Raw genomic sequence first — 230,686 nt, 5'->3', positions numbered from 1 at the left:
TCCTGCTCCAAAACTTCAAAAACCTCATCAAAGGCATCACGGCAATGGATCACTATGGGCAGTTCGTACTTCTTTGCCAACCGAATCTGATAGGCAAAGGCTTCCTGCTGTTCTTTTAAAAAGGTTTTGTCCCAATACAGGTCCACCCCTATTTCGCCCACGGCGTAGAATTTTTTCTTGGCCAACCACTCCTCAACATGAGCCAACTCCTCCTTATAATTTTCCTTGACATGGGTTGGATGCAGCCCCATCATCAAAAACACATGGTCCGGATAGCTGGTCTCCAAATCCAACATGGATTGGGTATAGGCCGAATCGATTGCAGGTATAAAAAAACGCTCCACCCCGGCATCCAGTGCACGTTGCATCATTTCACCTCTATCCTCGTCAAAAGCTTCACTATATAAATGGGTATGGGTATCGGTTATGATCATTAATGTTGATTTTTTTCTTGAACGATTGTTGAATACTTTCTGTTTTTATAATATTCCATGGCCCTTTGAAACTTTATTGCACCCTCTTTGGTCTGATCATAAATAAATCCATCTAATTCAGGATGATTTTCATCAATCCATGAGACCAATTTTTCCCGTTTGGCGACCCATAAGGAATCATTAAAATCAACATATTCCACGATTTCAATACGGTGTATCGCACCATCCTTGATTTCCATAATCTCATTGGAAATAAAAGGTGCTTCATGCAAGAAACGGATTCTATCGCATGTCTTGGAGATTTTCAAGTGAAGCTTTTCACCTTCTTTCCTCAAATCCAAAATCCGATATTCTGGTGCAAACACTGAATCCCATTGAAATAATGAACGATACCCCTGCTTACTGAAGGTACGTATATGCTCCATCTCGTTGAAGCGCACACTATCCGCGAACAGCCCCACCAAACTATTATAGTCGGATTTGTTCAAGGCACTTATATAATTTTCAGCAATCTTCTCCCTATCAGTCTCCTTATCATTCTGATTACATGACATTGTCAAAGCCATAAACAGAACAAGGACAACAAGACTCTTAAACTTGAATTCAACCATAACGCAAAAATAGGCTTATCTTAGATGTCCCAAAACTTTGTTACTGATTAAAGATTCCTCAAGAGTATATTCCCGTATGGCTTCACTCAAAAAATTCCTTAAATCCAAAGATTACATCACAATACCTTTGGTATTGACCGAAACCAACCATTTTGAACTACATGCAAGCATCAATGGTATTTCAGGCAAATTTATTTTGGACACGGGAGCATCCAATACATGCGTAGGCATGGATAAAATAGAGTTTTTTGAAATGGCTTCCGAAGCTACGGACATCAGAGCCGCCGGAGCGGGCGCCACGGAAATGGAAACTTTGATCTCCAACAAAAACAAAATCCAGATCGGGGACTGGAAAAAGAAGAAGCAAAAAGTTGTCCTTTTTGACCTCAGCCATGTGAACCAAGCGTTGACATCGCATAATGCGTTACCTGTAGATGGCATTATTGGAGCCGACGTCCTTAAAAAAGGAAAAGCGGTGATCGACTACAATAAAAAATGCCTCTACTTAAAAAAGTAAAGGCATTTATTCCAAAACCTCTGGATTGCGCTTCGACTACGCTCAGCGACCACTCTTGAGGCAAAAATATTCTATAATTCCAACGCTTTTTTCACGTTGCCGTCCATCAATAATTCTTCTGGACTTTCCAATGCTTCTTTAATAGCGACCAAGAACCCAACAGATTCCTTACCGTCAATAATTCTATGGTCGTAAGAAAGTGCAACGTACATCACCGGAGCAATGGCAATGGCTCCATCCCTAACAATGGCGCGTTCCACAATGTTGTGCATTCCCAAGATTGCACTTTGCGGTGGGTTGATGATCGGGGTGGACAACATGGAACCAAATACCCCTCCATTGGTAATGGTAAAGGTACCACCGGTCATTTCATCCACAGTAATTTCACCTTCCCTGGCACGGATGGCCAAACGTTTTACTTCGGATTCGATGCCTCTGAAGGTTAGGTTCTCTGCATTTCGGATTACGGGAACCATTAAACCTTTAGGTCCTGAAACCGCAATACTGATATCGCAGAATTCGTAGGTGATCATTTCCTTACCATCGATCATGGAATTAACGGCCGGATACATTTCCAAGGCCCTGATGACTGCTTTGGTGAAGAAGGACATAAACCCTAGACTTACTCCGTGCTTGTTCTTGAACTCTTCCTTGTATTGACTGCGCAATTCAAAGATGGCGGACATGTCCACTTCGTTGAATGTGGTCAGCATGGCGGTCTCGTTCTTGGCAGAAACCAATCGCTCGGCCACTTTTCTACGCAGCATGGACAGTTTGGAACGGCTCTCTCCTCGGCTACCTCCTGTTGGGGTTCCCATGGAAGGAACAGCTTTCACGGCATCATCCTTGGTGATACGTCCATCTTTGCCACTTCCAGAAACTGATGAAGGGTCAACTCCTTTTTCGTCCAATATTTTCTTGGCCGCCGGTGACGGAGTACCCGAAGCATAAGTTTCCTTTTTGGGTTCCTCTTTCTTCGGGGCTTCTTTTTTAGGCTCCTCCTTTTTGGGCTCTTCTTTTTTATCGGATGAGCCCGATGAACCTTCAGGTTTTTCCGCACTTGTATCGATGAGGCAAACCACCTCGCCAACAGCTACGGCGTCTCCCACTTCGGCCTTAAGGGTAATAATTCCGCTCTCCTCCGCAGGAAGCTCCAATGTTGCCTTGTCCGAATCTACTTCGGCTATGGCCTGATCCTTCTCCACATAGTCTCCATCTTCTACCAACCATTCGGCGATTTCTACCTCTGTAATGGATTCCCCCGGTGAGGGAACTTTCATTTCTAAAACCATTCTATTATAGTTTATACTTGAATTATCTTATTTGCATGTTATCCTTGCTCTTGTCAAAAACGTAGTCCAACACTTGGGCATGACGTCTTTTTGAGCGCACTGCACTACCTGCAGCAGGGGCTCCGTAGAACCTACGTGAAGCTACCCTGAACTGCTTGGCTTCGTCCAAATGCATCAACATATGGCTCCAAGCCCCCATGTTTCGCGGTTCTTCCTGGGCCCAAACAATATCGTCGGCGTTCTTATATTTTTTGACAATCTTCCTCATTTCTTCGGCCGGCAATGGGAACAATTGCTCCACACGTACCAAAGCCACATCGTCCCGCTCCAATTCTTCACGTTTATCCAAAAGATCGTAATAGAATTTACCGGTACAGAAGACCAATGTTTTTACTTTACTTGCTTTTGCATCGGCATCATCAATCACCATTTGGAAACTTCCTTCGGCCATTTCTTCCTTGGTGGACACCACTTTTGGGTGCCTCAATAAACTTTTCGGGGTAAACACCACCAAAGGTTTACGGAAGTTGGCCTTCATTTGTCTACGGAAGAGGTGGAACAAGTTGGCCGGCGTGGTCACATCCGCCACGAACATATTGTCCTTGGCACACAGCTGAAGGTATCTTTCCATACGGGCCGATGAGTGTTCCGCTCCCTGACCTTCGTAACCATGGGGCAACAACAGCACCAATCCGTTCTGCAGCTTCCATTTATCCTCTGCTGATGACAAATATTGATCGATGATAATCTGGGCTCCATTACTGAAATCCCCAAATTGCGCTTCCCAAATGGTCAATGTTTTTGGACTTGCCATGGCATAGCCATAATCAAATCCCATAACCGCATATTCTGATAGCAGTGAGTTGTAGATATGGAACTTACCATTTTGGTTATCGCCCATCTCGTTCAACAACACCACTTCCTCTTCGTGCATCTCTGTTTTGATGACGGCATGCCTGTGCGAGAAGGTTCCCCTTTCCACATCTTGACCTGTCATCCTAACATCGTAACCTTCCTCGATCAACGATCCATAGGCTAAAAGTTCGCCCATGGCCCAATCGAGTTTGTTATCCTCAAAATACATCGTATGGCGGCCTTCCACCAACTTCACCAATTTTCTCAAGAACTTTTTGTCCTCTGGAAGTTTGGTAATGCTCTTGGCAATCTGATCCAACTTTTTAAGGTCGTAAGTGGTATCCATAGGTTTCAGCATCACCTCTTCGGTCACCTGCTCAAAACCTTCCCATTCATCTTGCATGAAAGGGGTTATTCTGGTCTTCTCGATTTTGCGGGAATCCATCAGATTCTCCTCGAGATCGTTCTTATATTTTTCTTCGAGCTCTTTTACGTAGTTCTCATCGATCACTCCTTCGGCAATCAACTTCTCTGCGTAAATATCCCTTGGATTTTTATGCTTGGAAATGGATTTGTACAATAACGGCTGGGTAAACTTGGGTTCATCCCCTTCGTTGTGCCCATATTTTCTATACCCCAACAAATCCAAGAAAATATCACGCTTGTAACGCATCCTATATTCCAGCGCAAAAGTGGTGGCGTGCACCACAGCTTCCGCGTCGTCTGCATTTACGTGAAGTACGGGCGAAAGGGTCACCTTGCCCACATCGGTACAGTAAGTGGACGATCTTGCGTCCAAATAGTTCGTTGTGAACCCAATTTGGTTGTTCACCACAATATGTATGGTACCTCCTGTGGTATACCCGTCCAAACGGGCCATTTGAATTGTTTCGTAAACGATGCCCTGGGCAGCAAAAGCGGCATCCCCATGAATCAAGATCGGGAGTACCTCGGAAATATTCTCGCTATGGTCACGGTCCTGTTTGGCCCTGGAAATCCCCTCTACAATAGAGTTTACGGTTTCCAAGTGCGATGGGTTCGGGGCAATGTTCATATTGACCATTTTCCCTGAATCGGTCTCACGTTTTGAGGTCCATCCCAAGTGGTACTTTACGTCCCCGTCAAAAATGGTTTCCTCGTAATCCTTGCCATCAAACTCGCTGAAGATGTCTTTTGGCGACTTTCCAAAAATATTGGTGAGCACGTTCAATCGTCCACGGTGGGCCATCCCCACAACAAATTGCTTTACGCCCTTGTCGGCCGCTTTTTCAATGATTACGTCCAAAGCTGGAATCAGAGATTCACCTCCTTCGAGCGAAAATCGTTTTTGACCCACATATTTGGTATGCAAAAAACTTTCAAAAGATACAGCCTCGTTCAATTTTCTGAGGATGTTCTTCTTCTCCTCCGGGCTATAATCGGGATGGTTGTCGTTCTTATTGAGCCAATCCTGAATCCACTGGATACGTTCCGGGGTTCGGATGTACATGTACTCGACCCCTATGGCATCACAATAAATACTTTCCAAATGACGGATGATCTCTTTTAATGATGCCGGGCCAATACCCAGTATTTTTCCTGCATCAAAAACGGTGTCGAGATCTTCTTGGCTCAGGCCAAAGTTATCGATGTCCAAGGTAGGGACATACTTTCTCCGCTCCCTTACCGGATTGGTCTTGGTAAAAAGGTGTCCACGGGAACGATAACCATCAATCAAGCGGATGACCTGAAATTCCTTCTGCAGGGCTTCGGGCATCTCCACTTTCCTACCATTGGAAAGTACGACCATGCCGCCATCACCCTTATCAGATTCGATTCCCAAATCTTCCAGGGAACCTTCCAAACCAAAATCAAATCCTTGAAAAAAAGCCCTCCAACTGGGCTCAATACTATCGGGATTCGTTAGATATTTTTCGTATTGCTCCGCAAAAAATGATGTGTGCGCAGCGTTTAAAAATGAATATTTGTCCATTCTTTATGTTTCTCCAAAACTTTATGGAAAATTTTGTCAAAAATACGGGTTTTAGCTTTTATATACTTGAATTCCCGTGAATTTCTTACTCAAATTTACAACTATATCACAGAATAAACAGTAAAGCAATAAAAATGAAATTTTTAACTGAAATTAACACTGGAAACTAAAAATAATTTAACTTGAGCGACCTGTTAAACCAACTGAACATGTCCAAACTTAAAAACAGGTATCTCTCCCTTGATGTTTTCAGGGGGCTGGATGTTGCCTTAATGATCATTGTAAATTCGCCCGGTAACGGTTCCACCACTTTTTCGCCTTTATTGCACGCTGAATGGCACGGTTTTACTCTGACCGACCTTGTTTTTCCCACTTTTTTGTTTGTTGTGGGAAATGCCATGAGCTTTAGCATGAAGAAATACGAAACTATGGGCAATCCCGCATTCTTCAAAAAAGTTTTGAAGCGTACGGCCATTATTTTTCTGTTGGGCTTTTTAATGTACTGGTATCCGTTTTTTGATGACGGACAGCTGAAACCTTTTTCAGAAACACGGGTATTCGGGGTTTTACAGCGGATTGCGCTTTGTTACATGTTCGCCTCCATCCTTATCCACTTTTTGAAAACCAAGACCATCATCTGGCTCAGCGCGGCTTTTTTAGCCGGCTACCACCTTATTTTAATTGGCTTTGGCGACCTTACCTTAACCGGCAATGCCGTACTAAAGCTCGATGAATGGCTCATCGGACCCAACCATATGTACCACGGAGAGGGTATTGCTTTTGACCCTGAAGGATTGTTGAGCACCCTTCCAGCCATTGTAAATGTGATCATTGGTTATTTGGCAGGTAGATTTATCCAAAATAACGGTCAGAATTTTGAAACAGTGGCCAAATTGATGATGTTCGGGTTTGCCCTTGTATTCGCAGGATTGGCTTGGGACCTTATTTTGCCCATCAACAAAAAACTTTGGACGAGCTCTTTTGTATTGCTCACCTGCGGCATCGACCTCTTTGCAATTGCCATCCTTATTTACATTTTGGACATGAAAAAAGCGAAGGGCTGGAGTTACTTTTTTGAGGTTTTTGGCAAGAACACCCTGTTCATTTATTTGTTATCCGAACTTTTTATCATCACACTTTTCGCCATCGATATGAACGGGGAATCGCTCTATAGATGGATTGCCGACAACATATTTATATCGTGGTCTGGCGGACACATGGGTTCGTTGTTATTTGCGCTCTGGGTAATGTTAACCTGTTGGGCAGTGGGCTACTTTATGGACAAAAAAGGGATTTATGTAAAAGTCTGACCAAAGGTCAGCGGCTATATTTGGCCTTGTACCATACTTTTTGCCATTCTCTTTTTAAGAGCAAAAAAGACACCTCTGCCGAAATATCAACGACATCCGACGGAGCTATCTTTTTAATTTCTTTTTCCGAGATATCCACTACATATAATAGGTTGAGATATTCCGGGAACTTTTCCACGATCAAAAAATAGATTTTTTCGTGAATAATACTTTTAAGTTCTTCGGGGGCTATATCCAAAGGAAGGTTTATGGGCACATTGGCCAATTCAAAATCCTTTTTGAGTTGGAGCAATAGTTTTTGGTAGAGTTGCTCTTGCCGGACTCCTTCCAGCAACTCCAAACTGTTATTGTAGTTGGGCAGCATACTCTATTTACGTACAAAGAGCCGATTGGGATTATTCCTGCCCTAACTTCTTACAATTTTTTCCCACGCCCAAGCGGATTTCATGGCATCATCAAGGGTTGATTCTGCCTTCCATCCAAGAACGTCATTCGCTCTTTTTGTATCTGCATAGGCTTGGATCACATCTCCCGGTCTTCTGTCCACAATTTTGTAATTGAGCTTTTCACCGGAAACACGTTCAAAACTTTGGATGACCTCCAGGACGGAACTTCCCGTTCCTGTTCCCAAATTGAAGACTTCGTAGTTGGTTTCATTTTTATCTCCCAAGAGACGTTGCAAAGCGGCAACGTGTGCCTTGGCCAAATCCACTACATGAATGTAATCCCTGATACAGGTGCCATCCTCCGTAGGGTAATCGTCCCCGAAAACGGATAGTTGCTCGCGAAGCCCAATACCTGTTTGGGTGATAAAGGGCACTAAATTTTGAGGTACGCCAATGGGCAATTCCCCTATTTTACCCGATGGATGTGCCCCAATCGGGTTGAAATATCGCAATGCAATGGCTTTAAGGTCTGGGTTTACCTTGCAGGTATCCCTAATAATTTCCTCCCCAACTTGCTTGGTATTTCCATAGGGAGATTCAGCAGGTTTAACAGGCGCTGACTCAGTTATCGGCATTTCGTCCGCTTGGCCATAAACGGTACAGGAACTGCTGAAAATGAAGCTCGCCCCTCCTTTTTTCTTCAACTCCTGAAGAATATAGACCAATACGCCAAGATTGTTCTCGTAGTACAACAATGGTTCTTCCACACTCTCACCCACTGCTTTTGATGCCGCAAAGTGGATTACACCTGCAACATCGCTGTGCTTCTGAAAAAAGTCTTGGACCTTGGGTTTGTCACGCAGGTCGAATTCTTCAAAAATGGGCTTCTTTCCTGTGATGGCCTCAATACCATTCAAAACATTGATGGATGAATTGGAAAGGTTATCCACGATGACCACCTCAAACCCTTCATTTTGCAATTCCACAACGGTGTGGGAACCAATAAAGCCCAAACCGCCTGTTACGAGTATTTTCATTTTTATTTGTTTACGAAGTCGATTACCAAACTGGTTATATATTCAATTTGTTCATCATCCAGCTCGGTATGCATCGGAAGTGAAATCACTTCGTTCACCAATTGATTGGTCACAGGAAAATCATCTTCATTGTACCGGTCATCCACATAAGCTTTCTGTTTGTGCAACGGAACTGGATAATAAACACCACAAGGAACGTCATTATCATTTAAATGTTGCACAAGTTCGTCCCGTTTTCCGTTTGTAATCCGCAAGGTATATTGATGGAACACATGGCAATCACACAGACTTTTATCAGTGTCACAACCACAAGATATTTTTGGAACCACAATATGCTCCTGACCTTTAAATGCCTTGGAGTATTTTGATGCTGCTTCCCATCGTTTTTGGTTATAAAAATCCAATTTGGGCAATTTTGCCCGCAATACAGCGGCTTGTATAGAGTCCAAACGTGAGTTGACCCCGACCACATCGTGGTAATACCTTTTGTACATCCCATGGTTTACAATACCCCGGATAATGTGCGCCAAATCATCGTCGTTGGTAAAAATGGCCCCGCCATCGCCATAACACCCTAAATTCTTGGAAGGAAAAAATGAGGTTGCCCCAACATGACCAATGGTTCCTGCTTTTTGTTTGGAACCATCCTTGGAAAAATAAGAACCACCTATGGCCTGGGCATTGTCCTCGACAACATATAGATCATGTTTTTGGGCAAAGTCCATGATCTCGTCCATATTGGCACATTGCCCAAATAGGTGAACGGGAACGATTGCCTTTGTTTTTGGCGTTATCGCATTTTCAATGGCCTTCACATCAATGTTGAAGGTGTCGGGCTCCACATCCACCAAAACAGGCGTTAATTGCAGCAGACCGATAACTTCAACCGTAGCCGCAAAGGTAAAATCGGCCGTGATCACCTCATCGCCCGGTTTTAATCCAAGGCCCATCATGCATATTTGAAGCGCATCCGTCCCATTGGCACAGGGAATCACGTGTTTTACGCCCAAATATTCCTGTAGCTCATTTTGAAAAGCCTGTACATGAGGTCCGTTTATAAACGCAGAGGAATCCAAGATTTCCGCAATAGACTCGTTGACCTCGGTTTTTATACCTTCATATTGACCTTTTAGGTCAACCATCTGAATTTTTTTCATCCGAATAAATTAATATGTCAAAATTAAGAAATTAAGATGCCATAATGGTCTCTGACCGAAAGAATGTATTTTAGCGAAAAATGATGCCCTTGCGTTTTCTTTACAACATATTGATCAACATCGCTTGGTTTGGCCTTAAGGTGATCGCCCTCTTCAATGCCAAGATCAAACTGTTCGTACAAGGCAGAAAGAACACTTTCCCCTTGTTGGAAGAAAAATTGAACAAAACGGACAAAACCATCTGGATGCACGTAGCCTCTCTTGGCGAATTTGAACAAGGACTGCCCATTTTGGAACGATTGCGCTCCAAGTATCCCGAACACAAACTGGTACTCAGCTTTTTTTCGCCCTCGGGCTATGAGGTCAAAAAAAATACCTCGGTGGCCGATGTGGTGGTTTACCTGCCCATGGACAGCAATTCCAAAGTGAAGCACTTTTTAAACATTGTAAATCCCCGATTGGCCATTTTTGTCAAGTACGAAGTTTGGCCCAACTACCTGTACCATCTCAAAAAAAGAAATGTTCCCACCATTTTGGTATCGGCCATTTTTTCCGGAAGACAGATCTATTTCAAATCTTTTGGCGGGTTCATGCGCAGAAGTTTGAAGAAATTCGACCATTATTTTGTTCAGGACGAGAAATCGAAAAAGCTGCTGGAATCCATCGGAATAAAAAATTCCAGTGTGGGCGGAGACACCCGGTTAGATCGTGTTTCCGAGATTTTGCAGCGGAACAACCAATTGGACTTCATGGACCGTTTCAAGAACAATCAACTGTGTTTGGTGGCCGGCAGCACATGGCCAGAGGATGAAAAAATCTTGATCGACCACATCAACAACACTACTGAAAAGATAAAGTTCGTGATCGCCCCACACGAAATTAAGGCATCCCATATCGATAAAATCACTTTGGCGCTCAAAAAAACCACAGTGCGCTATTCCGAATTGGGCGACCAAAACCTCAAGGAAATCGATATTCTTATTATCGACACCATTGGATTGTTGACCAAAATTTATAGCTATGCCAACATTGCATACGTCGGGGGTGGCTTTGCCACGGGACTGCACAACACCATGGAACCAGCGGTATTTGGCATCCCGATAATCATTGGACCACAATTTGGAGGTTTCAAGGAAGCGGAGGACTTGGTCAACGCAGGAGGAATTATTCCGGTTTCCAGTCAGGATAGCTTTGATAATTTGATGGGAGACCTGTTGAACAATCCTATTTCCATTAAAAAAATCGGGGATATCAACGCCGATTACATCAACTCCAATAAAGGTGCTTCCGAATTGATCATGAAGCATATCTCCAACATTTTATAAAATTTGGTTAGTTTTAGCAAAATTCATCCTCCATGGACAAGCGTATTTTTAGAATTTCATTGACAGCGGCCCTAGCGGGCTTTTTGTTTGGGTTTGACACGGTAGTTATTTCAGGTGCCAACCAGCCCATAAAAGAAATATGGGACACCAATTGGTTTTTGGGCGATTCCATTTTTACGTTCCATGGCATTTTTATTATGTCCATGGCACTTTGGGGAACCGTTTTGGGTTCGCTTTTTGGAGGAATTCCCACGGACCGGTTGGGCAGAAAAAAAACCTTGTTCTGGATAGGCGTGCTTTATTTTGCATCGGCCCTTGGTTCTGCATTCGCTCCGGAACCTTACAGCTTCTCGCTATTTAGGTTTATCGGCGGTATTGGTGTCGGGGCATCATCCGTGGCCGCTCCGGTGTACATTTCGGAAATCTCCACGGCACAGACAAGGGGAAGACTCACGGCCATGTACCAATTCAATATCGTTTTTGGAATTTTGATTGCGTTCATCTCCAATTACCTCATCGGGATAATTTTTGATGAAAGCATAGCTTGGCGTTGGATGTTGGGCATCGAGGGCCTTCCCGCGCTCATTTACACCATCATGGTATTTAAAATTCCGAACAGCCCCAGATGGCTCTTGATGAAAGATAGAGCGGATGCCGTGGTCATGGAGTCCATAACCCTTTTGGGCATAGCCAGGGACAAAGCCCACCTTCATCTGGAACAAATTAAAATTGCCATAGTCGAGACCAAGGAAAAGAATAGTGACGGCCTGTTCTCCGGAAAGTACAATAAACCTTTGGTACTGGCTTTTTTGATCGCCTTCTTCAATCAATTATCAGGGATAAATTTTGTACTATACTACGCCCCCGAAATATTGGAGCGGGCAGGCCTTGCTTCCGGCGAATCGCTCTTTAGTTCCATATCCATCGGGGTAATTAATTTGATCTTCACCTTTGTCGGCATATCCCTTATTGATAAACTTGGCAGAAAACAGCTCATGTACATTGGTTCCATCGGATACATTGTGAGTTTGGCCATGGTAGGATGGTGTTTCTATTCGGGAGCCGGCTCTGTACTGTTGCTCACCTTTATTTTGATATTTATTGCGTCCCATGCGGTGGGACAAGGAGCCGTAATCTGGGTTTTTATATCAGAGATATTTCCCAACAAAGTCCGCTCTTACGGACAGTCTTGGGGTACGGGAACCCACTGGGTGTTCGCGGCCCTGATCACTTTGCTCACCCCTACTTTTTTGGATGCTGAAATCGGTATATTCAAGGACAATCCTTGGCCTATCTTCATCTTTTTTGCGGTGATGATGGTTTTACAATTGCTATGGGTCATTTTTATGATGCCGGAAACCAAAGGAATCACCTTGGAAGAACTTGGGAAACTGCTCAGCAAAAAGAAAAGGGACACCGAATAACGTTTCCAACACCACATGCCTATAAATCATCCGTTAATCGAATAGTGGATTACCCGTTAAAGGAAATGTGCAAATATTTTCTTAAATTGTTAGAAATTACACTATTATGGCAGATGAAATTAGCATAGGAAACAAACTCATGGTCGGATTTTTACGGATCATGGTTTTTATATTGATTGTAATCTTAATAGCGATCCCTGTGTTGATCGCATTGGATTTTCTAGGTGTTTTGGAAGCAATGGGGCTTTCTAATTAAAAATTACATCTTGCTCTCCCATTGATTTTGTGACCAATCTAATATAGGAGTCGATGGTTTTGTTCACATTTTCGGGTTCCGTTACTTCCACATCGCCCCTCCAAATGAGTTCAATTTCCTTTCCAACACATATACAGTAGAGCGATGTTTCCGAATGGTATACGTTAAAACTATCGTTGTACTCAGGGTTATAATATATATTTTGATGCTCGAGGTAATCATTGCTGAAACGAACGATCATGTTATCAATATTATTGACCCGCTCTCGAAAGGTTCTTCGGTTTTCGGCGCCTACGATCTTGGTAAACAGAATGGCATCAAAACCCTTGTCCAATAATTGTTCCTCAACCTCTTTTAACTCCTGTTCCGATCTTTCGGCCGAGGTAAATTCCACATCAAAAAGGTCGATGCTGCGCACGGCATCCACGCCTTGGGCCTTTAGGGCTTCTGCGAACTTGCTTTCAAAATCCATTCGCATGGCATCGTCCTGTACCATTCCTACGACCAACACCTGATACGCATCAAAAATCACGTTGTCAGGATTTTTCCAAGTGCTGACCAACTTGGTAGAGGAGCATCCCGTAAGGAGCAATAGCGTTATACCTATTAATTTGAGTTTCATCTCGATTATTTTAAAGATTTGTGCGCAGCAAGATCCAAACTATTAATGTGTGGCAAACGTTGCCTGTCTTTTTTCCAACTGCCGTCTCAAATCCTCAATGGTCTTGGACATCGATTTTTCAAAATCATCGGTACTGGACTTGGCAAAAATTCTCGGTCCGGGAGCGCTAAGTTCTATTTCACAGATCTTCCCCTCTCCAGCTTTATCGTTCTCTGTCTTAAAGAGTACGTTGGCCTTGATCAACCAACTGTATTTGGTTTCCAAACCTTCCAGTTTTTTCATTAGTAATTGGGTCAATGATTCACTGGTCATCATCTTTTGATATTGAACATGTACTTCCATAATTGTTGTTTTGATTCTTTTCAAATCTAGGTCTAGTAAAGATACTATTTAATGACAATTGTCAGCTTAATCACAATTTCTATCCCAAGAAAAAGGGTTGGCCGGTACTCTGAAGCACAGAAAACCAGAATTCGCCCTCCAAATCAATTTTCTTACGTTTTTTGGTCACCTGGTCTATGGGGATGTACACATACCTATTGTTCACCCTACTGGCAACAAATTTGGTCTTTCCGGCCATGGCTCCGTGCACCGCATGGTAGGCCAATCGGCTACAATACACGCTATCGCTGGAATTGGCGGGAGCACAGCGCACAATGTAACTTGGGTCGATATATTTAATGGTGACCGGACTCTTTCCTTTAAAGTATTCCGATATTTTTTCCTTAAGGTAAACCCCGATATCCTCGTGCTGTACATTACCTGATGCATCGGTAACGATCTCCTTTTCCTTGAACAGCTGCTGACCCGCGCCTTCCGCCACCACGATCACGGCATGTTTTTTTTGATGGAGCCGATTTTCCAGCACCTTTAAGAAACCATCCTTACCATCGAGGGCAAAATCCATTTCGGGGATCAGCACAAAGTTGACCACCGGCATGGCCAAAGCGGCCGATGCGGCAATGAAACCACTGTCCCTTCCCATCAATTTGATGATGGAAATACCGTTGTAAGCCCCAGTGGCTTCGTTATGGGCATCCCTTAAAATGGGACTGGCCACATCAAAAGCGGTTTGAAACCCAAAGGACTCATCAATCAAGTCAATATCGTTATCAATCGTTTTTGGAATTCCTACCACGCTGATTTTCCCGTTTCTTTTGGAAATCTCTCCCCCAATGGCATTCACTCCTTTCAGGGTTCCATCCCCACCAATGGCAAAAAGCATGTCCACCTTATGGTTTTCGAGCGTATCCACCATTACCGAAACATCCTGCCCGCCACGTGAGGAGCCTAAAAATGTCCCCCCAAATTGATGGATATCCTTGACCTTATCGGGAGTCAACTCCACCAACTCATGTCCTTTATCAGGATTGAGCCCTTCATAGCCATAAGGTATTCCTATGATTTTCTTGACCCCATAAAAATAATGCAGCGCCATGACCAAACCTCTTATGACGTTGTTGATGCCGGGACACAATCCTCCACAAGTGACTATTGCTGCAGTGGCATTCTTGCTATCAAAAAAAATGTCCTGTCTTGGCCCTGCCTTCTCCATGCAAACAGGAGACTCCCCGCCATTCAAACATTGATTGTAATACTCCATGGAAAGGTCGAACACCAATCGGTCGGACTCGCTTACAAAATTGAAAATGCGATCTCCCTTTACGGTACTAAGTTGAAGGGGCGACTTATACTTGGACGCCCCTAAACTTTCTATATCAAATTTATTTATGTCGCTCACTTTTACTGTTTCTTATAAATGTTCTGCCAAGCTATGGTGCGAATCGATGAGCGGTCCACCGTTCATAATCTCATCCGATGCCTGACTTGCAAATTTATCAAAGTTGATGTGAAACGAATGTGCCAATTGAATGGCTTTGCTCACATACGCTCCTTTTTGCAACCAAGTGTTCATGGGGTCCAAGATTTCCGTAGGCACCCCTGGACAATATTTGGGCATGTGCAGTCCGAAAATGGGGTGTATTTCAAAATCCACTTCGTCCAATTTACCTTCGAGAATAGCGGAAATCATGGCTCTTGTATACTTAAGCTTGATTCTTGACCCAACTCCGTAAGGGCCTCCGCTCCATCCCGTGTTGATCAACCACACATTCACGCCGGATGCCTTCATCTTTTCGCTCAACATTTCCGCATAAACGGTTGGGTGCAACGGCATAAACGGTTCTCCAAAACATGCCGAGAACGATGGAACCGGCTCGGTGATACCGGCCTCTGTCCCAGCCACCTTGGCCGTATAGCCCGAAATAAAATGGTATGCCGCTTGACCAGGGGTCAGTTTGGAAACCGGGGGCAACACACCAAAGGCATCACAAGTTAAGAAAAAGATGTTTGTAGGATTGGATGCATACGAAGGTTCCTGAATATTATCGATGTGATAAATAGGATAGCTCACCCTTGTGTTCTGAGTGATGGTGCTATCAAAATAATCCACTTCCTTTGTACCTTCTTTGAACACCACGTTTTCCAACAAGGCACCAGGTCGGATGGCTCTATAAATATCGGGTTCCTTTTCTTCGGTAAGGTCGATCACCTTGGCATAGCACCCGCCTTCAAAATTAAAGATGGTGTCCTCTTTGGTCCAGCCATGCTCATCGTCCCCGATAAGTTTACGATCGGGGTCGGCGGACAAAGTGGTTTTCCCCGTACCGGACAATCCAAAGAAAATGGCGGTATCACCATCTTCACCCACATTGGCGGAACAGTGCATGGGCAACACCTCTTTTTCAGTAGGAAGGATAAGGTTCAATGCGGAAAAAATACCTTTTTTCATTTCGCCGGTATAAGCAGAACCAGCTACCAGAGCAATCTTTTTGGTAAAATTGAGTATGGAAAAGTTGCCGCTCAAAATACCATATTCTGATGGATTTTTTGCCTCATATCCCGGTGCGCACAGCACCAGCCATTCTTCCTCAAAGTTTTCAAGTTCGCTCTCGCCCAATCGCAGGAACATATTTTTGATAAAATAATTGGACCAAGGATACTCGGTGATGGTCCTCACGTTCATTCTATATTTTGGATCCGCGCACACATAGGCATCCCTTACAAAAACTTCTTTGCCATCCAGATAATCGGTTACCTCATCATACAATTTATCGAAGTTTTCAGGTGATACAGGTTTATTTATCCTGCCCCACCAAACTTTGTCCTTGGTGTAATCATCTTTCACCAAAAAACGGTCTTTTGGCGACCTTCCTGTAAATTTTCCCGTATTGATGCACAGGGTGCCGTTTTCGGTCTCGACTCCCATACCTTTCTCCAAGGTTAGTTTTTGTAAAGTTTCGGCATCAAGGTTCCATTGTGCTCGGACATTTTTCAATCCATACTTGCTTAGGTCTTTGGTTGTGCTCATATCTGTTGTTTTTTAATGGTTAGAAGCTCCATATCCATGGAACCAGTACTAAAGTTGCTATAAAGAAAAGTAGTAGCAAAGGCCCTCCTACTTTTACATAATCAATAAACTTATATCCGCCCGCGGACATCACCATGGCGTTGGTCGTGGTGCCCACAGGGGTCAAGAATGCGGTTGATGCGCTTACGGCAACCGCTATCATAAAAGGCTTCGGGGAAACTCCCAAGGTCATGGATGCCATTATGGCTATCGGTGCCATTAACACCGCGGTGGCGGAGTTGTTTATGGTTTGACTAAAGGCTGCCGTAAGCAAGAAAATGCCTGCCAACAAGGCCACGGGATGAATGCTTCCCAAGGTATCCACTAAGCTATTGGCCGCCAGTTGGGCCACGCCCGTTTTTTGCAAGGCCAATCCCATGGGAATCATGGCCGCGATCATGACCACGCTCGTCCAACTGATTCCCTTGTAAGCTTTGCTTATCGGTACACAGCCGGTCAACATCATGATTCCTGCACAAATAAGCGCAGCAATGGCACCGGGAAAAACATTGAGCACCAACAGAAGAATCATCAATAGTAATGTCCCCAGTGCAATGTAGCTTTTAGTGGTCAGCTCATCCACATTTTTGGACAAGGCTTCCGGACTACCTGAAATCACCAGATTTTCGTACACGGATTTGAGTGCGATAATATTTTCCCATTGTCCACGGATGACGAATGCATCCCCTGCCCTGATTTCAATTTTTCCCGTTAATGGCGCATTGTCCCGGGAAACGGCCAACAATTGTACTCCTGCCTGGCGCAGGTAGTGCCCCAAGTTAATGGTCTTCCCCACAAATACCGATTTTGGGGTAATGATCATCTCTGCCATGCCCACTTCCTGATTGATGAGCTCCCTTTTGAGCATATCGGATTCAGGTTTTAAGGGAATTACCCCTAAATGGAACTTGATCACCAACCTATCCACATCTTCAGGTTCGCCTTTTACGGTTATGATATCGTGATAGCGCATTTCGGTATCGAGTCCTGGCATTTCCACAAATTGGGGGATTCTGTGCAATGTATTGGGGTGCCTCCGTTTGAGTCGCATCACAGAAACTTTGTGATCGCTCTCAAAATTCCAATCCCCTATGTTAGTGTTGATCAATTGCGACATGGAACGGATACGCAATCGGTACAGGTTATCACCAATACTGTAGTTCTCAATCCATTTGTGCATTTCTTGATCAATGGCGATCGGCTTGTTGTTCGTCCGATGTTCGGGCAGCAGCTTATACCCTACATACCTGAAATACAGCACGGAAATAATCAGGAGCGGAAGGCCTATCAAACCAAATTCAAAGAACGAAAATCCTGTAAACCCGTTCTGTGCCAGGGCGTTGCTCACGATAATGTTGGGCGGTGTACCGGTAAGTGTCAACAGTCCTCCCGTATTGGAGCCAAAGGCAACGGGAATCAACAATTTGGACGGTAGCGTACCGGCATTCCACGCTGCGGTGACGGTTACCGGAAGCAATGCGGCGACCGTTCCTGTATTGCTCACAAAACCGGACAACAAACTGGAGCCCAAAGTTACGATGACCAACAGCCTCGAAATATTCTTTCGCGCCCATTTCACAAAAAATTGTCCTGCCATTGCGGTCCATCCTGTTCTGGACAGTCCTTCGCCGATAATAAAAAGGGCGGCGATCATGATCACGGTCGGGTTACTGAACCCCGTCAAAGTCTCCCCCAAGTCCAAAATACCGGTGAGATACAGCGACAACATCGCCATAAGGGCAACGACATCGGGAGGAAACTTTCCCCATACGAACAATACGATCGTAATACCTAAAATAATCAGCAGTGGCAGCATGCTAAGAAGTTCAAAGGTTAATCCAAGGCCAGTACCGGTATCTCGGAGTGAAGGGTCAACAGTTTTGTCAACCTACCTTCCGATGGGGCACTTCTCTCGGTATGGTTACGGGGCAATATGGCCAATAGATCAATTTCTTTCTCCTTGATATACTCCAAGATACCTTGTTCTATATCTTCATTTTTTGTGAAGGTATGATCGGCATAAAAATGCTCCAGGTAATATTCCAATAAATTTTCGTTGGATTCTTTGATCGCTTCTTCATCATAAATGGAATCCTTATATATGGTAAGGACGTGCACCCTGGCGTCAAAGGTTCTGGCGATGTCCAATAACGTTCCCAAAACCTCTTTGTCGTCAATTTTTTCACCGCCCATGACCAAGGCAATATTCTTGGGTTCCTTAATTGTAGTGCCATAAGGGATGGATATAACCGGACAATTGGCCTTTAGCACCAATTTTGATGTATTGGTTATGGCCTCATCGGTGATCTTATCGCCCATGGTGCCCATCATGATCAAATCGGCGTTGCTTTTTTCCTGCGCAGCAAGTATGGTACTGATGACTTCCCCGGTTTCGGTCTTGAACTCGGGTACAACCTTTAATCTCGCGCCAAAAGAATCCATCAATTTGGCGAAATCCTCACCCAGTTTTTCGTTATCCGAACCACTTATGGGCATCTTGCCCACATAGAGGCCCAAAATACCGATGGCTTTTTCAGTGCCCACAAAATTGACCACGTACTCCAAAGCGTTGACGGACGCTTCGGAAAAATCAAAAGGAATTAATATTTTATTTAAACTGCTCATACCTGTTATATTTATCGGTTTTAATTTTCATTTCAAAAGTAGAATCGACCTCTGACCTAAAACATGACGGATGTCAGGCTTTTCAACTTTCTTCTTGATATTACCAAAAAATCAGTCATCATAAAAACCAATCGGGTTATATTATTGCTACCATATTGGTTATATTTAGAAACCAAAAAACAACGCAACTTTTAAAATGGATTTAGTAATTGGAATTGATATTGGGGGCACCAAAACCAAGATAGGTTTGGTGGATGAACATGGCGAATGCTACGAAAAAACCTTTTTTAGGACCAAGGAATATCCAAACTTGGACAACTTTCTGGACAAAATAAAATCTACCGTTGATGAGCTTTTAGAAAATTTTGGAGACGATGCCAATATAATAGGCTGTGGTATAGGGGCACCCAATGCCTCCAGTAAAAATGGCACTATCGAGAGTGCCAGCAATCTGGCATGGAAAGGAAGCGTTCCACTGGTAAAACTGCTCAAACAACGGTTTGATATGCCCATCCGCATAATGAACGATGCCAGCGCCGCCGCGTTGGGCGAAATGCTCTTTGGCGGAGCCAAGGCCATGACGGATTTTATAGTAATTACCTTGGGTACCGGTTTTGGTGCGGGCATCGTGGCCAACGGTCAACTTATTGATGGGTACGATGGTTTTGCCGGAGAATTGGGCCATGTGGACATGACCATTGGAGATGGAAGATTGACCGGCCTTGGGGTAAAGGGCGGACTGGAAGCCTATGTTTCCGCCACTGGCTTAAAGCGAACGGTAATGTACATGCAGAGCAAATATCTTGTTGATAGCAGGTTTAGGGATATCGCTTACAACGACCTTCATGGAGAGGATATAACCCAAGCCGCCGAGGAAGGGGATGAAATTGCACTAAAAGCTTTTGATTACACCGCACGGATCATGGCCCAGGCCTTGGCCAACTTTACGGCCTTTACCCAACCCGAAGCATTTATTTTAATGGGCGGGCTCACCAACAGCGGCAAATGGATCATGACGCCTTTGGAAAAGTATTTTAACGGTTTCTTATTGGATGTCTACAAAGGAAAAGTAAAACTACTACATTCCTCCATGGAAGGAAAAACGGCCGCCATTTGCGGGGCCGCTGCCCTGATCTGGGAAAACGAGAAGAAAAAACAGCTTTAAAACATAACATCTGTACCAGAAATTGATTCTATGACAAGTATCATACTTTGTCATTGATTTAATTGGAAAACTTTGTGCTCCAACAATCAAATACCACTGATTATGAGGGGCACAAAGTATTGTTCAGGGTTACTCTTCTCCATAGTATCCGTCCTCTTTTTCGTCCAAGTGCTTTTCTCCCAAAATTCGGACGAAGGCAATTATGGTTCATGGATATTGTTGTGCGGAGACGTTAAGATCCATGAGGATTGGAGCATACCTGCGGTTGGGATCATTAGGCATCATCACATGCTTGACAAATATGGCTTTTTCTTTTTCAGAACCGGGGCATCGTACAAAATAAGCAAAGCTTCGACTTTTACAGCTGGGGTCGCCTTGCTCAATTCCAATTCATATCTGGAACCCGAAGATGTGGTCAATACCAATCAACTTTGGCTCTATGGAGAGTACACCTTAAAATCCAATTTTCTGCATAATTCCTTGGCACATCGGGTCCGTTTTGAAAACCGAAGGCTCATACATGATGCCCCCAAGACAAACAATAGAATTAGGTACCGTCTTCAGTATGTTCGACCTATTTATGGGGATGTTTATTTTAAGGCCTTTGATGAATTATTTCTTAATCTGGAAGGAAAAACATACGGTGAGAACAGGGTTTTTATCGGGGTCGGAAAACAACTCGCACCCCACCTAAAAGCGGATATCGGATACTTCAACAGAAGGTTTAAAAGCTATGATGAACACATGATAAGGCTAAGCTTCAACTTTACTTTTGACCTTACCGAAAAGGACTTGGCACCGCATACCGATCAACCTTCTAAAGCTCTATAAATAAAATCATTACGATCCATATTCAAACCTGATTATTATCATATTTTCTGTTGTTGTTGCAAGCTACCTTTAACATAGTTAAATAGTAGAAGTCATGAAACCAAAAAAGAACCCAAACGCAGAAATCGGACGCAACAGCAGTCTTTATTTTATGATCGGACTTACTTCGGTATTGTTCATGACATGGCAATCCTTTGAGGTAAAGTTTTATGAAAAGGAATCCAAAGTTTCAGAAGTTGTACAAGTAACGGACGAGCTTAAGGAAGATGTCCCCATCACCGAAATGATCCGTACCGCCACCCCTCCACCTCCGCCATCGGCGCCCAATGTAATAGAGATCGTGAATGACGTTGAAGATGTAAAGGAAACCATTATCGAAAGTACAGAGAGCAGCCAGGAAACCTATATTGAGGATGCCGTGGTCAAAATTGAGGATGTTGATGTAGAGGAAGTCGAGGAAGAGATTGTGGTGCCCTTTGCTGTCATCGAATATGTGCCCGTTTTTCCGGGCTGTGAAAACTTACAGACCCAGGCCGAGCGCAAAGAATGTTTTAACCAAAAGGTACAGGAACATATTAAGGAAAATTTTAATTATCCGCCATCCGCCCTCGAAATGGGCATAACCGGCCGGGTCTATGTACAATTTGTAATCGACACCCAAGGAAGGGTCAGCGGTATTCAAAAAAGAGGTCCGGACAAACTTTTGGAGGATGAAGCAGGACGTATAATATCCATTTTACCAAAGGTTACACCAGGCCAGCAAAGGGGAAAGCCTGTTATGGTAAAATACAGCATACCAATAAACTTTATAATGCATAACGACTAAACAAACACTATTCTCCTAAAGAAAGGATCCAGGCGATACTTGGATCCTTTCCCTTTTAAAATCCGATACTGACAATTATCATGTTTTATGCAACGCATCAAAACTACTTTTGGTCCGAAATGTTAAGGTATGTCGCTTATGTGCAATTTAGTTCAAAAATACAATGTTCCCGGTCCCAGATACACGAGTTATCCAACGGTGCCCTATTGGGATATGGATGGTTTTTCAGGTAAAAAATGGAATTCAAGTGTACTCAAGGCATTCGGGGAAAGTCCAGAAGAGGGCATCAGTGTTTACATACACTTGCCCTTTTGTGAGAGTATGTGCACCTTTTGTGGTTGCCATAAACGTATTACAAAACGCCATGATGTGGAAAATCCATATATATCGGCGGTTTTAACGGAGTGGGAATTGTACGTAGACCTTATGGGTTCCAGACCCACGGTAAAAGAACTCCATTTGGGCGGTGGGACCCCCACCTTCTTTTCCCCGGAAAATCTTAAAATGTTGATCAACGGGATTCTTCGCCTCAGTAGAAAAACGGAGGATATTGAATTTAGTTTTGAAGGACACCCCAATAATACGACAAGGGAACACTTACAAGCACTTTTTGATGTAGGGTTCAGGAGGGTCTGTTTTGGAGTACAGGATTACAACCTTACCGTGCAACGGGCGATCAATAGGATACAACCTTTCGAAAACGTGAAGAATGTAACCGATTGGGCCAGGGAAATCGGGTATACCTCGGTTGGACACGATATCATTTACGGACTTCCGTTCCAAACTTGTGCCGATGTGGAGAACACCATCATGAAGACCAATGCCATTAAACCGGATAGAATCGCGTTTTACAGCTATGCGCACGTGCCATGGCTCAAGGGAAATGGGCAACGAGGCTACAGGGAAGAGGACCTACCATCCTCCATTGAGAAAAAAGCGCAGTACGAAATGGGCAAAAGAATGCTGTCCGAATTCGGTTATAAAGATGTGGGCATGGACCATTTTGCGCTGCCCACCGATAGCTTGTGCCAAGCACTGGAGAAAGGAACTTTGCACCGTAATTTTATGGGCTATACACCTTCCAAGACCAAGCTCATGATAGGTTTGGGGGCATCGAGCATCAGTGATAGCTGGTACGGGTTCGCTCAAAATGTAAAAAACGTGGAAGAATATCAGAATTTGGTTTCGCACGGGGTTATTCCTATTTTTAGGGGACACATCCTTACCAACGAGGACGAAATACTTAGAAGGCACATACTCAATATCATGTGCCAGTTCGAAACCACTTGGACCATTGAAGAAGAGCAGGTGGTCGATTTTGAAGGCATATTGACCAACCTATCCGAATTAAACGCGGACGGATTGGTGGGAATAAAGGATAGACACATCAAAGTAACCGACAAAGGAAAGCCTTTTGTAAGGAACATAAGCATGGCGTTCGACCTTAAAATGCAAAGAAAAAAACCAGATACCCGAATATTTTCCATGACCGTTTAACCTAAAAATCAATAAAATGAAAAGCATAATCGTACCGGTCGATTTTTCCGACCAATCAGAGAAAGCCCTAAAAGTGGCAGCATCCCTTGCCAAACAACAAAATGCAGAACTGTTCGTGCTGCACATGTTGGAACTATCTCCCGCCATAATGGGGGATTCGGGCTATATTTCACAAGAACAAGTGGTGCACCTCATCAAACTTGGCGAAAAAAGGTTTTCCGACTTTTTGGACAAACCCTATTTAAAGGGGATTAATTTAACTCCCGTGATCAAGCATTACAAAGTGTTCAGCGAAGTAGCTGAAGTAGCCGAAAAACACAAGGCAGACCTTATTGTAATGGGGTCCAATGGAGCAGATGGCCTTCAGGAAATCTTTATAGGTTCCAACACCGAAAGGGTAGTGAGAACCTCCGATATCCCGGTACTTGTGATCAAAGGCAATGAGGTCGATGACTTTAACCCAAAAAACTTTGTATTTGCCTGCGATTTTGAAGATGAGAGCGTACCTGCCCTTAAAAAAGCCATAGAAATGGCCAAATTGTTGGGTTCAAAACTGCATTTGGTTTATATCAATACGCCAGGTGACGACTTCTTGAGCACCAATGATGCTTATAAGAAAATTTCAAAATTCCTCAACCAGGCCAAAGTTGGCATGGAAGTCGAAATTTATAACGATTACACCGTTGAAAAAGGGGTCATCAACTATAGTGACAAAATAGGAGCCGACCTTATCGGCATTCCAACGCACGGCAGAAGAGGACTGTCCCACTTTTTTATGGGGAGCATTGGCGAGGATATCGCCAACCATTCCGAAGCACCGGTGATCACCTTTAAAATTTGATGGATTACATTTTGATTGGTTTCATGTAATTCAAACAAAAAGGGCCGATCGTACGATCGGCCCTTTTTATGCCTTTTTGTGTTTTCTACCCGTTGAATCTTTCGTAAGCGGCTTTTTCCAAACTTTCCCTGTGGTCCGGATGCGCAATGGAAATCAATGCCTTGGCACGCTGCTGCAAGTTTTTGCCATATAGATCCACAACACCGTGTTCGGTGGCCACATAATGTACGTGGGCCCTAGTTGTCGTAACTCCCGCACCCTCTTTAAGGTATGGGGTTATTTTGGAAACGCCCTTATGGGTAATGGATGGCATGGCAAAAATAGGTTTTCCTCCCTTGGACAGTGACGCGCCACGTATAAAGTCCATTTGCCCCCCGACTCCGGAGAACTGCATACTTCCAATGGTATCGGCACAGACCTGTCCGGTAATATCTATTTCAATGGCACTGTTGATTGCGGTTACCTTTGGGTTTTTACGGATTACCGCCGTATCGTTGGTATATGCCGCTTCTTTAAAGTCGCAAAGGGGATTATCATCTATAAAATCGTACAAAGCCCGGGAACCAACGGCAAAACAGCTCACGATCTTACCTTGTTTTACCTTTTTTTCCTCACCGGTGATCACTCCTTTTTCGATCAATGGAAGAACACCGTCCGAAAACATTTCGGTATGTATCCCAAGCTTTTTGTGATTGTTCAAATTGGCCAACACCGCATTTGGAATGTTACCTATTCCCATTTGAAGTGTGGCCCCATCCTCAATCAAAGAAGCCACGTGCCCGCCTATTTGCTTTTCGACCTCGGCAATCGGTGTGGGCGCGTGTTCATGGATCGGGCAGTCCACCTCTACAGCAAAATCAATCTTGTTGATATGAATAATCCCATCACCATGCGACCTCGGCACTTTTGGATTGATTTGTGCCACCACGGTCTTTGCCTTTTCCAATGCAGGCAAAGTTACATCCACCGATACGCCCAAAGAACAATATCCATGTTTGTCGGGTGGCGAAACTTGAATAAAGGCAACATCCAAAGGAAGAATGTTCCTTCGGAACAACAGATGGATCTCACTTAAAAAAATCGGCACATAATCCCCTCGGAATTGGTTGACAAACTTGCGCACATTACCTCCAACAAACAAACTGTTCAACTTAAAGCTTTTATTGCAAGGCGTTTGGGTATATCTGGCCTCTCCTTCGGTATGTATGGATACAATTTCAACATCGTTGATCTCCGTATGCCTATCGCATAGCGCATCGATAATTACGTTAGGGGTCATGGCCGCACCTTGGAAAAAGACTCGGTCACCTGATTTTACAATTCCTACCGCTTCTTCCGCTGATGTTATTTTCATTTTGGATTAAATTTTTAGGGTTGATGGCATTCTATGGTTGCCGTAACTGAATTTGTTGGTGCTGGCTTAGGTGAAACGTAGGGTATTCCCAATCCCAGCCCCCTTATAATAAACAATATACCTATCATGACGACAAATACCGGTATCAATTTCTGTATTTTGGATTTAATCGATGTACTGAACATTCCTTTGGAGTAGACCACCAATGACATCAGTGGTACGGTTCCCAACCCAAAGATCATCATGTAAAATCCGCCCTCTAATGGATTGCCCATTGCAATGGCGCCCAAAAGTGCCATATACACGAGGCCACAGGGCAGAAATCCGTTCAAAAAGCCAATGGTCAAAAAAGTGTCGGGTGTCTTTTTCTTGAGTTCGGACCCCAATTTGGATTTCACCTTGCCAATAATCGAGTAAACCGGAGACAACAATTTATGTCCGTTCAAGTATTTTCCCGGCATCAATACCAAAATAATCATGAGAACTCCGATACCAATGGAAAGCTTCTGTTGGATGCCGAACAAGGACAATCCCTTGCCCAAAAGCCCAAATAAAACCCCAATGATCCCGTAGGCCAATAATCGCCCAAAATGATAAATGGACAATTGGGCCGTTTTTTTCACATTGTTCCGTTGGTCCAAAGGCAGCATAAAAGCGATCGGCCCGCACATGCCCAAGCAGTGCAAACTTCCCAAAAGTCCCAGAACCAAAGCAGAGGTCAACATGATCAGTACACCAGTTTTTCTTTATGCAAAAAGGAATTACCTTCGTATTCCCATGTTATGGAAATGTCCCAGCGACCGTCCACCAAGCGATTGTCAGGTATGAGCAAATGTGTATTGGACAAACTTATAGGAAAGTTAGCATCCAAGTGCTTGTTAGACGGTCTGTATAGGGACACTGTTCCACTTATTTTTTTTGGGTCAAAACGCTCGGGAAACTCAATCATCAAACCTTTATCTGTTTTTTCAACCTTTAGGTTTGCATTCATTTCCGTTGCCGTTTTTGATGCGTCTATCTCCTGCTGATAGGACAATTCTTTTTTATAATATTCTTCCGTTACCAGATCGTGATTGGCACTATCATCGGTACTCATCCTAACCACGAAGTACAAAATGAAGGTTATGAAACCTACAAATGCCAATACAACTCCTGTTCCCCAATTTATTTTCATCGCTGTCTTTTTTAATTATAACTCCTAGGTGCCAAAAACTGGGTCACCGTGGTCTCTACAAGTTTATCTCCACTATAAACCCCTATCTTTAATTTATCCTTGTCGCCGTTCAATGCCGAAGCATTTATTTCGATGAACAAGGTTCCCTCTGTCAATTCTTCTGCTGGAACCGTAAAGCTGTCTTGGGACACCATTTTGATTTCTCCTTTGTGCGACATCAGTTCAAAAGATACATTTTCGATATCCGTTGTGGTCTTGTTCACCAATTTATAGGTGTACACATTACTGATGATGTTGTTCTCTTTGCGCTCGTACAACTGCCCTGGCAAACGCAAAATGTTTGCCTCGATTTCGTTCCGCATAAACAACATTCCGACCAAAATACCGGTCAACACGATCAATATTGCGGTATATCCTTTCATACGCGGCGTAAACTTGAACTTTTCCTTTTTTGTGATTTCATCTTCACTGGCATATCTGATCAAACCTTTGGGTTTATCGATACTCTCCATAATATGATCGCACTCATCAATACAGGCTGTACAGTTCACGCACTCCAACTGGGTTCCGTTCCGGATGTCGATTCCGGTAGGGCAAACATTCACGCATTGGAGGCAATCAATGCAATCACCGTGTCCGAGGGCTTCCCTATCTTCATTTTTTCTAAACTTTTTACGTCCATTTTCACCTTCTCCCCGTTTGTGGTCGTAGGCCACCACAATGGATTTATTGTCCAAAAGCACCCCTTGCAATCTACCATAAGGGCATGCAATGATGCACACCTGCTCCCGAAACCATGCGAAAATGAAGTAGAATACCCCTGTAAAAATCAACAATGGGATCATAGTGCTCAAGTGCGCCATGGGACCATCGGTAATGTATGATAGAAGCTGGTCGCTTCCGACCAAGTATGCCAAGAACACATTGGCAATAAAAAAGGAGATGATGAAGAAAATTATCCACTTCAACACTCTTTTTCTGATTTTTTTGCCCGTCCACGGTGCTTTGGCCAAACGCATTTGGGCACCCCTGTCACCATCTATCCAATATTCGATACGGCGGAACACCATTTCCAAAAAAATGGTCTGCGGACACATCCATCCACAAAAAATACGGCCATAGGCCACCGTGAACAATGCAATGAAAATCACTCCGATGATCATGGATATCACCATAAGGTGAAAATCCTGTGGCCAAAATGGAACCCCAAATATATTGAAGCGCCTATCCAGCACATTGAAGAGCAAGAATTGATGCCCATTGATTTTGACAAAGGGAGCTGCAATCAAGAAGACCAGTAAAAAGTAGCTAACATACTTTCGGTAATCGTAGTACCTTCCACTAGGTTTCTTGGGAAAAACCCAATTCCGCTTTCCTTCTTTGGTGATCGTGCCTATGGAATCCCTAAAGTTCTCTTCCATCGCATTCTTTTTTTGGATAACTATTTTTTGCCCATGGTGCCAAAAGGCTAGTTCATGGCAACTTTTGTCGAGTCTGTGGTCTGCTCCATTTCTTCCGGAGCAGTTTCTTCCGTTTCAGGTTCGGTTCCATTGGTGTCTTCCGGAGCATCCGGGTCTACCCAGATTTCTCCTTCGGGTTCCTTTGGGTTGGCAGGTGTGGTGCCGCCCAAACTAATCACATAACTGGCCACCTGGGCCATTTCGGCCGGTTTTAAGGTTTGTTTCCATGCTACCATTCCTTTCCCGTCACGGCCACCTTCAGAAATTGTGGTAAAGACATTTTTGATGCCCCCACCCAATATCCAGTATTTATCGGTCAGGTTTGGACCAATTCCCCCACCTCCATCTTGGGAGTGGCAAACCACGCAATTGGTCTGGAAGATTTTTTCTCCCGCGGCCAAGTCGGATTCATCCGAAAGGAACTCCACGGTACTGGCATCGACCAAATCCTTGGCGGTTCTCTTATATTCTTCAATGGCTGCTTGCGCCGCTGCCATTTCTTGTTCATACTCCTGTGCTTGATCGTAATCCCCAATGACATGGAAACGCACCAAGTAGATCACCGAGAAAATTATGGTGCCATAAAAGAGGTATACCCACCAAGGCGGCAATACGTTGTCCAACTCACGGATACCATCATAATTATGGTCCAGTACAATTTCGCCCTCGCGCTCGATGGAGCGGCTCTTGGTCAATTTCTTCATGAGGTTTTTGGCCCATGTCCAGTCGTACTTTTTGCTTTTGGCCTCCAAGTAACGTTCCTTGCCTTCTTCTGAAAGCGTTTGGAACATAATGTTCTCAATAGAAGCTAAGATCAATTCTATGGCAATAAGGATCATCAGCACCAACAGCATAAAAAACTGTGTGATGGGATATTCAATGATTGCCGGTTTGTCCCCAGAGTCGATAAAGAATTCCATCAATCCGAAGATCAGAAAGAATAAAAAGGGGACTCGTATCCACCAAGGTGTTTTTGTGCTCATACTATTATAGTTTGTTTTGTTGATCATCGTTATCCAAAGGCAGTTCGGACATCTCCCTTATGTGCTCCTTGGTGGCGGTAAAAACCCACCAGAACAGCAATACGAAAAACACAAAGAAGATGAGCAGGGAAACCATGGGATAGTTGGCTATCCCCTCGATGGTTTCCATATGTTCTTTTACAAATTTCAACATGGTTATGTTAGATTTTAGATACAAGAATCAAGACTTGGAAGTCTATTTTAGTGGCGTCCTGGTTTTTGACTCTTGATTCATAATTTCATTTTCTATTTTTCAGCTGTATCAGTAATCTTAATATCGGTGCCCAATCGCTGTAGATAAGCTATCAAGGCCACGATTTCACGATCTCGCATTTGCACAAAATCCAATCCGTTTTCTTGGGCGTATTTCTTGTCCGCCTCATAGGTCCTTTCGAATTCTGGGTCTGTATAAAGGCTCTTCTCGATTTCCTCCGCCTGCTCTGCCATGGATTGCTGAGCATTGGCGATGTCCTCTTCGGTATAGGGAACCCCCAGTTGTACCATGGCTTCCATTTTGGCCTCGATATCGGTGCGATCGTGTTCATCGGTAACCAACCATTGGTAGGATGGCATGATGGAACCTGCCGAAGTACTTTGCGGATCGTACATATGGTTCAAGTGCCAGCTATCGGAGTACTTGCCTCCAACACGCAACAAGTCGGGACCTGTACGTTTACTGCCCCACAAAAATGGGTGGTCGTACACAAACTCTCCCGCCTTGGCGTATTCTCCGTAACGTTCCACTTCACTACGGAACGGACGTATCATTTGAGAGTGACAGCCTACACAGCCCTCTCTAATATAAAGATCTCGTCCTTCCAATTCCAATGGCGTATAAGGTTTGACACTTGTTATCGTCGGGATATTGGATTTCACCAAAATAGTAGGTACAATCTGGATGATACCACCGATCAAAATGGCCACAGTGGCCAAGATGGTCAACTGAACGGGTTTTCTTTCCAACCAGTTGTGGAAGGTTTCCCCGGCCACTCGTCTTTTGGCAACGCGTTCCAATGCGGGAGCTTCTGCCGCCTCATCCTCAACTTTGCTGCCGGACCTAATGGTCATTACCACATTGTAAAGCAATACGAACATCCCCAAGATGTACAGGGAACCTCCTATGGCCCTCATCCAGTACATTGGGATGATCTGGGTAACGGTTTCCAAGAAGTTACCATAAACCAAGGTACCATCTGGGTTGAATTCTTTCCACATCAAAGCTTGGGTAAACCCGGCTACGTACATCGGCAGGGCGTACAATACAATTCCCAGCGTCCCGATCCAGAAGTGGAAGTTCGCCAATCCTTTGGAGTGCAAATTTGTTTTGAACATTCGGGGCACCAACCAATAGATCATACCAAAGGTCAAGAATCCGTTCCATGCCAAGGCGCCTACGTGCACGTGGGCAATGATCCAGTCACTAAAGTGGGCAATGGCATTCACGTTTTTCAGGGAAAGCATTGGGCCTTCAAAGGTTGCCATACCATAACCGGTGATGGCCACCACCATAAATTTTAGTGTGACATCGGTACGGACCTTATCCCACACTCCACGAAGTGTCAACAATCCGTTGATCATACCACCCCAAGAAGGTGCTATCAGCATTATGGAGAATACCACCCCTAGGTTCTGTGCCCAATCAGGCAAGGATGAATACAACAAGTGGTGCGGACCTGCCCAGATGTAAATGAATATCAACGACCAGAAGTGGACGATGGACAGTCTATACGAATAAATGGGCCTGTTCGCCGCTTTGGGAACAAAGTAGTACATCAACCCCAAGAAAGGAGTCGTCAAGAAGAAGGCCACCGCATTATGGCCGTACCACCATTGTACCAAGGCATCCTGCACACCGGCATAAACCGAATAACTTTTTAATGCAGTTACCGGCAATTCCAAACTATTGAAGATGTGCAACACGGCTACGGTCACAAAGGTGGCCAGGTAGAACCAAATCGCTACATACAGGTGCCTTTGCCTTCTTTTTAAGATGGTACCGATCATGTTCCAACCAAAAATCACCCAAACCACTGCAATGGCCAAATCTATGGGCCATTCCAATTCTGCATATTCTTTGGATGTTGTGTATCCCAAGGGCAAGGTCAATGCTGCGGCGACAATGATCAATTGCCAGCCCCAGAAATTGATGTTGCTCAGCACATCGCTGAACATCCTGGCCTTGAGCAAACGCTGCAAGGAGTAATACACCCCTGCAAAAATGGCGTTCCCCACAAATGCAAAGATCACTGCATTGGTGTGCAATGGACGCAAGCGTCCAAAACTCAACCAAGAGATGCCCTCCGTAAGATTGGGGAATAAAAACATAAAGGCCAATAAAAGACCTACTGCCATACCCACCACGCCCCAAAGTATGGTAGCGTATAAGAACTTTTGTACGATTTTGTTATCGTAACGGAACTGTTGTATTTCCATATTTATTGGTTTGTACTTTTAGTTTGTTCGATTTCCTTTTTATTTAGGTTTGATTTATCCTTGTCCTTGACCACCTCATCTTCAAACAGCATTCTTACCGATGGGGTATAGGTATCATCGTATTGTCCGCTTTTTACCGAGAAAACAAAGGCTACAAAAAAGATTACGGCCACCGTTATGCTTATGGCCAACAACACATAAATAACACTCATACCTGCCTGAATTTAGGTGTAAAACTACTGTGATGGTATTCTTCAAAAAATGACATATATCAGCTTTCTTGATTTTTTAATTCTTTGCCCAAATAATTTGTCGCCACTGTGGTGAACACCACTATACTGATGGAACTCAATGGCATCAAAATGGCGGCAATGACCGGTTGCAACTGCCCCGTAACGGCGAAATACAGTCCCACTACATTGTAGCAGAGCGACAACAAAAAACTCATTTTAATGATGCGCATCGATTTTCTGGACAGCTTTATGAACCTTGGCAACATTCGCAATTTGCTCGCGTCCAAAATGCCATCACAAGCTGGTGAAAACACATTGATGTTCTCCGAAACGGCCAATCCCACATCGCCTTGTGCCAAAGCTCCGGCATCGTTCAATCCGTCGCCCACCATCAAAACCTTGTGTTTTTCTTGTAGGGTTTTGATATATTCCAACTTATCCTCTGGTTTTTGGTCGAATAGCATCTTCGTCTTTTCGGGAAGTACTTTTTGTAATTGGGCTTTTTCCCCATCGTTATCGCCCGAAAGAATACCCAACTCCAAATCTGTGGACAGTTCATCAAAAATTTGACTCATTCCGTCACGATAAGTGTTTTTGAACACAAACCGTCCCTTCACATCTTCATCGGCACTTACATAGACCGAAGTGTTCGTCAAAGTATTGGTTTTGCTTTCTCCCACATAAGATGCCGAACCCACTTTTATGGAGTGATGATTGTATTTTCCCTCGATACCTTTTCCGGTGTGTTCCTGAAACTCTTCCAAAGTCATTATCGCATTGGACTTTAAAATATCGTATAGAGATCGGCTCAACGGGTGGTTGGATGCCCTCAAAGTTGTTTTTAAAAGTGCAGTTTCCTCCTCCGTTAGTTCCATACCTTCGTAGTGGATGGTATCTTTGATATTGGTGGTGAGGGTTCCTGTTTTATCAAAAATTGCAGTGTCTATTTTTGCCAAACGTTCTATAACGTTGGTATTCTTCAAATAAAATTTATACTTCCCAAAAATGCGGAGCATATTGCCCAAGGTGAACGGTGCTGCCAAGGCAATGGCGCAGGGGCAGGCAATGATCAATACCGAGGTAAACACATTCATCGCCAAGCTGGCGTCAACAATGAGCCAAAAAAAAGTGGCCACCGTAGCGATGCTCAACACGGCGATGGTAAATCGTTTGCCAATGCTATCGGTAAGTGTCTGGAACTGACTTGCCTTGTCTTTCGAAAAAACGGAGTTGCCCCACAACTGGGTCAAATAACTTTGGGAAACTGATTTTAATACCTCCACTTCCAAAACTCCCGAGAGTTGCTTACCGCCCGCGAACAGTTTTTCTCCGGATTCTTTAAAAACCGCTTCGGATTCGCCGGTTACGAAACTGTAATCGATTTCGGCGCTTCCCTTAATTAATATACAATCCACAGGAATGATCTCGTGGCTGCGGATGAGCACCCTATCCCCTACTTCAATATTGTATATCTGGATATTCTCCTCTTCCCCATTTTTCTTCAGACGGGTCACGGCTATGGGGAAATACGATTTGTAATCCCGCTCAAACGATAGATAGGCATAGGTTTTCTGCTGAAAGAATTTCCCCAACAACAGAAAGAACACCAAGCCTGTAAGGCTATCAAAAAAACCAGAACCCAAATCAAAAATAATATCGACTGTACTTCGTAAAAAAAGGACCAAAATTCCTAATGCAATCGGCACATCAATGTTCAATAATTTGGAGCGGATGCCCTTGTAGGCCGACACAAAATAATCTTTAGAGGCATAAAACACCACGGGCAGGGAAAAGGCGAACATCAACCAACGAAAAACGTGTTTGTACTGGTCCAGCCAAAATTCCTCGACTTCAAAATACTCGGGGAAGGAGAACAGCATCACATTGCCAAAGGCAAAACCCGCGACGCCCAATTTATAGATCAAGGAACGGTCTACCCTTTTCTCTTTTTTGTTGTATTCCTCCAAAGAAATGTAGGGCTCGTATCCAATGCTGCCCAAAAGGAGAACTAGCGCTTTAAGAGAAAAATCTTCAGTTTTAAACGTTACTCTGATTGTTTTTTTAGGAAAATCTACCTGGGAAACTTTAATGGCCGAATGCAGCTTGTTCAAGTTTTCCAAAACCCAAATACAAGAACTGCAATGTATAGTTGGAATGCTCAGGCTGACCACCTGCACACCTTCTTCGTCGAACTCCACCAATCGCTCTACGATTTCTTGGTTGTCCAAAAAATCGTATTTCTGCCTAATGTCGTTGGGTGTGGTTCCTGCCTTGCCCTCTATTTCGTAGAACGTGGACAGGCCGTTCGATGTAAAAATTTCATAAACGGTCTTGCAACCATTGCAACAAAAATCCTTATCATCAAACTGAATGCTGCGGCTACCGCACTCGTCCCCACAATGATAACATGTCGAGTCTACCATTTCACATTTGCTTTACCTGATGCAAAATTGTAATACTCTTCTTCCTAAAAACATGATATTTATCAGTAAATTGTAAATGTTTAACCCTTAAGTTTGTCACTCAGGTAAACCGATCACTATGGAAAGCAGGTGTGAAAATTGTATCATCAGGCAGTTTAACTCTCTTCGTGCCATGAGCAAAGAGGAGCTAAAAAAAGTTTCTGATACCAAAACCACAAAAACCATTAAAAAAGGGGAGCCCCTTTTTGAGGAAGGTGAAAAACTCAATGGTGTCTATTGTGTTCGCAACGGGGTTTCCAAACTTTCCAAGTTAAGTGCCAACGGCAAGGATCAAATCGTGAAATTGGCCAGCAAGGGTGAGGTACTTGGCCAACGCTCAGTGATTTCGGAGGAGAGCACCAACCTTTCTGCCATCGCGGTAAGCGATATGGAGGTCTGTTTTATTCCAAAAGAAAGCATCAATACTACGCTTCAAAAAAACCCAAATTTTACTTTGGAGGTATTGCGCCACATGGCCCATGACCTTAAGGAGGCAGATGATGTTATCGTAAACATTTCCCAAAAAACGGTAAAACAGCGAATGGCGGAGGCCTTCCTGTACCTTAAAAATAATTTTGGCGAAGACTCCGATGGGTTTTTGGCGCTTACGCTTTCCAGGGAAGATATTTCCAATGTAGTGGGAACCGCAACCGAATCGGCCATTAGAATCATTTCTGAATTTAAGAGGAAAGGTTTGATCCATACTTCCGGTAAAAAAATCGGCATTAAGGACGAGCGCAAACTGCTTGAAATGGTAGAGGGTTTTTAGGCCGTTTTCCCAAACCTGATATTTGTCATAGTATCCCCTGGCCCATAGGTCTAATTTTATCGCATCGTAAATTTTAGTCCGATGCAAAAGATATTGATACCTACGGATTTTTCGGAAAATGCATGGAACGCCATTGACTATGCCATGCAGTTGTTCCGCAACAAGCGTTGTGCCTTTTACTTGTTGAACACCTATACCCCGGTAATACCGAGCAGCCGCTTTATGGCCAAAATGATCGATGGAGTCCGCATAGTTGATGCCGTCAGGGAAAATTCTGAAAGAGGGTTGAACAAAACGGTGGATAAGATCAAGGCCAAATATGGAAATCCCAATCATAGTTTCGAGACCATTTCTTCCTTTAACCTATTGGTGGAAGAGGTGAAGGATATTGTGGATACCTTTGGCATCCATTTGGTAATCACGGGAACCAAAGGAGCTTCGGGCGTAGATGAAGTGTTTATGGGCAGCAATACGGTAAGGATCATTAAATCGACCAAAAAGTGCCCCATATTGGCCATTCCATATCATTTTGATTATATGACACCAACGGAAATTGCATTTGCCACGGATTTTAATCGCTTCTATACCACTTCAGAATTGGAACCCATTTTGGAAATGGCCAAAATGTTCAATGCCACTGTTCGCATCGTTCATGTGCAATATGGCATAAAAGCGTTGACGGAACTTCAACAATTCAACCTGAACATGCTACGCCGATACCTGAACGGTGTGGAACATTACGTGCACACGGTTTCCGAGCTCAATTCGGTTTCGCACACTTTGGAAAGATTTTCCAAGGAACTGGGCATTCATTTGTTGGCCATGCTGAACTATCAGCACAGCTACATGGAAAAAATGACCCGGGAACCTATCATTAAAAGAACGGCGTTCCACACACAAATCCCGCTTTTGGTCATCCCCGAATTAGGCATGGAGGGTGTTTCTGCCAAGGTAAAAGAAGAGGAAAAGGCAAGGTCGTACAATTAAGGTTGCATTAGTATCTTTACAACGAGTTTTAATTCCACAAACCCGTTTTATAGGCAACCTATGGACAAACAACAATTAATTGATTGCCACGAGCGGATAAAACCTTTTATCCACAACACTCCTGTTCTTACTTCACGACTTATCGACGAGATGATCGGGGCCAATCTTTTTTTTAAGTGTGAAAACTTCCAGCGAATGGGCGCCTTTAAGATGCGCGGGGCCGCCAACGCCATAATGCAACTTTCGAACGAACAAAAGGAGCATGGTGTGGTAACGCATTCGTCTGGGAACTTTGCACAGGCGCTATCACTTTCCGCAAAAAGCTTGGGGGTCAAGGCCTATATTGTGATGCCCGATTCCGCTCCCCAGGTAAAAAAAGATGCCGTAAAAGGGTATGGTGGAATTTTGGTGGAATGCGAGTCCAATTTGAACGCAAGGGAACAGGCATCTAAAAAAATCGTACAAGAACACGGAGCTACTTTTATCCATCCCTCAAATGATGATCAAGTGATTTTAGGGCAGGGAACCGCTTGCAAGGAACTGTTGGAGCTTCAACCGGATTTGGATTATGTTGTGACGCCCGTTGGCGGTGGTGGGTTGATTGCCGGTTCTGCGCTATCCGCCCATTACTTTGGAAACAATTGCAAGACCATTGGCGGCGAACCTTTTGAGGTGGACGATGCCTACAGGTCGCTAAAAAGTGGAAAAATCGAAACCAATTCTTCTACCAATACCATTGCCGATGGCCTAAAAACCCAACTGGGCGACAGAAACTTCCCTATCATTCAAAAACATGTGGAAGAAATTGTCAGGGTAACAGAGGAAGAAATTGTTTCGGCAATGCGGGTTATCTGGGAACGACTAAAAATTGTATGTGAGCCATCCAGTGCAGTGGCTTTGGCTGCTTTGTTAAAAAAGAAAGAAGAACTAGAGAATAAAAAAATAGGCATCATTATCTCCGGTGGAAATGTAGATGTGGGCAAATTGCCTTTTTAGGTTTTGGTGGTGTTGGGGAAGGTAATGGTAAAGGTGCTCCCTAAACCTTTTTCACTTTCCACTTCAATTTTACCATCCATTGCCTCTACTTGGGTCTTAACCAAATACAGTCCAAAACCTTTTCCTTCGGTGGCACCGCTCAACCTGCCGTACATGTCAAAAATTTTTCGCTCTTTTTCGGGTGTAAGTTCCATACCGATCCCATTGTCGGTAAACTTTATTGAAATCGCATCAACAGTTTCTTCAGTTTTTATGCTGATGATGGCCGGAACATCTTCTTTAGCGTAGTTAATGGCATTTAAAATAAGATTGTAAAAAATATTCACTACGTAGCTCTTAGCTCCAAAAACCAAATCCACTTTAGTAAAATCTGTATTGATTGTGGCCTTGTATTTTGAGATTTCATCCGCCAATAGGCCATCGATATCCTTCATCACATCTTTTAAATACACTTCCCTGAACTTTTCCTTATCGGCAGATTTTAATGATAAGGAGAGGTGGAGATCTTTAATGGTTTGATCAAGTGCCTCGGTGGTATGTTCTATCTTTTTGACAATGTCATCGTTCATCTCGTCCTTGCCCCACTCATAAATTCTGGACAGCATAAGAACGTTTGATATGGGTCCACGGAGGTTATGCGATATAATACGGACAAAGTTCTGAAGCTCGTGGTTTTGCTCCATGATCTGTTGATTGGACAAAATATCCTTGGTCACATCCTGGGTAGTCCCCGACATTCGGAAGGGCTTTCCATGTTCATCGTAATAGGCTCTCCCTTTTTGGTGGACGTACCTTATTTTTCCATCGGCCAATACGATCCTGTGGATAATATCGTGCATCCTGTTCTCTGCAATGCTGAGCTCCACATCGTTTTTATAAAGATCACGGTCATCTGGATGTATGGCATTCAACAGGGCCTCAAAGGTGGCTTCAAACTTGTCCGGGGCCTTCTCAAAAATGCGGAAAAGCTGGTTGGACCAAATAATTTTATCCTCTTTCATATCCCAGCTCCAATGACCCACATTGGCCACTTCTTGAGCTTCACGGTATTTCCTTTCACTCTCCAGTATGCGGTGGTTGTTGTCCACTTCCTGCGATATGTCCTTTTGCCAAATACAGCACCCTACGACCTCCCCGGAGCTGTTCATAAAAGGCTGGAAAGAAAACTCGTGCACCACCACGCTTCCGTTGCTTTCAAAAGTGTGTTTTGAAGTTGTTGCGTAACGATCGAGTGCACGCTGGCATCCACGGTCACATGGATTAAAAAAACGTCCGGAAGCGTAAATTTCTTTCAGGTCAATACCGCTGACGATGTTGTCAAATCCAAGTTTTTCAACGAGAGCCTTGAACGATGAATTGAAAGCGGTCAATTTATAATCAACATCCATTGCCCATACGACATCGTTTCTGTCGTCAACAATTTCAATTTTGTTATGAATTAAACCCTGTTGTTTTTTCACTGATCAGAATCTTGGTAAAATTGAAGCTAACGGACTTTTTTCCTGGCCCAAAGAACAACCTTATTTTTCGGAGCGCTTACTTATTTGCACTTTGGAGATAATCCTCCAAATGTTCTATGCGCAAAGGTTTGGTGATAAACTCCTTTACATACTTCTCGTATTTTTTGGCCTCTTCTTTGTCCGAATCCGATTCGGAGGAGGTCACCAACAGGACCTCATTGGATTGTGGAAAATCTTCGAGCATCATAAATTCCAAAAATTCAAATCCGCTCATTTCCGGCATATTTATATCCAGTAAAATAAGTGTTTTTACCTTTGGGTCGTCCCTATACCTTAGGTCGTCTAGGGCCAGTTCTGGATTAGTAAAACTTTTAACCCTATCTTCCATACCCATTCTTCTGAAGTGAATAGCGTTCACGGTATTCACTAGGTCTTCGTCATCGACCAAGTATATTTCCTTGTACATAGCTTTTGGCCTATTTAGTTTAGTTGCAGTTTGGTTTACTGTAAAAAAAATTGACAAATATCAATATTTTACAATGATTAAACTTCAATTATAATGTTTTATTGTAAAAAAAATTGAACTCCGCCAAACGATAAACAATGAATTTTACCATACCCTAAAATTTAGTTGGAGTCTATGTAATCCCAAACATCTGATTGTCTTAAATTTACAATTATTCTTCTATTTAACAAAAACCCCAAATTGTTTTATACACCTATTTTTAATGATTTTCTCGAATTAGCTTGAGTTTATCCTTTCCTATATTTTAAAAATCTGAGTTCAAACAATCAAAACTTGACTCCTTGTTATTGAGGTAAAAGCCTCTCTTTAAAAACCTTAAAACACTATATTTTAGATATTTATCAACTATTTTAACTCAATACACAACAAAAAAAACCTTTGTGCCCAAACTTTTTCTATTTTCATGTATGTAATATTTTACTTACATATTTTGTAAATAGTGAAGTTCATTTATACCATTATATTGACTGCTTTTCTTTTGGTAGCCCTAAAGGGCAATGCCCAGGTCAAGATTGGGGATAACCTACAATTGATCGACGCATCATCCCTTTTGGAACTGGAAAGCAGCTCTCGTGTATTTGTACTCACAAGAGTCACGGAAAATCAAATGAACGCCATAACCCCATTAAATGGCGCATTGGTCTATAATACGGATGCACAATGCATATTTATGTATTCAGGTGACTCATGGAGAAATCTATGTAGAAACAATGGCTACATAAACGCACTGGGAAACAATGGGCTTTCGGTAGTCAATGGAAATACCGTACAATTGGGCGGGTCACTTGTACGGCCTACCACTATACAGACCGATGCCATCAACACCTTGACCATTACCGGTCTTGAAGAAAACAATGATCTTTCAAACGCAACAATGGTCGTCTTGGACGACACAGGAGCGCTTACCAAAACTCCTTTGGATGCTTTGGTCCAAAAGCAAGAGAGTGTAATAGCTGCATCGGAAGGCCAAAACCAGTTCACTACCCCACAAACCATTACGGACACCGACAAGATAGATGTTTACAGGAACGGTATAAAAATTGGTTTTTCGGCCATAGGACCCAATCTAATAGAGCTTCAACCAGATGTTATCTGCTTTGCCAACGATGAAATCCGGATAGTACAAATTCAATAATCAGCATAAATCGCACATTAATTAAATACTTTTTACATGAAAACTTCAATCATTTTTAAAACCATGAATTTTGCGTTCCTTGTTGCAGGAATGCTTTCCATTGGGACGATGAGTGCCCAACAAACGAGCGGAGATGTCACCAAGGCATCCGATATTGTGCCTGGAACCACAACTACGGGAGGAGCCATACGGGTTATCGATAATAGAGGTACCATTAAGTATATCCAAACCCAGAATGGGGTTACCATGCTCTCCAACACCACCGACGATGTTACGACCACAACCCTTCAATTGGGCGGCACATTGACCAACGACACCTTTATCGACGTAGATGGAAACGTATTTGGTTTGGATGGCATTGAGTTGATCTCTACCGAAACACCCTCTACCGACGCCACCACGGCATCCGACCATGGGACAGGAACCGGTTACACCATTCTTGTACGCGACGAAGCTACCGGTGCCGTAAAAAAACTTTTGGCAGCCGACCTTAGCTTGGTACAAAGCGGGCAAGAGAGTTTTACGGCAACTGCCGGACAAACCGCCTACCCTCTTACCGGAAGCCCGGAACTCCCCACATTCAGTCAAATTTGGGTGTATCGTAACGGTGTAAAGCTCATTGCCAATGTAGACTATACCATTGCAACTTCTACAGTGACCCTTGTGCCCGGAGGAACGGCTCCTAACGATTGGGCCATATACGCTGGGGACATTATTGAAGTACAATACGTAAAATAGAAATTATAATGCCCAGAGAATGTGCCTGCCTCGCTTAAAACATATTTTTTTAACGGTACTCCTCGTTGGGTCGGGCCAATTCATCGTTTCACAAGAAATAAGGGTAGTCGATAACAAAGGTACCACGGCCGTTGTGCGAAACACAACCGTTAGCACAGGAGCATTGCCGCCAACATCCCCTGTATTGAACGATATATGGTTCGACACCTCTGACAGCGAACACCAAATAGTGAACATATGGAACGGTTCCGCTTGGCAGGAAATCACCTTTACCGGCGCACCGGGTTCTATCTTTTTTGCAGCTTCCGATGGCACCCCGGAACAAGAAAACGACCAATTGTTCTGGGACGAAACCAATAATAGGCTGGGTGTTGGAACCCCGTCACCCGCACAATCCATAGATGTGAACGGGAGTGTGAGGGTGCGTACCATGGAACAAGCATCCCATTCCGATGTGATTCTGAAAGCCGATACCGATGGTGTTTTGCATATTTCCAAGGTAAACTACGGGGGCCGATGGACCAATACCAATACTTCAACAAACTTGAATGTCAACGACACTCAAGTACCCATTTTTGGATCAGTAGATTATGTGGACGATGGCACCAATTTATATCAAGTCAGTGGTAACACTTTGGTCGTAAAAGAGGCTGGACGCTACGATATCAGGGCCAATATTGCCTTGATCGGGATAGACGACAGTATTCTAAACTCCAACGAATTTGACACGAATGTCAATATCAGGATTGCCGTAAATGGCACAGCCGTTGGGGCATGGGGTGCAAACGGATTGATACGATTCGTAAATGGCCACAATCACTCCAGCGTACACAGCAGCGAAATACTGGAACTGGATGCCAACGATGTAATCTCAATATTGTCGTATAGAGAGGCCAATGCAGGGTCCGTTCGGATGGACGGCAGCGGCAACTCAAGTTTTACAATAAATAAACTGCGGTAGCCATGAAAACAATTTATGGCATCTTTTTATTATGGTTCCTGAACCTACCTGCCCAGGAAGGCACCCGAAACTTGGGAATGCTAAAGATACATGATCAGGGCGCCATCGGTTTTCATGGAAACCTAACCAATGATGGCATTTTTGATGACAATCAAGGTCTTGCCGGGTTTTACAGCTTGCAGTCCATCAGCTTAACTGGACTTTTCCCGCCCAGATTCATGGACTTGGAGTTCTTCACCGAAGAAGGATTACAATTGGAGGTTTCCCTCGAAGCAGAAAACAATATCAATTTTATTCAGGGTGACGTAAAGACACCAAGAACAGATGCCTTCGTGTCACTTCGCTTTTATGACGGTTCGTTTCACACAGGAACCACCAACATCAGTAAAGTAGATGGTTATGTTTCTGTAAAAAACAAACCGGAATTTATCTTCCCGGTGGGCGACGACCAACAATTGCGAGCACTAATTCTACAATCGGAATCCATCAACACAGCGGCCAATTGTGCCTATTTTTATTCAGACCCGGCTAATTTAACATCCATTGGCACCAATACCAGAGAAAATATGTTGATGCGAATAAGCCCTACGGAATTTTGGCGATTGGAAGGCACCGTGCCATCGACCATTCAAATTTCGTGGAACCAACGCAGCCGAATGCCGGCCATGGCCAACTCGGTTGATGAAATTACAGTGGTTGGATGGAGCAAAACCAATAATCGATGGGAAAATCTGGGAACTGGAGCGGTCGGAAACCTAACGGAAGGAGTGGCCTTCACCACTACATTTATTCCTGATGATTATGAAGCCATAACTTTTGGAACCTTAAATGCTCCTGAAGATATTCCTGATTTGGATAATTATCTGCTTACCCCGAATGGCGATGGCATCAACGATTTTTTAAACATTGATGAACTCGCACTTTCAAACGACAATTGGGTCCGAATCTATGACCGGAACGGAATGCTGGTTTTTGAAATGCACAATTACACCGATGAGTTCACCGGATATGCCAACAAGGGTGATGTTGTGATCAACCGAAACAACGGTCTGCCGCAAGGGGTATATTTTTATCTGGTTTCTTTGGATGACCTTGGCCTGGAGTATCAAGGGTATTTGTACTTGGCGAGATAAAATAAAAAAAGCTCCTCAGTGCTTGAAGAGCTTTTTGTGCGGGTGAAGGGAGTCGAACCCCCACGCCTTGCGGCACTAGATCCTAAGTCTGGTATATATTGCACTAATAAAACATAAATTTACTCATTTTCAATGGTTTATGTTTTCCATCATTTTATTTAAAGTCAATTAATATCAGTTGATTTCAACATTTGTTGTACCTATGTTGTACCCAAAAGTTCCAATAAAGTAGTATCTTTAGAGTGAGTTTTTGACAAAATGTTGTACCTGATTTGGCTTTCGTATCTAAACCAGGTTCAAAATGTCAACGAGTGCAAAAATAATTCTTCGCAAAAAGCCTAACGCAAAAGGGCTTTATCCGCTTGCAATTAGAATAACCAAAGACCGTCGTTCAACTTACAAACATATAGGCCATTATATTGAATTAGAGGATTGGGACTCTAAAAATCTAAAGGTAAAAAAATCGCATTCTGAAGCTGAAAGCCTGAACAATTTGATAGCTTTCAAACTATCCGAAGCCAGAAAAGGGCTTATTGCACTACAGACTGATAATAAAGCTGCTACTGCTCGACAAATCAAAAAAGAAATATATAAGCCAACTTCGAGCTTAACTTTTTTTGATTTTGCTGACGAGCATCTTGAAGCCTTAGAGGCTGAAAAGAAAATCAATCGCCACTCTACAGATTCAGCTTGGGTGAGTTATATAGAAAAGTATAGCTCTGGCCGGCATCTTACTTTCCAAGAAATTGATGAGCGATTTCTCAAAAAGTTCAAAATTCATTTAAAAGGTTCTTGTTCATTAACTGAAACCACAGCTATGAATGTGATGGTTTTAATAAGGTTATTGTTTAACAGAGCTATTCGCGACAAGGTTGTGAGTAAAGAAATATATCCCTTTGGCAAGGGCAAATTTAAAATCAAGTTTCCAGAAACCAACAAAACAGGGCTATCTGGTAAAGAGATAAAAGCTTTGGAAAATGTTTCTGAGCTTACTGATATGGAAAGGCATTCTTTGAACATTTGGTTGTTTAGCTTCTATTTTGCAGGAATGAGAGTTTCAGACGTCTTATTCATAAGGTGGTCCCAAATTTATGATGGGCGATTGCATTACAGGATGAGCAAGAACTCAAAGTTATTGTCCTTAAAGATTCCAGCTAAGGTTGAAAGAATATTATTGCAATATATTGATGACAAAGTAAATGATGATGATTTTGTCTTTCCAGAAATGAAAAAGGCAGACTTAACTGATGCGAAAGATATTTACCGCAAGAAAAAGGTAGCAAACAAAAAATTCAACGACCACCTAAAAAAAATTACGAAAAGAGCAAGCATTCAGAAAAAAGTAACGATGCATATTGCCAGACATTCCTTTGGCAATATTGCAGGCGATAGCATCCACCCGCTTATGCTTCAAAAATTATATCGACATAGCGATTTGAAAACCACGATCAACTACCAAGCAAATTTTATTCACAAAGATGCTGATGACGCTCTTGAAAGTGTAGTGAATTTTTAAAATAAACTGATTGATTGACCCTTAAAAATCTTCGGGTTGAATCTAATTATTAAAAATTATTTTAGGGTTAATATTAATCACAAATTTTTTAAGGTTTTCCCAATCAATTCGAAAAATGTACTGGTAAAAAGCGAAAAAAACAGATTTAATAATTTTACTATTTATCGTAGTTGTCAGTTAAAACATAATACAAAATTTCTACAGATTTAATTCCGTATTTTGAAAACATGAAACTGCTCATTATAGAAGATGAACCTGAAATGCTAAAAAGCCTCGAAGAATTCGCCGCGGAAGAGGGGTATTTTTGTGATGTCGCCTGTAATCTCTCCGAAGGTCTGGAGCGCATCGGTCTTTATGATTATGACTGTATTATTTTGGACATTAATCTTCCAGATGGTAATGGTTTCCATTTGCTAGAGGTTCTCCATAAGGATGATAAGTCCGATGGGGTAATCATCCTTTCTGCCCGTAATTCCCTGGACGATAAATTAAAAGGCTTGGGGTTAGGAGCTGATGATTACCTGACCAAACCATTTTACTTTTCCGAGTTGAATGCCCGTATAAAGGCAATTATAAGGAGAAAACAATTCAAGACAAATAGATTGGTTCACTATGCTAATCTGGTAATAGAACCAGATCAGTACATAGTTGGAATTGATAATCTCGAAAGCCCACTTTCTCTAACAAAGAAAGAATATGCTATCCTTACCCACTTGATCAACAATCACAAACGGGTGATCACCAAGGTTTCTTTGGCAGAATATATCTGGGGCGATTACGTAGATGAGGTACAGAGTTTTGATTTTTTGTTTTCACAAATCAGAAATTTGAGACGCAAGCTAAAGGAAGCAGGTGCCAACGTGGAAATAACCAATATTTACGGTGTGGGATACCAAATAAAAACAATATGAAGCTGCTTTCTTATACGACCCGAATCCAATTATTCGCATTCCTTTTACTGTTTGGGATATTCTCGACCTTGTTTTATCTGGTGCTAAGCTGGAATGTACTTCAAAACATAGATGAGGTTTTGTATAACCGTAAGATGAACTTGCTTGCCTATCTCGAAAAGCACCCGGAAATATCCATAGCGAAGGATTACCCTCTGGACGATTTTACATTTTACCCTATTGATATAAATACGTTTCAAGACGGAAAAGAAAGCTATGCCGACACATTGATCTATGAACCGATAGATGCCGAATTAGATGAGTACCGGAAGCTGATAACATTTGTGGAATTAAACGACAGCTATTACAAACTGGAAATTGTGAAGCCTCACCTGGAAGCAACTGAAATCATTGGTACGATTGCTATTACGCTAGGAGGGCTATTTTTTGGACTTGCTTTCTGTTTTTACCTCTCAAACAGAATGCTTTCTCGAAGAATATGGCAGCCCTTTTATACTATGCTTGACAAGCTCAAAAATTATAATCTTGGCAATGCAAATACACCAGTATTCCCAAATTCCAAAATTGAAGAATTTCAGCTATTAAATAATGTGATGACCGAACTGACTCGGAAAAACAAGGAGGTCTTTGATAACCAAAAACAGTTTGTCGGGGACGCTTCCCACGAAATGCAGACCCCTCTGTCCATAATCCAGTCAAAACTGGAAGCACTTATAGGCCAAACACAGCTCTCCGAAAAGCAGTCTGACATCCTGGAAGGTATCATCGGTTCCACACAAAGGCTGAAAAAACTGAACAAAACCCTGTTGCTGCTTGCGAAAATAGAGAATGACCAGTTCCTAACAACGGAAGAGGTAAATGTTGATGGAATAATAGGTAGGTCGCTGGAATTTTATGAGGAGCAGAAGGAAGCCTTAAACATTAGGACAGAGATCGATATCAGGAATGAGGCAATTGTCCAGGGAAACAGGTTGCTTATCGAGATTCTCATCCAAAACCTGCTCAAAAACGCCTTCCTGCACAACGTGAAAGATGGAAAAGTAATCATAAACCTGGACGGGAAACGATTGGTTATTACCAACACCGGTAGCGAAAAGGGGGTTGACAAGGAAAAATTGTTCCAACGGTTCTATAAATCTTCCAACAATCCAGATTCGTGGGGCCTTGGGTTGGCCATTGCACACAAGATTGCCGATAAGGGCAATTGGAGGTTAACGTACAGTCACAAAAATGCGCTTCACACATTCACCGTCGATTTTTGACAATCCCAAATTTCTACAGATTCAGTTTTTACATTTGGTATGAGTTAAATGTTAATCTTTAAATTTTAATGCTATGAATACAAATAAGAAATTTTTTCGCATTTTGCTGTTATCCCTACTATTTATTGGTGGCGGAATGTTCACGGCTACGGCACAATCCGAAATAAAAGAGCTAAGTGAAGAGGCCATTGAGTTCTCCAATCTTCCAAAGGCCGTACAGGATGCCTTTAAGAATTCCGATTATGCCAAATGGGAAATTGAAGAGGTGGAAAAGGTCGAGACCGATAAGGGAACTATGTATGAACTTGAGGTCGAGAACGAGGATGAGACGTATTATGAACTCTATTTTAGCCCCAAAGGAGAACTGGTGCTTAAAAGGGAGGAAAGCCACTCGGACGGCGATGACGATCATCGATAAAATTTGGATGAAGATAGTCTAGTTGATTTTTTAATGATCATATAAGTTGGGAGATGCCAGAAAGAATGATTTTGGACTTGTGCATCTCCCAATTTTTTAATGTTAATGGGAAAAATTGGTTTAGCCTTGAGTTCGTTCCTTTTCTTCGTGCGGAAGATGGTGCGTCAAAGGTTAATGGGCTATTATTTCATGATCCGTAATCAGGCAAAGAAAGGTACGTATTTTCTTGTTACCCGCATTCCTGTCCGTTTTGGTAATAAATTGGCAACATCAGTCTCATTTGCTTTTCAATTTGGTATCTTATTTTGAAACTAAACTATAGAATTGAAAATAACTGAATATATATTTTACAAAAACTGAACTATGAAAAAAATATGGATTTTTGTATTAGCGTTGATGCTAATTTCTTTTGGTTGTGAGCAACCTAACAAGAAAGATGATTCAAAAGAATCGGCTGAAAAACCTTTAAAAAACAATAATGAATTAAAGGCGATGGATATTGGAACCTTAAAATCCGGACTTGGGATGGAAGGAAAGGAAGAAGGTGGGCAATTTAAAGTTACCATTCCGCAAAACGACCTGAATGTAATGGTTGATGGTTTTAAGATTATTCCCCCGATGGGATTGGGCAGTTGGGCTGCTTTTGCACCAACCTCGGCACAAACTATGGTTATGGGCGATATAGTGGTTACGGAAAAAGACCTGAAACCGGTACAACAGGAAATAATCCAACAGGGATTGACGGTTACGGCGATCCACAACCATTTTGTAAGGAACGAGCCAGATGTAATGTACATGCATATCGGTGGTATGGGAAGCGAAGAAAAATTGGCCAAAAGTTTAAAAGCTATTTTTGATAAGGTAACGGAAATTAGGGGAGCAGACCCGTCCGCCGTAGAAATGTCGTCGGTGGAGAACACGCTGGACACCAAAAGGATTGACAGCATCTTAGGGCATAGCGGGACTATGACCAATGGGGTGTATAAAATCACCATTGGCCGACCCGATGTAAAGCTGACGGAACACGGAGCTCCTGTTAGCACATTCATGGGGTTCAACACTTGGGCAAGTTGGCAGGGCACACCTGAAAAAGCAGCAGTAGCCGGTGATTTTACTATGCTGTCAGATGAAGTAGCTCCGGTTATCAAAGCACTTATTGAGAATGACATTGAAGTGGTAGCGGTACATAATCACATGGTGCACGAGGATCCAAGAATTTTCTTTCTTCATTATTGGGGAATTGGATCAGCCGAAAAATTAGCAATAGGATTAAGAGAGGCTTTGGACAAAACGGGAGTAATTAATGCGGAATAAATTTACACCGGCACCGGTTTCATTTGCCTTTCTTATTCGGCATCTTACAATTGAAAGTAACGAGTTTAAATAAAAAAATCAGAAAAATGGACAGAAAAGAATTTATAAAAAATTCAGCAATTCTTGGAGGAGCAACCATTCTTCCTATAAACAATGTTTTTTCCCAAAGTGTTAATGAAGCAAGTATTGACAAACTGGTAGACAGCAACGGAAACTTTATCCAAAAGCCGTTACCATATAAGAAGACCTTTTTAGAGCCTTATATGGACGAAGAGACCTTGCACTTGCATTATGAATTTCACCACGGTGGTGCAGTCAAAGGTGCCAATAAGGATTTGGAAAATATCAAGAAAAATCTCGATTCCGGTGAAATGGATAGTGTCGATTTGTGGACCAGGAAATTGTCCTATCATTTTTCAAGCCACGTACTACACACTATTTTTTGGACAAATCTCACAAACAAGAAAAGCGAGCCCAAGGCAGAGCTTCTAAAGCAAATAGAAAAGGACTTTGGTTCATTTGATAAACTCAAGTCCTACATAGCAAAAGTTTCTAAAAGTGTAGAAGGCAGTGGTTGGGGAATTTTAGGTTACCAGCCTTATTCACAATCCCTCACACTTCTCCAGTGTGAAAATCATCAAAAGCTTACCCAGTGGGGCGTTATTCCCATATTGGTCATAGACGTTTGGGAACACGCGTATTATTTAAAACATAAAAACAAGAGAGGTGATTTTGTTGATACTATAATGGAAATCATAAATTGGGATAACGTAGCACAACGTTTTGCGAATGCTAAAAAGATTAACTAAGAACTAATTATCGTCAAAGGCAATGTCCAGTGTATCAAATCCCTCTAAAAACCAGGTGTTACCATTCAGCGAGGCGTTAAAAGTTTGGGTAAAAGTAGCCATCCATAGTTTTGGTGGCCCGGCAGGCCAAATTGCGGTCATGCACAAATTTTTGGTGGAAGAAAAGAAATGGATCAGCGAAAACCGCTTTTTGCATGCGCTGAATTATTGCATGTTGTTGCCAGGTCCCGAAGCACAACAACTGGCCACATACATAGGTTGGCTGCTTCATAAAAAAAAGGGCGGATTGGTTGCCGGACTACTTTTTATATTGCCTGGATTTATATCCATACTGATCTTGAGCATTCTTTATGCAGCTTATCGGGATGTGGCTATCGTTGACGCCATATTTTTCGGCATTAAGCCAGCAGTGCTGGCCATTGTAATTGGTGCGGTTATAAAAATTGGCAAGAAAGCCCTTAAAAATGAAGTCATGGTAATTATGGCTGCCTTGGCATTTGTTGCCATCTTCTTTTTTGAGATGGACTTTCCTTACATTGTACTTGCGGCAGGGATAACAGGCTTTCTTGGAGGCAAATTCTGGAAGGAGAAATTTCATGTCATTAAAGGCCATGCGGATAAAACAGAACAGGAAAATGATTATTTAATTGACAGCCATATTCAACAAGTCAAACCCTCATTCAAGAAGACCCTCCAAACGATTTTATTGTACCTCTCTTTGTGGGCATTGCCGTTAATTTTAATCGCATTATGGGTTGGCGTTGATTCCATCTTCTTTAGCGAAGGAATATTTTTTAGCAAAACCGCAGTGGTTACGTTTGGAGGAGCCTACTCGGTTCTTGCCTACATAGCTCAAAAAGCAGTGGAAGATTACGGCTGGCTGAAAAGCGGAGAAATGCTGGATGGTTTAGGTATGGCAGAAACCACACCGGGTCCACTCATACAGGTCGTGCAATTTGTAGGGTTTATGGGAGCTTACCGCTTTGCTGGCACTATGGATCCTCTACTGGCCGGAATCTTAGCTTCCTTACTGGTAACCTGGACTACCTTTATTCCCTGCTTCTTGTTCATATTTACTGGTGCTCCCTATATTGAATACCTCAGAGGAAATAAAAGCCTGACGACTGCCTTATCAGGAATTACGGCTGCTGTTGTAGGTGTAGTACTCAACCTTGGTGTTTGGTTTACCATCCACACACTGTTTGGGAAAGTGAACGAAAGCCATTCACTTGGAATAAGATGGTTAATCCCGGAATGGGAGACTATAAACATTCCTTCATTGGTGATCGGATTGATAGCCGCCTTTGCCTACTTCATCCTCAAATGGAACATGCTTAAAACCATACTCATTAGTGTGATATGCGGCATCCTTTATCATTTCATTTTTTTAAAATAGCAGAATACTCTCGTTCCCATATTTCTACAGAATCGGGTCATAATTTTGTAACGAATTACATTAATAATTGAATATGATCCGAAAATTCAAGCTTATCCTGTTGGCATCTATTCTTGCTGTTTCTTGGACAAATGTACGGTCTCAAACACAACCGACAATTGTACAATTACTGGACACTGCCAAGAAAAATTATCCGGCAATTCTTGCCTCAGCGTCTCTTGAGCGGGCATCTGAAGAGAAGGTAAAATCCACCAGACGATTGTTGGTTCCAGAAGTTTCCGCCTCCACCTACATTAATTATGTTACTTATAACAACATTACCGGAATGTTTTTCCCCGAATATTTTCTACCTGTAAGTGGGCCTCCATCTGCCAGGAATCTAAATGATATGGTTTGGGGGTCAGCTGCCGGTCTGCTCATGAAATGGGAACCCTACACTTTCGGAAGAAGAAATAATGAGATAAAGGCAGCGGAAAGCACCCATGAGGCCAGCACTTCCATAAAGGATCTTACACTTTTAGAGCATAGCGTTCAACTATCGAGTACCTATCTGGATTACCTCCTTGCTATACAAATTCTTGATCTACTGGAAAGTGATCAGGAAAGATCGAGATCAAATTACGAACAGGCTGTGGTCCTGGCTAATTCAGGGCTGGTTTCAGGGGTGGATACTGCACGATTTAGGACGGAGCTTTCCAAGGTGAAAATCAATATACTGCAACAACAAAATACCATTCATGAATATAAAGAGAAACTGTCTGAGTTAATTGCGGCTGATTTGCCAGAAAACCTGGCGGATTCTACCTTTCTTAAAGTACTTCCCAGGTTGCCAGAAGTTTCAGGGGTGATTCATCCAAAGGAAAACCTGGCCATAGCCCAATGGAATGCCGCACAATACCAATTTAAAGCTGAAAAATTAAGCTGGTTACCTACTTTAAGTGTATGGGGCACCGCTTATGGCAGAGGTTCGGGGATTCAGCTTGACAACAACGGTAACAGTTTTGTCAATAATCCTACTGATGGATTTAATCTGACCCGGTTCAATTATGGCCTGGGTTTACAATTGACTATGCCGCTGACCCAAATCAGCCGATACAAAACCCAATGGAAAGCCAAGGAATGGGAAACTGAAGCTTATAAACAGCAACTTGAAGAAGTGAGACTGACCCTCAATAAACAAAAAACCATAGCTGATAAGGCCTTAGAAACAGCAATGGCTATTGCAAGAGAGACTCCGTACCAGGTTGAGGATGCTCTTTATGCTTACGAAGCCGCACAATCCCGATACCAGGCCGGGTTGATGAGCTTTACGGAACTGATTGAATCCCAAAACGAACTGATTACTGCGGAAATAGAACTACGAAAATCCTATTGGGAAGCCTGGAAAGCACTATTGTATACAGCTGCTGTCAATGGTAATCTGGAAATATTCTTAAATCAATTATAGGAGATGATCAAACTAATAATATCTGCACTGCGAAAACCCATAACCGTCATGGTAACCCTTTTGGCCATCGTGTTTTTTGCGGTATTGTCAATCCGGAATATGTCAGTTGATATATTCCCAAAACTAGGCACCCCCACTATTTATGTGGCCCAAACATACGGTGGTCTTGCTCCTAATCAAATCGAAGGATTTATGACTTCTTATTACGAGTACCATTTTCTGTATATCAATGGGATAAAGGAAGTGGAAAGCAAAACTATCCAGGGCGTATCCTTGATGAAGCTCATTTTTCATGAGGGCACCGACATGTCTCAGGCTTTGGCGGAAGTGGTAGCCCAGGTCAACAGATCCAGGGCCTTTATGCCTCCGGGGACAGTACCTCCGTTCATCACGCGTTTTGACGGAGGGGGTGCACCAGTAGGCCAACTTGTTTTTAGCAGTGAAACCAGGTCATTGGGTGAAATACAAGATCTTGCACTCTTTAAGGTACGTCCAAAATTTGCTTCAATACCGGGTGTGTCAGCCCCCCCCCTTTTGGAGGAAACCAGCGTACTGTACTGATTAAGGCAGACCCTTCCAAACTGCGCAGTTATAATATCAGTCCGGATGAACTCGTCATGGCTATTGCCAAGAACAATACCATTTCGCCTGCCGGAAATATCCGAACTGCGGACAAACTTTTGATTGCTAACCAAAATACGGTGGTTAGCAATATCCAGGAACTGGCCAATATTCCCTTAAAGATGGGCTCCGGGCCCTCGGTATATGTAAAGGATGTAGCTGAAGTACAAAATGGGTCTGATGTTGCATCAGGATATGCCCTGATCAATGGCAGCCGCTCAGTGTACATTCCTGTAACCAAACGAGCCAGCGCATCAACCTGGGATGTGGTGAAACGCATCAAGGCAAGCCTGCCGGAAATGCAGGCTGCTGTGCCGGACGATATTAAAGTGAGCTATGAATTTGATCAGTCGGGCTATGTAATCAATTCCCTGAAAAACCTGTCCTTTGAGGGAGCACTTGGAGCAGTGCTTACTGGCCTTATGGTACTGCTGTTTCTTGGTGACAGACGAAGCGCGCTCATTGTAATTCTTACCATACCACTTGCCATATTATCGGCAGTAGTGTGCCTTTATCTGGCCGGACAGTCGATCAATATCATGACATTGGGCGGACTGGCGCTGGCAATAGGTATTCTCGTGGATGAATCGACCGTGACAATAGAGAATATCCACCGACATCAGGAAATGGGCAAGAAAAAGGGCCGTGCCATTCTGGATGCCTGCAAAGAAATTGCATTGCCCAAACTTCTTATCCTGACCAGCATTCTTGCCGTGTTTGTTCCTTCCTTTTTTATGACTGGCACTCCCAGGGCCATGTTCTTACCGCTTACATTGGCTGTAGGTTTTGCCATGATTGCTTCATTTCTACTTTCTCAAACAATGGTTCCTATTCTTTCCAATTGGTTTCTGAAAGACCATATTACTCAAAATAAAGAAGGAAAATTCCAACAGTTTAGAAACCGGGTTGTAGGATATACAAAGGGTATTACAAACAGGAGCAAGTGGGCCATCGGTATTTACCTGATAACCACTATTGCCATGCTTGCGGTACTCTGGCAGTCTACTGGTACGGAGATATTTCCAAAAGTCAATTCCGGGCAGTTGCAAGTTCGTTTAAGAATGCCTGACGGAACCCGCATTGAAAATACGGAAAGGAAAACAAAGCAGTTTCTGGAAGTGGTAAACGAAGTGGTTGGTAAAGAAAATGTTGAGATTACATCGGCATTTGTCGGTATCCAACCACCCAGCTACCCGGTCAATACTATCTTTCTCTGGACAGGTGGGCCACATGAAGCTGTTATAAAGATCAAGCTACAGCAGACAGGAAAGCCCCTTGATGAAATTAAAGAAAATATCAGAAAAAAGGTAACAGAAATCATACCTGAAATGCAGCTCTCTTTTGAACCGGCTGACCTGGTTGACCAAGTAATGAGCCAGGGAGCCAACACATCAGTAGAGATAGCTGTTCAGGGCAAAAACCTTTCGGAATCACGTAAATATGCCCAAGAAATAAAGGACAGGGTACAAACCGTATCGTTTATGCGTGATGTGCAATTTGGTATTCCACTTAACTATCCATCCATAGATTTACAATATGACCGTGTCCGGGCAGGCCAGTTAGGCCTAACAATTGAAGACATTAGCCGCTCTGTAACAGCCTCCACCTCTTCCAGTCGTTTCACCCAGCCCAATTATTGGTTGGATGCCGGATCGGGCAATGCATACCAGGTCCAGGTAGAATTTCCTCAATATATGGTGGATCAACCCGATGATGTCGAAAAAGTTCCATTAAAGTCGGAAAACGGGAAAACCGTCTATGTGGGCGATGTGAGTAAATGGGAACCTTCTACCATGATTGGGGAATACGACCGTCTGAACCAACAACGGTTCATTACCATCACCGGGAACCTGCATAATAAAGACCTGGGAAGTGCCATTAAAACGCTTAAAGATGAAGTAAATGCTATGGGTGAACCACCCGAAGGGATGAGTGTTAAATTCAGAGGACTTGCTGAACCGCTCTCTCAAACCTTTGATGAATTGAGTACCGGCCTTTTACTGGCAGTAGCCGTGATATTTCTGCTGCTGGCAGCCAACTTTCAGTCATTCCGGCTTTCCTTCGCAGTGCTATCCACTATTCCTGCCGTAGTTGCTGGTTCGTTCCTTCTGATTTGGATAAGCGGGAACACGCTCAACATTCAATCTTTTATGGGCAGTATCATGGCTATAGGTGTGGCAGTGGCCAATGCCATATTATTTGTTACCATAGCAGAGCATTATCGGAAAGAACAAAAACAAAACCCTCACCTGGAAGGGATAAAGGATCGCCTGAGGCCCATACTCATGACCAGCATAGCCATGATAGCAGGGATGCTACCGATGGCGCTAGGGCTGGGTGAAGGCGGCGAACAAACAGCCCCGCTTGGAATTGCAGTGATAGGCGGATTGTTGTTCTCCGTGTTTGCAACCGTATTCATCTTGCCGTCCGTCTATTGGCAGGTTTCCGGAAGAAGACTTTATAAGAGCCCGTCACTTGATCCAGATGATGAGCAGAGTACATACTTTGAACAGCAATAACTTCAAACCTGAAAAGAGTAAAATTTAAGAATAATGAGAAAATATATAATACCGATTTTATATGCAGCCATCGTTTCAGCCTGTTCAAGTAGTGTTGAAAACAATAAGATGGAAAGCAAAAACGAGTCGTCAAAAAAAGTAGAAACCATAAAGTTAAGCTTTGATAACTCCAGACATACCCTGATGCTTCCTGCGGAATTATTGGCTTTTGAAAAAGCTGGTCTGAATGCCAAAGTACAGGGGTATGTTACCGAAGTGCGGGTAGACATTGGAGATAAAGTAATGAAAGGAGCAGTCCTGATCAGGATAGAAGCACCAGAAATTCAGGCAGCCTATTCAGAAGCGCAGAGCGATGTAGAGTCAGCCAGAGCGGACTATATGAGTAGTGAGGATACGTATACCCGATTGCTAAAAGCTTCCGAAATACAAGGTACGGTCTCAGAATCCGAACTGATTAAAGCAAAAAACAAAGCCATGTCGGACAGCACTCGGCTAAAAGCATTGGATTTTACCGCCAGAGCTAAACGGCAACTCCTTAATTATCTCACAATTAGGGCGCCATTTACTGGGGTTGTAACGCAAAGAAATACAGATCCCGGAAATCTTGTGGGAGATATAGATAACCAACCTTTACTGATAATCGAAAACAACCAAAAATTGCGTTTGAAGCTACCAGTTCCTGAGGCCTTGACCGGAAGTTCCATAGCAGAGGATTCTACTTCATTTAGTGTAGAACCATTTCCCGGAAAAGTATTTAAGGCAGATTATTACAGGCGAGCCAAAAGTATAGATCCGGACACCCGTACAGAGATGTGGGAATTTCTTGTGGATAATCAAAAGGGTAATTTGAATGCTGGACTTTTTGCGGAAGCTCAATTAAGCATCAAACGTCCGGATGGAAGTCTGTGGGTACCTCATAGTGCGGTCTTGACCACCCTCCGAAGAAAAGCTGTGGGAAAAGTAGCGGATGGCAAACTAAAATGGGTAGAAGTCAGCACAGGCATGAAAGATGAAGATATGGTTGAGATTTTTGGCGCACTTGATGAAGGGGATCAAATCCTTCTGCAGCCCAATGAGGAGATGTCCGAAGGTCTGCCTGTAAACTAGTTCCCACATTTCTACAGAATCGGTTTCTATTTTAGGAAAATATGAAAGGACTATTCTTTGTCATAGGTTTACTGATGATTGTAGAATGCAGCATGGCCCAGGTAAGTTTACCAAACACGATTTATGCAAAGTATACAGATGATGCAATTCAGCTTGATGGAAGATTAGATGAACCTGTTTGGGAAAATGCTGTTCGCATAAGCAATTTTACCCAACGCGAACTGAATGTTGGGGAGCCGGCAACAGAAAAAACGGAAGTGGCCATTGTCTATACGGCCAATACCCTATACATCGGATTTTGGGGTTTCGATAGGGAGCCGGATAATCTTGTAGCCCGCGAAATGAAACGGGATTTCAACTGGGGTGTAGAAGACAACTTTGAGGTCATCATAGACACTTACGATGACGACAGAAACGGATTTCTGTTTGTAATCAATCCTAATGGTGCCCGTGCCGATGCGCAGATTTTAAACAACGGTAGGTCTTTTAACAAATTTTGGAATGGTGTATGGGATACCAGAACAGCGATAACGAACGAAGGTTGGTTCGCGGAAATAGCCATTCCTTTTTCTACCCTGAAGTTTAAAACGAATTTAGATCAGCAGGTCTGGGGTATCAATTTTGAGCGCAATATTCGCAGAAAAAGGGAACAATTACTATGGCAGGGCTGGTCTCGTGATTCCGAACTAGAGCTGGTGAACAGGGCTGGTACTTTGACCGATCTCGACAATATCAAAAGTAAAACTTTTATTGAAATCAAGCCTTATTCAATCGGGGGTGCGGAATTAACACCAGAAAAGTCTGAGGAACAACTGAATGCCGGTGGCGACATCAATTACCTTATCACACCTACCCTCCGTATGAATCTGACCATTAATACAGATTTTGCACAGGTTGAAGCCGACAGACAGCAGATCAACCTTACCCGATTTCCACTGTTTTTCCCTGAACGAAGGGAATTTTTCCTTGAGGGACAAGACTATTTTGATATGGGTATGGGAAACCGCATAATCCCTTTTTATAGCAGGCGGATCGGATTAGCCGAAGATCGCTCTACGGTTCCAATAATCGCAGGGGCAAGGGTATTGGGTAAAATGGGAAATACTACGTTGGGTGCTTTGTCCATGCAGACAGTCAGTAGGGACAGCATACCCTCTACCAATTATACAGTTGTAAGCTGGAGGCAGGATGTCTTGAAACAATCTTCCATAGGCATTTTATCTGCCAATAAATACGAAAATGGACGATGGCATAGCACAACCGGAGGATATGGGCTTTACAGTATGTCCGAATTATTTGGTGACAAAAACCTGAATATTGGTGCATCATTCACACAAAACATTAACTCTGATGATTTTGATGCCAGGGCCAATGCTCACCGTATTTACCTGAGCTATCCCAACGATAAAGTTGAGTTTGATATGGCTTGGCAAAGAAGTGCCACCCCCTTCAATCCGGAAGTGGGTTTTCTGCGCAGGGAAAATTTCCAGGAGTTTTATACTGAACTTGAATGGAAACCCCGACCTAAAAACCATTTCAAATGGATACGACAGTTCAGTTTTAAAGGGTTGGACATGAATTACTTCATTTTTGACGACACAGGTGAACTGCAATCATTTTTCTACGAAATCAGACCATTAGGCTTTGAAACACGTAGTGGGGAATCCTTTGAGTTTAACCTCCAAAGGAGAGCGGAAGGTCTGCGAGAACCATTTGAGATTACGGAAGGAATTGTCATTCCTGAAGGAGAGTATTGGTACAACCGTATGGAAATACAAGCCGCTACTTTCAGCGGTCGAAACTTTGCACTCGATACGTATTTTAACTGGGGAAACTTTTTTAAAGGAAAGAGTACCCAAAGTGCTTTTGAGCTATCATGGAGAACAAGCCGTTATCTAAAGATCGCTGCTAACTACGAAAAAAACTGGATTGACTTGCCGGAAGGAAGCTTTGATACAGACCTGATCGGTAACCGTATAGAGTATGCCGTAAACCCGAATCTATTCGGCTCCCTGTTTTCCCAGTGGAACAGTGAAGATGAAGAAGTACTTCTGAATTTCCGTTTGCAATGGATTCCAATTATCGGAGCTGATTTCTTTTTCATCGTCAACCAAGCTTACGACACTTCGGGAAATAGCTGGACACTTGAAAGAACAACTATTTTGGGCAAACTGATATGGAGATTTGTGATTTAAAAAGAAAACTACCAGATACCTGTTTAATGTGGTACAATGTAGGTAATTGATTTTATTTGAAATAGTTAATTCAAGTAAGTTCGCAACACAGATGAGACAATAAATCTTCTCCTTGTAATCCCGAATTTCTACAGAATCGGTTTGTATCATTGAAATGGGTTTTAGTAAGAAATAAAAAAAAGATTATTATGCGATTTAAAAATGTATGCTTTGTAATAGCTTGTTTGTTATTCGTGGCTGTAACAGTAAGCTGCGAAAACAAGAACCACAATTTTAAAGAAATCAGCGAAGAGGAAATTGAATATGCTGACTTACCGGCGTCTGTACAGACTGCCTTTGAGAGCTCAGAATACAAGGACTGGGAAATAGAAGAAGTAGAAAAAGTGGAAACCGACATGGGAACTTTATATGAATTAGAAGTGGAAAGTCCTGACGATAAACATCTGGAAATCTACTTCGACAAACAAGGAAAGATTATAGCCTCTGAAAACTAGCAGCATCAAGCGAGTGCAAGAAGAACCCGATAGAGAAAAGATCAAAAACCAGGAGGGATTCAAATAACACGTAGCGGCAAAGAGAAGTTGATTTTTTATCTATTCTTCTGGTTCTTACCATTCTTCTATTATACTTTTTTGTTCTGAAAGGGATTATACACAAACGTTTGATTTAATGAAAAATCTAAAAAATAGTGAACTTAACATAACGAATCATATTCTTGTAAGCGAAGATACCTCTGAAGGCTTGAATTAGGAAAACCCAAAAATTGATACAAAAAAAAGTGGATTATAAAATTTCTCGAATCCGAGAATGTTTCCTCTCATTAAATCATTGAAAAAGCTTATTCTAAGGATAGTGTGTCATTTACCTAAAAAGCCAGGATAACTTTAATGTGCCAAAAATACAATGCCAAGACCAGAAATTTTTAACGATAAGGATTTAGTCATTGATATACTTTCCAGTTCCTTCAAAGAGAACAAATCCGTGAACCTGGTAGTTGGGGGTGATAATGAAAAAATCCCCGCACTAATGAGCTACAGCTACGAAATGGCCGAACTTACCGGTAAAATTTTTATTTCTGAAAATAGAAAGGCTGTTGGGCTAATACTTTTTCCACGAAAGAAAAAATTCAGTTTCAAGTCCTTTTATGAAGACTTAAAGTTGGCCATAAATGTTATTGGTCTAAGAAGGGTGCCGACTATTCTTAAACGAGAATCCTTAATCAAAAAGCATCATCCAAATGAGCCATTTATGCACTTGTGGTATATCGGAGTAAATCCTGTTGACTCCGGAAAAGGTTATGGGGGTATGCTCCTTAAAGAAATAATTGAATTTGCCGATAAGAAAGGGCAGGATATCCATCTGGAAACTTCGACCAAAAGGAATATAAACTTTTACGAAAATCACGGCTTCGAAAACTTTGCCAATATTGATACAGGTTTACCCTATCGACTGATGCTTTTCAGAAGAAGGGCTAAATCCACAATCTGATGACGGTATTTGGCTCTGAAATGCATATCGTCACGTTCTTCATCATAGCGGTTCAATTAATACTGCTTACGAATTTTGTGATTATTTCATTAAAGAAACGAGACAGTAAGTCAACCAACCGCTTCATCTGGTTCACAATCTCGTTGATATCGTATAATTTTTTTTCGGGAATTTTCCCAGACACGAATATTCCTATACCGCTTAGCATTCAATATATCGTGGCTTACGGCGTAGGTCTCTACACAGCCTTGTACTATGTATATTATGTGTATTCTGAATTTGACATTGGTCATTTAAAATTCTTTACCCTACGCCATTTAATGATAATTCTCATTTCCGCATTTATTTTCTTTTTTGTCCTTCCACTAATCATCTGGCAAGATATTGGTATCGCTAAATATTCATTTATTTTCATTCCTGTTGCAGTCGCCATTGCATTTCTCGTTAAAATCAGCACACCGTTAATTGAGCTCTATAAGGAAAAAGGGGGTGCTACAAATAGGTTTTATAGGGATAGGATTGCCACTGGTTATCTTACTTTGTTATCCATAGTGCTTATGCCTATTATAGTTGCTCTCGGGGATTTTCAGGTAGTGGAACAATTGACTGTAAATGGTGGCTACTTTGTTCTTGCCGTGGCACTCATCCGTATTAACATATATCAAGATTTAAAAAAAGAACAATTCTTGCACAGGTTAGGATATACCGATGATGCTAGAGAAGCAAAAAATATTGCTATCTTAAAATATTTTTCAAAACTCGATTTATCCAAACGGGAAATTGAGGTAGCCAACCTCATACTCGAAGGCAAATCGTATAAACAAATAGGAAGCTATCTGTTTATTGCTGAAGGTACAGTTTCTAAACACGCTTCAAACATCTTTAAGAAGGCGGAAGTACAAAACAGACGCGAATTTGAAAGACGGTTTAAAGGAAAAAGAAAATAGGATTTTTGTTCCGGCACTTTGCGAGTAAGTTAAATCCGTAGTAGAATACGGATTAATCCGTAGTAGATTACGGCTTTTTGTCATTAGAACGCTCGTACTTTTCATTAATTTTAATGGATTTTGAATACGTTCAGTATTCAGTCGGGTCTTTTTGCATCAAGTTGCATCAAGCTACAGTTTGTTTGTTAAGGGACTTCAAAAACTATTACCAAACCACTAGAATCTTAAATTATGTTTTCAAACCTCAACTTGGTTGCTGATGAAACTCGACGTACTATCGGAAAACTTAACAACACAACTAGATGAAATAGCTTCTGAGAATAATTCAATATTGGAAAGGGCATATCTTTCCGTCGAGGTGTGCCGTAATCTTTTAAGCAATCTTAAAAAACAGGTTCTACAAGAGGGCTTTGATACGATGGCAACGGAAATCCGATTCTTCAAACATACGAAACAGGTACCGCTTATTGAGCTTATCTATTTTTCCGAGATTCATTCCTTTGAACTTCAATTCCCCAAGGCAGACAGGCATAGTCAGCTTAAGATCATCAAAAAGAAAGTGAACAAAATCAATCGATTTTTTCTGTATAATATCGATTTTGGCCGCTATATCGACGCTGGCCACACTCATTTTGATAAGGAATATTTTACAAGGGACTATCTGGATAGTTATCATATCACCACTTCAAAATTTTACTTTCAAGACCCTGAATTTTGTACTCCCCGGGATATGCTATTAGGTAAGTATAGGGCTTATCAAAAACTGTTGAAGTATTTAGATGAAAGACGTTTTCAACTAAAGAAATCACTCAATGGGAAAAGACACCCCATAAAACGATTGCACTGGCCTTTTAGCAATACAGATTATGTGGAATTAATTTATGCGCTTCACGCTAAAGGTCTCGGTTCTAAAAACAGTCTGAGTATTGTTAAAATTTCAGATTATTTAAGCCAGATTTTCGATGTTGAGCCAAAAGACATCTACAAAACCTATCAGGACATCAAAAACAGAAAAAAAAGCCGAACCCTGTTTCTTGATGAGTTGACCACTTCCCTTATTTCTGAAATGGATAAAAGCGAGAAATAATAGCTTGTAACAACCATTTATACTTCTAATTAAAAATATTAAGAAAAGACCGTAGTACGGTTGACCTACGGTGTTTTGGTTTTCAGCGAATGTCCATAAAATTCAGCTCGATTTGAGTATAAATTTCGGCATAAACTATATCAAACAGCACCAAAGCATACCAAATTTCAAGATGTTAAATTTTGACCGTAGTACGGTCGTACTGGTGAAGAAAATCCAATAATCCATATCAAATTTGTAGAACGAAAGTCAAATCGGGTTAAGGACTATCATTAAAAATTATAAACCTCTGATAGTCCTTTTCTTTTAAAATCGTTCTATTATGCCGACAAGTATCATCACCACAGACGACCTTCGGGAATTCAAAATGGAATTGCTCGATGACATCAAAAGTCTTTTAGCCAAACAGGCTTCTGGAAAAATCAAGAAGTATCTAAAATCTTCCGAAGTAATGGATTTGCTTCAAGTGAGTCCGGGAACACTTCAAAACCTTCGCATCAATGGCACCTTGCCATACACTAAGGTAGGCGGAATCATCTATTATGATGCCGAAGAAATTCAAAAGGTAATGGATGCCAACCGCGTGCACCACGGACTAAATTCCTGATGTTATGAACTATATAAAGCTACTCAACGCGGCTTTTGAAACGTTCTATTTTGATGACCGCCTAAACCCTACCCATATCAGTCTGTATATGGCGCTGTTCCAGGAATGGAACAGCTGTCGCTTTATGGACGAGTTCTATGTAAATCGAAGAGAATTGATGCGGGTGGCCAAGATTGGGTCAAAATCAACTTACCACAGGTGCATAACAGAGCTTCATTCTTGGGAATACCTATCCTACTTTCCTTCCAACAATCCATACAAGGGCAGTAAAATCAAGATGTCCATTTTAGGGACAAGTGATGAACCAGCTACGGGACAGTACAATCCCATATTGGAACAGCTTGCGGAACAGTACTATCCCAGAGGTGTACCGCTTGAGGGACACCACCATCCCAAAAATGGACAGGCGGTGTACCAACACCGTCCCATAGGTGGACAAGCATTGGTATCTAATACAAACAATATCAAACAAGAAAACTTAATAAAACAGCCAAAGGACTGTCTGGCCGTCATTGATTTTTTTGAAGAAAAGAATTTTGGTAAAGCTGAAGCTGAAAAGTTTTACCAGCACTACGCTGAACGAGATTGGCAAACTGGCGATGGCGAACCGATTAGGGATTGGCGAGCCGTAGCCATCAATTGGATGGATAGAACCGAATTATTTGAGTCAGAAAACAAGCCAAAGAAAAAACAACCGTCCCAAATCAAGGACAACTTGCGAACCACTAAATCGAAAGACTATGGACAACCCCTCTAAAATCATCGAAGGCGGCGTGGAATATTCGCTGGGCAAATTCGATGGAAAAAGCGTACTATACGACTTCCCAAAAATCTTGATTTATTTGAATGCCAAGGGCAAGCTGCTCTTCGGTAAAAAGTTCAGGATTTATGATGAGGACAAGGGCATTCTGTTGAAGCTTTGTTCATATTTTATCAAAGACAAGGACAACTGTGAGAAATTTGAAATAGACATTGAAAAGGGCATCTTGCTTTCTGGACCCGTAGGTTGCGGCAAGACGAGCTTGATGAAACTCTTGCGTCATATCGTTCCCTTACAACGCCCTTATGAAATGATTCCCTGCCGTAATGTAACCTTCAGCTTTAACCATTTGGGCTTTAAAACGGTTGAGGAATATGGTAATACCAAATTCTATTGTTTTGATGATTTAGGTGTAGAACCCGCTGGCCGCTTTTACGGAAAAGGCCTAAATGTAATGGGCGAAGTATTACTCTCTCGATACGAACTATACCTTGATACCAAACGCAAAATAAAGACCCACGCCACCACCAACCTTAATGCCGAAGAACTCGAAGAACGCTATGGCAACCGTGTCCGTAGCCGGATGCGGGAACTATTTAATTTGATTGCTTTTGATACAAAAGCTGTGGACAAAAGGAAGTAGCTCAATTTCTGAAAGACTTATATAGCAGAATCACTTCTGAGATGAATTGTAACACAATATCCTTTAAGCTCTTTGTTAACTCTAAAAATAGTTCTTTCATAATCAAGGTATTTTTAATAGTGATAAAATAGCGAGCGCAATGTGCTTAAGGTTTTCATATCCAGAAATATAATGACTCTCATCTTTATTGCTCAAAAAACCCAATTCCAATAGAACGGATGGCATAAAGTCCGTAGTTTCCCGAAGCACTTGAAAATTGGCAAACTTTACGCCTCTACTTTCAAAACCCAGTTTCTCATTCAAGTCAGCTTGTAATTGAAAGGCAAGCCAAGTCGATTCATCCAAAAACTTCGACCTTTGACTGGACACATATACTTCAACACCTCTTGCATTTGGATTATCGGAATGATTGCAATGCAAAGACAAGTATAAATCTGCATTCAAAGCTATCGCCATTCTTGCCCGATCCCTTAATGAAATTAAGGTATCACTATAACGTGTTTGATAAATTTCCACAGTCTGGTCGTGGTTTTTCTCGGCCAGTTCTGAAATCAACCTTGAAATTTGCAAGGTTATTGTCTTTTCTTCTGTCTGATTTACCCCAATTGCACCCAAATCATTTCCGCCGTGACCAGGGTCAATTACGATAATTTTTTTTGCATCAAATTCCTGACCCAGAAGGATGCAACTTTTGAGAAGCAAAATCATAAAACTGACGTTTTTGAGCCACTTTTTCATTTTCAATTTTTCTCTTATTAACAGTTCCACTTCAAAATTTCATAGAATTTGATGCTAAATAATAGCAACTAAAACCAAATACTATCAAATAATATTTTATTCACAAATATTTGATTTTCAAATATTTATATTCAAATATATGTAAATTTCACATAACGAAAATGAACCAAAATTTTAATCCAATTCGTTATGAAAAAAACACATTATTTGGCAGGCGTTTTTTCGCTCTTATCAACTTCGCTTTTTGCTCAGATTGGTGGTATTGAAGATTCGGTCAACGATGTTTCAGATACCATCAGAACCATTTTTCCCATCATTTTAGGTGTCATATTCCTCATCGGATTCCTGTTTAACGCCGGACACTTCTTTGGTGAAAATGCCGACCTTAAGAAAGGGATTACTCGGGTCTTGGTTTTTGTACTTATTGCTGGTGCAGTTGTCGGAATCTTCACTTATCTCATAGGCATCGTAGTATAGTGAAGAAGTTCGAGGTCTATAGAAATATGCGGAAACGGGCAGTCATCTTCGGCCTGCCCATTTCCCTGTTTGCCTTGATGATGGTTTCCATATTGGCATCATTACTCATCATCATCTTTTCTTTCAGCTTTGGCATCATCATCGGTTTAATGCTGTTCAATGGTGGACTCTACATCGCTCTGACTCGAATAGCCAATAACCCGCAACTCTTTCAGACAGGAAATCCCTTCCCAAGAATCATCAGTAACAAGCGTAATTCTGGATTCGACTATGAATAAGATGAATCTTTCGGCATATCAACCCATTGCAGATATTCAGGATAATATCGTCTTTGCCAACAATGGCAATGTTGTGCTATGCTTCAAAGGGAACTTACCTGAAATCTATTCGCTTTCTGAAAAGGACTTTGAGGATATACACGGTGCCTGGTTTCAGGCTTTGAAGTCTTTACCTGTTGGAACGGTCGTTCACAAGCAAGACATTTATTTAAAGAAATCCTATTCTTCAGAACATTTGCCCAACGAATCCTTTCTCGAAAAGGCAACTCACAATCACTTTAAAGGTCGCAATTACATCGAACATCAATGCTATCTGTTCTTTATCCTGACCAAAAACAAGGCATTCAACAATCCAAAATATGTCAACCCATTCCGTAAGGTTTCAAAAGGAATCGTACAGCAAATGGATTACAATATTAAAGTTTTTGTGAATGCGGTAAGCGATTCCGTGTCGTTCATCAACAATAGCCGAAAGATGCGTTTTGTTTCGCTTCAAGCGAAAGAGATACAGCAACTCACCACCAACTATTTCAACGGATTTAGTGAAGGATTCGATACCGACATACTATTGGAAAAAAAGAACGTCACCATTGGCGACAACCATTTTGATGCCCTGGCCGTCAACAGCGAACTGTGCTTTGGCGAAAGTGTGCAAAGTAGCAAGACCAATGAGAAATTCACTTCAGACGATTTTGTGTTTCATCAAGGGTTTATTGATGGCTTAGGGCTTACGCTTAACGAGAACCATATCGTCAACCAAATCGTGTATCTGGATGATAAACAGAAATGGCGAAAACTACTCGATAAGAAAATCGAAGAGCTAAACAAAAGTTCAAACTTCGGTTCACAGAACAAGGTGGTGCTTGGGAAAATCCGGCATATCCTTGACCAAATCAATGCTGATGACAATGCACGAATCATTCGTGGTCATCTCAACGTAGTGTATTGGGCAAAAGACAAAAAGAGCCTCGATTCAATCACTTCAAAAATCAAGACCGAGTTTAAGGAACTCGATATCACCCCTTACTATCCAAGAGGTGAAGAACGCAAAAATTATATTCTGAACAGTTACTGCTGTTTTTCATCCAACTTCTCAAACAATGATTTGTACGTAACGGATTTAAAGCACGCACTTTGCCTTTTCATCAACAATACCAACTACAAATCTGACGAAACCGGAATCATCTTTAATGACCGAGAGCATAACATTCCTGTTTTAAAGGATGTTTGGGACGAACGAAAGAAACGCATCAAAGCTCGGAACTTTGCCATTTTTGCGCCAACTGGCGAAGGCAAATCATTTTTGGCCAATAACATACTACGCCAATATTTTGAAAGTGGTGTCCGTCTGGTCATTATCGATTTGGGTGGTTCGTACACCAAATTCGCCAAGCTCTATCCTGAAAAGTATACCGTACTCAGATATGAGAGCGGAAAGAATTTGGGTATCAACCCTTTCTTCATAAGCGATAAAAATGACCTCACACCAGAACGGCTTGAAGATTTATCTGTTTTCTTGTTTGAACTCTTTGCTTCAGACTTAAAAGTGACCAAAGCGCAGTCCGTTTCCATTAAAAAGATATTGCGCCATTATTACGATAGCACTTCAGAAAATCATTCGCTGGAAAGCTTCTACAACTTTATAGAAAGGCATCAGGATAGTATTCTGAGCGACCTAAAAATCCATCCCGACTACTTCAACGTGACGAGCTTTCTGCACGTAATATCTGAGTATGTCGGTGATGGTCTATACAGTTTTCTATTTGAAGTCAGCGAAGACCAAACCTATAAAATCGAGGACCAACGATTGATTGTTTTTGAGCTGGACGAAGTAAAGGACAATAAGGAAATACTTTCCGTGATGCTCAAGCTCATCAAATCAGCCATCCAAAGAACCATCTGGCGCAATCGCGCCGAAAAAGGCATCATCTTGTTTGATGAGTTTGCTAAACAGCTGAAGTTTGACAATGTACTGGAAAGTGTGGAATTCTACTATCAAGCTATCCGAAAACAGAATGGTGCTATTGGTATCATTTTACAGTCCATTAATCAGTTACCTAACAATTCCACATCGGCCAGTATTCTGGAAAATACACAGGTCATTTACAGCTTAAACAATGAAAAAGGCTATGACGAACTGGTCAAAAGACTCAACCTTTCCAGCCACGACCTGAACCAACTCAAATCCATAAAGAACAACCTTTCCGGACCACGCAAGTACACCGAAATGTTTATCAAAATCGGGAAGGAAAGTAACATCTTCCGGTTGGAAGTTCCGAAAGAAGTTTACGCCGCCTATTTAACTGATGGATTAGAAAATGAGGAAATAATGAAGCTCTACAACGAGCATCAGGATATGGAAAAAGCAATAATTCAATTCACATCTAAAACATAATGCTATGAAATCGAAGATTCACGAATACCAAAACAAATATTTAGCAATGAGTAAAACAAAAATCAAATCAATTCTAATTGGGTTGGCTATGACAACAGCTCTTTTACTGCCAAGCGGTGCAACCGCTCAGGGTATGCCTGTTTATGACAACACCAACTTCATCAGCTTGGTAAAACAGCTATTGGAATCGGGTAAACAGACCGCGGAAATGATTAAGTCCGTAAAATTCTTGAAGGATGCCAAAGAGGCGATAGAGAAAGTATCGAGCGTTGTCCAACAGCTTAGGGCAGTTGAGGAAATCGCACAGAACAATCAGCGCCTTATCAATGTAATGCAGAATGACCTTCAGGACATTCTTAATTCGCCCTACATCAAACCCGAGGAAATTGACAAGGTTATGGGCTCTTTCGAAACCATTGTACAAAATTCATTAGACACGGTGGATTTTATAGACGAAGTCTTATCCAGCGATTATCTTAAAATGAGTGATGCCGAACGCGCCGAAATCCTGAAAGCCAAGGAACTGGAATCAAAACAGATGGTTTCAAACATCACTACAAAAACGAAACGCTACCGTGATATTATTTCTTTTAGAAAGATGCAGGATAAAGTTAATAACCGCGAAACAGAGTATTAAAAATGACCGCGACCATCATTTTAGGGATTGGGTTGGAATACATCGATACGGTGTTCCAGACTATACAGGCCAGCGACTTTTCGCAATATACCATTGCCGGAATGAAAACGCTTGCTGTCCTATTTTTCTTGGTCAACATCCTTAAAAAATACAACGAAGGTATTGCAGACAAAGACGGTTACACTTGGGGATTGAGTCCGGGTGAATTGGCAAAGAATTTTGCCATTGTCCTATTGGTCATATTCTCAACGCAGGTGTTAGGGTTTTTTGATGGGATTTTAGTGGCCATCGAAGGACAGTATAGAGGAACTGCACCAGCGTTACTTCCCTTGCAAATGCAGGATATACCATTAGAGGAAGATGTCAGCCTTTTTGATGCCGCAAGTTCGGCAATGACGCTTTTGTATGAGGCATTGGTAACACCATTATATGGGTTCAAGATATTGGCCTTCATCTTAAGTACCATTCTCTGGATATTGGATTTATTTATCTATCCGCTGTTTTTGGCAGAACGCTTTTTCCTCTTGGGAATAATGCAGGCGTTCTTTCCATTGGTCATTAGTTTGGCAGTTTTTGAAAAGTTCCGTTCGCTCGCCTATACCTTCTTTAAATTGTATGCTGCCGTGTATATGCTCGTGCCAGCCTTCTTTCTGGTCAATGTGTTTATCAATGCCATTTACACGGAAATAAATACCAATTTCTGGGTCAACCTGTTCGGAACCGATACAGGTCAGGGCTTTTTTGCGCCTGTAGTTCAACTGGGCTCAGTTGGGTTTATCGTTTTTCTGAAATTCAAACTGTATCGACGTGCCACCTCGTTTACCCTCAGATTGTTTACCAACTAATTCCATTCAGAATGAAAACACCTTACAAGAACATATACAAAATATTGAAACTGAATCGGTTTATCGTTTTAGCCGTAGTCATCTGTTCGTTGCTGTCCAGCAGCTTTTCGCTTTTAATGGTTTACAATATGAACAAAACAACGCTCAATAGTGTCTTTGCAATCAATACGGACGGCAGTATCATTCCGCTAAAGCTGGTTACACAAAAGGAAAATTTCAGGGTCGAAGCTTTGGCACATCTCGAACTGTTCCACACGTACTTCTATAACATTGATGCCAGCAACTACGAACGCAATTTGGAAAAAGCGCTGTGGTTGGGTAATAGTTCCGTGGACAATCTATACCGTCAGAAAAAAGCAGATGGTGTGTATAATCGCCTATTGCAATATTCTTTGGTGCAGAAGGTATTGAGCATTGATTCCAAAATTTCAGAGAACAACGGCGAGTATACTTTTACGACCACGACGATTTTTGAAATCAATAGAGGGTCAATCATTGATACTTACGAACTGGTTTCTACCGGAAACTTGATTATGGTAGACCGAAACTTTCCCAACAATCCGCACGGCTTGTTGATTACCAATTATTTCGAAAACACTTTAAGAAAAATAGATTATGAAAGTAGAAAAGAATAAAATCATTTTCGCTGGTGTCCTCGCCATCATTTTCCTCTTCCTTATCTCATATTCAGTGATGCTTATGGAAGATGAGGACAATGATGAAAACACGTTGCAACAGACGCTTGTTCCTGAACTGGAAGATGACCAAAAGGAATACGATTCCAAACTGGATGCCATAAACGACCTCAAGGAAGTGCGTGAAAGCACCGCACCGAGCATCTACGATGAAAAGCTCTTGGATTCTACGGGACTGTATAATCCCGATTTGCCCGAACAAAAAAAGCAACGCATCGTGGATAGCATTTACAAGGCTGGTAAGATAAAGTATTCCGAAAAACGCTACCAAAATTTGGGACATAAGCGAGTTGTTCAGCAAACGGTACCAAAGGTGGATTCTGCTGAAGTTAAAAGGGAACAAAAAATTGAAGCCAAAGAATTGGGCCTGGAACATCAACTGTTCTTTGCGGCCTCGCCAAAGCCCAATGAAATTTCAATTATAGGCAATACTGATGAAACGATTTATGTAGTCGTAGATGGTGACCAAATTGTTCAAGCAAATACCCGATTACGGATGCGCCTTACCAAATCGGCCACCATCAATGGTAAATTGATGCCAAAGAACACACCGGTTTTCGGCTTTATCAGTTTTCAGCCCAATCGTGCTTTAATCGAAATTGAGAATATTAAACACCACCCTACCAAACTAAAAGCCTTCGATTTGCAAGACGGTAGCGAGGGTATCTATGTCGAAAACAACTTTAGGGAAGAAGTAACCAGAGAGGTATTTGATGATGTTATTGGTGATATTAATATTCCCAGCGTACCACAAGTTGGTGGACTTACACAAGTATTTAGGCGTTCTAACCGCAGGGTAAAAGTAACCGTCCTGAACAATTACAGATTAATCCTAAAACCAAAACTATGAGACGATATAATTATATATTCATAATGGTATTTGTTTTCGCTTTCGTACCTCGACTATGCTCGGCACAGGCTACAGCGCAATCAACTATAGTACTCGATACCATTTATGCAAACGACACTAAAAATGTAGCACTATTCTTCCCAGAACCTATCCGGCAAGGTATAACTGGTTCAGATAATTTTGTCTTTACCTACAATCGTGAGAAAGAACAGTATTTTGGCCTGTTGCAAGCCAAGCCTGGAAAGGAAAGTAATTTACTGGTAGTCAACCGAAATGGCTCGATTTTTTCGTATATTGTAAGGTATAAAAAACAGCTTTCTAAGCTCAATTATTTTATTCCGATATCAAGTAGTATCGGGAATGAAAAACCGATTGTAACTGATTCAATTCTTGCTGAATCTACTGAAGAACGGATAGACAACAGAACATATCATTACCAAAAATTCTGCTCGTATCTTCTCAATAGAAAACAGCGCATAGGTCGAATTAAAAAGCGAAATGAAGGTATTATTGTAAGTGTTGAGAATATCGTTTTTGATAAAGAAGAACTGTACTTCGTTGTTCAGATAGAGAACAATTCAACCTTGGATTACGATTTGAATTTCTTGAACCTTTCGATTGAAACACGACAAAAAGGAAAAAGGAAATCGTTACAACGTTTGTATCAAGAGCCGATTTACAAACATAATCTGCCTTCAAAAATTGTAGAAGGTGAAACGGTACGTTTTGTTTATGTGTTGCCAAAATTTTCATTATCCAATGACCGTAGGGCAATTTTAGAACTGAATGAAAAGGATGGTGAACGAAATATTGAAATGAAGCTATCGCACAGATATATCAATAACCCAAATTAAAGTCATTATGAAAAATATTGTGGTTTTATTGCTCGTACTGCTATTCCTTTCGTGTGCTGATTCCGCAACTAAAGTTTCAGGACCAAGTGCCACAGCCCAAATTGTTATCGAAAGCTTTTATGAAAAGGATGAAGAAGCCTTAAAAGCCAACTCAACGCCACAGGCGTATTCAAACTATATGAATACTATAAATATGTTTAACGCTACACCAAAAGATGATTCCAAGTTTACTGTTTTGCAGGACACGATTATGGGTGATGTGGCTTGGGTAAAATATACAACAGCTTACGATAAAACACCAGGTGTTTTTAAACTGGTTAAGCAAAACGGAAAGTGGCTGGCAGATGCCAGAGGTTCAAAAGATAAATCGCCTTTTTGAAAAGCGTATTTATTTATTTTTATCGAGATTGATTTCCCAATAGCCTCTTGTTCCGCCTACACGCTCTATATATCCAGCATCCTTTAAATTATTGAGGTGTTTTTGAATTGCAGACTCATTGATATGTAATATTTCTGCAATACCGGAACGACTTATTCGATTATCCTGAGCAATTAACTTCAGAACTTCTTTTTGTCTATGTGTTAATTCAGAAATGGCATCGATATCCTTTTCGATTTGACCACCTATTTGACCACCTTTTAGACCACCCATTACACCACCTATTTGACCACCTTTTGTACCACCATCTTCAACAGTAGTTTCTTTAGCTACAAACGTCATTCTAAGAAAGTTATCAGAAAAACTAAAACTCTCTTTGCCATAATGTTCCAAAATACGAGGGATGCCCGAACCCAATTGCTCTACCAGTTCCAAATCCTTGAAAATACGCATCAGTTCTTTATTCCGAGGTACAGAAAAACCTTCAAAAAACTCTTGCTTGCTCAAACCTTCAGGAAGTCCACCAGCTGATGTAATTTCTATCCTGTCCGCAAAGATTTCAAACTTTGGGGTAATCTCGTTGGTATAGTCGTTATGTACAAAAGCATTGATGATTGCTTCCCGTAGGGCAATGGGATTCCAAAGATTGGTCTGTTGCCGTTCCTTAGCGGTTATCTTGGTTGTGGTTCTATTCTCAACAGCAATCTTATCGATAACCTGCTTGGTCGCTTTCACCAGGCATTCGTGACCATATTCGTTACTTTCTATAAGATCGGTTCGGGTCTTGCCTGAATACTTGGCCACTTTAATAGAGGTATTGTTCTTATCGGCCAAAAGATAGCCAGCGTAATTGAATGCGCCATCCTCAGTAAGCAGTTCCAGGTTTTTTGCAAAGGCTTTCCCCAGATTATAGCCAGCTTCTTCGTAGTAGATTTTCAATTGACCAAAGCTCAGGTCTTGTCGTCCGGCTTTAATTTTGCTGATGGAATTTCGAGTGCGCTTGGCAAAGAGCTCGTCTATCATCTTTTGGGACATCGGCTCTGCAGATGAACCCATACGGATGAAACAGCCCTTTTCGCTCATCCCATATTTTTTGAGATGATAGGGTTTTTCTGGACCACTTGCTATTATGATTTTAAGGATATCCTTGCCAGTACGTTCTTCACTCACAATGTCAAACAGACCCAATGCGGAAGGTCGGATGTTGTTCTTTAGCCTATCCTTAATTTTAAGTTGGTCGCCATCCGAATCTGCTAAACCGTAAACATTCTCGTTTTTGTCAATACCGATATAGAGAATACCACCCTCGCGATAGTTCAAAAAAGCAATAACTTCTTTTTCAAGCCCATCGGACAGTTCTCTTTTGTATTCTATACGGTTTGTTTCTGGCATACATTAATAGCCTAGTTAAATAATTTATTGAAAAATGCATTGTGTCTTTCTCTTGAGACTTCCAGCAACTTTCTGAACGTCATTACCTCTAAATTCAAATTTAACTTTGGTATGATTTTAAAATAAGTTCCGAATGGTGTTTTTTCCCATCCCTTATCCTCGTTAAACTGTTTTAAATTGGTTGGCAAAACATCCACAATTATGAAACCGAATTTCGGTGTGTTTTTAGTTACTATGACCTGATTGCCCTTGTAATTCTTTTTATCTTGTTGATATAAGAATTCATCAAAGTAAGGTTCAATCAAATCTGAAAATTCCCATCTATAATTGCCTTTACGTTTTTGGTGTGCCACTTCTCCAGGTCTTTTGAACTCAAAAATTACCATTGAATTTATCTCACCGCTATTTTTATCTCCAAAACCAATTGGATTCTCAAACATTTGTGGGTTGTCAATCATTACCAAATCAGCCTCTTTTCTGCTTTTCTTTTGTGAGTATGAAGTGATTGATTTGTCTGAGGCAATGAACTTATAATTTAGAAATCGTTCGTCCAGCAACCATAAATTGTGGTTTTCATAAACCACATCGTTGCTGGTCAAGCCCATAGGAAAAATGAGATTGTGAACATCTTCTTCCAATTTGTAATTTCCGTTTTCATCAGCATCTAAAAACTTTTCAAACAGCTCAATTATAGCCCTTCTTCTAGTCATATAATCAGCTAGACTATCGACGTCATAGGCTGTTTTCTCCTTTATGTCGTCCTTAATCTGATTTATCGTTTCCTCATTTACCTGCTTTTCATTGATAAACTTGTCAATATGGTTTTCGACTTTTTTTCGAGCAGTATAGGAAATCTTATAAAGGTGTTCTTCGAGCTTGTCCTCAGATAAATTCGGTGGAATTGAATTCAGTACTTCAGGCTTTTTTAAAAAGCTCCTATATCTAGGTGCCTTCTCTTTTATGTAACTTTTAATTTCCTCTTGACTTCGCTCTCGTGACTTCTTTACAAACTCATTGTACTCATCTTCTAACACTTTGGTCAGATTTTCCTCTATTTCTTGGAAAGATAATGGTGATGAATTGGCAAATAGTAAGTTTTCTTTTTCTTTTGGAATGTTGAAGCCATTCCGAGTGCTGAACGACTTTCGATTCAGATATTCGGATACCACATAAACATCAAGAAAATATAGACTGCCATTTCTTGAGATGGGATAGTTAAAAAGACTATTGAAGTTTTTAATGTTTTTTGGATTGCCTACTACCCTTGAATTTGCGCAATAATGAACGTAGTTATTCTTCCTGTTTCCCTCTTTGGGTGTCTTAGTTATATATATCTTGAACTGTTGTTTCTTGACCTCGAAATTCCGTTCTTTTTCTTTTGACACTTTGGCATAGAGGTCATTTATAGACTCTGCTCTACTGCTTTCTTCGTCATAAATCATAATCTTCGGAAGTGAATCGTTCAAGTAGTAAATTAAGCAGTGTTGCATAACACTTTCAGCAATGTCTTCGATTTTAAGTGCTGATTTCTGTCTAATCACTTCATTGAAGCAATTATCGAGTCTAACTTTGGTCTTGAACACATCTTCCTCTGATTTTTCAGAAGTTATAAGGTTGACCTCGTCCTTTGTGTTAAACTCAAATTCCCTGTATTTCCATACTTGATTCTCCAAATAGTTACTCTCTACCTTCAGACTTTCAAAAGCTGCTAAAACGGTAAATCTTCCTATTCCTTTGCAACCAAACTCCTTATTTGCCTGCGAGAAAGGGGTTTCAAATGACCTGTAATTTTTGTCGGTAAAACCTATACCATTATCCGTAATGACAAAGCTGTCGATGGTTTTAACACTGTCTAACAAATTAGTCTGTGAAGGCAAAGCCCCGCGAATTATCTTGATTTGAATTTCTTTCTCATTTGCCGGAAGAGAAGACTGTTGCAGACTTATGATGGAATTTACAACACACTCCAACATTGGAAGCAAAACATCGTCAGCTGTTAAGTCAACAGTCTCGACAATATTTTCCGCAGGTACAATCATTTAATAACATTTTTTGGTGGCGTACAATATAATCATATCAGAGTTCAGATTTTGCTGAAAAACATTTTTTCTTTTTATAAGCGAGATTTAAGAGCGTACTTTAACCGCACAAGTTCAAGCATAAAACGTTACCCAAATATCGACCTCGCATCATCATAAACCCTTTCAAAATTCGCTCTCAAATCTGAATCGGAATATCGCTTTGTGTCCTGTGGAAGCTGCCTTCGAATCTTTGGCAAACTGAATCGTACTTTCTTGTCCTTCCCATCGGCAAATGTGACGAACTCACCTTGTTTGAGCCTAAAGAAAATATCTGCTCTTCTTTTGGAAACCTCTCTTTCGCCTTTGGTAATTCGGGTATCGGTTTTAAAAATGTTGGCGGCCTTGCTCACGCTCTTAGTAGGATTTTTGATAATTTCAAAAAAACGTTCGTAATACTTTGCCGTGTCTGGGTCATTGACCTTGCCAAAGAATTGATAGGAAAGGTTGCTCAAAATAGCCTTACTTGCCTTGTCGCCATACATCATATCGTTTTGGATTTTATCCTGCATTACATAAATGGTGGCAATGTCATAGCTTCTTAGTGTGGCAGGAATGCGGTGCATATTCAGCAGCCGGATTGTCGGCGCTTCTTCCATCAACAAAAACGATGGTTTAGAATTACGCACACTCATCTGTTTGGTGATGGTGTGGATGATGGTAGCGATTACTGGCGAATAAGAGGTTTCAAATTTGGGATTGTTCACCACCGAAATCACGGCTGGATTTTCTTCATCATTTATGTTCAAAGGCACTTCATCCGCAGACAATGCCATAAAAATACGTTTAGTGCTGATGCGTTTTAACGCATTGGCCAAGGTACTTTTTACACCAGCTGTTTGACGTTCGGAATCCTTTCCGCTAATGAAAGCATCTGCCATTGCTCTCGATGTGGTATTGGTTTCAAGAAACTGGACCAGGCTATCGGTATCGAGCATTTGATAAATCGCAATTAAATGGGGCAACGTGCAGAATTGTGGATAATCAGCTTTCAATTTCCAAATCAATCCGCCAATCAAACCTTCGGCAGCATCGTTAAAGAATTTGGTTGTTCCGGTGGTTCCCGATTCTCGTTGTTCCAAAAGATTTTCAATGAGCACCCTTGATACTTCGTTGACGCTTTCCTCATTTTCCAGATACTTAGGTGCAATTGGATTTACCCGATGGATAATCCTATCAAATGAAATGACCTTCATTGGAACATTGCTATCGGCAAAAAGCGGGTATGCCATTTCGGTCAGCTCAAAATTCTTGTAATCGTGAATAATGCCACAAAAACTGTTTTCACGAAAGTGTTTTAAAAATCCATAGACCACGCTTTCGGTTTTCCCACTTCCTGCGGATCCGATAACGGATGCGCCACGTTTTATGTTGTCGATTTTAAAGCTTCCCGATTTTGTCGGGAACTTGACTTGATACTTTTTTTCGGTTTTATTCCTTGGTTCACTATCATAAAGGGCATAAGACAATATGGCCACAGACAGAATTGGCACTACAATATAAATCACTATTTCTATCAATGACCAACTCATATCCCAATAGAGCTTGATTTGACTGCAATCTCAGCACCTTTTCGTAGCCGCTTAAACACTCGAAGCGCCAATTGCGCCTTACTGGTCGGAATGTTTGGAATTAGCGGAATACCCGACTTGCCCATTATCTTAAAAGCCAAAGCCTTTTCATTGGCCGGCAATTTCATCAAAGCTGCAAAGTAAAGTTTCGGGTTCTTCATAAAATCTTTCTTCGCTTTGTAGGTTTCCGCATAGTTGCGTTGGTAACCGAAAGTTTTGTCAAAAGTCTTTTCTGCACGCTCAAAAAATTGGTCACGGTTAAAACCACGTTTTACTTTTTTACCGTGCATCTCTACTTCAGATGCTTTGTGTTTGCTTCCAGGGGAAAGGCTGAAGGAATTGGATGCATCCTTTCGGCTGACAATAATATGAATGTGACTTTGGTTTCCGTGTTTCTTCATTCCCTGGACAATACGTTTCCCATTCAACTGATGTGGTGCTTCTTTTTCCAACTTTCCTATCGTCAGTTTTAATCGGTCAATATTGCCTGTTGCTTGACCTTGTTGAATGCGCCTGACTTCTTGTTTCAATTCAAGAATCTTGGTAGCAAAAGGTTGGTTTTCTCGCACCTGAAAATCCGTACCCTTAAAAGTCCGTTGGTGTTCAATTTTAGCGAAGTACTTGATATCATCTACGGTTACTTTTCGCCCATTGATTTCCCTGTTGAAACTGGCTGCATAATCTTTCATCAGCTCACGGGTATATCGTTTTAAATCTTCACTATTGTTTTCGAGTTTTCGCAATTCATATTTGGATGGACTCACCGTGATGGAATAGAATTTAGGTTCTTTCTTTTTCAGCTTGGCAGTGTTACCATCAATTTCTTTGACCACTTCTTTAGCTGAAATCTCATCGCCATATTGGTTAAAAAAATGTTCCATCTCTTCCTTTTCCAAACCTTCATTTTCCTTTTCGAGATAGTCCACAAAATCCGCTGAGCTCTGCGAGTAATTCGTTCCTAATTTTTGTGGGGTGATGTTGATGTACATAGCCTGTATTTTTAAAGTTGGTTTGAATTATTTCGCTTTTCGCGAAAGCGCACTTCGTTCTTTTCCTCTGCAAACTTCTTTTCCAAAATCAACGGTTTTTTCTTTGTTTCTTCCATCTCAAAAAGAGATTGCAACATTGCGACTGTGGGTTTCGTCTGGGTCTTTTCGACATCGCGCATTATGGCAATGACGGCATTGATACGTTTCAATAATTTAGCTTCAATGGTACGTCCTGTTGGTCCTAAATTTTCCTTGGGTGAAATCTCGTTGTAGAAGAAAAAGTCGAGAATGGCTTCCATTGCCTCGGTATGGGTCTTGAAATGTGTTCTTGAGAATTCCTGAAAACGTTTTGCCGTTTCCTTCTTGAATCTGATGCCGATAAATGTGTCCATATTTCGCCCATTTGTCGCAAATCCTTTCCGAAAAATGGTCGTTTTGAGGGCGTTTGTCGCAAATCGCTGAAAATCAAAAAATCAAAATAATTTTAAACAACTGATTCTCAATACTTTGAAAACGAAAAGGAATCCGTAACATCGCGCAGCGTGTTACCCTCTTGCTATTCCTTTTCGTCAGCCGAAGGCTGACAAAAATCCATACAATCCAGCTCAAAAGCTGATTGCCATTTTCGAGGAAATAAAATTTCCGATACGTTAATTTTCGATGGGTACGGTTATCGGCGAAAGTCAAAAAGTGGATAACTGTACTTAAATTGTATGCTGTATTTCAGCGAAATAAAGATACGATTTTTTCGTGATTATGAATGCACTAAAAATGAAAACACCCCTGAAATTTCAGAGGCGCATTTCGTTCAAAAAACATCATTCAGATATTAAATACATAGGTATAGGAATATAAATTCCGTAACGCTTCCTCGTCAAGCATTTGGTCTAAATTGGTATGGTGCTTGGTAGCATAGTCCATCAAATCCTTGCCATATTTTTTCTTGACATCTTCCTTGGAATTGGTAAGCAAACGCTCTTGCGCTTCCTCGCTCAAATCGGTAAAATTTAGATAAATCATAGCATATCGATTTTAGTATTCGCTTGGTAACATCAGCGTATCGTTCACAAAGAACATCCGCAATTCATCCAGTGGAAAATCGGTCGCATTATAACGGTGGGTTTCCAAAATATTGTCGTTACCATCGCTGTAAATAATTTCAGCTTCGTAACCTGTATAGTCCTGTTTTTCTTCGGACATTCTTTTAAAGTCAATCGTGATAAACTTACTTCGGTTCATCAGACTTTTAGCGATTACCGAAGCATCCGTTATGAGCCAAAAACATTCGGCGACTTCGGACAGGTATTTCAGCCCATCTGTAAATCGGGTTCGTAGTAGCGGTATTTGGTAGAACATTTCAGTTCCCGTAAAATATTGCAACCGCTCTTTTATTTCGTTAACTTGTGCTTTCATTGTGATTTCTATTTAGAAATTAAGAATGAAAAGAGGGCGAAACTTTCCACAGGTGCGCCCTCTTTCTTTTAAGTCTATTCGTTACCATTCTTTGTACCCAACAATAGGATTTCGTTGGCTTCGATTTCGGTTACGTATCGTTTGATACCGTCCTTATCCTCATAGCTTCGGGATTTCAGTTTTCCGCTTACGCCTACCTCTTTTCCTTTGACTACATACTTCTCTACAATTTCAGCAGTCTTGCCCCAGGCAACTACGGTGTGCCATTCGGTGCTTTGCTCTTTCTCGCCTTTCTTGTTCTTGTAATATTCATTTGTGGCAAGTGAAAAACGGGCTACCTTGCTTCCGCTTTCAAGGTTCGTAATGGTTGGCTCTTGACCAACGTTTCCAATCAGTTGTACGTGATTTCTTAAAGTACTCATAACTAAAAATTTAAAGCCTGCCTTGTCGGCAGACAGGGTTAATAATTCCCTGTTTAATTCAATTGAGATGAAATTTTAAGGGGTGTTTGTTTGATTTCTTACGTGCGTAGCACAATGGGTGACGTGGGTTTTGTCAAGACTTTCAGGGAATAAATCAGGTGTGTCTGCGACGTAGTAAAATGCTCGCATTTTCAAGGAAGTAGATACCTTATTTTTCGCTGAAACTTGTCACGGTCTTGACAAGTTCCATAAGGGCATTAGCAATTCTTTTAAAGCCGGTCGTGAGTTGAGCGTACGGGAAGTTAAGCGAGGCGAGCGATCGGGTTTAATTTAGAATTGGTTATGCACTGCCTGTTTTTCGATGCCCCGAAAAACATTCAAGGCTTCATCCATTATAAACCCCTTAAAATGTGTGGGCCGGTGCCGTGGTTTTTAAGAATTTTCGAGCAAGGGCTCAAGAAGTTCTTGCCGTAAATTCTGTTAAGAAAATCGAGGTGCTGGCCTTCCGATTTGGTAAGGCGGACTTAATTCACAATTTTCGCTCTGGAATGAAGTGTTCCTTCCCAGCCTAAGCGGGAAGGGTTAGCGAAATGGAAAGCTGAAATTGGGGATTGTGTCCAAGATATTTGCAGTGAAGCTCTTTTCCCGGAATGTAGGGAAACGGAATGCAGGGGAATGTGCTGAGTGGTTTTAGTAGTACGGATTTGTAATAATGGAAAATCCAGTTTAAGGTACTGGATATACCTTTTAAAGCTATGCCAGGGCATACACTTCATCGAACAACTTTTTATCCAATAGTTCCTGTTGGCCGAAACTCTTTTTCAGCACATTGTGCAATACCGAATTAAAGGCATTATAACCTAACCAGAGATTTGGTTCTTCATCAAGTAAAAGAGCTTCGTAATTGAGGATTTCCAAAACCTCTCTCGACTTCTTCGATGGGTCGCTGTTTTTATCGCTACATTCATAGCGGAACAGTTTGGTTCTGTCAAGAATGGCTTTTACGAATTCTTTAGTATCGATGATTTTAAATTCCTTCATCCTATCAAACTTCTTGGTTATGGTATAGAATTCATTGTCAAGAAATTTATCAAACAGGTTGTTCAACCTTGGCATTATGAGGTCTGTATTGTTCCTGCTGTGCTTTATCGAAAATTCGATTTCAGCTTGTGAGACGTGAAGTCCGTTGGAACATACTTTTCGATAGAATCCGAAGTGGCCAGAGGTCTTTTCGCTACCATCATACGAGTTCTTGAACCTTAACATTGGCAGTATCAAGTCCTTATCATTCTTAACCGTAAACTGGCTTTTGTCGTCTATGATAAAATCGGTAATGAAAGACCTATCATTTTTGTTGATGGTGCGCTTGTGATAATTTAATCCGGCATCAGTCAACATTTCCTCTGCTTTCTTGAAGAACAGTTGGTTCGGTATGTGGCCATAACTGTTTGATACCACGTTAACGATTTTGCCATTCGAAATGATGGCATTTTCAAGTCCGCGACGGGATTCCATCTGGGTCAGGTTTTTCAAAGATTTCATTTCGTTTGAAACGAAAATCTCATCTTGTTGCAAATTTTGTAAATACATAGCTTTTGAATTTTAGGTTAAACAATTTGTGATAGCAGAGCGTAATACTCTGGATGCTTCTCTCTATAGTAAGCCAGATGACTTTCGGCACCTTCAATGATGTAATTTTCCTTACTGGATTGATAATGTACTTCGGCTTCCTCGACCGAAATCTTTGCTTTTGATGCTTGTTCCATAATGTTGAAATTTTAGTTAAACAATATTTGAGCATCACCCAAACGGAAGCTAAAATCACAGCTCAAAAGGAAACGGAATAAATAAGAAGAGGGATGCGCGCAACGGCTTTATGCCGTAGTCTTTTGATGGGTGTATTTTACGAGTTTACCTTTGCGCTGATATTGATTGATGCTTTCTCTTAGTACCCTTTTGTTAATATCATAAAAAGAAAAAGGGCCGACACGAATGCCGACCCTTCTTCAAACAACAAAAGCTAATCCTTGAGCTCTTGGATTTTCTTTTCAAGAACTGCGATACGCTCTTTCAAACGTGCTTCACGCTTGTTTCGTTTCTCAGCATAGCTCTTCTCAATGTCTGCAATCTTGGATTTGTAATATCCCTGCATCGCATAGTAAAATGAAATATTCGTGAGGTTATTGTTATGGTTGCTTTCGCTAAAATGTACTTGCTTCGTGAGCATATACCGAATCAACTTGTGAAAGATTTCCTTTTTGAAATTCTTCTTGAAATGCTCGACTATTTCAACCCTGGACATTTTCGATGTTTTGGCGAAAAATCCTGAAAAGCATTTTTGCCGGCTCATATAGTCCACATTGTTTTCAAAGAGTGAAATGGAAAACGCAACCATTTCATCTACCGAAAGCGTTTTTTTGGTATCGATATAATCCGTCTCACGAATCATCTGCACCACTTCCTCAAATTGCTTGTTGTTTTCAATCTGTCGCTTGCGGATTTCACGCTCGTTGATTTTGATGATTTGTTCTTCGGGCGTACAATCTGCCATTTTCCTATTGGCCAATGGTGCTGAATATTCAGAAGAATCATTCTTTAATTTCTCAATCACTTTTATGAAAACATTCTTGTTTTGATATGTTTCAGGATGGAAGACGATACCATTTACAAAACCATTCTTTTCTGCTGAACAATACGTTTTCAGTTCTTCCTTATATTGCTGAATAGCCTCTTTGAACTCTGCTTTCAGTTCATCCTCGGAATAATCATAATGCTGATATTCAATCTTAATGGCATCCATTGTCGGCTCGATAGGATTCTCTATAATTTCGACATCGTCCAGCAAATAGACTTTCAATCCATTATTTTCCAGTTGGGAAATAACGAGCTGATTTTTTTCTTCATCAGCCCAGTACTGTCTTATTTCAGGAATGAGCAAAAGGTTTTTTTTCTTGGATTTTTCAATAAGGTTCAAGAACGATTTGGTCTTTTTCGTCTCAAAACAGGGCGATTTCGTACAGACCATCTTGCCTTCACCAAAAAGGTTACCTTGATTCGCAGCATTGAATGGACATTCTACACAAGAACCCGCTTTAACCACCAAAGTCTTATCGGCTACATCAAAGGGTGCTTTTTCCAAATCATAGGTTCGATTGTTTATCATTCGGTTTATCTGATGTGCATTGAAGTCTTCGCCCATCGTTTCCAGCATCATCTGTTGTTCCTCTGGCTCAAAAAGTGCGACACCAACACCTAACGAAATGGTCATTTCACCATTGCGAACAAAATGTTTGAAACCGTCAATCAATCCAGCCAACTTCAAACGTTGTCTTATGAAATTGTCGGTTCTTCCCAAACGCTTTGCGATTTCAGAGGGTTGATATTTGTCGCTTAGATAAGCTATCGCTTCGGCTTCTTCGGTAGGCTCTACGTCCTTTCTTTGCAAGTTTTCGATGATTTGAACTTCCAACACTTCATCGTTTTCATAAGTTCTTACTATACTGGGAATTGTATTCTTTCTGGCAATCTTGCTTGCGCGAAATCGTCTTTCGCCCATAACGATGATAAAGTCCTTTCCAGATTTCCGAACCGTTATCGGTTGTAGCACACCAAACTCTTTGATACTATCCGAGAGCTGTTGTAGCTGTTTTTCATCAAAGGTCTTTCTCGGTTGCTTGGGGTCAGGCTTAATTTTGCCAATTGGAATGTTCTCGATTTGAAGTACCGGAACTTTTTTTCCGTTAACTTCTTTCTTCGCAGTAGTTGTTGTACTTCTACGCTTTCTTGTGGTACTTGCTTTTGTTGTCATAATACTCAAATTTTAGATTAAACAATATTTGAGCAGTGAACCAAACGGAAGATAAAATCTTGGCTCAAAAGGAAACGGAATAAATAAGTATGGACAGAAGCGGTGGCTTTATGCCGTAGTCTTTTGATGGAAGTATTTTACGAGTTTAACTTTCGGGAATATTGTATGATAATAAACTCCAAATCGAAGAACAAGAGTCGAGAAAACCTAAATTCTATGAATTTATATTGATTGACATAGTGGTTAATATCAAATGGAATTATATGACACTAAATCAAAGTTTATCTTGAAAATAGGTCAAATGTTGTACCTATGTTGTACCCGTGCTTTTTTTTGGTCAATTTTCAAAGTAAAAAAGCCGAAGATTTCTCTTCGGCTTTTAGTGCGGGTGAAGGGACTCGAACCCCCACACCTTGCGGCATCAGATCCTAAGTCTGACGTGTCTACCAATTCCACCACACCCGCATAAAGTGCAAATTAACACTTTTTATTTGGATAAATCCTAAGTCTAGCGTGTCTACCAATTCCACCACACCCGCGAATTGGAGTGCAAATATAAATCAATTTTCCGATTTGCAAATGCCCGCCCTTTAAAAACTTGTTTTTTGTATTTTTAGGGTCCTTTTTAAATCATTTATGAAAGACATCAATAATTACATTAATTCCAACAAAGACAGATTTATCAACGAGTTGATCGAGCTCCTTAAAATCCCCTCCATCAGTGCGGACAAGGCGTATGCCAAAGATGTTTTGGAAGCGGCCAAGGCCGTAAAGAAATCTCTGGACGATGCGGGCTGCGAAAACACGGAGATTTGCGAGACCAAAGGCTGTCCGGTAGTGTACGGCGACAAGATCATAGATCCGAACTTACCTACCGTTTTGGTGTACGGACACTACGATGTGCAACCCCCGGACCCCATGAACCTATGGACCTCCCCTCCATTTGAACCGGTCATCAAAAAAACAGAACTCCATCCCGACGGGGCCATTTTTGCCCGTGGCGCATGTGATGATAAAGGACAGTTCTTTATGCACGTAAAGGCCGTGGAGTATATGATCCAGAACGATGAATTGCCCTGCAATGTCAAATTTATGATCGAGGGAGAAGAAGAAGTGGGAAGCGATAGTTTGGAAGATTTCCTAAAGGAAAACAGCGAAAAGCTCAAAAACGACATCATCCTGATTTCGGATACCGGGATGATTTCCAACGACACCCCATCCATTACTACGGGATTGCGTGGACTGAGTTATGTGGAAGTAGAGGTCACAGGGGCAAACCGCGACCTGCATTCAGGGATTTACGGTGGAGCTGCACCCAACCCGATCAATGTATTGGCCAAAATGATCGCCCAACTACATGACGAAAACAACCATATTACCATTCCAGGGTTTTATGACAAAGTCGAGGTCATCTCGGATGAAGAACGTGCCGAAATGGCCAAAGCCCCATTTGACCTGGAAGCCTATAAAAAATCTTTGGACATTGCTGATGTTCACGGTGAAAAAGGATACTCAACAGGAGAACGATTTGGCATACGACCTACGTTGGATGTCAACGGAATTTGGGGTGGATATACGGGCGAAGGCGCCAAGACCGTGATTGCCAGCAAGGCCTACGCCAAAATATCCATGCGATTGGTGCCCAATCAAGATTGGCACGAGATTACAGATTTGTTCACCAAGCATTTTGAATCATTGGCACCCAAAAGCGTGAAAGTGAAAGTTTCCCCGCACCATGGCGGACAAGCGTACGTAACCCCGATTGACAGCGATGGGTACCAAGCAGCATCAAAAGCCATGGAGACCACTTTTGGCAAAACCCCGGTTCCACAGAGAACAGGCGGTAGTATTCCGATCGTAGCGCTTTTTGAAAATGTTTTTGATAGCAAAACCATTTTGTTAGGTTTTGGATTGGACAGCGATGCCATCCACTCCCCCAACGAACATTTTGGTGTATGGAACTTTTTAAAGGGCATTGAGACCATACCCTATTTTTACAAATACTATACGGAGATGAAGGCCTAGGTTTTTTTAACGTATTTGGTCACGATAACAATTTGCTGGCCATCTACCCTGCCTTCAATATACTCGGCATTTTCGTGATCCAGGGAAATCCGTCTAACAGCGGTTCCCTGTTTTGCGACCATGCTCGAACCTTTTACCTTCAAATCTTTTATCAAAACAACGTTATCGCCGTTTTCAAGGATGTTGCCATTAACATCCCGATGCACAATCTTTTCACCTTCCTCTTTACCTTCACCGGTAGCTTTGGCCCATTCCAAGGTTTCCTCATCCAAATACATCATGCCGAGCAAATCCTGCGGCCACCCTTCGGACTTTAAACGATTGAGCATGCGCCACACCACCACCTTTACCGCATCGTGTTCGCTCCACATACTATCGTTCAGGCATCGCCAATGGTTGGCATCCATGGCATCTGGATTTTCTATTTGATTTTTACAGGTAGCACTTATCAAAATACTTCCATCCAATCCTCCTGTGGAAACGGGCGGCACCTCATAAACCACCAAGTCATCAGCAGCACCACTTAATTCACAGACACCTCCGCTCCTTTCCAGCAAATCTTCGAGTAATCCCATTGGCTATCAATTGAACGGCAAACTTAACATTTTACCGCATTAAACTGATGGCTTTCAAACTTATTATGACTCTACATTTGTAGAATCAAAATATTTATTCTATGTTTGTAGAGCAACAATTAAAATCATTAAAAGATGCAATTGTCAAAATCCGAAGAAGAGCTAATGAACATTGTTTGGAAATTAAAGAAGGCCTTTATGAAAGACCTATTGGAAGCCTATCCCGAACCCAAACCGGCCACCACCACCGTGGCCACGCTTTTAAAAAGGATGGCCGATAAAGGTTTTGTCGCTTATAACAGCATTGGCAGAAGCAGGGAATACTATCCGTTGGTGAAGAAGAAAGATTATTTCTCCAAACATGTGAACGGACTCATCAAAAACTTTTTTAACGATAGTGCCACCCAGTTCGCATCGTTCTTTGCCCAAGAGACCAATTTGAGTAAAGAACAATTGGAAGAATTGAAAAAACTGATAGACATCGAAATCAAAAAGAAATAGTTATGTTGATCTTTCTATTAAAATCCACGGCTTGTCTTGCTATTTTTCTAGCCTTCTATAAACTGATGCTGGAAAAGGAAAGCATACACCATTTTAAACGGTACTTCCTATTGGTCGCCCTGATCGCCTCCTTTATTATTCCCAATTTGGTCTTAACGGAATATGTTGATGTAGCCGAGCCCACTTTGGGCACCTATACCGCAATTGAAAATATGGATTCCGCGGCTTTGACCGAACAGCCCCTTCCGCAGCCATCCAGCTTTGATTGGGAGTTGTTTTTATGGTGTGTGTACACCTTGGGCGTTATAGGATTTGGGTTTCGTTTTATGGCAAACCTGTTTCAAATACGTAAGCGGATTAAAAAGAATCCCAAGTTCAAGGAAAATTTTATGACCAAAGTGCTCTTAGTACAGGCATTGCCCCCACACACCTTTTTGAACTACATCTTTCTAAATCAAAAACAGTACAGGGAAAATAGTATTCCCCAAGAAGTGCTCTTGCACGAAGAGACCCACGCAAAACAAAGACACAGTCTGGATATTCTATTTATAGAACTTGCCCAAGTCGTTTTTTGGTTCAACCCTTTGATTTACCTTTTTAAATCGTCCATTAAACTGAACCATGAATTTTTGGCGGACAAAGCGGTCATTAGAAAAGAACAGAATCATTCACATTATCAAAATACCCTCTTGTCGTACTTATCAAACGATATTGAAAGACATCAATCAGTAGGCATCGCAAATGCCATAAATTATTCATCAATCAAAAAACGTTTTACAGTCATGAAAACAAACACATCCAAAACATCATTTGTGTTCAGGAGCTTTTTGCTTCTGCCCCTTACTGCCCTATTGTTATTTGGGTTTAGTGAGCATCGTACAATTGAGAGACAAAACCCCAGAAAAAACATCATCACGATCGACTTAGTGGATACAGAAACTGTACAAATTGACAATAACATCGTTCATTTTAATGAAGTTGCACAAATAATAAATCAAAATTACTTGTCAGCTTTTGATGCTGATAAGACTAAAGTGAAGGTAACTGCAATTCAATCTGTACATCTGAACACCATCAACAATTTGTCCGAAGAGATAAGAACTACGGGCATTGATATCATCGAAGTGTTTGCCGATGAAGTTATTATGGAGGAAAGTCAATTTAAAGACAATGTTGCGATTACCCCAAGCACAACACGTTTGAATGCCAAGCGAATGACAATAATGGGTGCGGAGGACGATTTACAACCGACTCAGAAAACCGTGTCCCAAAAAGACAGCCAAAAAACTATCAATCCCATTGAAATCCACATCAATAAAAAAGGTAAGCTATTGTTTCAAAGCAAATTAGTTGCATTGGAAGATTTAAAGGATGAGCTTTCAAAAATCAATGACCACCTCTCTTTTGGTCAACGAGAAAAAACTATTCGTTCAATCATTAATGTGGAAGCCACTACCCCAAAAGACATCATCCAAAAAGTGGACATGATTTTTGAAGAATACGGTTCCGCCACCATCAATATTGTGGGTGCAAAAATACAACAGCAGGGCAGTGCCACCCGAGAGGAAATGAAAGAGTACAATACCTTGGCCAAAAAGTATAATGCAATGGATCGCAACCATATGACGATTAAAAAAAGGGAGGTGATGCGCTTAAAAGAAATCTATGGCAAAATGTCCGAAAAACAACGTGCAGATGCTGAGCCTTTTCCTGATTTTCCGCCTCCACCGCCAGCACCGCCGGCTCCCGGAGCCACAGAGTCACCTATGCCTCCTTCACCTGTTAAAGATTTAAAAGAAACAAAGCCTGTGGCACCATCCAATCCACCGGCACCTCCTGCTCCACCGAAGCCAATTGAAAAAATTAAAAAAATGGTCGCTAAAGGAGCTAGCTTCACCTTAAATGGAAAAGAAATAACCGGTAAAAAAGCCATTGAGGTGGTTCAAGAAAACAAATTCATATATATCTTATCAATGGAATCTGAAGGTGCAAACCCAGTTGTAAAGCTAGCTACCGACCCCATTGGCATAGAAAATTAGGTTTTCCAGACTTAAAAATTGTTAAAAGCCCCACAATTGGGGCTTTTTATGTAACAAATCACCCAGAATCACGTTCTAATATCCTATCAATCAAAGAGAACACACTATGTTACAACGCTTTTTTATTTTCTGTTCCGGAGCGGACACCCAGATTTTAGAGACGTGTTCCAACGGGGAACGCAACAAATACGCCGGCATCGGTGCCACCGTATTCTTTACCGCCGTTATGGCATTTATAGCTTCGGGCTATGCACTTTACACCGTTTTTGATAATGTGTACACTTCCATTTTCTTTGGTTTGATATGGGGGCTGCTCATCTTCAATCTGGACAGGTATATTGTATCCACCATCAAAAAAAGGGACAATTTTAAAGGGGAATTGCTCCAAGCCGCCCCACGGATTGTTTTGGCCCTCATTATTGCCGTAGTAATTTCCAAGCCTTTGGAAATGAAAATTTTTGAAAAAGAGATAAATCAAGTGCTATTGGAAGAAAAAAATGCCATGACCTTGAACAACAAGGAACAATTGGCGCTGCAATACACCCCAAAAATCGAAAGCCTCAACCAAGACATTGCCAACCTGAAGAGCGAAGTGGCTACCAAGGAAGCGGAGACCAACGCTTTGTACGACACTTATATTTCTGAAGCGGAAGGAAGAGCCGGTACAGGTCTTTTGGGCAAAGGTCCCGTTTACAAAGAAAAACGCGACAAGCACGATGCCGCTCTGGCAGAACTGAACACGTTGAAAGAAACCAATGCGGTAAAAATTGCGGCAATCGAATCCGAAATTGCCGCTTTGGAGACCGATTATGGCACGGCAGTGGCCAACTCCCAACCCATTATCGATGGTTTTGACGGGTTGATGGCGCGTATCAATGCCCTTGGCAAATTGCCTTGGTTACCCTCTTTTTTTATCTTTTTGTTGTTCTTGGCCATAGAAACAGCTCCCATCATTGCAAAATTAATGTCCCCAAAAGGCGAATACGACTTTAAATTCGAAGAGCAGGAAAGCGTGGTCGCCACGTGGGTGACCCAAAAAGTGGAACAGCGTAAATTGTTGATGGCCACGGATGGCGAACTCAATCAGCAAATCTATGCGGACATTAAAAACGAAGAGGAACTCTATCGGTACAAAAAGCAAAAGGCGGAAGAGTTGCTCCGGTTGCAAGCAGATAGTTTCCACAAGCTTCAGGTCAAAAACCTATAGGTTTACTGCACATCGCCTGTTTTTATCGAGATATTCTTTATCACATATCAGCATCCCCCTTACACAATGCTGCCCTATCTTTACACCCAATTTGTAGCGATTGGTAAAATCAAAATAGTGCAATCGCTCCAATTTTAGTTGTATGAAAAACAAAAAATGGAACCGGAAAAGAATCCTGAAAATTATTGGGAAAAGTATCCTTGTTCTGTTCATATTGTTTGTTGTATTGGTTTTGGTAATCAGAACGCCTTGGGCACAAAACCGGATTGTTTCGGAAATCACCGATTACGTATCCGGTAAAACCAACACCAAGGTCGAGGTGCAAAAGGTCTTTATCACTTTTTCGGGGAACATCATGGCCCAGGGTATCTATCTGGAAGACAAACAGGGAGATACGTTGCTGTACTCCCAAGAACTGCAATTGGACCTGCCCATATACCCGTTGCTCGTTAAAAATGAACTTTCCATTGATGATGTGGAAGCAACCCGACTGGTCGCCAACATTTCCAGAAACACGGACCCCGAGAGTTTCAATTTTGCTTTTTTGATTGATGCTTTTGCCTCCCCTGATACAACCTCAACCTCCGAGCCCATGTCCATCTCGTTGGGTGATTTTCAGTTGAACGATTGGAAAGTACGTTACCATGATGCCTATCTGGGGACAAAGATCAATGTTTCAATTGGGGAACTGGATATCGAGGTGACCGAATTTGACTTGGAGGAAATGATATTTGGTGTCGATGATTTTGTTTTGAAGAACAGTCAAATTTCTTATGAACAGACACATTCCACACCAACTTCCGATGATACATCGACCTCGACCCCGCCCAAAATTTCCATTGACGGCATACAGTTGGAAGAGGTAACAATGGTTTACAATTCAGAACCGGACGGCATCCGGACAAAAGCCTTATTATCCGAGTTTGATTTGACGGAGCTCGCCGTGGATGTTTCCAAAAACAGCTATAAAACGGACGAGATTGCCCTAAAAAATTCAAACATAAAGTTACATCTGGAACAGACTACCGACACCATAAAAAGCCCTGAACAAACCACATCCTTTCAATGGCCGCAACTGGAACTTCAGTCGAACCAGCTAAGCCTAGAATCGAATACCATCAACTTTTCCAGAAATGCTGCAAAGCAAACCGATACCATTTTTAACCCCGATGCTTTTACAATCAGTCAACTCACGTTTAAATCGAGTGATTTTAGGTACAGACCCGCCAACGTTAAATTAGACTTGGAGGCGTTCAGTTTTAGGGAAAGTAGTGGCATTGCATTGCAACAATTGGACTTTGGGGCAAGCATTTCGGATACAGGGGCCAAAATTTCCGATTTAAATCTTCGATTGAACAATAGCAGCCTCAACGCCAATGTCGACATTAGGTATGCATCCTTGGATGCGGCGTTCAACAACCCCGAAAACAGCAGTTTGCAGTTGGTAGTGTCCCAATTGAACCTAGAACCCTCCGATGCTCAGCTTTTTTCGCCCGAATTACAAAAAAATAGCTATTTGGATTCCTTGGCCACCAATCCCATAACCGGTTATCTTCGGGCAAACGGAAGTTTAAAAAAGGTGGACGATCTTGAATCTGAACTACAATGGGGGCCCTCCACCACCCTTAACCTCAAAGGAACGTTTTCCAACATAACCCAAAGGGAAGCTTTCACTTATAACATGGGTAATTTGGATATAAAATCAACCAAAGAGAACCTTCAAAAGTTTATATCCACAGACAGCCTATCCTTTAAGGTTCCCGAGACCATTAGACTCGCTGGCAGTTTACAAGGGGACTTGGAATCAATGCAAACCAAGGCAATATTGACCATTCCAGAGGGTAGGGTAAATCTGGACGCCTTGGCAGATTTTGGAAATCAGAAGCGGTTTGAAGGCATGATTTCGACCGATAGCCTGCAATTGGGGTCGCTGCTCAAAAACAATCAGCTTGGTGCCGTTTCGGTACAACTTAAAGGTTCCGGCTCGGGGAACGAACTTGCCGATATAGATGCCCGACTAGAGGGCACCGTAGGTCTGCTCCAATTCAAGGAATACAACTACAAGGACATAAATATAAATGGGGAACTGGCCAGTGGAACAGGGAATATTTCGCTTTCGCTAAAAGACGAAAACCTGAATTTAACGGCCAAAACCCTGGTCGATTTTACTTCCAACAGCAACAACATAAGCTTTACATCCAACATTATCGGGGCCGACCTTCGGAAACTTGGTTTCACTAAAAACGACATCAAGATTGCAGGTGATCTTGAAGGTTCTTATCAAGGGAACTCCAACAAATACGCGGTTGAGGCTTCCATCAAAAATGGAATTGCTGTCGCCGATAACAAACAATATCAAATTACGCCCATATTGATAAATGCCCGAGTGGAGGACTCCATTACGGATGCCACGGTAAAAAGTGGCTTTCTTAATGGCGGACTGCATTCCAACGCTTCGTTGAACAGAATCAACACCGCATTAAAAAAGCAGGTGGAAAACTATTTTTCCACTGACAGCACACTTTCCAAAAGTTTAGATGACGTGGAGGCACAGTTGGACTTGGCCCTTGTTCCGACACCTATTATTTCCAAAGTGTTTTTTGACGGGTTTGAAGATGTGGATTCCGTGAACATTGATGCCAAGTTCAATGCAAGAACCAAGCAAATTGCCGGGAAAGTATCCGTTCCCAAGTTTACCTATGCCGGAAGCACCGTGGATAGCCTTGAGGTAAACCTACAGGGAGATTCCACCAATCTCAATTTTTACGCCGGTCTCAAAAATTTTAAGTTGGACCCCGTCCACTTAAAAAAAACCTATATCGAGGGAAACCTACAGAACAAGGAACTGGTGCTGGATTTTAATTCGGTTAACGATACCACCCAAATAATGCATGTATCATCCGAGTTGGTGTTCAAAAAAGATACACTGAGCCTACATATTTCTCCAGAAAACCTGTTGCTGAACAAAAAACCGTGGGAAATCCCCGATGACAATAAAATTGTAATGGCGGATTCCTATACGGAGTTCACAAACCTCAAACTTTCAAGAAACGGTCAAAAACTGGAAGTTTCCACGGCAGTGCCCGAAATGGACAGCGTACATATTGGTATTATTTTCGAAAATTTTCAGCTTCAAACCTTTTTAAGTCTCCTAAACCCCGAACAGGCATTGGCAAAAGGAACCGTACAGGGAAATTTTGTGGTCCTAAATCCCTACAGCGCCTCAGGGTTGGTATCCAAAATGGACATCACGGATTTTCAGTTTATGCAGACCCCGTTGGGCAGTCTCAGCTTAAACGCCTCCTCCAAATCACTTTCGGATTATGATTTTGACCTGGTAGTGAAGGGAGAGGGCGCCGATTTAAGTTTGACAGGGAATTATGTGGCCCAACAACAGGGTGCCGATTTAAACATGGACCTTGACATTCAAAAATTTGAAACCCGTATAGTGCAAGGGTTTCTCAAGGAACAAATATCCGATGCCTCTGGATACATTTCCGGAAGCATGCAGGTCGGTGGCACCACAAGCAATCCTACTTATTCCGGTAGGTTGAGTTTTAACGAGGTTGGAGTTACCCTCTCAGCTTTTAAAACAAAATTGGGAGTGAGCGGTCAAACACTGAGCCTCAATGAAGAAGAGATTGTTTTTGATGATTTCAGTATAAACGACACTGGCAGTGGCACATTGGTACTGGATGGGGCCATTCTTACGGAAGAATTGCTCAATCCGGGGTTCGACCTCATCATCCGAGCTGATAAATTTACGGTGCTCGATTCCAAAAAAGGCGATAACGAACTGGTTTATGGCAAGGCCATTGTGGATACGGATCTGGAGGTGACCGGAAATCTGGAGCTTCCCGTCATCAATGGCAAGATCAACATTGGTAATGCAACCGACCTTACCTATCTAGTTCCCAAGTCCCAGTACGAAATCCAGGAAAGGGAAGGAGTCGTCATTTTTGTGAACCGTAAGAACCCCGATGCCATATTGACGAGAAATACCGGGGAAACGGGCAATTCGGTTTTTGCCGGGATGGACATCAATACTACATTGGAAATCTCGGACAAAGCGGTTTTTAAAGTAGTACTGGATGAGAGGACAGGCGATATGTTGCAGGCTTCCGGAAACGCCACATTGAACTTGAGCCTAAATCGGAATGACAACATTGGGCTGTCCGGTAGGCTGGAACTCAATTCCGGTTTTTACAGAACAAGCCTTTATAACTTGGTAAACCGAAAGTTCACCATAAACGATGGCAGTACCGTGGTGTGGTCCGGGGATCCGTACAACGCTACCTTGGATGTTACGGCCACTTATGAAGTCGAAACCTCTCCAACACCCTTAATGTCATCCATAAGTTATGGACAGGACACAGGGATTTCCGGACAATACCAAAGGCCCGCTACATTTTTGGTCTATTTAATGGTAGGCGGCGAAATTATGTCCCCCGAGATTTCCTTTTCCCTGGACATGCCCGAAAGTGCCCAAGGCAGTTACGGAGGAGGTGTCTACGGTCGCATACAACAGTTGAACGAGCAGGAATCCGAGCTTAACAAACAGGTTTTTTCATTACTGGCCCTGAACCGGTTCTTCCCTACCTCCGGAAGCGACGGAAGCAGTGGTGGTGCCGTTGCATTGGCCCGTGACAATGTAAACAAGGCCCTCTCGGGAGAGCTCAATTCCCTTTCCAACAAAATAATGGGCAATACTGGCTTGGAGCTGGATTTTGATTTGGACAGTTTCCAAGAAAACCAGGGCAATGGATATCAAAATAGAACCCAATTGAACATTAATGCCAGAAAAAAACTGTTTGACGACCGCTTTATCGTTACCGCCGGTAGTGCCGTGGATGTAGAGGGAAGGGCCTCCAGTTCCGACACTTCCACACCCCTTATTGGAAATGTGACCTTGGAATATCTATTGAGCGAGGAAGGCACCTATCGGCTCAAAGGGTTTAGGAGACAGGAATATCAAAATATCATAGACGGGCAATTGATCGTAACCGGACTTGCCTTTATTTTCAATAGGGAATTCAATAAATTCAGTCAATTGTTCAGTCCAATAAAAGCCAAGGCCAAAGAAGAGGAACCATTGGCAAAGGATGCGGACAAGAAAAAACAATAAAAATTATTTTTTTGAAAAACTTTGGTAAAACATATCTAATCTACACTGGTCTGGCGTTTTTTTTATTGCACTCCTGCAGTATAAAAAAATTTATTCCCGAAGGCGAACGCCTCTATACCGGGGCAGAGTTGGCATTGGATACCATCGGGGAAGTAAAAGGCTTGAAAGATGTTAAGTCCGAGTTGACCGATATGATCGAACCCAACCCCAATACCACATTTATCGGAATGAAACCCAGGTTGTATTTTCATTACAAGGCCCAGCGGAAAAAACCCGGCTTCCTTTACAAATTTCTCAATAAATCCTTTGGTGAGGAACCCGTATATTTTTCCGATGTAGATCCGGAGCAGGTGGAAGAGCTCTTATTGAACCGATTGAACAATAATGGCTTTTTTTATAGCCGTACGGGTTCCGAGACCATTTTGGAGGAAAAATTTGCATCGGTAAACTACTCTGCCACTGTACAGGAACCTTACACATTGGAGAATTATGAGGTGGATATGGATACCCTGCCAATATATAAAGCGTTGGAGGAACTCATCAAGGAAACCCCCTTATCAAAGAACAACCGGTTTGATCTAGACCTATTGAAAGCGGAACGGGAACGGTTGGACCACGGCCTTAAACAACAGGGTTACTATAACAGCCATGCCAATCTTCTAATTTTCGAAGCGGATACCAATCAATATAAAAATCGAAAATTTGACCTGTTCCTCCGATTAAAAAAAGAAGTGCCAAAAAAATCGGCCATTCCCTACACCATCGACTCCATTACGGTATATCCGAATTACTCGATCGAGGGAGATACCCTGCCCTTGTCCAAACAAAACCGTACCACGGTCAATGGAACCGATTTTATTCAGAACGAATATTACTTTAAGCCCAAATTACTGGAAACCTATCTATTGCTCAAGGAAGGCGACCTGTACAACGCCAACATTTCTAAAACAACAAGCAGTAGGCTTTCCTCCCTGGGAAGTTATAAGTATGTGAACATACAGTACAGGGAACTGGATACAACGAATACAGATGGGGATGGTGGCTCCCTTGCCGCCGATATTTATCTTGCCCCTTTAACAAAACGGTCGGTGCGGGCCGAGATACAGGCAGTCACCAAATCCAATGGATTTACCGGCCCTGGATTATTATTGTCCTACAACAACAGAAACCTCTTTAAAGGCGGCGAAACCTTGAGTTTATCCACCCATTTCTCTTATGAATCCCAACTTTCATCCGGAAACAATTCCAGTTTGAGCAGTATTTCTTGGGGATTGAAAGGAGATTTGATTTTCCCTAGGTCCATTCCCTTTTCACCAAAAAACTTCAGGTATTCCGTTCCCAAGACAAAAATTTCCGCAGGGGTGGATTTCTTGAATCGAAGCCAACTTTTTACCTTAAGCTCCATAAACGGTTCCTTTGGATATACTTGGAAAGAGAACAGATATGTGTACCATCAGTTAGACCCCATAAACATCAATTACACACGATTGTCCAACGTTACGGATGAATTTCAAGAAATTTTGGACGATAACCCCTTTCTTCGCAGAAGTTTTGACCAACGTTTTATTGCAGGGCTCCTCTACACCTTTACTTATGATGAAATATCCGATCTGGGAAAAGAGTATCCCATATTTTTTTCCACCAATATCGATCTGGCCGGAAATCTTTTAAGTTTGATGGATGGGGGTTCCGGGACCATCCTAGGTTCGGAATATGCCCAATATGCTAAAATGGACGCCGATTTTCGGTTGTATTTGCGTTGGGACAAGGAGCAAACCCTGGTATCTCGAATATATGCCGGATGGGGCATACCTTATGGAAACAGTGAAACGCTGCCGTTTGTAAAACAATTTTTCTCGGGAGGGCCATACAGCGTAAGGGCCTTTAACATAAGGTCGCTAGGGCCGGGAAATTTTAACGTAGACCCCAACGACTCCACCACTGATTTTTTTGACCGCTCGGGAAATCTAAAGTTGGAAGCCAATATTGAATATCGTTTTCCTCTTTTCTCCTTTCTCAAGGGGGCCTTTTTTGTAGATGCGGGAAATGTTTGGCTCACCGGAAATTATGACGATCTGGAAGCCGACCAACAGAACAGTAATTTTTCCAATTCACTTTTTACGGATGGTAGATTTGAGTCCGATTGGTTACAGGAAGTAGGTGCAGGATTTGGTTTTGGACTACGGGTGGACATACAGAACTTTGTTATTCGTTTTGATCTCGCCTCCCCCTTTAGGGTGCCTTACCAACCTAAAAACGACCGATGGAATGTGCCTTTCTTTGGAAATAATGGAAACAAGGCAACCTTAAACTTTGCCATTGGCTATCCTTTCTAATCCTTTATAATGTCCATCTTTCTAAGTAAGAAAGAGGCGTTCATATTCTGGCAGACCCCTTCTTTGAACTTATAATCAAAATAGAGTTCACCGTCCAAGATCTGGGCATCAAAATAGCGGTTTTCCACCTCTGGAAGCTCATCGGCAAGGGTGCACAGGCTCAAATCGTGGGTAGCCACCATCCCCGTGGAACCGTTCCGTACCAATCGCTCCACAAATTTCTTTGAACCTTCGGCCTTGTCCACACTATTGGTTCCCTTCAGTATTTCGTCGAGAATTACAAAACAATCATCTTTTTCCAGCTCTTCCACAATGTATTTTAAGCGTTTGAGCTCCGCGTAAAAATACGAGGTCTCATCCGCCAACGAATCCGAAGAACGCATGCTGGTCAATAACCGCACAGGATTGTACAGCACTTCCTTTCCCATTATGGGCAAGCCCATGTTCGCCATCACGATCTGAAGTCCAACAGCACGTAAAAAAGTACTCTTCCCCGCCATGTTGGCACCGGTAACAATACAAAAACGTCCCTTTTCTATCTCAAAATCGTTTAAAATGTTCTTTCGGGAATCCACCAAAGGGTGTCCTATGTCTTTTCCTTGCATCACGATATTGCCGCCCACTAAATTTGGATAGGTATGTTCCGGATGGTTAAAGGCATAGGTACCAAGTGTAATGTAGGCATCAAACTGGGCAATGGCCGCAAACCAACCTTCCACATCTTGCCCGTGCTTCCCTATCCAAGATTCAATTTGAAAAGCATAATACACACTATATAGACCCAGTCCCTGTGCGAACATTGATATCACCAAGTTGAACTGCTGTTCGAGCATGGTCATACTTTGCGAGAAGCGCTTCAATATTTTAGAGGTCCTTTCTCCCTCGACCACCAATTTTTTTTGAAGTTCTTGCAGCAATTCCGAATTGAACGTATGCTCCTCCAGTTCGGAGATCAATCGTTGGTGCTGTTGGATGGTATCCTGCGCCTCCGATACTTTTGCTGTAAATGCCAAAATTTTCTTTGCGTAGCGACCCACGGCCCCGACACCTAAAAAATACCAAAACAGGATTAAGCTTTCCGGCACCCATCCCCAAAAAGCCATGGCGATCAATATAAGGGATAACGACGCAAAAATAACGGGGACCATCCCGCCCCATTTGGGTATAAAGGATTTGTGGTTTTTCATCCAATAGGAAACCACATCCGGAGAGATCTTGGGCTCGGTCTCACCTGCCAATGCCGAAAAATGTTGTCGCCACTCGGGCAATTGGGCCAACTCTTGAATAGCTGCTTGTTTTTTTGCTATATCCTTTGGATAACCGTCCAATAGAAGGTTAGCGAACACCTCACTTCCCTGCACCAAAGTAGTCCGGTTGGTATATTGATAAAAGGAGCCCCGTCCAAAAACATCCAAATCCTGCGCATACGGATGATCGGGCTTTAAAAACTCCTTTCCATCGGGCAAATGGTGAAACTTACGCGACAAAATATCCAACTCGGTGCCATTGATGACAATGAGCCGTTGCAGATATTCCTTATGCCGCTTAACATTGCTGAACCGAGTGACCAAAAACAAAAACAGCACTATACCGAGGGGCAACAGCACAAAAATGGCCGTAGTCCCCCACAGAAAATAAATCCCGAGCGCCAAAGCCACAAAAACTGATAATCGCAACGTGGCCAACAGCCCCAATTTCTTTTTTACCTGCTGAAGCTCCTGTTGGTGCTTCTCTTGTTGAGAACTAAAAAAACCTTGTAAATCCTGCATTTAAAATCAACCTAAATTTTGTAGCTCTTGTTGAAGTTTTTTGGTTAATCCAGATACGACCAATTCGTAGGAATGGTCTACTAAATCTTTGATCAATTGGGGCGGGAGCTGTTCCAAGAGCAGGGTGTTCCAATGCTTTTTGCTCATGTGGTAGCCCGGAGTGATGGTGCCATCATATTCTTCCCGAAGCGTCTCTGCCCTTTCGGGGTCACATTTTAAATTGCATTGGGGCGGGAGGCGCTCCAAGGGCACTAGGACAAACATTTTGCCCATGACCTTGAACACCAACGTACTTTCATCAAAAGGAAACTCCTCTGTCGCCCCTTTTTTGGAGATACAAATTTCCCTTAACTCCTCAACATTCATTGTTGGATGCCCTGCGAGTCGTAAACGATGACTTTTTCCCAAAGGTCCTCACACTCTTCAATAAATACCTTGTGCGGTGCTTCGTCTTGATAGGCGGCCTGATCTTCGGCGGATTCAAAAGAGAGAATCAGGGAATAGGTGAACGAATCATCCACCACATCGCGAATCGCCTTTGGTGGCTTGCCTATGAATTTGGTCTTTGCATACTCGGAATTGTTCAAAAATTTGGTCAAGGATGCTTCAAAAGTATCCCTGGCCTCTTGACTATCCGGATTTTTGAACCAGAAATATACCACATGGGCAAAAGTGTGATCGAAATTATTGTTCATATCGTTTTTGATTTCTACACAACTGGAGGCCAATACGCCTACCAACAGCAAGGTTATGATTTTTGTTTTCATACTATTCTTCTAAAAATTGTTTTTCTCTATTTGATATTTCCAAGGCGGAATAATCCAACGTCCACCCTATGGTCTCTACGATTTTCTCCACGACCAAAACGGCCTGTAATGCTTCTTTTTTTGCGGTTTCCATCAGTCCGCTTTCTGGTATTTTCTGTTTGATGTGCTCTTTGGCCTCTTGGTTGAGATTGGTTAGATCTGTAGGCGAAAAGCTGTTGAAGATACCATTTTTAATGTCATAAAATTGCAGGTCCGGCTCTATGGACAATACTTCGGGCTCGGGAAAATGGCTTAGAATGATTTTCTTTTTATCATTTTCGGCCCTCATGTCCAGTTTGTTCAAATCGTAGCCGATGTGCGCCTTTGCCTTGATTACGATCAGTGCCTTTTTTTTGCTCCGGAACAGGCTCATAAAACTGTCCTTGGTGTTCTCGTAATGATAGATTTCGGCAAAATCACCTTCAACGGAAACGAGTTTGCAAACACTACGTATCTTGTTGAGGATTACAGTGGACTGCTCTTCGGTGATTTCCTTGTTTCGTTTTTTACGAAACAGCGAATATACCCAATACATCAATATTGCGCCCAAAACCAACCCTAAAACTATATCTACAACTTCACCCATGTTATTTGCCTATTTCACCCAAATGGGTGAACTTGAATCCTTTGTCATATTTTAATCCGTAACCGAACATTCTATCCAAAGCGGAGTGCGAAAATAGGATTACTCCGATCAATTGGCATAAAGGTATGGAAAAGTAAGAGCCTGCTAAATATATTAGCATCGCAATGCCTTTATGGTGGAACAGGTTATAACAAAAAGCCCCTGCCCTGTTTCCGAAAAGGTAGCCCAACATTCCAATATCCGGAGTTAAAATCAATACGAAAAACCACCACCAAGCGTAATCCAACAAAGCAAAAAGATAGATGCCCAACACAAACATCATTAATTCTTCCAACTTGAGTGTCGTTTTCATTTATTGGTCTTCAATTTTAAATAAAACAGGCCTGCTGGGGCTGGCATCATTTTCAAAAGGCGCTACTTGCAAGTTTAAGAAATAAGTACCATCCTCAACCGGGTTGGGCACATAGATAAATTCCGTAATGGTAGCTTTTGTCCTGGGCTTTCCGCCCATGTTCCAAAAGGCCTTGTGCGCCAAAAGCTCGCCCCCGTCCCGCTCCTTATCCACGGACGGAAGGTCGATAAGCAAATGCTCCACTCCTTTTTTTACCATATACTTGGCGGCAGCCTCGGTTAAATATGTTGGATTGGTATCCGAGTATTTTTTAGAGCGCTTGTATCCCAAATTGGGCATCGTCCTAATGACCACCGCCTGTCTTTTTTTGTTGCCCAAAGCGTATTTTATTTGCTTTTCGGAGATGATAAAATCTTCCCCTGCTTGCTCGGGTGCTACGGTAATTACCTCGGCCAAGAAGAAAAATTGCTTCAGTTTTTTGTTGATGGAATTGAACTCCTCGGATATATGCCCCAGACATTCCGTATGCGTTACATGCGAATGTGGGTTGAACCAGATATCGTTGAAATTGGTGGATGCGCCCTCGGACACCTTTCCTATAAAACCATCCTCCTCGTGCGGTGCTATTTTTGGTGGGTCCAAGTACCAGGCGTTCACGTTTTTGTCACCACCTTTTAGCGATATGGAGATATCCAGGGGTTTTGTCAGATCTATTTTATAGTTTCGGGAGTTGTGCTTTATTGTGGCAATCAAATTGGGTTACTTTTTAACTTCCCCGTGTTTTTGGGAAGCAATTCTACTTCATTCATTTCTGCTTTTGCAGAAACGACAATTTACTACTTTAAATTAATCATAAAAAGGTCGGATGCAATTCCATCCGCCAAAAACTTGCCTTTTTTAGTGGTAAGCAATTTTCCATTGGCTATAACCAATAAATCCTGCGCTAGATATTTGGCCGCTTGTTGGTTAAGGTATTTAAGATAATTCTCCCCAAACTCCGATGCAGTCCTATCCAAATCCACACCCCAAATAGTGCGTAGGCCGGTCATCACATATTCGTTGTATCGGTCCGTTGTGGAAAGGATTTCAATTTCGCTAGGCAATTCGCCTTCGTTAATTTTTTTGATATACGTCGGGTTGTTCCGAATGTTCCAGCTGCGCTGTTTACCATCAAAAGAATGAGCCGATGGCCCGACTCCCAAATACCTTTTGCCCAACCAGTAGGCGGTGTTGTTTTTGGAGAAAAAATCAGGTTTTCCAAAATTGGAGATTTCATAGTTCACAAAACCTTCGGCCTCCAACCTATCGACCAGAATGTAAAACTGCTCTTGTGCCTGCTCATCATCGACATCGGGAACAATTCCTATTTCAATGAATTTTTTCAGGGCGGTTCTCGGCTCCACCGTCAATGCATAGCTCGAAATGTGCCGCAGTCCAAAGTCCAACGCCTTTTGGATGTTCGCCCTCCACCGTTCGTTATCCATTCCAGGGATTCCGTAAATCAAATCAATGGTGATGTTATCAAAATACTGCGTAGCTGCTTGGATACATTTCTCCGCTTCGGAAGCATTGTGGGCCCGGTTCATCAACTTTAAATCTTCATCAAAAAAGGATTGAATACCGATACTGAGACGGTTGATCGAACTGTTGGATAGTTGGATTATCCGATTGTTGGATAAATCATCAGGGTTGGCTTCCAAGGTGATTTCCGGACGGTCAATTACTTTGTAATTATCATACACCGCCTGTATCAAAAATTCAATTTCTTCATAGGATAAAACCGATGGGGTCCCTCCGCCAAAATAAATGGTTTCCACTTGATCATCCACCTCCGATTTCCGCAGCTCCAGTTCTTTGGCAATGGCGCTGACCATAACTTCCTTTTTTCCCAGTTGTGTGGAGAAATAAAAATCACAATAATGGCAAGCCTGCTTGCAAAATGGAATGTGGATATAAATTCCAGACATCAATTGTCAATTAGCAATAAACAATTTACAATAATCATTTGGCTCTTTTTGTGGTTTTCAGAATGGAGAACATTATTTTGGATAGCTCGTCCGCTTTCGAAATTAAAGACTTAGCGATTTCCTTTGAAATGTAATCTGAATCTTTTAAAAGAGCCAACCAATATTTTACTTCCAAACTCTCCTTGTACGCTATGGATATTTTTGCCGAAAAATCAGCTGTTGAAATCGCTCCGTTTGCTTCGGAAATATTTGCTCCAATAGAAGTGCCTGATCTTAACATTTGTTTGGACAGCACATATTCTCGTTTTGAAGATACTATGGTCTTATACAATCTAACAGTTTCCAAAGCGAAATCATAAGATTTCTTCATTAAGGGATTTTCTCTTTGCATAAGGTAGGTTTGTTTTGGGTATTGGACATTGTCAATTGTTTATTGTTTATTGCTTTTTAACCTTGTTTGGGTTTTGTTTGATAAAAGCCTCCCAGCCCGTATAGCTTTTTCCGACCTCTACCCTACCCTCGTTGTAGAAATGACACACGGCTGCGGCCAATCCATCGGTACTGTCGAGATTTTTGGGCAAGGATTTCAATTTGAGGACGCTCTGGAGCATTCGGGCTACCTGTTCCTTACTGGCATTTCCATTGCCGGTGATGGCCATTTTTATCTTTTTGGGCATATACTCCGTAATCGGTATCTCTCTGGATAATCCTGCGGCCATCGCCACCCCCTGTGCCCGGCCCAACTTGAGCATCGACTGCACATTTTTGCCGTAAAACGGAGCTTCAATGGCAATTTCATCGGGGTGATAGGTGTCGATGAGCTCCAAGGTACGTTCAAAAATAAGTTTGAGTTTTACATAGGGGTCATCATATTTTCGGAGCATCAACTCGTTCATCTGCACAAAATGCATCTGTTTGTTGATCACCTTGATGATGCCGAAACCCATAACCGTGGTTCCGGGGTCTATCCCCAATATAATTTTCTCTGTAGCCAAATCAGTTGGTATTTAGTACAAGTGGAAGCCTAAATCGCAGACCTACGGGATTTCCTCTTTTTAATGCGGGGGCCACGGTGGTCAGATCGTTTAAGCGTTCGGAGATTTTGGTGTTGAAATCCGAGATTTCGTTGAGTACGGATGTTTTTTCCTCCACGTTCAACACGGAAATAAATCCGTGTTCATCAATCAGGAAATCGATATAGACCGTATCGTTCATATCATTCCTAACCTGAAATTTGAGTCCCGCCAGAGCTTCGGAAAAATATTCGGTGATCACGTTTTGAAAACATTCCTGCTGGGCATCCTTGGGCGCCGTTTCGTCGCAATCATCAAATAGGGGGTATTGGTCCACATCGTTCCAATCGATGGCCAAAAGTTCCTCATTCACCAATTTCTGGGTTTTGTCCTCCTTGGACTCGAACAGCTCGCAAGACACGAACAATCCCATAAAAATGATCAATAAAACATACTTCTGCATGACAGCCCCTAGAATTTGGCTGAAATTACGACATTTTGTAGAAATCAGTTACCGGCAAAATGGATTTCCTCCTTTATTTCTGAAATACGGTTTTGGACCCGTTCCTTGAGCCAAGGCACTGCTTCAGTGTACATCTCGAGGAACTTTTCATAATAATTTAAGCGTGTTTTGGGAGCTTTATAGTATTCGTCGGCCAAAATACAGACTTGGTAATAGTTGTAATAATCGTCCTTGTTCTCTTCCCAAGCTTTTACATAGTAATCCATCGATTTTTTCGTCTGTCCCTTGAGTCGAGCTATGCGGCCAAGGTCTGCATATTCTCGTGGAAAGGAAGTCATTCGCTCCTCAATGGATTTTTCGATATAGTATTGTGCACTGTCCAACTCCTTTTCATCAAAATACACTTCGCCCAATCCCGAATAGGCAGCAGCCTGTTTATCTGGAAATTTGCTCAATTCACGATAGGTTTCCAAGGCTTTTTCCGGTTCCCAGTTACGGAAGTAACAAAAGGCCAGTTTCTCGTAGACAAAAGCCTCCTTCTCCTCCAATTCCAACAATCGTTCAAAATGTGGAATGGCGAGTTGGAATTGTCCATTGTTGTAAAAAGCCAACGCTTTTAAGTTGATCATGGCCACATCATCTTCATAAAATTGAAGGCCTTTATCGATATAAACCAAGGCAGAATCCTTTATTTCCTGGCCTACATAATATTTGCCCAAGGCGTATAGACTACGCAAATGGGTACTGTCCATTTCCACGGCCATCTTGAAAGCCTTATTGGCTTTATCCGCTTTTTTGAAAGATTCATAAGTTCTTCCCAAATAATAGAAATACTCAGGGTTTTCTTGTTTTGAAGAAGCCAAGGTTTTGAATGCTTCCAACGCAGGCTCATACTTTTTAGTTTTCAAAAGCAACTTGCCCAACTCGAATCGTGCCAGTTCAAATTTAGGGTTTTGGTCCACAATGGTCGTGTATTGGGTAATGGCCTTGTTATAATTGCCAATGGCATTGTAAGCTCGCGCTATTTGTAGATTTGATTTCTCGTCCCCAACCTTTGCATATGCATTGATGGCCGAGGTATAATTCCCCAGCGCATACAGACTATCTGCAACGGACAAAGCCGATGTTTGTGCACCGGCTTTAAAAAGCATAAATACAAAGAGAACAAATATCTTTTTCAAATTATAGGCCTATTTTAATTTAAAAGTAATGGGAATGGAAAAAACCACATCAGCAGGTTTTCCATCCTGTTGTGCTGGTTTCATTTTAGGCAATCTTGCGATGATTCTATGCGATTCTTGTTCCAAAATGGGACTTGGTCCTTTGGATTTGATATCCACTATATCCCCATTCGCATTAATACCGAACATGATGGCCACCCTTCCCTGTATTCCTTGTTCTTGTGCTTCTTGAGGATACCTAAAATGTTTACGCACATGGTTTTGTATGCTTTCCAAAAAGCAAGCACGCTTGTCAGCAGCATTTTCGCACCCCGGAAAAACAGGAGCCTCATCAATAGCAGTAAAGGGAACCCAACCATCTCCACGTTCACCAAACTTTTGAATCTCTTTGTTCAATTCATTGTCATCATTGTCATCTAACCTAAAGGTTATTGGTATAGCGAAAGGAACTTTTACTGTTTCACCTTCATGCTTTCCTGGTTTCATTTTAGGCAAGCGTTGTATGATTCTGACAGCTTCATTTTCCAATAACTCGTGTGGGCCACGCTTCCCTATGTCTGTAATTATTCCATCTTTCCCAATCACAAAAATCACACTCACCCTACCTTGAACACTCAATTCTTGAGCTTTTTTAGGGTAATTAAAATGTTTTTTAATATGCTTCACAATCTGTTCATTGAAGCAAGCTCTTTTATCATCAGCATCTTCACATCCCGGAAAGACTGGAACCTCATCAACGTTCGCAAACGGAACCCCAAGTCTCTCCCCTCTTTGCTCACTGATTTCCTCTTCATCATTCCCTTGGAGCTTAAAAACTATGGGGATGGAAAAAGGTACCTTGACCATTTTACCTTCGTGTTTTCCTGGTTGCATTTTTGGCAACTTTGCTAAAATTCGTTGGGTTTCTTCTTCCAACAGTTCGTGTGGGCCTCTCATTTTGATATCGACCACATTCCCTTCTTCATCCATGACAAAAATGGCACTTACCCTGCCCTGAATCCCCAAAGCTTGTGCTTCATCGGGATAATTAAAATGTTTGCGGATGTGTTCCTGGATTTTTTCTTGGAAGCAAGCCTTTTTATCCACGGCACCTTCACATCCCGGAAAAACAGGTACTTCATCAATGACTCCAAATGGAATCTCGTTTGCCGAAGCCAAGGAGACATCATCTATCGATTCAGGACTGTTATCTTCCTTATTCGTTTCACAAGAAGTGTAAACCAACATGCCCAAAACTAGGGGCAACAACAACACGTACTTTAATTGCCAAACGGCTTTAGATTTCCTTTTTTGTAACATGACTATTCGTTTTTTGATTAGTGATTTATTAAAAAAATGATTCACAAAACTGATGTTCTGCGTATGGAACGCTTCTGACAACAGCATCTCGAAATGTGCCGCCTTGTTTTGTTTGACGGCTTTTTCATCGGCAATGAATTCATGAAGCTCCGCAACCCTATTTTGGTAGATGTACACCAACGGATTGAACCAGAAGACGATTCGGGCCAGCTCAAAAAAGAGCAGGTCCAAAGAATGCAATTGTTTTACGTGCACCAATTCATGGGCAAGAATGTTGGGCTCTTTTTCCCCTTTAATCTCTGCCCCTATAAAAATATTTCGAAAAAAGGAAAAAGCGGAAGTGCTCTTGGGTACGGTGACCTTCGTGAATTCTTTAAAATGCTCCACAACACTTTTGTTTCGGAGCCTAAGCAGTTGAACCAATTTACAAGTAAACCAGATGGTGGCCAAAATACTTCCCGCTACCAAAACCAAATAGGGCCACGGAATGCGTTCCAGTAAACCAGCTTTTTCCGTCCCTGGACCGAGCACAACACCGTTCAGTTGTGAGAGGAATACAGTGGTGGTTTCCAACTCCTCAGGCATAGTGGTCTGGAGCGCCTGAATCTTTACCCAAGGCAATATCAGGGAAAGAGCAAACGTACCCAACAGGTAGGCGCGGTTCCATTGAAAAAAGGTCTCTTTCTTTAGAAAAAGGTCGTAGGCCAATAAAAACACCAATTGAAACGCCAAACTTTCCAATATATAGGTAATCATCGCTCGTTGTCTTTAATGTTCTTCATAATCTCTTCTAGTTCCTTCAAGCTGATGTCGTTCTTTTTCATAAAAAAGGACACCATACTCGTAAATGATCCTTGAAAATATCCATCCATCAACGTGTTCAATCGTTGGTTGCTGTACTCCTCTTTTTTCATCAAAGGAAAGTACACATGTCCCTTGCCCACTTTTTCGTGCGACACGAAACCTTTATCCTCCAAAATCCGGACAATGGTCGATACCGTATTATAGGCTGGCTTCGGTTCTGGCAGTTCTTCCAAAATCGCGGCTACATTCCCTTTTTTAATTTTCCAAAGGAGCTGCATTACCTCTTCCTCTGCTTTGGTGAGCTGTTTCATTTTCAACTAATTCTTTAGTTCAACATGAAACAAATATAACTAAATATTTAGTTTAAACTAATTTTTTAGTTGAAAAAATTGATTTTGTTTGTAACAATTGTCAGCTACATTTGTCTAACAGTAAAACACAACCATGGACATTGCATTGCTCGTTTTAGGGTTTCTTTTGATGCTTGTGGGGATACTGGGCAGCTTTTTGCCCGTATTGCCGGGACCGCCCATAAGTTGGGTCGGACTGCTATTGCTTTATTTGACCAAAGCCGTGCCCGATAATTGGTGGGTCTTGGGAATCACCTTTGTAATAGCCATAGCCATTACCGTTTTGGATTATGTGATACCTGCCATGGGCACCAAACGATTCGGCGGCAGCAAAGCTGGAATGTGGGGAACCATTGTAGGATTGCTCGTAGCCATATTTGTTCCCGTTTTTGGTCCATTGGGCATTATTATTTGGCCTTTTATTGGTGCATTGGTTGGCGAACTGTTGAACAAGGCCAATAAAAAAACCGCCCTCAAGGCGGCTTTTGGTTCATTTTTGGGTTTTTTGACAGGTACTTTTATGAAGTTTGTCGTTACCCTACTTTATGCCATTTTCTACGTTTATATTACCGTCAAGTACGCGGGTGACCTGTTCACATTTAGTTAATCCAACCACTCCACTTTATTTTCTATGGGAGTTCTTGCCGATGGAATCACCTCTCCATCAAAATAACCCATGTAGAAAAACCCGAGACACCTTTCTCCTTCGTTCAAATCAAAGAACTCGTCCATAAACTTGATAAGACCGGGTGAAGACCAATAACTACCGATGCCCAGTTCGGTACAGCACAGCCACATATTTTGTACCGCCATGGCCGTTGATGCAATTTCCTCCCACTCCGGCAGACTTTCCTTCGGGTCGCGTTGCATGCATATGGCAATCACAGCTCCAGAATTGGACGGATTGAACTGTAATTTTTTAATAGTCATCTGTTTTGGATTTGGGTCTACTTCCTCATATTTATTGGAAAGAAAAACACCCAATTCCTTTTTCTTGTCTCCCATCAAAACCTTAAAGCGCCACGGCTCGGTTTTTTTATGGGTAGGGGCCCAATTGGCAGCTTCCAAAATCTGTTCAATGGTTGCTTTGGCGATGGGCTTGTCGATATATTGCGGAGGAAAAATACTTCTTCGCTCCTTAATCAAGTCAAAAATCATAACTATAAAAATTAAATCTTTCTTTATTCAAATGTTGATTACCAACTAAACGTCAGTTCTCGATAAAATTTTTTTCGTTTCACTCCAAAAATCACTCGAATTGACAAATCCAAAGTTACGCCCCAAAACCTTGCCGTCATAATTCCATAAGCAAATCCATACATTTTTGTAGCGCAGGATTCCGATTGTCGGTTTTCCAGACCATACTCAATACCGCACGCTGCTCTATCTTTTTCATTTCGATAAATTTTACCTTCATCTGAAACCCATATTGAAGGGTCGTTGGCACAATGGCAATGCCCAGTTTGTTCTCCACCAATTTAAAAATGGTCTGCGCATGTACGGATTTGTGCGAAACACGGGGCACAAATCCACTATCCTCGCAAATACTGAGCACCGTATCGTAGTACATCGGGCTGTAATCTTGGGAAAACAAGATAAAATCCTCATCCTCCACTTGATTGATGTCCTCGAAATTCTCTTGATTCAAAGGATGCTCTGATGGCAATACCAAAGAAAACGTATCCTCAAAAACAGGTCTTACCTCCAATCCTCTCGGCACGCGTGACAATCGGACAAAGCCCAGGTCCAATCGGTCGGCCAAGATTGCATTGATCTGCGCCCGATTGGAAAGTTCTTCCAAAGTGGTATGTACCGTGGGAAATTTTTCCTTTAACTGCAGCAATAGATTCGGCACTACATTTTGCATGGCCGAACCCAAAAATCCGATGCGCACCTCCCCCAATTGTCCTTCTCCTATAAGTTTTACCTGTTTTTTGGTCTGCTCCAGGTGATTCAAGATAAATTCCACCTCCTTCTTTAAAAACTCACCCGCAGGGGTCAGACTCACCTTTTTCTTGTCCCTCACAAAAAGTTGGGTGCCCAAAATCTCCTCCATCTGTTTGATTTGCGTGCTCAAACCGGGTTGGGAAATAAAAAGTTTTTCAGACGCCTTTCGATAATGGAGTTCTTCGGCCACCGCCAAAAAATAAATGAAATGTCGAAGTTCTATTTGATAATTCATACTTATTGATTGTTACAAAAATAAGTATTGGCAATTATTAAACCTAAACAGTAATTTTATGGAAAAGAAAAATATGGCGACAGACCGAACATTTCACTTTGGCGAAGACCATTTGACCGCAAGCATAGCTTTGGGATTGGCCCATGGCACCATAAAAGGTGTTTTGTCCAACAAATGCATACAAAATGTAAATGCCAGTCACCAGCGCGTTCAGCGTATCGTGGAAAGAGGCGATACGGTGTATGGCATCAACACGGGGTTTGGTCCTTTGTGCAATACGAAGATTTCCAAAGCGGATACCAAAATCCTTCAATCCAATATATTAAAAAGCCATAGCGTGGGAGTGGGCAAACCTATTTCCCCCGAATTGGCAAAGATCATGTTGATCCTGAAAATCCATGCCTTGGCGAAGGGCTATTCCGGAATTGCCGAAGCAACCCTGCAACGGATGCTTTGGCATTTGGAAAACGATGCAATTCCCGTGGTTCCCTCACAAGGTTCGGTTGGAGCATCAGGGGATTTGGCTCCGTTATCCCATTTATTTCTCCCTCTGATTGGATTGGGGAAAGTGGAATACCAAGGTAAAACGATCCCAACCCAAGAACTGTTCGACAGCAACGACCTGAAACCATTGGAATTGGGCCCCAAGGAAGGACTTGCATTGATCAATGGCACCCAATTTATCGCCGCGCACGGCGTGATGGTCGTGCACAAACTACAGCATTGCCTGCGCCACGCGGACATTATTGGCGCCATGATGCTGGAAGGACTGCAAGGCTCCATGAAACCCTTTTTTGAGGAACTGCACCAACTTCGCCCTTTCAAGGGCAACCAACACGTAGCAGGCAGGATTCGAACATTGCTTCAAGGTTCCGAGATTTTGGAAGACCACATCGATTGCGAACGGGTGCAGGACCCCTACTCATTGCGCTGTATGCCGCAAGTGCACGGTGCATCCCGAAATGCTTGGCTCCACCTCAAGGAATTGTTGGAAATAGAACTCAATTCGGTAACGGACAATCCCGTCATCATCAATGATGAACTGACCATCAGTGGCGGTAATTTTCACGGGCAGCCCTTGGCCATGGCCTTGGATTATGCTGCTCTGGCCGCTTCGGAAATTGGAAACATATCCGATCGACGTATATATCTGGCCCTCGAGGGCAACAGCCCTGGTGTTCCCAAGTTGTTGATGAACGATACTGGAATCAATTCGGGCTATATGATTTTGCAATATACCTCTGCCGCCTTGGCCAGCGAGAACAAAAGCCTATGTTTCCCGGCCAGCGCCGACAGCATTCCTACTTCCTTGGGACAGGAAGACCATGTGAGCATGGGTTCCATCAGCGGTAGAAAGGCCCTTAACATTATTGAAAATGTGGAGAAAATACTTGCCATCGAATTGTTGACCTCAGCACAGGCCTTCGAGTACAGAAAACCATTGAAATCGGGCATTCTTTTGGATGAAATCCATACATTCCTGAGGACAAAGGTTGCTTTTGCCGAAAACGATCGTGTTTTTGCGGATGACATCGAAAAAGGAATCGAAATTATTCAGAACGGTGAGATCATTGATTTGATGGACCGTGTGATGGATGAGAAACAACTGAAGTGGAACACTCCTCACCTTCAAGAATTTGAAACATACTAGCATGAACAGACCACTATTAATAGGACCATTCACCCAATTGCTTCCAATGACGGGTCTCCCACTAAAAGGAGCGCTCAAAGATGAGCAATTGCCCATCATTCAAAATGGCGGTATTCTGATTTCTAAAGGAAAAATTCTAAAAGTGGGTGTTTTTGATGATTTAAAATCCGAAGATGTCGATGTGCACCATATCGAAGGTCAACATATTTGCCTGCCCGGATTTGTAGACTCACACACCCATATCTGTTTTGGGGGCACACGCGCTCGGGACTACGCTTACAGAAATGCTGGAAAAACCTATTTGGAAATCGCCAAAGCCGGCGGCGGTATCTGGGACACCGTTACCCAGACCCGAAAAGCATCACAACAAGAATTGGTTGAAGGAATTGTTTCCAGAAGTCAAAAACATCTGAAAAATGGGGTCACCACCATCGAGGTAAAAAGTGGTTACGGTCTTTCTGTGGATGAAGAATTGAAAATGCTGCGCACCATCAAACAGGCCAACGAAACTTCGAAGGCTTCTTTGATTCCAACTTGTTTGGCAGCCCATATGAAACCTAAAGATTGGTACCAAGACAGGAATTATCTCGATGTGATTATCAAGGAATTGTTTCCCATCATCAAAACTGAAAACTTGGCCCATCGTGTGGATGCTTTTGTGGAAGAAAGTGCTTTTTCCCCAGAGGAAATCAAACCCTATTTTCAAAAAGCAAAGGAAATGGGGTTCGACATCACCGTACATGCCGACCAATTTACATCAGGAGGCAGTCAAATTGCGGTGGATTTTGATGCGGTAAGCGCCGACCATTTGGAAGCCAGCACCGAAAAAGAGATTCAATTGCTCGCCAAGAGCAACACCATTGCAACAGCATTGCCCGGGGCGTCCATCGGTTTGGGATGCGCCTATACCCCAGCACGGAAAATTTTGGATGCAGGCGGTGCTTTGTCCATTGCCAGCGATCATAATCCAGGGTCCGCGCCCATGGGCGACCTATTGACCCAAGCCAGTATTTTGGGAACCTTTGAAAAATTGTCCAACACCGAGGTTTTGGCAGGCATCACTTATAGGGCCGCAGCAGCTTTGCGTTTGAAAGACCGAGGAAAACTGGAAACCGGAGCACAGGCCGATTTTGTGATTTTCCCAACGGACAATTACCAAGAAATCACCTATCATCAGGGGCAACTAAAACCAAGTGAAGTTTGGAAAAAAGGAACGCCCATCCATTAAAAAATCACATCATGACTGAATTTCAGCAACAAATAGTACAAGGCATCCCCCAACAACTTCCTCCAAAAAAGGAGTATCCTAAAAATGGCAACCCGGCCCCAAAACGGAAGGACATCCTTTCCAAAGAGGAAAAAAAACTGGCTGTACAGAATGCGCTACGCTATTTTCCCGAGGCTTGGCACAAAGAGCTCGCCCCAGAATTTGCGGAGGAACTGAAAACCTATGGCCGCATCTATATGCATCGGTTCAAGCCCGATTATGAGATGTACGCACGTCCCATTTCGGAATATCCTGCCAAAACACATCAGGCGGCGGCTATTATGCTCATGATACAGAACAATTTGGATCCTGCCGTGGCACAACATCCCGAAGAGCTCATTACCTACGGCGGCAATGGAGCGGTTTTCCAAAACTGGGCGCAATACCTGCTCACGATGAAATATTTGGCGGAAATGACCGAAGAGCAGACGCTCCATATGTATTCTGGACATCCGATGGGCCTTTTCCCATCGTCCAAGGAAGCGCCAAGGGTGGTGGTCACCAACGGGATGATGATTCCTAACTACTCCAAACCCGACGATTGGGAAAAATACAACGCACTGGGCGTGACCCAATACGGACAGATGACAGCAGGTTCCTATATGTACATTGGCCCACAGGGGATTGTGCACGGAACGGCCATTACGGTCATGAACGCATTCCGAAAAGTATTGAAGCCAAACGAATCGCCCAAAGGAAAAATCTTTTTGACCGCTGGACTGGGTGGTATGAGCGGTGCCCAACCCAAAGCCGGAAACATTGCTGGGGGCATCACCATTTGTGCCGAAGTCAACCCCGAAGCTGCCAAAAAACGCCACGACCAAGGTTGGGTGGATGAATTGTTGGTGGATTTAGATCTGTTGGTCGTCCGCACCAAAGAGGCCGTGGCCAACAAGGAAGTGGTTTCCTTGGCCTATATCGGTAACGTAGTGGACGTTTGGGAACATTTTTATGAGGAAGATATTTTTATTCATTTAGGTTCCGACCAAACCTCCTTGCACAACCCTTGGGCGGGTGGTTATTATCCCGTTGGGCTTTCTTTTGAAGAGTCAAACATCATGATGGTGGAAAACCCAGAAACGTTCAAGGAAAAAGTGCAGGAATCATTGCGAAGACAAATCAACGCCATTAACAAACACACCGCAAAAGGCACCTACTTTTTTGATTACGGAAACGCCTTTTTGTTGGAAGTTTCCCGAGCAGGCGGCGATGTGATGGCCGAGAACAATATTGACTTCAGGTATCCGTCCTATGTCCAGGATATTTTGGGCCCGATGTGTTTTGATTATGGTTTTGGCCCGTTCCGATGGGTTTGTACCTCGGGCAATCCAAAAGACCTTCAAAAGACCGATGCTATTGCGTTAAAAGTGATGGAGAAGATAAAATCCGAAGCACCGGAAGAAATCCAACAGCAGATGCAGGACAACATCAAATGGATTTCAGAAGCGGAACAGAACAAATTGGTGGTAGGTTCACAGGCCCGTATTCTTTACGCCGATGCCGAAGGGCGAAGCAAGATCGCGGATGCCTTCAACACGGCCATTGCCAAGGGAGAAATCACTGCTCCCGTGGTTTTAGGGAGGGACCATCACGATGTGAGCGGTACGGACTCTCCATTTAGGGAGACCAGCAATATTTATGATGGCAGCAAGTTCACCGCGGATATGGCCATCCAAAATGTAATTGGTGATAGTTTTAGGGGAGCCACTTGGGTTTCCATTCATAACGGTGGCGGTGTTGGCTGGGGAGAAGTGATCAATGGCGGGTTTGGTATGGTGCTCGATGGTTCGGAAGAAGCCTCCAACCGATTGAAGAAAATGTTGTTTTTTGATGTGAACAATGGGATTTCCCGAAGAAGTTGGGCACGGAACAAAGAAGCCCGATTTGCCATTGAACGAGAAATGGAACGCTCCCCCAATTTAAAAGTAACTTTGCCTTATCTTGTGGAATCCGATATTTTGGATGACCTATTTTAATGCAATGAAACATTACGAACCCCCGAAAAAAGAACTTTGGACAGGTAGAGTCTCCAACAAATGGCTGTACCTGCACGAAAAAGCGCATTGTACACCTTTGGAGGAACTTCCCGAAGCACAGAAAAAATCCATTGCCCTTTTGGGCTATGCCTGCGATGCCGGTGTTCGCCGCAATCAAGGACGCATTGGCGCTGCTGAAGGTCCCGATATCATCAAAAACAGTTTTGGAAAAATGCCCAACCATTTGGGCAGCAATGTGCTTTTGCACGATGTAGGTTCGGTGGTTTGCAGCGATGGCGATATGGAATCTGCACAAGAACAACTTGTCGAAGCAGTCAAAATCCTTTTGGAGAAAAAACAGTTCCCAATTGTTTTAGGGGGCGGACACGACATGGCCTATGGACATTATAACGGCATCAAAAAATATCTGGACACCAAAAAAGAAGGCCAAACCATCGGCATCATCAATTTTGATGCGCATTTTGATTTGCGGAAAAACACGGAACAAAGCAACTCGGGCACCCCGTTTTATCAGATAGCGAAAGACTGCGAAAAAGAGGGCATCGATTTTAACTACCTCTGTCTGGGTATCCGAAAGGATGCCAATGACCGGAACTTGTTTCAAACCGCCAGGGAACTTGATGTTATTTATGTGATGTCCGAAACGTTTCAGCCTGCTTTTTTGGAGGAAATCACTACGTGGATCGATGCCTTTGCCAAAAATGTGGACCATGTGTACGTGACCATCGATTTGGATGGATTTTCATCGGCCTTTGCTCCCGGAGTCAGTGCCGCCTCGCCCATGGGCTTTACACCCCACATGGTTTTGGAGTGTTTGAAGACCATCATAAGCTCAGGAAAACTGATTAGTCTGGACATTGCCGAGATGAATCCTAAGTATGATATCGATGGACAAACGGCAAAATTGGCCGCCTCACTGGTGCATCATGTGGCGCATGCTGTTACCCAAAGTTAATATTGCTTCCAACCTATTTTTAGCTTGACACTAATTCCACAGATTTCCACAAATATTTTCACTCTCCATCACAAACAAAAAAAGCCTTCCAAAAGGAAAGCCTTTCATTGGCGAGCATCGGTTTGATGCTTCAACCTGATTCCAATCATCGCGACTGGAATCCAACACAACGGGACAAAGATAGCAAAGGTTTTGGATTTATGTGTTTCTAAACCTCCTTTTTGAAATCACACCTCTTAAATTCACTGTTTATAGTCAGGTGAGCCTTTGACTTCAGAAAGCTATCTAAGCCCAAAACCGACTAGCATGCTGAATCTTCGATTTCTCGATACAAAATTCCCTTGGAATTTCACTCGAACCGACGGTTTTGACATAAAAAGGCTTTAAAATTCAATGGTTATAATGCCTTGATGACATAAGTGACCACTCCCCAAATCAACAAATCGCTGTCCTTGGGAACCTTGATAGGTTTGTAGCTTTTATTTTCGGGCATCAATGTTATATTGCCCTTATCTATGTGCAATCGCTTTACGGTAAATTCTCCATCCAAAAAACAAACGGCTATTTTACCATGTTCGGCTTCCAAACTGCGGTCTATGACCAAAAGGTCCCCATCATCCAGTCCTGCGCCTATCATGGATTCTCCACTCACCCTTGCATAGAACGTTGCTTCTTTGTTTTTGATCAACGTTTTGTCCAAACTGATGCGCTTCTCCTTAAAATCATCTGCTGGTGAAGGAAAACCTGCGGATACGGTATTTTTGGACAAGGGTACGCCCAAACCTTCTTCTTTGATGGGTGCGTAAAAAATGAGCGAGTCTGTTTCTGGCGATTTTTTTGAGGTCATTTCACTTTGATGATGTCATTAATATTTGTGGTGTATTTAGGTGAAAGGTGTTTTTGGCGCATCTTCCAAGTCCTTTCCAAATCTTGATTGGCAATTTTCATTTTTTGGCCGCCATACTTGTCATTGATACCATCCATGACCTGCATCAGCTTATGGTGTTTTGGGTTCTCGGACAGGAATAGATCCAATTGTCTTGCATTGGTGGGCACCAATCCAGATACGATGACCCCGGCCTTCTTATACTTAATCCCTGGCCTAAATATGGAAACCACAGCCTTAACGGCATAATTACTTATGGTCAAGCTGGAATCCGTGGCATAGGGCAAGGTAACTATTAGGCTGCTTCTATCCTGTGGCTCATCTTTTTTATGCCTGTCGCTTCTCAAGAACACCACTAGGTAGTTGCAACTGCTTCCTTGATTACGTAATTTTTCGGCACAACTGGTCGCGAAGGTGGATATACGTTCCTTAATATTCTCAATATCGGAATAGGTGTTCTCAAAGCTTCTGGTGGTGGCTATTGCTTTTTTATCGCGGGTATCATCATCCAAATCCAAGGTCGGCCTGCCCTCCAAATCTTTTTTTAACCTAAGGCCGATAATGGCCATTTGTTTACGTACCCACTCGTCCGATAATTGGGTAAAATCATAGGCGGTTTTCACGTTTCTGGTCTGAAGCCGTTTCAGATTTCCTCGTCCTACCCCCCAGACGCTCTCAATTTTGGTCCACTTCAATGCTTTTATCCGTCTTTCATCAGATTCAATAACGTATACCCCGCCTGTTCGAGTTTTCAGTTTTTTGGCAATTTTGTTGGCTACCTTGGCCAAAGCCTTAGTTGGCGCAATGCCTATACTGATAGGGATACCCGTGCATTTTTGTACAGTCTGCTGGATTTCCCTGCCGTAAGCGTCAAAGTCATAGCTCTCAAAACCATCAAACTTTAAAAAGGCTTCATCCACACTGTACACTTCCATATTGGGAGTAAATGTTCCGAGAATGTTCATTACCCTGGCACTCATATCCCCGTATAAGGCATAATTGGACGAAAACACCTTGATTTTGTTATCCTTGCAAAACTGTCTGTACTTAAATTCCGGGGCACCCATGGGCAAACCCAATTTTTTGGCTTCATCACTACGTGATATGAAACAGCCATCGTTATTGGAAAGAATCCCCACAGGAACATTATTGTACTGGGGTTGAAAGGCCCGCTCACACGAGGCATAAAAGTTATTGCAATCTACAAGGGCGAACATGCTTTAAAATACTCGATTTTTGCTAAATTACATAGGAAATCCATTGTAATTTAAATTTGAACCAAAGGTAATTCCGTCCTATATAGGATTGCCCAAAGTCATGAAAAATAATTGTCCCACCCCAAAATCTTATATTAGTACATGCAAAAAGAGTTAAAGCGCAGGGTTTCCCTGACCGGGGACATCGAATTTACAGGGCTGGAGATTAAAGAACCCATGCAAACTGCAGCTGGTTTTTTAGGGGTCAAAGAAGCATTGAGACACAGTTTTAAGGAAATGGGGATTGTGAACTCCATGCGAAGTTTGCTGGAAATGAACCAAGAGGACGGTTTTCGTTGCCCAAGTTGTGCCTGGCCCGTCCCCGAACATCCATCCAAAATTGCGGAATATTGTGAAAATGGGGCCAAAGCCTTGGCCGATGAAGCCACCCGAGAGCATATTGGAGCGGACTTTTTTAAAGAACATTCGGTTGAAGAATTATCCCGACTAAGTGATTTTCAACTCAATAAATTGGGCCGTGTTATAGAACCGATGGTCCTCAAACCAGATAGTGTGCATTACGAACCCATCACCTGGCAAGATGCCTTTGAAGTGATATCGGACGAACTACACCAATTGAAAGACCCGAACGAGGCTATTTTTTACACCTCGGGCCGATCCAGCAACGAGGCCGCATATCTCTACGGTATGTTTGCCCGTGCCTTTGGCACCAACAATATGCCCGATTGTTCCAATATGTGCCATGAATCATCTGGTGTGGCACTCTCGGAAACCTTGGGCATCGGGAAAGGCTCTGTAAAACTGGATGACCTATATGGTGCAGAGGTTATTTTGGTGGTTGGGCAAAATCCTGGTACCAACCATCCCAGAATGTTATCGGCCTTGGAAAAGTGCAAAAAGAACGGTGGAAAGATCATCAGTATAAACCCGTTGGCAGAAACAGGATTGGTCAACTTTAAAAACCCACAAAGTATCTCCAGCATGCTGGGGAATGGAGAACCGCTAGCGGATATTCACCTGCCCGTAAAAATCAATGAGGATGTGGCTCTGGCCAAACTGATCTTAAAAAAATTGGTTGCGTTGGATGCGAAAAACTCAAATGTTCTCGACCACGAATTTATCGTGGAGTATGTTGATGGGTATGATGATTTGTTGAAAGATTTGGACCAATACGATGCGGAAATTCTTCAACAGCGAAGTGGGGTCTACATGCACAAAATTGACAAGGTTGTGGAGTTATTGGCAGAAAACTCCAAGATTGTCATCTGCTGGGCCATGGGAATCACACAGCACAAAAATGCGGTGGACTGCATCAAGGAATATGTGAATATTCTGTTGCTCAAGGGTGCCGTGGGCAAACCCTTTGCCGGAACCTGTCCCGTGCGGGGGCATAGTAATGTGCAGGGGGATCGGTCCGTGGGTATTATGCACTTTGTGAACAAAGGATTGAACGAAAGAATACAAAAACACCTCAATTTTGACCCTCCTACCGAAAAAGGATATGATACGGTGGAGGCCATTGAAGCAATGCACGAGAAAAAAGCCAAGGTATTTGTCTGTTTGGGCGGCAATTTTTTGATGGCTGCTTCTGATACGAAGTATACCGCGGAGGCGATTCAAAATTGTGATTTGACGGTGCAGATCAGCACTAAATTGAATCGAAGCCACTTGGTGACCGGCAAAACTGCATTGTTGTTGCCAACCTTTGGGCGTTCCGAAAAGGATGAGAAAAATGGAGAACTCCAATTTTTAACGATGGAAAGCAGTACGGGAAAGGTTCGGCAGAGCAAAGGGCTGCTGAAACCTGCTTCGGAACACATCAAAAGTGAGCCTGAAATCATTTCACTCTTGGCCCATACGTATTTTAGGGGCAACCACTCTATGCACTGGTACGAACTTGGACAGGATTATAGCCTTATCCGTAAATTGATTGATAAAACCGTGAAAGGATTTGAAAATACCAGCGAACAATCCAAAGGATTTGGATACTACTTGCCCAACAATGTTAGAAATCGGGATTTTAGAATGCTTCCCAATGGCATGGCGCAATTGTCAATCACTCCATTGCCCGAACATCAATTGAAACCTGATGAATTGTTGTTGATGACCATTCGCTCCCATGATCAATTCAATACCACCATTTACGGGTTGAACGATCGCTACCGTGGCATACATAACGAACGCCGTGTGGTATTTATGAATTCAGCGGATATGGCTGAAAAGGGGTTGGTCAAATTGGATGTTGTCAATCTCCACAGTAATTATGATGGGATTCAGCGGACCGCCGAAAAATTCATTGTTGTACCCTATGAAATTCCAAAAGGAAATATGGCGGCCTACTTTCCGGAGACCAATATGCTGGTGCCCCACAATCATTTTGCGGACAAGAGCCAGACGCCCATTAGTAAATCCATCAAGGTCACTGTGGAAAAAGTTTCCTGAACTTGATCATTTAAATGCTTGGATTCCCGTAATATCGGCACCTGTAATCAAGAGGTGAATATCGTGCGTACCCTCGTAGGTGATCACACTTTCCAAGTTCATCATATGGCGCATGATACTGTACTCGCCAGTGATTCCCATTCCACCCAAAACTTGACGTGCTTCACGCGCTATTTTGATGGCCATTTCCACATTGTTGCGTTTGGCCATGGAAATTTGAGCGGTGGTCGCTTTGCCTTCATTCTTTAATTGTCCCAAACGAAAAGCCAACAACTGCGCCTTGGTGATTTCCGTGATCATTTCGGCCAATTTCTTTTGCTGGAGTTGGTAGGCGGCAATGGGTTTCCCAAATTGTTCGCGCTCTTTGGCATATCGCAATGCGGTATCATAACAATCCATGGCGGCACCAATAGCGCCCCATGCAATTCCGTAGCGAGCGGAGTCCAAACAACCCAGTGGTGCTCCGAGTCCGCTCTTACCCGGCAACAGGTTTTCCTTGGGCACTTTTACATTATCAAAAATAAGCTCGCCTGTAGCTGATGCACGCAACGACCATTTGTTATGGGTCTCTGGAGTGGAAAAGCCTTCCATGCCACGTTCCACGATAAGCCCATGAATTCTGCCTTCCTCGTTCTTGGCCCAAACCACGGCAACATCTGCAAATGGCGAGTTGGAAATCCATAATTTGGCACCGTTCAATACGTAGTGGTCACCTGCATCCTTGAACTTGGTTTCCATTCCTCCCGGGTTGGAACCATGGTTGGGTTCGGTGAGGCCAAAACAGCCCATCCACTCCCCTGTTGCCAACTTGGGCAGGTATTTTTTGCGCTGTTCTTCGGTACCATAAGCAAATATGGGATACATGACCAATGATGACTGAACGGAAGCGGTTGAACGAACGCCGCTATCACCACGTTCAATCTCTTGCATGATCAAGCCATAACTTATTTGGTCCAAACCGGCACCGCCGTATTCCTCGGGAATGTAGGGGCCAAAGGCTCCAATTTCAGCGAGTCCACCAATAATCTGTTTGGGAAACTCTGCTTTTTGGGCATATTCCTCTATAACGGGGGATATATCACGCTTTACCCATTGGCGGGCAGCATCGCGGACCAGTTTATGCTCCTCCGAAAGTAAATCGTCTAAGTTGTAGTAATCCGGGGCTTCAAATAAGTCGGGCTTCATTCAGAATAAATTTTAGTAAATATAACATTTCATCGGCTCATTGTTACATTTTCAAATAAAATGCTTGGGTCAATTTTATGTATGCTTCGGTGTATTGGTGCCGTTCTTTTTCGATTGTCAAGGTATCGATATTGGTTTGATCATCAAAAAAACTGAACTCCATTAAACTTCTTTTAAAATCTGAATCTGGATTTCCTTTTACCCTTGTGATCCTATTGGGAAACAATCCCACACGTTTGGCCAGTTTAACAAAACCTTGTTCTTCTTTAAAAGGAACGATAACTGCAAAAATTCCTTTGTCCGTCAAAAATTGGGGTACGCCTTGAAGCAATTCATCAAAGGGCAAGGAACTGTTTTGCCGCGCAGTGTCTCTGGATGTATCGCCACTCGTAACATCTTCGGCGTAAAATGGCGGGTTGGAAACAATCAAGTCGTACTTGTCATCCATTTCGTCCACAAACTCATCAAAGCCTGCATGGTAACAGAATAGCCTATCTCCCCACGGCGATGCCTCAAAATTGGCAACACATTGCTCGTAGGCGGCATCATCCAACTCAATGGCATCTATGGTTTCGGCGGACGAACGCTGTGCAAGTTGCAAAGCAATGAGGCCGGTGCCCGCACCAATATCCAAAATGGATTCCGGTTGATTTGCCAATGACGCCCAAGCACCCAACAATACCCCATCGGTGCCGACCTTCATGGCACATTGATCTTGATGAATGGTAAATTCTTTGAATTTGAATGGTTTCATTGGATCAAAGATAAAGCAATACCTGTACCTGATTTACAAATATCAATTGAAACAGGGCATCCGTTGGTTCAAATGGGGCATTCGTTAATTCATGGCCTTCCAAAACAAACTAAAGTGGTTTATTCGTCATCGAATTCTGGGGATGGTCCCCAATAAAATCATTACCAAATATTTAAACTTTTTATGATTATGAAAAAAATCGTTGTTTCATTCCTACTTATGCTCGCCGTAGCACAAGTTTCACAAGCGCAAGAAGAAGGTAAGTTCCGTGTTGGACTGGAAGCCGGTTACACCATGCCCAGTGGAGGTGGTGGTGTGCTATTTGCCATTGAACCAAAGTACAATATCGCCGACAACATGAACATTGGTATTCGCTTTGAATCTGCGGCTATGGCTAAAAATGTTGAGGTTGGCCCTGCCTCTGCAGAGGCAAGCTTGACCGCAAGCATGTCATACTCTGGCACCTTTGACTACTATTTTAACTCAGGAACTTCTTCATTTGCCCCATTCTTTGGCGCTGGTGTAGGCTACAGCTCTTTGGGGAGCATTGGTTTTGATATAACTGATGAAGAAGAAATTGAAGGCGATGCAGAGCTTGAGGTCGATGGTAAATTCGGCGGCCTTTTGAGAGCTGGGTTTGAAGCAGGGAAATTTAGACTGGCAGCAACCTATAACCTAATCGGCAAAACCGACTTGGGGGAAGGTGTAGAAGTAAAAAACTCTTACTTGGGCATATCATTGGGTTTCTACCTTGGTGGCGGCAAGTGGAAAAAATAAAATTTCGTCGAGTTTTGTTAAGTGAAGAGGGGGCAAATTTGCCTCCTTTTTATTTTTCAGCTTAAGTAAAGTTCTACTAAACCTTCAGGAGTTTTTACATGGATGGTCCTGTTCTCCCTGTCTACTTTGGTAATGATATCATCAGTGACAGGAATCAACAATTCCTTTTCCCCCTTTTTAATCTCGAACAAATCCTGTGATGCGCTATCATTTATTGATTCTATGACACCGATATCCCCATGGGCTTCATCCATTATGGTAAAGCCTATAACCTCGTGGTAGTAGAATTTGTTGCCTTTTAGCGGCGGTAACATGGTAAGGGGCAGATAAAGTTCGGAACCAATAAGCTTATCGGCGGTGGGCTCATCCTTTACCTCTTCAAAATCGATGCGAAGGAGATTGGATTTGTGCAATCGGCACCTATCAATAAAAAATGGAACCAGATTGTTCCCCAAAGAAACAAGCACTGATTCCATATTTTCGTAGATATCGGGCTCATCGGTGTCCAGTTTGACCAACACCTCGCCCTTAAAACTATATTTTGAAACGACTTTGCCCAGGTAGAAACAGTCTTCCTTGCGCATCGTCACGTTTCTACTCTTCTTTTTTGTCAGCTTCTTCAGCAGCAGGAGCCTTTTCGACAGGTGCTTCCTCAGCAGTTTCCTCAGTTGCGGCTTCGGCAGTTTCTTCAGCGGCCTCCTCGGCAACTTCCTCTTCAGGTAGTGCAGCGGCAGCTCTTTTCTCGTTAGCTTCTTTTTCTGCCTCCAAAGCTTTTGCTCTAGCCTCGGCCTCGGCCTTGCTCAATCCTTCTTTTTTATCTTGGATTTTTTGCTCCTTCTCTTCCAACCAAGCTTTGAATTTTTCCTCGGCCTGCTCTTCGGTCAATGCACCCTTACGAACACCGCCCAGCAAATGGTGCTTCATCAACACCCCTTTATAAGAAAGGATTGCTCTTGCAGTATCGGTAGGTTGTGCACCGTTTTGCAACCATTTTACGGAACCATCAACATCCAGATTGATTGTTGCTGGGTTGGTATTTGGATTGTATGTGCCCAATTTTTCCAAAAATTTACCGTCTCTTTTTGCTCTAACATCGGCAGCAACTACCCAATAGAATGGTTTACCTTTTTTACCGTGTCTCTGAAGTCTAATCTTTACTGGCATATCACATTAATTTGTAGGGTGCCCGACCCTGATTATTAATTCATTTTAAATCGCTTATCCGTTAAGCGGGTGCAAATATACATTTATTTGTTTATAGCATAGTGTTTTTGTCCAAAAAAGTTAAATGCCCTTAACAGTTGGCCGTCATACCGTTAAACCTATGATAAACCCCCTCTGTCCTTTGGAATTATGCCCATTAAGTTTAAATTATATATAGATGTCGTCGAGAGCCGATGACTACTAACCTAAAATGAAGATAGATTATGAAGTATACTGTAGAAATGTCGAACAAATTGAACGAACTTTTGGAAAGAACCTACGACGCTGAAAAAGGTTTTAAACAAGCAGCTGACAAGGTAGATAACAAAACCATAAAGCAATTTTTCATGGATAGTTCCGACCAACGCCACAATTTCGGAAAAGAACTCAAAGCTGAAATTATGTCGTTCGGAGAGAAACCGGAAGATAGTGGAAGTACAAAAGGTACATTGCACAGATCATGGATCAATTTTAAATCCCTGTTCACTTCCAATAACGAAGAAGCAATGTTAGAAGAAGTACATCGTGGGGAAAAAGAGGCTATAGAAACCTATAACGATATTCTTCATGATAAAGATTTTGTGTTGCCACCGACCACGGAAAGTTTACTGATGAAACATAGAAATGCCATCAGGAACACGCTGGAAACGGCAAACATATTCGAAACAGCAGTATCGTAAATCCAAAAGTCAATAGATACAATCAGAAGAAAAAGCTGGGATTTATTCCCGGCTTTTTTTAGTTGATAACTCCTAAAAACTCTATTTCACCAAATCTATCTTCTTCCGTACTTTTATCTATTCTTTTTTTGACCGAGACAGATAGCTTATGTATTTGATTTTTGATACGGAAACCACTGGTTTGCCCAAACGTTGGGATGCTCCCATAACCGATACCGACAACTGGCCGAGATGCGTTCAGATTGCTTGGCAGTTGCACGATGAACTCGGTAATTTGATAGAACACCAAAACTTTTTAGTAAAACCCGAAGGATTCAATATCCCTTACGAAGCAGAACAGATACACGGTATATCCACCGCATTGGCCGAAGAAGAAGGGGTGCCACTGAGCGAGGTTCTGGATGCTTTCAACAAAGCGTTGCTGCAAACCAAATTTGTAGTGGGTCAAAATGTAGGGTTCGACATCAACATTATGGGATGCGAATTCCATCGCGAAGGTGTGGAAAGCCCATTGACCGAACTTCCCGTACTGGACACCTGTACAGAACATACCGCCGAACTCTGTAAAATACCCGGAGGTCGTGGCGGTAAATTCAAATTGCCCACGCTGACCGAACTCCATGAATTTTTGTTTGGGGAACCCTTCGCCGAAGCGCACAATGCAACGGCGGATGTTGAGGCGACCACGCGTTGTTTTTTGGAACTGGTACGTAAAAAGCAGTATTCCTACCAAGAACTCGATGTCCAGCCTGACTATTTCGAGCGATTCTCAGAAGCCAATCCGCAAGAGATCGAACTCATCGGGTTAAAGCACATCAACCTAAAGGCCGCATCCAAAAAAATTGCCGACGCCCTTTGGGCCGAGGATACCGGTGGGGTTTCCGACGAGGAAATCAAAGAGAATGTAGAGACCTTAGAAGATGAACCCTTTGTCCATCTGCACAACCACTCCCAGTTTTCGGTGCTTCAGTCCACCATCAATATAAAAGATTTGGTCAAGGCCACCGCCAATCACGGTATGCCTGCCGTTGCCCTCACCGACCACGCCAATATGATGGGCGCCTTTCACTTTGTGAAAGAAGTGATGGGTCACAACAAGGCTGCAAAAGCCAAAAATGAAGAACTTATTGCCAATGGCGAAGAACCTACAGAGAGAGAGATTACCCCAATCGTTGGTTGCGAATTCTTTGTCTGCGAAGACCATACCAATAAAAATGTAAAGGACTACGGGCATCAAATTGTGCTCTTGGCCAAAAACAAAAAAGGGTACCACAATCTGGCCAAAATGTCTTCCATTGCCTACACCAATGGTTTCTACTACGTGCCCAGAATCGATAAAAAGGTGATTGAGCAGTACAAGGAAGATGTAATCGCACTCACAGGAAACCTGTACGGCGAGGTACCCAACAAAATCCTGAATGTTGGCGAAAACCAGGCCGAAGAAGCACTTTTATGGTGGAAAGAACAATTCGGCGATGATTTTTACATCGAAATCATGCGTCACGGCCAAGAAGACGAAGATCGTGTGAACCAAGTTTTGGTACGTATGGCCAAAGACCACAACGTGAAACTGGTCGCCACTAATAATACCTATTACTGTGATAAAAAAGATGCCGAAGCGCACGATATTTTGTTGTGCGTAAAAGACGGTGAAAAACAGTCCACCCCCATTGGTCGAGGTAGAGGTTATCGATACGGCCTGCCCAACCAAGAGTACTACTTTAAGTCTTCGGACGAAATGAAGGAACTTTTCAAGGATTTGCCCGAAGCCATTCTGAACATCAAGGAAATCGTGGACAAAATTGAACCCTACGACCTTGCCAGTGATATTTTGCTGCCCAAATTCAGTATTCCAGAAGAATTCAAAGATTCCCAAGATGATGTGGATGGCGGAAACAGGGGCGAAAATGCCTATCTGAGACATATTACCTACAAAGGCGCCGAAAAACGTTACGGAGAACTTACGGACGAAATCAGGGATCGGATAGATTTTGAGTTGGAAATTATCAAAAACTCAGGCTATCCGGGATATTTTTTGATTGTGGAAGACTTTATACGAGAAGCACGGAACATGGATGTATCCGTAGGACCTGGAAGGGGTTCAGCGGCCGGTTCGGTGGTGGCGTATTGCTTGACAATCACCAACATCGACCCTTTGAAGTACGACTTGCTTTTTGAGCGGTTTCTGAATCCGGACAGGGTATCGATGCCCGATATCGATATTGATTTTGATGACGAAGGCCGTAGCCGGGTTATGGACTACGTGATCAATAAATACGGGGCCAATCAGGTGGCGCAAATCATCACCTACGGTACCATGGCGGCTAAATCATCCATTCGGGATACGGCACGTGTGCTAGATCTGCCCTTGGGCGATGCCGATCGTATTGCCAAGTTGATTCCCAACATGTCCAAGCTCAACAAGATATTTGGGGTGGACGAAGCCGATTTAAAGAAAAAATTCCGTTCCGATGACTTGGAAAAAGTCAATGAACTGCTCAATATCGCTGAAACAGATGATTTAGAGGGGCAAACTTTGAAGATGGCCCGAGTGCTGGAAGGTTCGTTGCGAAACACGGGGATCCACGCCTGCGGGGTCATCATCACCCCGGACGATATTACCAATTTTGTACCCGTATCCGTAGCCAAGGATTCCGACCTCTACGTTACCCAGTTCGATAACTCCGTGGTTGAGAGCGCCGGACTGCTGAAGATGGATTTCTTGGGATTGAAGACCTTGACCTTGATCAAGGACACCGTTAAAATCGTAAAAGCAAGAACAGGGATAGAGTTGGTTCCCGATGATTTTCCGTTGGATGATGAAAAAACATACGAGCTTTTCCAACGAGGGGAAACAGTAGGAGTGTTCCAGTACGAATCCCCAGGGATGCAGAAACACATGAAAAACCTGAAACCAACGGTTTTTGATGACCTCATCGCAATGAATGCCCTCTACAGACCAGGGCCGATGGAATACATCCCAAGCTTTATCGCACGTAAGCACGGGGAAGAGGAGATTACCTACGACCTCCCCGAAATGGAAGAATACCTGCAAGAAACCTACGGGATTACCGTCTACCAAGAGCAGGTGATGTTGCTCTCCCAGAAACTGGCCGGATTCTCCAAAGGTGATGCCGATGTGCTGCGCAAGGCCATGGGTAAAAAGATTTTTGCCCTACTGGAAAAACTAAAACCCCAGTTCTTGGACGGCGGGGAGAAAAACGGTCACCCTCGCGACGTTCTCGAAAAAATATGGAAGGATTGGGAAGCATTTGCGTCCTACGCCTTCAACAAGAGTCACTCTACCTGTTACGCATATATTGCGTACCAAACCGCCTATTTGAAGGCCCACTACCCTGCCGAATATATGGCCGCCGTGCTGTCCAACAATATGAACGACATTAAGCAGGTGACCTTTTTCATGGAGGAATGTAAGCGAATGGGATTGGATGTATTGGGCCCTGATGTCAACGAATCCTACTACAAATTTGCCGTAAACAAAGACAATGCGGTACGTTTTGGCATGGGGGCCATTAAGGGCGTGGGTCGTTCCGCTGTGGAGACCATTGTGGAAAACCGAAAAGAGGGCGGCCCCTATAGATCCATCTTTGATTTGGCCAAACGCGTAGATCTGCGGGCAGCCAACAAAAAAGCCTTCGAAAATCTGGCACTTGCCGGAGGGTTCGATTCCTTCGGGGATACCCACCGTGCCCAATATTTCCACGATGAAGGCGATGGTATCACGTTCTTGGAAAAAGCCGTCAAGTACGGTTCCAAGTTCCAAGAGAACCAAAATTCATCACAGGTGAGCCTTTTTGGTGAAGCCAGTGAGGTTCAGATTCCAGAACCCATTGTTCCGCCCTGTGAGGAATGGGGCACCATGGAAAAGCTACGTCGGGAGAAAGAAGTGGTCGGCATTTATATTTCGGGGCACCCGTTGGATGATTTCAAAAAAGAGATCAAAGCATTTTGCAAGAATACGGTGGCCGATTTCTCTCGTTTGGAAGAGCATGTGAACAGGGAACTCACGGTTGCGGGGGTCATTACCGATGTACAGCACCGCGTTTCCAAAAACGGTAAAGGCTGGGGACTTTTCACGCTGGAAGATTACAACGAATCCTACGAACTTCGGATTTTTGGCGAGGAGTATTTAAAGTTCCGTCATTTTTTGATGATCAATTCCTTTGTGCACGTGCGTACCTACGTGCGCGAAGGCTGGGTAAACCGCGATACGGGCAAAAAAGGTGACCCGAGGCTTCAGTTCAACGATTTTAAACAGCTTCAGGATGTGATGGATGCTTTTGCCAAAAAACTCACCATCAAACTGAACATAGATCGCCTGCAAGAACAACGCATCAAAACTCTTAAGGACACTTTAACATTGCATAAAGGCGACCATCCGATAAGTTTTGTAATTTATGAGATGCAAGAGGAAATCAAACTGAAATTATCGAGCCGAAAACAAAAGGTGAAGATAAACAGTGAGTTGCTTTCCGAACTGGAAGCAAATGAAATTCATTACAAATTGAATTAGACCATAATTATTGTCAATGGCGCAATAATTAAAACGAATACGCCCGGTGTAAGTTAGATGGGCATTATTTGACTAACTTTGCATAATATTAAAATAAATAAGATGGCACTAGAAATAACAGATGCAACTTTTGACGAAGTTGTTTTAAAAAGTGATAAGCCTGTCCTGGTAGATTTTTGGGCAGCATGGTGCGGACCTTGTAGAATGGTAGGTCCGATCATTGAAGAAGTAGGACAAGAATACGATGGCAAAGCTGTTGTTGGAAAGGTCGATGTTGATGCAAACCAGCAGTTTGCCGCTAAATACGGCGTACGTAACATCCCTACCGTTTTGGTCTTTAAAGATGGTGAGGTCGTAAACCGTCAAGTAGGTGTATCTCCTAAAAAAACCTATACAGACGCTATTGATGCAGCCCTGTAAAAAGAATTTTGGAATTAGATTTTAAAAAAGGTTTGGCAAATGCCAAGCCTTTTTTATTTTATCTTGTCTGCAGAAATCAATTATGGACGTACGATCGGAACTTAACAGAGCGACCCTTTTCCAAAACTTGGAACTTTTGGCCCATCAAATTGTGGAGGGATTCATCAGTGGCATCCATAAAAGTCCGTTCCACGGGTTCTCCGCGGAGTTTGCCGAACACAAAATCTACAATCCTGGACAGAGCACCAAACACATTGATTGGAAACTCTTCGCCCGAACGGACCGCTTGTACACCAAACGCTATGAGGACGAGACCAATCTGAGATGCCATATGATCTTGGACAACTCGACCTCCATGTACTACCCGGAAGTGAAGGAATATGCCTTGGACAACCTCAACAAAATTGGTTTTGGGGTGCTTTCCATCACCGCTTTGATGCAGGTTTTGAAAAAACAACGGGATGCCGTTGGCTTGAGCATTTATTCTGATACGTATGATTTCCATGCTTCGGAAAAGAACAGCGAGCGACATTTTCAGATGCTGTATTCCAAATTGAACGAAGTGGCAGCACATAAGACGAACAGCAACGAGACCAAAACCTATACCTTTCTGCATCAAATTGCAGAGAAAATACACCGACGGAGCTTGATTTTTCTGTTTAGCGACATGTTTCAGACCGAAACGGAAGAGGGAAAACTTTTTGAAGCGCTACGACATCTTAAATACAACAAACATTCGGTGGTTCTCTTTCATCTATTGGATAATGAGCATGAGCTCCATTTTGATTTTGACAATTCACCCAAACGTTTTGTGGATGTTGAAACGGGCGAACAGATAGATTTGTATGCCGATTCCGTTAAAAAGGCATATTCAGAAAAAGTAGCGCAGTACCAGAAGGATTTAAAATTAAAATGTGCACAGTACCAAATCAAATATGTGGGGGTTGATGTTCGGTCGGGCTTCTCACAAGTGTTGAACTCGTTTATGATAGAGCGGCAAAAATTTGCTTGACTATTTTTTTAAAAAAATGTTTTGCCATATCCGAAATGAGAATGTATATTTGCACTCGCTTTAAAAAAGCATTGAACAAGATTTGAATCCGACTGTTGTCGGAGTCTAAAAAGATAAAATCATTGGTCTGGTAGTTCAGTTGGTTAGAATACCTGCCTGTCACGCAGGGGGTCGCGGGTTCGAGTCCCGTCCAGACCGCTTGGAATATTTCCAAATTTACACAAAAGCCTGTAAACTAGATGTTTACAGGCTTTTTTTCATTTCCATTGACACCAAAAAATAGCAAAAAACACCATATAAAAGGTGCCTAATTCGGTGCCTCTCAAGACTCTGGTTTCAGAGGCACCTCCATCGCTATAATTAGCTGTTTTGCAATTTATTGCAAGGATTTGTTAACATTTATTTAAGACCTCTTTTTGTACCTTCAAAGTGTTAATTTAATCCTATTCTTATGTTTTCAACAATCAATGTCATCTTTTACCCAAAAAGAAAGGTAGTTAAGGAACCCAAAAAATCAATTATATACGCTCGAATCACCCTCGATGGGAAACGTGCAGAGTTCAGTACGGGCAAGCAAATTGAACTTTCCAGATGGGATGCGGACAATTGCAGGATTCGAGGTAAAAGCCCAGAAATACTAGTGCTTAACAGATTTTTCGATACTTTAAAGGCCAAGTGTATATCTATCTATGATGAGCTTGTCCGTAGTGGTGAATATGTGGATGCCGATACCGTGAAGAACATCTTTTTGGGCAAGGGTCAGAAACAGTATATGATCTTGGAAATATTCCAAGATCACAACGATCAAATGGAAAGTTTAGTGGGCAAGGAATATTCCGCAGGAACACTTCAACGGTATAAAGCTGCCAAATCACATATCTCCGATTATATAGTACACAAGTACCAAAAAAAAGATTTTCCGCTTAAAAAGCTCGATTATAAGTTTATAACGGGCTTTGATTACTTTTTGAAGAGCAAAAAAAATTGCTCCCATAATACCGCGACCAAATATATCGTCAATTTCAAGAAGATTGTTCGCATCGCCTATGCCAATCAATGGATCGATCGTGACCCTTTCTTCCACTGGTCCGCCAGTTGGAAACAAAAAGAACGAGAGTTTTTGACGCACGAGGAACTGGAAGCTATGCTAAAACAAGAATTTGAATTTGAGAGACTGGATACAGTACGGGACATGTTTTTGTTCTGCTGTTATACCGGATTGGCCTTTGCCGATATAGAAAAGTTGACGAAGGACGATTTGGTGAAGGACATCAAAGGAAACAAATGGATCAAGACCAAAAGAAAAAAAACCAAGGTTTTGAGCAGTATTCCCCTATTGAGCATCCCAGAGGCAATCATTGACAAGTATAAAGAACATCCCAGAGTAATCAAAAAAAAGACCTTACTACCGGTATACACCAATCAGCGCACCAATTCTTATCTGAAGGAAATTGCAACGGCATGTAAAATCAAAAAAACATTGACCACGCATTTGGCCAGACATACTTTTGCCACCACCGTGACCCTTTCCAATGGGGTACCTATTGAGTCCGTGAGCAAAATGCTGGGCCATACCTCATTGAAAACAACACAGATTTACGCAAAGGTTTTGGACAGTAAAATTTCAGATGACATGGAAAAATTGAAAAATGACCCTGCCCTATTGGAATTTGCAAAGTCAATATGAATTTAGCGATGTCTTAAAAGGGGTAAGGCTACATTTTTAGGGAAGGCTACACATGCACCTCTCGGCAATCGCATACAACCTCAAAAAATACCTGAAATTCATTGAAAAACGCTCGAAAAGTGGGGCGGGGCAACTTGCTTTGTCCACTTTGCCGAAAAACGCTTTTATGTTGCTATTCGGAGCCCTTGAAAAACAATTAAAACCCAATCTTCAATACTGATGGGAAAATAAAAAAGCCCCTTAATGAGGCTTATAACGATCGGTTTTGGTGCTGATCAGGGACTTGTGCAACGGTTACCATTGTTAGCATTAGTTTTTTATTTCAGTTTAAATGTTTTTGTCGCTTTTTCAAGGTCAGATTTCCATTTATCAGAATCAATAATTCGATATTCAATGTTCAAAGTATGTTGTCTGTTTCCTTTCCAAAAGATGTAAAATTCAGAATAGGTTTGTGGTTTTCCGTTCATTTGTCGAACGTAACTGTAATTAATTGATTTGTTACCGTTTAATGTTACAATTTTCACTCCATTCCATTTTATAATTTTGGCAGGATAAGTCGGATTATTAGCGACTTCGTAAATTTGTGATTTATACATTTGATTAAGGTCGGCAATATCTTGACTTGTAATTTCGGTCGTATTTAAGTCTGGAAATTCCTCACTTGCAAAATCGGTTCTAATAATTATTCTTCCATAAGTGTCTAAATTTTTGCCATTATTAACACCTTTCTGCTGGAAAACAATTCTCTCTGCGTTTACAGAAAAATGTCTTTTTTGGTAATCGATTATTTTTTTGTAGTTACCTGATTGAACTTCTAAACTTGAAGGCATTTTTATTTCGCCCCAATTACCTAAATCTATTTTGTCCCAATTTTCTTGACTAAACCCTAATTGGAATAATAGCATTGTTAAAGTTAAAATGATTGATTTTTTCATACGTTTATCCTGTGCAAGCTTTAAAAACTATAAGAATTATTATGCCACCAATTGCATAACCAATAAACAATTCCAGCATCTTTGAACCTGCTGCTTTAGTTGCAGTTACGCTTAACTCTCCGACCTCTCGGATTGTTTGTTTTGCCAAATCTACCGCTTGACGTCTTGCATTTCTCATCCATTTCTTTAATATTTCGTCATCAAATTCATAATTCGGTTCGTTTGCCTTTTCTTTCCTTTGATTATTTTCGGATTGAGATTGTTTAAAATCTTGCGATGTTTTTTCTTGATAGTAAGAATTAGACTTTTGAGTGAATTCTTTATACCTTAAATATTCTCGGTCATAACGTTCACGAGCCTCTTTATCTTTTAGTATTAGATAAGCTTCATTTATTTCTTGCATTTTTTCTGTAGTATCTGTACCCAAATTTCTATCTGGATGCCATTTTACAGCTTGCTTTTTAAATGCAGCTTTTATTTCTTCTTGAGTTGCTGTTTGATTAATCTCAAGAATTTTATAATAATCTTTAAATTCCATTAACTGGTTTTGTCTAATTGGTGATTATCATTGTCTTTATCATCAGTTGGTTTTTTCCAAACTGCTCTGATTCCGGCAATCATTCCACCAAATAGAATTAATCCAAATATTCCTGGGGTTGCGTTTCCTCCACTTTTTCTTGTGAAAGTTAATGCTCCGAATAAAAAGAAAAATCCAATTAAAATTCCGATTGTTACTAATACTTTTGCTCCTTTACTCATAATTTCGATTGTTGGTTTAAATTAATGCTAACTAGTTTATATCCACAACTTTATTCAGCATATACAGCCAATTTGGTCAGCTATGCAAAGGTTTTTCAATGGAATGGAAAAGCATAGTTTTCTAATCTTCATTAAAATGTTGGGGGAGACAACGTTAAATGTAAGAATTTTCTAAAAAAGGAAAATGCGAATTTCTGTAAGGAATTTAAAAAGGGTAGAAGCTATTTGGTTAGATAAATTTAGAAGTTATTGATTTTTCTTATTCAATTTCGAAATCAAAATCATATAAAACTTTAACATGTAACCCCAAACCCTTGGCGATTGGAAGCAGGGTTGTTACTTTAGGTTCATTTTCGGCACTAATGATTCTATAGACTTGTTTACTTTCGATATTACCCAAGGAGGCAACTGTTTGAACATCTGTATCACGCTCATTGATCAGCCTTAAGAGATTTTCTCCTAATTTTCTTCTATATGCCATCCTCCAATCTTTCATAAAGGCAATGTCTATGGTTTTTAGGAAAAAAAATTGTCAAGTTTGACAATAAGTATAAAATTTTATTATATTCGTTTTAGTATTAAGTAATTTTGCGATTCTTCGTTTAGAACATATTTGAAGCTTTCGCTTAGAGTCTCGTACTAGAAAACTGGTAATTTTTATGGAAACGAGATAATAAGTAGATTGCTCACGACCCGGGGCGTGGGCTCTCTTATTGTTTCCAAGGCATACCAGTGCCCCTAGTGCAGTAAGTTGAGTTCCGCGCCTTTTTTGTTTAGGTTCATATCAACTTTTTTCTTAGCGTTTAGTTTCTTTTGCTTTTCGAGGCATCGCCCAACCAATGGGTTATGAGAAACAAAAGACTTGTTTTTTTAACAGAGATATCATCATCGGTCGGTTCCAATTCTAGAGCGGGCCTGACCCTATTTGATATTCTCTTTAAGAAAAAGCCCAAGAATCCTATTTGATCCATTCATGACTATAGTTATGGGAAACACGATACACTATTCCGGTTTACGATATCCTTTTGTCCCATAGCTCACCATATCCATTTTAAGGGTATCCGGCCCTAATACAATTTCATAGTCATTTTCCTTCTAGGAATCCTATTGCCAAGAGCCATTGCTACTTGGACAGGGTGGCCTATGTCCGAACCTTAATGCCCTCAAGGAAGTTACGGCTTTATCCTGACTTTTTGGGCAGTGTGGCTAAAAACCTATGGACTTAAGTATTTGCCCATAGGAAAAAGAAATATCTAACTCACGCTTTAATCAAAAGAACTCAAAACAATGAAGAACTCATCAATACACATAAGCAGGACCAAAATGTTCCTGTTCTTTCATCTCCTATTAGCTCCCCTACTCCACCAAAAACTGGTAGCAGGGACAACATTGGATCCACCACAAAATACCATTTCTGGTACCATTACCGATATGAATGGACTGCCTTTGGGCGGAGTCAATGTAGTGGTAACATCCACTAACCGGGGAACCATTTCCGATATGGACGGTACCTACAGCATTCAAGCGGGCAACAATGACCTTTTGGTCTTTTCCATAGTAGGCTTTAGGACCTTGGAAGTCCCTATCGATGGAAGAAATACCATCAACGTCCAAATGGAAGAAGATGTCACCCAGTTAGGGGAAGTAGTCCTCAATGCGGGCTATTATACGGTTTCCGAAAAGGAACGGACAGGAAGTATCGCCACCATCAAATCAGAAATCATGGAAAAACAACCCGTGGCCAATCCACTGGCAGCCATGCAGGGACATCTATCGGGCGTCAACATTGTGCAGAACACAGGAGTCCCTGGAGGTAGTTTCTCTGTAGAGGTCCGTGGCCGAAACTTCCTCAACGGAGTTACCGACCCCCTTTACATCGTGGACGGCGTACCTTACGGTTCCCAGTCATTGGCAGCCCCTCGTGTCTCCACCGAAATCATCGGGAACATCAGTCCCCTGAACGCCATCAATCCCAACGACATCGAAAGCATCGAAGTATTGAAGGATGCTGATGCCACGGCCATCTACGGCTCCCGTGGGGCGAATGGGGTGGTATTGATCACCACCAAAAAGGGAAAGTCTGGTAAAACCCGCTTCGATGCCCATTTAAGTACCACCCTAAGCGAGGTTTCCAATTTCTTGGACTTGATGAACAGCCAACAATATTTGGAAATCCGTAGGGAAGGCATAGACAACGATGGGCTTACCCCGCTATTGGAAAATCCTACCCTTGACGGTTTTTGGCCCGATATTACGGTATGGGACAACAATCGTTATACGGATTGGCAAAAGGAATTGATCGGAGGTACCGCCTATCGCCAGAATGCACAGCTTTCCATTTCCGGCGGCAACGAGCTGACCCAATTCTTGGTCAGCGGCGGTTATTTGAAAGAGACCACGGTATTTCCCGGGGATGCCAATTACAGAAAGGCAAGCTTGAACAGTAATCTGACCCACCGATCCAAAAATGGGAAGTTCAAAATCAACTTTTCCAGTAGTTACACCCGAGAGGATAACCGATTGCCAGGAGCAGACTTTACCCAGCAAGCCTATTCCTTGGAACCCAATGCCCCAGCCCTGTTCGATGAGGAGGGCAACCTGAACTGGGAGAACAATACCTGGGACAATCCCTTGGCCGCCTTGGAGGAGGAATTTGTAGCTGCCACCAACACCATTATCTCCAATGCGATTTTATCCTACGCCATAACGCCCAACTTGGAACTGAAGTCCAGCATGGGCTTCACCCGCTATCGATTGGACTCCTATGTCACCAATCCCAATACAGCCAGAAACCCAGGTCTGGGACTCACACCACAAAACTTTTCCAATCTGACCACCAATGCCTCAGAGCGGGAATCATGGATCGTGGAGCCGCAGTTGAACTGGAAGAAGCATTGGGACAGGCTTTCGCTGGATATATTGGTAGGTACTACCTTCCAACAAGAAAGTTCGAATCAAATCGTACTGCGGGGAAGGGGCTTTCCCAATAATGGCCTGATTAAGAATTTGGCCGCAGCCCAATCCTTGGAAATCTTCTCCACTTCGGATGCCGATTATCGTTATAGTGCCCTATTCGGCCGTATCAACCTAAAATTGTATGACCGATATATTTTGAACCTTACGGGCCGTCGTGACGGGTCTTCCCGCTTTGGTCCGGGAAGGCAGTTCGGAAACTTTGGCGCCGTGGGCCTTGCCTGGATCTTTTCAAGGGAAGCCCTCTTTAAGGAAAGCTCCTTTTTGAGCCATGGAAAGCTTCGGGGCAGTTATGGAATCACGGGAAGTGACAACATTGGTGACTATCGTTATTTGGACACCTACAATGTCTCCGGGGAATCCTATGCAGGCACTACCCTATTGGAACCCTCAGGCATATTTAATCCACAGTTTGGCTGGGAGGCCAATCGAAAATTGGAAGCCGCCTTGGAACTCGGGTTTTTCAATGATCGGGTTTTCCTTAACACCTCTTGGTACCGAAACCGTTCCTCCAATCAGTTGGTAGGGATTCCCTTGGCAGCCACCACTGGCTTTTCCCAATTAACGGGCAATTTTGATGCTGTGGTCGAGAACACGGGACTTGAGGTGGACCTACGAACGGTCAATGTCCGTTCCAAGCAGTTTCAATGGTCCACCACCCTGAACCTGACCATTCCCAAAAATAAGCTGGTCGAATTCGATGACCTTGAATCCTCCACTTTTGCCAATCGGTATGTCATCGGGGAACCTTTGACCATTGTAAAGCTCTACAATGCACTCGGTGTCAATCCAGAGACAGGCATCTATGAGTTTGAGGACTATGATGGAGATGGGGAGGTCAGTAATCCGGGGGACTTGGAATGGATCGAAGATTTGGCCCCAAAGTGGTATGGGGGCATGGGCAACACCTTCACTTTGGGAAACCTGAGCTTGGACGTGTTCTTTCAGTTCAAAAAACAGCGGGCCTATAATGCGGTCCGCTTCGATGCCACCCCCGGGTTTAGGGGCAATGTGCCCGTAGCCCTATTGGACAGATGGCAACAGCCTGGGGATATTGCGACCTATCAGCGCTCTTCCAGTGGTTTCACAACGGTCGAGGATTTGGGGGGGCGCCAACAGAGTAGCAATGCCGCGGTATCCGACGCCTCCTTTCTCCGTCTCAGGAACATTTCCCTGAACTACAAGCTGCCCACCATGGAGAATGGGTTGGATATCAACGTCTACCTGCAGGGACAAAACCTATGGACCTTGACCGATTACTACGGGCCAGATCCAGAACAACCCTCAAGCACGCGCTTGCCTCCGCTAAGACAGCTCACTTTAGGCCTACAAATCAGTTTTTAACCAAATCCTTTCAAGATGAAAAAAATAGATAAAACAAGATATCATAAAAGGACAGCGATAAAGTCCTTTGTAAAGAACCCCATTTTATCAAGACCCTATCAGATCCTCATCCTGCAATGCTTGTTGCTTTTGGGATGTACGGAATTCGTTGAAGTCGATCCGCCACAGAACATTCTCATAGCTGAGACCGTATTTGAAGACCCTGCCACGGTGGAATCCGCAATGGCCAATCTGTATTTTAACATGAGGGAGCAGGGGATGGTATCTGGAAACTTTGGCCTGACCCCTACCCTTGGCATTTATGCCGATGAACTGGACTATTATGGATTCAATGTGGATCTGGCCCAATTCTACAATCATAACATTATCGCTACCAACAATCGAGTGGAGCTATGGTGGAACCAGGCCTACAGCCTGATCTACGGGGCCAATGCCATCATTGAAGGCGTGGAGTCATCCAAAGCCTTGAGCAGTTCCGAAAGAAACAAGTTCAAGGGAGAGGCCCTTTTCATTCGCTCTTACATGCACAGTCAATTGGTTGGGCTATTTGGGGATGTGCCCTATATCAAGACCACGGATTATGAAGAGAACAATAGGGTTTCGCGATTGCCTGAATCTGCTGTGTACGACAATATCATTGTGGACTTGGAAGAAGCCGTTGAGCTCTTGGAAGGCCAAGAACCTGTAACGTCCAACAGGGTCATTCCTGATGCCTATGCCGCCAAGGCCCTTTTGGCCCGAATGCATTTGTACGTTAGGGATTGGGAACAGGCGGTATCCTATGCAACGGATTTGATGGAGAACTTTCAATTGGAAATGGATCTTGACCGTGTCTTCTTAAAAGCGTCCACAGAAACCATTTGGCAGCTACAGGCCGATGATCAATTTCCCATCAATACAAGTGAAGGAGGCACATTGACCATTGAATTGGTCCCGGGTCAGACCTATGCCCTTACCGAAGAGCTGTTGTCGTCATTTGAAGAAAATGACCTTAGGTATGAGGAATGGACCGAACCCATCTCGGATACGGACGACACCATCACGTTTTACTACCCCCACAAATACAAGGCCGATTACAATGAAACGGAATCCTTGGAATATTCCATTTTGTTCCGTTTGGCCGAACAGTATTTGATCCGGGCAGAAGCAAGCGCCCGTCTGGGAAATCTCATTGGGGCCGCGAACGACCTCAATCAGATCAGGGAGCGGGCAGGACTTGCTACCACACAAGCAAACACCCAGACTGAACTATTGGAAGCTATCCTGAAAGAACGGCAACTGGAACTTTTTACGGAACAGGGACATCGTTGGTTCGACCTTAAACGCACTGGAAATGCGGCAAACATCTTGGATGGCATCAAGCCCAATTGGAATGACACGAATCTACTGCTACCCATACCAGAATCCCAATTGGAACTCAATCCAAATCTATTGCCTCAAAACGCAGGCTATTAAAACAAAAAAAGACCAATAACAGGACCTTGTCCAATAACAAGGTCCTGTAATAGGGTCAATTCAATAGTAAAACATAACGTAAGATGAAACATATCAAATTACCCTTTATTCTTTTATTCCTCCTCTTTGGGCAGTTGAAAGCCTCACCGTTTAATGGGGAATTCAAAACCGTCCTAGATAGTGATCACAGCCCAGTTTTTTTGACCACGGAAATCATAAGGGACCAATTGTTCCTCAACATTCCCCAAAAATTATTGGACCAACCCATGTTGTTCAACTGCTTTAAAGGAATGACCAATAGCTATATGCAAATAGCGTGGGCCCGACATAGGGATAACATCATATTAAAGGCCCTTAGTGTTCCATCCACTTCTGGGGTTATTTTGCCCGTGGTAACGGACAGGGCTTTGATGGACAATGTACTAGCCATTTTCCCCATGGAACAACAACAAGATGAATCCAGGGGATACCGCATCGATGTCACCGATTTGATCTTGAACAAGATTGTCGAATGGCCCCAATATCTTGGCGTATCCTTTGGCCCCTCCATTCCTAATATTTCATTTGTAGAGGACAGCAAAGACCGTGACAACGAGGTCATCATCAAAATTCGACGAGGAATGGTCTCTAAAAAAGAAAAGGTATCGTTTCCCATGTATTTTAGCTTTTCAACTTTGCCTGAACCCATGAAATCAAGAACTCATGATTATCGAATGGGTTATTATAGCGAGGACCTTTATGGAATCCGACATGGCATCCATCCCGATGGGACCCATAACAGCAGGGCCAATATTAGAAGGTGGCGGCTGATAAAAAAATATAAAGACAACAGCAGCAGCGTTCCTTTCAAACCCATTACCTTTCTGTTGTCCCCTGAAATTCCTAAAAAATGGCGCCCCTATGTTAAAGCGGGCATCGAGGAATGGTTGCCTGCCTTAGAGGCTGCAGGCTTCAAAGATGCTATACGGGTTATAGAAACCGATAGTTTAAGCGAATGGGATAAATTCAGTATCAATACCAATATAGTTTATTGGGGGCAGAAACGCTATTTTAGGGATTATGAGCAAAATGAATATGGGGGAACCATTGGATGTGTCATCGATGACCGAACAGGTGAAATCTTAAAGGCAGACATTTTTTTGAACGCTTCCCGAGAGACCCTGGAGGAAAGGTATTTTATCCGGGCAGCTCCCTTGGATAAAAGAGCGCGCAGCTTTCCCTTCCCTGATGACTTGACCGGACGATTATTCCAAGGATTGACGGCCCATGAGACCGGACACGCCCTAGGTCTTAAAGATGGAAATTTTGGAGAGTACAGTTATGGTGTGGATCAAGTAACCGATCCGAACTGGTTGACCACTATGGGACATACCCCAAGTGTCATGAACTATACCAGGCACAACAATATCCCGCAACCCAAGGATAACATCCCTCCGAACTTATTGATTCCCAAGGTCGGTCCCACAGATCTCTATTCCATAAGATGGGGTTATCAGGAGTTCCCATCTGGTACCACTAAGGAAGAAGAATCCCAACTGTTGGAGACCATGATTCGTTTACAGGATTCCTTTCCGTGGTACCGGTTCAATGAAACAAGATTTGAGGACATCGGCCCAGCTAAGACCGATGAAGTGGTCGAGACCAACGACCCCGTGCGCAGTACCTCCATGGCCCTGCGGAATGTAGAGCGCGCCATCGCCATGATACCCAGTGCCACCTCGAATGAAACAGGCAACGCAAGATTGTTCCGTCTGTACAACAAATCCGTCAATCTATGGTACGATCACATGAAGCATGTTGCATCGGTCATCGGTGGCTATGACTTGCAATATCAAGCCTTGGACCAGCCTGGAAATATGTTCGACCCCATTGCATGGAGCAAGCAGGAAGAAGCCATTGACTTTTTGGTTCAAAACGCATTCCACCCACCAAAGTGGTTGACCGATCCTGATTTTATGGTAAAGGTGAAGTATACCACCTTTCCTGATAAGGTCTCGGAATACCAAATTAAGTTAATGACCGAATTATTGCTGGCTCCAAGGTTCAAACGATTGGAATATATGGAAGGACTGATGGACAATAAGCTATTGGAACAGTTTCTGGTAAGAGTACAGGAGGGTCTATTCCAAAATCTGGACAACGAAAAGGATATCTCTCCACGAATACAGGAACTCCAAAAGGCCTATATCGAAAGATTGGGGGCCATCCTGGACATTGAAATTTCGGTCTATAATTCCGATGCTCAGCTGACCGACTATACCGATTATGCAAAAGGACTATTGGCGGAGCGGTTGTTGGAACTAAAGACCAAATTGGAAAAGAATGTGAACAAGGGACGGAGAACAGAAGTGAATGGACATTGGCTTTTATGCCTTCAAAAAATCAACACTATCCTACCTTGAGCAGAAGAGTTTTCCCTTAGCAAAGTATACTAATACTTCTGCATGGGAGATGTTTGAGTTAGTCAAAAAAGGTGCCCGAATTCGGGCACCTTTGGGTTAATGGCATTTAAAACCAATCAAGGTTTGCGCAGGGGAATACTTGCGAAATCTGGTTCTGAATACAATTGATTCCCATTGAATTCACAGGGTAATTGCCCTGTTGGGCCACAGTCATCTTCAATCATGACAGTCTGCCAACCCTGTCCTGGAAGAAAATAATGAGCCTCTTGTGTCACGCGCTCATTCTCGTTGGCAAAGGCCAGGCCGACCGCCATGAGGATGGCGAAGGCCGGTAACAACAATTTGAAAAATTTACCTTTCATAATGTTAAGTATTATAAGTGAATGCCTACTCTATTCTAGGTTTTCGGCTTCCCCTTTCACTGCACAGTATTTTAATAGGTTTCGATATTATCGTGTTTCTTGGACCAAAGGATCCCTAATAAAGCAAAGACCATAAATGATACATTCAATAGGACATGGTCCCTCCATCCCAATGCTGAAATAACCCCGCCACAGGAACAGGGGACGGTATCACTGAATTTTAAGACCAAAACGATATAGAGGGTAAAGCATCCCAAGAGGACAAAGCTGGCATAGAGTGCCATGATTTGGTATCTGGGCAACCACAATAGGCCAGCAATGATCAATTCCAGAAAGGGTACTGCCCATGATATCAAGGAGGCATAGGGGGCAATATAGGGCATCCGTTCCATGCGCCATTGAAAGGTGTCCAGCTCGATCAGTTTGCTTACCGCTGTATACACAAAAAGAAGGGTCAGCAAAAGACTGAAGAGGGTAACAAGCTTGGAGTGGATTCCTTGATTCGACATATCGTTTAATTGGATATGACAAAGTTCGGAGGTCTCGTTTATCCCTAAGGGAGCAATTGTTATCCGAAACGGATTAAATCGATGTTTATGAAGCAGTTATGACCGTAATTCGCTTGGGGAACGCCCATATTTATCCTTGAATGCCCTTGAAAAATGGGTCTTGCTCTTAAAGCCTGTCATTTGAACAATCTGCTTGATGGTATGGGTGCTATGAAGGATAAGGGTCCTTGCCATTCTAAGTCGCTCCTGAATCAAAAACCGAAATATGGTCGTACCATACACTTGTTTGAACCCATATTTCAACTTGTACTCATTGGTACCCTCCTGATGTGCCAACTCCTTTAATGAAGGAAGATCCTTGTCCAGATTGTTGATGATGGCGTCATGTACACCACGGATGATCTGGATGTCCTTTGGGGTCAAGGTGACCTTGTGTTCCTTGGTTCCCTTGGTCACTTTGAGTGTCTTTTTGGGAAGTCCCGTTTCAAAAGGTTCTCCTTTGGAAAAGAAAACCGTATTCAATAGGATTTTTTGACCGCTCCCATCCAATGCTTGGTAGACCGATAACTGACAATCCTTGGCCAATATAAGACCTTCATTGGTCATAAATTCCAAAAACAACACCGTTTCAGACCGTTCTCTTTTAAGGTGTTTGGACAACTTTTTGGCCCATCTTTCCCGGGACTTTTCAGTCATAAATTCAGTGATAGGCTTTCCGATAAGGTCCTTGGGCAGATAGGACAATAGGGAGCAGGTGCCATTGGTGACCAATTCAATTTGACCGTGGTCATCCAAGATAAGGGACAGTTGAATGATACATTGTGGGGTAGTATGGGCATTGGCAAAACCTTGATGGATAAAGGCCGCTCGAATTTCTTCACTGACCATATTGAGCATCACCACCAAAGAGGCAATATTGTCATTCTTATCGGAAGGTTCAATGGTGTAAAAGAAATTGCCCTTCGCCATTTCCAAGAGCATTTTCTTGATTCGTTTTACCCTAAAGTCATCGTTATTTTCCATATCCCCTTGTTTCTAGTTTTTGGAGGTGTGTTTTGCCAAAAAAGCCAGGGCTTCTGATTTGCTAACAAAAGATGCCGTCGGAATCTTAGTAGGATGGGTGTTCATATAAAAAATACTGAGATCGTCCGTTACGGGCGGGTCGATCAAAAAGGCCAGGGCCTTGATCCATAGTGAACCCTCCAGTGCCAAATAATCCCGCGCCGCCTTATTGATGGTCCTCACATCCCGAATATCACAGAGTACCGGCATTTCCCTACCTTCCTGCAGGTGCATCCGATCCTGTACGATCAACTCTGCCGCCTTCAGGTCAATGAGGGGCACCTTTTTATAAATGACGTGCATTAGCTCATCGGTCAGGAGATAAATCGCATAGTTGTTTTCATGTGTCCTTTTCATTTCTAGAAAACTGGTTAGCAACTGGAATTTACAAAAATATTGGAATTGGATAAATTGAAACGGTCATACCTCATTCCAAGCAGGCTATAGAGTTATCTAAAAAGGAGTATCTGTTATCTCAAAAGGATTATATCATTATTCAATTATCGTTAATCTGACAATTGCCATTACTTTTTAGGACATTTTAAACCAAACGATATGGCCAAGATCAAACACCACAATTTTTTGAACACCGTTCACGAGGTGTTCACCGATGCCAAACAGGCCGGAGTATTACATCTGTATGCCGGGGGAAAATCCTTTTCTGGTAGAACCATTGAAGTTGAAGGCAGGGAACTGTATCATTTCGGGACCACGGGGTACTTGGGACTGGAGCAGGATACGAGGTTAAAAACCGCTGCCATGGATGCCATAGAAAAATATGGCACCCAATTTCCCCTGTCGAAGTCCTATATCTCCAATCCCCTTTATAAAGATTTGGAAGCGCACATCCATGAAATGTACAGGCATCCCATAGTCATTACCAAGAACAGCACTCTGGGCCACTTAGGGGTCATCCCTAGTGCCGTGGAGGATGATGATGTGATCATCTTGGACCATCAGGTACATTGGAGCGTGCAGAATGCAGCCAAGATGCTCAAGACACGTAGCGTTCCCATCGAAATGATACGTCACAATAATCTGCAAATGTTGGAGGACAAAATAAAGAAGTACCAACATTCCAAACGGCACATCTGGTATATGGCCGATGGCATCTACTCCATGTATGGGGACTACGCCCCAGTAAAGGAGTTGATGGAATTGTCCAAGAAGTATCCACAGCTCCACTTTTATTTTGACGATGTGCACGGTATGAGCTGGGTGGGAAAAAATGGAACGGGCTATGTACTCGATCAGCTCAAGGAACTACCAGAAAACGTACTTCTTTTCGGCACCTTAAGTAAAACCTTCGGGGCCAGTGGCGCGGTCTTGGCATGTTCCAACCCTGAAATGTACGATAAGATAAAGACCTTTGGTGGTCCTTTGACCTTTTCGGCCCAATTGGAACCAGCCTCTGTGGCTGCCGCCATAGCCTCTGCGCAAATCCATCTTTCCCCTGAGATCTATGAATTACAACGCGAGTTGCGGGAACGCATTGCTTATTTCAATGCATGCCTGTCTGCGACCGAACTGCCTTTGATCGACCAGAACGAGTCCCCAGTTTTTTACATTGGTACAGGGATGCCCAAAACGGGTTACAACTTTGTCAACCGATTGATGAGAGAAGGTTTTTTTGTCAATCTGGGCATATTCCCTGCGGTGCCTGTCAAGAATACTGGGGTTCGCATCACCATATCCAGACATAATGAAAAGGCCGAAATTAAAGCATTGGTAGAAGCCTTGGAATATCATTTTCCCTTGGCCCTACAGGACACGCAAACGAATCCAGAAAGGGTGTTCCATGCCTTTAAGCTGGAGCCCAAGGTCAAAAATGAACCGCAGCAGTCCAATAATCTAAACATCGAAATTTGGGATACCATCCGCCAAGTCGATAGAAACCAGTGGAACCGATTTATGGGAGGGCAAGGCGTCTATGATTGGGAGGGACTGCGATTTTTGGAAGAGGCATTCCAAGGAAACTCCAAAAAGGAACACAACTGGTTATTCCGATATGTAATCATCAAGGATTCCAAGGGCGTTCCCATACTGATGACATTTGTGACCCTCTCGCTTTGGAAAGATGACATGCTTGCCCAAGCCGAAGTTTCAGTAACTATTGAACAGGAGCGAACAACAAAGCCTTACCATTTGACCTCTATGGTGCTGTCCTTGGGTTGTTTGTTTACCGAAGGTGACCATCTCTACTGGGACACCATTCATAAACAGAGGGATGCCGCAAGGGAAACCCTATTGGAACTCCTAGAAAAAATGGAGCGTCAGCTGGAAGCAAAGATGACCGTGCTGCGGGACTTTGGGCCAAAAACAGCTTGGAACGAAACCATCTACGGGCATGGCTTCTTGCGAGTACAAATGCCCAACTCCTGTGCCGTCGATTTGAAAGGGGTTGTTTCTATCAACGAGTACGTTGAACAACTATCCTCCCGAAACCGAAGGCATTTCCGTAAGGACATCCAACCCTTCCTTGAACTGACAGAATCAAAAATACTATCCAAGGCCAATCCACATGAAGTAAAGGAATTCAAACGTTTATTTGAAGAAGTCCAAAAACGGAACCTAGGGCTCAACACCTTTTCATTTCCCGACAAGCTGTTCGACAAGATGAACGAAAATCACCTTTGGGAATTTATCGTGCTTACCCCTAAAGGAAAACCCAATCAGATACTCGGTGCAATGTTCTGCTATACCAATCAAACGGCCGTCTATATCCCTGCTTTTGTCGGCATGGACTATGACCATTTGGAAACGTATGCCACCTATCGGCAATTGCTGTATAAAACCATTGAACGGGCCATTGCACTCAAGCTCCCCAAAATCGATTTTGGGATGACAGCTTCGTTTGAAAAAAGAAAACTGGGAGCAACGGTCCATGAAAAATATGCCTATCTCCAGACCAATGACAATTTCATTTTGGAAATGATCGGGGTCATGGAAGGGCAGCACTAATGGTCGGTTATCATGAAATACCAAAAGCTGCTATCGGAATTTGAAGGTCAATTGGATACCTTGGAAAGCGGGAATGGGGATGTGCTGTTCAAGGCCGAAAAGGGCATTGCGATTGTGGAAAAGTGTATCCGAAAGCTACAAAAACAGATTACTGGAAAAACCTTTGCCACACAAGCCGATGAGATTTACTTTTTCAAACATGTCAAGCCCCAGATATTCAGCAAGCTCATCTACTACGCCAGGCTCTTTAGTATCGAGAGCAAACGTCCCCGTGGCAACAATGCCGCCCAAATCAAATACCTCCAGCACCAAATTGACAAGTTACAGGCCTTCTTCAATGACAATTTGGAATTCTATAATTATTACCGTCGCGGTGCCATGTCCTTGGATGAACAATATTTTGTCCGTGGAAACCGAGACCTACGACTCCCCTTGGAATCCTTCCATTTCTTGATTGACAACCAATTTTCCACATGTCAGGACGGGACCGTGGCCACCATTATGGCCTATGATATGCTGATTGTATACCTGAGAAAGGAAGTAGATGATTTGAACAACACTCTTGAACCCCAAAAGAACACACCCATGGAAAAACCCTCAAAATTATTCTGGACCGGCAGCAAGACCGATCTCATCGAACTGCTCTATGCCCTTCATGCCAGTGAATCCATTAATGGCGGCACGGTCGACATCAAGGAAATGGCCTCCCATTTTGAACACTTTTACAATATCGACTTGGGCAATTACTACCATACCTTTATCGAAATCAGGTCAAGAAAGACCAGTAGAACTCGATTCTTGGACAAGCTCATAGAACTGCTCCACCAGCGTATGGAATCATTGGATGAATGACCATGTATTTTTTCCCAAGTTGGTACCCAACTTGGGATTTTTGGTTTTGAGCCAATTTCAATCCCTTTTTTGTACCATATCAGACAATAGAATTGGTTGCCACCTATCAAATCCCTCTATACCTGACCAAATTTTATGTTGTAAAAATCTTTCCCAAGGTGGGACCCACCTTGGGAAGTTTTTCCAAAATCATTTTTCAGTTTTGTGATGAAAGTCAAATCAGTGGAAGGGCCATCAAATGAAATGAGAGTAATGCGGTGGTCCTTCTTTTTAAAAACTCAAAAACTATGGGAGCAACCATTATTACCACAGAAGACCTTATGGAATTCAAAGTTGAACTACTGGAGGATATCAAGGATCTATTGGAAAACCAAAACAAATCAACCAACAAAAAATGGCTCAAATCCAATGAGGTTCGGGAATTATTGGGAATTTCACCCGGCACATTACAAAACCTTCGTATTAACGGCACATTACCTTATACCAAGATCGGTGGAGTCCTCTATTACGAGTACCATGAAATCATGGGGGTATTGGAGCAGAACAAGATCCATAACCGTATCTAGCTTTGGAAGACGTCAATTACATCAAGCATCTCAATGGGGTATTTGAACAATTCTCCAAGGACAGCCGGCTGAATCCCACCCATATCAGCCTCTATGTGGCCTTGTTTCAATTTTGGAACACCAACTACTTTAAATCGGAATTCTTTATCAACAGGGATGAAGTCATGCAGATTGCCAAAATCGGATCAAAATCTACTTATCATCGATGTATCAAGGAACTTGACCATTGGAGCTATATAGTCTATACCCCGTCCCACAATCCTTTTAAGGGGAGTCGCATCAAGATGTTCGATTTTGGGACAAGTGCTGGACAAGTGGTGGACCCAAGCCATACCTATATCGGGACAAGCAATGGACAAGCAGTGGTACCTACAAACAAACCTATACAAACCTTAGAAAACCAAAAAAACAATAACAAACCACGAAATTTCAAAAAATTGGATGTTTATGCTCCAGGAAACAGAAACAAACAGAAGACCACTGTCCCATATCAGGACAACCTAAAAACCAAGAAACACAAAAATTACAACGAACCCCTGTGAAGTACCATGCTCCACATATCATCACCGAAGGAACCACCCACTATCCCATAGGTGCTCTCAAGGGTCGAGAAATCCAGTACGATTTTGAAAAAATCCTCATCTATCTCGACGCCAAGGGAAAACTTCTGTTCGGGAAAAAATTTAAAATCTACCGTGAGGATAGAGAGATTCTGTATAAGCTCTGTCTCTACTTTATTCGGGACAAGACCCGATGTGGTCAAATGGGAATTGATGTCAACAAAGGTCTTCTCCTCTCAGGGCCGGTGGGTTGCGGAAAGACAAGTCTTATGAAATTGTTGAAACACATTGTTCCACACCAGCGGCCCTATGAAGTTATTCCCTGTCGGAACATTGTATTTGGTTTTAATCACATTGGCTTTAAGATTATCGAAGATTATGGCAATTCCCAATTCTTTTGTTTTGATGATCTCGGAGTAGAACCAACTGGCAGACACTTTGGGCAAGACTGCAACGTCATGGGCGAAATCCTGCTTTCCCGACACGAACTCTTCATCAATGAAAAACGCAAGACCTATGCCACTACCAACCTCAATGCCCAAGAGCTTGAGGAACGTTACGGCACCCGAGTGAGATCTAGGATGCGGGAGCTTTTCAATTTGGTGGGGTTTGATAAAGGAAGTAGGGATAAGAGGGTGTAGAATTTTACTCCTCCCATATTAAACTTAAAGTATGTTTATCTCGTGCTAAGCAATGCTCCTTAAAAGGTAATTCCGCTTGATGGGAATATTTAATGTTGAACCAATCCATGGCAAATACGGGCTCCGTCGTAGTTATTTTTCTATTGAGTTCGAAATATTCTCCTGCAACGGTATCTTCGGGTAATTTGTCTTTGCCATACTTCAACCAGCGAAATCTAAAATCACTTGATGACCAATACCACTTTATTTTCTTGTCATAAGCATAGACAACCATAATAGGGTGATTTCCAATTGAACAAAATCTCAGGGCGGTCGCAGAAATACTGGTGCCATATTTTTTCGCCAATTCTTGGATTATTCGGTATTGGAATTTTTTTTGGAAACAGTATTTTCTAAAACTTGTTTCGGGCATAAGCAAGCAGGAGGCAAAGTAGTCAGCTTGTCTTTCGGCCCTGTTTTTGCTTTTAAAACCTGTAAAAGAACAATGGCTTGGAGACAAACCCTTTAATAAAGAGTTTCTATGGTCGTCAATAAAATAGTGCCCCAATTCGTGTCCAAATGTGAAGCGAGCTCTTTCTGAATAGGCTTGTTGAAGTCTGTCAAGGTTTATGAAAATATGAAAATCGTTGTCCTCACACTCAAGTAGCCCATCGAAGGAATCAGAGTAATTTCCGAAGCTAGAAGTGATATTGTTCTTATCAGCTATGACAATTGGGTCGATTTGGCCATGCGGGAAGTAATAATCTGCAATACTACTTGCTAGTGCATTTATGTCGATTACATCTCTTTCAGAAAGGAATTCACTTTTTTCTTGCATTCCGTTTATCCTTATCCATTTCCTCCCTATCTTTTTTGGATATTTTTTTACCATCTCTTGCAGCCATAGCTAAGTTTCTGGCAGCTTTGTTTTCCCCCGAAGACTGAATAGGTAAAATCTTTGGATTTATCGAGGTCTCATCGCCATTAATGATATCTTCTATTTTTGGCCATTTAACAGGGGATACAAATTCATTACCAAACTTTTCTTCAAATGATTTGATTTCATCGACTTCCTTTGGTATAGCATATCCGTATTTACGTAAAAGCTTTCTTATGTCTTTTTTATCGGATGACATTTTTTTCCAATTATAGTTTTTTCTTAACGAGATCTTCTATGGTTTTTTTAGTTCTGGAGATAATTTGCCTGATATTCTGCCAGGTAGTTTCAAAAGTTTCTTCCATTAGTCGGATTTTTTCAGAGGTCATCCTTCTGTCATCCTCATATAGGAAAAAATACATTCTTACGATGTCACTTTTGCGCTCTGGTAATTCAGCCAGACATGAGTCAATCAAATTATGTCTTTTAATTAATTCTTTATCCAGAGTGTCAAAATCCTCATCCAATAATGCCCACTTCCATTCACTTTCCGCATCGTCAATAATGGTTGTTTCATTTTCTCTTACAGGCTTGTTTTTTCTGAGTTCCTCCAAAAGCTTGTAGTGCGCAATTGTTGCAAGATAAGCTTTATATCCATCTTCCTGAGTACCATGTTTATTGGAATTAAATTCCCAATCGAGAGGGGAGTTCCATATTTTCAGGAAAACTTCCGTCATTACATTTAAAGCAAGTTCTTCTTTTTGCAAAATAAACCCAATATGCTTAAATGCTAGATTATAGACAAACCCTCTGAATTCCTCATACAGTTTTGTTATCGATTCATTGGCTTCCTTGGGAGATGACTCTTTATCCGCAATAATAAGCAGGTGGGTTTCTATATCCATAAATAACTTCAATGCTATATGTAAATAGTGTGACGATTATTTTTTTGTCACACTTTAATCATATGATAATGTCAAAGGAATTAATTGACTGGTTTCATTACCACGGGGGAGATTTGTAAAGTAGTAATAATCTTATTAAAATAAAAATTATGGCGAAAGATTCATCAGGCAAAAAGTTTAATAGAATACCTGAACACAAAAGGAAAGTTGGTGGAAAGACAATAACCGTAAAAGAACATTTAAGAAGCAATAGGAGGGACAGCAAAGGAAAGTCATGAGCGGAACTCCACAGCTCTGAATGGAGAAAGTTTAATTTAAAATTATAGTATGAATTCGATTGAAGTATCAAAAAGGCGATTGAGCATTTGCCATAAAGGTAATTGTGTAAATGTCAAGGGCGATCTAGCTAAAACTATTGTTTTTGGACTAGCAGTCCTTATTGTGATTAGTGGCATAGCTTCAAGGTTAGAAAATTCTAATTAGAAGTTTACTTATGGCAGCTTATTAATGGCTGCCATAAGTAAAGTGGCTAACAAGTCAATTTGTCATAACCATATCAAAAAGCGGATTGGCGCAGAAATTGAAAAGAATATGTTAAGAAAACACTCAAAGGAAGATGAAATTAGATAACAATAGCCTACGTCCTTTTATTGATAAAATTAGATTACACAAGGACAATATGCCCAAGTATCGTGACCAGATAAACAATTTAAAAAAGAAGCTGGAAGAAAAAATTGAAAATGATGAAAGCAATGGCCTGAAAGTAACAAAATATCTGTTAGCAGGTTCTTGGAAAAAGCATACAATTCTAAGACCTACTGGAGACAATCCTATTGATATAGACTTGGTCCTCTTTGTTTCAGGTGATGAAAACATTCATAACGACCTAAAGAAGCTCCATGATTTTATTGTTGAATACTTACAAGAAATATATCCTCAAAAAGACATCACCCAAGATGTTGATGCCGAAGGGAACACCAAGTCAATTAAAATTCGGTTTTCGGGTTCAGGTCTAGAAGTGGATATTGTGCCCGTAGTACCCATAGAAAATCCTGAAAATTATGTCTGGCAACCACAACGGGGAGGCGGTGGAAAGTATATTACAAGTGTAGAAAACCATTTAAGTTTTTCTGTTGATCTAAGGAAAAACAATCCATCTTACACCTCAATAGTCAGGGCTCTAAAATGGTGGAAAAACTATAAAGAGCTAAAGCCATATGATGATGAGCCTGGTATTTCATCATTCTGTATTGAATTGATAGTGGCCTATCTCGATATTACCAAGGGCATTGAAACCGATATCGAAGAGGCGATTATTAGGTTTTTTCAATTTTTGAGCGAATCAAGTTTCCCGGAAATTGAATTTGCTCATTCGATAAATACTATACCTTATTACACAACGCCCATATATATAGCTGATGATACGAACAATGAGAACAATGCGGCAAAGAAAATTGATGATTCAAAATGGAAGGAAATAGTTGAGGAAGCGGAGGATGCATTCGATTCATTGAATTTAGCTCAATCAAGAAATAACAAGGGCACCACTGTTGATGAATGGAAGCGCGTCTTTGGTCCAACTTTTAGTATAAATTAATTATGTATAGCACACAAACAAACACTAGCACCTACACGGTGACAGATATTAGAAAGACATTTGAGAACTGCATTGCAGATTTGAGAATGATAGCCAGAAGAACTGGCAAATGGGATTCCGCCTATGTAGATAGATTGAGAAATGACATATTGAAACTTGCCGAGAGCAAGTACCTAGCATGTGTGACGGTAATCCTAAAAAGAAAAAATACGGGATATCAAATTCGAGCCGCTAAGTTCACTGTAAATGAAAATGGCTCTACCTCAGAAGGGGATAGAGCAGGCAGAAACTATGAGTGGCCATCCGATGATGACACCTACCTTTCAGTAATTCTTAGCTACACATCTGCCTGGCATTCTTTATCCACACAGCAGAAGAACGAATTTAGTAGGGATTTCGAATTTACTTGGACAAGCACCACTGAGGATATTTCATTTTCACATTTAAGTTCGGACAGAGCTCAACTCTATGGCAGTAATAACTATGAACTTCAAAAAACCAATTTTAAATAATGGCTTCAATATTTGATAACACAATTGAGCTTCCAAGCAAAGAGATTCATTTGCAATCAGAGTATTTAGTTGGTTTTGAAAACAAGTTCAATCGTATTTACAATAACCTCAAACTTCTTTTGGACCAAGAAAGTCTTACTGAGTGGAGTAAAAAATATCATAAGGTTGAACTACCTATAATAAGGCAATTAAAGGAGAAGTACCCCTTGATAATATTGGCTGGGGATGCGGGAACAGGCAAAACCGTTTCTGCTACGGCAATTGCCGATAGGATGACAAGGGAACTTAAAAAAGAAGGCTTTTTCCTAAAACTAAGTACTCGGGTACGCGGGGAAGGACTTCACGGTGAAATGGGAAAACTTGTGAATGACGCCTTTGCACAATTAAAGCAGCAAGCGGGTAAAAGACGTTTTGCGTTTCTACTGATTGATGAGGCAGATGCCATCGCAACTACACGTTCTACAAATCAAATGCACCAAGAAGAAAAAGCAGCTGTCAATACTTTAATCCAAAAAATTGATGAAATTCGGGATTTAAATGGTAGGGCGATAATTTTTATGTCGACCAATAGGTTACATTTTATTGATGAAGCAATTCTTAGGAGGGCAGCAGTTGTTTTGGAGTTTGAAAGACCTTCTTTTGATGAGTGCAAAGAACTTTACTCTCAAAGCCTTGAAGGCTTGGATTTTACCAAGGAACAGCTGGAAGAACTGGCATCAATGTCGGTATCTTGGGAAGAATCTGGACTTGGTTATTCTTTTTCAGATATTCGTTTAAAGGTTTTACCTGAGGCAATAGCCAACTCTTTTCCAGACAATCCTATATCGTTTTCTATTTTGAAAAAGACCATACAATCCATAAAGCCAAGCCCAGAAATAAAATGATTAGAAAAATACTTCAGGCAATAATTGCATTAGGCCTATTGATATATGGCTATTTCTTTTTGTCAGGTTCAGATTTGCAACCCGAATTTGTTGGTGCTGGTGTTATTGGTCTGCTTACACTTTTGGCTTTGTTGGTTGAATCTATTGTAATTAACCGGAATAGGTTGGGACTTATGGTTTACTGCAAATGGCTTGCTCTCAGAAAACAAAGAATAAGATTCTCTATGGCATATCTTTATCGAATCAAGGTGGATGACAAATACCTATTGGTGAAAAATAGTAATTTTCCACACTATCAATTGGTTGGGGGAAAATATAAGATTTTGGAAGGTACCCGGTCATTTCTTCAAAAAGAGTTTAAAGCCATTGATGATCCCAAATTGCCGAATAAAGACCTGATGAAAGATGACTTCGCATTGTTCATTCCGGCAAGCAAAGCGATCAAATTCCTAGATTGGTTTAACAAGGGGGAGGATCGTGAAATTAGCCATTGGAGAGAGTTTTATGAGGAATTAATTGAGGGCAAAGCGAAACTTTTGGACAAGGAAAAATTCCCATACATAAATTACAATTTTAAGGGAAGGATACGGACTCCAATAAAAAGAACTCCTGGATGGGATTGTTACGAAATTCTACAATACGACATACTGGATATTATCCCTACACCAGAACAGAGGCAGGAGTTAAAGAAACTACAAGAGAAAGGCGATAAAAAATACCATAAATGGGCTGATGCAGAATTAATTCGATGCCTAGGTCATGATAACAGACAAATGAAACAGCTTTATGATATTGGCATTCATACAAAGTGGGCACTAAACATGAAATGGAGTAAAGAATAAACTGAACCTGTTTTTTTGTCCCTTAGTTGCTAAGAATGTTTGTTTTAGTGTTTCTAGAATAATTTTGGATTGCAAGCCAAGTATTTCAATCCTCAAATTTTTAATTGTCCTGGCCTAATACAATAGTGCGACAGCTCCATAGTTTTTTAATGTCAAAATCAAAAAACTGATGTTTTTGAGATTTAACTATAATTGTCCTTTAAAACTATTCAACACACCGCCTATAATTTCCCATAAATTTTGATGCCAATTCACATCAATAAAACATATCTAAAATCAAATAATATTTTATTCACAAATAACTGTTTATCAAATATTTGAATAAATATTCGCAGTACTTTTCAAGTATCAAAAATCGTCTAATCCCAAAGCGTTTACGATATGCGAAAATCTTTCTTCATCACCATTCTTTTCTTATTTGTTTCCAGTTCCATTTTGGCCCAGATCGGGGGCATCGAGGATTCTGTCAATGATATTTCCGATACCATACGGGCCATTTTCCCCATCATCCTAGGGGTTATCTTTTTGGTAGGTTTCCTTTTTAATGCAGGACATTTCTTTGGCGAGAACGCCGATCTTAAAAAAGGGATTACCCGGGTTTTAGTCTTTGTCCTGATTGCAGGGGCCGTTGTGGGCATCTTTACCTATCTCATCGGAATCGTAGTGTAAGATGAAAAAGTACGAAGTCTACCGAAACATCCGCAAGCAGGCCATGATTATGGGCCTGCCCATTTCGCTCTTTGCCCTTTTAATGGTGTCCGTTATTGGCTCTCTTCTAGTCATCATCTTTTCATTCAGTTTAGGTGTCATCGTTGCCCTACTGCTGTTCAATGTCCTGCTCTATGGGGCATTGGCACAGTGGGTCAAAAATCCTCAGTTACTTTCCCTTCAAAAGGTCTTCCCCAAAATTATCAGCAACAAAAAACTAAGCCCGCTTTCCTATGAATAGAATCAACCTCAATTCCCATCATCCCATTTTGGACATTCAAAACCATGTGGTCTTTGCCAACAATGGTAATGTGGTCCTATGCTATAAGGTAGCGCTTCCTGAAATCCATTCCCTTTCCGAGCAAGATTTTGAGGAACTGCATAGCATGTGGTTTCAGGCCTTCAAATCCCTGCCCACAGCTACGGTCATCCACAAACAGGATAGCTACCAAAAAGTGGGATACGATGCCCAACAATTGCCCAACAATACCTTCCTGGAAAAGGTTACACATGATTACTTTAAGGGGAGGGAATACCTAAGTCACCATAGCTATCTATTCTTTGTGCTGCCTTTGGATAAAACCTTGAACGCGGCCAAATATGTCAACCCCTTCCGGAAAGCCGAAAAGGGGTTCCATCGAAAACTGGACGTGCAAGTTGCGGAGTTCATCACGGCGGTCAATGATACCGTTTCCTTTATCAACAATGGCCAACACGTTTTCTTGAGCCCAATGGCGTCTGATGACATCATCACCTATACGAACAACTACTACAATGGCTTCAACCAAGATTTCGATACTGATGTGCTACTGGACAACAAACACATCGAAATCGGTGACCATTTCTTCGATGTTATCGCCGTGACTAATGAAAGGTGTTTTGGCGGATCGGTCCAAAGCAGCAAGACCCATGAAAAATTCACCTCTGATGATTTCACCTTCCATCAAGGCTTTATCGATGGTTTGGGATTGGAGCTGAACGAGAACCATATCGTGAACCACATCCTTTATCTGGACGACAAACACAAATGGCGCAAACTTCTGGATAAGAAAGTGGAGGAATTGAGCAAGAGTTCCAATTTCGGTTCACAGAACAAAGTTGTGCTTAAAAAAGTCCAACATATTCTGGACCAAATCAACACTGATGATGCGTCGCGCATCATACGGGGCCATCTCAATATCATCTTTTGGCATTCGGAGGCCGAGCACCTGAAACGTATCGCATCCCAGATCAAGGCTGGTTTCAAGGAGTCGGACATCGTCCCATATCACCCCAATGGGGAGGAACGCAAGCATTATTTCCTGAACTCCCATCCCTGTCATGCCACCAACTTCTCCAATGAAGATCTATATGTGACCGATCTCAAACATGCCCTGTGTCTCTACATCAACAACACCAACTATACCTCCGACGCCACAGGCATCATCTTCAATGACCGTCAATACAACATCCCGGTATTGAAGGACGTCTGGGATGAAGGAAAGCATCGCATCAAGGCCCGGAACTTTGCCATATTTGCCCCGACAGGGGAAGGCAAATCCTTTTTGGCCAACAACATTTTACGACAGTATTTTGAACAAGGGGTTCGGCTGGTCCTTATCGATCTCGGTGGGTCTTACGCCAAGTTTGCCAAGCTGTACCCTGACCAATATGTCATCCTGCGCTATGAACAAGGCAAAAATCTGGGCATCAACCCATTTTATATGGCAGCGGATTCCGATTTGACCCCAGAGCGTTTGGAAGACCTCGCTGTTTTTCTCTTGGAACTGCTCGCTCAACACCATGCTTCCAAATCCCAAGAAGTGGCCATCAAAAAAGTACTGCTGTTGTATTATAAAACCATCCGGCAAGACTACTCTCTGGCTTCCCTCTACCAGTTCGTTGATGATCGAAAAGATACGCTCATCCAAGATCTACAGATCAAGGAAGCCCACTTTAGCACCTACGATTTCCTGCACATCCTCTCGGAATATGTGGAAGACGGGCCCTACAGTTTTCTGTTCAATACGGGTGCCGACCAAACCTACACCATCGAGGACAAACGCTTGATCATCTTTGAACTGGACGAGGTCAGGGACAACAAGGAAATCCTCTCAGTGATGTTGAAATTGATCAAGTCGGCCATCCAACGGACCATCTGGCGGAACCGTTCCGAACGGGGCATCATCCTGTTCGATGAGTTTGCCAAACAACTCAAGTTCCCCAATGTCCTGGAAAGTGTGGAATTCTACTATCAGGCCATCCGAAAACAGAACGGGGCCATCGGCATCATCCTACAATCCATCAACCAATTGCCCCAGAACTCCACCTCGACCAGCATACTGGAGAACACCCAGGTCATCTATAGCCTACGGAATGAAAAGGGCTATGATGCGCTTCAAAAGCGGCTCAATCTCTCCAGCCATGATTTGAACCAACTCAAATCCATCCGGAACAATCTGAGCGGGGAACGGAAGTACACCGAGATCTTTATCAAAATCGGGAAGGAAAGCAACGTTTTCCGTTTGGAAGTCCCACCCGAAGTGTACGCTGCCTATCTCACCGACGGCACGGAAAGCAACGAGATTATGGACCGCTATGAGGAGACCCATGATATGGAAAAAGCCATCAAGGCATTCATTCACTTTAAAAAAGCAACCCTATGAAGACAACAAAGCTACAAGCCCTTAGGAAAAAAGGCCAGACCTTGTTAATAGCCCTAACCACCACCCTATTACTGCCAACAGGCGCTGCCTGCCAAGGCATGCCGGTGTATGACAATACCAACTTTATCAGTATGGCCAAGTCGTTGGTGGAGTCGGCCAAACAGACCTCAGAGCTATTGAAGACAGTACAGTTTCTAAAAGAGCAAAAGGAGAACATCGTCAAGGTCAACAACGCCATCAAACAACTAAAAGCCTTGCAAGAGCTGACCAGGAACAATGAGCGGTTATTCCGTACCGTACAGCAAGATTTACGGGATATCCTAAACTCTCCCTATATCAAGGCAGGGGAAGTGGAACAGGTATCCCGCTCTTTTGAACAAATCATGGATACCGCCATTGACGACCTGGATTTTGTCAACCAGATCCTGTCCAATGACTTTTTAAAGATGTCCGATGCCGAGCGCACCGCCATTTTGATGGAAAAGAAGGTGCAGTCCCAAGAAATGGTGGCCGAGCTAGAGGTCAAGACCAGACGCTACCGGGAAATCATTTCCTTTCGGCGGATGCAGGATATCATCAATAATAGAGAAGAAAAGTATTGATGATGATGGGATATTTCTTGGGCATAGGATTGGAATATGTGGATGCGGTCTTTCAGACCATCAAGGACAGTGATTTTTCCCAATACACCATTGTTGGGATGAAGGCCTTGGCTGTGCTGTTCTTTTTGATCAACATCCTCAAAAAATACAATGAGGGCATCGCCACGACCGATGGTCATACCTGGGGCCTCACCCCTACCGAACTGGCCAAAAACTTTTTGATTGTGCTACTGGTCATTTTTTCCACACAGGTATTAGAGGTCTTTGACGGTATTTTGGTCGCCATTGAATCCCAATACCGGGACACGGCTCCGGCACTCCTCCCCTTACAGCTACAGGATGTGGACCTGGAACGGGATGTGGGTGCCCTGGAAGCCGCCAAAAAAGCGATGGCCATGCTCTATGAAGCCTTGGTCACTCCCTTGTACGGATTGAAAATGGTAGCTTTTGTCATAGCGGTTATGCTGTGGTTGTTGGATATATTCATCTATCCGCTCTTTTTGGCCGAACGATATTTCCTATTGGGAATCATGCAGGCCTTTTTCCCCTTGGTCATTAGCTTGGCCGTATTCGAGAAGTTTCGAGGTCTGGCCTATACGTACTTCAAGCTCTATGCAGGAGTCTATATGTTGGTGCCTGCCTTCTTTTTGGTCAATGTCTTTGTCAACAACCTCTATACGGAGATCAACACCAACTTTTGGGGCAGTCTGTTCGGCACGGATTGGGGCAGTGAATTTTTTGCCCCAGTTATCCAGCTAGGATCCATCGGATTTATTGTATTGCTCAAATTCAAACTGTACCGGAAGGCCATGAGTTTTACGTTGCGCCTGTTCACTGGTTAACTAAGATTTTACTAAAAATGAAAACACCCTTTAAAAACATACAACAGGTTTTGAGATTGAACCGGATTGTGGTTTTGGCATTGGTCGTTATGGCGGGCTTGGTCTGTATCACCGCGATTGTTTTGGTAGTCAAGATACACAAAGATAGCCTGAATCAGGCCTTTGTGGTCAGTTCCGACGGAGCGGTCATCCCCCTCCAATTGACGAATGAACGTGAGAACTTGGAAGTCGAGGCTTTGGCCCATCTGGAACAGTTCCACAATTGGTTCTATGGTGTGGAGGCCAACAGCTATGAAAAGAACATGGAAAAAGCCTTATGGTTGGGCAATGCCTCAGTGGGTGCCATCTTCCGTCAAAAAAAGGCAGACGGCTTCTATAACCGTTTATTGCAATATTCCCTCGTACAACAAGTGGAACGCATCGATTCCCAAATCGATATGGACCAAGAACCTTATGCCTTTCAGACCCGGACCCTGATCCATATCAATCGAGGTACGGTTACCGATACCTATGAATTGATAACCACGGGCAAGCTCATCACAGTGGCCCGTCATTTCCCCCACAACCCCCACGGGTTGCTCATCACTGATTTTTTTGAAAACTCCCTCCGTAAAATAGAATCCTATGAAACCACAGAAAAATAAAATCGTTTTTGCCATGGTCTTGGTAGGCGTGGTCCTTTTTATAGCAGTCTACTCCATTCTCACCTTTGGCAAGGACAAAAAAACCGAATTGAAACCCGATCGCATTCCAATGCCCGACCTGGAAGAGAACCAAAAGGTATACGAATCCAAGATGGAGGCCTTGGATGCCATTGAAGCTGAACGCGAAGTTACCGCACCACAAATCTACCCGGACCATATGGTGGATGATAAAGGCTATTTCAATCCCGACTATATGGAATATGAGAAACAGCGCATCATCGACAGTGTGTATAGCTCGGGTAGGTTCAACTATCATCAGGAACCTATTCCGAATTTGGACACAACCTCAATAACAGAACCTAAAACCGTGCCCGACCAAAACGAAATACCTACATCTGAGAGCGCTATCACAGCTGCCGAAATGGCCTTGGAACAGCAACTGTTCTTTGCTTCACATCCCAAGACTGTCAACAGCGAAATCAACTCTCCAGTAATGGTTGAAGTGGATGGCAAACAGGTATTGCGAACCAACAGTCGTATCCGGTTACGATTGGTGGAGCCCATGACCTTCAATGGCCATCACTTTCCAAAGTACACCACAGTGTTTGGCACGGTACGTTTCCAACCAAATCGGACCCTATTGCACATTACCCACATAAATCATATTCCCTTCGAGGGGGAGGCCTATGACCTACAAGATGGCTTAATGGGCCTCTACTTGGAAAACTCTCTACGTGAAGAAGCTACCCGTGAGATCACAGATGATATGGTACAGGATATCAATATCGCGGGACTACCCGAAGTAAGGGGCCTAAAAAGTTTATTTCAACGGAGGCAACGCCAACAAAAGGTGACCGTATTGGATGGTCATCGCTTACTACTACAACCAAAACCGTAATCATAAACAGTAACACCATGAAATATCAAACCCTTTTACCCGTCATCATACTCCTCTTTTTTGCCGTTTATGGCACATCCCAATCCTTGGATACCATTTATGCCAATGCGCATCAAGTTGTTTCCCTTACATTTCCCGACCCTATCCAGACGGGTATGACCGGTGCCCAAAACTTTGCCTTCAGTTTTGATCGAGAGAAAGCAGATAACTTGGGATTACTGCAGGCGGATAAAGATGTGACTAGTAATCTATTGGTCCGCACCACCGTTGGTAACCTCTACAGCTTTATCCTTGCCTATCGGGAGGACCTGCTCCAGTTGCATTATTTCATTAGGCCGAATCAATGTTTGAAAAACCCTTTTCAACATGATTCCCAGACCCAAGAAGCTACTGGTTCCATTCCAAAAAAACCGTCTCCGAAAGAAAAACAGTTTACGTTACTATGCACCCAATTGCTTGACAGGGAATCATCCGCACATAAATGGAGTAAGCGACAAAAAGGCATCAGGGCTAAACTAATAGATCAGGTCTACCATGATAATCAAGTCTATATGGTCTATGAACTGAGGAACCGATCCACAATTCCTTATGATTTAGGCCTGTTCCAATTATCAAAAGTATTGGGCACCCCCAAACGTAAAGCCTCTTATCAGGAATTGCCCATCACTCCCCTGTTCGAATTCCAAATGCCCAAACAGATCGGCGCTGGCGAAACGGTTCGCTTTGTGGTTGTCTACCCCAAGTTTACCTTAAACGCAAAGCAACAGCTACAAGTAAAGGTGTTGGAAGCCCATGGAAGCCGTAATCTTATCTTTAAGATAGTTAAGTAGACGTGAAATCAATCCTTCGGCCAACAACAATCATACCTAGCTTTTTCCTAACTTGTACATAAAGCACAAGTAATATGGCTTAAATCGGAAACATGGCTGTCAGGCATTTTTTTATAAATCCAGTACTATTACAATGAACAGAAAAAGCAAGCAAAAAAACGCCCAAACTAATAGGAAAGAGTTAATGTCTAGTATGAACAATTCAATTACATGGACAGAAAAGTTGGATAAAGGTTATTGGTTAATGAACCTTGGGTATCGCGATTACATCGCTGCCCGTTTCCTGCTTAACAACCATCTCATAGTGCAAGGGTTAACACTTGCAAGCACTTCCGTAGAAAAATACCTAAAAGCCCTGATTGTTTTCAATCTCGAGGTTCGAGAAAAATATCATTACCATTTCGATAAATTTGATAAGCTCAAAAACCTCCTTGAAAATGTCAATAAGGACATCACCAAAGAATTAGACCCAGTATTCTTGGAGATATTGGAAAATGCATTCAAAATCCGCTATTACGACAGGATTAAGAGCCCAATCTTTATTGGCCTTTACATCAATCAGTTTATTGGTGAATTGGATTATACCATTGACTTTATTGAACGGTTCATTGTCAATACACAAAATGGGGGCGAATCTATATCTGCATATAGCAGAGCAATCAAAAACAATGAGCCACACCTTTATGAAAATAACTTCATTCTCAACAAGGAGGATAAAAAGGAGCACATGGAAAAAACTGATGTGGGATTTTCAATTCACCTCCGAATGGGATCCGTCTCTCAAGAAGAGAACATCGTAAAGGGAGGAAGTACTAAAAATAAATATGAAGGCCAAATAGCAAGGTTCACAGAATTTAGCGAACATTTATTTGGAATCCATAAAAGTGGTGATTTCGTCCTAAAAGAATAAGACGCTTTTTCCAATAAAGAACTGATTGCTGATTTAAGTAAATCACCTATTCACATCAATTTAATTGTGAATAACCAAAAATTCTTTTGAATGTCCTTATCTACGTTACATCCTATTCTCAACACTATTTTATTTTAAATCATATTACACAATCTTCACTAAAGACAATCTCATATTACGTTTTTCCGTAATCACATTATTGGCAATTTGTATAGTTTAGTTTCCATTGATTTAAAATGGACCAAAATGAAGAAAGGACTTATACTGATGGGGTTAACAGCGTTGTTTATGTCCTGTAATTCCCCATTGGACAGAAAATTTAATCAAGAAACCGTCAAAGAAGATTTTGAGGCTATAGAATCAAAACTTGATACAACCGAATTTCAATTATTGACAGGGTCGATGTTACGATTGAAACTGCAGGACAAAGAACTTGAAGATATGACTTATGCAGAAATCTTGGAGGATGGCAAAGAGTGGAAAAAAGAACAGGAAAAAGTGGAAGCCGAACAAAAGGCACTAGCGGAAAAAGCAGCCAAGGAAGAGTCAGAAAGGTTTAAAAGGCTCAATCAAGCGGTTATGGTTTCTTGTTATCAAAAAGGTTTTTCGGAAGGTGACTATGAAGACTATATCACCTATAAATTCGTGATTCAAAACAAATCCGATAAAAATATCCGGGCCATTAAAGGTGCTATAACATTTACCAATTTGTTCGATGATGAAATTAAAACGTTAACCTTTGTGTATGACCAACCTATACCGGCAGGCCAAGAAGTCAATTGGAATGCAACAACGGACTACAATCAGTTTATGGATGACGACCAAGCTCTAAAAAACAAAGAACTGAAAGATTTGAAAGTCATTTGGGAACCTGAAAAGATTATATTTGAAGATGGCACCTCTTTGGAATAATCCCAATAACATCCATTTAAATAAAACTTAATTGGAACATTTTTTCGTGAACAAGTGTAAACTTTGAAAAATATCCAAACCAGAACTATGAGCATCTTTACCCCAAAGAAAAGTAAAAAGCCTTCGTTCATTGACAAAATCCTAAAAAGGACTCCCAAGGAAAATGCCATCATTGAAATAAACAATCTTTTCGTTGAAAACGAAGATGACCTGATCAAGATAAACTTGGGTCACATCCAAGAAATCGCAAATCGATACAAAATAAAACTCAACAAAAAATTTAAGCCCCTTCGGTTTGAACTTTTCAGAAAGTACATTCACCATTGCCTGGAAGACCAAGTTATCGACGAGAATGAAGTAAACACTATCCAACATCTAAAAGAACTGCTGTATTTGACCGATGCAGAGGTCAAACATATGCTCGACTTTGAAACCAAAAAGATTTTTGACAGAGAAGTTAAGGTTGCCGTATCTGACGGGAAATTGACCCAAGACGAAAAGGATAAATTGGAGATACTCAAAAAAAATCTTCTGCTCACTGATGAAACAGCGAAGGATATTCTAAAAAGTAATTCAAATAAAATCTTAAAAGATTTCATTGACAATGCTATTTCGGATGAGCGACTGAGCGATGAAGAGTTTGAGAAAATGAACGAGATATCGCAAAGCCTAGGCATCGAGCCTAATTTAGATGCGAAAACGAAACAAAATCTAGAGCGTTACCGTTTATATTGGACTATAGAAAACGGAGAACTACCGGTCTATGCCAACCCTCCCATAAACATTCAAAAAAGTGAAAACCTATATTTTATGGGCCATGTTAATTGGCAAGAGCAACGGAGAGTGACCAAAAGAATCAACTATGGTGGTCCTACTGCCAGGATAAAAATAGCAAAGGGGGTATATTATAGAATGGGTAGTATTGCCGCCAAAGCAGTGTCGGAAGATGTTTGGAAGGTCATTGACAGTGGAAACTTGTACCTAACAAACAAACGACTCATTTTTATGGGCTCCAAGGGAAACAAAACCATTAGGCTGAACAAAATACTGGATATCATCCCCTATAAAAATGGGGTCGACATTCAAAAGGATGCAGGAAAAAGCCCTTTTCTCGAATTTAGCACTAATGTGGATATCTTCTCCATGATGCTTGTTCGATTGATAGATGAACTTTGAAATTGAAGTACAAAATCATTGCAAATGCCAAACAACAAACTGCTGATTTTAAAAATCGTTTTGATCATACTTTTTATTGGTTGCCTATTCGACTGGGAATATGGCTATTTTCAACTGGTCCGTTTTTTGGGTATGGTGGGATTCGGATTGTTGGCGTACCATGATTTTGAAAAAAACAAAACATGGTTCATCATCTGGCTTGCCTCCGCCATATTAATCAATCCTATTTTTAAAATAGCTTTGGGAAGAGAACTTTGGAATATCATCGATATCGTCTGGGCTCTCCTATTGTCTTTTTCGATATTCCTTAAAGGCAATCCAAACGAAACCAGTCAAAATAAAACCTAACCAGATACAGTATATGATTGCGGCCATCGACATACTCAAAAAAACCGGTACGATTTCAAACAAATACAAGGAACTTGCAAAAAGTACAGGTGAAAACTTCAATATATTTTCCATTCTCCGCATGGAATCCAATGAAGTCACTACACATTCAAGGTTCATTGCCGAACTGCTCAATCCAAATGGGAGCCATGACCAATCCGATAAATTCCTCGCAATCTTCAAAAATACATTTGCCCCTGAATCCAAGTTAAATTTGGCTACCACCAAGGTATACGTGGAACACTATGTTGGAAAGGTTGAAGCGGAAAGTGGCGGTAGAATTGACATCTTGATCAAAGATGCAGAAGGCAATGTCATCATGATCGAAAACAAGGTCTACGCCGCAGAGCAATCCAATCAATTGTTAAGGTACCACAACGCATTCCCAAGTGGGAAGCTCATTTATCTAACATTGTTTGGCGAGAAAAGCCGAGAAGAAAATTCAGCAGGCCTTTATGAAACCATGTCCTATGAAACGGACATGGTCAATTGGCTTGAACAATGCCTTGTCAAGGTTGAGAACATGCCTGTAATACAACAAACCATCATACAATACATCAATGTAATCAAGAAATTGACAAATCAAAGTTTAAATAATAAAATGAGTCAAGAGATCATAAATAAAATTCTGGAAGAAAAAGAATATTTGACCGCTTACAAAGTTTTGTACGATGTCAACAATGAATTAAAAAAAGAATTGGTCACAAGGATTCTAGGTAAAATCCAAGAGATGCTCTCCAAAAAAGGAATTGAAGACGTTAAAACAATGGATTGTGGAGTTACACAAGGTACATTGTTTCATATTCAGACCGCATCCATGAAAAAAAATCATATAAAACTCGCATTGTACTTTGAGGGAAAGGAATATTCAAGATTGAACATGGGCTTTGTGAAAACCAATTCAAATATATCGTTGGACCCAGATAAATTGCATCAGGGATTCAAGAAAGTGTTTTCAGAAAGTAAGCAATCCGATCAATGGCTAGCTTATATTGAATATACTGAATATAGGGACTTTTATTATCACACGTTAAACAAAATATACTTTGACAAAGATTTTGGTTTTTATAGAGACCTAGAAGATAAAATCGACCGTATGATGGAAATTTACCACAAAACGGTAGAATTGACATATGAGCCTATAAAAATATTCGACCAGTAAAATAGTGTGGTGCTGAGCACCTAATACATTGCACAAATCAACCCACCTCATGATAAGAAGACTGGCATTATTATTCCTGATTTTATCTCACTTCCTAATCTTTTCCCAACAAGGTGAAGTCAATTTAATTTCTTGGAATATCAAAGACTTTGGCAGAACCAAAAACACGGAAGAACTCAATCAAATTGCAGAAATTGTCAGGCATGCCGATATTTTGGCCATTCAAGAAGTAGTTGCAGGGTATGGGGGTGCCCAAGCTGTGGCAAAGCTTGCGGATATATTGAATCGGAAAGGGGCGAAATGGGACTATGTCATCAGTGACCCTACCAACAGCCCTAAATATATTGCCGAACGATATGCCTTTATTTGGAAGACCCATCGCATCAAAATAAAGAACAGGGGATGGCTAATTTCCGAATTGGCCACCCAAATTGACCGAGAGCCTTTTTTACTAAACTTTTACCTCGAGGGGAAACGGTTTACAATCATCAACTTCCATTCCAGGCCTTACAACAAAGACCCGGAAAGTGAAATCATTGTGCTTTCCAAGTTTGTCATCGATTCTTTAAAAACGCCATTACTCATTGCTGGAGATTTTAATGTCGATGAAAAAATGCCCGTTTTTAATACCTTGAAAAACTCAGGGTACAGAACAGCCATTTCCAACCAAAAGACTACCTTGAAATGGAGTTGTGAACGAACCGACTACCTCAACCACTCTATTGACAATATTTTTTATTCTAAAAATATTCAAAAATTGGAAGGAAAGGCCATAGATTTTGTGCGCTACTGCGATGAATTGGAACAGGCTCGTAAACTATCAGATCATTTACCAGTATTTTTAAAATTTTCTCTAAAAGACTGATACCCCTTCTTAGGAGGTTTTGAATTCTTCACCACATTTGGGACATCTGCACGGTTTGCTTTTTTCTCTATCCTTGCGAACATTATCGATAAAAGCAGAACTAAGGATTCCTGTCGGCAACGCCACAAACCCAATTCCAATTAAGGCGATTATCGCACTTAACAACTTACCAGTAACTGTTACTGGGTAAACATCCCCATATCCAACCGTAGTTAAGGTTGCAACTGCCCACCACAATGAATCACCAATATTGGAGAATTTATCCGGTTGAGCATCATTCTCCGCATAGAACATCAGTGTTGAAGCCAACACCAAAAGAATCCATGCCACAAATACTGTCACGGAAAGTTGGGGTTTGGTATCCTTGAGTACATTCTTAATTATCCGCAGGGATTTGGAGTATTTGCCCAACTTAAGAATACGCAGTAACCGGAGAAGCCTTAAAATCCTTACTATTCTCAAATCGAAAGCAACCAAAAGTGGGAGATAAAAGGGGACAATGGCTATCAAATCGATAATTCCATATCCAGAACATACATAGCCCAAACGTTTTGACCTAAAGAGAATAGGGGTATTATTGTCCAAGTCAGCAATCCAAATTCTAATTACATATTCTATTGAGAATACAACAATGGAAAAATACTCAAAGGCCTGAAAGAATTGATTATACGAACGCAGTATATCCTTATGGGATTCAAAAATTATGGCAATTACGTTGAGGACAATTAATCCGTATATGAATTTGGAGAAAAATACCCCGTTAACGAACTGAAACATTCTTCTTTTCAAATTCATAGTAATAAATTTTACAAATGCTGCTCCCTAAATGGCAATTTCATCAAGGATGAACAGGAAATTCATATCCAACGAGCAATAAAAATAGGAGCATAACCAAACATCCACTATTCCTGTCCTTAGGAAAATGCCTTGCGATTAGTTAAACCAGGTATTCCTGTGCGAACAGAGTATCCTTTACTACTGACACTTCTGAACTTTCTTTTATAATTCTGTGTAATTCCTGACCTACTAATATTCAAGCCCATGCCTTTACCAAGTGAAACCCGTTTGTTAAATCTGAAGGCCATTTTACTCCTTTTTTAGAATAAAATCTCGAATAATCTTATCCATATGTGTCGGTAGGTCCGCCTGCTTTAGCTCGTGTTTTGCCACCTTCATTTCGTCAAACCATTGGCTCCAATATCTTCTTATTACATCTTCTTCATAAGGATTACCCTTATTTGGGTTGATACCTAACACAAGTACTTCAAGATTAGAAAGGTTTGTATTGGCCACCATGAATCCAAAGTTTTTTTCTTCCATTCGTTGTTGCCATTTTTCATTGTTTAATCTATTTTTCTCAATCCATTGCGGAATTAAATAACTCGTTCGGTTTTCCTGTTCCATCTTGGCATCCTTATGATACATATAACCATCAGATAAAATCACAAGTATATTACGATACCCCTCATCAATACAATAGTCATCGACCTTGTTCTTAAAAAAGCCCCATATATCAGAACCTACATAATGATTGTCATCAATGGCTGCCTTATAAATAAAATCTGAAATGAGACCATATTTTTCAGATACCATAAAAATGGAGTCTTTGATAGCAGTATCCTTTGTAAAATGATACTTTAGTTCCCCAATCTTCTTATTCAAGTTTGGGTCAAATGGTTCGGGATCAATAAAAACCTGAATCTTGTCATCTATCTGATTAATCCTTTTGGATAAAATGTGTGTCTCCAAAGTCTTGGCAACCGACATCAGATAGCCAATGTCCCTTTGATAATATTGCATAGCTGGCGAAGGGTACTTTTCGGGGTTTATTCGATCTGAAAGATCTAGCAAAATACTGATGTTCAGATTATTGTTAGGAGAAGTTTTTTTTAGCTCGATATTGGTTTGTTCTTCTTTTTCAGCTGTTTCTATTTTTGCATCCTTTCTACAAGACTGTAGTGAGCAGAAAGTTATAAGCATTATTAGAATCTTTGTCTTCATGTAATCAGTTTATGAGTTTATATAACCTACCTTCGTAGCTTTCATCGGCTATTTCATGTTCTTCCAAATGTTTTCGCTCTTCCTCTTTGCATTTAGCCAATAATTCATCCCTTCTTTTTAACGAATCAAAATTATCAGCTATGGCCAAAAACCAACCTTTAACATACTCCGCGTGGTAAGTGAGGTAGTGCTTATTGGAAAAAATGAACCCATCTATAGTTCTTTGCAGGTCGTTTATTTTGCCTTCTATACCAGAAATCTCTTCTTTGATGGGATTGATTTTACCAATTAATTTGTTGATTTCGAGATGGGCATTTTCGATATCTTCTCGTCTAGCCCTAATAAAGGATTTTATCCTATCAAAATTCTCGTACTCTTTCATGATAAAATCGAACACCAGCCCCCAAATGATATAAACGACAAATCCAGCAAAGATGATTCCCCAAAATTCTGGGGAGGTCAAAGCTATTCCAACATCAAATGGAGGTGATATTGGTGTCTTATCAAAATCATATATTTTCTTCTCGATTTGATATGCTAGGATAGCGTCAAAAATAAAAGTGACAACAAATAAGGTCCCTATTTTTACAAAGGACAACCAATTCTTATGTTTTTGAAACATATGTATCAAATAGCCCAGCCCCATAAAGGCGAAGGGTATGGTTGCTACAAATACGCCTTCCAACCAGCCATCTTCTATTGCTTTTGATAATGCATTGGCATCAAATATAGCAGCGGTTACCGTTGCATTTGGATCAAAAGTTTTGAAAAATGCGGAGTAAGAAGCTGATATATAAAATACCAGAAGATAAAAAGTAATAGGAATCAAAACAATCAACCCCAAATAAAACTGTGCCTTGGGTTTCTTGTCCACGTCCTCCACATATTTTTCGGGATTGTGCCTTACATCAACTATTTCAGATTTAAACAATTGGATTTTCTTTTCCAAAGTTGCAATGGACTCATCCAAAATCGCTTTTACTGTCCTTCGCTTTTTTAATTCTATTTCATATTTGCTCCTTTCTTGAATATAGGGCTCCTTAAGAGAATTCTGCAGTCTCTCATCTTCCCTACATTTACCTTTATAGTCCATATAAACATCCTGTAAGCAAGCTTTAAATACCATATGGTTCCCCTCTGCTTGTTTGGATGAGCCATACCCGCTTTCAAAAAAGGTGAGCTTTATCTTTTTGACATCATCCTCTTTGGACGGTTCAACAGCTGACTCCGGTTTCTTTTTGATGGAGAATATTTTTTTTAATGCACTCATATCAATCGTTCATAAGATTCATCAATTGTTTTTTAGATATCCTTTGTTTGGCATTTTCTAATAGGAACTCGCAGATGTCTTCAATATTTTCCTCCAAAAAACCGAACTTTAGGCAATACTTCTTGAGTGTATTAATCTCATCTTCGGTTGCTATACCATCAGCCCAAATCATTAATGCCAAATCATAGAGATATTCAATTTTATCCTCCAATTCTTCCGGTATCCTTGAATCTTGTGAGGGATTCAACAACACTTCGTTTAATTGTTCTTGGTTTACGCCCCGTTCCTCTGCAAATCGGTATAGCATTTGCAATTCAAGGACATCAAAATTATCATCGGAAAACGCCATCTGGTAAAGCCTCAAAAAATGACTCTGCAATTCCAATGAAACATTCATTTTTTCCATGTTTGATGATTATTTAATTTTCACAAGCAATGCCATCTTTGTCCCTATCCAAATTGGCATAGCAGCTTCTATTGGTTTCAAATGTTGATTGTGCTTCTGCTCTAGAAGAAAAGTCGAAACAGTTCTTTTTAACACAGGGCGTATTACTTTCATTGGTACATGATATACTAATACTAGCAATGAGTATCGCTAGAATCAATATTAAAACTCCACAACCACTTTTACTCTTCTTTCGATCACTGTTCTTAGACCGATTGCTAACGAAATGTCCTTGTACATAGGTCCCATCCTTTTTATGATATCCTCTGCGATAGCCCATGATTCAACTCTATTATGTCAAATCTTCTATCCCAGCATCTGGAGCATCCCTTTTTACAGCTGTAATACCGTTTAAGCAGGCCTGTTTAGAACTGTACATTTCACTTGTGGCTATTACTTCTCCATTTCCTTTTGATCGTAGGTTGAAAAAATATTGGTCATTTTTGCTTCTTTTGATTTCAAATTTAGGAAAGGCCATTTCTATTGGTTTTAAAGGTTACTACCTCAAACCTACTTCCAATACTGACCAATTCCTTACGGTTTTCCGTAAGCATAGCAATAATTAGGCTGGTGGGCTCAAAAAGGATTTGGAAAAACACAATTGAAAAAGCCCTTACTAGGCAAGCAAGTTCATTTATCGCAAAAAACGATATTTATTCCAATAAAAAAGTTTGGTATAATTCTCAGAAATTATCAATCCTCCCAACCACAGAGCGTACGGCCCAAATCCTTGGCCTTGGTCAAAGTGACCTCATATATCTTGGTAGAACAGTTGGAAAGGCCCCTGCAGTCTTTACGATAGTGATATTTTTTGCTTCCCTTTCCCATGCATACATAGACCATGGTATCATTATTGGAAGGCATACCGTAGGCACAAAGCAACATAAAAAGTACCGGGAGCAAAAAAATTCTAATCCTCATAGTAATCAACTGCTTTCAACAATAGGTCCTCGAACTGGTAAATATCGTCCACCGTCTCAATCGGATGTCGGGTCTCCTCCTTGTGCTGATCAAAGGTCCCTAAGTATTTATTGCCCCCATTGAGATGTAAACGACAGAGGGGTTTTCGGTTGTTATCGTCCAACAATATACCAAAATAGGATTGGGTATCCCTATGCACGATACGATCAACCGAGAGTTTTCTCCGCAAAATGGCCACCACAATACGATATGCGTCCATTTCTTCCTCGGTGGTTTTGACCTTGCTTAGTTTTTCTGGCTCCTTGTCCTCTTCCTGTTGTTTTTCCGCTTCCTTATGAAGCGCTGAATTCAAGCGATCGTTCACCTTCTCGCTAATGGTTTGGGTAAAGGCCTTGCTTACCAAATCGGTAAATTCCCCCATTACCTTTTCAGTAAGCCGGCCAGTATAGATCCGTGATGCGAAGAGCCTGACAAAATCATAACTTGGCGCTTGCAGTTCTTCCCCAATAAGTTTTTTTATTTCCTTGGTATATTTCAGGGAGCTCGCATTGTCCACAATTTCATCGACGTTAAAGTTCGTCTTATGGAATTTTGCAATCTCGTTGACTACATTCTCCTTTAACTGAGTGATATCGAATTCCAAAAAAGGTTTTTCGTCCATTTTATTGGTTGATTCCAAATCGGTAAAAAATTGATACTCGATACCATTGGTCAGCAGGGCAAATCTGGTTTTGGTCGTATGGAAATACCGGAACAATTGGGAATTATGGGCATTCAACTTTTCTTTCCAGTTTTTACACTCAATGATAATGATGGGAACACCGTTCTGAAAAATCGCATAATCCACCTTTTCACCTTTTTTCAATCCCAAGTCCGCGGTAAACTCTGGTACGACCTCGGTTGGATTGAAGGTATCATAACCCAACACGTTTATAAATGGTAGTACGAATGCGTGCTTGGTGGATTCCTCGGTATCTATTTTCTCTTTGAGTTTGATAACCTTTTCGGCCAAGACCTTGAGTTGATTCTGTAGTTCCATCTTTGGACATATTTTTAACCAAACCTACCCCTATTAAAAAAAAATCCCTTACAGATTTCCGTAAGGGATTGTCAAGTTGTGCAATTCACGTGCAGTAGGCTGAACTATCCTACACATCTATTGCAGTGGTCAGTGTGTGATATTATATCAATTCTCCTCATAAAAGAAATCATGGAGCTCTATTAGGCTACCTCTTTTTATTTGGACAAGGTCACGGGTATCTTTCAAGAAAATACCTAGGGACCTTTCATTATAAACAAACTTCATTTCGTTGGAGTAATCCGTTACCACATACATGTCTCCTTCCATTTTATAAAATGGAATCATATTTTTTCCTTTAACCCTGACTCCTCTATTGACAATCTTTCCATTCATAATGTCACTCTCCAAGTCGGAGGTTACTCCAGAGGCCACTCTTACGTAAGCCACCATCATTTTTGTCCATTCTGATTTATTGATCATAAACCACTTAACCTTATTAAAATCAATGCCATATTCATTAATCCATCCGTGACTGGTGAACCCAAGAAGTACATATTTTTTACCGTTCAGAACAGGATTGTCTTCTGGTTCAAATTCTTGAATCTTGAAAGTGATTACGGATGCGGATGACATGTCCTTTACTTTTTTTCCATCAAAGTCAACTGTCTTTAACGAAAAACTGGACATTTCCGGATGGTTGGACAATACCCATTGCGTTGCAGTGAGCTCTGCTCTCTCCTTCATTTGTTCAACTGCAGCTACACCAGCTCCAACCAACGCCAATGCGCCAACGGCACCTGCAATAGCTGCCCCGTCACTTTGGGCTTTTAGTTGTTGTGGAGCTATTATGCAAATAAGAATCGATATTAAGGCCGTTATTTTGAATTTTCGGATTGACCTAAGGATCAACGAAGTTCTGTTAGAATTTAGTTGAGCTTTGCTAACTGTGTCAATGGTGATTGAATGTTCCATTCTGATTTTATTATTTTTCAAATTTATTCTTGAAGCAAAAAAATCCCTTACAGATATCTACAAGGGAAACTCAACAATTCACTTACAACCTATAAATCAGATTTTTTCCTCCCGAATCATTTTGGCAATCAAATGATTGGTGTTCTTGGCCCCGAATTCATCGAACATTTTACTGACCCTCTTGTCAATGGTACTTTCACTGTTGGGGGTGATATGCTCCTTTTTGAACTTTTCCGAAATCTCTTTTTTCGTTAACCCTTCAGCCAAACACTGTAAGATCATCAAGTCGAACTCTTCCAGTTCAAATACATTATTGGAAACATTCAGATCAATTTCTGGAGAAACATAGGTTCGGTTGTGGTACACTTCCTGGACCGCCTTTACCAATTCCGTAAGACCATGCCGTCCCTTACAGACATAGGCATTGATTTTCTTTTCCTTAAAAAGTGAATTGATCTTGGACGGATTGTCTTCCATGGAGTTCACGATGACCTTTATGTCCGGTTGTACCGCTCTGGCCGCTTTGATCAGTTCCAATCCAGAGGTGAGTTTGCGTTCCACATGATCTCCTTTAAAAAACAGGTCTGTAATCAGTAATCCATAGGGTTCATTTTGGCCCAAGGCAAGTTTTAAGCGATTAAAGGCCTTATCACAATAAAGTTCGTCCTGGATGAATGGAATTTGCAATTTCTCACGCAACATCTCCGATATCCCTTGATTGGTATCCTGAAAATCCTCTGCTATCAATACTTTTTTAAACATAGCGATGCTTTGAATTATAATGGAATCATGATCTGAGCCTTAAAGCCCTGACCCTTATAGGAATCAAAAGTAATGCTTCCTCCAATGGCCTGAATACGCTTTTCCGTATTCCGAAGTCCATTTTTGGCATTGAGTTCCTTTGGAGATGCCCCCACCCCATTATCCGAGTAATTGATTACTACTGATTTTCCTGTGGATTTAAAAACAATGGTGACCATGCTGGCTTCACTATGCCTGCCCATATTTATCATCAGTTCCTGTACTATCTTGAAGAGCACTTTTTGTGACAAAGGGGCCATTTCATTCCATGGGACCTCCTTGATACCTGTCATGAATAGGTTCGCTTCACTCGGGGTCCTAAAACGGAGCATTTCCAAAAACGCTTCTTTAAATAATTCTCCAGTGGCCACTTCATTTACCTCCCTTGAAAAGTTTCGGCTTTGATGGTAAAGCCCATCCAATTTATCCAAGACAGCTGTCTTATCCACATCTGTATTTAGCATTAACATGGTTTGGTTGAGCCCTGCACCAAAATCGTCATGTAACCTTCGTGACATCTCTGCTTCCGTCTCCAGTGTCGCCTCCAACCGTGTCCACTCATTCTGTTCCTTTAAACGTCTGGTACGTTGTCTAAAAAAATAGATGGCAAAACCTAATCCCAATAGCAATACCATGGAACCTAGATAGGATATGGTTTTTTGGTTTCGTTGCTTTGTAACCAACAACGCTTGTTCCGCCTTTTCCTTTTCCAAGCGTAATATGGATTCCTGTTTTAGTCTATCATCATATTTGTATTTGGCGAATTGGGTCTTGACCATAGTTTCTTTAGTATCCAGACTATCGCTCAATAATATATATCGGTCTCGGAGTTTTACATTTTCAGGGTTTAGCTGCATTAGGAACTTCAATGCATCGGTCTCCGCCCTTGGTACTTTGATTTTTTGGGACACCTGAATGACCGAATCAAAATAAGCTTTGGACATGTCGGACCTATCTTCCATGTGAAATTCACCCAGATGGGTATAGCTAGCCAATTGCCCACGCCAATCCTTTTTTTCCTTTCTGATTTGAAGGGCTTTCAAAAATGAAGCCTCAACATCCTTTTTTTCTAGGAGCCATTGGGCATAGGACAAATTATCCAATATCCTTGCATAAACCACTGCTGATGAATCCAATCCTAGATGACCCTTGATTCTATTTAGAAGAACTATTGCCTCTTCATATCTTCCATCATCAATATAAGCGGCAGCTAGATTATTCTCAAATGCTATCTTATCATACATGGAGCTACTACTGTTAATCGCCTTGGTATAGTAAGATACTGCATCCTCAAAGTTCAATAACTTCCTGTGATTGGTGGCCAAGAGCCCGTAACATTGGACAATGTCAGTACTGTCACGAGATTCTTTAAAAAATTGAAGAGCCTCGGTCACGGTTTCCTTGCTCCCAAAAAAATCATTTTGGTTCTTCTGGATTACCCCCATAAACAATAGGCACTTACCTGTCCAGCTGCTGTCCTTTGCCAACTCGAATTGGCTTTTGGCAGCACTGTAATTTTCAAATGCCTTACGATAATCAGATTGAACCTGGTCATAATAGTACCCCATCAGGTAGTAATGGGATCCCGATAATCTAGGCCTACCAAATCGGGATTGCACTGTAATGAAGCTGTCATGATGCAACACTAGACTATCGTAAGACCCTGCCTGAAATAACAAGGAACTCTTTTGATACATCAACATTCCATAAATAGAATCCTCCTTTAGATTCCTTGCCAAATAAAGAGCCCTATTTATGCTCTCCTTTTTTTGATGCAGTGGAATATCCTTTTGTAAGGCAAGGTTATAGTACCTATGAATACTGTCGTAAGCATCAGATAAATCATTGGCTCCGTTCTTATTGGGTGGGCCACAAGAAACAAAAATCGTCGCTATGATCAGCAATATATACCGTTCCAAGTATAAGAGGTTAGTTTATTAAAAAAAGCCATGCCTGATTTCCAGACATGGCTCAAATTAGTAAAATTATTCTTACTGATCGCCTCCTCCGGGTGGTGGCGGAGGTGGTGGTGGCGTCGGGTCTTGGTCGTCTCCTTCGGTAGCGACCATGTCGTATTCGCTCTCAATCTCAGCCGTATCGGTAGTGGAACATGAGAACATAAACATATTCAAAACAACGGCCATCAAGGCCAAAAACACTTTCTTCATTTTTATGAAATTTTAAGATTGGACAAAGAGGGGGCTGTCCGGATTTTCCGGTGCGTTGGTGCTTTTCAGCCACCTGTGAGTTTGGAGTACTCCTTTGCTAGTGTTGGAAAGTGGAAACTGCATGTGACCCTTTAGGTTACTTTCCAATGAACCCTATACAGGTCACATTACAGCATCCCATAAAAATGAATTTTCTAGAACGACTATGTTAGCAACACATAGCGAATCCATTTTCTGTGACAAAGTAAATTGAGGTGTTCCTTTGGATTGCAGACAATGATCGGACTTCTATTGGACAAGTTTTAGACACCACTGTTACTAAGGGTTTACACGTGAACTGCCCAAGGATTTGTACATCTGAATTTTGTATTTTTAAGCGATATGGAAGACATTAGAATCGAAAATTTGGTATGGGATGTCTTTAGAAAGGCGGAACGGGAAACTGTTTCACACACAAGATTTGCCTTGGCTACCCATGTAGCGTCAAAAACCAACCTAAGCTCCAAGACTTTGGAAAGGGCCTATGACAAATATGTGACCCGGACCAATAAGGGCTACAAATTACAGGCAGACAGCATCGATTTATTATGTACCTATCTGGGATATAACGATTTTGCCCATTATGTCAAGGAAAAATCCCAAGAAAACAATAGCCTAGGAACGACCACTCCGCAAACAACAAGGAGAAACCCGCTTTTTATAATGGCTGGGGGGGCGATAGCCATTATGTCCATTATATATCTATGGCCAGGCAAGGAAGAAAAAAGTACCACCAATGCAAACTGTATGACATGGGCCGACACCCTTTATGTCCCAATATCCTGCGATGCAGGACCCTTATCAACACATGGGACCCCAATCGTACCTATAGATCCCATTAAAATGAAAAGTTTCAAAAAAGTAGAAGTGGATATGGCGACCCAATTTTTTTCAGAACAGACGGGACAACCACTAATCTGGTATTACACCAAAAGTAACGATGAGACTGAATACTATACCGCCCCCGGATTACATCCCATTACAGGTAAGACCTTAAAGGCAATTACAGAGCATATCATCATGACCCGTATACCGATGCATACCAATCGGGAAGATTCATACCTGGAGGAATAGGAGAATTCAATACTATCACAAAGGATTAAGAACAATGGGTTTTCATTTGGATGCCTTTACCTTAACGCATGCATCCCCATTAGTGGTTACGGTTATCCTTTAAGGACCTCCGATACATATCGCTGTATATCAAAATCTACAAATGTACTTTTCACAGGCTTATAGAGTGGATGTCTAGGATGTCCCTTTTGCGTTGGCTCCTGAATGATCTTCCAATTGACATCTATGCCCTTTAGAGCAGCAAACATTTCTAAAAAGCACATCTTCAGATAGGGTCTATATTCGATCAAATTACCAAAGGCCAGCCATACTGTACCGATATTGTATTCTACTAGGGTGCGTTTCACTATGGATAGATTTTCTTTGATTGCATGAGGATTGACCTCATAATCAATTTCGCTGATGTCCGTGGCCCTTTGTGGACAAATGTTGAACATCACCCAACCATCATACCCGTTAAACTCGGCGATACGCTTAACAGAACCCAAAGTATTGTCCAGGTCGTCCGGTCTGGCTGTACTGGGATTTATCCCGATGCAGCCAACCATTCGATTTCCTTTTTCGCCCAAGGCGTACCTTAATTCATTGCTCCCATTGTTCATGTAGATCCATTCTATGGGTTTAACATGTTCCATACGTTTTTTCTTTTTCAGTTCAATCATATAATTGTTACCTTTCCATTGATCTACACGGTCGCCCGAAAACCTCGTCAAAAGCGACTTCGGCTTGTTCTCGAATCAACTTGTCACTGTCCTTCATTTTGAATACGATGACCATCCAGCCCCAAGAGTTATAAGGTTCTTGGTTGATGTTTATTCCATTTCTACCTGAGTTATCCATTTTTAGGCATACTCCATAGTGAACACCCTTACCAGAGTGCGAACTGTTATAGGTATCATTGGCCAAATGGCTGATAACTCTTTTTTTTGTAAAATATGAATGTCCTCGATAGATCACTTTGTAATTGGAATACTCCAAAGAACAACTGTCAATACCATTGACCTGATAGTCGGTCAAAATCAAATAAAATCCTGAGTTGTACCATAATTTGTCCAAATCGGTCTCATCACGGATTTGCAATACCTGAAAATCATTGGATTTCTTGTAAAGGTCCATTGATTTGAAATAATCCATCAAATCATATTTAATTTTCCGTTTTACTTGGTCGATTGATTCCCTATACTTCGTGATGTGTTGTTTCATTGGCTTTGGCATTAAATATCCTATATATCATTTTCAAGATCAATTGGACCGATTTCCAATCTCATTGCGTTGTAGTCTATAAAAATACCATTCTTATACTGCTTTTCTTTATGGAATCGCGTAAACCAAATTCACAATTTATGTTACACCACAAAAATCTACGTTCAATCTATCTTACAGGTACTTGATTAACGAAATCACCTATCGCCCCGTTTTGGAACGAGCGGATTTTATCTTAAATCATCTGAGGCAACATTAATTTTCCAATGCCTGTAATCTTTTAAAGTCTGTTTATTTGAACAAGGTACTCACCTCCCGATGCACCTTTAAGTAATGCTGCTCCAAATCCTTTTCGGAGTATTCCCTAGCCTTTGGTAACCCTTTCGGGATATCGGGCCTCGGAAACCGTACCTTTCGATCCTTGCCGTCCGCAAATACCACAAACTCCCCTTGTTTCAATCGAAAGAACACCTCTGCCCTGCGTTTGGACACCTCCTTCTCCCCTTCCGTAATCCGACGCTCCAGGTTGAGCCCTGAGCTCTTACTCACGCTCCTAGTGGGTATCTTCACCAGCTCAAAGAAACGCTCGTAATAGCGAGCGGTATCCGGGTCGTTCACCTTACCAAAAAACTGATAGGATAGATTGGACAAAATGGCCTTACTGGCCTTCTCCCCGTACATCATATCGTTCTGGACCTTGTCCTGCAGGACATAAACACTTACAATATCATAGCTCCGCAAGGTAGCCGGTATTCTGTGCATGTTTAATAGCCGTAAGGTAGAAGCCTCCTCCAACAGCATAAAGGAAGGTTTTCGGTTGCGTTGGCTCATCTGTTTGGAGATGGTATGCATAATGGTAGCGATCACGGGAGACAGGGAGGCGTCCTTCTGGGGATTGTTCACCAGGGCAATGACCGAGGGATTCTCGCTATTGTTGATGTCCAAAGGAATCTCATCGGCGGACAGCACCATGAATATTTTCCGGGTACTGATCTTCTTGATGGCATTGGCCAGTGTACTCATTACACCTGCGGTCTGCCGCTCTGACCCTACCCCACTGATAAAGGCATCGGCCATGGCACGGGAGGTAAGGTTCTCCCGCAGAAACTTGATCAAGCTTTTGGTTCCCAGTTGTTGGTACAGGGCCATCAAATGGGGCAGTGTGCAGAAGTCGGGATAATCGGTTTTGAGCCGCCAAATCAAGCCACTGATCAAACCTTCCGCCGCATCCTTAAAGAACCGAGAGGTGCTGTTCTCATCGGAATCCTTGTGTTCCATCAAATTTTCCAAAAGCACACGGGATACCTCATGCACACTTTCCTCATCGGGCAGGTATCGTGGGGCAATGGGATTCACGCGGTGATAGATGGGCCCAAAGGATACGATACGGAAGGGAACCTTTTGGTCCTTCCACAAAGGACAGGCCATTTCCGTAATCTCAAAATCCTTGTAATCATGAATGACCCCGGAAAACCGCTGCTGCCTGAAATGCTGCAACAGACCATAGATCACACTCTCGGTCTTACCGCTTCCAGCAGAGGCCATCACGGATATGCCCCTTCTAATGTTACCCAACACCAAAGGCCTTCCCCGGACCTTCAACCTGACCTCGAACACCTTTGGTAGTTTACCGGTATCCTTATGGTGATCCACCAGCCCATAGATTACGGTATGCAAGAAAAACAAAGGAATCCATAGGCTCAGTGCTTGCCCCAATAGCACCTCCCAACTTAATATCCACCCAATAAGCACTACAAGAACCAATAGGCCTACAACAACGTAGAAAAACCCATACTTAAGATAGCGATTCGCCAGAAAGGAAACCCCTCCCCCTAGCAACAAACCAATCCCTATTTCAATCCATCCCATGTGTTCCATAGCAGTAGTAGTTATATTCCAATCGATCCTGATTCCAATGCCTTGCCTATACCCTTTTTGAGCTGCATCATGGCCTTATAGGCCAATTGGGCCTTGTTGGTGGGAATAGTGGGAACGTTGATACCCGCCTTGAACAATAATTGGCGTGCCGCTTGTCGCTCGTTTGCAGGCAATCCCAACAGGGCCGAAAAAAACCGTTTGGGGTCCTTATCCAGTAGATTTCGGGCGTGGTAGGTCTCCACAAAGTTCCTTTTGTACCCAAACTGCCGGTCAAAGGTATTCTCCGCAGCCCGGAAGAATTTATCCCTGTCAAAGCCCTGTTTGACGGTCTGCCCATGGAGGGTGGTTTCCGAAGTTCGGAACTTGGATCCCGGGGAAAGGCTATGGGTATTGGTCCGGTCCATCCGACTGACGATGATATGGATATGGCTTTGGTACCCTTCCTTGGCCATGCCCGGTACGATACGCTTGCCATTCTGTTGGTGGGGGGCTTCCCGTTCCAAGATTTGTATCCGCTCTTGAAGTTGGGCGAGATCCCCTTGTTCCCGGCCTTGTTGTATGGCCCTGACCTGGTGTTGGAGTTCCAGGATCTTAGTGGCATACGCTTGGTTCTCCTTGACTTGCCGGTCCTTTTCAGAATAGGTACGCTCCCGTTCCAACTTGGCAAAATAGAGGATATCCTTGACCGTCACTTCCCGGTCCCGGTAAAAGGCCGCCGCATAGGCCTTCATAACCTCTCGGGTGTATTGCCTCAGTTTCTCGGGGTCGTCCCCGATATGTTTGAGCTCTCCTTGGGATGGGCTGACGACCAAAGAATAAAATTTGGGTTCCTTTTTTTTCAGCTTTGCGGTATTGGCATCGATTTCGGCAATGACCCGCTCCGCATCAATGCTGTTTTCTTCATGATTGAAGTACAGTTCCTGGTCACCCTGCTCTTTTCCTTCGTTCTCCTTTTCCAGATAGTTCACAAAGTCCCGGGCACTGCCCCGAAAATTGTCCCCCAGTTGTTGGCGTGTGATGGCGATATACATCCTTATTGCTTTTTAAGTTTTGTACGATATTTTTCGATGGCCTCGGGATTGAGGTCCAGTTTAAGGTGGTCCTTGCCAAAGCGGTTATGGTACACGCTCACATGGTCCAGCACATAGGCAAAATCTTCCTTGAGCTCTTCCATTTCCTCCAGCAAGCGGTCATAACGGATCTTGGGCACGGTGACCTCCCCATCAAAAGGTTCTGGTTCGCTGGGTGCTTTGGCCTCGGTCAATTGTTGTTCGATAAAATCAAAATCAGTGTCCCATCCTTCTTCCTCATCGGATGCCAGTTCCTGTTCAAAGAGGGCCTGCATCATCCCTACGGTGGGCAGGGTCTGTTCCTTCTCGATACTACGCATGATGGCCACCATCGCATTGAAGCGCCGCTTCATGAACAATTTCATACTGGCAATGGTCTCTCCCAGATGCTGGTCCGGATCAATGCCATGGCGTTCAAAAAAGTGGACCATGAGCAACAGGGTCATCGATCGGGATTGTCCGAACCTTCGGGAGAACCGCCTAAATTTCAGGGCCACCGAGCCTTTTACGCGAATGGTCCTAAACCCCTCTTTTTCGTATCCTTTATCCATTTTTGAGTCAAAAACGTCTTGATTTTATTGGGCTGAGAGCCTTTTTTAGTCAAAAACCGACTTGCCCTTATTTTCATTCATTCCCAAAACCCCTATAAACAGGGGCCTTGCGCAGCAATGATAATCGGCAGGACGCGCGAGCGTGCTACCCTCTTGCTTCTCCTTTTCGTCCCGCAGGGACAAAAATGATTCGCACAACATGGTTTAAAAACCAGTTGCACCTTATCTAAAAAGTCAAATCAAATCGTACGGACTTTGGGAAAGTCAAATCGGATTGCCGTACATAGTAATAGCTGTATTTCTGTATTTTAAAAATAGCAAAATAAAGCCCGTGAACACAGAAAAACCCAATCATAATGATTGGGTCGAATTGTTGTCGTTACCCTATGGAATAAGGCACGTATGCATACGGCTTGTACTGTTTTGCTACAAATCATACAGCTCAGGGTCAAACCCATCGGGATAGTCCCTTGGGTCGTGGTCGTTCGTTTCGCCATTTTCGGCTTCGTGCATCCTATTTTTTTCAGTCATCGTTCCAAAATTTATAGGATGCCGTTGTCCGCAAAACTGTAGTAGCGCCCATCGGGTGCCAGGATGATATGGTCTATCACATGGACATCGAAGAGTTGTGCCGCAGCTTTGATCTTTTGGGTCAACTGTTTGTCGGGTTCGCTGGCCTTTAGCTGTCCGGAGGGGTGGTTGTGGGCGAGGATGATCCCCACGGAAAGCGTCTTGAGCACAATGGCAAATAGGATGCGGACATCCACCAAGGTACCCGTGATGCCCCCATGGGAGAGCGGATAGATGCCCTTGACCTTGTTGGAGCGGTTGAGCAATAAGATCTTGAAGGTCTCGTGCAATCCTATGGTATCGGCGTCCCAGTTCTTGAAGAGCAGTTCCGCCACCTCCTTGGAGTTGGTCAGGGAAAGCGATTTCAGGGTACTGAGCTTCTCCCGATAGCTGATCTGTATTTCGTTGACTTTGGGTTCCATACTTGTGGTGTTATGGTTTTAAAAAAGGAAAGGGTACCCAAGCTTTTGACTTGGGCACCCCTTTCCCTTATCCCTCGTTGGTATTTCCGCCCAACAATAGGATCTCGCTGGCCACCACTTCGGTGACATAACGCTTGTTCCCTTCCTTGTCCTCGTAGGAACGGGAGGTCAGTTTTCCCTCGATGGCGATCTCCTTGCCCTTGGTCACGAAGCCCTCGATGATGTCGGCCAGCTTCCCCCATCCGATGACGGTATGCCATTCGGTATTGGTGATGCGCTCCCCTTGGTTGTTCTTGTAGTGCTCGTTGGTGGCCAGGGTCAGGCGTGCCACACGTTTTCCACCGTCCAGATCGGTGATCACGGGATCCTGTCCCACGTTTCCGATCAATTGCACTTTGTTTCTCAATGTACTCATGATAAAAAGGTTTTAAAGGTCTGCCGTCCACACCTTGTGATAGATCGGCAAACAGGGTTAAAGATTTCCCCTCTTTTTTTTTGGTCATTGTCTCCCAAATTTTAAGGGGCGTTTGTTTGCTTCTTACATGCGCAGCATTATAAAAGAAGGGGGTTCTGTCAAGGCTTATGGACAGGAAATCGGGAGGCTCCGCGACGTAGCAAAACCTTTGGCCGTACGAAAGGCAGGCAAGGTTTTCAAGGAAGTGGAAACCCTATTTACGGACAGAACAAAGCCTGGCCTTGACAGGTTCGATAAGGGCCCTTGGGCATCCTTCAGACCCAAGGGCAAAAGAGCGTACGGGAAGTTGAGCGAGTGAAGTCCTTGGTGTCCTGATTGGAAGGCACCGGGCACTGCCCTGTTTTTCGATGCCCCGAAAAACGACCGGGGCTTCTTTTATTACGGGACCCTTAAAATTTGACCGGCGGACGGACGGAATTTTGAGGCCTTACAGGCAAAGCCCCAAGAAGGCTTTGCGAAGGAAGGACGACACAAAAATCCGGACGGACGGCTTCGGCATGGGCAGTTTACAACTACAAATATTTTCATGGACCCCCAGAAGGAACTGAAACTGTTGTGATATTCCGTTTGACCATCCCATCGAAAATTTGGCATCGTGTCAAAAACATCATGGAATTTGTGTCTCTTTTTATCATATCATACAGCTTTAGAAATGTGTTTCTCAACCAGACAGATCCATGAACGTAAAGCATTGGAGCGATGGCTCTTGGTAAAGTCAATGTAAGACGATACCGAAACCGACCTGGAGCTCATTTACTTCCATGCCAACAACCATGGAATTGCTATATTGAATTGGGCATATAATTGGGAGACGTTCACCATGAATTTAACGTTGACCATTATGAGTAGAAAAGGCGTCCGGTAATCATCGGCGACGGGAATTTGGAATCTTGGCTGCACTATGGCAATATGGCCTCAGATGTACAGGATCTCATTGTTGATGATCCCTGGGGATGGGAACTAGAGGTCCATCCGGTAACCAAGGACCTCTATAGTAGGACCATCGAATCCAACCATCTTGGTATCACGGACAAAGTGAACGACGAAGAATTCTCTCCTTCTTATGGGTGACCATAAAAAAGGAGGCTTTTGTTTCCAGACTCCACGCTATCTACGAATCAATCTTCAATTATTTTGGTCTGCTGCTCCATGAGAAACAGCAAAGCAGCATTCCATCCCTAAAGAACTTACCGCAGCATCTTGATATAGCCAAAAAGTCCTACAACCCGTTTATTCAGGGTAAGATTTAAAATGATAAGAATTAAACATTATTGATGGTTTTTCACTTCTGTCAACACCAACCCCAACCAATTCTATTTAAAATTTACCGCTCAACAACTACATTCAAGCGACCAACGAATCTAATTCAAAGGTAGCCCGCTTAATCCATCAATTTTAATTCCAGTGCTTAAGCCGAATAGGAAGGTCGCTTGATTTTGTCACGGGAATGGTCAAACTCGTATTCTTCGCTGTGGAGCATTCGATGGTACGCGGTCTCGTCCACGTTGACGGGAGTCTGAAGATTGGGGAACTGGATCTGATAGTAATTTCCTTTTTTTCCGATGAGCCGTACATTGAGTGGTTTTTTCTCCATAACCTAAATTTTTAAAAAAGTTAAACCATAAAAAAATACCGTTTTAATTTGGCCAAATTCCGTTCCAAAGTTGAACCCCTATAATCTCTTCGACTCTATTCTTGGCAAGATGCTGTTTAAAATGCCAATATGACGTAATTAATGTAAATATTTTATTAAAATGACATTTTTAAACCCAGAACATTCCGAAAAAATGACAGGGATTTTTAGAAGCTCTTAACAAGAACATGACAAAAATCTATTTTGGCATTCCCTTTGTTCATTTAAAATCGGGGAATGGATAGCCCCATACTTTTAGGCAATATGTTAAACTTAAATTTTTTTAAATCATGAGCAATTTAGTTTCTGTACCAAAAAATGGAAGTTTGGCAAAATCAACCTTGGACTTCCCGACCTGGTCCAACTGGATCGACAGTTTTTTCAGTTCGGACCTGCCTCCAGTGTTCACTTCAAATTTCAGCACCGGGATTAACGTACCCAAAGTAAACATCAAGGAAACAGCGGATGCCTATTGGGTAGAGATGGCCGTCCCCGGAATGAAAAAATCCGACTTCCAAATCGATCTGGACAACCAACAGCTTTCCATCTCGACCAAGATAAAACAGGAAGAGGAGGGCAAGGAGGACAACTACACCCGTAGGGAGTTCACCTATACATGCTTCAGGAGGTCTTTCACACTTCCTGATTCCGTTGACGATGGCAAGATCAAGGCTTCGTACAACGAAGGTATTCTAAGCATTCATCTTCCGAAGAAGGAAGAGGCAAGGAAAAAGCCGGCAAGGACCATCAAAATCTCCTAACATTACACATTTTTTAATAGTTCAATGGACCGGGGGCCAATAGTCCCCTTTCCATTGAACCCAACAATTGTTGAAGCTAAATTTTTGCAAAATGAAAATTTTTGGCAAAGAGGTGGGTAAGGCAATCCAATTCCCACCAATCCTTGAATGGGTTAAGAAATGGGTAAAGCACATAACGGGCATTGGCAAGCTTAGACCGATGGCCATGCCATCGACGGGCAGCACTATTGGGGAGACAAAATTTGGACTTTCCACCCCCAAGCCCGGGTTCGGTAAGGACAATATAAAGATGGAACTTCAGGGCAACACTCTTATCATTAGCCGTGAGAAGGAACATTATCGGGAAGTAAGGAAAAGAAATGGGGTGCGAAGGGAATTTGCACGCGCCTCCTTCCATAAGACCTTGGACGTCCCACGGGACATCGTCCCTGAGAGCATACATGCCATCCTTGAGAACAGGTTATGGCAGGTGCGCTTTTCCAATAGGGAAACAATGTATAGACGGCTCCTCAAGGTGGCCTGGTTTTGACTGTTCAGTATTAAAACAGTTTGTTCATGGTGCGAAAGTTCAAGGCAGGTGACCGGGTCAAGGTAAAGGGAGGTTCCGATGGCCCCAAAATGGAGGTCCTCAAATATATCGCCAAGAAGGAACCCATATTTGGGTTTGTGGACAGGGATACCTATGTGGAATGTGTATGGTACCGCAATGGCGAGCGAAGATCCAGGATATTCCACCAGAATCGCCTTTCCAAGGTAATGCAACTAAAATGAATGTTCAAGGCCCATCAAACTCGGGGTTAGGAACTATGTTGAACCAAAAAAAAAAAGAAGGATGAAAATTCAAATACTATTTTTAACAGGTTTGTTACTGGCCCTGAACAGTTGTCAGGGCCAAGAAAAGAAGGAAAGCAAAATGGTCGAGGAAGGCGACCACAAAGAGGTCGCACAGCCCAAGGGCAGTTGGAAGGTAGATAGGGAATACGATGAGGACGGAAACCTCATTCGCTACGACAGTATCTATTCTTGGTCTTCCGATTCGTTGAACGACCTCTCTGGTCTGGACAGGGACAGCCTTTTGAGCAACTTTGAATCCAAGTTCTATAGCCACTTCTCACAGTTCAGGGACCAGGGGTTCGGGGACATTTTTTCACCGGATTCACTCTTTAGCAGAAGGTTCTTCAACGACGGTTTTTTTCAAAGCGATTTCGGGGAGGACTTTATGGAACTTGACAACATCAGAAAGCGAATGATGGAAAGACAAAGAAAGTTCCTGGAAAAGTACCGCTCCGACCTAGGGGTCCAAGAAAAGGACAGTGTTCAGCGAACATAGTACAGACCTATTGTTGACCAAACCCAGCTTCTTTTAGAATGTAAGTTTGAAGAAAAGGGAGTGTAATATCTCCTTCAATGAAAACTTTTGAATATGAAATCGGAAACATTGATCGATGCCACAATTGGATTGGTACTCTCGGGAGGAGGGGTGAAAGGGATGGCACATATTGGGCTCTTGAAGGCCCTGGAACAACGTGGGGTCAATCCAAGCCAGATATCCGGCGTAAGTGCCGGGGCGCTCGTTGGTGGACTTTACGCGGATGGGGCTAGCATTGAGGAGATGCTCCTTTTCTTCAAGGAAACCCCTTTGCTCAAATACAATTTTGTAACCTTGAACAAACCAGGGCTGTTCGATACGGACAAGTACCTTCCTTTCTTTGATGACTTTTTCAAGGCACGTCGGTTCGAGCAACTTGGCAAGCGGCTTGTGGTAGTGGCCACGAACCTGTTGAAGGGTGAACCTGTGTATTTTGAAAAAGGTGAATTATTTGGCCCCTTGTTGGCCTCGGCGGCCTTGCCTCCAGTGTTCAGCCCTGTTTCCATCGATGGGCAGCTCTTTGCCGATGGTGGAATCATGAACAATTTTCCCGTGGAGCCGCTCACCGGGGCTTCCGACGTGATCATAGGGTGTTATGCCACGTCCATGAGGGAAGTGGTCAAGGGACAGATCAAGAGTGCCCTTCAAATTTCACAAAGGGCCAATCTTTTGATGCTGCACGCCAATGCCATGGACAAACTGTACATACCAGATTTGTTGATCGTGCCCGAAGAACTTGGGAAAATTGGTGTTTTGGACAAAAAAGGAATCGACAAGGCATTTGTCCTTGGCTACGACCATGCCAACCGGAGACTGGATGAATGGTTACAGTAAACCGGAAGTGTTGAGCAGAATAAAACAAACAAATGAACTAAAACTATTCGGATATGGGAAAATTAGCAATCGGAATCTCTTTGATTGTGGCTATCTACGCCCTTTTCCTGCACATCACTAACCTGTATTTCCTTGGGAATGGAAGTTCCCGACACCTAAACCTTAATGGCTTTATAAAAAAATTCAAAGGGTTTTTAAGGTCGATAGGGCAAGGTTTGCCTGATAGTACGAGGCTTTAAGAAATAGCCACACAGTACCAATAATCGGGAAGGCCCATACTTAATTGTCTTATTGAACGAATCAACGATATCAATGGGGATGGCGTCCCAAAATACCCTTTTCAAGGGAATATACAATGGATGCGAATATTGGCCAGAGAATGGGATAATGGGTGTAACAGGAAATAGAGCTATGGGCCTTGATAGGGGTTACTCAAGCGTATTTTCATATGAATTCATCATTCGGGCAAGCGTACCCTAAAGAACAGTTAATTATTGTCTGACCCATGGTTATAGCAAGGTGTGGGTTTATATGGAAGGATGGGACAAGGTTTATCCTATGGGTCGCTAAAATTGCGCATAGCACAATCAGTAAAAGGCAGTTGAAAATCAAAACCCCTACATCAAAACCTACAATGGTTCATAATGTGCGCTTTTTGGGTTATTCAGTATCTAACCTTCCTTACGTCGTAGGGGTAATTTAATGGATGACCATACCAATGGCTTAATCGTAAAAAAAGAGGGGCCTGTTTCCAGACCCCTCGGTTCATGTAAACTAATTCCCTATGGCGTTGGCCTGTTGTTCCATATCCGCTACCCTTTCCATGTTTCATGCCTTATTGTTTTTGACACTTTTTTGAATAGGCTTGCTCAATGGTTGAAGTCGTGTCCTTGTAAATGGAATGCATCACCACATAGAAGGGCCTATTGGTCAAATTCTTGGTGTGGTTGCTTTCCCCAAGGTCTACCTGACGGGTCAAAAGGAACCAAAGCAATTTATGGGAGGGCTTCTTTTTGAAGTTTTCCTTGAAACTGGCCACTATTTCTTCCTTGGACAAACTGGAATCCATACCTAAGAACCGTCTGAAATGCTCCCTTAGGTCTTCCTATCCGATGTTGTTCTTGAACAGTGAGATGGCAAGGGCCACCGTTTCATCCCTGTTTAAGGGCTCCTTCCGATCGATATAGTCAGTCTTCCGGATCATCTCCACCACTTCATTGAACTGGTGGTTGTCCTTACGGGCCACTCTTTGTTTTTTTGTTTTTACCTGATTCTAGGATCTTGGTTAAACAATACTCGAGCAGTAACCGAGCGGTAGATAAAATTTTGGAGTGGCGAGGAAACGGAAAATCGGCCGACTGCATTTCGTGAGTGGCCTCGGCAACGGCTTTATACCCCTCGTCCGAGAAATTGTGCGAGCTTAACTTTCTGTAATATTGGATAGAAAATATAGCCGTCTTATATAGAATTTAAGAATCCACTTTGGCAGGTTGTAAAAAATCCCCATCCTGTTGCACACTAATGGGTATGGGTCAAAGTGTGCCCATTTAACCTTTCCAAAAGAAAGTGCACTGGTATCCAAATCCCATAAAATCGATTGCTGGAAGCACCGTTTCGGGAATTCAATTCGATACCATTTTTATTTATGCCCTTTTTGTTATAAAATTGGGCCCAATTCATTAAGTAAGCATTGTACATTGAACAAAACATTCAAGTTTCGCATCGAATTGGATGGAACCTCACCAAAAATATGGCGTGAATTTTTGGTCTCATCCGATACCAAGTTTTATAGGCTACATCATATCATTCAAATTGTAATGGGATGGGAAAACTACCATCTGTATGAATTCTCCATGGATAGCTATCGTATTGGCCAACCATTTGAGGACGATGGTTTTAATGGTCCAAATGAAGTCATCGATTCGAAAACGATCACCATTGGCGATGTACTGCAGCTTAAGGGACAGCAATTGGAATATCTATATGATTTTGGGGATTACTGGCAACATATTCTGACTGTGGAGCTAATCATACCTGATCTGTCCATCCCCTTTCCTGTCTGTTGTGCAGGAACATTGAGCTGCCCGCCAGAGGATGTCGGTGGTGTATCTGGCTTTTATGATTTTTTAAGGATCTTGGAAAAACCCAGACACCCGGAACATAAGGAAACCAAAGCGTGGGCAAATAGCAAACTTACCGCTATAGATGGTCGCTACGATTCCCAAAAATTTCCCTTGGAACGGATAAATTACACCTTGCTCAACCTAGATGCCTATATCAAGGATTGGGAGAAAAAGGCCAATTCATAGTGGAAGAGGTGAAAAACGATCAACTCACTAAACAGGATAGACCTGAAAGGAAAGAAAATATGACTTCCTGTTTTGGAGAGCACTACAGCGCATACCAATCAAACCAAATGAACACCTGTATTTCTAAAATCTTCCAAGATGTTAGCGGTAGGCTCCAGTTCCGTAATCATCGTAGTTATATCGCTCATCTCACAAGTTTTATATCGGTTCCTGGAGTTCAGCTTTTCCGATATCGTGAGGAGTACTGTACTCTTCGAAGCCTGAATGACCGCATTTTTGACCTGAACACTTTCCCAATCAAACTCCGTTAGCCCATAGTTCGCATCGACATATCCTGTTCCGATAAAGCCGTAATCGGCATTGATCTTCGACAAATTGTGGATTGCCTGTCCACCGGACGCAATTTGGGACTCTTTCGCTATGGTGCCTCCCAAGAAAATGACCTCCAGCTTCGGCTTTTTGCATAATTCTATGGCAATGGGCAAGCTCAATGTAAAACAGGTAAGGCTCATTTTTTCGGGAATGTTCCTGGCAAATTCCAGACAGGTCGTTCCCCCATGGATGATGATGATATTGCCATTGCGCAATAATTGCACCGCTTTTTTTGCAATGATCCGTTTCTTTTCGATTGCGTAGACCTTGGTCTGTTCCCCGGTATTATTGGCATAGGCCAGGGAAACGGCCCCACCGTGCACCTTTTTTAACTTTTTTTCGGTATCCAGTTGTATCACGTCCCTTCTGACCGTGTCCACCGAAACATTGAGAACCTCAGCGATATCGGCCAATAAGACCCGGTTATGTAAAGCTACTTCATTCAATATCAGTTGGTGTCTTTCTTCCTTGAGCATGGTGTTGGTATGGGTTGGTTCGGTACTATTCGCATTAAATGTAGCAGGATTTTGCCATATAACTGAAAATTAATTTATATTTTCGATATATTGCAAATTAAAACCGCAAAATATTGCAAGTTATCATTTTTTGGTTACTTTTATGGAAACGTACAACTTTCAAAAAATGACATTAATTCTCGAAATCAATTAATTAACTCAGTGTAAAATGGAAAAACGAAGTTTAAATCACAACAAGATCCTATCCAGACTGGCCGGTTTTCTGATGCTGTTCGCAAGCGCTTTCGCATTTGCACAAACATCAGATTATTCCTTTAGCGGTACGGTTAGCGATAGTAGCGATGGGGCACCGATTCCAGGTGCATCCGTATTTATCAAGAATACTACCATAGGGGGAGTAACCGACTTTGACGGAAAGTATTCCTTCACTGGAAATGTGGCCAGCGGGAGCTATCAATTGCAGGTAAGTTATCTAGGGTACACCACCAAGACGGTGCCGATTACCATAGGTTCGGAAGGGAACGTGGTAACGGACGTCATGCTTCAAGAAGACCTTTTGAGCTTGGACGAAGTCGTGGTCACCGGTTCTACGGTAGGAGTGAACAAGCGTACCTTGGGTAATTCCATTTCTTCGGTCAAGTCGGAGGATTTGGTGAATAATGGTGCCACTGCTGTAGACCAGGCCATATCCGGAAAAGTCACCGGCGCCTTGGTCCAACAAAACTCAGGTGACCCTGCCGGAGGGATAAGCATTCGCTTGCGGGGCCCCAGCACCGTTCTGGGAAGTTCAGATCCCTTGTATATCGTGGATGGGATTATTATTAGCAATTCAAGTAACCAGTTGATCGACCTAGGAGGTAATGCACAGAACAGATTGGCCGACTTGAACCCAAACGATATCGAGCGTATCGAAATCATAAAAGGTGCCGCTGCGGCAGCCGTTTATGGATCTAGGGCCAGTAATGGTGTGGTACAAATTTTTACAAAAAAGGGAAGGTCCGGGGAACCAAGGTTCAGTTTTTCCACGAATGTAAGGGTCAATGAACTTCGTAAAGAAATAGATTATAACACGGTCCCACTATCATGGGTCGACCCGTTCGATAGAAATAACCTAGAGACAGTTCCGGCAACCCGATACAACTATCAGGATGAATTTTTTGGCACGGGATTCGGTGTTGAAAACTATATTTCCATGAATGGGGGCAATGAGAAGACCTCTTATTTTCTTTCCGCATCCCATTTGGACAATGAGGGAATCATAGAGAACACGGATTTTCGGCGTATCGGCTTTAAGGCGAATTTGACCCAGAAGGCCTTTGATTGGCTGACCGTAAATGCAGGACTGAATTACGTGCGAAGTGTAAGTAACGATATTCCCAACGGCGGTATCAATGCGGCTTACGGGGCCATTACGGGCTTTGTGTTCAGCGATAACTCGATCAACCCCTTTCCCAATGAATCCGGTGTTTACCCCGTGACCTCCAATTTAGTTCCACGGACCAACCCTCTGGAAGCGGTCAACCGCTTTGATTTCGGACAAAAGGTCAACCGTTTCATCACAAGTATCGGATTGGACGCCAAAATCACCGAGAAGCTTTCCGCCAACTATACCTTGGGATTGGATTATTTCAATCAATCCGCTACGGCATTTATCCCGATCAACAATACCTCACCGAACGGGAACGGATTTGCCAGAAGATCGGACATCAACAATTTTCAATATAACAGTGATTTGAACCTGTCCTATAAAACCAATATCAATGAAGCGATCACGTCAACAACTACCTTGGGCGGCTCTTGGCAGTATGAGGAGTTTGACCGTATTGGCATCAGCGCCGACGGACTTCCGCCCATCGTGGAAACCGCGGAAAGCGGCAGCATATTGGCCCAAGGAGAGGGCAGGTCACAGATATCGTATTGGGGTGCCTTTATCCAACAATCGTTTGGCTATAAGGACAAACTCTATATCAACGGTGCATTGCGGCAGGATGGCGCCTCTACCTTTGGGGAGGACGAGCGTAACCAGCTCTATGCCAAAGCGAGTCTGTCCTATATTCTTTCCGAGGAGGACTTTTGGGAGGACACCTTTGGGGATGCCTTTAGCACATTTAAAGTAAGGGCCTCCTGGGGACAGGCGGGGAACCTTACCGCACTTACGGCATTTCAGCGTTTTACCTTGCTCAATCCGGCAGCCATCAATGGCTCTCCAAGTTTGATTCCAAGTACCCAACAGGGGGATTTGAATATAGCGCCGGAGCGGCAAGAGGAAATAGAGTTCGGTTTTGACGCCGGGTTCTTGAACAATAGACTGGGTATCGAAGCGACGTATTACAAGCAGGATGTCACGGACCTATTATTGCCCAGGGAGCTTGCCCCATCGACCGGTTTCGCTTCCCGAATAGAGAATGTGGGCAACTTGGAGAACAAAGGTCTGGAAATTCTTTTAAAGGGTTCCCCCATAAAATCAGAGGATTTTTCGTGGGACATTACCGCCACCTACTCCAAGAATGAGAATACGGTTACCAATGTCGCCGGTGGAGGGCAGTTTGCGCTCGCGGGCAGTTTCTCGACCAACTTTGTCATCGAAGGTGAACCATTGGGGGTATTCTACAGACAGTTCTATGCTCGCGATCCCGATGGAAGTATTTCCTTGGATGAAAATGGATATCCCTTTACGGGGGTCACGGAAGATGGTTCCACATCGAAAGTGATCGGTGATCCCAACCCAGAATGGTTCGGTTCCCTGATCAATGAATTTACCTATAAGGACTTTTCCTTTAGGGTCCAGTTCGATGCCGTTCAAGGATTCGATGTCTTCAACTGGAACAGAAGATTGTTGGACAACGTCATCTTTGGAGGCGGGTTCAATGTAGGCCAGGAATTATTGGGTAACCGACCTAAAGGTTTCGGAGGTGCACAGGCAGGTATTTTCGAGGAATTTGTTGAGGATGGTTCTTTTGTAAAGCTTCGGGAATTGGCCCTAAGCTATAATCTAAGGGAACCGTTCAAAGGGGTCGATAATTTGAAGATCAGTCTAGTGGGCAGGAACTTGATTTCTTGGGATGACTACAGTGGTTGGGACCCTGAAATCAACTCTGCCGGACAGAGCAATGGAGTTAGAGGATTTGATTTTGCCGGGGTACCTATCCCGCGCACATATCAAATAGGTATAAATGTCAACTTCTAAAAAAGAACAACGATGAAAAAACATAACATATACAGCACCGTATTAACACTGATGTCAATAGTACTATTGGCTTCTTGTGAGACCGATTTCGACAATCCCAATGCCGCAACGGTAGATGAAACCTTTTCATCCCGTGAAGGTATTCTCGCGGCATCCGTCGGACTACAACAGTTGTACTCGACCACGGGGGTACGATGGGCCGTGGAAACCCCTGCGATAACGACGCGGGAAGGCGGTATTACGACCACCTTCCAGAATATGATCGAACTTGAGGATGGCGGAACAAGCTTGCCCAATTTCAATTCAAATGTGCAGGGCTTATGGTCTTCCATGTTGCGCATCATAAAAATAGCCGAGGATATCGAGGCCAATGCAGGAACCATTGAATTGGAGGCAGGAACACAGAGCGGCCTGATAGCGCATGCCAAACTGTTCAAGGCTTTGGCCATAGGAAATTTGGCACAGAATTTTGAACAGGTCATCGTTGTCTCCAATACGGATAATCAGGCTGAATTTGTCCCAAGGGTATCTGGCTATGAAACGGCCATTACTTTGTTGAACGAAGCAAAAAGTGCCATCGATGAGAATCCCGTTTCACAGGAGTTCATCAATGCCGTAACCTTAGGGAATATCGATGTCCGCAATGCCATCAATGCATTGCTCGCACGATACAATCTGTTCGCGGGAAATTATGAAGCCGCAATAACCGCTGCAAACAGCGTGGACCTTACAAGCACGTCCACGTTTGAGTATGATGCCATCAATTTGAATCCCATTTGGAGCCGTGTCTTTCTGAACAATGCACCCAACTTTAAGCCAAGGGATAATTTTGGCCTCCCGTCCGAATTTGTCTTCGATCCTGCCGATGGGCGTAACGCTTTCTATTTGGTGCCCTTGGACGAAACCAATCAAAACGGATTGCCGATTGAGGACTTGGCGGGCTTTTTCAACGTAAATACCGGTTCCATACCTGTTTACATTCCGGATGAGATGAATTTGATAGTGGCGGAGGCAAATATCAGAAAGTCGGGTCCTGACCTTGGTGCTGCCGTGGCCGCCTTGAACGAAGTGCTTACCGATACCGATGATCCTTTCGGAATCAATGCCAATGTAGGCCCTTATGCCGGTGCGTCAACATCAGAGGCCATTTTGATGGAAGTATATAAAAATCGAAGGGCAGAACTCTTCTTGACAGGTATGAGCTTGGAAGACAGCAGGAGATTCGGTAGACCGGAACCCAGTGGGACATCAATGATCTACACGGAAGAAAGAAACCGCAACTTCTATCCGTATCCCGATCTGGAGAGAAACAGTAATCCGAATACCCCAGATGACCCGAGCATATAAACTACTATAGCATAGCGGTTTGAGTTAGTTTTAGTTTACTGGGCCTACAACCTCTGTTTTTGTTGTAGGCCTTTTATGTACAATCATGGTTTACGCTTAATTAATTTTAGAACGGTAGGATATGATGAACCAAAGGATTATAGACGCTTGGAACAAAAACGCCAAGGAATGGATAAAAGTCATTGCCAACGAAGAAATCGGGTCCAGGAGATTTACCAATAAGGCCATTGTTGGCGAACTAAAAAACCTTGCTGGGGATAAGGTGATCGATATAGGCTGTGGAGAGGGATGGCTCACAAGGGCCATAACGGAAATGGGAAAAAAAGCGGTAGGAATAGATGCCATCGAGCCGCTATTGGTCGCAGCCCGATCGAAAGGGCCTGAGTCCTATCACCAAATGTCCTATGAGGATCTCATGGAGGGACAGCCCATACCAGAAGCTCCTTTCGACATCGCGGTATTCAACTTTTGTCTTTATCAAAAAGAAGGCCTTACCGATCTTTTGCGTGCCACAAAAAATCAGTTGCATACGGAAGGTAAGATCTTGATTCAAACGCTGCACCCCTTTTTTATGTTCGATAATGGACTGGATTATAAAAGTCAACTGATTTCCGATTCATGGCAGGGGCTACCCGGTAATTTTAGGGACGGCCACGAGTGGTATGCGAGGACTTTGGAAGATTGGGTCAACATCATCGGGGAATCATCCCTACAGCTGAACAGCATCAAAGAAGTTTTGAATTCGGAGGGCAGACCGATTTCCCTGATATTGAAAATCGATTGAAATGAAGACGTTTAAGGTAATTGGTTTAATGTCGGGAACATCCTTGGATGGCCTGGATATCGCCTATTGTCATATCTGGAGAACAGGCGATAGGTGGGATTTTGAGATCAAGAAGACCAAAGGCATACCGTATAACAATGGATTGAAAGAACAGCTTAGGAAATCCATATATCTATCTGCCAGTGAACTCCTGGCTTTTGATGTGAAATATGGTATTTGGCTGGGTGAAAGGGTAAAGGATTTTATTCAAAGTGCCGGAATTGAAGTAGACTTTATTGCGAGTCATGGGCATACCAGCCATCACCGACCAGAACTTGGCTTTACCCATCAGTTGGGCTCTGGGCAGTACCTGGCCAATACCGCTGGGTACAAAGTTATTTGTGATTTTAGGAATAAGGATATCTCCTTGGGAGGCCAAGGTGCCCCCTTGGTTCCCATAGGGGATAGCCACTTCTTCCATGCATACGATTTTTGCCTCAATTTGGGAGGAATCAGCAATATTTCTTTTGAGCACAAAGGCCGGCGAATCGCTTACGATATCGGTCTCGCGAACATGGTATTGAATCACATCACGGCAAAGATCGGATTACCCTACGACGATGGGGGACAACTGGCGCAAAAAGGAAGGCTCCTTCCCAAACTTTTAAATGATTTGAACAAGCTAGAATATTATCAGCAACCCTTTCCCAAATCAACCGGATTTGAATGGTTCATGGAACAAGTAGTGCCTATTCTGGATCATTACGATAATGACCCAAAAGATCTGTTGCATACCTGTATCCATCATATATGCGAACAGATAGTTGTACAGGTCAATTTAAACCGCTCCCAAAAAGAGGCCAGTATGCTGGTGACCGGTGGAGGTGCAATGAACGGCTATTTGATAAGGGTCCTGCAGGAGCAGTTGGGGACGACGGGGAAATTGGTCATCCCGCCTGCGGAAATCATAGCGTTCAAAGAAGCCGTTGTATTTGCATTGATGGGCGTGCTAAAAATGGTAAATGAAACCAATGTGTTGAGCTCCGTCACAGGGGCGTCCAAGGATTCCTCCTCCGGCATCATTTACGAACCGCAATAGCCAGTAGCTTATTGTTGAACCACAAAAACCGTTTTCGTTGGACCTTACCCTGATCTTTTTCGTCATTCTCTTTTATTTTCTGGTGCTCATGGCCATTTCGTATGCTACTTCCAGAAATAGTGGCGATGAGACCTACTTTACCGGGGACCGTCAATCTCCCTGGTTTTTGGTTGCCTTTGGTATGATAGGTGCCGGACTTTCGGGAGTAACCTATGTGTCATTGCCCGGGATGGTGGGAAACAATAATTTTCATTTCTTCCAATTCATACTGGGTAACGTCGTCGGGTATCTCTTTATCACTTTTGTACTCATCCCGCTGTATTATCGGCTAAGGTTGGTATCCATCTATTCCTATTTATTGGAACGATTTGGTAATAGGGCCTATAAAACCGGATCTTTGTTTTTCCTGATTTCCCAGTCCTTTGGTGCTTCGCTACGGTTATTGTTGGCGGCCAAGATCCTCCAATTTGTGTTTTTTGAAAAGATAGGAAGCCCGTTCCCAATTACCGTTATCGCCATTTTGTTAATGGTTTGGCTGTATTCGTATAAGTCCGGCATCAAAACCATTGTTTGGACGGATACCCTTCAAACCATCTTTTTGATCTTAGGTGCCCTGATCACGTGTTACTATGTAATTACTTCATTGAACCTCACATTTACGGCATCGATAAATGAGATTGTCGACCATCCCTATTTTGATGTCTTCAACTGGGAACCCAAGTCGGACAATAACTTTTTCAAACAGTTCATTGCAGGTATTTTGGTAGCGATAGCGATGATCGGATTGGACCAGAATATGATGCAAAAGACCCTTAGTTGCAAGAATGTATGGGAGGCACAGAAAAATACACTGAGCTACAGTTCCATATTGGCCATAACCCAGTTTCTGTTTATGGGGCTGGGCATCTTATTGTATATCTATGCCGAACATATGGGATTAGGGTTGCCCATGGACGCAAATGGTACGCTATTGGATACCGATACCTTATTCCCGAATATTGCGTTGAACCATTTGGGCCCTGTGACCGGAATCTTTTTTCTGTTGGGCGTTATAGCAGCTTCTTTTTCAAGTGTCGATTCCGCCTTGACGGCATTGACTACGTCCTTTACCTATGATTTCTTGGACATTTCAAACAAAACCGTTAAAAACCCCAAACGAATAAAGAACATCGTATTGTTTGGTTTTTCCATAGTTGTTTTTGGGATCATTATGTTATTTTCAAATAGCAGGGGCGATGTAATTTCCTTGATCTTCAATGTGGCTGGATATACCTATGGTCCTTTACTGGGGCTTTATGTATTTGGAATGTTTACTACCATAAAAATCAAGGACCATGTGGTCCCGATCATATGTGTTCTGGCTCCCATAGCCACCTATCTTTTGAGCCTGTTTCTCAAGGACACCTATGATTTCGATATGGGTTTCATCAATATTGCCGTAAACGGTGGTTTAACTTTTTTAGGATTGATTTTAATTAAAACAAAGAAATGAGTAATAACAAGTATATGACCGAGCAGCCTTCGAATTATGACGGTCTCGAAAAGATGGATACCCTCGAATTGTTGACCAATATCAACCATGAGGATAAGGGCGTTCCTTTGGTGATGGAAAAGGCAATTCCTCAAATCAAGGAGTTTGTCGATCATGCGGTTGCCAAAATGAAAAAAGGGGGCAGACTGTTTTATATCGGCGCAGGCACCAGTGGAAGGCTGGGTGTCCTCGATGCCTCGGAATGCCCCCCTACCTTTGGGGTGTCCGATGATTGGATCATCGGTCTGATCGCCGGGGGTGACAAAGCCTTGCGGAAGGCAGTGGAAAATGCGGAAGATGATTTAGATCAAGCCTGGAAAGACCTTCAAGCATTCAATATCAGTGAAAAGGATATTGTACTGGGGATTGCCGCCTCAGGTACTACGCCCTATGTCATTGGGGGAATACGAAAGTCCAAGGAACATTCCATTTTGACGGGAAGTATAGCCTGTAATGCCCATGCGCCACTTTCTAAGCTATCCGATCATCCCATAGAGTTGGTCGTGGGGCCTGAATTTGTCACCGGCAGTACACGGATGAAAGCCGGGACGGCACAAAAGCTTGCCTTGAACATGATTTCCACCTCCATTATGATCCAATTGGGCAGGGTTCGTGGGAACAAGATGGTGGATATGCAATTGTCCAATAAAAAGTTGGTCGACCGTGGCAAAAGAATGTTGATGGAGGAATTGGATATTGACGAAAAACTAGCCGGTCAATTATTGGAAAAACATAAGAATATCAGAAAGGTGCTGGACTCTTATGACTCCCAAATAAAAAAAAGAATGGGTTCGTAAATTGAAAGAACAGCGACCGAGCTGCAAGACATCACCATTTCGCGCCATAAAATGGTTGATTTCGAATCTACCTACAAAAGCATGAATTATCCCTGAACTTAAATTGTACCAAAACAAACATCTCGAATGCCTTACTAACGGCGGGTACCCAATGTTCAAACGGTTCCGTTTTGAATCTTGGATTGGTGAAAAAAGGGAAATACTGTAGAGGTTGTAGTGTAATCGGTGGCAAAACTCCGGTTTGGACGGGCACCGGAGCGGCCCTTTGGACCGTTAGGCCATTTCATAAACCGTCTCGAACAATTGCCTGTCCAACTGTTGCTGTTTGGCAAAGCCCTTCTTGAGGTTACGGTGCAATACTGCGTTGAAGGCATTATAGCCCAACCAGAGGTTTGGGGTACCACCCAGTTGCAATGCCTCTGCATCAAGGATCTCAAGGACCTCTCGGGCCTTTTTGGAGGGGGCATCATTGGTATCGCTGCACTCATAGCGGAACAGTTGGGTCCGCTCCAGCACTTCCCGGACAAAATCCTTGGTATCCAGCAGTTCCACGGTCATTATCTGGTGGAACCTACCGGAAATACTGTAGAACTCATTGTCGAGGAATTTGCGGAACAGTCCTTGGAGCTCGGGCATGATGAGCTGCACGGCGTTCTTATGGTGCTTGATGGAAAAGCCGATTTCCGTCCGGGCCACGTGCAGGCCATTGGAACAGACTTTTCGGTAGAACCCAAAATGGCCTGCGGTACGTTCGCTCCCATCGTAGGCATTGGTAAACCGCAGCATAGGTAAAATGACATCCTCACCTTGCCCTACCGAGAACTGGGTACTGTCGGTAAGGACAAAGTCCACGCTGAAACTACGGTCCGAGCGGTTAATGCTCTGACGGGAGTAGGTCAGATCGGCATCAACGAGCAATTGCTCCGCCTTTTTGAAGAACAGTTGGTTGGGAATATGCCCATAGCGATGGGACACGATGTTCACGATCTTGCCGTTGCTGACCACGGCCTGTTCCAGGCCCTTTCGTACGGGCATTCCGGTCAATTCGTTTAGAGGTCTGATCTGTACCGGCACAAATACCTCATCCTGCTGTAAGTTGTCTACATACATCTTTTTATGATTTTAGGTTAAACAATAATTACAGTGGTCTACAAACGGAAGGCAGCACGTTGAGCGGCAAGGAAACGGAATAAATAGGCCTGTCCATGGGCAGGAGATGGCCACAGCGGGGGCTTTATGCCGTCCCTTGTCCGATACCGGGATGCGACGTTTAACTTGTGTAGGTATTGGATAACAGGGAAAGCGGCTGGTCCAATGTGTTTTTGGAATGAACCAGGATGACAGCAATCGAAAGACGGTACTCAGGTAAGGTCATCCTTGGATAAGGCGATCAAGAAATGCGATGTAGGCACTGACCTTTCCATGATAATCCTCAAACCCGTAGGTTCCTGAGAAAAGATGGGCCTTTTCCCGTATGGCATAGTCCACCATAGTTGCCCCGTCACTGAACAGGATATAGTGCTGCAGCAAGAGTGCATTGAAATCATCGGAAGCCTGGATCCGATGGGCAAATGTATCGGAAAGGTCCAACCCGTGCACCAGGTTCTTCATATACCGAACAGTTCTAAACTCGTAATCATAGAAAACCCAAAATGTCCTGATAGACCGTATCGGTATATTTGTCCATTTTCTTACCATGCACGAACACGCCCATGTTCAGTATGGAACCATGTTGCGTGCAAAGTTCCAGTTCGATAAAAAACCGGTCCATGGCATACAGTTGAAAACAACAGTCGATGGATCTGAAGGAGGCCACATAGACCGCATTGTTCCACAGGGTCTCCCATTGTTCCTCTTTGGACAGTGCCAAATAGTCGTATATCCGCATCAATAGGTTGTTTTAACATCATCATAAACCACTGGGACCATGGCTTCGGGCACATTGCCCACGGCATCCTTGCCCCGCAGTTTCCCAACGGTATGGGCCGCCAGTTCCGATTCAGGGTACGGTCGCAACAGTTCTTCCAATTGCTTTTGGTCCAGCTCGTCCCGATACGGTTTCAACCATTCGTCTTCCAATCCATCGGGCAAGATCACCGGCATACGAGGTCCCGCCATCTTGGGATTGTTATGGATCTCGGCCATCATGGGATTACCTTCAGTAGTCACAATGGAAAAGGTGTTTCGGATTTCCCCGGTTTCGGGGTCGGTCCACTCATTCCAAAGACCCGCCAGAGCAATGGGCTGCAGGTCCTTTCGGGAAATATAGTAGGGAACGGTCTCCTTCCCATGGTGATGGTGTTCATAGAACCCATCGATATAAATAAGACACCGTTTGTTCTTTGCGGAAGTTTTGAAGGAATTCTTCTCAAAAATGGCCTCCCCTCTTGCATTGAGCGTCTTGTTCCAGATATCTTTTTTATCCTTGGCCCAAAAAGGAACCAAGCCCCATTGGGACACCACAGGTGCATTAGGGTTTCCATTGGTATAAATAATCATTTTCGGATGTTGGAAACCAGTCACATGGAACAGGGGCAGATCGGTCTCCCTGGCCATTTTTTCACGGATTTCACGGATGGCATGTTCATCCGCATCCCGCATGGCCCTTTTGAGCTGGGTTTCAAGCTGGGCATTGACATCGTAGCACATAATTGAGGTTGTCTGAAACTAATCTTTAATGTAGTGAATCCAATGCATACTACCAAGTGTTTAGCCACATATAGCTGAAGCGGGGCTAATCACATTTCAAAATAATGCTGTGCTAACGATCGATAATGACTGCCCCATTTGGGGGTGTTACCGCACGTATTGAAAAATAGCTCCATTACATTTACGCTACTTTTCAATAATGATTCCCATATGGTGCTCATTCAAAACCTGATTTCAATTATCACCTTCACCTTGGCCAAAATATCCATATAAGCAAATGGATTGTCCATAACGACTCCAATTGGGACATCGCCTTTCAGAGGCATCCATCTTTATGAAAGAAAACCCACGCTTCGATCAATGCCCTATTTGAGTTGATCCTTTCAAATCAACCATGAAGCGTAAAAAAGGTATGCCATAGCACCACATTTGTGTCCCTGTTCCAATGCCGTTCGGATAAATAACCTTATTTTAAAACCTCGATTAAAACAACCCTATAAAGCAGTATACATAAATTAAATATTGACATAAATCGACCTTTATATAGCATGACCATAGCAGTAGCACAATTTGAGCCCAAGGACGGCGATAAGGCCTATAATCTTTCCGTCATCCGCAAACTTGCCAAAAAGGCCTGTGCCAAAGGAGCAGATGTAATCAGTTTTCATGAAATGTGCGTGACCGGATACACCTTCACCAAGGACCTGGACCGAGAGGATTTGAACAGTTTGGCAGAAGCAATCCCAAGCGGTGAAAGTACTAAGGATCTGACATCCATTTCAGCTGAACTGGGCATCCCCATCCTTGCCGGTCTGGTGGAAAAGGCAGAAGGAAAGTTGTACAATACCTACATCTGCGTTACGGCCGAAGGGGTGGTGGCCAAATACCGTAAAATCCATCCGTTCATCAATGCACATTTGTCCGCAGGCAACCAATATTGTGTATTCGACCTATTGGGTTGGAAATGTGGTATCCTGATTTGTTATGATAACAATGTCATTGAAAATGTACGCGCTACAAGTCTTTTGGGAGCAGAGATCATATTTGCCCCACATGTCACTGGCTGCACACCATCCTCCATGCCACACCGGGGCTATGTAGACCATAAATACTGGGACAATCGCATAAATGATCCCGTTTCGCTGCGTTTGGAGTTTGATGGACCCAAGGGAAGGCGCTGGTTGATGCGGTGGCTACCTGCCAGGGCCTATGACAATGGTGTTTATTATGCCTTCTCGAATCCAATTGGATATGACGGTGAGCATCTTAAAAATGGGAACTCCATGATCTTGGACCCCTATGGCGAGGTCTTGTCCGAGATACGATCTTTTGATGACGAAATAACCCTATCAAAAATTACAAAGGACAAAATACAGCTATCCGGTGGTTGGCGCTATAAAAATGCCCGAAGACCAGAGCTCTATAAGGATATATTGGGAGCAGACCATAGCGCCGACACATGTCCGATTTGGATGAAGCAGTAATGGACCGGTCCATGAAACGAAATAACAATGCCCGGTTCATGTAGTCAGGTCTTTACGCTATGCCAAGACTTCTCCAGTCGATATCAAAACGGCCCCATCAATAAGGGCATCACCCAATAAATGAAAAGCGAAATAAGAACTATGGATAGTAAGTTCATAAAAAGTCCGGCACGTACCATATCGGGAATACGCAAATAGCCCGAACCAAAAACAACGGCGTTGGGAGGTGTTGCCACCGGCAACATAAACGCACACGACGCTGCCGTGGTACAGGCCACCAACAACATCAGCGGGTCTATTTTCAAAGTAAGGGCCAAGGGTGCCAAAACAGGGAGCAACATGGCTGTGGTGGCCAAGTTTGATGTGACCTCGGTCAAAAAGTTGACAGAGGCAATGATCAAAAGTAAAAGCAAAAGCAGTGGAAGACCCTCAAAGAACGTCATCTGTGCACCCAGAAAAGAGGCCAGACCGGTATCTTGAAATCCTTTGGCGATGGCCATGCCCCCTCCGAACAGTAAAATGATGCCCCATGGTATGCGAACCGCTTCCTTCCAATTGATCAACGGACGCCCTGTTTGGTTTGCCGGTACCAGAAATAATAGCACCGCCGAGGTTATGGCTATAATCGTATCGTCCATATGGGGAATGAACCTTTGCAGCAAAAAAGACCTGAAAATCCAGCACAGCGCAGTGAGCACAAAAACCAAGAGCACTCTTTTTTCTTCCATTTGCAGAGGGCCCAGTTCGTTCAACAATCGCTCGATCTCCCTTTTTCCCCCAGGAAAAACAGCATTTCTTAAAGGAAAGGCGACGCGGGTCAAATAAAGCCATCCCAATACCAATAGGATGGATGATAAGGGTAGACCAAACTTCATCCAATCCCAAAACCCCACATCCCAGCCATAAGCCTTTTGGACAAATCCGGCGAATACCAGGTTTGGGGGCGTTCCTATCAAAGTGGCAATACCACCGATGGAAGCGGCATAAGCGATGGCCAGCATCAACAGTTTACTGAACACCGTATTCTCATCCACTGGAGTATTTGGATTGTCCTTTAATTGCTTGACAATGGAAATGGCCATCGGCAATACCATTACCGTGGTCGCGGTATTGGATATCCACATGGACAAAAAAGCGGTTGCTACCATAAAGCCCAGTACAATACGGTACATATTGGTGCCAATGACCCTTATGATATGCAACGCTATTCTTTTGTGGAGGTTCCATTTTTCGATGGCCATGGCCAATATAAAACCTCCCATGTACAGGAACACATACTTATGGCCATAGCTTGCGGTGGTATCCCCCAATGGAAGGGTATCCATGAGTGGAAACAGAACGATGGGCAACAAAGCGGTAACCGCAATCGGGATAACCTCAAACACCCACCAAACAGCGATCCAAAGGGTCGCCGCCAGCACGTCACGTCCCTCATGGGAAAGGCCTTGGGGCTCAAAACAGCAACTTACCAAAACGAAGAGCAACGGTCCCAACACCAAGCCCAGTCTTTTATAGCTCATATCCAGTCTTTCTAATTTGGCATAAAAAAGGGATGGCTCCCGAAGGTTTGGCCATCCCTTTTCCGAAGATTACACGTTTTACTTGATATTGGCCTCATCCATCCAATAGAGCAGGTATGGAATATTGTAGCCATGTGTCCAACCAAATACCCGGAGTCCTTGATTGGTCTGCCAATTCGTGAAGCGCCCCTTGCTCATGGGCAGATTGGATATTCCCAAAAGGTCCTTGCTATATTCTTCTGATGTTTTATATTCATCCGGTGATTTTGGCAACTCACCTACCTTGAGCATTTCTGCCCTTGCCAAGGCTTCGTCCAGATAGCTCTGTTCGCCACTAAACTCAAATCCTAACAACAATGGAGATATGGTTGCTAAATAAGATTCCATCTCGTGGTTCAACGGTGGCACATCGCGAACCCATCTCGCGTGCTTCAACAAGGCTTTTCGTACTTCTTCATCCCCAGTGATCTGTTGATACTTATAAAGTCCCTGTGTCACATAGGGCTGCGAATAACCATATCTATCCAACACCAGGTTTCCTCCCTGACGCTCTTGGAATTCAAGCATCAATCGTACCCTATCGTCCAGTTCATCCTTATATTTCTGCAATTTGGTCGCATCGTATAACTCCACCATATTGAGTACGGACAAATACAATCTTCTACCCCGTAGATCATGCTCTCCCCATATGCGGTTGATATAGGTATCACCGGTCATTTTAGCTACTTCCAAAGCCCTATGGTCGCCTGTTAGATAGTAGTCCGCAATCCAACCCTGGATCCAAACGTGTGCGCTCAATAAGGAATACCAATGTTCTGCGGCATGTCTCCTTCCAATTCCCAGGTAGGGTGTGGATTCCGGCTCGTCCTCGAAATTCCAAAAGTCTATGGCATCGTTGATCTGGCCATAATACGTTCGTTTTTTGGGCCAGTGCACATTGTCCACATCCATGGTATGTCTGCTCATGGCCTGGGCCATCTCAAAATATTGTGGATCTCCCGTACGCATAAAATTGGTCCAGAGCATAAAATCAACGGTGGGCTCATTGTTGGTCCACTGTACCCAATGTCCGTTATAATAATAGGTCTTTCCATCACCATAGTTGAACATGCCGTACCAGGGTTGGTTCTTTTGGTTGTAGGCCCACCATTGATATCGATATTGAAGTGCATTTTCGAACTCGGTATGCTCGGATGAGGCCGGTGCCATGTTACCGTACACTTTGGAATTGGTGTACCATTCCGGTGCAGCATGCGCAACAGGACTTTCCACAACATAATCCATAGTTTCGGCAACATCGCTCTTGCTGTCGTGGAAATAATAAATGAATTCGGTCGTTTTGGTTATCCCTTGGGCAAAATTGGACAACATGCCGCCGTCCATTGCAGTGTGGTGCCTTTCAAAACTCATCGGTCCGTTCTCCTCCGGCCAAATGCTTCCCAAAAGTATATGGTTGACCGGGTCTACCTTTATCCCTTTGGGATATTCTTTCATAAAGTTTCGGATTCCTACGCCGATCCCCCTTTTTCCATCGGTCACGTTCAACCAACCTTTGGCCCTTTGTGACGTGGCCACATCGTCTTCTCCAAGGGTAACGGTTGCTTGGAATTCCTTGTCATTGTTGATGTTCCCATCACTGTTTTCGTCCAATTGGTTGAGATAGACATCCCTCAAGGTCGGTGGATTTTTTTTAGCCGGTCCCTTTTGTAGTAATTGAACGGAGGAATCATCAAGACTAACTTCTTGCAAGGCGGTTGGTGCTTTATCCTTCTTCCATGAACCCTGTTGCAATGGCATGGAAACCAATGAATTATCGTCAAGATGGTATTTAAGTTGGAGGCCAATCCCAGCTATTTGATCGTTGGGCTGCATCCAACCCGGATCGTCCGCTGTGTTCTCCGAAATGATTTTTTTATTTTGGGTCGCAATATTGGCGTGCTCCCCTTCCTGAATTTTGTGTTTATCGGGAATCCCCGTATAGGTCATGGTATGCAATACCTTGATGTAGCTTTTTCCTGCGTAGGTATGCAACCAAATGGTAAAAGGGGAAATGTTGTTATCTTCCCTACTATAGGTATATGTCCCCTCTATTCTAAAAATGGAATGCATGGGGCCTGATCCTTTCTCCCGGAATACTTCATGGATAAATGCTTTGGATGTATCAACTCCGGCATCATCGAGCAAATCGAAGAAGGATCCCCTATGACTTCCAGGGGAAGATGCGATCAACTCTTTTTCCGAATACTTACCATCGTTGTTGGAATCCAAAAATACCTTGTCCAAAAACCCGTCACCCTTTTTATCGATAGTGAAGGATATCTCCCCGGTATTTACTTCGATCCCACCACCTGGCCGCATATTGTTGGCCGATATGATTTTTTCCTTAGGCCCCATTGGGACCACTCCTTTGCCATACTCCAATACATAATCCGTTGTTTCTTCGGAGAAAAAAAATACCCATACCCATTTAATGCTATCATCGATAGGGTCCCAGGTACTTACCTCTGTGGTCTGGCAAGGGATTTCCATACCATCGGATGTCAGTAAACGAATATGGTCCACTGAATTTAATGCTCCTTTCGGAAAAGGTATCCCTAAGGTAATGGGCGCCCCTTTTATGTTGTTTTCAACGGTAATGGCTAGCTGGTTTCCTGTCGCCTTTGGTTGGGTACAGGATTGAAGTAACAAGCTTACCAGAATTACTGATAGTAATATTCTCATGTTCAGTAAGGTTAATTTTTAAAGACAAAGTGCGGCAGCCCCCAAGATGGGAGTGTCCACCAAATCCGAGATTTCTATTTTAAAATTTTCTAATTGCTTTTGGTATGCGAATGTTTTGAGTGCCTCATCCATTGCAGATGTAAAAAATGGATGTGCCCTACTAATGGAGCCTCCTAAAATGATGGCTTCGGGGGCAAACAAATACAGTATGTTCTTTATCGCCTCCCCTAAATGCACACCATATTCCACAAAGGCAGCAAGAGCTTGCGCATCATTTTTCAATGCTCTCCCGTAAAGCGTTTTTGCTGATGTACCATAGACCTTTTCAAAAAAGAAACTGCCCGTATATTCTTCCAGAATACCATCTTTGTAGGATAGCATTCCAACTTCTCCGGCACCGCATAAAACTCCGCTATATAATTTATTCTCTATTATGATTCCCATACCAAGCCCTGTTCCCAAGGAAAGGGCAACACAGTTTGCATAATTCCTTGCTTTTCCGAAATGCTTTTCCCCTAAAGCGAAACAGTTGGCGTCGTTGTTCAAAAAAGCGGGTACGTTGAACCGATCCTCCAAGAGTTGTTTTAAGGGCACCATTTTCCAGGACGGAATGTTCTGCACATCAAAAACAACTCCGGAATCTTTGTCTACCACTGCTGGCACCCCAACACCGATGGCGGTCACGGACTCCGTCATTACTTCTTCAATGGTATCGTATAATTTGGATAGGGAGTTTTCCAGTGGATCCGTTTTCACCACCATGGAATATCCGGTCTGTTCCACTTTCGTGCCCATAACCCTTCCCGATTTAATTTTGGTACCTCCTATATCGACCCCGACAACAGTCCTGTTTTCCTTTTCCACTAATCCTTTTTTAAACGTATCGTCTTATTGTTCACCAAAGGTTTGGCCCAAAATCCTATGGTCAGGATAAAGGCCAAGGGAACCAGTAAAAAGAACATTCCTGATTTCAAAGACATCAATTCGCCCAAACCCCCTACTATAAATGGGATTACGGCACCGCCTGCAATGCCCGTACAAAGTATACCGGATAAAGAACCATGATGTTCCTTGACCGAGTTAAGTGCCAGAGAAAATATGATGGAATACATAACGGATATAAAAAATCCCACTGCAGGAAAACCGATCAACGCCAGTTGTGCCGTTCCGGTAAGGGCCAAAATCAAACACAGCATGGTAATGGCCGTTGTAAGAATGAGCAGTTTTCTGCTATCCATAAACCTGAGAAGCAAAAGGCCCAGTAAACAACCTACGGTCAACATGGCCCAGAAATAGGAAACGGTATCGGCTCCTATGGTCTGTGGGTCAAGGCCATGGTATTGGTTCAGGAATTGGGAAATCCAGTTTCCGACCCCTTGTTCCGTTCCCACATAGCAAAAGATGCCCAGAAAATACAATAGCGTCCATTTGTTCTTCAACAGGTCCCAATAAGAGCCCTTATCCCCTGCCCTTTCTTCCTCGGTCTTTTCAAATCTGGGATACTTGGTCAAAAAGACATAAACAAACAATAGGAATGAAATGGCCGCAAATACGATGTACAAGGAAACCCAAGGCAACTCTTTTGGCACCCATCCCCGTAGCATTTCGGCTATGGTATCATCGGTATTGTCCTTGCTTACCAGATACTTGTACAAATAGGGACTAAGGAAGGAAGCGGCACCGAAGACCAATTGCGCCAACACCGAGTTGAACGCAAAGTGCTCCTCGCCACCGGCGACCCGTAGCATTGGATTGATGATGACCTGTAAAACAGCCATACAACAGCCCAACACAAATAACGTAACGCTAAAGACCGCATATTGGGGAAAAATGGCAAACCCCAGGGAAGCAAGGCCCATGACCAAAAATGAAATGGAAAGCAATGATCGCTCACCATATCTTTCGGATAAAAAGCCCGCCGGTATGGACATGATGCCATAGGCTATAAAGAAAGTGAACGGTAATAGGCCTGTTAAGGTCAGGCTTAGATCAAAACTATCCTTGACATCCACTATGATGGAGTTGAGAATATTGGTGATAAATGAGATCACAAAGAAAACGATCATCACCAATGCGATAATATGGACGTATCTTTTGGTCTTGGGCTTGCTAATATCCATGGGTGGTGGGTTGGTTATTTATTTTTGGATGCTACCTGGGGTGTTCTTTACCATTATTTGGTTCCCAACATGGGAAACAACATTTTTATTTCTTCATCCGACGGCTGTTTTCCATACTCGCAGATTTCAAAGAACTCCACTTGTTTCACTTGGGAAACATCGACACCTGGGTACCATTTTTTTAAGGCCTCCAAAGTACTGGCATCAGGTGCCCTGTTCATCCAAGCCTCCTTTAACCAAGCCAATCTTGCCTTTTCCTCTGTGGGTATGGTAGAGACGTCTACTCCCCTTGTCCATGGCAGCCATTCGAACATTTGTGAATCGTGGGCAGCCAATCCTTTGACTTTGGTATCGATGACATCATCAACAATGACCGCAATATCTTTTTGGAAGGGATAGGGCTTTTTAAAGTGATCGCTCATATACAAAAACACTGGGTTCTTTTTGAGGGGAGGGGTATCGGGTGCGACATTGGGTACAATGTTCATGTACGCTGCATCCTGTACTACCGAACCGGCATTTCTATGATCTGGGTGGTAATCGTTTGGCCGTAGTCCTAAAACAATATCGGCATCCCAGTCCCTAATCCTGCGAATTACCTCCAATCTCACATTAAGGGTCGGGAACAATTCACCATCGTGATTGTCCAATACCTCATACTCGGATATCCCCAATGCTTTTGCAGCGTCCTTGGCCTCTTGCCTTCGTTTTTTGGCCAAGACACCGCCGCCCATCGCATAATGACCTGCATCACCATTGGTCAAGGACAAAAACTTCACATTATGGCCCATTTTTGCAAACAAGGCCGCCGTGCCCCCAAATTTGGAGTCGCAATCATCCGGATGTGCTCCAATGGCTAAAATGTTCAATACTTTTTTTTGTTGGGCCTGAATGGTTGAAAATGCAAAGCATAGACAAATGGCCAGTACTATTTTTTTCATGTTGTTTTGGATAAATGGTTCATTAAAATTTTTCAGTTCAAGGTCTGGTCGTCCCACAAGGGACAACTATCACGGTGACATGTTTTAAAACGATCAATTCGGTGATTCACCTAAAGCAATAAGTAGGAAATTCACGGTTTGGGATCAATCAAACTAACCTAATGAATGAAAACATGCACTTGTTTTTAATGTCTTTGCTTATTTAGTTCTGTACAAAGTTTGGATTGATGTCAATTTCCCTTTGCGGGATAAAGAAGTACTCACGGGTATCCGTTATGAAGTCCTCTGCCTCTAGGACCTTATTTACGGCACCAAAGCGTTTGAGGTCGGGCCATCGGTGATTTTCAAAAGCGAGCTCTACCCTTCTTTCCTGTAGCAACTTGTCTTGAAAAGTCCCTGGTGTCGAAGCATCGATATCCGGAAGCCCTGCTCTGTTCCTTACCTCGTTGATTAGGTCGTAACTCTCCGAGCTTTCCCCCAAGGCTTCTGCCAGCATGAGGAGCACATCAGCATATCGAAAGACCACAAAATTGATATCGGAGTCGTTTTCAATGGCCAAATCGGATTGGTATTTTCGGACATGCCTGGCTTCGACCACCTCTCCTTCCGCGTTGATATAGGTGGCACCCATGGATACCTCATATCTCAAGTCCCCGTCCTCATAGGCCTCTTGCATGGAAATGGTAGGACGGTTACGTCCAAACCCAGCTCCGGTCTGCAAATCGGTACTTGGTGAAAAATCATTGGTGAAAACGCTTCCTTGGCCAATTCCACCACTGATATATTGCACTTCAAATATCGACTCGGCATTATTTTCATTGGCAACGCCCCATAAATCGGCATAATTGGGCAACAGTTCGTAGCCATAGTTCCCAATAATGCGTCTTAAGACGGTTTCCGCTTCCGAATTGTTGCCCAAGGTCAGCAGTACTTTGGCCAGTAAGGTCGCGGCAGCGCCTTTGGTCGCTTTTCCCACCTGGTTCCCTGAGTAGGAAACGGGAAGGTTCGCCTCGGCCTCGGTCAAATCTGTTACCAATTGTTGCAATATGGTGGTCTCATCGACCTGCACCAATTCATCACCGCTAACAAAAGGGGTCAGTTGCAGCGGAATATTTCCAAAACCGATGGCCATGTGATAATAGACCAACGATCGAATGAACAAGGCTTCCCCTGTAATCCTATTTTTGAGTTCCGCATCCAATTCGATGGGAGGTATACGATCTAAAATGACATTGCAGTTGGCAATTACCCGATATGACTCGCTCCAAGCTGCGGTAATCTGTTCGTTGAGCGCATCCTCCGTAAAGGAATTGATTTCAGTATACTGCCTCGCCAAACCAGTGGCATCTGGGCCTTGGTCGGTATTGTCGCTGCGCATCTCGAACATCGTCCAATAACCCCGTCCGTAGATACCCGTACTCTGTAGACCTGCATAGCTGGCATTAATGGCCACCTCAAAGTCTTCCGGGGCATTGTAAAAGTCTGCCTCATTTCTGTTGGAAATTGGGGCAAGATCAGTAAATTCTTCACTACACCCGGTCAATAAAGCCGTACATAGCATTATATATAAAATTCGTTTCATCTTTCTGAGGTTTTTAGGTTAGAACTTAAGGTTTACGCCCATGGTAAAGGATTTGGTCAATGGGAATGCCCCATAGTCCTCCCCAGGTGTCAAACTGTTCGTTGTAATACTGCTCACCTCTGGGTTATAGCCAAGATAATCGGTTATGGTAAAGAGGTTGGTGGCGGTAACATAGAACCTAAGTCTCTGGATCTTACTTCCAAAAAAATTATCCGTTGGCAGCGTATAACCCAGGGTCACGTTACGCAAACGTACGTAAGACCCATCCTCAACTTGAAAAGAAGAGGGCCTGTTATTGTTCCCATGGTTCCCGGACAATCTATCCGCCCTGGGAATGGACCCGTTCCCCGGGTCGGAAGGGGATCTCCATCGTTCGTTGAAAACTGCGTAGGAATTGAAATTGGCCTCTCCGTTCTTCATGTGCCGGGAGGTCAGGTTCAATATTTCATTGCCCTCCGTTCCTTGAATCAAAAAGCTAAAATCAATATTTTTGAAAGTCAGTCGATTGTTGATACCCCAAATAAAATCAGGGAAATAACTACCGGTAACGGTCCTGTCGTCCGGGGTGATCTGTCCATCCCCGTTGATATCCTTGAACCTAAAGTCACCCGGTGCTGGATCGGGAGCTTGGGTATCGACCGGTGCATTGGCGATTTCCTCTTGCGACTGATAGATACCATCTACCACATATCCATAATAACTGCCGATAGGATCCCCTACCTGGGTGACGTGCCTTACGCCTGCACTTCCAGAAGAAAATATGGGCTCATTGTCTACATTCAATGACAGCACTTCATTTTTATTGGTTGCAAAATTGACATCCGTATTCCAAGTGAAGTCGCCAACAAAATTCTTGGTGCTCAGGGCGATTTCAAAACCCGAGTTTTTTACTTCTCCCAGATTTCTCAAGTTGGTCTCAAATCCAGATACGGAAGAAATGGCCACATTCAACAATAAATCCTTTGTGCGCGTATCATAATAGTCCGCCAAAACGAAGACCCTGTTATTGAACAAGCCCAATTCGATACCTGCATTGATTTGCTCGGATTTTTCCCAAGTTAAGTTAGGATTGGGTATCGTACTTTGAACCAGTCCATTGATCTGGTTGCCCCCGAGATTATAGTTTTGAGGCGCAAGAAGCCCTACGGCACCGTAGTTGGGAATCTCAAAGTTTCCGGTCTGGCCCCAGCTTAGGCGGAGCTTTAACTCAGATATGGATTCTGAATCCTTTAAAAATGTCTCCTCGTTCAATCGCCAACCTACAGAAAAGGATGGGAAGTAGCCGGTCTGATTATTTTTACCAAATCGTGAGGACTTATCTGAACGAATCGTTCCAGTGAACAAGTATTTGTCCTTGTAACTGTAATTCACCCTAAAAAGGGCAGACAATAAAGACCATTGTTCCTGGATAGAGGTTCCGCCAAATACCTGACCTCCACTTATGGTCGGGACCAAATCATCCGGGTAATTATTGGCAAGTACCTGTTTTAAGGTCAGGTTATCCTTTTGCGCGGTATAACCGAGTACCGCATCCACGTAGTGATCGCCGTACTCCTTTTTAAAATTCAATGTATTTTCCCAGAGCCAATTGGTCTCTGTGGAAGAGGACGCTTGACCGTAAGGGTTACCATCCGCTGAATTTCGGAACAATAGGGAGCTTGCCCTATAAAAATCTTGGTTGAAGAGATTGATATAAACACCTCCAAAGGTTTTAAAACTCAATTCCGGCAGGATGTCATAGGTCAATCCAAGGGTTCCCCTAGTCTGGAATTGGAATATCTGGTCATCCACAGCCTCTATGATAGCCAAAGGGTTACTAGCCGTTGTGGTACCACCGCCCAAATACGATTGATTGTTCAATTGATTGATCGTACCATCTGGATTGTAAGGGCTTACGGTTGGCGAGTGTACGATACCGGAATAAACGATTCCCGGAGGGGTTGCAAAATAAGGTGCAGAAGCCGGTACCCTTTGATTTTCGGTCACTGTTGGGGCCAAACGCACATCCAAGTTCAATTTTTCCGTCAATTGGGAATTGAGATTAAGCAAAACTGTATAACGCTCAAACTTTGCCTTATCAATAATTCCTGTTTGTGAAAAATATCCTGAGGAAAGATAAAAACTGGTCTTGTTCCGTATCGGTGAGGCATAGGAGAAATTATAACTCTGTACAATACCTGTTTTAAAAAGTAAATCTTGCCAATCTGTATCCGTGCCATCCCAGTTGATAAAGGATTCAGGCATTTCGTAATTGGTGTTACCTCTGTCTCCAGGACCAATGGGGTCATCTATGGACGCTCCGTCCACCGACTGAAGATAGGCGTTGTTTCTAGCATCCCTTGTAAAGTCGATCAACTCCGGTGCGTTCATCAGATCAAGCTTATTGGCCACAGATTGGAGGCTTAAGAATGAATCAAAGGAAAACACCCCTTCATCTCCATTAGAACCTTTTTTGGTGGTAATCAATAATACCCCATTGCCACCCCTAGAGCCATAGATAGCAGCGGCACTGGCATCCTTCAAGACCTGAATGGACTCAATATCGTTAGGGTTTAGCGTAGCCAGTGGATTAATCGTTGGTGGCTGAAAGGCCGATCGCCTGTTTGACACCCCACCCAATTGGCTGGAGGAGGTAAGGTTCCGTGAAATAGGAATCCCGTCCACAACAAACAGTGGGTCGTTTCCCGCTGAAATGGAACCTGAGCCCCTTACCCTGATATTGGGAGCGGCACCGGGCTCTCCTGATACCTCTTGTACTTGAACACCGGTCACTTGACCGATCAGTGCTGCTTCTGGTGTGAGGGCAGGGACCTCAGTAATCGTCTCGGAGCTAACAGAAACCACTGACCCGGTAACTTTCTTTTTTGCCAAAGTACCGTATCCGACAACGACAACTTCTTCCAAGGAGGCAGCGTCCTGTTCCATATTCACGGTGACCGTGGAAAGTCCCGCTACATTGACCTCTTTGGACTTATATCCAATATAGGAGACTTGAATCACCGTTACTCCTGAAGGCAAGGTAATTTCAAAATTACCGTCAAAATCGGTGGTAACGCCCACAGTGGTTCCCTTTGCGATAATACTGGCACCTGCAAGCGGAATTCCAGACTCATCCAATACAAGCCCCTTCAAAGTGGCTTGTGGGTTTTCCGTTTCTATCTTTCGTTGTGGAACAAGATTTGGCACGGATGGTTCGCTTTTTTTTATGACGATCTGCCGGGCAATAATCTTAAATGTAAGGTCTGTATCCTTAAATACTTCCTTAAAAAAGTCCTCTACACAGAGGTTTTTACCAAGAACGGTCACTTTTCGGTCCAGATCCACCTCCGAGGCCTCATAAAAAAACTTGTAGCCCGTAGTCTTGGTAACCGTCTCAAAAACTTCACTCAGTTTGGTATCGAAGAAGCTTTTGTCCACTTTGTCGTACTGTGCACAGGAAGCTGCATTTACCTGACCGAAAATAAAGATCAGGAACAAGCTGTACAGCATTTTTTTGCCCAATTTCGGCAACGATGCACCTATTGTTATGGTTTTTTTCATAATTGAATTAGTGTAGTTAGTTAGTAATTGTTTTTTGGTCATTGGTTTTTACTTCATAGGCACTATTGTTTATGAGGTTCGTTTATTATTATCATTTCATTTTTTACATCGTAACTAAAGTGGGTATGCGCCTGTATGGTTCTAAGGACACGATCAATACTTTCTTCATCGAACATACCGGTGAAGCGTCTCTCCTCAAGTTGTTCAAATCTGTTGTCTATCTGGATACCATACTGTCGTTCCAATCTTTTGATGATTTTTCCCATTGGCTCATTCTCAAAAACAAGGATTCCCTTGGTCCATGAGATATAGGGGGAAACATCAACATCTTCGATAAGAAATTCGTTCCCTTCCCCTGGGATACTGGAGGCTTTTTGGGAAGGTTTTAGCATTTGGGGGCCCTCTAAGGACTCCCTAAGGTCAGTGCCTACCCCAACTGAACCTTCAACCAATACCACTTCATTGATGTTATCTTCTGGGTAAGCCGAAACGTTGAAAATGGTACCATAGACCTGGGTATACATTTTGGAGGTCCGCACAATAAATGGCTTATTTGGGTTCTTGGCCACCTGAAAATAGGCCTCTCCTGTTACAAGCACCTCTCTCCGGTCAGCACCTTCAAAACTTGATGGGTATGTCATGGTCGAGCCCGCATTGAGCATTACAACGGAACCATCGTCCAGTGTTACCGATAGACGCTCCCCTATGGGCACACTTAAAGTGTTTTTGCGTGTAGGCCCACTGGTTTTTCCGTTGTCCCTTTGTGTCAACACCCCGTTAATCACTGAGACCTCCGTAGTTCCATTTTTGCTTTTTACGGTATTGTTTGATGATGGTTTCAAGACCAGTACCTCTCCATTGTCCAGTTCCAAGGTAATCTGGTCGGGACCTACATTCAGAGGAACCTTTTCAAATAGTTGCTGATTTAGAAGAAAGTATAATGAGGACCCCAAGAAAATAACCGCAATTGCAGCATATTTCCAGAGGTAAGGACGGCTGTAAAGTCCTTTCACCTTTCCATTTTCCTTGCTCTTAATGGTATGCAGGAACTGCTCAAAGGCCACCTCGGTATCCCATGGCCTAGCCTCGTAATTGACCAGATAGTCGGCTTGTACCAACTTTTTAAAGACTTCTTTGTTGTTTCCTTTCTTTACCCATTCATATAAAATGGCCAATTCTTCCTGGGAAGCCTCTTGGTTGATATACCTAGTGATGATTCTTCTAATATCAAGTTTGGTCATTTGATGTATTTTGTCACTTTATTAAGAGACGTAACTTTTTCAAAAAACCCTTATAGAAATCTAAAATTTTAACATTTTAAATGGAGAAAGTACATATATAACCCACTTATTGTGGAAATCCAACCACGATAAAGCAATAATGGAATGGTGAAAATTAGAGTAAACTGGTGAGCTGGGCCCTAAGCCGCTTCATGGCTTTGGCCATATGTACTTCCACGGTCTTTATGGAAATTTGAAGTTGTTCGGAGATTTCTCGGTACTTAAGACCCTCTCGCTTACTTAGGATGAACACTTTCTTGCACTGTTCGGGGAGGTTGTCGATTTCCTTTTCAACTTTCCTGAGCCTTTCTTCGAAAAGGGAGGTATCCACATCGGTGAGATCGAGATAAGCCTCCTGTTTTAATTTCTCGAGCAGCTTAAATTCCTTTTTTCTCTTTCGTTGTACATCGATGAAAAGGTTATAGGCCACTTTAAATAGGTATCGCTTAAGTTTGTTATCCTCGACCTGTAACTTCTCGCGATTGTCCCATATCTTGATAAAGGTTTGTTGGGCAATATCTTCGGCAACCTTTGGGTTTCCGGTAATTGCCGACAGATAATTACAGAGTTCTTTATGGTATAGTGTAAATAGATGCTCATAGGCAGCCGTGGAGCCTCTTTTTAAATGCTCCAATAGATAAGATTCTTTGGTAAAGCTATGTCGATCCATTTTTTCGCCTTTCTTTTAAGCGCTCCTGTTCCGGTAAGGTTTCGGTGCAATCGAATTCTTACTGTTTGCACGGAACGCTTTGTTTCATAACCTAAGACCTTTACATCGATATTCTCGACCGGCTTAAATCATAAACGAAAAATGTGCCTTATGAAGAAGAGTCAATCCTCTTATTGAAACAATCTTTCAATAAACAGGAAAGGGCATTTCACAATAGCATGTGTTAAAAACCAATAATATTATTTCCAAAAAACGTTAACAAATTATAAAAAAATCTTTAAACCTGATTATTTTTTTGACTTTAATGTAAAAAAGCTATGGTCTCTTTGCCGATTCAGTAGTGGGCACCTGCGTCGAACAAGGAACTTCCGTTGAGCGACTCACATCCAGTATCGGTCGTTTGCCCGCTTCGGCCCTATACCCGTTTAAGAAATTGACAAAACCACCTTGGAATTCAGCCTGAATAGATTGTAAAAGATATTTGGAACCGGTACCGACCATCATCAACAGCTCCCACGAACTTAGTTGCGCCCATGCACATTTCACCCCGGTAAATCGATTTACGACATTCTAAAAGGAATAGTCAACCAAGTGTTCCCTGCATATTTTTTCCATGGGAACAATGCACTTTCAGTGTTGACCGTCAGCAGGAATCATGACAACAAGGAGGTGTCAAAGACAACAACAAGATGATATACACATGCCTTTTTTCATCAAGGGATAGTCCGTCGCTTCATGGACCCCATTAAATAGAAGGCAGGAATCTTGATGGAGCAGAAAATAAATACTAATGATCAAGGAAAGTATGCTCCTATGAAATCCAATCACTTTGGAAGGTATTTGAAAAGGCTCTGCAATGAGTCTTGATAAGATTCAAAGACCACATTGAAGTAGAAAATTGCCCTAGTTATAAAATTCTTTTTCATCTACTTTGATGGTGGTGTAGCCTTACCTCTTTTTAGGACATCGCTAAATTCATAAAACTATCATTAATCTCGACCGTTTCGGGAAAGCCTACACGGTTATATGAGCCGGTTGTACTTCATTGATAAATCTAAACCTTTTCTTACACCAATTTTATTCTAATCTAGTATGAAATGTACATATAGGTTGATTGTAATCTTCTTATTTATATTATATTTGCACAATTAAGATATTAAAACATTAATGGCAAACATTATTCCGACAGATAAAATCATAGAGCGCCTGCGTTATGAAAATCCGTGGTGGGTGACGAAAGAAATACCAAAGGCATTTAGTTCAATGTCCAAAAGACTCTATTTTAATCTTTTTTATCCTTTTGTCCTTGAAAGAAGTATCAAGAGAGCTTTAGTGCTAATGGGACCACGAAGGGTGGGTAAAACTGTAATGCTCTTTCATTGTATTGATGATCTGATAAAAGATGGAGTCAACCCTCAAAAGCTGTTCTTTATTGGAATTGATAACCCAATTTACGTGAATCTGGGCCTAGAAGATATTCTAACTCTTTGTAAGGAGTCCCTAACTCTTAAAAACCTAGATGGGTGTTTTGTGTTTTTTGACGAAATTCAATACCTAAAGGATTGGGAAAGACATTTAAAAGTACTAGTTGACTCTTACCCTGAAACAAAGTTTATAGTTTCAGGATCCGCTGCTGCTGCTTTGAGATGGCATAGTACAGAGAGCGGTGCCGGTAGATTTACGGATTTCCTTTTACCTCCATTAACATTTCAAGAGTACATTCATTTGAAAAACCTGGAACACCTTATTTATGATGGAGAAATCCAATACGGTGAAAAAGGTGTACCCTATTGCTTGGCCCATGATACAAAGGAATTGAACAAGGAGTTTGTTCACTATCTAAATTTTGGCGGTTATCCAGAAGTAGTCCTATCAGAAAAAATACAAAGTGATATGGGGCGATATGTAAAGAATGACATTGTGGACAAGGTGCTATTAAGAGACCTTCCTAGCTTGTATGGAATTAAGGACGTGCAAGAATTAAATAGGTTCTTTACCTATATAGCTTATAACACTGGAAATGAATTTTCCTATGAGACCATGTCCAAGGAAAGCGGTATTCAAAAGGATACTTTGAAAAAATATCTAGAATATTTAGAGGCTGCTTTCTTGATTAAAGTTCTGAACAAAGTTGGTATCAACGCAAAAAGGTTAAAAAGAATAACGAGTTTCAAAGTTTACCTAACGAATCCATCCCTTCGTACGGCCTTATTTTCTCCAATAACTGAAACTGACAGTGAAATGGGGAATATGATCGAAACGGCTGTTCTTTCCCAATGGATGCACCGTGAAAAATTGGACCTTACTTATGCTAGGTGGAAAGATGGTCGAAAAGAAGGAGAGGTTGACCTTGTGTTAGTGGATGACAGAAATTATAAACCTGTCTGGGGAGTAGAAATCAAATGGAGCAATAGATATTTTGATAAGCCTCAAGAACTAAAAAGTCTGATGAGTTTTTGTAGGGAAAATAAATTTGATTCCGCAGTAATAACTTCAATTGATCAATTGGGTCAGAAGGTTGTGGATAATTTAAAATTCACCTTTCTTCCTGCATCAATTTATGCTTATAATATAGGTGTCATTACCTTGAGAATGCGAACAAGTAATTAAAACAAACGTATAACATCACCTAAATGCAATATCATTCGAGATAATGCATTTATCCCAGCTGGTAAAGTTCAAATAAACGATTCCAATAAAAGCTGATTAAAAACAAAATGCAAAAACAAGTTTTTACAAGTGTAGTACTTTAACATGAAATCCTCTTCACTTCCTACTAAATCCACTTCAAATGATTTTGGGTTCAGAAAAACCCAGGTTTAATTTACATAATAGGATTGAACGTATTTAGCAACATTATTTGAGGGTATTTTTTTACATTTATAAAAATTCACTTATAAGATATGGCACTAAGTAATTTTTTTAAAATCAATTTACCCTATGGAATTAAGCGCAATGAAAACGGTCAATGGACTGCGTTCAATAGGGAATATAAACCTTTGGGTGAATATGATTCATTCAAAAATGTCCCTGATTCTGACTTTATGTATACTGATTATGGAAAATTGTCCGATAAGTTTTTGATGGATTTGGCGGATGATCCAAGCTCGGCCCAAATGGATGACAATAATGAAATACATAAGGTGTTCCTATACAACGATGCAACAAATCCTTCCAATAACCCCAATGATTCCAAATTATGGGACAACTATTTCGAAAAACTGAAGAAATTGGCAATTCTAAATTCAAAATTGGAGAACTAAAATTTAATTAGCAAGTGAAAAATTATAGGCTCAAATAAGGCATAAAAAATCCAATTCAAAAACATCTTTCATAAATACGTTTTTCGAACATTTAAATCACTAATTTGGAAATATTGAAACTAGACTCTTTTAATGCATTAAAATCCATCATTTTTTATGTTAAAAAAGTTAAATTTTGTTAAAAGGTGAGCAATTCGGTGCCTCCAAAAAATGACCCTCTGGGAGGCCCTGAAAAATAGGCTATTTTGGCAAAAAGTTCGAGTCCCGTCCAGACCGCAAAAAGCTCCGATTTCTCGGAGCTTTTTTGGTTTTTGCACTTTGCTGTTTCCATTAAAAAAGCCCCTATCACCTATGGCAACAGGGGCTAACGCTATCAATGAAAATTAGCTATTCAGAAACAATAAACAGACTGGCAATGGCAACTGCATCATCTCCTGACAATGCTTCGTCATAGGCCTCCGTGGAAGCTTCCATACTAAATGCATCGCCACTTCCCAGTGAGGTTACATCCACTCCACCCTGTGTTACGTTTTCTTCGCCGTTGTACACCGCTTGTGTAGCTTCGGGCATTCCGGCTCCACGCTCATTATTTGTGATCCATCCTTTAAGACCTCTTAGCCTTCTCACCTCGGAGGCGTGCATGGCTTCAACCGCATGTATTTGCAAAGCGGGCGTTAAAAAGTCTGATCCCAATAAGTTTCCGGCCTGCCCTTTGTAAGCTCTTACACCGGTATCTTCAAATGCTTGCGCGAGTGCCAACAACTGGGCATAGGCGGTTTCCTGGCCCACGCCATTATCGTTGAATGGGTCAAAAGCACCTCCAGCGGTAAAATCGAAAGTAGGTTTTTCTACCGGAGTAACTCCGGCTCCTTCCAATCCTGCAATAAGAAAATCAACATGCGCCTGTTCGTGCTTTGAAATCTGCATGTAAACCGTTTCCGGTCTACCACTTGGCAATACTCCAGATTGAAGTGCCAGATCATAGAACTCATCTTCCAAATATTCCAAAGTCAAGGCCAACTGTAATGCACTTACCGGGTCGCTCCCGGAATCTTGGGCAAAAGTTTTATTTGGCATTGTGGCCAATCCAAAAGGAATTGCACTCAGCATTGCTTTTTTACCAAGAGAACCCAAGGTGCCGAACATATCACGGCGTGTTGGTTTACCCTCCAATAGGGATTCATTCGTAAATCCGTCCAAAAATTTTATAATATCCATATCGTTTATCTTTTTTTAAGTTTAAGGTAAATTGTTTGCTGTGAAAGGGGTTGTTATGAACCCTGTATCACCAACCGCGGAAAGAATCTCCGATGGATTTAGAGCAGCGGCCAGACCAGTGTCCGTTGTTACATAATCGTCTCCTGCAAAATCCGCTGAACCAGGATTTAGCAATGTTCTAACGGCGGATGCATGCCTTGCTTCCACGGAAACTATCTTACCTGCCAAGAGCAGATATCCCGGATCACTTATCAACCTACCTGCACCATTGTATGCGGCCACGCCGGTATCTTCCAATACGCTCGCAGTGGTTAGCACCTGTTCCCTGTTGCCAAAATCTAGGTCTCCATAATCAAATTCGAGTGTTGGGAGCACTAAATCCGTATTTCCGTCAACAGCTGCGGTGATCGCAGTCTTAAAAAAGTCCCTATGGTTAACCTCATGATAATAAAGGTCGGTCAACACTTGCATCTCCTCATCGGAAATGTTGCCGTAAAAGGAATTTACCACCTTGGTGTAGAAGTCAGCTTCCAACTGTTCTAGGGCATATGCATAATTAAGGACACCCAAATCTCCTTGACCAAGATCAAATATATCGGGGTTCGGGTTTGGTTCGGGACCGGGCATCATTCCCATTCCGTTATCATCATTGCTACAAGCTACCAAAAGGCCAGCACCAACAACTCCCATGCCTCCCAATTTTAAAAACTGCCGGCGGTTTGTTGCCTTCTTTACCGGTTTTACTTTGACTATACTTTTTCTCATAAGGCGATTCATTTTAAATGGTTAATACAACCTTACTTACGAGGTATATGAAAAGGGGTTTGGTCTAAAGTGTTAAAAAAATGCAAAACCCCTAAAATCCGGTATCCCAAGACCAGAATATTTCAATGGTCCAAAGATTTCTTTTGCGAACAACGACAATAAAGGGAACAAATCATTTTCGACTTGGTTTAGAAACTACTCACCTGTAAATCATACCGATAACACTAATTTTTTCAGTGATAGTGTCAACACTTCCGCCATTGAAACCTTTATTTCATAATGCATTCTGATTTTCAAGGAAGATTATAAAAGGACACGAAAAACAACATAAAAAAATTGAAGTTTATGGACGAAAACAATAAACATCCCGATTTTGGAGCTGAAAAAGAGGTAATCATCATAACCGGAAGCAATGGCCTTATTGGATCATTGTTGATAGAGAGATTATCGGATAAATACAAAGTTGTCGGTTTAGACCGCAAACACCCGGCCTATCCGCCACACCAAGCCGAAAGCATAAATTTTGACGTGACGGATGAAAAAACCATTCAATCAGCCCTAAAGCGCGTCCAATATGCCTATGGTAAAAAGATTGCCTCTGTGGTCCACTTGGCCGCCTATTATGATTTTGGCAAAAAGGACAGCCCAAAATATCATGAGGTAAATGTAAAGGGCACCGAAAAGTTTTTGGAACAGTTGCAGGATTTTGAAGTGGACCAGTTTTTGTTTTCCAGTTCCAACCTTATATATAAACCTACAGAACCTGGCATCAAGATCAACGAAGACTGTCCGGCCGAAGCCAATTGGGGCTATCCCGAATCCAAAGTGTTGACAGAGGACCTCATCAAAAAGAGCAATACCGATATTCCTGCCGTTTTCTTGCGAATAGCCGGAATCTACTCCGATCACGGCCATTCCATTCCAATCACCCAGCAAATAAAGCGTATCTACGAAAAGGACCTATTAAGCCACTTTTATTCGGGAGATGTTGATCATGGCGATGTTTTTGTCCATTTGCAAGATGTGGTCGACGCCATAGAGAAAACCGTTGATAAACGTAAAAGCATACCCAATGCAATGGCCATTAACATTGGAGAACCATCTACGCCAACATATCAGGAATTGCAGGATGCCATAGGCAACCTTATTCATGGCAAGGATTGGGAGACCTTCGAAATGCCGGCCCCATTGGCCAAGGCAGGTGCGTGGGCGCGCGACCTGGTGAGCGATCCTTTTATTAAACCTTGGATGATAGACCGTGCAGGGGCCCATTACGAACTCGATATTTCCCGGGCCAAGCAACTATTGGACTGGGAGCCCCGACATAGGGTCATGGATACCCTGCCCACTATCATAAAAAACCTCAAGGCCGATCCCGAGGTGTGGTACCAGAAAAACAATCTAGACTAGGAATATGCAAAAGACCACCGAACACATACCGCCTGGCTGGGATTACAATCCCGCGACATGGTCCCAGCGCATTCCTATCGTTGTGCTGGCCCTTATTGGTTTTGGCATTGCCACCTACCTCTCACTATACCAATTGGACTATATAGATACCGTTTGGGAGCCATTTTTCGGGGATGGCAGTGTTACCATACTAAATTCAAAAATATCGCATGTGTTGCCCATACCCGATGCGGCCCTCGGTGCCTTTGGTTACTTGGTAGATGCTGTTGCCGGCGTAATCGGGGGAACGGCCCGTTGGCGCAAAATGCCTTGGATCGTAATCGTATTCGGGTTGGCCGTTGGACCTCTGGGATTTGTAAGTGTTATGCTGGTGGTTTTCCAACCTGTTCTATTTTCAGCTTGGTGCTCCCTTTGCCTGGCATCCGCTATAATCTCCATTGCCATGATCGGTCCTGCTATGGACGAAATGTTGGCCAGCCTCCAATACATACAACGGGCAAAAAAATCAGGTGCCTCTACATGGAAAGTATTTTGGGGGATAAGGACCGAAGTAGAAAAAGTAAAGTAATGTGTATATCAAATAATTAATGGTATGTGGGCAAAATTCATAAATATAATCTTGGGGCTATGGCTTATTGTGGCCCCATCCATCTTGGGGTATACAACGGCAGCTTCGGACAACGGCCATATTGTTGGCCCCATCATCATAACATTTTCCACCATCTCCCTTTGGGAGGCTACCGACAATGTCCGAAAATGGAACTATCCCTTCGGCCTTTGGTTGCTCCTATCCCCATTCGTGCTCGGGTACGAACTGCCCTTTGCGATTGCCAGCGATATTGTTGTTGGCATAGCGGTGCTTGTACTCTCATCCATAAACATAACATTCAAAAATAGGTATGGCGGCGGATGGTCCTCACTTTGGAAAAAGAATCCAGATCATTCAAAAGAAGAATTCAATTAATTAAAGTGTCCCATTAAATGTTTCAAGCAAAAACTTAAACCAATAACGTCAACACATCTAGATGGTTACCATTACTTTCAAATGGGATGATGATTTGACGAAGAAAAATGAACCATGAAAAAAATAAAAGACCTTTCAAAGGAATCCATAGATAAGATTCTGGACAATCTGCAAAAAACCGAGGAACTCAATTTAAAACTTCCCGGAGGTGGAATGTTGCATATAGAAAGTGGTCTGCCCTATTTGGTCATTTACCGAAAAAAGAACAAAGATGCCGGAACAAAAGAGATCGTTTTGAGCGAGGCCTGCTATTTGGTGATCGGACGAAAAAACTTCAAGGGATACCAAAACCTGGTTTTTGCCTTGGCGGACCACTTTTCCGCCGAATACAATTCGTATTTGCTTTTTGAATTGTTCTCCGCCACCCAGAACAACAATTGCTTCACCATAAAGGGGCCTGCAAGTTTGCTGCCCAAAACGCTCAAAGTTTTGGAAAATGGACTCCAAAAAATCAACCAGATAGCTCCCAATGTACAAGTTGACACAAGAATGGAGGATACCGAGGACAGGCATCCCAAAGGGCGTAGACCGCTGTTGAGCATAAATAGGACCAAACAGTGCGGGGCACTGCTCATTGGGCTCGAGGTTCCGCCCATCTACCGCGATTCCAACAACGACCTGTTCCCTGTTTTTTTTAGGGAATTCCATGATTTTTTGACCGAGGCCATGCAAAGGGCCATTTACGATTTCATTCGTATTCAGACCATTTGCGGCATTTCCAGTTACAATGCACTTGGGCAAAGCCACCCCAAGGAAAAGGTATTTGATATAGATCGAAAGCTCTCGGATATAGAAAATTCATATCAGTTCTTATGGTTGGTATCGCCATCCAATATCCATGACATTAAAAACACCTTTTTTGAAAGTGGATTCAAAAACTTACTTGATTACCATTACCGCTTGTTGCCCATAGATCCCGATTTGTTGAAGCGAAATCTGTACGATCTAAAAATCGAAAAGATAGAAGACCCCACCCTGTCGCACATCTTCCGCCAAAAAAGGGAAGAGCTCGATCATCAGATTACCATGCTCAACGAGCGGGGCTCCCCCAATTTCTTCTACAACAGTATTCGCCTGTACAGAAGCATTGGGAGCGCATTAAAAAAAGAGGCTGAAAACTTATTGGAACAACTGCCCGAAAAATCAACGGAGATCAATGGCAATGATTGTTTAAGTACCAAGGAATTTGCAGAACTCGCCCAAAACGAAATCGATTTTCTAAGAAAGCAGAACAGTTCCTTTAAATGCGAGATACATATAAGGGAAGACCTCAACATAATGATGGTGTCCCAAGGCGACCTCTACATTCCCTCTGATTTTGAAATAAGAAAAGAAGAAGCGGACGCACTGATACAACACGAGGTAGGCGTACACGCACTGACCTATTTTAACGGAAAACAACAACCCTTGAGCCAGTTGAGCGTTGGTTTAGCGGATTACGATACCATGCAGGAGGGCCTAGCGGTCTTTTTCGAATACTTGGCGGGCGGACTGAGCACCAATCGCCTTAGAACGTTGGCGGGGAGGGTGCTGGCAGGTTGGTACAGACTTCAAGGACATGGTTTCAAGACAATTTTTGATCAGTTAACAAAAGCATACGGTTTTAGTAAGGAACGAAGCTTTAACATCACCTCCAGAATCATGCAAGGTGGTGGATTGTTAAAGGACGTCATTTACCTAAAAGGGCTATTGAGATTGGTGGATTATTTAAGGAATGGGGGCAAAATGGAATTGTTGCTTTCGGGAAAATTTGGGTTCCATCATATCGAAACCATTCAAAAACTGACAGATAGGAACATATTAAAATCACCGGTATTAAAACCCCGATACCTGTTGGACCCCATTTTTGAGTCCAAGATTGAAAAAATCAAACAGGGCCTGCCCCTACATAAAATGGTATTCGACAATACCCATACAAGAACCTTAATTGCAAAACAATGAAGATATGTTTCGTTCTAAATAAGATTGCCACGGAAAAAAATGGCACCTCATCGGCCTTAATGGCCAAGGCCCACGACATGGACCATACGGTCTGCGCGGCCAGTGTAGGGGATTTTAACCTTGACTATAAGGGCAAGATAACCATTGACACTACAGAAATAAAGAGAGGAAAGAAATTCAAGTCCCCTGAACAATATCTTGATGCCTTAAAAAGCGAAAAGGCCCATAAGAAACGGATAGATGCCACTGCTTTGGACGTATTGTTCATTAGGAACAATCCTACCGAAGAAA

General features: G+C 42.6%; 220 protein-coding genes and 2 tRNA genes (2 of these 222 cut by a window edge). 114 read left to right on the top strand and 108 right to left on the bottom strand.

Annotation, left to right across the window (positions count from 1 at the left end; all coding sequences use genetic code 11):
• Positions 1-434, bottom strand: partial view of a TatD family hydrolase gene (locus GVT53_RS20440; RefSeq protein WP_166250288.1) — the 5' portion only. 334 nt of this gene lie to the left of the window's left edge; 434 of the gene's 768 nt are visible here — the first part of the coding sequence; the start codon lies at positions 432-434; its stop codon lies off the left edge, out of view.
• Positions 434-988, bottom strand: coding sequence for an ester cyclase (locus GVT53_RS20435; RefSeq protein ID WP_166250287.1), 555 nt, complete (start codon positions 986-988; stop codon positions 434-436). The genes GVT53_RS20440 and GVT53_RS20435 overlap by 1 nt, the downstream gene beginning before the upstream one ends.
• A 133-nt stretch (positions 989-1,121) precedes the next feature.
• Here GVT53_RS20435 and GVT53_RS20430 point away from each other — a divergent pair, with 133 nt between their 5' ends.
• Positions 1,122-1,562, top strand: a complete 441-nt coding sequence (locus GVT53_RS20430; RefSeq protein ID WP_166250559.1) for a retropepsin-like aspartic protease — start codon at positions 1,122-1,124, stop codon at positions 1,560-1,562.
• A 71-nt stretch (positions 1,563-1,633) separates the two neighbouring features.
• On the opposite strand, the gene odhB is transcribed toward GVT53_RS20430, so the two are convergent.
• Positions 1,634-2,854, bottom strand: a complete 1,221-nt coding sequence (gene odhB, locus GVT53_RS20425) for a 2-oxoglutarate dehydrogenase complex dihydrolipoyllysine-residue succinyltransferase (RefSeq protein ID WP_166250286.1) — start codon at positions 2,852-2,854, stop codon at positions 1,634-1,636.
• A 22-nt stretch (positions 2,855-2,876) separates the two neighbouring features.
• Complete coding sequence (locus GVT53_RS20420; RefSeq protein WP_166250285.1) at positions 2,877-5,681, bottom strand: 2-oxoglutarate dehydrogenase E1 component; 2,805 nt, start codon at positions 5,679-5,681, stop codon at positions 2,877-2,879.
• 209 nt (positions 5,682-5,890) lie between these two features.
• Between GVT53_RS20420 and GVT53_RS20415 the strand changes: the two genes are divergently transcribed.
• Positions 5,891-6,991, top strand: a complete 1,101-nt coding sequence (locus GVT53_RS20415) for an acyltransferase family protein (RefSeq protein ID WP_166250284.1) — start codon at positions 5,891-5,893, stop codon at positions 6,989-6,991.
• A gap of 7 nt (positions 6,992-6,998) precedes the next feature.
• Here the strand turns inward: GVT53_RS20415 and GVT53_RS20410 are convergent, their stop codons facing one another.
• From GVT53_RS20410 to GVT53_RS20400, 3 genes are read right to left on the bottom strand one after another with little or no spacing between them, the layout of a single operon-like run.
• Positions 6,999-7,355: a hypothetical protein gene (locus tag GVT53_RS20410; RefSeq protein ID WP_166250283.1), complete on the bottom strand. Its 357-nt coding sequence runs from the start codon at positions 7,353-7,355 to the stop codon at positions 6,999-7,001.
• Positions 7,356-7,397: 42 nt separating this feature from the next.
• Entirely contained in the window at positions 7,398-8,414 is a 1,017-nt protein-coding gene (galE, locus tag GVT53_RS20405) for a UDP-glucose 4-epimerase GalE (RefSeq protein WP_166250282.1), read from the bottom strand.
• A 2-nt stretch (positions 8,415-8,416) separates the two neighbouring features.
• Positions 8,417-9,571 (bottom strand): DegT/DnrJ/EryC1/StrS family aminotransferase, encoded by a 1,155-nt coding sequence (locus tag GVT53_RS20400; protein WP_166250281.1) that lies wholly within the window; start codon positions 9,569-9,571, stop codon positions 8,417-8,419.
• Positions 9,572-9,654: 83 nt separating this feature from the next.
• Here GVT53_RS20400 and GVT53_RS20395 point away from each other — a divergent pair, with 83 nt between their 5' ends.
• From GVT53_RS20395 to GVT53_RS20385, 3 genes are all read left to right on the top strand, one after another.
• The gene (locus GVT53_RS20395) at positions 9,655-10,896 is read left to right on the top strand and encodes a 3-deoxy-D-manno-octulosonic acid transferase (protein ID WP_166250558.1); all 1,242 of its coding nucleotides are present in this window, start codon (positions 9,655-9,657) and stop codon (positions 10,894-10,896) included.
• 32 nt (positions 10,897-10,928) lie between these two features.
• Complete coding sequence (locus GVT53_RS20390; RefSeq protein WP_166250280.1) at positions 10,929-12,320, top strand: sugar porter family MFS transporter; 1,392 nt, start codon at positions 10,929-10,931, stop codon at positions 12,318-12,320.
• A gap of 106 nt (positions 12,321-12,426) precedes the next feature.
• On the top strand, positions 12,427-12,576 hold the full coding sequence (locus GVT53_RS20385; protein ID WP_166250279.1) for a hypothetical protein: 150 nt from the start codon (positions 12,427-12,429) through the stop codon (positions 12,574-12,576).
• Here GVT53_RS20385 and GVT53_RS20380 read toward each other — a convergent pair.
• The 6 genes from GVT53_RS20380 to GVT53_RS20355 all read right to left on the bottom strand — a co-directional run bounded on the left by GVT53_RS20380 (position 12,569) and on the right by GVT53_RS20355 (position 19,232).
• The gene (locus GVT53_RS20380) at positions 12,569-13,198 is read right to left on the bottom strand and encodes a hypothetical protein (protein ID WP_166250278.1); all 630 of its coding nucleotides are present in this window, start codon (positions 13,196-13,198) and stop codon (positions 12,569-12,571) included. The two genes, GVT53_RS20385 and GVT53_RS20380, sit on opposite strands and share 8 nt — an antisense overlap.
• Before the next feature lie 42 nt (positions 13,199-13,240).
• Positions 13,241-13,540, bottom strand: a complete 300-nt coding sequence (locus tag GVT53_RS20375) for an HPF/RaiA family ribosome-associated protein (RefSeq protein ID WP_166250277.1) — start codon at positions 13,538-13,540, stop codon at positions 13,241-13,243.
• Positions 13,541-13,619: 79 nt separating this feature from the next.
• Positions 13,620-14,939, bottom strand: a complete 1,320-nt coding sequence (locus tag GVT53_RS20370; protein ID WP_166250276.1) for an ATP-dependent 6-phosphofructokinase — start codon at positions 14,937-14,939, stop codon at positions 13,620-13,622.
• Between the two features lie 12 nt (positions 14,940-14,951).
• Positions 14,952-16,568 carry a phosphoenolpyruvate carboxykinase (ATP) gene (gene pckA / locus GVT53_RS20365; protein WP_166250275.1) on the bottom strand — a complete coding sequence of 539 codons (1,617 nt, stop codon included), beginning with the start codon at positions 16,566-16,568 and terminating at the stop codon, positions 14,952-14,954.
• A gap of 19 nt (positions 16,569-16,587) precedes the next feature.
• On the bottom strand, positions 16,588-18,423 hold the full coding sequence (locus GVT53_RS20360; protein WP_166250274.1) for an SLC13 family permease: 1,836 nt from the start codon (positions 18,421-18,423) through the stop codon (positions 16,588-16,590).
• A 17-nt stretch (positions 18,424-18,440) separates the two neighbouring features.
• Complete coding sequence (locus GVT53_RS20355) at positions 18,441-19,232, bottom strand: universal stress protein (RefSeq protein ID WP_166250273.1); 792 nt, start codon at positions 19,230-19,232, stop codon at positions 18,441-18,443.
• Between the two features lie 196 nt (positions 19,233-19,428).
• Here GVT53_RS20355 and GVT53_RS20350 point away from each other — a divergent pair, with 196 nt between their 5' ends.
• From GVT53_RS20350 to GVT53_RS20330, 5 genes are all read left to right on the top strand, one after another.
• On the top strand, positions 19,429-20,397 hold the full coding sequence (locus GVT53_RS20350) for an ROK family protein (protein ID WP_166250272.1): 969 nt from the start codon (positions 19,429-19,431) through the stop codon (positions 20,395-20,397).
• 102 nt (positions 20,398-20,499) lie between these two features.
• On the top strand, positions 20,500-21,228 hold the full coding sequence (locus GVT53_RS20345) for a DUF2490 domain-containing protein (RefSeq protein ID WP_166250271.1): 729 nt from the start codon (positions 20,500-20,502) through the stop codon (positions 21,226-21,228).
• A 94-nt stretch (positions 21,229-21,322) separates the two neighbouring features.
• On the top strand, positions 21,323-22,054 hold the full coding sequence (locus GVT53_RS20340) for an energy transducer TonB (RefSeq protein ID WP_166250270.1): 732 nt from the start codon (positions 21,323-21,325) through the stop codon (positions 22,052-22,054).
• Positions 22,055-22,192: 138 nt separating this feature from the next.
• The gene (gene hemN, locus GVT53_RS20335; protein ID WP_166250269.1) at positions 22,193-23,551 is read left to right on the top strand and encodes an oxygen-independent coproporphyrinogen III oxidase; all 1,359 of its coding nucleotides are present in this window, start codon (positions 22,193-22,195) and stop codon (positions 23,549-23,551) included.
• Between the two features lie 16 nt (positions 23,552-23,567).
• A complete protein-coding gene (locus tag GVT53_RS20330) occupies positions 23,568-24,392 on the top strand; it encodes a universal stress protein (RefSeq protein WP_166250268.1) in 825 nt (274 codons plus the stop codon).
• A gap of 85 nt (positions 24,393-24,477) precedes the next feature.
• Here GVT53_RS20330 and GVT53_RS20325 read toward each other — a convergent pair whose 3' ends face one another.
• The 9 genes from GVT53_RS20325 to GVT53_RS20285 all read right to left on the bottom strand — a co-directional run bounded on the left by GVT53_RS20325 (position 24,478) and on the right by GVT53_RS20285 (position 34,491).
• Positions 24,478-25,746, bottom strand: a complete 1,269-nt coding sequence (locus GVT53_RS20325; protein ID WP_166250267.1) for an acetyl-CoA hydrolase/transferase family protein — start codon at positions 25,744-25,746, stop codon at positions 24,478-24,480.
• Positions 25,747-25,760: 14 nt separating this feature from the next.
• On the bottom strand, positions 25,761-26,471 hold the full coding sequence (locus tag GVT53_RS20320; protein WP_166250266.1) for a sulfite exporter TauE/SafE family protein: 711 nt from the start codon (positions 26,469-26,471) through the stop codon (positions 25,761-25,763).
• A gap of 2 nt (positions 26,472-26,473) precedes the next feature.
• On the bottom strand, positions 26,474-26,920 hold the full coding sequence (locus tag GVT53_RS20315) for a FixH family protein (protein ID WP_166250265.1): 447 nt from the start codon (positions 26,918-26,920) through the stop codon (positions 26,474-26,476).
• Positions 26,921-26,931: 11 nt separating this feature from the next.
• Entirely contained in the window at positions 26,932-28,341 is a 1,410-nt protein-coding gene (ccoG, locus tag GVT53_RS20310) for a cytochrome c oxidase accessory protein CcoG (protein ID WP_166250264.1), read from the bottom strand.
• Positions 28,342-28,388: 47 nt separating this feature from the next.
• Entirely contained in the window at positions 28,389-29,363 is a 975-nt protein-coding gene (locus GVT53_RS20305; protein ID WP_166250263.1) for a cbb3-type cytochrome c oxidase N-terminal domain-containing protein, read from the bottom strand.
• A 4-nt stretch (positions 29,364-29,367) separates the two neighbouring features.
• Positions 29,368-29,556 (bottom strand): CcoQ/FixQ family Cbb3-type cytochrome c oxidase assembly chaperone, encoded by a 189-nt coding sequence (locus tag GVT53_RS20300; protein WP_166250262.1) that lies wholly within the window; start codon positions 29,554-29,556, stop codon positions 29,368-29,370.
• A gap of 92 nt (positions 29,557-29,648) precedes the next feature.
• Positions 29,649-31,835, bottom strand: a complete 2,187-nt coding sequence (gene ccoN, locus GVT53_RS20295) for a cytochrome-c oxidase, cbb3-type subunit I (protein WP_166250261.1) — start codon at positions 31,833-31,835, stop codon at positions 29,649-29,651.
• 2 nt (positions 31,836-31,837) lie between these two features.
• Entirely contained in the window at positions 31,838-32,047 is a 210-nt protein-coding gene (gene ccoS, locus GVT53_RS20290; RefSeq protein WP_166250260.1) for a cbb3-type cytochrome oxidase assembly protein CcoS, read from the bottom strand.
• Between the two features lie 59 nt (positions 32,048-32,106).
• On the bottom strand, positions 32,107-34,491 hold the full coding sequence (locus GVT53_RS20285; protein ID WP_166250259.1) for a heavy metal translocating P-type ATPase: 2,385 nt from the start codon (positions 34,489-34,491) through the stop codon (positions 32,107-32,109).
• 118 nt (positions 34,492-34,609) lie between these two features.
• Between GVT53_RS20285 and GVT53_RS20280 the strand changes: the two genes are divergently transcribed.
• From GVT53_RS20280 to GVT53_RS20270, 3 genes are all read left to right on the top strand, one after another.
• Positions 34,610-35,299 carry a Crp/Fnr family transcriptional regulator gene (locus GVT53_RS20280; RefSeq protein ID WP_166250258.1) on the top strand — a complete coding sequence of 230 codons (690 nt, stop codon included), beginning with the start codon at positions 34,610-34,612 and terminating at the stop codon, positions 35,297-35,299.
• A gap of 81 nt (positions 35,300-35,380) precedes the next feature.
• Positions 35,381-36,286, top strand: coding sequence for a universal stress protein (locus GVT53_RS20275; protein WP_166250257.1), 906 nt, complete (start codon positions 35,381-35,383; stop codon positions 36,284-36,286).
• A 60-nt stretch (positions 36,287-36,346) separates the two neighbouring features.
• Positions 36,347-37,282 carry a pyridoxal-phosphate dependent enzyme gene (locus GVT53_RS20270; RefSeq protein WP_166250256.1) on the top strand — a complete coding sequence of 312 codons (936 nt, stop codon included), beginning with the start codon at positions 36,347-36,349 and terminating at the stop codon, positions 37,280-37,282.
• On the opposite strand, the gene GVT53_RS20265 is transcribed toward GVT53_RS20270, so the two are convergent.
• Both GVT53_RS20265 and GVT53_RS20260 read right to left on the bottom strand, forming a co-directional pair.
• On the bottom strand, positions 37,279-38,742 hold the full coding sequence (locus GVT53_RS20265; RefSeq protein WP_166250255.1) for a sensor histidine kinase: 1,464 nt from the start codon (positions 38,740-38,742) through the stop codon (positions 37,279-37,281). The two genes, GVT53_RS20270 and GVT53_RS20265, sit on opposite strands and share 4 nt — an antisense overlap.
• A gap of 76 nt (positions 38,743-38,818) precedes the next feature.
• The gene (locus tag GVT53_RS20260) at positions 38,819-39,208 is read right to left on the bottom strand and encodes a response regulator (RefSeq protein ID WP_166250254.1); all 390 of its coding nucleotides are present in this window, start codon (positions 39,206-39,208) and stop codon (positions 38,819-38,821) included.
• Between the two features lie 499 nt (positions 39,209-39,707).
• Between GVT53_RS20260 and GVT53_RS20255 the strand changes: the two genes are divergently transcribed.
• The 23 genes from GVT53_RS20255 to GVT53_RS20150 all read left to right on the top strand — a co-directional run bounded on the left by GVT53_RS20255 (position 39,708) and on the right by GVT53_RS20150 (position 64,282).
• Positions 39,708-40,403 carry a hypothetical protein gene (locus GVT53_RS20255; protein ID WP_166250253.1) on the top strand — a complete coding sequence of 232 codons (696 nt, stop codon included), beginning with the start codon at positions 39,708-39,710 and terminating at the stop codon, positions 40,401-40,403.
• 36 nt (positions 40,404-40,439) lie between these two features.
• On the top strand, positions 40,440-41,141 hold the full coding sequence (locus GVT53_RS20250; protein ID WP_166250252.1) for a hypothetical protein: 702 nt from the start codon (positions 40,440-40,442) through the stop codon (positions 41,139-41,141).
• Positions 41,142-41,160: 19 nt separating this feature from the next.
• Entirely contained in the window at positions 41,161-42,102 is a 942-nt protein-coding gene (locus GVT53_RS20245) for a hypothetical protein (RefSeq protein ID WP_166250251.1), read from the top strand.
• A gap of 2 nt (positions 42,103-42,104) precedes the next feature.
• Positions 42,105-43,235 (top strand): gliding motility-associated C-terminal domain-containing protein, encoded by a 1,131-nt coding sequence (locus GVT53_RS20240; protein WP_166250250.1) that lies wholly within the window; start codon positions 42,105-42,107, stop codon positions 43,233-43,235.
• 301 nt (positions 43,236-43,536) lie between these two features.
• Positions 43,537-44,751, top strand: a complete 1,215-nt coding sequence (locus GVT53_RS20235) for a site-specific integrase (RefSeq protein ID WP_166250249.1) — start codon at positions 43,537-43,539, stop codon at positions 44,749-44,751.
• Between the two features lie 227 nt (positions 44,752-44,978).
• Entirely contained in the window at positions 44,979-45,662 is a 684-nt protein-coding gene (locus GVT53_RS20230) for a response regulator transcription factor (RefSeq protein ID WP_121847522.1), read from the top strand.
• Positions 45,659-46,924, top strand: coding sequence for a sensor histidine kinase (locus GVT53_RS20225; RefSeq protein WP_121847521.1), 1,266 nt, complete (start codon positions 45,659-45,661; stop codon positions 46,922-46,924). The genes GVT53_RS20230 and GVT53_RS20225 overlap by 4 nt, the downstream gene beginning before the upstream one ends.
• Before the next feature lie 73 nt (positions 46,925-46,997).
• The gene (locus tag GVT53_RS20220) at positions 46,998-47,342 is read left to right on the top strand and encodes a PepSY-like domain-containing protein (RefSeq protein WP_121847520.1); all 345 of its coding nucleotides are present in this window, start codon (positions 46,998-47,000) and stop codon (positions 47,340-47,342) included.
• 363 nt (positions 47,343-47,705) lie between these two features.
• Positions 47,706-48,656: a DUF1259 domain-containing protein gene (locus GVT53_RS20215; protein ID WP_166250248.1), complete on the top strand. Its 951-nt coding sequence runs from the start codon at positions 47,706-47,708 to the stop codon at positions 48,654-48,656.
• Between the two features lie 86 nt (positions 48,657-48,742).
• Positions 48,743-49,465 (top strand): superoxide dismutase, encoded by a 723-nt coding sequence (locus GVT53_RS20210; protein ID WP_121850579.1) that lies wholly within the window; start codon positions 48,743-48,745, stop codon positions 49,463-49,465.
• Between the two features lie 22 nt (positions 49,466-49,487).
• A complete protein-coding gene (gene chrA, locus GVT53_RS20205; RefSeq protein ID WP_166250247.1) occupies positions 49,488-50,861 on the top strand; it encodes a chromate efflux transporter in 1,374 nt (457 codons plus the stop codon).
• Positions 50,862-50,934: 73 nt separating this feature from the next.
• Entirely contained in the window at positions 50,935-52,308 is a 1,374-nt protein-coding gene (locus tag GVT53_RS20200; protein WP_166250246.1) for a TolC family protein, read from the top strand.
• Positions 52,309-52,311: 3 nt separating this feature from the next.
• Entirely contained in the window at positions 52,312-52,869 is a 558-nt protein-coding gene (locus GVT53_RS21180; protein WP_205780308.1) for an efflux RND transporter permease subunit, read from the top strand.
• The gene (locus GVT53_RS20195) at positions 52,806-55,448 is read left to right on the top strand and encodes an efflux RND transporter permease subunit (protein WP_205780309.1); all 2,643 of its coding nucleotides are present in this window, start codon (positions 52,806-52,808) and stop codon (positions 55,446-55,448) included. The genes GVT53_RS21180 and GVT53_RS20195 overlap by 64 nt, the downstream gene beginning before the upstream one ends.
• Before the next feature lie 33 nt (positions 55,449-55,481).
• Positions 55,482-56,555 (top strand): efflux RND transporter periplasmic adaptor subunit, encoded by a 1,074-nt coding sequence (locus GVT53_RS20190; RefSeq protein WP_121847514.1) that lies wholly within the window; start codon positions 55,482-55,484, stop codon positions 56,553-56,555.
• Between the two features lie 41 nt (positions 56,556-56,596).
• On the top strand, positions 56,597-58,750 hold the full coding sequence (locus tag GVT53_RS20185; RefSeq protein WP_166250245.1) for a DUF5916 domain-containing protein: 2,154 nt from the start codon (positions 56,597-56,599) through the stop codon (positions 58,748-58,750).
• 188 nt (positions 58,751-58,938) lie between these two features.
• Positions 58,939-59,244, top strand: a complete 306-nt coding sequence (locus GVT53_RS20180; RefSeq protein ID WP_166250244.1) for a PepSY-like domain-containing protein — start codon at positions 58,939-58,941, stop codon at positions 59,242-59,244.
• Positions 59,245-59,653: 409 nt separating this feature from the next.
• Complete coding sequence (locus tag GVT53_RS20175) at positions 59,654-60,238, top strand: GNAT family N-acetyltransferase (protein WP_067030820.1); 585 nt, start codon at positions 59,654-59,656, stop codon at positions 60,236-60,238.
• Positions 60,238-61,185, top strand: coding sequence for a helix-turn-helix domain-containing protein (locus tag GVT53_RS20170; RefSeq protein WP_067030823.1), 948 nt, complete (start codon positions 60,238-60,240; stop codon positions 61,183-61,185). The genes GVT53_RS20175 and GVT53_RS20170 overlap by 1 nt, the downstream gene beginning before the upstream one ends.
• A 259-nt stretch (positions 61,186-61,444) precedes the next feature.
• Positions 61,445-62,272 carry an RteC domain-containing protein gene (locus GVT53_RS20165; protein WP_067030826.1) on the top strand — a complete coding sequence of 276 codons (828 nt, stop codon included), beginning with the start codon at positions 61,445-61,447 and terminating at the stop codon, positions 62,270-62,272.
• A 322-nt stretch (positions 62,273-62,594) separates the two neighbouring features.
• Positions 62,595-62,879 carry a helix-turn-helix domain-containing protein gene (locus GVT53_RS20160; protein WP_067030829.1) on the top strand — a complete coding sequence of 95 codons (285 nt, stop codon included), beginning with the start codon at positions 62,595-62,597 and terminating at the stop codon, positions 62,877-62,879.
• Between the two features lie 4 nt (positions 62,880-62,883).
• Entirely contained in the window at positions 62,884-63,636 is a 753-nt protein-coding gene (locus GVT53_RS20155; RefSeq protein WP_067030832.1) for a hypothetical protein, read from the top strand.
• A complete protein-coding gene (locus tag GVT53_RS20150; protein WP_067030835.1) occupies positions 63,620-64,282 on the top strand; it encodes an ATPase in 663 nt (220 codons plus the stop codon). The genes GVT53_RS20155 and GVT53_RS20150 overlap by 17 nt, the downstream gene beginning before the upstream one ends.
• 102 nt (positions 64,283-64,384) lie before the next feature.
• On the opposite strand, the gene GVT53_RS20145 is transcribed toward GVT53_RS20150, so the two are convergent.
• Positions 64,385-65,020, bottom strand: coding sequence for an N-acetylmuramoyl-L-alanine amidase family protein (locus GVT53_RS20145; RefSeq protein WP_067030839.1), 636 nt, complete (start codon positions 65,018-65,020; stop codon positions 64,385-64,387).
• 189 nt (positions 65,021-65,209) lie between these two features.
• Here GVT53_RS20145 and GVT53_RS20140 point away from each other — a divergent pair, with 189 nt between their 5' ends.
• The 9 genes from GVT53_RS20140 to GVT53_RS20100 all read left to right on the top strand — a co-directional run bounded on the left by GVT53_RS20140 (position 65,210) and on the right by GVT53_RS20100 (position 72,430).
• Entirely contained in the window at positions 65,210-65,497 is a 288-nt protein-coding gene (locus GVT53_RS20140) for a hypothetical protein (protein ID WP_067030842.1), read from the top strand.
• A complete protein-coding gene (locus GVT53_RS20135; protein WP_067030845.1) occupies positions 65,497-65,775 on the top strand; it encodes a hypothetical protein in 279 nt (92 codons plus the stop codon). Before GVT53_RS20140 ends, GVT53_RS20135 begins: the two co-directional genes overlap by 1 nt.
• Positions 65,768-68,170: a TraG family conjugative transposon ATPase gene (locus GVT53_RS20130; protein WP_067030848.1), complete on the top strand. Its 2,403-nt coding sequence runs from the start codon at positions 65,768-65,770 to the stop codon at positions 68,168-68,170. The genes GVT53_RS20135 and GVT53_RS20130 overlap by 8 nt, the downstream gene beginning before the upstream one ends.
• A gap of 88 nt (positions 68,171-68,258) precedes the next feature.
• Entirely contained in the window at positions 68,259-68,807 is a 549-nt protein-coding gene (locus tag GVT53_RS20125) for a conjugal transfer protein (protein ID WP_141673220.1), read from the top strand.
• 2 nt (positions 68,808-68,809) lie between these two features.
• Positions 68,810-69,652, top strand: coding sequence for a hypothetical protein (locus GVT53_RS20120; protein WP_067030851.1), 843 nt, complete (start codon positions 68,810-68,812; stop codon positions 69,650-69,652).
• Between the two features lie 11 nt (positions 69,653-69,663).
• Entirely contained in the window at positions 69,664-70,287 is a 624-nt protein-coding gene (locus tag GVT53_RS20115; protein WP_067030854.1) for a conjugal transfer protein TraK, read from the top strand.
• Positions 70,268-71,197, top strand: coding sequence for a conjugative transposon protein TraM (traM, locus tag GVT53_RS20110; RefSeq protein WP_067030856.1), 930 nt, complete (start codon positions 70,268-70,270; stop codon positions 71,195-71,197). Before GVT53_RS20115 ends, traM (GVT53_RS20110) begins: the two co-directional genes overlap by 20 nt.
• 23 nt (positions 71,198-71,220) lie before the next feature.
• Entirely contained in the window at positions 71,221-72,051 is an 831-nt protein-coding gene (locus GVT53_RS20105; RefSeq protein ID WP_166250557.1) for a DUF4138 domain-containing protein, read from the top strand.
• Positions 72,052-72,058: 7 nt separating this feature from the next.
• A complete protein-coding gene (locus GVT53_RS20100) occupies positions 72,059-72,430 on the top strand; it encodes a hypothetical protein (RefSeq protein ID WP_067030862.1) in 372 nt (123 codons plus the stop codon).
• 9 nt (positions 72,431-72,439) lie between these two features.
• Here the strand turns inward: GVT53_RS20100 and GVT53_RS20095 are convergent, their stop codons facing one another.
• The 12 genes from GVT53_RS20095 to GVT53_RS20040 form a co-directional block, all read right to left on the bottom strand.
• The gene (locus tag GVT53_RS20095) at positions 72,440-73,822 is read right to left on the bottom strand and encodes an RNA-binding domain-containing protein (protein WP_166250243.1); all 1,383 of its coding nucleotides are present in this window, start codon (positions 73,820-73,822) and stop codon (positions 72,440-72,442) included.
• Between the two features lie 11 nt (positions 73,823-73,833).
• Complete coding sequence (locus GVT53_RS20090) at positions 73,834-75,861, bottom strand: hypothetical protein (protein ID WP_067030865.1); 2,028 nt, start codon at positions 75,859-75,861, stop codon at positions 73,834-73,836.
• A 128-nt stretch (positions 75,862-75,989) separates the two neighbouring features.
• Complete coding sequence (locus GVT53_RS20085; protein ID WP_083157988.1) at positions 75,990-77,432, bottom strand: type IV secretory system conjugative DNA transfer family protein; 1,443 nt, start codon at positions 77,430-77,432, stop codon at positions 75,990-75,992.
• Positions 77,429-78,460 carry a MobB family relaxase gene (gene mobB / locus GVT53_RS20080; RefSeq protein ID WP_166250242.1) on the bottom strand — a complete coding sequence of 344 codons (1,032 nt, stop codon included), beginning with the start codon at positions 78,458-78,460 and terminating at the stop codon, positions 77,429-77,431. The genes GVT53_RS20085 and mobB (GVT53_RS20080) overlap by 4 nt, the downstream gene beginning before the upstream one ends.
• Before the next feature lie 11 nt (positions 78,461-78,471).
• Complete coding sequence (locus GVT53_RS20075) at positions 78,472-78,852, bottom strand: BfmA/BtgA family mobilization protein (protein WP_149304583.1); 381 nt, start codon at positions 78,850-78,852, stop codon at positions 78,472-78,474.
• A gap of 430 nt (positions 78,853-79,282) precedes the next feature.
• Positions 79,283-79,480: a hypothetical protein gene (locus GVT53_RS20070; protein ID WP_045802041.1), complete on the bottom strand. Its 198-nt coding sequence runs from the start codon at positions 79,478-79,480 to the stop codon at positions 79,283-79,285.
• Between the two features lie 12 nt (positions 79,481-79,492).
• Positions 79,493-79,873 (bottom strand): DUF6876 family protein, encoded by a 381-nt coding sequence (locus GVT53_RS20065; protein WP_067030873.1) that lies wholly within the window; start codon positions 79,871-79,873, stop codon positions 79,493-79,495.
• 74 nt (positions 79,874-79,947) lie between these two features.
• Positions 79,948-80,295, bottom strand: coding sequence for a single-stranded DNA-binding protein (locus GVT53_RS20060; protein ID WP_067030876.1), 348 nt, complete (start codon positions 80,293-80,295; stop codon positions 79,948-79,950).
• A 753-nt stretch (positions 80,296-81,048) separates the two neighbouring features.
• Positions 81,049-81,885 (bottom strand): DUF932 domain-containing protein, encoded by an 837-nt coding sequence (locus GVT53_RS20055; RefSeq protein WP_149304579.1) that lies wholly within the window; start codon positions 81,883-81,885, stop codon positions 81,049-81,051.
• Positions 81,886-81,902: 17 nt separating this feature from the next.
• The gene (locus tag GVT53_RS20050; protein WP_157518033.1) at positions 81,903-82,061 is read right to left on the bottom strand and encodes a hypothetical protein; all 159 of its coding nucleotides are present in this window, start codon (positions 82,059-82,061) and stop codon (positions 81,903-81,905) included.
• Between the two features lie 254 nt (positions 82,062-82,315).
• Complete coding sequence (locus GVT53_RS20045; RefSeq protein ID WP_166250241.1) at positions 82,316-84,103, bottom strand: ParB/RepB/Spo0J family partition protein; 1,788 nt, start codon at positions 84,101-84,103, stop codon at positions 82,316-82,318.
• 383 nt (positions 84,104-84,486) lie between these two features.
• A tRNA-Leu gene (locus GVT53_RS20040) sits at positions 84,487-84,568 on the bottom strand.
• Between the two features lie 171 nt (positions 84,569-84,739).
• Between GVT53_RS20040 and GVT53_RS20035 the strand changes: the two genes are divergently transcribed.
• Positions 84,740-86,128: a dipeptidase gene (locus tag GVT53_RS20035; RefSeq protein ID WP_166250240.1), complete on the top strand. Its 1,389-nt coding sequence runs from the start codon at positions 84,740-84,742 to the stop codon at positions 86,126-86,128.
• Here GVT53_RS20035 and GVT53_RS20030 read toward each other — a convergent pair.
• Positions 86,125-86,703: a PhnA domain-containing protein gene (locus GVT53_RS20030; RefSeq protein WP_166250239.1), complete on the bottom strand. Its 579-nt coding sequence runs from the start codon at positions 86,701-86,703 to the stop codon at positions 86,125-86,127. The two genes, GVT53_RS20035 and GVT53_RS20030, sit on opposite strands and share 4 nt — an antisense overlap.
• A 135-nt stretch (positions 86,704-86,838) precedes the next feature.
• On the opposite strand from GVT53_RS20030, the gene GVT53_RS20025 reads away from it, so the two are divergent.
• The 5 genes from GVT53_RS20025 to tamL all read left to right on the top strand — a co-directional run bounded on the left by GVT53_RS20025 (position 86,839) and on the right by tamL (position 97,911).
• Positions 86,839-87,204 carry a BlaI/MecI/CopY family transcriptional regulator gene (locus GVT53_RS20025; protein WP_166250238.1) on the top strand — a complete coding sequence of 122 codons (366 nt, stop codon included), beginning with the start codon at positions 86,839-86,841 and terminating at the stop codon, positions 87,202-87,204.
• Between the two features lie 2 nt (positions 87,205-87,206).
• Positions 87,207-89,243 carry a M56 family metallopeptidase gene (locus GVT53_RS20020; RefSeq protein ID WP_166250237.1) on the top strand — a complete coding sequence of 679 codons (2,037 nt, stop codon included), beginning with the start codon at positions 87,207-87,209 and terminating at the stop codon, positions 89,241-89,243.
• Positions 89,244-89,349: 106 nt separating this feature from the next.
• Positions 89,350-90,450 carry a DUF4407 domain-containing protein gene (locus tag GVT53_RS20015; RefSeq protein ID WP_166250236.1) on the top strand — a complete coding sequence of 367 codons (1,101 nt, stop codon included), beginning with the start codon at positions 89,350-89,352 and terminating at the stop codon, positions 90,448-90,450.
• Positions 90,451-90,592: 142 nt separating this feature from the next.
• On the top strand, positions 90,593-95,575 hold the full coding sequence (locus tag GVT53_RS20010) for a translocation/assembly module TamB domain-containing protein (RefSeq protein ID WP_166250235.1): 4,983 nt from the start codon (positions 90,593-90,595) through the stop codon (positions 95,573-95,575).
• Positions 95,576-95,586: 11 nt separating this feature from the next.
• Positions 95,587-97,911: a translocation and assembly module lipoprotein TamL gene (gene tamL / locus GVT53_RS20005; protein WP_166250234.1), complete on the top strand. Its 2,325-nt coding sequence runs from the start codon at positions 95,587-95,589 to the stop codon at positions 97,909-97,911.
• Here the strand turns inward: tamL and GVT53_RS20000 are convergent.
• The 13 genes from GVT53_RS20000 to GVT53_RS19940 all read right to left on the bottom strand — a co-directional run bounded on the left by GVT53_RS20000 (position 97,908) and on the right by GVT53_RS19940 (position 108,462).
• A complete protein-coding gene (locus GVT53_RS20000) occupies positions 97,908-99,680 on the bottom strand; it encodes a MutS-related protein (RefSeq protein WP_166250233.1) in 1,773 nt (590 codons plus the stop codon). The two genes, tamL and GVT53_RS20000, sit on opposite strands and share 4 nt — an antisense overlap.
• Positions 99,681-99,686: 6 nt before the next feature.
• Complete coding sequence (locus GVT53_RS19995; RefSeq protein WP_166250232.1) at positions 99,687-100,046, bottom strand: MmcQ/YjbR family DNA-binding protein; 360 nt, start codon at positions 100,044-100,046, stop codon at positions 99,687-99,689.
• Positions 100,043-100,447, bottom strand: coding sequence for a Dabb family protein (locus tag GVT53_RS19990; RefSeq protein ID WP_166250231.1), 405 nt, complete (start codon positions 100,445-100,447; stop codon positions 100,043-100,045). Before GVT53_RS19990 ends, GVT53_RS19995 begins: the two co-directional genes overlap by 4 nt.
• Before the next feature lies 1 nt (position 100,448).
• The gene (locus tag GVT53_RS19985) at positions 100,449-101,072 is read right to left on the bottom strand and encodes a DUF4230 domain-containing protein (protein ID WP_166250230.1); all 624 of its coding nucleotides are present in this window, start codon (positions 101,070-101,072) and stop codon (positions 100,449-100,451) included.
• 1 nt (position 101,073) lies between these two features.
• A complete protein-coding gene (locus tag GVT53_RS19980; protein ID WP_166250229.1) occupies positions 101,074-101,424 on the bottom strand; it encodes a DUF4260 domain-containing protein in 351 nt (116 codons plus the stop codon).
• A complete protein-coding gene (locus tag GVT53_RS19975) occupies positions 101,425-102,177 on the bottom strand; it encodes a cyclase family protein (RefSeq protein ID WP_166250228.1) in 753 nt (250 codons plus the stop codon). It lies immediately after the preceding gene.
• Positions 102,178-102,260: 83 nt separating this feature from the next.
• Positions 102,261-103,391 carry a radical SAM family heme chaperone HemW gene (gene hemW, locus GVT53_RS19970; RefSeq protein ID WP_166250227.1) on the bottom strand — a complete coding sequence of 377 codons (1,131 nt, stop codon included), beginning with the start codon at positions 103,389-103,391 and terminating at the stop codon, positions 102,261-102,263.
• A 34-nt stretch (positions 103,392-103,425) separates the two neighbouring features.
• The gene (locus GVT53_RS19965) at positions 103,426-103,782 is read right to left on the bottom strand and encodes a four helix bundle protein (RefSeq protein WP_166250226.1); all 357 of its coding nucleotides are present in this window, start codon (positions 103,780-103,782) and stop codon (positions 103,426-103,428) included.
• A 46-nt stretch (positions 103,783-103,828) separates the two neighbouring features.
• Positions 103,829-104,386, bottom strand: coding sequence for a crossover junction endodeoxyribonuclease RuvC (ruvC, locus tag GVT53_RS19960; protein ID WP_166250225.1), 558 nt, complete (start codon positions 104,384-104,386; stop codon positions 103,829-103,831).
• A 1-nt stretch (position 104,387) separates the two neighbouring features.
• Positions 104,388-104,867: a hypothetical protein gene (locus GVT53_RS19955; RefSeq protein WP_166250224.1), complete on the bottom strand. Its 480-nt coding sequence runs from the start codon at positions 104,865-104,867 to the stop codon at positions 104,388-104,390.
• Positions 104,868-104,911: 44 nt separating this feature from the next.
• A complete protein-coding gene (locus tag GVT53_RS19950; RefSeq protein WP_166250223.1) occupies positions 104,912-106,048 on the bottom strand; it encodes a tetratricopeptide repeat protein in 1,137 nt (378 codons plus the stop codon).
• Positions 106,049-106,057: 9 nt separating this feature from the next.
• Positions 106,058-108,103: a M56 family metallopeptidase gene (locus GVT53_RS19945; RefSeq protein ID WP_240905094.1), complete on the bottom strand. Its 2,046-nt coding sequence runs from the start codon at positions 108,101-108,103 to the stop codon at positions 106,058-106,060.
• Complete coding sequence (locus tag GVT53_RS19940) at positions 108,100-108,462, bottom strand: BlaI/MecI/CopY family transcriptional regulator (RefSeq protein WP_166250222.1); 363 nt, start codon at positions 108,460-108,462, stop codon at positions 108,100-108,102. Before GVT53_RS19940 ends, GVT53_RS19945 begins: the two co-directional genes overlap by 4 nt.
• 133 nt (positions 108,463-108,595) lie before the next feature.
• On the opposite strand from GVT53_RS19940, the gene GVT53_RS19935 reads away from it, so the two are divergent.
• Positions 108,596-109,108, top strand: a complete 513-nt coding sequence (locus GVT53_RS19935) for a DUF456 domain-containing protein (protein ID WP_166250221.1) — start codon at positions 108,596-108,598, stop codon at positions 109,106-109,108.
• Here GVT53_RS19935 and GVT53_RS19930 read toward each other — a convergent pair.
• Both GVT53_RS19930 and GVT53_RS19925 read right to left on the bottom strand, forming a co-directional pair.
• Complete coding sequence (locus GVT53_RS19930; RefSeq protein WP_166250220.1) at positions 109,105-109,659, bottom strand: nitroreductase family protein; 555 nt, start codon at positions 109,657-109,659, stop codon at positions 109,105-109,107. The two genes, GVT53_RS19935 and GVT53_RS19930, sit on opposite strands and share 4 nt — an antisense overlap.
• Before the next feature lie 136 nt (positions 109,660-109,795).
• Positions 109,796-110,683 carry a LysR family transcriptional regulator gene (locus GVT53_RS19925; protein WP_166250219.1) on the bottom strand — a complete coding sequence of 296 codons (888 nt, stop codon included), beginning with the start codon at positions 110,681-110,683 and terminating at the stop codon, positions 109,796-109,798.
• 73 nt (positions 110,684-110,756) lie between these two features.
• On the opposite strand from GVT53_RS19925, the gene hutH reads away from it, so the two are divergent.
• The 4 genes from hutH to hutG are packed head-to-tail and all read left to right on the top strand — an operon-like array spanning position 110,757 to position 116,553.
• Positions 110,757-112,334: a histidine ammonia-lyase gene (gene hutH, locus GVT53_RS19920; protein WP_166250556.1), complete on the top strand. Its 1,578-nt coding sequence runs from the start codon at positions 110,757-110,759 to the stop codon at positions 112,332-112,334.
• A 1-nt stretch (position 112,335) separates the two neighbouring features.
• Positions 112,336-113,562 carry an imidazolonepropionase gene (gene hutI / locus GVT53_RS19915; protein WP_166250218.1) on the top strand — a complete coding sequence of 409 codons (1,227 nt, stop codon included), beginning with the start codon at positions 112,336-112,338 and terminating at the stop codon, positions 113,560-113,562.
• Between the two features lie 11 nt (positions 113,563-113,573).
• Entirely contained in the window at positions 113,574-115,577 is a 2,004-nt protein-coding gene (locus tag GVT53_RS19910; protein ID WP_166250217.1) for a urocanate hydratase, read from the top strand.
• A 4-nt stretch (positions 115,578-115,581) separates the two neighbouring features.
• On the top strand, positions 115,582-116,553 hold the full coding sequence (gene hutG / locus GVT53_RS19905; protein WP_166250216.1) for a formimidoylglutamase: 972 nt from the start codon (positions 115,582-115,584) through the stop codon (positions 116,551-116,553).
• A gap of 397 nt (positions 116,554-116,950) precedes the next feature.
• Here the strand turns inward: hutG and GVT53_RS19900 are convergent, their stop codons facing one another.
• Positions 116,951-117,400 (bottom strand): LexA family protein, encoded by a 450-nt coding sequence (locus GVT53_RS19900; protein ID WP_166250215.1) that lies wholly within the window; start codon positions 117,398-117,400, stop codon positions 116,951-116,953.
• Positions 117,397-118,656, bottom strand: a complete 1,260-nt coding sequence (locus GVT53_RS19895; RefSeq protein WP_166250214.1) for a Y-family DNA polymerase — start codon at positions 118,654-118,656, stop codon at positions 117,397-117,399. Before GVT53_RS19895 ends, GVT53_RS19900 begins: the two co-directional genes overlap by 4 nt.
• A 141-nt stretch (positions 118,657-118,797) precedes the next feature.
• Here GVT53_RS19895 and GVT53_RS19890 point away from each other — a divergent pair, with 141 nt between their 5' ends.
• On the top strand, positions 118,798-121,098 hold the full coding sequence (locus GVT53_RS19890; protein WP_166250213.1) for an FdhF/YdeP family oxidoreductase: 2,301 nt from the start codon (positions 118,798-118,800) through the stop codon (positions 121,096-121,098).
• A gap of 6 nt (positions 121,099-121,104) precedes the next feature.
• Here GVT53_RS19890 and GVT53_RS19885 read toward each other — a convergent pair whose 3' ends face one another.
• The gene (locus GVT53_RS19885; protein WP_166250212.1) at positions 121,105-122,283 is read right to left on the bottom strand and encodes an acyl-CoA dehydrogenase family protein; all 1,179 of its coding nucleotides are present in this window, start codon (positions 122,281-122,283) and stop codon (positions 121,105-121,107) included.
• Between the two features lie 43 nt (positions 122,284-122,326).
• Positions 122,327-123,037 carry a tRNA1(Val) (adenine(37)-N6)-methyltransferase gene (locus GVT53_RS19880; protein ID WP_166250211.1) on the bottom strand — a complete coding sequence of 237 codons (711 nt, stop codon included), beginning with the start codon at positions 123,035-123,037 and terminating at the stop codon, positions 122,327-122,329.
• Between the two features lie 189 nt (positions 123,038-123,226).
• Here GVT53_RS19880 and GVT53_RS19875 point away from each other — a divergent pair, with 189 nt between their 5' ends.
• Positions 123,227-123,814, top strand: coding sequence for an outer membrane beta-barrel protein (locus tag GVT53_RS19875; RefSeq protein WP_166250210.1), 588 nt, complete (start codon positions 123,227-123,229; stop codon positions 123,812-123,814).
• 56 nt (positions 123,815-123,870) lie between these two features.
• Here GVT53_RS19875 and rimM read toward each other — a convergent pair whose 3' ends face one another.
• Both rimM and GVT53_RS19865 read right to left on the bottom strand, forming a co-directional pair.
• A complete protein-coding gene (rimM, locus tag GVT53_RS19870; protein WP_166250209.1) occupies positions 123,871-124,398 on the bottom strand; it encodes a ribosome maturation factor RimM in 528 nt (175 codons plus the stop codon).
• Between the two features lie 10 nt (positions 124,399-124,408).
• Positions 124,409-124,978, bottom strand: a complete 570-nt coding sequence (locus GVT53_RS19865; RefSeq protein WP_166250208.1) for a 30S ribosomal protein S16 — start codon at positions 124,976-124,978, stop codon at positions 124,409-124,411.
• A gap of 263 nt (positions 124,979-125,241) precedes the next feature.
• Here GVT53_RS19865 and GVT53_RS19860 point away from each other — a divergent pair, with 263 nt between their 5' ends.
• The 6 genes from GVT53_RS19860 to GVT53_RS19835 all read left to right on the top strand — a co-directional run bounded on the left by GVT53_RS19860 (position 125,242) and on the right by GVT53_RS19835 (position 133,350).
• Entirely contained in the window at positions 125,242-125,697 is a 456-nt protein-coding gene (locus GVT53_RS19860) for a ferritin-like domain-containing protein (RefSeq protein WP_166250207.1), read from the top strand.
• Positions 125,698-125,845: 148 nt separating this feature from the next.
• The gene (gene dnaE, locus GVT53_RS19855) at positions 125,846-130,231 is read left to right on the top strand and encodes a DNA polymerase III subunit alpha (protein ID WP_166250206.1); all 4,386 of its coding nucleotides are present in this window, start codon (positions 125,846-125,848) and stop codon (positions 130,229-130,231) included.
• A 102-nt stretch (positions 130,232-130,333) separates the two neighbouring features.
• Positions 130,334-130,651, top strand: a complete 318-nt coding sequence (gene trxA, locus GVT53_RS19850; protein WP_108246432.1) for a thioredoxin — start codon at positions 130,334-130,336, stop codon at positions 130,649-130,651.
• A gap of 82 nt (positions 130,652-130,733) precedes the next feature.
• A complete protein-coding gene (locus GVT53_RS19845; RefSeq protein WP_166250205.1) occupies positions 130,734-131,663 on the top strand; it encodes a DUF58 domain-containing protein in 930 nt (309 codons plus the stop codon).
• A 124-nt stretch (positions 131,664-131,787) separates the two neighbouring features.
• Positions 131,788-131,861 (top strand) — tRNA-Asp (locus GVT53_RS19840).
• A 253-nt stretch (positions 131,862-132,114) separates the two neighbouring features.
• Positions 132,115-133,350: a site-specific integrase gene (locus GVT53_RS19835; RefSeq protein WP_166250204.1), complete on the top strand. Its 1,236-nt coding sequence runs from the start codon at positions 132,115-132,117 to the stop codon at positions 133,348-133,350.
• Positions 133,351-133,667: 317 nt separating this feature from the next.
• Here GVT53_RS19835 and GVT53_RS19830 read toward each other — a convergent pair whose 3' ends face one another.
• The 4 genes from GVT53_RS19830 to GVT53_RS19815 all read right to left on the bottom strand — a co-directional run bounded on the left by GVT53_RS19830 (position 133,668) and on the right by GVT53_RS19815 (position 135,540).
• Entirely contained in the window at positions 133,668-134,285 is a 618-nt protein-coding gene (locus GVT53_RS19830; protein WP_166250203.1) for a hypothetical protein, read from the bottom strand.
• A 4-nt stretch (positions 134,286-134,289) separates the two neighbouring features.
• Positions 134,290-134,823: a DnaJ domain-containing protein gene (locus GVT53_RS19825; RefSeq protein WP_166250202.1), complete on the bottom strand. Its 534-nt coding sequence runs from the start codon at positions 134,821-134,823 to the stop codon at positions 134,290-134,292.
• Positions 134,823-135,044 carry a hypothetical protein gene (locus tag GVT53_RS19820; RefSeq protein WP_166250201.1) on the bottom strand — a complete coding sequence of 74 codons (222 nt, stop codon included), beginning with the start codon at positions 135,042-135,044 and terminating at the stop codon, positions 134,823-134,825. Before GVT53_RS19820 ends, GVT53_RS19825 begins: the two co-directional genes overlap by 1 nt.
• A gap of 259 nt (positions 135,045-135,303) precedes the next feature.
• A complete protein-coding gene (locus GVT53_RS19815; RefSeq protein WP_166250200.1) occupies positions 135,304-135,540 on the bottom strand; it encodes a hypothetical protein in 237 nt (78 codons plus the stop codon).
• A 791-nt stretch (positions 135,541-136,331) separates the two neighbouring features.
• On the opposite strand from GVT53_RS19815, the gene GVT53_RS19810 reads away from it, so the two are divergent.
• The 3 genes from GVT53_RS19810 (at position 136,332) to GVT53_RS19800 (ending at position 143,218) form a co-directional block, all read left to right on the top strand.
• Complete coding sequence (locus GVT53_RS19810) at positions 136,332-139,361, top strand: SusC/RagA family TonB-linked outer membrane protein (RefSeq protein WP_166250199.1); 3,030 nt, start codon at positions 136,332-136,334, stop codon at positions 139,359-139,361.
• A gap of 15 nt (positions 139,362-139,376) precedes the next feature.
• The gene (locus GVT53_RS19805) at positions 139,377-140,816 is read left to right on the top strand and encodes a RagB/SusD family nutrient uptake outer membrane protein (protein ID WP_166250198.1); all 1,440 of its coding nucleotides are present in this window, start codon (positions 139,377-139,379) and stop codon (positions 140,814-140,816) included.
• Positions 140,817-140,899: 83 nt separating this feature from the next.
• The gene (locus tag GVT53_RS19800; protein ID WP_166250197.1) at positions 140,900-143,218 is read left to right on the top strand and encodes a zinc-dependent metalloprotease; all 2,319 of its coding nucleotides are present in this window, start codon (positions 140,900-140,902) and stop codon (positions 143,216-143,218) included.
• 116 nt (positions 143,219-143,334) lie between these two features.
• Here the strand turns inward: GVT53_RS19800 and GVT53_RS19795 are convergent, their stop codons facing one another.
• From GVT53_RS19795 to GVT53_RS19780, 4 genes are all read right to left on the bottom strand, one after another.
• Positions 143,335-143,580 (bottom strand): DUF6520 family protein, encoded by a 246-nt coding sequence (locus tag GVT53_RS19795; protein ID WP_166250196.1) that lies wholly within the window; start codon positions 143,578-143,580, stop codon positions 143,335-143,337.
• A gap of 71 nt (positions 143,581-143,651) precedes the next feature.
• On the bottom strand, positions 143,652-144,089 hold the full coding sequence (locus GVT53_RS19790; RefSeq protein WP_166250195.1) for a MauE/DoxX family redox-associated membrane protein: 438 nt from the start codon (positions 144,087-144,089) through the stop codon (positions 143,652-143,654).
• Between the two features lie 96 nt (positions 144,090-144,185).
• Positions 144,186-145,112, bottom strand: a complete 927-nt coding sequence (locus GVT53_RS19785; RefSeq protein WP_166250194.1) for a helix-turn-helix domain-containing protein — start codon at positions 145,110-145,112, stop codon at positions 144,186-144,188.
• Between the two features lie 12 nt (positions 145,113-145,124).
• A complete protein-coding gene (locus tag GVT53_RS19780) occupies positions 145,125-145,508 on the bottom strand; it encodes a DUF7793 family protein (RefSeq protein ID WP_166250193.1) in 384 nt (127 codons plus the stop codon).
• Between the two features lie 198 nt (positions 145,509-145,706).
• Here GVT53_RS19780 and GVT53_RS19775 point away from each other — a divergent pair, with 198 nt between their 5' ends.
• From GVT53_RS19775 to GVT53_RS19755, 5 genes are all read left to right on the top strand, one after another.
• Positions 145,707-148,112: an aminotransferase class I/II-fold pyridoxal phosphate-dependent enzyme gene (locus GVT53_RS19775; RefSeq protein ID WP_166250192.1), complete on the top strand. Its 2,406-nt coding sequence runs from the start codon at positions 145,707-145,709 to the stop codon at positions 148,110-148,112.
• A gap of 12 nt (positions 148,113-148,124) precedes the next feature.
• A complete protein-coding gene (locus GVT53_RS19770) occupies positions 148,125-148,964 on the top strand; it encodes an RteC domain-containing protein (RefSeq protein ID WP_127142150.1) in 840 nt (279 codons plus the stop codon).
• 287 nt (positions 148,965-149,251) lie between these two features.
• A complete protein-coding gene (locus tag GVT53_RS19765; protein WP_166250191.1) occupies positions 149,252-149,530 on the top strand; it encodes a helix-turn-helix domain-containing protein in 279 nt (92 codons plus the stop codon).
• 2 nt (positions 149,531-149,532) lie between these two features.
• A complete protein-coding gene (locus tag GVT53_RS19760) occupies positions 149,533-150,072 on the top strand; it encodes a hypothetical protein (protein ID WP_166250190.1) in 540 nt (179 codons plus the stop codon).
• Entirely contained in the window at positions 150,069-150,731 is a 663-nt protein-coding gene (locus tag GVT53_RS19755) for a P-loop NTPase family protein (RefSeq protein ID WP_166250189.1), read from the top strand. Before GVT53_RS19760 ends, GVT53_RS19755 begins: the two co-directional genes overlap by 4 nt.
• 4 nt (positions 150,732-150,735) lie before the next feature.
• Here the strand turns inward: GVT53_RS19755 and GVT53_RS19750 are convergent, their stop codons facing one another.
• From GVT53_RS19750 to GVT53_RS19740, 3 genes are read right to left on the bottom strand one after another with little or no spacing between them, the layout of a single operon-like run.
• A complete protein-coding gene (locus tag GVT53_RS19750) occupies positions 150,736-151,548 on the bottom strand; it encodes an ImmA/IrrE family metallo-endopeptidase (RefSeq protein WP_166250188.1) in 813 nt (270 codons plus the stop codon).
• Positions 151,532-151,846, bottom strand: a complete 315-nt coding sequence (locus GVT53_RS19745; RefSeq protein WP_166250187.1) for a hypothetical protein — start codon at positions 151,844-151,846, stop codon at positions 151,532-151,534. Before GVT53_RS19745 ends, GVT53_RS19750 begins: the two co-directional genes overlap by 17 nt.
• A 10-nt stretch (positions 151,847-151,856) precedes the next feature.
• The gene (locus tag GVT53_RS19740; protein WP_166250186.1) at positions 151,857-152,492 is read right to left on the bottom strand and encodes an RNA polymerase sigma factor; all 636 of its coding nucleotides are present in this window, start codon (positions 152,490-152,492) and stop codon (positions 151,857-151,859) included.
• Between the two features lie 149 nt (positions 152,493-152,641).
• On the opposite strand from GVT53_RS19740, the gene GVT53_RS21175 reads away from it, so the two are divergent.
• The 19 genes from GVT53_RS21175 to GVT53_RS19650 all read left to right on the top strand — a co-directional run bounded on the left by GVT53_RS21175 (position 152,642) and on the right by GVT53_RS19650 (position 168,908).
• Complete coding sequence (locus GVT53_RS21175; protein ID WP_276617098.1) at positions 152,642-152,770, top strand: hypothetical protein; 129 nt, start codon at positions 152,642-152,644, stop codon at positions 152,768-152,770.
• A gap of 338 nt (positions 152,771-153,108) precedes the next feature.
• Complete coding sequence (locus GVT53_RS19735) at positions 153,109-154,089, top strand: CBASS oligonucleotide cyclase (RefSeq protein WP_166250185.1); 981 nt, start codon at positions 153,109-153,111, stop codon at positions 154,087-154,089.
• A gap of 38 nt (positions 154,090-154,127) precedes the next feature.
• Positions 154,128-154,601, top strand: coding sequence for an HORMA-1 domain-containing protein (locus GVT53_RS19730; protein ID WP_240905092.1), 474 nt, complete (start codon positions 154,128-154,130; stop codon positions 154,599-154,601).
• Complete coding sequence (locus GVT53_RS19725; protein WP_166250183.1) at positions 154,601-155,485, top strand: ATP-binding protein; 885 nt, start codon at positions 154,601-154,603, stop codon at positions 155,483-155,485. The genes GVT53_RS19730 and GVT53_RS19725 overlap by 1 nt, the downstream gene beginning before the upstream one ends.
• Positions 155,482-156,327 carry an SMODS-associated NUDIX domain-containing protein gene (locus GVT53_RS19720; protein WP_166250182.1) on the top strand — a complete coding sequence of 282 codons (846 nt, stop codon included), beginning with the start codon at positions 155,482-155,484 and terminating at the stop codon, positions 156,325-156,327. Before GVT53_RS19725 ends, GVT53_RS19720 begins: the two co-directional genes overlap by 4 nt.
• Before the next feature lie 381 nt (positions 156,328-156,708).
• On the top strand, positions 156,709-156,996 hold the full coding sequence (locus tag GVT53_RS19715; protein WP_166250181.1) for a hypothetical protein: 288 nt from the start codon (positions 156,709-156,711) through the stop codon (positions 156,994-156,996).
• Position 156,997: 1 nt separating this feature from the next.
• Positions 156,998-157,276 carry a hypothetical protein gene (locus tag GVT53_RS19710; RefSeq protein ID WP_166250180.1) on the top strand — a complete coding sequence of 93 codons (279 nt, stop codon included), beginning with the start codon at positions 156,998-157,000 and terminating at the stop codon, positions 157,274-157,276.
• A complete protein-coding gene (locus GVT53_RS19705) occupies positions 157,269-159,680 on the top strand; it encodes a TraG family conjugative transposon ATPase (RefSeq protein ID WP_166250179.1) in 2,412 nt (803 codons plus the stop codon). Before GVT53_RS19710 ends, GVT53_RS19705 begins: the two co-directional genes overlap by 8 nt.
• Positions 159,677-160,282, top strand: coding sequence for a conjugal transfer protein (locus tag GVT53_RS19700; protein ID WP_205791799.1), 606 nt, complete (start codon positions 159,677-159,679; stop codon positions 160,280-160,282). Before GVT53_RS19705 ends, GVT53_RS19700 begins: the two co-directional genes overlap by 4 nt.
• Positions 160,283-160,284: 2 nt before the next feature.
• Positions 160,285-161,124: a hypothetical protein gene (locus GVT53_RS19695; RefSeq protein ID WP_166250553.1), complete on the top strand. Its 840-nt coding sequence runs from the start codon at positions 160,285-160,287 to the stop codon at positions 161,122-161,124.
• 17 nt (positions 161,125-161,141) lie between these two features.
• A complete protein-coding gene (locus GVT53_RS19690) occupies positions 161,142-161,768 on the top strand; it encodes a conjugal transfer protein TraK (protein ID WP_166250178.1) in 627 nt (208 codons plus the stop codon).
• Positions 161,749-162,666, top strand: a complete 918-nt coding sequence (traM, locus tag GVT53_RS19685; protein ID WP_166250177.1) for a conjugative transposon protein TraM — start codon at positions 161,749-161,751, stop codon at positions 162,664-162,666. Before GVT53_RS19690 ends, traM (GVT53_RS19685) begins: the two co-directional genes overlap by 20 nt.
• 17 nt (positions 162,667-162,683) lie before the next feature.
• Entirely contained in the window at positions 162,684-163,496 is an 813-nt protein-coding gene (locus tag GVT53_RS19680; protein ID WP_166250176.1) for a DUF4138 domain-containing protein, read from the top strand.
• Positions 163,497-163,689: 193 nt separating this feature from the next.
• Positions 163,690-164,406, top strand: coding sequence for a HEPN domain-containing protein (locus GVT53_RS19675; protein WP_166250175.1), 717 nt, complete (start codon positions 163,690-163,692; stop codon positions 164,404-164,406).
• Positions 164,407-164,652: 246 nt separating this feature from the next.
• Positions 164,653-165,318: a hypothetical protein gene (locus tag GVT53_RS19670; protein WP_166250174.1), complete on the top strand. Its 666-nt coding sequence runs from the start codon at positions 164,653-164,655 to the stop codon at positions 165,316-165,318.
• Positions 165,319-165,405: 87 nt separating this feature from the next.
• Positions 165,406-166,494, top strand: coding sequence for a tellurite resistance TerB family protein (locus GVT53_RS19665; RefSeq protein ID WP_166250173.1), 1,089 nt, complete (start codon positions 165,406-165,408; stop codon positions 166,492-166,494).
• A gap of 24 nt (positions 166,495-166,518) precedes the next feature.
• Positions 166,519-166,842 carry a DUF6804 family protein gene (locus tag GVT53_RS19660; RefSeq protein ID WP_166250172.1) on the top strand — a complete coding sequence of 108 codons (324 nt, stop codon included), beginning with the start codon at positions 166,519-166,521 and terminating at the stop codon, positions 166,840-166,842.
• 13 nt (positions 166,843-166,855) lie between these two features.
• Entirely contained in the window at positions 166,856-168,043 is a 1,188-nt protein-coding gene (locus tag GVT53_RS19655; protein ID WP_166250171.1) for a PDDEXK-like family protein, read from the top strand.
• Positions 168,044-168,092: 49 nt separating this feature from the next.
• The gene (locus tag GVT53_RS19650) at positions 168,093-168,908 is read left to right on the top strand and encodes an endonuclease/exonuclease/phosphatase family protein (RefSeq protein ID WP_166250170.1); all 816 of its coding nucleotides are present in this window, start codon (positions 168,093-168,095) and stop codon (positions 168,906-168,908) included.
• A 9-nt stretch (positions 168,909-168,917) separates the two neighbouring features.
• On the opposite strand, the gene GVT53_RS19645 is transcribed toward GVT53_RS19650, so the two are convergent.
• The 12 genes from GVT53_RS19645 to GVT53_RS19590 all read right to left on the bottom strand — a co-directional run bounded on the left by GVT53_RS19645 (position 168,918) and on the right by GVT53_RS19590 (position 178,507).
• On the bottom strand, positions 168,918-169,703 hold the full coding sequence (locus tag GVT53_RS19645) for an ion transporter (RefSeq protein WP_240905090.1): 786 nt from the start codon (positions 169,701-169,703) through the stop codon (positions 168,918-168,920).
• Positions 169,704-169,994: 291 nt separating this feature from the next.
• Positions 169,995-170,909 carry a hypothetical protein gene (locus GVT53_RS19640; RefSeq protein WP_166250169.1) on the bottom strand — a complete coding sequence of 305 codons (915 nt, stop codon included), beginning with the start codon at positions 170,907-170,909 and terminating at the stop codon, positions 169,995-169,997.
• A 4-nt stretch (positions 170,910-170,913) separates the two neighbouring features.
• Positions 170,914-172,179 carry an ABC transporter permease gene (locus GVT53_RS19635; RefSeq protein ID WP_166250168.1) on the bottom strand — a complete coding sequence of 422 codons (1,266 nt, stop codon included), beginning with the start codon at positions 172,177-172,179 and terminating at the stop codon, positions 170,914-170,916.
• A 1-nt stretch (position 172,180) separates the two neighbouring features.
• Complete coding sequence (locus tag GVT53_RS19630) at positions 172,181-172,576, bottom strand: hypothetical protein (RefSeq protein ID WP_166250167.1); 396 nt, start codon at positions 172,574-172,576, stop codon at positions 172,181-172,183.
• Between the two features lie 22 nt (positions 172,577-172,598).
• Positions 172,599-172,904: an excalibur calcium-binding domain-containing protein gene (locus tag GVT53_RS19625; RefSeq protein ID WP_166250166.1), complete on the bottom strand. Its 306-nt coding sequence runs from the start codon at positions 172,902-172,904 to the stop codon at positions 172,599-172,601.
• Between the two features lie 12 nt (positions 172,905-172,916).
• The gene (locus GVT53_RS19620; protein WP_166250165.1) at positions 172,917-173,102 is read right to left on the bottom strand and encodes a YegP family protein; all 186 of its coding nucleotides are present in this window, start codon (positions 173,100-173,102) and stop codon (positions 172,917-172,919) included.
• A 215-nt stretch (positions 173,103-173,317) separates the two neighbouring features.
• Positions 173,318-173,545 (bottom strand): hypothetical protein, encoded by a 228-nt coding sequence (locus GVT53_RS19615; protein WP_166250164.1) that lies wholly within the window; start codon positions 173,543-173,545, stop codon positions 173,318-173,320.
• A complete protein-coding gene (locus tag GVT53_RS19610; protein ID WP_166250163.1) occupies positions 173,535-174,584 on the bottom strand; it encodes a type I restriction endonuclease in 1,050 nt (349 codons plus the stop codon). The genes GVT53_RS19615 and GVT53_RS19610 overlap by 11 nt, the downstream gene beginning before the upstream one ends.
• Before the next feature lie 147 nt (positions 174,585-174,731).
• Entirely contained in the window at positions 174,732-175,538 is an 807-nt protein-coding gene (locus tag GVT53_RS19605) for a hypothetical protein (protein ID WP_240905088.1), read from the bottom strand.
• A gap of 96 nt (positions 175,539-175,634) precedes the next feature.
• The gene (locus GVT53_RS19600) at positions 175,635-176,300 is read right to left on the bottom strand and encodes a response regulator transcription factor (protein WP_166250162.1); all 666 of its coding nucleotides are present in this window, start codon (positions 176,298-176,300) and stop codon (positions 175,635-175,637) included.
• 14 nt (positions 176,301-176,314) lie between these two features.
• Positions 176,315-178,258, bottom strand: a complete 1,944-nt coding sequence (locus GVT53_RS19595; protein ID WP_166250161.1) for a tetratricopeptide repeat-containing sensor histidine kinase — start codon at positions 178,256-178,258, stop codon at positions 176,315-176,317.
• A 72-nt stretch (positions 178,259-178,330) separates the two neighbouring features.
• The gene (locus GVT53_RS19590; RefSeq protein WP_166250160.1) at positions 178,331-178,507 is read right to left on the bottom strand and encodes a hypothetical protein; all 177 of its coding nucleotides are present in this window, start codon (positions 178,505-178,507) and stop codon (positions 178,331-178,333) included.
• 381 nt (positions 178,508-178,888) lie between these two features.
• Here GVT53_RS19590 and GVT53_RS19585 point away from each other — a divergent pair, with 381 nt between their 5' ends.
• Positions 178,889-179,620, top strand: a complete 732-nt coding sequence (locus tag GVT53_RS19585; protein ID WP_166250159.1) for a hypothetical protein — start codon at positions 178,889-178,891, stop codon at positions 179,618-179,620.
• 92 nt (positions 179,621-179,712) lie between these two features.
• Here GVT53_RS19585 and GVT53_RS19580 read toward each other — a convergent pair whose 3' ends face one another.
• The 7 genes from GVT53_RS19580 to GVT53_RS19550 all read right to left on the bottom strand — a co-directional run bounded on the left by GVT53_RS19580 (position 179,713) and on the right by GVT53_RS19550 (position 185,729).
• A complete protein-coding gene (locus tag GVT53_RS19580; RefSeq protein ID WP_166250158.1) occupies positions 179,713-180,255 on the bottom strand; it encodes a DUF1643 domain-containing protein in 543 nt (180 codons plus the stop codon).
• Positions 180,256-180,289: 34 nt separating this feature from the next.
• A complete protein-coding gene (locus GVT53_RS19575) occupies positions 180,290-180,823 on the bottom strand; it encodes a hypothetical protein (RefSeq protein ID WP_166250157.1) in 534 nt (177 codons plus the stop codon).
• A 291-nt stretch (positions 180,824-181,114) separates the two neighbouring features.
• Complete coding sequence (locus tag GVT53_RS19570) at positions 181,115-182,701, bottom strand: type IV secretory system conjugative DNA transfer family protein (RefSeq protein WP_166250156.1); 1,587 nt, start codon at positions 182,699-182,701, stop codon at positions 181,115-181,117.
• A gap of 11 nt (positions 182,702-182,712) precedes the next feature.
• Entirely contained in the window at positions 182,713-183,732 is a 1,020-nt protein-coding gene (gene mobB / locus GVT53_RS19565) for a MobB family relaxase (protein ID WP_166250155.1), read from the bottom strand.
• A 2-nt stretch (positions 183,733-183,734) separates the two neighbouring features.
• On the bottom strand, positions 183,735-184,322 hold the full coding sequence (locus GVT53_RS19560) for a BfmA/BtgA family mobilization protein (RefSeq protein WP_166250154.1): 588 nt from the start codon (positions 184,320-184,322) through the stop codon (positions 183,735-183,737).
• Positions 184,323-184,864: 542 nt separating this feature from the next.
• Entirely contained in the window at positions 184,865-185,314 is a 450-nt protein-coding gene (locus GVT53_RS19555) for a JAB domain-containing protein (protein WP_166250153.1), read from the bottom strand.
• A 67-nt stretch (positions 185,315-185,381) separates the two neighbouring features.
• A complete protein-coding gene (locus tag GVT53_RS19550) occupies positions 185,382-185,729 on the bottom strand; it encodes a single-stranded DNA-binding protein (RefSeq protein WP_166250152.1) in 348 nt (115 codons plus the stop codon).
• 127 nt (positions 185,730-185,856) lie between these two features.
• Between GVT53_RS19550 and GVT53_RS19545 the strand changes: the two genes are divergently transcribed.
• Both GVT53_RS19545 and GVT53_RS19540 read left to right on the top strand, forming a co-directional pair.
• On the top strand, positions 185,857-186,087 hold the full coding sequence (locus tag GVT53_RS19545) for a hypothetical protein (protein WP_166250151.1): 231 nt from the start codon (positions 185,857-185,859) through the stop codon (positions 186,085-186,087).
• A gap of 611 nt (positions 186,088-186,698) precedes the next feature.
• Positions 186,699-186,860 (top strand): hypothetical protein, encoded by a 162-nt coding sequence (locus tag GVT53_RS19540; protein ID WP_166250150.1) that lies wholly within the window; start codon positions 186,699-186,701, stop codon positions 186,858-186,860.
• Between the two features lie 337 nt (positions 186,861-187,197).
• Here GVT53_RS19540 and GVT53_RS19535 read toward each other — a convergent pair whose 3' ends face one another.
• Positions 187,198-187,383 carry a hypothetical protein gene (locus GVT53_RS19535; protein WP_166250149.1) on the bottom strand — a complete coding sequence of 62 codons (186 nt, stop codon included), beginning with the start codon at positions 187,381-187,383 and terminating at the stop codon, positions 187,198-187,200.
• 329 nt (positions 187,384-187,712) lie between these two features.
• On the opposite strand from GVT53_RS19535, the gene GVT53_RS19530 reads away from it, so the two are divergent.
• From GVT53_RS19530 to GVT53_RS19510, 5 genes are all read left to right on the top strand, one after another.
• Complete coding sequence (locus GVT53_RS19530; protein ID WP_166250148.1) at positions 187,713-188,183, top strand: Hsp20/alpha crystallin family protein; 471 nt, start codon at positions 187,713-187,715, stop codon at positions 188,181-188,183.
• Between the two features lie 91 nt (positions 188,184-188,274).
• Positions 188,275-188,712, top strand: a complete 438-nt coding sequence (locus GVT53_RS19525) for an Hsp20/alpha crystallin family protein (RefSeq protein WP_166250147.1) — start codon at positions 188,275-188,277, stop codon at positions 188,710-188,712.
• Between the two features lie 26 nt (positions 188,713-188,738).
• Positions 188,739-188,954 carry a YodC family protein gene (locus GVT53_RS19520; protein WP_166250146.1) on the top strand — a complete coding sequence of 72 codons (216 nt, stop codon included), beginning with the start codon at positions 188,739-188,741 and terminating at the stop codon, positions 188,952-188,954.
• 61 nt (positions 188,955-189,015) lie between these two features.
• The gene (locus GVT53_RS19515; RefSeq protein ID WP_166250145.1) at positions 189,016-189,513 is read left to right on the top strand and encodes a hypothetical protein; all 498 of its coding nucleotides are present in this window, start codon (positions 189,016-189,018) and stop codon (positions 189,511-189,513) included.
• Between the two features lie 93 nt (positions 189,514-189,606).
• Complete coding sequence (locus tag GVT53_RS19510; RefSeq protein ID WP_166250144.1) at positions 189,607-190,386, top strand: patatin-like phospholipase family protein; 780 nt, start codon at positions 189,607-189,609, stop codon at positions 190,384-190,386.
• An 835-nt stretch (positions 190,387-191,221) separates the two neighbouring features.
• On the opposite strand, the gene GVT53_RS19505 is transcribed toward GVT53_RS19510, so the two are convergent.
• Both GVT53_RS19505 and GVT53_RS19500 read right to left on the bottom strand, forming a co-directional pair.
• Positions 191,222-191,455, bottom strand: coding sequence for a hypothetical protein (locus GVT53_RS19505; protein WP_166250143.1), 234 nt, complete (start codon positions 191,453-191,455; stop codon positions 191,222-191,224).
• 36 nt (positions 191,456-191,491) lie between these two features.
• Positions 191,492-191,632 carry a hypothetical protein gene (locus tag GVT53_RS19500; protein ID WP_166250142.1) on the bottom strand — a complete coding sequence of 47 codons (141 nt, stop codon included), beginning with the start codon at positions 191,630-191,632 and terminating at the stop codon, positions 191,492-191,494.
• Between the two features lie 451 nt (positions 191,633-192,083).
• On the opposite strand from GVT53_RS19500, the gene GVT53_RS19495 reads away from it, so the two are divergent.
• Complete coding sequence (locus GVT53_RS19495; protein ID WP_166250141.1) at positions 192,084-192,695, top strand: plasmid pRiA4b ORF-3 family protein; 612 nt, start codon at positions 192,084-192,086, stop codon at positions 192,693-192,695.
• A 98-nt stretch (positions 192,696-192,793) separates the two neighbouring features.
• On the opposite strand, the gene GVT53_RS19490 is transcribed toward GVT53_RS19495, so the two are convergent.
• Positions 192,794-193,543, bottom strand: a complete 750-nt coding sequence (locus tag GVT53_RS19490; RefSeq protein ID WP_166250140.1) for a DeoR/GlpR family DNA-binding transcription regulator — start codon at positions 193,541-193,543, stop codon at positions 192,794-192,796.
• A gap of 208 nt (positions 193,544-193,751) precedes the next feature.
• Here GVT53_RS19490 and GVT53_RS19485 point away from each other — a divergent pair, with 208 nt between their 5' ends.
• The 6 genes from GVT53_RS19485 to murQ all read left to right on the top strand — a co-directional run bounded on the left by GVT53_RS19485 (position 193,752) and on the right by murQ (position 202,267).
• Positions 193,752-196,730 carry a SusC/RagA family TonB-linked outer membrane protein gene (locus GVT53_RS19485; RefSeq protein ID WP_166250139.1) on the top strand — a complete coding sequence of 993 codons (2,979 nt, stop codon included), beginning with the start codon at positions 193,752-193,754 and terminating at the stop codon, positions 196,728-196,730.
• A 12-nt stretch (positions 196,731-196,742) separates the two neighbouring features.
• A complete protein-coding gene (locus GVT53_RS19480) occupies positions 196,743-198,077 on the top strand; it encodes a RagB/SusD family nutrient uptake outer membrane protein (protein WP_166250138.1) in 1,335 nt (444 codons plus the stop codon).
• A 121-nt stretch (positions 198,078-198,198) separates the two neighbouring features.
• Complete coding sequence (locus GVT53_RS19475) at positions 198,199-198,861, top strand: class I SAM-dependent methyltransferase (RefSeq protein WP_240905086.1); 663 nt, start codon at positions 198,199-198,201, stop codon at positions 198,859-198,861.
• 1 nt (position 198,862) lies between these two features.
• The gene (locus GVT53_RS19470; RefSeq protein WP_166250137.1) at positions 198,863-199,939 is read left to right on the top strand and encodes an anhydro-N-acetylmuramic acid kinase; all 1,077 of its coding nucleotides are present in this window, start codon (positions 198,863-198,865) and stop codon (positions 199,937-199,939) included.
• A gap of 37 nt (positions 199,940-199,976) precedes the next feature.
• Positions 199,977-201,431 (top strand): sodium:solute symporter, encoded by a 1,455-nt coding sequence (locus GVT53_RS19465; RefSeq protein WP_240905085.1) that lies wholly within the window; start codon positions 199,977-199,979, stop codon positions 201,429-201,431.
• Positions 201,428-202,267 carry an N-acetylmuramic acid 6-phosphate etherase gene (gene murQ / locus GVT53_RS19460; protein ID WP_166250136.1) on the top strand — a complete coding sequence of 280 codons (840 nt, stop codon included), beginning with the start codon at positions 201,428-201,430 and terminating at the stop codon, positions 202,265-202,267. The genes GVT53_RS19465 and murQ overlap by 4 nt, the downstream gene beginning before the upstream one ends.
• Positions 202,268-202,540: 273 nt before the next feature.
• Here murQ and GVT53_RS19455 read toward each other — a convergent pair whose 3' ends face one another.
• From GVT53_RS19455 to GVT53_RS19440, 4 genes are all read right to left on the bottom strand, one after another.
• A complete protein-coding gene (locus GVT53_RS19455) occupies positions 202,541-203,377 on the bottom strand; it encodes a DUF932 domain-containing protein (protein ID WP_166250135.1) in 837 nt (278 codons plus the stop codon).
• Between the two features lie 261 nt (positions 203,378-203,638).
• Positions 203,639-203,878, bottom strand: coding sequence for a hypothetical protein (locus tag GVT53_RS19450; protein WP_166250134.1), 240 nt, complete (start codon positions 203,876-203,878; stop codon positions 203,639-203,641).
• 25 nt (positions 203,879-203,903) lie between these two features.
• Positions 203,904-204,155, bottom strand: a complete 252-nt coding sequence (locus GVT53_RS19445; RefSeq protein ID WP_166250133.1) for a hypothetical protein — start codon at positions 204,153-204,155, stop codon at positions 203,904-203,906.
• Complete coding sequence (locus GVT53_RS19440; protein ID WP_166250132.1) at positions 204,155-204,916, bottom strand: SOS response-associated peptidase; 762 nt, start codon at positions 204,914-204,916, stop codon at positions 204,155-204,157. Before GVT53_RS19440 ends, GVT53_RS19445 begins: the two co-directional genes overlap by 1 nt.
• A gap of 548 nt (positions 204,917-205,464) precedes the next feature.
• Between GVT53_RS19440 and GVT53_RS19435 the strand changes: the two genes are divergently transcribed.
• Positions 205,465-206,400, top strand: a complete 936-nt coding sequence (locus GVT53_RS19435; protein ID WP_166250131.1) for a nitrilase family protein — start codon at positions 205,465-205,467, stop codon at positions 206,398-206,400.
• 83 nt (positions 206,401-206,483) lie between these two features.
• On the opposite strand, the gene GVT53_RS19430 is transcribed toward GVT53_RS19435, so the two are convergent.
• The 9 genes from GVT53_RS19430 to GVT53_RS19390 form a co-directional block, all read right to left on the bottom strand.
• Positions 206,484-207,920, bottom strand: coding sequence for an SLC13 family permease (locus GVT53_RS19430; RefSeq protein WP_166250130.1), 1,437 nt, complete (start codon positions 207,918-207,920; stop codon positions 206,484-206,486).
• Positions 207,921-207,998: 78 nt separating this feature from the next.
• Positions 207,999-210,641: an exo-rhamnogalacturonan lyase family protein gene (locus tag GVT53_RS19425; protein ID WP_205791796.1), complete on the bottom strand. Its 2,643-nt coding sequence runs from the start codon at positions 210,639-210,641 to the stop codon at positions 207,999-208,001.
• An 18-nt stretch (positions 210,642-210,659) separates the two neighbouring features.
• Positions 210,660-211,505 carry an ROK family protein gene (locus GVT53_RS19420; RefSeq protein WP_166250129.1) on the bottom strand — a complete coding sequence of 282 codons (846 nt, stop codon included), beginning with the start codon at positions 211,503-211,505 and terminating at the stop codon, positions 210,660-210,662.
• The gene (locus GVT53_RS19415; RefSeq protein ID WP_166250128.1) at positions 211,505-212,761 is read right to left on the bottom strand and encodes an MFS transporter; all 1,257 of its coding nucleotides are present in this window, start codon (positions 212,759-212,761) and stop codon (positions 211,505-211,507) included. Before GVT53_RS19415 ends, GVT53_RS19420 begins: the two co-directional genes overlap by 1 nt.
• 53 nt (positions 212,762-212,814) lie before the next feature.
• Complete coding sequence (locus tag GVT53_RS19410) at positions 212,815-213,702, bottom strand: PIG-L deacetylase family protein (RefSeq protein ID WP_166250127.1); 888 nt, start codon at positions 213,700-213,702, stop codon at positions 212,815-212,817.
• Positions 213,703-213,904: 202 nt separating this feature from the next.
• Entirely contained in the window at positions 213,905-215,284 is a 1,380-nt protein-coding gene (locus GVT53_RS19405; protein ID WP_166250126.1) for a RagB/SusD family nutrient uptake outer membrane protein, read from the bottom strand.
• Between the two features lie 18 nt (positions 215,285-215,302).
• Positions 215,303-218,824, bottom strand: a complete 3,522-nt coding sequence (locus GVT53_RS19400) for a TonB-dependent receptor (RefSeq protein ID WP_166250125.1) — start codon at positions 218,822-218,824, stop codon at positions 215,303-215,305.
• 62 nt (positions 218,825-218,886) lie between these two features.
• Positions 218,887-220,065: a FecR family protein gene (locus GVT53_RS19395; protein WP_166250124.1), complete on the bottom strand. Its 1,179-nt coding sequence runs from the start codon at positions 220,063-220,065 to the stop codon at positions 218,887-218,889.
• 154 nt (positions 220,066-220,219) lie between these two features.
• Positions 220,220-220,774: an RNA polymerase sigma factor gene (locus GVT53_RS19390; protein WP_166250123.1), complete on the bottom strand. Its 555-nt coding sequence runs from the start codon at positions 220,772-220,774 to the stop codon at positions 220,220-220,222.
• A 1,167-nt stretch (positions 220,775-221,941) separates the two neighbouring features.
• Here GVT53_RS19390 and GVT53_RS19385 point away from each other — a divergent pair.
• The gene (locus tag GVT53_RS19385; RefSeq protein ID WP_166250122.1) at positions 221,942-223,384 is read left to right on the top strand and encodes an ATP-binding protein; all 1,443 of its coding nucleotides are present in this window, start codon (positions 221,942-221,944) and stop codon (positions 223,382-223,384) included.
• Between the two features lie 293 nt (positions 223,385-223,677).
• The gene (locus tag GVT53_RS19380; RefSeq protein WP_166250121.1) at positions 223,678-224,037 is read left to right on the top strand and encodes a hypothetical protein; all 360 of its coding nucleotides are present in this window, start codon (positions 223,678-223,680) and stop codon (positions 224,035-224,037) included.
• Positions 224,038-224,424: 387 nt separating this feature from the next.
• Here the strand turns inward: GVT53_RS19380 and GVT53_RS19375 are convergent, their stop codons facing one another.
• Entirely contained in the window at positions 224,425-225,255 is an 831-nt protein-coding gene (locus GVT53_RS19375; RefSeq protein WP_166250120.1) for a ferritin-like domain-containing protein, read from the bottom strand.
• A 21-nt stretch (positions 225,256-225,276) separates the two neighbouring features.
• Positions 225,277-226,020, bottom strand: a complete 744-nt coding sequence (locus GVT53_RS19370) for a ferritin-like domain-containing protein (RefSeq protein ID WP_166250119.1) — start codon at positions 226,018-226,020, stop codon at positions 225,277-225,279.
• A gap of 345 nt (positions 226,021-226,365) precedes the next feature.
• On the opposite strand from GVT53_RS19370, the gene GVT53_RS19365 reads away from it, so the two are divergent.
• The 5 genes from GVT53_RS19365 to GVT53_RS19345 form a co-directional block, all read left to right on the top strand.
• Complete coding sequence (locus GVT53_RS19365; RefSeq protein ID WP_166250118.1) at positions 226,366-227,430, top strand: NAD-dependent epimerase/dehydratase family protein; 1,065 nt, start codon at positions 226,366-226,368, stop codon at positions 227,428-227,430.
• Positions 227,431-227,434: 4 nt separating this feature from the next.
• Entirely contained in the window at positions 227,435-227,998 is a 564-nt protein-coding gene (locus GVT53_RS19360) for a vitamin K epoxide reductase family protein (RefSeq protein ID WP_166250117.1), read from the top strand.
• A gap of 24 nt (positions 227,999-228,022) precedes the next feature.
• Positions 228,023-228,394, top strand: coding sequence for an SPW repeat domain-containing protein (locus GVT53_RS19355; RefSeq protein WP_166250116.1), 372 nt, complete (start codon positions 228,023-228,025; stop codon positions 228,392-228,394).
• 114 nt (positions 228,395-228,508) lie between these two features.
• Positions 228,509-230,395, top strand: coding sequence for a flavohemoglobin expression-modulating QEGLA motif protein (locus GVT53_RS19350; RefSeq protein WP_166250115.1), 1,887 nt, complete (start codon positions 228,509-228,511; stop codon positions 230,393-230,395).
• Positions 230,392-230,686: the start of a glutathione synthetase gene (locus GVT53_RS19345; RefSeq protein WP_166250114.1), read on the top strand. The gene runs 755 nt beyond the window's last position; the window shows 295 of its 1,050 coding nt (coding positions 1-295); its start codon is at positions 230,392-230,394; its stop codon lies beyond the right edge, outside the window. The genes GVT53_RS19350 and GVT53_RS19345 overlap by 4 nt, the downstream gene beginning before the upstream one ends.

Source organism: Flagellimonas oceani (assembly GCF_011068285.1).
Lineage (GTDB): Bacteria > Bacteroidota > Bacteroidia > Flavobacteriales > Flavobacteriaceae > Flagellimonas > Flagellimonas oceani.
The sequence above is the reverse complement of the archived record's forward strand: the minus strand, read 5'-3'. Positions and strand labels throughout refer to the sequence as shown.

Excerpts from the sequence above, each read along its gene's own strand:
- GVT53_RS20435 (WP_166250287.1), bottom strand. The coding sequence starts at position 988 with ATGTCATGTAATCAGAATGATAAGGAGACTGATAGGGAGAAGATTGCT.
- GVT53_RS20430 (WP_166250559.1), top strand. The coding sequence starts at position 1,122 with ATGGCTTCACTCAAAAAATTCCTTAAATCCAAAGATTACATCACAATA.
- odhB (WP_166250286.1), bottom strand. The coding sequence starts at position 2,854 with ATGGTTTTAGAAATGAAAGTTCCCTCACCGGGGGAATCCATTACAGAG.
- GVT53_RS20420 (WP_166250285.1), bottom strand. The coding sequence starts at position 5,681 with ATGGACAAATATTCATTTTTAAACGCTGCGCACACATCATTTTTTGCG.
- GVT53_RS20415 (WP_166250284.1), top strand. The coding sequence starts at position 5,891 with ATGTCCAAACTTAAAAACAGGTATCTCTCCCTTGATGTTTTCAGGGGG.
- GVT53_RS20410 (WP_166250283.1), bottom strand. The coding sequence starts at position 7,355 with ATGCTGCCCAACTACAATAACAGTTTGGAGTTGCTGGAAGGAGTCCGG.
- galE (WP_166250282.1), bottom strand. The coding sequence starts at position 8,414 with ATGAAAATACTCGTAACAGGCGGTTTGGGCTTTATTGGTTCCCACACC.
- GVT53_RS20400 (WP_166250281.1), bottom strand. The coding sequence starts at position 9,571 with ATGAAAAAAATTCAGATGGTTGACCTAAAAGGTCAATATGAAGGTATA.
- GVT53_RS20395 (WP_166250558.1), top strand. The coding sequence starts at position 9,655 with ATGCCCTTGCGTTTTCTTTACAACATATTGATCAACATCGCTTGGTTT.
- GVT53_RS20390 (WP_166250280.1), top strand. The coding sequence starts at position 10,929 with ATGGACAAGCGTATTTTTAGAATTTCATTGACAGCGGCCCTAGCGGGC.
- GVT53_RS20385 (WP_166250279.1), top strand. The coding sequence starts at position 12,427 with ATGGCAGATGAAATTAGCATAGGAAACAAACTCATGGTCGGATTTTTA.
- GVT53_RS20380 (WP_166250278.1), bottom strand. The coding sequence starts at position 13,198 with ATGAAACTCAAATTAATAGGTATAACGCTATTGCTCCTTACGGGATGC.
- GVT53_RS20375 (WP_166250277.1), bottom strand. The coding sequence starts at position 13,540 with ATGGAAGTACATGTTCAATATCAAAAGATGATGACCAGTGAATCATTG.
- pckA (WP_166250275.1), bottom strand. The coding sequence starts at position 16,568 with ATGAGCACAACCAAAGACCTAAGCAAGTATGGATTGAAAAATGTCCGA.
- GVT53_RS20360 (WP_166250274.1), bottom strand. The coding sequence starts at position 18,423 with ATGCTGCCACTGCTGATTATTTTAGGTATTACGATCGTATTGTTCGTA.
- GVT53_RS20355 (WP_166250273.1), bottom strand. The coding sequence starts at position 19,232 with ATGAGCAGTTTAAATAAAATATTAATTCCTTTTGATTTTTCCGAAGCG.
- GVT53_RS20350 (WP_166250272.1), top strand. The coding sequence starts at position 19,429 with ATGGATTTAGTAATTGGAATTGATATTGGGGGCACCAAAACCAAGATA.
- GVT53_RS20345 (WP_166250271.1), top strand. The coding sequence starts at position 20,500 with ATGAGGGGCACAAAGTATTGTTCAGGGTTACTCTTCTCCATAGTATCC.
- GVT53_RS20340 (WP_166250270.1), top strand. The coding sequence starts at position 21,323 with ATGAAACCAAAAAAGAACCCAAACGCAGAAATCGGACGCAACAGCAGT.
- hemN (WP_166250269.1), top strand. The coding sequence starts at position 22,193 with ATGTGCAATTTAGTTCAAAAATACAATGTTCCCGGTCCCAGATACACG.
- GVT53_RS20330 (WP_166250268.1), top strand. The coding sequence starts at position 23,568 with ATGAAAAGCATAATCGTACCGGTCGATTTTTCCGACCAATCAGAGAAA.
- GVT53_RS20325 (WP_166250267.1), bottom strand. The coding sequence starts at position 25,746 with ATGAAAATAACATCAGCGGAAGAAGCGGTAGGAATTGTAAAATCAGGT.
- GVT53_RS20320 (WP_166250266.1), bottom strand. The coding sequence starts at position 26,471 with ATGTTGACCTCTGCTTTGGTTCTGGGACTTTTGGGAAGTTTGCACTGC.
- GVT53_RS20315 (WP_166250265.1), bottom strand. The coding sequence starts at position 26,920 with ATGAAAATAAATTGGGGAACAGGAGTTGTATTGGCATTTGTAGGTTTC.
- ccoG (WP_166250264.1), bottom strand. The coding sequence starts at position 28,341 with ATGGAAGAGAACTTTAGGGATTCCATAGGCACGATCACCAAAGAAGGA.
- GVT53_RS20305 (WP_166250263.1), bottom strand. The coding sequence starts at position 29,363 with ATGAGCACAAAAACACCTTGGTGGATACGAGTCCCCTTTTTATTCTTT.
- GVT53_RS20300 (WP_166250262.1), bottom strand. The coding sequence starts at position 29,556 with ATGTTGAAATTTGTAAAAGAACATATGGAAACCATCGAGGGGATAGCC.
- ccoN (WP_166250261.1), bottom strand. The coding sequence starts at position 31,835 with ATGGAAATACAACAGTTCCGTTACGATAACAAAATCGTACAAAAGTTC.
- ccoS (WP_166250260.1), bottom strand. The coding sequence starts at position 32,047 with ATGAGTGTTATTTATGTGTTGTTGGCCATAAGCATAACGGTGGCCGTA.
- GVT53_RS20285 (WP_166250259.1), bottom strand. The coding sequence starts at position 34,491 with ATGGTAGACTCGACATGTTATCATTGTGGGGACGAGTGCGGTAGCCGC.
- GVT53_RS20280 (WP_166250258.1), top strand. The coding sequence starts at position 34,610 with ATGGAAAGCAGGTGTGAAAATTGTATCATCAGGCAGTTTAACTCTCTT.
- GVT53_RS20275 (WP_166250257.1), top strand. The coding sequence starts at position 35,381 with ATGCAAAAGATATTGATACCTACGGATTTTTCGGAAAATGCATGGAAC.
- GVT53_RS20270 (WP_166250256.1), top strand. The coding sequence starts at position 36,347 with ATGGACAAACAACAATTAATTGATTGCCACGAGCGGATAAAACCTTTT.
- GVT53_RS20260 (WP_166250254.1), bottom strand. The coding sequence starts at position 39,208 with ATGTACAAGGAAATATACTTGGTCGATGACGAAGACCTAGTGAATACC.
- GVT53_RS20250 (WP_166250252.1), top strand. The coding sequence starts at position 40,440 with ATGAAAACTTCAATCATTTTTAAAACCATGAATTTTGCGTTCCTTGTT.
- GVT53_RS20245 (WP_166250251.1), top strand. The coding sequence starts at position 41,161 with ATGTGCCTGCCTCGCTTAAAACATATTTTTTTAACGGTACTCCTCGTT.
- GVT53_RS20240 (WP_166250250.1), top strand. The coding sequence starts at position 42,105 with ATGAAAACAATTTATGGCATCTTTTTATTATGGTTCCTGAACCTACCT.
- GVT53_RS20235 (WP_166250249.1), top strand. The coding sequence starts at position 43,537 with ATGTCAACGAGTGCAAAAATAATTCTTCGCAAAAAGCCTAACGCAAAA.
- GVT53_RS20230 (WP_121847522.1), top strand. The coding sequence starts at position 44,979 with ATGAAACTGCTCATTATAGAAGATGAACCTGAAATGCTAAAAAGCCTC.
- GVT53_RS20225 (WP_121847521.1), top strand. The coding sequence starts at position 45,659 with ATGAAGCTGCTTTCTTATACGACCCGAATCCAATTATTCGCATTCCTT.
- GVT53_RS20220 (WP_121847520.1), top strand. The coding sequence starts at position 46,998 with ATGAATACAAATAAGAAATTTTTTCGCATTTTGCTGTTATCCCTACTA.
- GVT53_RS20215 (WP_166250248.1), top strand. The coding sequence starts at position 47,706 with ATGAAAAAAATATGGATTTTTGTATTAGCGTTGATGCTAATTTCTTTT.
- GVT53_RS20210 (WP_121850579.1), top strand. The coding sequence starts at position 48,743 with ATGGACAGAAAAGAATTTATAAAAAATTCAGCAATTCTTGGAGGAGCA.
- chrA (WP_166250247.1), top strand. The coding sequence starts at position 49,488 with ATGTCCAGTGTATCAAATCCCTCTAAAAACCAGGTGTTACCATTCAGC.
- GVT53_RS20200 (WP_166250246.1), top strand. The coding sequence starts at position 50,935 with ATGATCCGAAAATTCAAGCTTATCCTGTTGGCATCTATTCTTGCTGTT.
- GVT53_RS21180 (WP_205780308.1), top strand. The coding sequence starts at position 52,312 with ATGATCAAACTAATAATATCTGCACTGCGAAAACCCATAACCGTCATG.
- GVT53_RS20190 (WP_121847514.1), top strand. The coding sequence starts at position 55,482 with ATGAGAAAATATATAATACCGATTTTATATGCAGCCATCGTTTCAGCC.
- GVT53_RS20185 (WP_166250245.1), top strand. The coding sequence starts at position 56,597 with ATGAAAGGACTATTCTTTGTCATAGGTTTACTGATGATTGTAGAATGC.
- GVT53_RS20180 (WP_166250244.1), top strand. The coding sequence starts at position 58,939 with ATGCGATTTAAAAATGTATGCTTTGTAATAGCTTGTTTGTTATTCGTG.
- GVT53_RS20175 (WP_067030820.1), top strand. The coding sequence starts at position 59,654 with ATGCCAAGACCAGAAATTTTTAACGATAAGGATTTAGTCATTGATATA.
- GVT53_RS20170 (WP_067030823.1), top strand. The coding sequence starts at position 60,238 with ATGACGGTATTTGGCTCTGAAATGCATATCGTCACGTTCTTCATCATA.
- GVT53_RS20165 (WP_067030826.1), top strand. The coding sequence starts at position 61,445 with ATGAAACTCGACGTACTATCGGAAAACTTAACAACACAACTAGATGAA.
- GVT53_RS20160 (WP_067030829.1), top strand. The coding sequence starts at position 62,595 with ATGCCGACAAGTATCATCACCACAGACGACCTTCGGGAATTCAAAATG.
- GVT53_RS20155 (WP_067030832.1), top strand. The coding sequence starts at position 62,884 with ATGAACTATATAAAGCTACTCAACGCGGCTTTTGAAACGTTCTATTTT.
- GVT53_RS20150 (WP_067030835.1), top strand. The coding sequence starts at position 63,620 with ATGGACAACCCCTCTAAAATCATCGAAGGCGGCGTGGAATATTCGCTG.
- GVT53_RS20145 (WP_067030839.1), bottom strand. The coding sequence starts at position 65,020 with ATGAAAAAGTGGCTCAAAAACGTCAGTTTTATGATTTTGCTTCTCAAA.
- GVT53_RS20140 (WP_067030842.1), top strand. The coding sequence starts at position 65,210 with ATGAAAAAAACACATTATTTGGCAGGCGTTTTTTCGCTCTTATCAACT.
- GVT53_RS20130 (WP_067030848.1), top strand. The coding sequence starts at position 65,768 with ATGAATAAGATGAATCTTTCGGCATATCAACCCATTGCAGATATTCAG.
- GVT53_RS20125 (WP_141673220.1), top strand. The coding sequence starts at position 68,259 with ATGACAACAGCTCTTTTACTGCCAAGCGGTGCAACCGCTCAGGGTATG.
- GVT53_RS20120 (WP_067030851.1), top strand. The coding sequence starts at position 68,810 with ATGACCGCGACCATCATTTTAGGGATTGGGTTGGAATACATCGATACG.
- GVT53_RS20115 (WP_067030854.1), top strand. The coding sequence starts at position 69,664 with ATGAAAACACCTTACAAGAACATATACAAAATATTGAAACTGAATCGG.
- traM (WP_067030856.1), top strand. The coding sequence starts at position 70,268 with ATGAAAGTAGAAAAGAATAAAATCATTTTCGCTGGTGTCCTCGCCATC.
- GVT53_RS20105 (WP_166250557.1), top strand. The coding sequence starts at position 71,221 with ATGGTATTTGTTTTCGCTTTCGTACCTCGACTATGCTCGGCACAGGCT.
- GVT53_RS20100 (WP_067030862.1), top strand. The coding sequence starts at position 72,059 with ATGAAAAATATTGTGGTTTTATTGCTCGTACTGCTATTCCTTTCGTGT.
- GVT53_RS20095 (WP_166250243.1), bottom strand. The coding sequence starts at position 73,822 with ATGCCAGAAACAAACCGTATAGAATACAAAAGAGAACTGTCCGATGGG.
- GVT53_RS20090 (WP_067030865.1), bottom strand. The coding sequence starts at position 75,861 with ATGATTGTACCTGCGGAAAATATTGTCGAGACTGTTGACTTAACAGCT.
- GVT53_RS20085 (WP_083157988.1), bottom strand. The coding sequence starts at position 77,432 with ATGAGTTGGTCATTGATAGAAATAGTGATTTATATTGTAGTGCCAATT.
- mobB (WP_166250242.1), bottom strand. The coding sequence starts at position 78,460 with ATGTACATCAACATCACCCCACAAAAATTAGGAACGAATTACTCGCAG.
- GVT53_RS20075 (WP_149304583.1), bottom strand. The coding sequence starts at position 78,852 with ATGGACACATTTATCGGCATCAGATTCAAGAAGGAAACGGCAAAACGT.
- GVT53_RS20070 (WP_045802041.1), bottom strand. The coding sequence starts at position 79,480 with ATGATTTATCTAAATTTTACCGATTTGAGCGAGGAAGCGCAAGAGCGT.
- GVT53_RS20065 (WP_067030873.1), bottom strand. The coding sequence starts at position 79,873 with ATGAAAGCACAAGTTAACGAAATAAAAGAGCGGTTGCAATATTTTACG.
- GVT53_RS20060 (WP_067030876.1), bottom strand. The coding sequence starts at position 80,295 with ATGAGTACTTTAAGAAATCACGTACAACTGATTGGAAACGTTGGTCAA.
- GVT53_RS20055 (WP_149304579.1), bottom strand. The coding sequence starts at position 81,885 with ATGTATTTACAAAATTTGCAACAAGATGAGATTTTCGTTTCAAACGAA.
- GVT53_RS20050 (WP_157518033.1), bottom strand. The coding sequence starts at position 82,061 with ATGGAACAAGCATCAAAAGCAAAGATTTCGGTCGAGGAAGCCGAAGTA.
- GVT53_RS20045 (WP_166250241.1), bottom strand. The coding sequence starts at position 84,103 with ATGACAACAAAAGCAAGTACCACAAGAAAGCGTAGAAGTACAACAACT.
- GVT53_RS20035 (WP_166250240.1), top strand. The coding sequence starts at position 84,740 with ATGAAAGACATCAATAATTACATTAATTCCAACAAAGACAGATTTATC.
- GVT53_RS20030 (WP_166250239.1), bottom strand. The coding sequence starts at position 86,703 with ATGGGATTACTCGAAGATTTGCTGGAAAGGAGCGGAGGTGTCTGTGAA.
- GVT53_RS20025 (WP_166250238.1), top strand. The coding sequence starts at position 86,839 with ATGCAATTGTCAAAATCCGAAGAAGAGCTAATGAACATTGTTTGGAAA.
- GVT53_RS20020 (WP_166250237.1), top strand. The coding sequence starts at position 87,207 with ATGTTGATCTTTCTATTAAAATCCACGGCTTGTCTTGCTATTTTTCTA.
- GVT53_RS20015 (WP_166250236.1), top strand. The coding sequence starts at position 89,350 with ATGTTACAACGCTTTTTTATTTTCTGTTCCGGAGCGGACACCCAGATT.
- GVT53_RS20010 (WP_166250235.1), top strand. The coding sequence starts at position 90,593 with ATGAAAAACAAAAAATGGAACCGGAAAAGAATCCTGAAAATTATTGGG.
- GVT53_RS20000 (WP_166250233.1), bottom strand. The coding sequence starts at position 99,680 with ATGCAGGATTTACAAGGTTTTTTTAGTTCTCAACAAGAGAAGCACCAA.
- GVT53_RS19995 (WP_166250232.1), bottom strand. The coding sequence starts at position 100,046 with ATGAATGTTGAGGAGTTAAGGGAAATTTGTATCTCCAAAAAAGGGGCG.
- GVT53_RS19990 (WP_166250231.1), bottom strand. The coding sequence starts at position 100,447 with ATGAAAACAAAAATCATAACCTTGCTGTTGGTAGGCGTATTGGCCTCC.
- GVT53_RS19985 (WP_166250230.1), bottom strand. The coding sequence starts at position 101,072 with ATGGGTGAAGTTGTAGATATAGTTTTAGGGTTGGTTTTGGGCGCAATA.
- GVT53_RS19980 (WP_166250229.1), bottom strand. The coding sequence starts at position 101,424 with ATGAAAACGACACTCAAGTTGGAAGAATTAATGATGTTTGTGTTGGGC.
- hemW (WP_166250227.1), bottom strand. The coding sequence starts at position 103,391 with ATGTCTGGAATTTATATCCACATTCCATTTTGCAAGCAGGCTTGCCAT.
- GVT53_RS19965 (WP_166250226.1), bottom strand. The coding sequence starts at position 103,782 with ATGCAAAGAGAAAATCCCTTAATGAAGAAATCTTATGATTTCGCTTTG.
- GVT53_RS19955 (WP_166250224.1), bottom strand. The coding sequence starts at position 104,867 with ATGCAGAAGTATGTTTTATTGATCATTTTTATGGGATTGTTCGTGTCT.
- GVT53_RS19945 (WP_240905094.1), bottom strand. The coding sequence starts at position 108,103 with ATGATTACCTATATATTGGAAAGTTTGGCGTTTCAATTGGTGTTTTTA.
- GVT53_RS19940 (WP_166250222.1), bottom strand. The coding sequence starts at position 108,462 with ATGAAACAGCTCACCAAAGCAGAGGAAGAGGTAATGCAGCTCCTTTGG.
- GVT53_RS19935 (WP_166250221.1), top strand. The coding sequence starts at position 108,596 with ATGGACATTGCATTGCTCGTTTTAGGGTTTCTTTTGATGCTTGTGGGG.
- GVT53_RS19930 (WP_166250220.1), bottom strand. The coding sequence starts at position 109,659 with ATGATTTTTGACTTGATTAAGGAGCGAAGAAGTATTTTTCCTCCGCAA.
- GVT53_RS19925 (WP_166250219.1), bottom strand. The coding sequence starts at position 110,683 with ATGAATTATCAAATAGAACTTCGACATTTCATTTATTTTTTGGCGGTG.
- hutH (WP_166250556.1), top strand. The coding sequence starts at position 110,757 with ATGGCGACAGACCGAACATTTCACTTTGGCGAAGACCATTTGACCGCA.
- hutI (WP_166250218.1), top strand. The coding sequence starts at position 112,336 with ATGAACAGACCACTATTAATAGGACCATTCACCCAATTGCTTCCAATG.
- GVT53_RS19910 (WP_166250217.1), top strand. The coding sequence starts at position 113,574 with ATGACTGAATTTCAGCAACAAATAGTACAAGGCATCCCCCAACAACTT.
- hutG (WP_166250216.1), top strand. The coding sequence starts at position 115,582 with ATGAAACATTACGAACCCCCGAAAAAAGAACTTTGGACAGGTAGAGTC.
- GVT53_RS19900 (WP_166250215.1), bottom strand. The coding sequence starts at position 117,400 with ATGACCTCAAAAAAATCGCCAGAAACAGACTCGCTCATTTTTTACGCA.
- GVT53_RS19895 (WP_166250214.1), bottom strand. The coding sequence starts at position 118,656 with ATGTTCGCCCTTGTAGATTGCAATAACTTTTATGCCTCGTGTGAGCGG.
- GVT53_RS19890 (WP_166250213.1), top strand. The coding sequence starts at position 118,798 with ATGCAAAAAGAGTTAAAGCGCAGGGTTTCCCTGACCGGGGACATCGAA.
- GVT53_RS19885 (WP_166250212.1), bottom strand. The coding sequence starts at position 122,283 with ATGAAGCCCGACTTATTTGAAGCCCCGGATTACTACAACTTAGACGAT.
- GVT53_RS19880 (WP_166250211.1), bottom strand. The coding sequence starts at position 123,037 with ATGAAACCATTCAAATTCAAAGAATTTACCATTCATCAAGATCAATGT.
- GVT53_RS19875 (WP_166250210.1), top strand. The coding sequence starts at position 123,227 with ATGAAAAAAATCGTTGTTTCATTCCTACTTATGCTCGCCGTAGCACAA.
- rimM (WP_166250209.1), bottom strand. The coding sequence starts at position 124,398 with ATGCGCAAGGAAGACTGTTTCTACCTGGGCAAAGTCGTTTCAAAATAT.
- GVT53_RS19865 (WP_166250208.1), bottom strand. The coding sequence starts at position 124,978 with ATGCCAGTAAAGATTAGACTTCAGAGACACGGTAAAAAAGGTAAACCA.
- GVT53_RS19860 (WP_166250207.1), top strand. The coding sequence starts at position 125,242 with ATGAAGTATACTGTAGAAATGTCGAACAAATTGAACGAACTTTTGGAA.
- dnaE (WP_166250206.1), top strand. The coding sequence starts at position 125,846 with ATGTATTTGATTTTTGATACGGAAACCACTGGTTTGCCCAAACGTTGG.
- trxA (WP_108246432.1), top strand. The coding sequence starts at position 130,334 with ATGGCACTAGAAATAACAGATGCAACTTTTGACGAAGTTGTTTTAAAA.
- GVT53_RS19845 (WP_166250205.1), top strand. The coding sequence starts at position 130,734 with ATGGACGTACGATCGGAACTTAACAGAGCGACCCTTTTCCAAAACTTG.
- GVT53_RS19835 (WP_166250204.1), top strand. The coding sequence starts at position 132,115 with ATGTTTTCAACAATCAATGTCATCTTTTACCCAAAAAGAAAGGTAGTT.
- GVT53_RS19830 (WP_166250203.1), bottom strand. The coding sequence starts at position 134,285 with ATGAAAAAATCAATCATTTTAACTTTAACAATGCTATTATTCCAATTA.
- GVT53_RS19825 (WP_166250202.1), bottom strand. The coding sequence starts at position 134,823 with ATGGAATTTAAAGATTATTATAAAATTCTTGAGATTAATCAAACAGCA.
- GVT53_RS19820 (WP_166250201.1), bottom strand. The coding sequence starts at position 135,044 with ATGAGTAAAGGAGCAAAAGTATTAGTAACAATCGGAATTTTAATTGGA.
- GVT53_RS19815 (WP_166250200.1), bottom strand. The coding sequence starts at position 135,540 with ATGAAAGATTGGAGGATGGCATATAGAAGAAAATTAGGAGAAAATCTC.
- GVT53_RS19810 (WP_166250199.1), top strand. The coding sequence starts at position 136,332 with ATGAAGAACTCATCAATACACATAAGCAGGACCAAAATGTTCCTGTTC.
- GVT53_RS19805 (WP_166250198.1), top strand. The coding sequence starts at position 139,377 with ATGAAAAAAATAGATAAAACAAGATATCATAAAAGGACAGCGATAAAG.
- GVT53_RS19800 (WP_166250197.1), top strand. The coding sequence starts at position 140,900 with ATGAAACATATCAAATTACCCTTTATTCTTTTATTCCTCCTCTTTGGG.
- GVT53_RS19795 (WP_166250196.1), bottom strand. The coding sequence starts at position 143,580 with ATGAAAGGTAAATTTTTCAAATTGTTGTTACCGGCCTTCGCCATCCTC.
- GVT53_RS19790 (WP_166250195.1), bottom strand. The coding sequence starts at position 144,089 with ATGTCGAATCAAGGAATCCACTCCAAGCTTGTTACCCTCTTCAGTCTT.
- GVT53_RS19785 (WP_166250194.1), bottom strand. The coding sequence starts at position 145,112 with ATGGAAAATAACGATGACTTTAGGGTAAAACGAATCAAGAAAATGCTC.
- GVT53_RS19780 (WP_166250193.1), bottom strand. The coding sequence starts at position 145,508 with ATGAAAAGGACACATGAAAACAACTATGCGATTTATCTCCTGACCGAT.
- GVT53_RS19775 (WP_166250192.1), top strand. The coding sequence starts at position 145,707 with ATGGCCAAGATCAAACACCACAATTTTTTGAACACCGTTCACGAGGTG.
- GVT53_RS19770 (WP_127142150.1), top strand. The coding sequence starts at position 148,125 with ATGAAATACCAAAAGCTGCTATCGGAATTTGAAGGTCAATTGGATACC.
- GVT53_RS19765 (WP_166250191.1), top strand. The coding sequence starts at position 149,252 with ATGGGAGCAACCATTATTACCACAGAAGACCTTATGGAATTCAAAGTT.
- GVT53_RS19750 (WP_166250188.1), bottom strand. The coding sequence starts at position 151,548 with ATGCAAGAAAAAAGTGAATTCCTTTCTGAAAGAGATGTAATCGACATA.
- GVT53_RS19745 (WP_166250187.1), bottom strand. The coding sequence starts at position 151,846 with ATGTCATCCGATAAAAAAGACATAAGAAAGCTTTTACGTAAATACGGA.
- GVT53_RS19740 (WP_166250186.1), bottom strand. The coding sequence starts at position 152,492 with ATGGATATAGAAACCCACCTGCTTATTATTGCGGATAAAGAGTCATCT.
- GVT53_RS21175 (WP_276617098.1), top strand. The coding sequence starts at position 152,642 with ATGGCGAAAGATTCATCAGGCAAAAAGTTTAATAGAATACCTGAACAC.
- GVT53_RS19735 (WP_166250185.1), top strand. The coding sequence starts at position 153,109 with ATGAAATTAGATAACAATAGCCTACGTCCTTTTATTGATAAAATTAGA.
- GVT53_RS19725 (WP_166250183.1), top strand. The coding sequence starts at position 154,601 with ATGGCTTCAATATTTGATAACACAATTGAGCTTCCAAGCAAAGAGATT.
- GVT53_RS19720 (WP_166250182.1), top strand. The coding sequence starts at position 155,482 with ATGATTAGAAAAATACTTCAGGCAATAATTGCATTAGGCCTATTGATA.
- GVT53_RS19715 (WP_166250181.1), top strand. The coding sequence starts at position 156,709 with ATGCGAAAATCTTTCTTCATCACCATTCTTTTCTTATTTGTTTCCAGT.
- GVT53_RS19710 (WP_166250180.1), top strand. The coding sequence starts at position 156,998 with ATGAAAAAGTACGAAGTCTACCGAAACATCCGCAAGCAGGCCATGATT.
- GVT53_RS19705 (WP_166250179.1), top strand. The coding sequence starts at position 157,269 with ATGAATAGAATCAACCTCAATTCCCATCATCCCATTTTGGACATTCAA.
- GVT53_RS19700 (WP_205791799.1), top strand. The coding sequence starts at position 159,677 with ATGAAGACAACAAAGCTACAAGCCCTTAGGAAAAAAGGCCAGACCTTG.
- GVT53_RS19695 (WP_166250553.1), top strand. The coding sequence starts at position 160,285 with ATGATGGGATATTTCTTGGGCATAGGATTGGAATATGTGGATGCGGTC.
- GVT53_RS19690 (WP_166250178.1), top strand. The coding sequence starts at position 161,142 with ATGAAAACACCCTTTAAAAACATACAACAGGTTTTGAGATTGAACCGG.
- traM (WP_166250177.1), top strand. The coding sequence starts at position 161,749 with ATGAAACCACAGAAAAATAAAATCGTTTTTGCCATGGTCTTGGTAGGC.
- GVT53_RS19680 (WP_166250176.1), top strand. The coding sequence starts at position 162,684 with ATGAAATATCAAACCCTTTTACCCGTCATCATACTCCTCTTTTTTGCC.
- GVT53_RS19675 (WP_166250175.1), top strand. The coding sequence starts at position 163,690 with ATGAACAATTCAATTACATGGACAGAAAAGTTGGATAAAGGTTATTGG.
- GVT53_RS19670 (WP_166250174.1), top strand. The coding sequence starts at position 164,653 with ATGAAGAAAGGACTTATACTGATGGGGTTAACAGCGTTGTTTATGTCC.
- GVT53_RS19665 (WP_166250173.1), top strand. The coding sequence starts at position 165,406 with ATGAGCATCTTTACCCCAAAGAAAAGTAAAAAGCCTTCGTTCATTGAC.
- GVT53_RS19660 (WP_166250172.1), top strand. The coding sequence starts at position 166,519 with ATGCCAAACAACAAACTGCTGATTTTAAAAATCGTTTTGATCATACTT.
- GVT53_RS19655 (WP_166250171.1), top strand. The coding sequence starts at position 166,856 with ATGATTGCGGCCATCGACATACTCAAAAAAACCGGTACGATTTCAAAC.
- GVT53_RS19650 (WP_166250170.1), top strand. The coding sequence starts at position 168,093 with ATGATAAGAAGACTGGCATTATTATTCCTGATTTTATCTCACTTCCTA.
- GVT53_RS19645 (WP_240905090.1), bottom strand. The coding sequence starts at position 169,703 with ATGAATTTGAAAAGAAGAATGTTTCAGTTCGTTAACGGGGTATTTTTC.
- GVT53_RS19640 (WP_166250169.1), bottom strand. The coding sequence starts at position 170,909 with ATGAAGACAAAGATTCTAATAATGCTTATAACTTTCTGCTCACTACAG.
- GVT53_RS19635 (WP_166250168.1), bottom strand. The coding sequence starts at position 172,179 with ATGAGTGCATTAAAAAAAATATTCTCCATCAAAAAGAAACCGGAGTCA.
- GVT53_RS19630 (WP_166250167.1), bottom strand. The coding sequence starts at position 172,576 with ATGAATGTTTCATTGGAATTGCAGAGTCATTTTTTGAGGCTTTACCAG.
- GVT53_RS19625 (WP_166250166.1), bottom strand. The coding sequence starts at position 172,904 with ATGGGCTATCGCAGAGGATATCATAAAAAGGATGGGACCTATGTACAA.
- GVT53_RS19620 (WP_166250165.1), bottom strand. The coding sequence starts at position 173,102 with ATGGCCTTTCCTAAATTTGAAATCAAAAGAAGCAAAAATGACCAATAT.
- GVT53_RS19615 (WP_166250164.1), bottom strand. The coding sequence starts at position 173,545 with ATGAGGATTAGAATTTTTTTGCTCCCGGTACTTTTTATGTTGCTTTGT.
- GVT53_RS19610 (WP_166250163.1), bottom strand. The coding sequence starts at position 174,584 with ATGGAACTACAGAATCAACTCAAGGTCTTGGCCGAAAAGGTTATCAAA.
- GVT53_RS19605 (WP_240905088.1), bottom strand. The coding sequence starts at position 175,538 with ATGGAACATTCAATCACCATTGACACAGTTAGCAAAGCTCAACTAAAT.
- GVT53_RS19600 (WP_166250162.1), bottom strand. The coding sequence starts at position 176,300 with ATGTTTAAAAAAGTATTGATAGCAGAGGATTTTCAGGATACCAATCAA.
- GVT53_RS19590 (WP_166250160.1), bottom strand. The coding sequence starts at position 178,507 with ATGAAGAAAGTGTTTTTGGCCTTGATGGCCGTTGTTTTGAATATGTTT.
- GVT53_RS19585 (WP_166250159.1), top strand. The coding sequence starts at position 178,889 with ATGGAAGACATTAGAATCGAAAATTTGGTATGGGATGTCTTTAGAAAG.
- GVT53_RS19580 (WP_166250158.1), bottom strand. The coding sequence starts at position 180,255 with ATGGAACATGTTAAACCCATAGAATGGATCTACATGAACAATGGGAGC.
- GVT53_RS19575 (WP_166250157.1), bottom strand. The coding sequence starts at position 180,823 with ATGAAACAACACATCACGAAGTATAGGGAATCAATCGACCAAGTAAAA.
- GVT53_RS19570 (WP_166250156.1), bottom strand. The coding sequence starts at position 182,701 with ATGGAACACATGGGATGGATTGAAATAGGGATTGGTTTGTTGCTAGGG.
- mobB (WP_166250155.1), bottom strand. The coding sequence starts at position 183,732 with ATGTATATCGCCATCACACGCCAACAACTGGGGGACAATTTTCGGGGC.
- GVT53_RS19560 (WP_166250154.1), bottom strand. The coding sequence starts at position 184,322 with ATGGATAAAGGATACGAAAAAGAGGGGTTTAGGACCATTCGCGTAAAA.
- GVT53_RS19555 (WP_166250153.1), bottom strand. The coding sequence starts at position 185,314 with ATGGAACCCAAAGTCAACGAAATACAGATCAGCTATCGGGAGAAGCTC.
- GVT53_RS19550 (WP_166250152.1), bottom strand. The coding sequence starts at position 185,729 with ATGAGTACATTGAGAAACAAAGTGCAATTGATCGGAAACGTGGGACAG.
- GVT53_RS19545 (WP_166250151.1), top strand. The coding sequence starts at position 185,857 with ATGCGCAGCATTATAAAAGAAGGGGGTTCTGTCAAGGCTTATGGACAG.
- GVT53_RS19540 (WP_166250150.1), top strand. The coding sequence starts at position 186,699 with ATGGCCTCAGATGTACAGGATCTCATTGTTGATGATCCCTGGGGATGG.
- GVT53_RS19535 (WP_166250149.1), bottom strand. The coding sequence starts at position 187,383 with ATGGAGAAAAAACCACTCAATGTACGGCTCATCGGAAAAAAAGGAAAT.
- GVT53_RS19530 (WP_166250148.1), top strand. The coding sequence starts at position 187,713 with ATGAGCAATTTAGTTTCTGTACCAAAAAATGGAAGTTTGGCAAAATCA.
- GVT53_RS19525 (WP_166250147.1), top strand. The coding sequence starts at position 188,275 with ATGAAAATTTTTGGCAAAGAGGTGGGTAAGGCAATCCAATTCCCACCA.
- GVT53_RS19520 (WP_166250146.1), top strand. The coding sequence starts at position 188,739 with ATGGTGCGAAAGTTCAAGGCAGGTGACCGGGTCAAGGTAAAGGGAGGT.
- GVT53_RS19515 (WP_166250145.1), top strand. The coding sequence starts at position 189,016 with ATGAAAATTCAAATACTATTTTTAACAGGTTTGTTACTGGCCCTGAAC.
- GVT53_RS19510 (WP_166250144.1), top strand. The coding sequence starts at position 189,607 with ATGAAATCGGAAACATTGATCGATGCCACAATTGGATTGGTACTCTCG.
- GVT53_RS19505 (WP_166250143.1), bottom strand. The coding sequence starts at position 191,455 with ATGGATTCCAGTTTGTCCAAGGAAGAAATAGTGGCCAGTTTCAAGGAA.
- GVT53_RS19490 (WP_166250140.1), bottom strand. The coding sequence starts at position 193,543 with ATGCTCAAGGAAGAAAGACACCAACTGATATTGAATGAAGTAGCTTTA.
- GVT53_RS19485 (WP_166250139.1), top strand. The coding sequence starts at position 193,752 with ATGGAAAAACGAAGTTTAAATCACAACAAGATCCTATCCAGACTGGCC.
- GVT53_RS19480 (WP_166250138.1), top strand. The coding sequence starts at position 196,743 with ATGAAAAAACATAACATATACAGCACCGTATTAACACTGATGTCAATA.
- GVT53_RS19475 (WP_240905086.1), top strand. The coding sequence starts at position 198,199 with ATGATGAACCAAAGGATTATAGACGCTTGGAACAAAAACGCCAAGGAA.
- GVT53_RS19470 (WP_166250137.1), top strand. The coding sequence starts at position 198,863 with ATGAAGACGTTTAAGGTAATTGGTTTAATGTCGGGAACATCCTTGGAT.
- murQ (WP_166250136.1), top strand. The coding sequence starts at position 201,428 with ATGAGTAATAACAAGTATATGACCGAGCAGCCTTCGAATTATGACGGT.
- GVT53_RS19455 (WP_166250135.1), bottom strand. The coding sequence starts at position 203,377 with ATGTATGTAGACAACTTACAGCAGGATGAGGTATTTGTGCCGGTACAG.
- GVT53_RS19450 (WP_166250134.1), bottom strand. The coding sequence starts at position 203,878 with ATGAAGAACCTGGTGCACGGGTTGGACCTTTCCGATACATTTGCCCAT.
- GVT53_RS19445 (WP_166250133.1), bottom strand. The coding sequence starts at position 204,155 with ATGCGGATATACGACTATTTGGCACTGTCCAAAGAGGAACAATGGGAG.
- GVT53_RS19440 (WP_166250132.1), bottom strand. The coding sequence starts at position 204,916 with ATGTGCTACGATGTCAATGCCCAGCTTGAAACCCAGCTCAAAAGGGCC.
- GVT53_RS19435 (WP_166250131.1), top strand. The coding sequence starts at position 205,465 with ATGACCATAGCAGTAGCACAATTTGAGCCCAAGGACGGCGATAAGGCC.
- GVT53_RS19430 (WP_166250130.1), bottom strand. The coding sequence starts at position 207,920 with ATGAGCTATAAAAGACTGGGCTTGGTGTTGGGACCGTTGCTCTTCGTT.
- GVT53_RS19425 (WP_205791796.1), bottom strand. The coding sequence starts at position 210,641 with ATGAGAATATTACTATCAGTAATTCTGGTAAGCTTGTTACTTCAATCC.
- GVT53_RS19415 (WP_166250128.1), bottom strand. The coding sequence starts at position 212,761 with ATGGATATTAGCAAGCCCAAGACCAAAAGATACGTCCATATTATCGCA.
- GVT53_RS19410 (WP_166250127.1), bottom strand. The coding sequence starts at position 213,702 with ATGAAAAAAATAGTACTGGCCATTTGTCTATGCTTTGCATTTTCAACC.
- GVT53_RS19405 (WP_166250126.1), bottom strand. The coding sequence starts at position 215,284 with ATGAAACGAATTTTATATATAATGCTATGTACGGCTTTATTGACCGGG.
- GVT53_RS19400 (WP_166250125.1), bottom strand. The coding sequence starts at position 218,824 with ATGAAAAAAACCATAACAATAGGTGCATCGTTGCCGAAATTGGGCAAA.
- GVT53_RS19395 (WP_166250124.1), bottom strand. The coding sequence starts at position 220,065 with ATGACCAAACTTGATATTAGAAGAATCATCACTAGGTATATCAACCAA.
- GVT53_RS19390 (WP_166250123.1), bottom strand. The coding sequence starts at position 220,774 with ATGGATCGACATAGCTTTACCAAAGAATCTTATCTATTGGAGCATTTA.
- GVT53_RS19385 (WP_166250122.1), top strand. The coding sequence starts at position 221,942 with ATGGCAAACATTATTCCGACAGATAAAATCATAGAGCGCCTGCGTTAT.
- GVT53_RS19380 (WP_166250121.1), top strand. The coding sequence starts at position 223,678 with ATGGCACTAAGTAATTTTTTTAAAATCAATTTACCCTATGGAATTAAG.
- GVT53_RS19375 (WP_166250120.1), bottom strand. The coding sequence starts at position 225,255 with ATGGATATTATAAAATTTTTGGACGGATTTACGAATGAATCCCTATTG.
- GVT53_RS19370 (WP_166250119.1), bottom strand. The coding sequence starts at position 226,020 with ATGAGAAAAAGTATAGTCAAAGTAAAACCGGTAAAGAAGGCAACAAAC.
- GVT53_RS19365 (WP_166250118.1), top strand. The coding sequence starts at position 226,366 with ATGGACGAAAACAATAAACATCCCGATTTTGGAGCTGAAAAAGAGGTA.
- GVT53_RS19360 (WP_166250117.1), top strand. The coding sequence starts at position 227,435 with ATGCAAAAGACCACCGAACACATACCGCCTGGCTGGGATTACAATCCC.
- GVT53_RS19355 (WP_166250116.1), top strand. The coding sequence starts at position 228,023 with ATGTGGGCAAAATTCATAAATATAATCTTGGGGCTATGGCTTATTGTG.
- GVT53_RS19350 (WP_166250115.1), top strand. The coding sequence starts at position 228,509 with ATGAAAAAAATAAAAGACCTTTCAAAGGAATCCATAGATAAGATTCTG.